At 70.4% G+C, this 194,268-nt stretch carries 169 protein-coding genes, 1 tRNA gene and 1 pseudogene; 55 read left to right on the top strand and 116 right to left on the bottom strand.

Annotated features, from left to right (window positions below):
• Positions 1-783, top strand: a 783-nt coding sequence (locus E4P42_RS04505; RefSeq protein ID WP_135123415.1) for an ATP-binding cassette domain-containing protein, incomplete at its 5' end; no start/stop codon positions are given.
• An 11-nt stretch (positions 784-794) separates the two neighbouring features.
• On the top strand, positions 795-1,367 hold the full coding sequence (locus tag E4P42_RS04500; RefSeq protein ID WP_135123413.1) for a DUF4190 domain-containing protein: 573 nt from the start codon (positions 795-797) through the stop codon (positions 1,365-1,367).
• Positions 1,368-1,371: 4 nt separating this feature from the next.
• On the opposite strand, the gene E4P42_RS04495 is transcribed toward E4P42_RS04500, so the two are convergent.
• The 13 genes from E4P42_RS04495 to E4P42_RS04435 all read right to left on the bottom strand — a co-directional run bounded on the left by E4P42_RS04495 (position 1,372) and on the right by E4P42_RS04435 (position 20,092).
• Positions 1,372-2,235: an acyl-CoA thioesterase II gene (locus tag E4P42_RS04495; protein WP_135123411.1), complete on the bottom strand. Its 864-nt coding sequence runs from the start codon at positions 2,233-2,235 to the stop codon at positions 1,372-1,374.
• Positions 2,236-2,255: 20 nt separating this feature from the next.
• Positions 2,256-3,674 (bottom strand): pyruvate kinase, encoded by a 1,419-nt coding sequence (gene pyk / locus E4P42_RS04490; RefSeq protein WP_135123409.1) that lies wholly within the window; start codon positions 3,672-3,674, stop codon positions 2,256-2,258.
• A 41-nt stretch (positions 3,675-3,715) separates the two neighbouring features.
• Positions 3,716-5,224, bottom strand: coding sequence for a glutamate synthase subunit beta (locus E4P42_RS04485; RefSeq protein ID WP_135123407.1), 1,509 nt, complete (start codon positions 5,222-5,224; stop codon positions 3,716-3,718).
• A complete protein-coding gene (gene gltB, locus E4P42_RS04480) occupies positions 5,217-9,773 on the bottom strand; it encodes a glutamate synthase large subunit (protein ID WP_135123405.1) in 4,557 nt (1,518 codons plus the stop codon). Before gltB ends, E4P42_RS04485 begins: the two co-directional genes overlap by 8 nt.
• 83 nt (positions 9,774-9,856) lie before the next feature.
• Positions 9,857-10,270, bottom strand: a complete 414-nt coding sequence (locus E4P42_RS04475; protein ID WP_135123403.1) for a DUF2752 domain-containing protein — start codon at positions 10,268-10,270, stop codon at positions 9,857-9,859.
• On the bottom strand, positions 10,260-10,730 hold the full coding sequence (locus E4P42_RS04470) for an NINE protein (protein ID WP_135123401.1): 471 nt from the start codon (positions 10,728-10,730) through the stop codon (positions 10,260-10,262). The genes E4P42_RS04475 and E4P42_RS04470 overlap by 11 nt, the downstream gene beginning before the upstream one ends.
• Before the next feature lie 71 nt (positions 10,731-10,801).
• Positions 10,802-12,328, bottom strand: a complete 1,527-nt coding sequence (locus tag E4P42_RS04465; RefSeq protein ID WP_135123399.1) for an HNH endonuclease signature motif containing protein — start codon at positions 12,326-12,328, stop codon at positions 10,802-10,804.
• Positions 12,329-12,394: 66 nt separating this feature from the next.
• Positions 12,395-15,034, bottom strand: coding sequence for a prolipoprotein diacylglyceryl transferase (gene lgt / locus E4P42_RS04460; RefSeq protein WP_135123397.1), 2,640 nt, complete (start codon positions 15,032-15,034; stop codon positions 12,395-12,397).
• Positions 15,031-15,819: a tryptophan synthase subunit alpha gene (gene trpA / locus E4P42_RS04455; protein WP_135123394.1), complete on the bottom strand. Its 789-nt coding sequence runs from the start codon at positions 15,817-15,819 to the stop codon at positions 15,031-15,033. The genes lgt and trpA overlap by 4 nt, the downstream gene beginning before the upstream one ends.
• Positions 15,816-17,078 carry a tryptophan synthase subunit beta gene (trpB, locus tag E4P42_RS04450; protein WP_135123392.1) on the bottom strand — a complete coding sequence of 421 codons (1,263 nt, stop codon included), beginning with the start codon at positions 17,076-17,078 and terminating at the stop codon, positions 15,816-15,818. The genes trpA and trpB overlap by 4 nt, the downstream gene beginning before the upstream one ends.
• Position 17,079: 1 nt before the next feature.
• A complete protein-coding gene (trpC, locus tag E4P42_RS04445) occupies positions 17,080-17,898 on the bottom strand; it encodes an indole-3-glycerol phosphate synthase TrpC (protein ID WP_135123390.1) in 819 nt (272 codons plus the stop codon).
• Between the two features lie 83 nt (positions 17,899-17,981).
• Positions 17,982-18,578, bottom strand: coding sequence for a TIGR02234 family membrane protein (locus E4P42_RS04440; RefSeq protein ID WP_135123388.1), 597 nt, complete (start codon positions 18,576-18,578; stop codon positions 17,982-17,984).
• Entirely contained in the window at positions 18,575-20,092 is a 1,518-nt protein-coding gene (locus E4P42_RS04435; RefSeq protein ID WP_135123465.1) for an anthranilate synthase component I, read from the bottom strand. The genes E4P42_RS04440 and E4P42_RS04435 overlap by 4 nt, the downstream gene beginning before the upstream one ends.
• A gap of 98 nt (positions 20,093-20,190) precedes the next feature.
• On the opposite strand from E4P42_RS04435, the gene E4P42_RS04430 reads away from it, so the two are divergent.
• On the top strand, positions 20,191-20,655 hold the full coding sequence (locus E4P42_RS04430) for a peroxiredoxin (RefSeq protein ID WP_167759358.1): 465 nt from the start codon (positions 20,191-20,193) through the stop codon (positions 20,653-20,655).
• On the opposite strand, the gene hisI is transcribed toward E4P42_RS04430, so the two are convergent.
• From hisI to hisD, 8 genes are read right to left on the bottom strand one after another with little or no spacing between them, the layout of a single operon-like run.
• Positions 20,652-20,999, bottom strand: a complete 348-nt coding sequence (gene hisI / locus E4P42_RS04425) for a phosphoribosyl-AMP cyclohydrolase (RefSeq protein WP_135123384.1) — start codon at positions 20,997-20,999, stop codon at positions 20,652-20,654. The two genes, E4P42_RS04430 and hisI, sit on opposite strands and share 4 nt — an antisense overlap.
• The gene (hisF, locus tag E4P42_RS04420) at positions 20,996-21,784 is read right to left on the bottom strand and encodes an imidazole glycerol phosphate synthase subunit HisF (RefSeq protein ID WP_135123382.1); all 789 of its coding nucleotides are present in this window, start codon (positions 21,782-21,784) and stop codon (positions 20,996-20,998) included. The genes hisI and hisF overlap by 4 nt, the downstream gene beginning before the upstream one ends.
• 1 nt (position 21,785) lies before the next feature.
• Positions 21,786-22,601 (bottom strand): inositol monophosphatase, encoded by an 816-nt coding sequence (locus E4P42_RS04415; protein WP_135123380.1) that lies wholly within the window; start codon positions 22,599-22,601, stop codon positions 21,786-21,788.
• 7 nt (positions 22,602-22,608) lie between these two features.
• Positions 22,609-23,367, bottom strand: coding sequence for a bifunctional 1-(5-phosphoribosyl)-5-((5-phosphoribosylamino)methylideneamino)imidazole-4-carboxamide isomerase/phosphoribosylanthranilate isomerase PriA (gene priA / locus E4P42_RS04410; protein WP_135123378.1), 759 nt, complete (start codon positions 23,365-23,367; stop codon positions 22,609-22,611).
• Positions 23,368-23,377: 10 nt separating this feature from the next.
• Positions 23,378-23,995: an imidazole glycerol phosphate synthase subunit HisH gene (hisH, locus tag E4P42_RS04405; RefSeq protein WP_135123376.1), complete on the bottom strand. Its 618-nt coding sequence runs from the start codon at positions 23,993-23,995 to the stop codon at positions 23,378-23,380.
• The gene (gene hisB / locus E4P42_RS04400; protein ID WP_135123374.1) at positions 23,992-24,618 is read right to left on the bottom strand and encodes an imidazoleglycerol-phosphate dehydratase HisB; all 627 of its coding nucleotides are present in this window, start codon (positions 24,616-24,618) and stop codon (positions 23,992-23,994) included. Before hisB ends, hisH begins: the two co-directional genes overlap by 4 nt.
• A complete protein-coding gene (locus E4P42_RS04395; protein ID WP_135123372.1) occupies positions 24,615-25,745 on the bottom strand; it encodes a histidinol-phosphate transaminase in 1,131 nt (376 codons plus the stop codon). Before E4P42_RS04395 ends, hisB begins: the two co-directional genes overlap by 4 nt.
• Entirely contained in the window at positions 25,742-27,064 is a 1,323-nt protein-coding gene (gene hisD / locus E4P42_RS04390; RefSeq protein ID WP_209305691.1) for a histidinol dehydrogenase, read from the bottom strand. The genes E4P42_RS04395 and hisD overlap by 4 nt, the downstream gene beginning before the upstream one ends.
• A 65-nt stretch (positions 27,065-27,129) precedes the next feature.
• Here hisD and E4P42_RS04385 point away from each other — a divergent pair, with 65 nt between their 5' ends.
• Positions 27,130-27,513, top strand: a complete 384-nt coding sequence (locus E4P42_RS04385; RefSeq protein ID WP_135123368.1) for a nitroreductase family deazaflavin-dependent oxidoreductase — start codon at positions 27,130-27,132, stop codon at positions 27,511-27,513.
• Positions 27,514-28,148: 635 nt separating this feature from the next.
• Entirely contained in the window at positions 28,149-29,462 is a 1,314-nt protein-coding gene (locus E4P42_RS27560; RefSeq protein ID WP_209305687.1) for a PE family protein, read from the top strand.
• Positions 29,463-29,523: 61 nt separating this feature from the next.
• Here the strand turns inward: E4P42_RS27560 and nadC are convergent, their stop codons facing one another.
• From nadC to nadA, 3 genes are read right to left on the bottom strand one after another with little or no spacing between them, the layout of a single operon-like run.
• Positions 29,524-30,381, bottom strand: a complete 858-nt coding sequence (gene nadC / locus E4P42_RS04375) for a carboxylating nicotinate-nucleotide diphosphorylase (RefSeq protein WP_135123463.1) — start codon at positions 30,379-30,381, stop codon at positions 29,524-29,526.
• Entirely contained in the window at positions 30,381-31,964 is a 1,584-nt protein-coding gene (locus tag E4P42_RS04370; protein WP_135123366.1) for an L-aspartate oxidase, read from the bottom strand. The genes nadC and E4P42_RS04370 overlap by 1 nt, the downstream gene beginning before the upstream one ends.
• The gene (nadA, locus tag E4P42_RS04365) at positions 31,961-32,974 is read right to left on the bottom strand and encodes a quinolinate synthase NadA (RefSeq protein ID WP_135123364.1); all 1,014 of its coding nucleotides are present in this window, start codon (positions 32,972-32,974) and stop codon (positions 31,961-31,963) included. Before nadA ends, E4P42_RS04370 begins: the two co-directional genes overlap by 4 nt.
• Before the next feature lie 47 nt (positions 32,975-33,021).
• Here nadA and E4P42_RS04360 point away from each other — a divergent pair, with 47 nt between their 5' ends.
• Entirely contained in the window at positions 33,022-33,714 is a 693-nt protein-coding gene (locus E4P42_RS04360; RefSeq protein ID WP_135123362.1) for an NUDIX domain-containing protein, read from the top strand.
• Between the two features lie 42 nt (positions 33,715-33,756).
• Positions 33,757-35,109 carry a lipase family protein gene (locus E4P42_RS04355; RefSeq protein ID WP_135123360.1) on the top strand — a complete coding sequence of 451 codons (1,353 nt, stop codon included), beginning with the start codon at positions 33,757-33,759 and terminating at the stop codon, positions 35,107-35,109.
• Here the strand turns inward: E4P42_RS04355 and E4P42_RS04350 are convergent.
• Genes E4P42_RS04350 through bioB form a run of 3 tightly spaced genes read right to left on the bottom strand, consistent with a single transcriptional unit; the run spans position 35,045 to position 36,916 of the window.
• Positions 35,045-35,686, bottom strand: a complete 642-nt coding sequence (locus E4P42_RS04350; protein ID WP_245233879.1) for a DUF2567 domain-containing protein — start codon at positions 35,684-35,686, stop codon at positions 35,045-35,047. The genes E4P42_RS04355 and E4P42_RS04350 overlap by 65 nt on opposite strands.
• A complete protein-coding gene (locus E4P42_RS04345; RefSeq protein ID WP_135123356.1) occupies positions 35,683-35,910 on the bottom strand; it encodes a hypothetical protein in 228 nt (75 codons plus the stop codon). Before E4P42_RS04345 ends, E4P42_RS04350 begins: the two co-directional genes overlap by 4 nt.
• 10 nt (positions 35,911-35,920) lie before the next feature.
• Complete coding sequence (bioB, locus tag E4P42_RS04340) at positions 35,921-36,916, bottom strand: biotin synthase BioB (protein WP_135123354.1); 996 nt, start codon at positions 36,914-36,916, stop codon at positions 35,921-35,923.
• A 50-nt stretch (positions 36,917-36,966) separates the two neighbouring features.
• Here bioB and E4P42_RS04335 point away from each other — a divergent pair, with 50 nt between their 5' ends.
• Complete coding sequence (locus E4P42_RS04335) at positions 36,967-37,557, top strand: TetR/AcrR family transcriptional regulator C-terminal domain-containing protein (RefSeq protein ID WP_135123352.1); 591 nt, start codon at positions 36,967-36,969, stop codon at positions 37,555-37,557.
• Between the two features lie 6 nt (positions 37,558-37,563).
• Here the strand turns inward: E4P42_RS04335 and E4P42_RS04330 are convergent, their stop codons facing one another.
• From E4P42_RS04330 to E4P42_RS04310, 5 genes are read right to left on the bottom strand one after another with little or no spacing between them, the layout of a single operon-like run.
• Entirely contained in the window at positions 37,564-38,337 is a 774-nt protein-coding gene (locus E4P42_RS04330) for a hypothetical protein (RefSeq protein WP_135123350.1), read from the bottom strand.
• A gap of 24 nt (positions 38,338-38,361) precedes the next feature.
• Positions 38,362-38,886 carry a 2'-5' RNA ligase family protein gene (locus tag E4P42_RS04325; RefSeq protein ID WP_135123348.1) on the bottom strand — a complete coding sequence of 175 codons (525 nt, stop codon included), beginning with the start codon at positions 38,884-38,886 and terminating at the stop codon, positions 38,362-38,364.
• Positions 38,887-39,576 carry a dethiobiotin synthase gene (gene bioD, locus E4P42_RS04320; protein ID WP_135123346.1) on the bottom strand — a complete coding sequence of 230 codons (690 nt, stop codon included), beginning with the start codon at positions 39,574-39,576 and terminating at the stop codon, positions 38,887-38,889.
• A complete protein-coding gene (locus E4P42_RS04315; protein ID WP_135123344.1) occupies positions 39,573-40,721 on the bottom strand; it encodes an 8-amino-7-oxononanoate synthase in 1,149 nt (382 codons plus the stop codon). Before E4P42_RS04315 ends, bioD begins: the two co-directional genes overlap by 4 nt.
• Positions 40,722-40,751: 30 nt before the next feature.
• Positions 40,752-42,050 carry an adenosylmethionine--8-amino-7-oxononanoate transaminase gene (locus E4P42_RS04310; RefSeq protein ID WP_135123342.1) on the bottom strand — a complete coding sequence of 433 codons (1,299 nt, stop codon included), beginning with the start codon at positions 42,048-42,050 and terminating at the stop codon, positions 40,752-40,754.
• A gap of 91 nt (positions 42,051-42,141) precedes the next feature.
• On the opposite strand from E4P42_RS04310, the gene E4P42_RS04305 reads away from it, so the two are divergent.
• Genes E4P42_RS04305 through treZ form a run of 4 tightly spaced genes read left to right on the top strand, consistent with a single transcriptional unit; the run spans position 42,142 to position 50,491 of the window.
• Positions 42,142-44,304, top strand: a complete 2,163-nt coding sequence (locus tag E4P42_RS04305; protein ID WP_167759351.1) for an acyltransferase family protein — start codon at positions 42,142-42,144, stop codon at positions 44,302-44,304.
• Positions 44,305-44,308: 4 nt separating this feature from the next.
• Entirely contained in the window at positions 44,309-46,471 is a 2,163-nt protein-coding gene (gene glgX, locus E4P42_RS04300; protein ID WP_135123337.1) for a glycogen debranching protein GlgX, read from the top strand.
• Positions 46,468-48,765, top strand: coding sequence for a malto-oligosyltrehalose synthase (treY, locus tag E4P42_RS04295; RefSeq protein WP_371286979.1), 2,298 nt, complete (start codon positions 46,468-46,470; stop codon positions 48,763-48,765). The genes glgX and treY overlap by 4 nt, the downstream gene beginning before the upstream one ends.
• Positions 48,758-50,491, top strand: coding sequence for a malto-oligosyltrehalose trehalohydrolase (gene treZ / locus E4P42_RS04290; RefSeq protein WP_135123333.1), 1,734 nt, complete (start codon positions 48,758-48,760; stop codon positions 50,489-50,491). The genes treY and treZ overlap by 8 nt, the downstream gene beginning before the upstream one ends.
• Here treZ and ilvA read toward each other — a convergent pair.
• On the bottom strand, positions 50,488-51,771 hold the full coding sequence (gene ilvA / locus E4P42_RS04285) for a threonine ammonia-lyase IlvA (protein ID WP_135123331.1): 1,284 nt from the start codon (positions 51,769-51,771) through the stop codon (positions 50,488-50,490). The genes treZ and ilvA overlap by 4 nt on opposite strands.
• Positions 51,772-51,815: 44 nt before the next feature.
• Entirely contained in the window at positions 51,816-52,253 is a 438-nt protein-coding gene (locus E4P42_RS04280; RefSeq protein ID WP_135123329.1) for a nitroreductase family deazaflavin-dependent oxidoreductase, read from the bottom strand.
• Between the two features lie 88 nt (positions 52,254-52,341).
• On the opposite strand from E4P42_RS04280, the gene E4P42_RS04275 reads away from it, so the two are divergent.
• On the top strand, positions 52,342-52,569 hold the full coding sequence (locus E4P42_RS04275) for a hypothetical protein (protein ID WP_135123327.1): 228 nt from the start codon (positions 52,342-52,344) through the stop codon (positions 52,567-52,569).
• Here the strand turns inward: E4P42_RS04275 and E4P42_RS04270 are convergent.
• On the bottom strand, positions 52,566-52,982 hold the full coding sequence (locus E4P42_RS04270; RefSeq protein ID WP_135123325.1) for an SRPBCC family protein: 417 nt from the start codon (positions 52,980-52,982) through the stop codon (positions 52,566-52,568). The genes E4P42_RS04275 and E4P42_RS04270 overlap by 4 nt on opposite strands.
• The gene (locus E4P42_RS04265; protein ID WP_245233878.1) at positions 52,979-53,389 is read right to left on the bottom strand and encodes a MerR family transcriptional regulator; all 411 of its coding nucleotides are present in this window, start codon (positions 53,387-53,389) and stop codon (positions 52,979-52,981) included. Before E4P42_RS04265 ends, E4P42_RS04270 begins: the two co-directional genes overlap by 4 nt.
• Positions 53,390-53,443: 54 nt before the next feature.
• Here E4P42_RS04265 and E4P42_RS04260 point away from each other — a divergent pair, with 54 nt between their 5' ends.
• Both E4P42_RS04260 and E4P42_RS04255 read left to right on the top strand, forming a co-directional pair.
• Complete coding sequence (locus E4P42_RS04260) at positions 53,444-53,881, top strand: PPOX class F420-dependent oxidoreductase (protein WP_135123321.1); 438 nt, start codon at positions 53,444-53,446, stop codon at positions 53,879-53,881.
• A 57-nt stretch (positions 53,882-53,938) separates the two neighbouring features.
• The gene (locus E4P42_RS04255; RefSeq protein ID WP_135123319.1) at positions 53,939-54,739 is read left to right on the top strand and encodes a DUF6498-containing protein; all 801 of its coding nucleotides are present in this window, start codon (positions 53,939-53,941) and stop codon (positions 54,737-54,739) included.
• Here the strand turns inward: E4P42_RS04255 and dnaE are convergent.
• The 5 genes from dnaE to lspA form a co-directional block, all read right to left on the bottom strand.
• Positions 54,702-58,262, bottom strand: coding sequence for a DNA polymerase III subunit alpha (dnaE, locus tag E4P42_RS04250; protein WP_135123317.1), 3,561 nt, complete (start codon positions 58,260-58,262; stop codon positions 54,702-54,704). The genes E4P42_RS04255 and dnaE overlap by 38 nt on opposite strands.
• Before the next feature lie 68 nt (positions 58,263-58,330).
• Positions 58,331-59,002, bottom strand: a complete 672-nt coding sequence (locus E4P42_RS04245) for a TetR/AcrR family transcriptional regulator (protein WP_135123315.1) — start codon at positions 59,000-59,002, stop codon at positions 58,331-58,333.
• Positions 59,003-59,125: 123 nt separating this feature from the next.
• Positions 59,126-60,061 (bottom strand): EamA family transporter RarD, encoded by a 936-nt coding sequence (gene rarD, locus E4P42_RS04240; RefSeq protein WP_135123313.1) that lies wholly within the window; start codon positions 60,059-60,061, stop codon positions 59,126-59,128.
• The gene (locus E4P42_RS04235; protein ID WP_371286978.1) at positions 60,058-60,972 is read right to left on the bottom strand and encodes an RluA family pseudouridine synthase; all 915 of its coding nucleotides are present in this window, start codon (positions 60,970-60,972) and stop codon (positions 60,058-60,060) included. Before E4P42_RS04235 ends, rarD begins: the two co-directional genes overlap by 4 nt.
• 14 nt (positions 60,973-60,986) lie before the next feature.
• Entirely contained in the window at positions 60,987-61,577 is a 591-nt protein-coding gene (lspA, locus tag E4P42_RS04230) for a signal peptidase II (protein WP_245233877.1), read from the bottom strand.
• Positions 61,578-61,620: 43 nt separating this feature from the next.
• On the opposite strand from lspA, the gene E4P42_RS04225 reads away from it, so the two are divergent.
• Positions 61,621-62,547 carry an asparaginase gene (locus E4P42_RS04225; protein WP_135123309.1) on the top strand — a complete coding sequence of 309 codons (927 nt, stop codon included), beginning with the start codon at positions 61,621-61,623 and terminating at the stop codon, positions 62,545-62,547.
• Here E4P42_RS04225 and E4P42_RS04220 read toward each other — a convergent pair.
• The gene (locus tag E4P42_RS04220) at positions 62,544-63,878 is read right to left on the bottom strand and encodes a DNA polymerase IV (protein ID WP_371286983.1); all 1,335 of its coding nucleotides are present in this window, start codon (positions 63,876-63,878) and stop codon (positions 62,544-62,546) included. The genes E4P42_RS04225 and E4P42_RS04220 overlap by 4 nt on opposite strands.
• Positions 63,879-63,941: 63 nt before the next feature.
• Here E4P42_RS04220 and E4P42_RS04215 point away from each other — a divergent pair, with 63 nt between their 5' ends.
• On the top strand, positions 63,942-64,160 hold the full coding sequence (locus E4P42_RS04215) for an RNA-binding S4 domain-containing protein (RefSeq protein ID WP_135123305.1): 219 nt from the start codon (positions 63,942-63,944) through the stop codon (positions 64,158-64,160).
• An 11-nt stretch (positions 64,161-64,171) separates the two neighbouring features.
• On the opposite strand, the gene ileS is transcribed toward E4P42_RS04215, so the two are convergent.
• Both ileS and E4P42_RS04205 read right to left on the bottom strand, forming a co-directional pair.
• Positions 64,172-67,324, bottom strand: coding sequence for an isoleucine--tRNA ligase (gene ileS, locus E4P42_RS04210; RefSeq protein WP_135123303.1), 3,153 nt, complete (start codon positions 67,322-67,324; stop codon positions 64,172-64,174).
• Between the two features lie 223 nt (positions 67,325-67,547).
• Positions 67,548-68,192: a hypothetical protein gene (locus E4P42_RS04205; protein WP_135123301.1), complete on the bottom strand. Its 645-nt coding sequence runs from the start codon at positions 68,190-68,192 to the stop codon at positions 67,548-67,550.
• A gap of 136 nt (positions 68,193-68,328) precedes the next feature.
• Between E4P42_RS04205 and E4P42_RS04200 the strand changes: the two genes are divergently transcribed.
• From E4P42_RS04200 to E4P42_RS04190, 3 genes are all read left to right on the top strand, one after another.
• Complete coding sequence (locus tag E4P42_RS04200) at positions 68,329-68,688, top strand: XRE family transcriptional regulator (RefSeq protein WP_135123299.1); 360 nt, start codon at positions 68,329-68,331, stop codon at positions 68,686-68,688.
• A 45-nt stretch (positions 68,689-68,733) separates the two neighbouring features.
• A complete protein-coding gene (locus E4P42_RS04195) occupies positions 68,734-69,468 on the top strand; it encodes a hypothetical protein (RefSeq protein WP_135123297.1) in 735 nt (244 codons plus the stop codon).
• 180 nt (positions 69,469-69,648) lie between these two features.
• Positions 69,649-71,388: an AMP-binding protein gene (locus E4P42_RS04190; RefSeq protein ID WP_167759350.1), complete on the top strand. Its 1,740-nt coding sequence runs from the start codon at positions 69,649-69,651 to the stop codon at positions 71,386-71,388.
• Positions 71,389-71,403: 15 nt separating this feature from the next.
• Here E4P42_RS04190 and E4P42_RS04185 read toward each other — a convergent pair whose 3' ends face one another.
• Positions 71,404-72,153 carry a glycosyltransferase gene (locus E4P42_RS04185; RefSeq protein ID WP_245233876.1) on the bottom strand — a complete coding sequence of 250 codons (750 nt, stop codon included), beginning with the start codon at positions 72,151-72,153 and terminating at the stop codon, positions 71,404-71,406.
• A gap of 381 nt (positions 72,154-72,534) precedes the next feature.
• On the opposite strand from E4P42_RS04185, the gene E4P42_RS04180 reads away from it, so the two are divergent.
• Genes E4P42_RS04180 through E4P42_RS26895 form a run of 3 tightly spaced genes read left to right on the top strand, consistent with a single transcriptional unit; the run spans position 72,535 to position 74,995 of the window.
• Positions 72,535-73,467: an ATP-binding cassette domain-containing protein gene (locus E4P42_RS04180; protein ID WP_135123293.1), complete on the top strand. Its 933-nt coding sequence runs from the start codon at positions 72,535-72,537 to the stop codon at positions 73,465-73,467.
• The gene (locus E4P42_RS26900) at positions 73,464-74,204 is read left to right on the top strand and encodes an ABC transporter permease (RefSeq protein ID WP_167759349.1); all 741 of its coding nucleotides are present in this window, start codon (positions 73,464-73,466) and stop codon (positions 74,202-74,204) included. The genes E4P42_RS04180 and E4P42_RS26900 overlap by 4 nt, the downstream gene beginning before the upstream one ends.
• Complete coding sequence (locus E4P42_RS26895) at positions 74,201-74,995, top strand: ABC transporter permease (RefSeq protein ID WP_167759348.1); 795 nt, start codon at positions 74,201-74,203, stop codon at positions 74,993-74,995. Before E4P42_RS26900 ends, E4P42_RS26895 begins: the two co-directional genes overlap by 4 nt.
• On the opposite strand, the gene E4P42_RS04170 is transcribed toward E4P42_RS26895, so the two are convergent.
• The 3 genes from E4P42_RS04170 to E4P42_RS04160 form a co-directional block, all read right to left on the bottom strand.
• Positions 74,968-76,326: a hypothetical protein gene (locus E4P42_RS04170; protein WP_135123291.1), complete on the bottom strand. Its 1,359-nt coding sequence runs from the start codon at positions 76,324-76,326 to the stop codon at positions 74,968-74,970. The genes E4P42_RS26895 and E4P42_RS04170 overlap by 28 nt on opposite strands.
• Before the next feature lie 105 nt (positions 76,327-76,431).
• Positions 76,432-77,355 (bottom strand): glycosyltransferase family 2 protein, encoded by a 924-nt coding sequence (locus E4P42_RS04165; protein ID WP_135123289.1) that lies wholly within the window; start codon positions 77,353-77,355, stop codon positions 76,432-76,434.
• 31 nt (positions 77,356-77,386) lie between these two features.
• Entirely contained in the window at positions 77,387-78,709 is a 1,323-nt protein-coding gene (locus E4P42_RS04160; protein WP_135123287.1) for a UDP-glucose/GDP-mannose dehydrogenase family protein, read from the bottom strand.
• Between the two features lie 219 nt (positions 78,710-78,928).
• Between E4P42_RS04160 and E4P42_RS04155 the strand changes: the two genes are divergently transcribed.
• Positions 78,929-79,891 carry a polysaccharide pyruvyl transferase family protein gene (locus E4P42_RS04155; RefSeq protein ID WP_135123285.1) on the top strand — a complete coding sequence of 321 codons (963 nt, stop codon included), beginning with the start codon at positions 78,929-78,931 and terminating at the stop codon, positions 79,889-79,891.
• Here E4P42_RS04155 and E4P42_RS04150 read toward each other — a convergent pair.
• Entirely contained in the window at positions 79,824-80,777 is a 954-nt protein-coding gene (locus E4P42_RS04150) for a glycosyltransferase family 2 protein (RefSeq protein WP_135123459.1), read from the bottom strand. The genes E4P42_RS04155 and E4P42_RS04150 overlap by 68 nt on opposite strands.
• Positions 80,778-81,087: 310 nt before the next feature.
• Entirely contained in the window at positions 81,088-84,234 is a 3,147-nt protein-coding gene (locus E4P42_RS04145; RefSeq protein ID WP_135123283.1) for an RND family transporter, read from the bottom strand.
• A 206-nt stretch (positions 84,235-84,440) separates the two neighbouring features.
• Between E4P42_RS04145 and E4P42_RS04140 the strand changes: the two genes are divergently transcribed.
• On the top strand, positions 84,441-85,691 hold the full coding sequence (locus E4P42_RS04140) for a glycosyltransferase (RefSeq protein WP_135123281.1): 1,251 nt from the start codon (positions 84,441-84,443) through the stop codon (positions 85,689-85,691).
• On the opposite strand, the gene E4P42_RS04135 is transcribed toward E4P42_RS04140, so the two are convergent.
• The 8 genes from E4P42_RS04135 to mutA form a co-directional block, all read right to left on the bottom strand.
• Positions 85,688-87,076, bottom strand: coding sequence for a hypothetical protein (locus tag E4P42_RS04135; RefSeq protein ID WP_135123279.1), 1,389 nt, complete (start codon positions 87,074-87,076; stop codon positions 85,688-85,690). The genes E4P42_RS04140 and E4P42_RS04135 overlap by 4 nt on opposite strands.
• Positions 87,076-88,431, bottom strand: coding sequence for a hypothetical protein (locus tag E4P42_RS04130; RefSeq protein ID WP_209305686.1), 1,356 nt, complete (start codon positions 88,429-88,431; stop codon positions 87,076-87,078). The genes E4P42_RS04135 and E4P42_RS04130 overlap by 1 nt, the downstream gene beginning before the upstream one ends.
• Positions 88,432-88,481: 50 nt before the next feature.
• On the bottom strand, positions 88,482-89,951 hold the full coding sequence (locus E4P42_RS04125; protein WP_135123277.1) for a condensation domain-containing protein: 1,470 nt from the start codon (positions 89,949-89,951) through the stop codon (positions 88,482-88,484).
• Between the two features lie 58 nt (positions 89,952-90,009).
• Positions 90,010-96,240 carry a type I polyketide synthase gene (gene pks2, locus E4P42_RS04120; RefSeq protein WP_245233885.1) on the bottom strand — a complete coding sequence of 2,077 codons (6,231 nt, stop codon included), beginning with the start codon at positions 96,238-96,240 and terminating at the stop codon, positions 90,010-90,012.
• An 828-nt stretch (positions 96,241-97,068) separates the two neighbouring features.
• Entirely contained in the window at positions 97,069-98,334 is a 1,266-nt protein-coding gene (locus tag E4P42_RS04115; protein ID WP_135123273.1) for a serine hydrolase domain-containing protein, read from the bottom strand.
• Between the two features lie 75 nt (positions 98,335-98,409).
• On the bottom strand, positions 98,410-99,396 hold the full coding sequence (meaB, locus tag E4P42_RS04110; protein ID WP_135123271.1) for a methylmalonyl Co-A mutase-associated GTPase MeaB: 987 nt from the start codon (positions 99,394-99,396) through the stop codon (positions 98,410-98,412).
• Positions 99,397-101,658, bottom strand: coding sequence for a methylmalonyl-CoA mutase (gene scpA / locus E4P42_RS04105; RefSeq protein WP_135123269.1), 2,262 nt, complete (start codon positions 101,656-101,658; stop codon positions 99,397-99,399). It lies immediately after the preceding gene.
• Position 101,659: 1 nt separating this feature from the next.
• Positions 101,660-103,516 (bottom strand): methylmalonyl-CoA mutase small subunit, encoded by a 1,857-nt coding sequence (gene mutA, locus E4P42_RS04100; protein WP_167759347.1) that lies wholly within the window; start codon positions 103,514-103,516, stop codon positions 101,660-101,662.
• Positions 103,517-103,657: 141 nt separating this feature from the next.
• Here mutA and E4P42_RS04095 point away from each other — a divergent pair, with 141 nt between their 5' ends.
• A complete protein-coding gene (locus E4P42_RS04095) occupies positions 103,658-104,395 on the top strand; it encodes a TVP38/TMEM64 family protein (protein WP_245233875.1) in 738 nt (245 codons plus the stop codon).
• Here the strand turns inward: E4P42_RS04095 and E4P42_RS04090 are convergent.
• From E4P42_RS04090 to E4P42_RS04080, 3 genes are read right to left on the bottom strand one after another with little or no spacing between them, the layout of a single operon-like run.
• Complete coding sequence (locus tag E4P42_RS04090) at positions 104,382-104,744, bottom strand: DoxX family protein (protein ID WP_135123263.1); 363 nt, start codon at positions 104,742-104,744, stop codon at positions 104,382-104,384. The genes E4P42_RS04095 and E4P42_RS04090 overlap by 14 nt on opposite strands.
• Positions 104,741-105,925, bottom strand: a complete 1,185-nt coding sequence (locus E4P42_RS04085) for an SPFH domain-containing protein (RefSeq protein WP_135123261.1) — start codon at positions 105,923-105,925, stop codon at positions 104,741-104,743. The genes E4P42_RS04090 and E4P42_RS04085 overlap by 4 nt, the downstream gene beginning before the upstream one ends.
• An 18-nt stretch (positions 105,926-105,943) precedes the next feature.
• Complete coding sequence (locus E4P42_RS04080; RefSeq protein ID WP_135123259.1) at positions 105,944-106,378, bottom strand: NfeD family protein; 435 nt, start codon at positions 106,376-106,378, stop codon at positions 105,944-105,946.
• A 60-nt stretch (positions 106,379-106,438) separates the two neighbouring features.
• On the opposite strand from E4P42_RS04080, the gene E4P42_RS04075 reads away from it, so the two are divergent.
• Complete coding sequence (locus E4P42_RS04075; RefSeq protein WP_135123257.1) at positions 106,439-107,296, top strand: hypothetical protein; 858 nt, start codon at positions 106,439-106,441, stop codon at positions 107,294-107,296.
• On the opposite strand, the gene prcA is transcribed toward E4P42_RS04075, so the two are convergent.
• The 4 genes from prcA to dop form a co-directional block, all read right to left on the bottom strand.
• Positions 107,293-108,039 carry a proteasome subunit alpha gene (gene prcA, locus E4P42_RS04070; RefSeq protein WP_135123255.1) on the bottom strand — a complete coding sequence of 249 codons (747 nt, stop codon included), beginning with the start codon at positions 108,037-108,039 and terminating at the stop codon, positions 107,293-107,295. The two genes, E4P42_RS04075 and prcA, sit on opposite strands and share 4 nt — an antisense overlap.
• Positions 108,036-108,953 (bottom strand): proteasome subunit beta, encoded by a 918-nt coding sequence (gene prcB, locus E4P42_RS04065; RefSeq protein WP_135123253.1) that lies wholly within the window; start codon positions 108,951-108,953, stop codon positions 108,036-108,038. The genes prcA and prcB overlap by 4 nt, the downstream gene beginning before the upstream one ends.
• Positions 108,950-109,144 (bottom strand): ubiquitin-like protein Pup, encoded by a 195-nt coding sequence (locus tag E4P42_RS04060; RefSeq protein ID WP_135123455.1) that lies wholly within the window; start codon positions 109,142-109,144, stop codon positions 108,950-108,952. Before E4P42_RS04060 ends, prcB begins: the two co-directional genes overlap by 4 nt.
• 107 nt (positions 109,145-109,251) lie before the next feature.
• Positions 109,252-110,763, bottom strand: coding sequence for a pup deamidase/depupylase (gene dop, locus E4P42_RS04055; RefSeq protein WP_135123251.1), 1,512 nt, complete (start codon positions 110,761-110,763; stop codon positions 109,252-109,254).
• Positions 110,764-110,844: 81 nt separating this feature from the next.
• Here dop and E4P42_RS04050 point away from each other — a divergent pair, with 81 nt between their 5' ends.
• Positions 110,845-112,080, top strand: a complete 1,236-nt coding sequence (locus E4P42_RS04050; RefSeq protein ID WP_135123249.1) for a threonine/serine exporter ThrE family protein — start codon at positions 110,845-110,847, stop codon at positions 112,078-112,080.
• A complete protein-coding gene (locus E4P42_RS04045) occupies positions 112,077-113,207 on the top strand; it encodes a hypothetical protein (protein WP_135123247.1) in 1,131 nt (376 codons plus the stop codon). The genes E4P42_RS04050 and E4P42_RS04045 overlap by 4 nt, the downstream gene beginning before the upstream one ends.
• Before the next feature lie 27 nt (positions 113,208-113,234).
• On the opposite strand, the gene arc is transcribed toward E4P42_RS04045, so the two are convergent.
• Positions 113,235-115,082, bottom strand: a complete 1,848-nt coding sequence (gene arc, locus E4P42_RS04040; protein ID WP_135123245.1) for a proteasome ATPase — start codon at positions 115,080-115,082, stop codon at positions 113,235-113,237.
• 146 nt (positions 115,083-115,228) lie between these two features.
• Here arc and E4P42_RS04035 point away from each other — a divergent pair, with 146 nt between their 5' ends.
• Genes E4P42_RS04035 through E4P42_RS04025 form a run of 3 tightly spaced genes read left to right on the top strand, consistent with a single transcriptional unit; the run spans position 115,229 to position 116,590 of the window.
• Entirely contained in the window at positions 115,229-115,717 is a 489-nt protein-coding gene (locus tag E4P42_RS04035) for a hypothetical protein (protein ID WP_135123243.1), read from the top strand.
• An 11-nt stretch (positions 115,718-115,728) separates the two neighbouring features.
• Positions 115,729-116,286: a hypothetical protein gene (locus tag E4P42_RS04030; RefSeq protein ID WP_245233874.1), complete on the top strand. Its 558-nt coding sequence runs from the start codon at positions 115,729-115,731 to the stop codon at positions 116,284-116,286.
• Positions 116,287-116,293: 7 nt separating this feature from the next.
• A complete protein-coding gene (locus E4P42_RS04025; protein WP_135123241.1) occupies positions 116,294-116,590 on the top strand; it encodes a DUF503 domain-containing protein in 297 nt (98 codons plus the stop codon).
• 21 nt (positions 116,591-116,611) lie between these two features.
• Here the strand turns inward: E4P42_RS04025 and E4P42_RS04020 are convergent, their stop codons facing one another.
• Positions 116,612-117,442 (bottom strand): tRNA (adenine-N1)-methyltransferase, encoded by an 831-nt coding sequence (locus E4P42_RS04020; RefSeq protein ID WP_167759345.1) that lies wholly within the window; start codon positions 117,440-117,442, stop codon positions 116,612-116,614.
• An 85-nt stretch (positions 117,443-117,527) separates the two neighbouring features.
• On the opposite strand from E4P42_RS04020, the gene E4P42_RS04015 reads away from it, so the two are divergent.
• From E4P42_RS04015 to E4P42_RS03990, 6 genes are read left to right on the top strand one after another with little or no spacing between them, the layout of a single operon-like run.
• Positions 117,528-118,400 carry a RecB family exonuclease gene (locus E4P42_RS04015; RefSeq protein ID WP_135123239.1) on the top strand — a complete coding sequence of 291 codons (873 nt, stop codon included), beginning with the start codon at positions 117,528-117,530 and terminating at the stop codon, positions 118,398-118,400.
• A complete protein-coding gene (locus E4P42_RS04010) occupies positions 118,397-119,197 on the top strand; it encodes a thioesterase family protein (protein ID WP_135123237.1) in 801 nt (266 codons plus the stop codon). The genes E4P42_RS04015 and E4P42_RS04010 overlap by 4 nt, the downstream gene beginning before the upstream one ends.
• Complete coding sequence (locus E4P42_RS04005) at positions 119,194-119,703, top strand: DinB family protein (protein ID WP_135123235.1); 510 nt, start codon at positions 119,194-119,196, stop codon at positions 119,701-119,703. Before E4P42_RS04010 ends, E4P42_RS04005 begins: the two co-directional genes overlap by 4 nt.
• 37 nt (positions 119,704-119,740) lie before the next feature.
• Entirely contained in the window at positions 119,741-120,058 is a 318-nt protein-coding gene (locus E4P42_RS04000; protein ID WP_135123233.1) for a helix-turn-helix transcriptional regulator, read from the top strand.
• Positions 120,055-120,546 (top strand): SRPBCC family protein, encoded by a 492-nt coding sequence (locus E4P42_RS03995; protein ID WP_135123231.1) that lies wholly within the window; start codon positions 120,055-120,057, stop codon positions 120,544-120,546. Before E4P42_RS04000 ends, E4P42_RS03995 begins: the two co-directional genes overlap by 4 nt.
• Positions 120,533-121,177: a flavodoxin family protein gene (locus E4P42_RS03990; RefSeq protein ID WP_135123229.1), complete on the top strand. Its 645-nt coding sequence runs from the start codon at positions 120,533-120,535 to the stop codon at positions 121,175-121,177. The genes E4P42_RS03995 and E4P42_RS03990 overlap by 14 nt, the downstream gene beginning before the upstream one ends.
• Here the strand turns inward: E4P42_RS03990 and E4P42_RS03985 are convergent.
• The 6 genes from E4P42_RS03985 to E4P42_RS03960 form a co-directional block, all read right to left on the bottom strand.
• Positions 121,128-122,507, bottom strand: a complete 1,380-nt coding sequence (locus E4P42_RS03985) for an FAD-containing oxidoreductase (RefSeq protein ID WP_135123227.1) — start codon at positions 122,505-122,507, stop codon at positions 121,128-121,130. The genes E4P42_RS03990 and E4P42_RS03985 overlap by 50 nt on opposite strands.
• 1 nt (position 122,508) lies before the next feature.
• Positions 122,509-122,991, bottom strand: coding sequence for a DUF4126 family protein (locus E4P42_RS03980; protein ID WP_135123225.1), 483 nt, complete (start codon positions 122,989-122,991; stop codon positions 122,509-122,511).
• Positions 122,992-123,060: 69 nt separating this feature from the next.
• Positions 123,061-123,912: an ATP phosphoribosyltransferase gene (gene hisG / locus E4P42_RS03975; RefSeq protein WP_135123223.1), complete on the bottom strand. Its 852-nt coding sequence runs from the start codon at positions 123,910-123,912 to the stop codon at positions 123,061-123,063.
• A gap of 5 nt (positions 123,913-123,917) precedes the next feature.
• A complete protein-coding gene (locus E4P42_RS03970) occupies positions 123,918-124,199 on the bottom strand; it encodes a phosphoribosyl-ATP diphosphatase (RefSeq protein WP_135123221.1) in 282 nt (93 codons plus the stop codon).
• Positions 124,200-124,233: 34 nt separating this feature from the next.
• Entirely contained in the window at positions 124,234-125,712 is a 1,479-nt protein-coding gene (locus E4P42_RS03965; RefSeq protein WP_135123219.1) for a sugar porter family MFS transporter, read from the bottom strand.
• 105 nt (positions 125,713-125,817) lie between these two features.
• Entirely contained in the window at positions 125,818-126,492 is a 675-nt protein-coding gene (locus tag E4P42_RS03960) for an HAD family phosphatase (RefSeq protein WP_135123217.1), read from the bottom strand.
• 85 nt (positions 126,493-126,577) lie between these two features.
• On the opposite strand from E4P42_RS03960, the gene E4P42_RS03955 reads away from it, so the two are divergent.
• Positions 126,578-127,381, top strand: coding sequence for an SDR family oxidoreductase (locus tag E4P42_RS03955; protein WP_135123216.1), 804 nt, complete (start codon positions 126,578-126,580; stop codon positions 127,379-127,381).
• A 3-nt stretch (positions 127,382-127,384) separates the two neighbouring features.
• On the opposite strand, the gene metH is transcribed toward E4P42_RS03955, so the two are convergent.
• Positions 127,385-131,044: a methionine synthase gene (metH, locus tag E4P42_RS03950; RefSeq protein WP_245233884.1), complete on the bottom strand. Its 3,660-nt coding sequence runs from the start codon at positions 131,042-131,044 to the stop codon at positions 127,385-127,387.
• 378 nt (positions 131,045-131,422) lie between these two features.
• On the opposite strand from metH, the gene E4P42_RS03945 reads away from it, so the two are divergent.
• Positions 131,423-132,313 carry a PAC2 family protein gene (locus E4P42_RS03945; RefSeq protein WP_135123214.1) on the top strand — a complete coding sequence of 297 codons (891 nt, stop codon included), beginning with the start codon at positions 131,423-131,425 and terminating at the stop codon, positions 132,311-132,313.
• A 3-nt stretch (positions 132,314-132,316) separates the two neighbouring features.
• Here E4P42_RS03945 and E4P42_RS03940 read toward each other — a convergent pair whose 3' ends face one another.
• The 8 genes from E4P42_RS03940 to E4P42_RS03905 are packed head-to-tail and all read right to left on the bottom strand — an operon-like array spanning position 132,317 to position 138,611.
• Positions 132,317-133,195, bottom strand: a complete 879-nt coding sequence (locus tag E4P42_RS03940; RefSeq protein ID WP_135123212.1) for an SDR family oxidoreductase — start codon at positions 133,193-133,195, stop codon at positions 132,317-132,319.
• A gap of 40 nt (positions 133,196-133,235) precedes the next feature.
• Positions 133,236-134,474, bottom strand: coding sequence for a cysteine--1-D-myo-inosityl 2-amino-2-deoxy-alpha-D-glucopyranoside ligase (gene mshC, locus E4P42_RS03935; protein ID WP_135123210.1), 1,239 nt, complete (start codon positions 134,472-134,474; stop codon positions 133,236-133,238).
• A gap of 38 nt (positions 134,475-134,512) precedes the next feature.
• The gene (locus E4P42_RS03930) at positions 134,513-135,277 is read right to left on the bottom strand and encodes a 3'(2'),5'-bisphosphate nucleotidase CysQ (RefSeq protein ID WP_135123208.1); all 765 of its coding nucleotides are present in this window, start codon (positions 135,275-135,277) and stop codon (positions 134,513-134,515) included.
• Entirely contained in the window at positions 135,277-136,119 is an 843-nt protein-coding gene (locus E4P42_RS03925) for an SCO1664 family protein (protein ID WP_245233873.1), read from the bottom strand. Before E4P42_RS03925 ends, E4P42_RS03930 begins: the two co-directional genes overlap by 1 nt.
• Positions 136,103-136,690: a DUF3090 domain-containing protein gene (locus tag E4P42_RS03920; protein ID WP_135123206.1), complete on the bottom strand. Its 588-nt coding sequence runs from the start codon at positions 136,688-136,690 to the stop codon at positions 136,103-136,105. The genes E4P42_RS03925 and E4P42_RS03920 overlap by 17 nt, the downstream gene beginning before the upstream one ends.
• Positions 136,691-136,718: 28 nt before the next feature.
• Complete coding sequence (locus E4P42_RS03915; RefSeq protein ID WP_135123204.1) at positions 136,719-137,432, bottom strand: histidine phosphatase family protein; 714 nt, start codon at positions 137,430-137,432, stop codon at positions 136,719-136,721.
• Positions 137,429-138,259, bottom strand: a complete 831-nt coding sequence (locus E4P42_RS03910) for an undecaprenyl-diphosphate phosphatase (RefSeq protein ID WP_135123445.1) — start codon at positions 138,257-138,259, stop codon at positions 137,429-137,431. Before E4P42_RS03910 ends, E4P42_RS03915 begins: the two co-directional genes overlap by 4 nt.
• A 46-nt stretch (positions 138,260-138,305) precedes the next feature.
• Entirely contained in the window at positions 138,306-138,611 is a 306-nt protein-coding gene (locus tag E4P42_RS03905) for a hypothetical protein (protein ID WP_135123202.1), read from the bottom strand.
• Between the two features lie 134 nt (positions 138,612-138,745).
• On the opposite strand from E4P42_RS03905, the gene E4P42_RS03900 reads away from it, so the two are divergent.
• The 3 genes from E4P42_RS03900 to E4P42_RS03890 are packed head-to-tail and all read left to right on the top strand — an operon-like array spanning position 138,746 to position 141,095.
• Positions 138,746-139,780: a YncE family protein gene (locus E4P42_RS03900; protein ID WP_135123200.1), complete on the top strand. Its 1,035-nt coding sequence runs from the start codon at positions 138,746-138,748 to the stop codon at positions 139,778-139,780.
• Positions 139,777-140,028 carry a DUF5703 family protein gene (locus E4P42_RS03895; RefSeq protein ID WP_135123198.1) on the top strand — a complete coding sequence of 84 codons (252 nt, stop codon included), beginning with the start codon at positions 139,777-139,779 and terminating at the stop codon, positions 140,026-140,028. The genes E4P42_RS03900 and E4P42_RS03895 overlap by 4 nt, the downstream gene beginning before the upstream one ends.
• Positions 140,025-141,095, top strand: a complete 1,071-nt coding sequence (locus tag E4P42_RS03890) for a quinone-dependent dihydroorotate dehydrogenase (protein ID WP_135123196.1) — start codon at positions 140,025-140,027, stop codon at positions 141,093-141,095. Before E4P42_RS03895 ends, E4P42_RS03890 begins: the two co-directional genes overlap by 4 nt.
• Here the strand turns inward: E4P42_RS03890 and E4P42_RS03885 are convergent.
• Both E4P42_RS03885 and E4P42_RS03880 read right to left on the bottom strand, forming a co-directional pair.
• Positions 141,092-141,628, bottom strand: coding sequence for a YbhB/YbcL family Raf kinase inhibitor-like protein (locus tag E4P42_RS03885; RefSeq protein ID WP_135123194.1), 537 nt, complete (start codon positions 141,626-141,628; stop codon positions 141,092-141,094). The genes E4P42_RS03890 and E4P42_RS03885 overlap by 4 nt on opposite strands.
• Positions 141,629-141,658: 30 nt before the next feature.
• The gene (locus tag E4P42_RS03880) at positions 141,659-143,002 is read right to left on the bottom strand and encodes a M20/M25/M40 family metallo-hydrolase (protein WP_135123192.1); all 1,344 of its coding nucleotides are present in this window, start codon (positions 143,000-143,002) and stop codon (positions 141,659-141,661) included.
• A 76-nt stretch (positions 143,003-143,078) separates the two neighbouring features.
• Between E4P42_RS03880 and E4P42_RS03875 the strand changes: the two genes are divergently transcribed.
• A tRNA-Leu gene (locus E4P42_RS03875) sits at positions 143,079-143,164 on the top strand.
• Between the two features lie 141 nt (positions 143,165-143,305).
• On the opposite strand, the gene E4P42_RS26890 is transcribed toward E4P42_RS03875, so the two are convergent.
• Positions 143,306-144,670 carry a hypothetical protein gene (locus E4P42_RS26890; protein WP_167759344.1) on the bottom strand — a complete coding sequence of 455 codons (1,365 nt, stop codon included), beginning with the start codon at positions 144,668-144,670 and terminating at the stop codon, positions 143,306-143,308.
• Between the two features lie 104 nt (positions 144,671-144,774).
• Positions 144,775-148,800 carry a bifunctional nitrate reductase/sulfite reductase flavoprotein subunit alpha gene (locus E4P42_RS03865; RefSeq protein WP_167759343.1) on the bottom strand — a complete coding sequence of 1,342 codons (4,026 nt, stop codon included), beginning with the start codon at positions 148,798-148,800 and terminating at the stop codon, positions 144,775-144,777.
• Positions 148,801-148,963: 163 nt separating this feature from the next.
• Between E4P42_RS03865 and E4P42_RS03860 the strand changes: the two genes are divergently transcribed.
• From E4P42_RS03860 to E4P42_RS03850, 3 genes are read left to right on the top strand one after another with little or no spacing between them, the layout of a single operon-like run.
• A complete protein-coding gene (locus E4P42_RS03860; RefSeq protein ID WP_135123190.1) occupies positions 148,964-149,317 on the top strand; it encodes a molybdopterin oxidoreductase in 354 nt (117 codons plus the stop codon).
• Positions 149,317-151,785 carry a nitrite reductase large subunit NirB gene (gene nirB, locus E4P42_RS03855; RefSeq protein WP_135123188.1) on the top strand — a complete coding sequence of 823 codons (2,469 nt, stop codon included), beginning with the start codon at positions 149,317-149,319 and terminating at the stop codon, positions 151,783-151,785. Before E4P42_RS03860 ends, nirB begins: the two co-directional genes overlap by 1 nt.
• A complete protein-coding gene (locus E4P42_RS03850; protein WP_135123186.1) occupies positions 151,782-152,084 on the top strand; it encodes a Rieske 2Fe-2S domain-containing protein in 303 nt (100 codons plus the stop codon). The genes nirB and E4P42_RS03850 overlap by 4 nt, the downstream gene beginning before the upstream one ends.
• A gap of 19 nt (positions 152,085-152,103) precedes the next feature.
• Here E4P42_RS03850 and E4P42_RS03845 read toward each other — a convergent pair whose 3' ends face one another.
• The 5 genes from E4P42_RS03845 to glnT are packed head-to-tail and all read right to left on the bottom strand — an operon-like array spanning position 152,104 to position 157,582.
• Positions 152,104-153,291 carry an FAD-binding oxidoreductase gene (locus E4P42_RS03845; RefSeq protein ID WP_135123184.1) on the bottom strand — a complete coding sequence of 396 codons (1,188 nt, stop codon included), beginning with the start codon at positions 153,289-153,291 and terminating at the stop codon, positions 152,104-152,106.
• Complete coding sequence (locus tag E4P42_RS03840; protein WP_135123182.1) at positions 153,288-154,643, bottom strand: FMN-binding glutamate synthase family protein; 1,356 nt, start codon at positions 154,641-154,643, stop codon at positions 153,288-153,290. Before E4P42_RS03840 ends, E4P42_RS03845 begins: the two co-directional genes overlap by 4 nt.
• 1 nt (position 154,644) lies before the next feature.
• Positions 154,645-155,334, bottom strand: coding sequence for a protein glxC (locus E4P42_RS03835; RefSeq protein ID WP_135123180.1), 690 nt, complete (start codon positions 155,332-155,334; stop codon positions 154,645-154,647).
• A complete protein-coding gene (locus E4P42_RS03830; protein WP_135123178.1) occupies positions 155,322-156,218 on the bottom strand; it encodes a glutamine amidotransferase in 897 nt (298 codons plus the stop codon). Before E4P42_RS03830 ends, E4P42_RS03835 begins: the two co-directional genes overlap by 13 nt.
• A gap of 35 nt (positions 156,219-156,253) precedes the next feature.
• Positions 156,254-157,582 carry a type III glutamate--ammonia ligase gene (gene glnT, locus E4P42_RS03825; protein ID WP_135123176.1) on the bottom strand — a complete coding sequence of 443 codons (1,329 nt, stop codon included), beginning with the start codon at positions 157,580-157,582 and terminating at the stop codon, positions 156,254-156,256.
• A gap of 205 nt (positions 157,583-157,787) precedes the next feature.
• On the opposite strand from glnT, the gene E4P42_RS03820 reads away from it, so the two are divergent.
• Positions 157,788-158,462 carry a sensor domain-containing protein gene (locus E4P42_RS03820; RefSeq protein WP_135123174.1) on the top strand — a complete coding sequence of 225 codons (675 nt, stop codon included), beginning with the start codon at positions 157,788-157,790 and terminating at the stop codon, positions 158,460-158,462.
• Between the two features lie 12 nt (positions 158,463-158,474).
• On the opposite strand, the gene E4P42_RS03815 is transcribed toward E4P42_RS03820, so the two are convergent.
• The 4 genes from E4P42_RS03815 to E4P42_RS03800 are packed head-to-tail and all read right to left on the bottom strand — an operon-like array spanning position 158,475 to position 161,878.
• Positions 158,475-158,864 (bottom strand): universal stress protein, encoded by a 390-nt coding sequence (locus E4P42_RS03815; protein WP_135123172.1) that lies wholly within the window; start codon positions 158,862-158,864, stop codon positions 158,475-158,477.
• A complete protein-coding gene (locus E4P42_RS03810) occupies positions 158,861-160,402 on the bottom strand; it encodes a tripartite tricarboxylate transporter permease (RefSeq protein ID WP_135123170.1) in 1,542 nt (513 codons plus the stop codon). Before E4P42_RS03810 ends, E4P42_RS03815 begins: the two co-directional genes overlap by 4 nt.
• A 1-nt stretch (position 160,403) precedes the next feature.
• On the bottom strand, positions 160,404-160,934 hold the full coding sequence (locus E4P42_RS03805) for a tripartite tricarboxylate transporter TctB family protein (protein ID WP_135123168.1): 531 nt from the start codon (positions 160,932-160,934) through the stop codon (positions 160,404-160,406).
• Positions 160,931-161,878 (bottom strand): tripartite tricarboxylate transporter substrate binding protein, encoded by a 948-nt coding sequence (locus E4P42_RS03800; protein ID WP_135123441.1) that lies wholly within the window; start codon positions 161,876-161,878, stop codon positions 160,931-160,933. The genes E4P42_RS03805 and E4P42_RS03800 overlap by 4 nt, the downstream gene beginning before the upstream one ends.
• Before the next feature lie 211 nt (positions 161,879-162,089).
• Between E4P42_RS03800 and E4P42_RS03795 the strand changes: the two genes are divergently transcribed.
• Together E4P42_RS03795 and E4P42_RS03790 are read left to right on the top strand one after the other, a co-directional pair.
• Positions 162,090-163,634 carry an ATP-binding protein gene (locus E4P42_RS03795; protein ID WP_135123439.1) on the top strand — a complete coding sequence of 515 codons (1,545 nt, stop codon included), beginning with the start codon at positions 162,090-162,092 and terminating at the stop codon, positions 163,632-163,634.
• Positions 163,627-164,292: a response regulator gene (locus E4P42_RS03790; protein WP_135123167.1), complete on the top strand. Its 666-nt coding sequence runs from the start codon at positions 163,627-163,629 to the stop codon at positions 164,290-164,292. The genes E4P42_RS03795 and E4P42_RS03790 overlap by 8 nt, the downstream gene beginning before the upstream one ends.
• Here E4P42_RS03790 and E4P42_RS03785 read toward each other — a convergent pair.
• Complete coding sequence (locus E4P42_RS03785; protein WP_135123165.1) at positions 164,282-165,859, bottom strand: HNH endonuclease signature motif containing protein; 1,578 nt, start codon at positions 165,857-165,859, stop codon at positions 164,282-164,284. The two genes, E4P42_RS03790 and E4P42_RS03785, sit on opposite strands and share 11 nt — an antisense overlap.
• 159 nt (positions 165,860-166,018) lie before the next feature.
• Here E4P42_RS03785 and E4P42_RS03780 point away from each other — a divergent pair, with 159 nt between their 5' ends.
• Positions 166,019-167,227, top strand: a complete 1,209-nt coding sequence (locus E4P42_RS03780; RefSeq protein WP_135123163.1) for a cytochrome P450 — start codon at positions 166,019-166,021, stop codon at positions 167,225-167,227.
• Here the strand turns inward: E4P42_RS03780 and E4P42_RS03775 are convergent, their stop codons facing one another.
• Positions 167,228-168,820 carry a phospholipase D-like domain-containing protein gene (locus E4P42_RS03775; RefSeq protein WP_135123161.1) on the bottom strand — a complete coding sequence of 531 codons (1,593 nt, stop codon included), beginning with the start codon at positions 168,818-168,820 and terminating at the stop codon, positions 167,228-167,230.
• 138 nt (positions 168,821-168,958) lie between these two features.
• On the opposite strand from E4P42_RS03775, the gene E4P42_RS03770 reads away from it, so the two are divergent.
• Positions 168,959-170,167, top strand: coding sequence for a serine hydrolase (locus E4P42_RS03770; RefSeq protein ID WP_135123159.1), 1,209 nt, complete (start codon positions 168,959-168,961; stop codon positions 170,165-170,167).
• Between the two features lie 7 nt (positions 170,168-170,174).
• Entirely contained in the window at positions 170,175-170,897 is a 723-nt protein-coding gene (locus E4P42_RS03765; protein WP_135123157.1) for a type 1 glutamine amidotransferase, read from the top strand.
• On the opposite strand, the gene E4P42_RS03760 is transcribed toward E4P42_RS03765, so the two are convergent.
• On the bottom strand, positions 170,867-172,231 hold the full coding sequence (locus E4P42_RS03760) for a TIGR01777 family oxidoreductase (RefSeq protein ID WP_135123155.1): 1,365 nt from the start codon (positions 172,229-172,231) through the stop codon (positions 170,867-170,869). The genes E4P42_RS03765 and E4P42_RS03760 overlap by 31 nt on opposite strands.
• A gap of 106 nt (positions 172,232-172,337) precedes the next feature.
• Here E4P42_RS03760 and E4P42_RS03755 point away from each other — a divergent pair.
• Positions 172,338-173,624: pseudogene (locus E4P42_RS03755) on the top strand (erythromycin esterase family protein); the annotation flags it as partial.
• Complete coding sequence (locus E4P42_RS03750; RefSeq protein WP_135123437.1) at positions 173,624-174,280, top strand: phosphoribosyltransferase; 657 nt, start codon at positions 173,624-173,626, stop codon at positions 174,278-174,280. The pseudogene E4P42_RS03755 and the gene E4P42_RS03750, both read left to right, overlap by 1 nt.
• Here the strand turns inward: E4P42_RS03750 and E4P42_RS03745 are convergent.
• From E4P42_RS03745 to rsmH, 18 genes are all read right to left on the bottom strand, one after another.
• Positions 174,277-174,645, bottom strand: coding sequence for a DUF308 domain-containing protein (locus tag E4P42_RS03745; protein WP_245233871.1), 369 nt, complete (start codon positions 174,643-174,645; stop codon positions 174,277-174,279). The two genes, E4P42_RS03750 and E4P42_RS03745, sit on opposite strands and share 4 nt — an antisense overlap.
• Before the next feature lie 17 nt (positions 174,646-174,662).
• Positions 174,663-175,481: a DivIVA domain-containing protein gene (locus E4P42_RS03740; RefSeq protein ID WP_135123151.1), complete on the bottom strand. Its 819-nt coding sequence runs from the start codon at positions 175,479-175,481 to the stop codon at positions 174,663-174,665.
• Positions 175,482-175,686: 205 nt separating this feature from the next.
• On the bottom strand, positions 175,687-175,977 hold the full coding sequence (locus E4P42_RS03735) for a YggT family protein (protein ID WP_135123149.1): 291 nt from the start codon (positions 175,975-175,977) through the stop codon (positions 175,687-175,689).
• Between the two features lie 132 nt (positions 175,978-176,109).
• Entirely contained in the window at positions 176,110-176,769 is a 660-nt protein-coding gene (locus tag E4P42_RS03730; RefSeq protein WP_135123147.1) for a cell division protein SepF, read from the bottom strand.
• A gap of 62 nt (positions 176,770-176,831) precedes the next feature.
• The gene (locus E4P42_RS03725; protein ID WP_135123145.1) at positions 176,832-177,584 is read right to left on the bottom strand and encodes a YggS family pyridoxal phosphate-dependent enzyme; all 753 of its coding nucleotides are present in this window, start codon (positions 177,582-177,584) and stop codon (positions 176,832-176,834) included.
• Between the two features lie 8 nt (positions 177,585-177,592).
• Complete coding sequence (pgeF, locus tag E4P42_RS03720; protein ID WP_135123143.1) at positions 177,593-178,297, bottom strand: peptidoglycan editing factor PgeF; 705 nt, start codon at positions 178,295-178,297, stop codon at positions 177,593-177,595.
• Positions 178,298-178,317: 20 nt separating this feature from the next.
• Positions 178,318-179,484, bottom strand: coding sequence for a cell division protein FtsZ (ftsZ, locus tag E4P42_RS03715; RefSeq protein ID WP_135123141.1), 1,167 nt, complete (start codon positions 179,482-179,484; stop codon positions 178,318-178,320).
• A 179-nt stretch (positions 179,485-179,663) separates the two neighbouring features.
• Positions 179,664-180,602 carry a cell division protein FtsQ/DivIB gene (locus E4P42_RS03710; protein WP_135123139.1) on the bottom strand — a complete coding sequence of 313 codons (939 nt, stop codon included), beginning with the start codon at positions 180,600-180,602 and terminating at the stop codon, positions 179,664-179,666.
• A complete protein-coding gene (gene murC / locus E4P42_RS03705; protein WP_135123137.1) occupies positions 180,599-182,050 on the bottom strand; it encodes a UDP-N-acetylmuramate--L-alanine ligase in 1,452 nt (483 codons plus the stop codon). Before murC ends, E4P42_RS03710 begins: the two co-directional genes overlap by 4 nt.
• Complete coding sequence (gene murG, locus E4P42_RS03700; protein WP_135123135.1) at positions 182,047-183,156, bottom strand: undecaprenyldiphospho-muramoylpentapeptide beta-N-acetylglucosaminyltransferase; 1,110 nt, start codon at positions 183,154-183,156, stop codon at positions 182,047-182,049. Before murG ends, murC begins: the two co-directional genes overlap by 4 nt.
• A complete protein-coding gene (gene ftsW, locus E4P42_RS03695) occupies positions 183,153-184,655 on the bottom strand; it encodes a putative lipid II flippase FtsW (protein WP_245233883.1) in 1,503 nt (500 codons plus the stop codon). Before ftsW ends, murG begins: the two co-directional genes overlap by 4 nt.
• Before the next feature lie 99 nt (positions 184,656-184,754).
• Complete coding sequence (gene murD / locus E4P42_RS03690) at positions 184,755-186,218, bottom strand: UDP-N-acetylmuramoyl-L-alanine--D-glutamate ligase (protein WP_135123132.1); 1,464 nt, start codon at positions 186,216-186,218, stop codon at positions 184,755-184,757.
• Between the two features lies 1 nt (position 186,219).
• Positions 186,220-187,299 carry a phospho-N-acetylmuramoyl-pentapeptide-transferase gene (mraY, locus tag E4P42_RS03685; RefSeq protein ID WP_135123129.1) on the bottom strand — a complete coding sequence of 360 codons (1,080 nt, stop codon included), beginning with the start codon at positions 187,297-187,299 and terminating at the stop codon, positions 186,220-186,222.
• Positions 187,296-188,798, bottom strand: a complete 1,503-nt coding sequence (gene murF / locus E4P42_RS03680; RefSeq protein ID WP_135123127.1) for a UDP-N-acetylmuramoyl-tripeptide--D-alanyl-D-alanine ligase — start codon at positions 188,796-188,798, stop codon at positions 187,296-187,298. The genes mraY and murF overlap by 4 nt, the downstream gene beginning before the upstream one ends.
• Positions 188,795-190,318 (bottom strand): UDP-N-acetylmuramoyl-L-alanyl-D-glutamate--2,6-diaminopimelate ligase, encoded by a 1,524-nt coding sequence (locus E4P42_RS03675; protein WP_209305685.1) that lies wholly within the window; start codon positions 190,316-190,318, stop codon positions 188,795-188,797. The genes murF and E4P42_RS03675 overlap by 4 nt, the downstream gene beginning before the upstream one ends.
• A 58-nt stretch (positions 190,319-190,376) precedes the next feature.
• Positions 190,377-192,299 (bottom strand): penicillin-binding protein 2, encoded by a 1,923-nt coding sequence (locus E4P42_RS03670; protein WP_135123123.1) that lies wholly within the window; start codon positions 192,297-192,299, stop codon positions 190,377-190,379.
• Complete coding sequence (locus E4P42_RS03665) at positions 192,296-193,246, bottom strand: hypothetical protein (RefSeq protein ID WP_135123121.1); 951 nt, start codon at positions 193,244-193,246, stop codon at positions 192,296-192,298. The genes E4P42_RS03670 and E4P42_RS03665 overlap by 4 nt, the downstream gene beginning before the upstream one ends.
• Entirely contained in the window at positions 193,243-194,220 is a 978-nt protein-coding gene (gene rsmH, locus E4P42_RS03660) for a 16S rRNA (cytosine(1402)-N(4))-methyltransferase RsmH (RefSeq protein WP_135123119.1), read from the bottom strand. The genes E4P42_RS03665 and rsmH overlap by 4 nt, the downstream gene beginning before the upstream one ends.
• Positions 194,221-194,268: the final 48 nt, after the last annotated feature.

Genomic DNA, 194,268 nt, shown 5'->3' with positions numbered 1-194,268 from the left:
GCCGCCGCCGCGCCCACCGCCGCGATGGGGGTCAGCGTACTCGGCGCGGCGGTGGCCGGAATCGCACTGGCCGGGTCGGTGGCGCCCACCACCGTCGCGATCCTCATGCTGCTGCCGCTGTCGGCGTTCGAGGCCACCACCGCGCTGCCCGCGGCGGCGGTCGCGCTGAGCCGGGCGCGCATCGCCGCGCGCCGCCTTGCCGACCTGGTCAGCCCGGAACCCCTCACCCGGCAGCGCCCCGCGGCCAAACCCGTTGCGCTGCATCCGGGAGACCGGCTCGCCGTCACCGGACCCAGCGGGTCCGGCAAAACCACGCTGCTGATGGCGATGGCGCGCAGCGACGACCAGACCTGCGGTGCGCGAGCGTTTTTCGCCGAGGACGCCCATCTTTTCTCGACCACCGTGCGGGACAACCTGCTCGTGGCGCGCGGCGATGCCACCGACGACGAGCTTCGGGCCGCGTTGCACCGCGTGGGGCTGGGCGACTGGCTGGACGGCCTGCCCGAGGGGCTGTCCACCGTGCTGACCGGTGGCGCCGCGGCGGTCTCCGCCGGGCAGCGCCGCCGTCTGCTGCTCGCCCGGGCGCTGGTCTCGACGTTCCCGGTGGTGCTGCTCGACGAGCCGACCGAACACCTCGACGCCGGCGACGCCGGCCGGCTGTTGAGCGAACTACTCACTCCCGGCGGCCTTTTCCCGGCCGACCGGACCGTCGTGGTGGCCACGCACCACCTTCCCGACGACGCCGCCGCCTGTCTGCGCCTCAATCTGGCCGCCAGCAGGTAACCTCGGCAACCATGACCGAGTCGGATAAACCCGAACAGTCCCCGTCGTCGCCGCCGCCACCGCCCCCGCCACCGAACCCGGCGCAGCCGGCGTACCCGCAGCAACAGCAGCCGTACCCGCAGCAGCAGCAGCCGTACCCGTACGGGGCCTACCCCGGGAGCTATCCGCCGCCGCCGCAGGGACCCTACCGTGGCGGCTATCCGGTGCAGCAGCAGCCGAAGAACGGGTTGGGCATCGCCTCGCTGATCGTCGCGATCGTCGGCCTGCTCTCGGTGTTCGGCGGCATCCTGTTCGGCGTCATCGCGGTGATCCTCGGTGTGATCGGCCGGGGCCGCGCCAAACGCGGCGAGGCGACCAACGGCGGCGTCGCGATGGCCGGCATCGTGCTCGGCGTGCTCGGCATCATCGTGTCGATCGTCGCGATCGTGCTGACCATCCAGTTCGCCCAGGATGTCGGCGCGGGCGACCTGTTCGACTGCCTGCAGCAGGCCGGCAACGACGTCGAGGCGCAGCAGGAGTGCCAGCAGCGGTTCGAGCAGAACCTCGAGGAGCAGTTCAGCGTCTCGCTGACGCCGTCACCGTAGGCGACTACCGGCCCGGGAAGTACTTCACGATCGCCTCCGACACGACGGTCGCCAGCAGCGTGCCGGAGCGGTCGAAGTAGTTCCCGGAGCCCAGCCCGCGGGACTCGGCGGCGGCCGGCGAGCGGGTGGCGTAGAGCACCCACTCGTCGAACCGCACCGGGCGGTGGAACCACACCGAGTGGTTCATCGTGACCGCGAAGATCCGGTCGTGCCCCCATGACAGTCCGTGGGTGGTGATGATCGAATCGAGCACGGTGGTGTCGGAGGAGTAGACCAGGGCCGCGGCGTGCAGCACCGGATCGTCGGGCATCGGCCCCTCGGTCTTGAGCCACACCCGGTTGTGCTCGAGACGTTCACCCTTGTCGCGCATCACCCAGGCCGGGTCGTTGGTGTAGCGCCACTCGATCGGCCGCAGTGCCTCGACGAAATGCGGGACGGTGTCCTCGTAGCCGCGCAGCAACTCGCCGATCTTCGGCAACCCCTCCGGGTCCGGCACGTCGGGCGCCGCGACCCCGTGTTCGAGGCCGCGGCCGCCGTTCATGAACGACACCAGGATCGTGGTCAGCAGCTCCTCGTCCTGGCACACGTCGACGCGCCGGTTGGCGAAGCGGCGTTCGTCGCGCAGGCGCGACACCCGGAACTCGAGGTCCCGCGCCGGATCACCGCCGGCGATGAAATGCGCGGACAGCGCGCTCGGCGCGATCCGCGCATCCACGGTGCGGGCCGCCGCGACGAACGCCTGCGCCATCATCTGGCCGCCGAACGTGCGCACCGGGTTCTTACTGGGATGCGCCCCGACGAAGGTGTCGTCGCCGGTGCGACGGAGGTCGAGGACCGCCAGCAGCTCGGCGAAGTCCGCTGCCGACAAAGGACCCTCCCTGACCGTTTCTAGACGTCGTCCTCCCCGATCCGGTGCACATGGATCAGATTGGTGGAGCCTACTGTGCCGGGCGGCGCCCCCGCGACGATGACCACCAGATCACCGCGCTTGTAGCGGCCCAGTTCGAGCAGCGACTTGTCGACCTGGCGGATCATGCCGTCGGTGGTGTCGATGTGCGGCACGATGAACGTCTCGGTGCCCCACGTCAGCGCCAGCTGGCTGCGCACCTCGGGCAGCGCGGTGAACGCCAGCACCGGCAGCGGCGTGTGCAGCCGCGCCAGCCGGCGAACGGTGTCCCCCGACTGGGTGAACGCGACCAGCGCCTTGGCGTCCAGCCGCTCGCCGATGTCACGGGCGGCATACGAGATGACGCCACGCTTGGTGCGCGGCACGTGCGTCAACGGCGGCACGACGACCGAGTTCTCCTCGACCGCGCAGATGATCCGCGCCATCGTCTTGACCGCCTCCAGCGGGAACTTGCCCACCGAGGTCTCCCCCGACAGCATCACCGCGTCGGCGCCGTCGAGCACGGCGTTGGCGACGTCGGAGGCCTCGGCGCGGGTGGGCCGCGAGTTCTCGATCATCGACTCCAGCATCTGGGTGGCGACGATGACGGGTTTGGCGTTCTCGCGAGCCATCTGGATGGCGCGCTTCTGCACCAGCGGGACCTCTTCGAGCGGCAGCTCGACACCGAGGTCACCGCGAGCCACCATGATCGCGTCGAACGCCAGCACGATGGCCTCGAGGTTGTCGATGGCCTCGGGCTTCTCCAGCTTCGCGATCACCGGCACCCGGCGACCGACGCGGTCCATCACCTCGTGGACCAGTTCGATGTCGGCGGGCGAGCGCACGAACGACAACGCGATCAGGTCGACCCCGAGGCGCACGGCGAATTCGAGGTCCTCGATGTCCTTCTCCGACAGCGCGGGTGCGGACACGTTCATGCCGGGCAACGACATGCCCTTGTTGTTGCTGACCGGACCGCCCTCGGTGACCTCGCAGATGACGTCGGTGCCCTCGATCTCGGTGACCACCAGCGCCACGTTGCCGTCGTCGACCAGGACGCGGTCACCGGTGCGGGCGTCCTCGGCGAGACGCTTGTAGGTGGTCGAGACCCGGTCGTGGGTGCCGTCACAGTCCTCGACCGTGATGCGGATGGTCTCACCGGTCGCCCAGTAGGTGGGGCCCGCGGCGAACCGGCCCAGCCGGATCTTCGGTCCCTGCAGGTCGGCGAGGATGCCGACGGCGTGTCCGGTGGAGTCGGACGCGGCGCGCACGCGCTTGTAGTTGGCTTCATGGTCCGAGTGGTCACCGTGGCTGAAGTTCAGCCGGGCGACATCCATCCCTGACTCGACCAGGGCTCTGACCGCCTCGTCGGTGGCTGTGGCCGGACCGAGGGTACAGACGATTTTTCCGCGTCTACTCACGTTGCCTCATTCTAGTCGTTAATCGATTCAGACAACGCCTTCTAAACGACGGCCAGCGGCAGCGCGCCCGGCCGCACGGGGGCGGGCAGATCGGACTCCCCCATCAGGTAGGCGTCGACCGCGTGCGCGGCGCTGCGGCCCTCGGCAATCGCCCACACGATCAGCGACGCACCGCGGTGAGCGTCCCCGCACACGAACACCCCCGGCGCGTCGGTTTGCCAGTCGCTGCCGCACGGCAGTGCGCCGCGCCGGTTGAGCGTCAAGCCGAGGCCGTCGAGCAGCGGCATGTGTTCCACCCCGTCGAAGCCGATGGCCAGCAGGGCCAGATCGCAGGGGATCTCCAGCGGCTGGCCGACCGGGGTGATGCGGCGCCGGCCCTCGGCATCCCGCTCGACGTTGACCTCGGCGATCTCCATGCCCCGGAGGTTGCCGTGCTCGTCGCCGAGGAAGCGCTGCACGGCCACCTCGTAGCGGCGGTGCCCGCCCTCGGCGTGCGCCGGGGACAGCCGGGTCCGCAGCACCAGCGGCCACGTCGGCCACGGGCTGCGGGTGTCGTCGCGGACCTCGGGCGGTTCCGGGTTGTAGTCCAGTTGGGTGACCGAAGCCGCCCCCTGCCGATGGGCGGTGCCCAGGCAGTCCGCGCCGGTGTCGCCGCCGCCGATGATCACCACGTGCTTACCGCGCGCCGACAGCGACGACGGCCCGTCGCCTTCGCACTCCCGGTTCGCCGGCACGAGGTGCTCCATCGCCAGGTGCACGCCGCGCAGGTCGCGGCCCGGGACGTCGTTGTCTCGACCGCGCAGCGCGCCGACCGCCAGCACCACCGCGTCGTGGCGGGCCCGCAGCTGCTCCACGGTCAGGTCGACCCCGACCTCGCATTCGGTGACGAAGCGGGTGCCTTCGGCCCGCATCTGCGCCAGGCGCTGATCGAGGGTCTTCTTCTCGAGCTTGTATTCGGGGATGCCGTACCGCATGAGGCCGCCGACGCGGTCGTCGCGCTCGTAGACGGTGACGTCGTGCCCGGCGCGGGTCAGCTGCTGGGCCGCCGCGAGCCCCGCGGGCCCGGAGCCGACCACCGCGACGTGCTTGCCGGTGCGGATCGACGCGGGCTGCGGTTCCACGAGGCCCAGCGCCCACGCCTGGTCGGCGATCGTGTTCTCGATCCGCTTGATCGTCACGCTGCCGCCGGTGTGGTCCTCGCTGATCGACAGCACGCAGGCCGCCTCGCACGGCGCCGGGCACAGCCGCCCGGTGAACTCCGGGAAGTTGTTGGTGGCGTGCAGGCGTTCGCTGGCGGCGTCCCAGCGGCCGCGGCGCACCAGGTCGTTCCACTCGGGGATCAGGTTGCCCAGCGGGCAGCCGGCGGATCCGGAGTGGCAGAACGGTATTCCGCAGTCCATGCAGCGGCGCGCCTGCTGGGAGACCTCCGCGGCCCGCTCGGACAGGTTCTGCTGTTCGTAGACCTCGCGCCAGTCGCCGACGCGTTCGTCGACGGGCCGTTTGGTCGCCTCGACCTTCGGCACATGCAAGAATCCGGTCGGATCAGCCACGGCTGGCCTCCATGATCGCGGTGTCGACGTCGCGACCCTCGGCCTTGGCCATTCGGGTGGCCTGCAGGACGCGCTGGTAGTCGGTGGGCATGACCTTGGTGAACTGTGCGCTGCGCCGCGGCCAGTCCGACAGCACCGAGGTGGCCACCGTGCTGCCGGTGAGGCGGGCGTGCCGGGCCACCACCTCGTGCAGCCACGCCAGGTCCTCGGGTTCGAGGCGCTGCAATTCGACCATCGCGGGGTTGACCTTGGCCGGGTTGAGTCCGAGCACGTAGGCGATGCCGCCGCTCATCCCGGCGGCCATGTTGCGGCCGGTCTTGCCGAGCACCACGACGCGGCCGCCGGTCATGTACTCACAGGCGTGGTCGCCGACGCCCTCCACGACGGCCAGCGCCCCGGAGTTGCGGGCGCAGAACCGCTCCCCGGCCAGGCCGCGCAGGAACACCTCACCCGACGTGGCGCCGTAGAGCAGCGTGTTGCCGGCGATGACGTTGTCCTCGGGCAGAAACAGCACGTCGTCGTCGGGCCGGACGATGATGCGTCCCCCCGAGAGACCCTTGCCGACATAGTCGTTGGCGTCGCCGACGAGATCGATGGTGATGCCCGGCGGCAGGAATGCGCCGATCGACTGGCCGGCGGAGCCGGTGAGTTGGATGCGGATGGTGTCGTCGGGCAGACCGGCGGCGCCGTAGCGGCGGGTGACCTCGGCGCCCAGCAGCGTGCCGACGGTGCGGTTGACGTTGCGGATCGGCAGTTGCAGCGTGACCGGGTGGGCGTCCTCGAGCGCGCCCTCGGCGAGTTGGATCAGCGTCTGGTCGAGCGCCTGGTCCAGCGCGTGGTACTGGTCTTTGAGTTTGCGCCGCTGCGGTTCGCCGCCGTGCGCGTCGGTGGGCACGGTGAAGATCGGGGACAGATCGAGCCCCCGGCTCTTCCAGTGGTCGATGCCTGCGGCGGTGTCGAGCAGTTCGGCGTGCCCGACGGCCTCGTCGATGCCGCGAAAACCCAGTGCGGCGAGGTGGCGACGGATGTCCTCGGCGACGAACCGGAAGTAGTTCTCCACGAACTCCGGCTTGCCGTTGAACCGCGCCCGCAGTTCCGGGTTCTGGGTGGCGACGCCCACCGGGCAGGTGTCGAGGTGACAGACCCGCATCATGATGCAGCCCGCGACCACCAGCGGAGCGGTGGCGAACCCGAATTCCTCGGCGCCGAGCAGCATCGCGACCACCACGTCGCGCGCGGTGCGCATCCCGCCGTCGCACTGCACGGTGATGCGGTCCCGAAGACCGTTGAGCACCAGCGTCTGCTGGGCATCGGCCAGGCCGATCTCCCACGGTGCGCCGGCGTGTTTGAGGCTGGTCAGCGGTGCGGCGCCGGTCCCGCCGTCGTTCCCGGAGATCAGCACCACGTCGGCGTGCGCCTTGGACACCCCGGCCGCCACGGTGCCGACACCGACACTGGAGACCAGTTTGACGTGGATGCGCGCCCGGTCATTGGCGTTCTTCAGGTCGTGGATCAGCTGCGCGAGATCCTCGATCGAGTAGATGTCGTGGTGCGGCGGCGGTGAGATCAGCCCGACGCCCGGCGTGGAGTGCCGCGTCTTGGCGATGTTCGGGTACACCTTGTAGCCCGGAAGCTGCCCGCCCTCACCGGGTTTCGCGCCCTGGGCCATCTTGATCTGGATGTCGCTGGCGTTGACCAGGTAGTCGCTGGTCACGCCGAACCGACCGCTGGCGACCTGTTTGACCGCGCTGCGCCGCTGGGGATCGTAGAGCCGGTCGACGTCCTCGCCGCCTTCGCCGCTGTTGGACCGGCCGCCGAGGTTGTTCATCGCGATGGCCATGGTCTCGTGGGCCTCGGCGCTGATCGACCCGTAGCTCATCGCGCCGGTGTTGAAGCGGGTGAGGATCGCCTCGACCGGTTCCACCTCGTCGAGCGGCACCGGTTCGCGCACGCCCGTCTTCAGCTCGAACAGTCCGCGCAGGGTGCCGCCGTCGCGGGAGAGCCGGTCGACTTCGTCGGAGTACTGCCGGAACACGTCGTAGCGGCCCGTGCGAGTCGAATGCTGCAGCAGGAACACCACTTCGGGGGTGAACAGGTGCAGTTCACCCTCGCGGCGGAACGCGTACTCCCCGCCCACCTCGAGGCGCCGGTGCACCCGCTCGGTCGGGTTCTCCGGGTAGGCCCTGCGGTGGCGCAGTTTGACCTCCTCCGCGATGACGTCGAGGCCGATGCCGCCGATCTGCGTCGGGGTGCCGGTGAAGTACTCGTCGATCACCGATCTGTCGATGCCGACGGCTTCGAAGGCCTGCGCGGCGGTGTAGGAGGCGACGGTGGAGATGCCCATCTTACTCATCACCTTCGTCACCCCCTTACCGAGCGCCTTGAGGTAGTTACGCACGGCCGCAGCAGATTCGATGCCGGTGAGTTCGCCTTCGCGGATCAGGTCCTCGATCGACTCGAACGCCAGGTACGGGTTCACCGCGGCGGCGCCGAATCCGATCAGCATCGCGATGTGGTGGACCTCGCGGGCGTCGCCGGATTCCACGACCAGGCCGACCGTGGTGCGCTCTTTGGTGCGCACCAGATGGTGGTGGACCGCCGACACCGCGAGCAGGGACGGGATCGGCGCACGGGTGTGGTCGGAATCGCGGTCGGAGATGACCAGCGTGCGCGCCCCCCGCTCGATGGCCTCGCAGGCACGGGTGCGCAGGTCCTCGAGCGCCTCGGCCAGGCCCTCGCCGCCGCGTTCGACGTCGTAGAGCGCCTTGAGCACGGTGGTGCGCAGGCCCGGGTGTTCGCCGTCGTCGTTGATGTGGACGATCTTGTTGAGCTCGTCGTTGTCCAGAACCGGCCACTTGAGCAGGATCTGGCGGCACGACGCCGCGGTCGGCTCGAGCAGGTTCTGCTCGGGACCCATGACGCGGGACATGCTGGTGACGACCTCTTCGCGGATGGCGTCCAGCGGCGGATTGGTCACCTGGGCGAACAGTTCGACGAAGTAGTCGTACAGCGAGCGGGACCGCTCGGACAGGACGGCCGTCGGGGTGTCGGTGCCCATGGAGCCGAGCGGTTCGGCGCCGGAGGCCGCCATCGGGGTGAGCAGGATCCGCAGTTCCTCTTCGGTGTAGCCGAACGAGATCTGCCGCCGCACCACCGACTCGTGGTTGGGCTGCACCCGCACCCGGTCGGGCAGCGTGGCCAGTTCGAGCAGTCCGGAGTGCAGCCACTCGCCGTAGGCCTCGGCCCGGGACAGCTCGAGCTTGATGTCGTCGTCGCTGACGACGCGGCCGGCCGCGGTGTCGATCAGCAGCATCTTGCCCGGCTGCAGCCGACCCTTGGCGACGATCTCCGAGGACGGCACGTCGAGCACCCCGGCCTCGCTGGCGAGGATCAGTCGGTCGTCGATGGTGCGCCACCAGCGCCCGGGCCGTAATCCGTTGCGGTCCAGCACCGCTCCGACGAGCGTGCCGTCGGTGAACGTGACACAGGCGGGACCGTCCCACGGTTCCATCAGGGAGGCGTGAAACTGCCAGAACGCGCGCTCGTCGGCGTCCATCGAGGTGTTGTTCTCCCACGCCTCGGGGATCATCATCAGCACCGCGTGCGGCAGGCTGCGGCCGCCGAGGTGCAGTAGTTCGAGGACCTCGTCGAAGCTGGCGGAGTCCGACGCCTCGGGCGTGCAGATCGGTGAGAGGCGGCTGAGGTCGCCGGGGATGTTGGCGCTCGCCAGCATGGCTTCACGGGCGTGCATGCGGTTGCGGTTGCCGCGCACGGTGTTGATCTCGCCGTTGTGGGCGATCATCCGGAACGGGTGCGCCAGCGGCCACGACGGGAACGTGTTGGTAGAGAACCGGCTGTGCACGATGGCGATCGCACTGCGGCACCGTTCGTCGCGCAGATCGGCGAAGAACAGCGGGATCTGGACGGTGGTCAGCATGCCCTTGTAGGCGATGGTGCGGCTCGACAGCGACGGGAAGTAGACGTCGGCCGTGGCTTCGGCACGTTTGCGCAGCGGGTAGACGCGGCGGTCGAGGTCGATGCCCGCGGGGCGAGTGTTGTCGTGTTCCGGTGCGGCGACGAACAATTGGGCCATGTAGGGCATGCAACTGAGTGCCGTGTGGCCGACGTCGGCGCCGTCGGGATCGACCGGGAGGGCGCGCCAGCCGAGCACCTCGAGGTTCTCCTCGGCGGCGATGGCCTCGACGCGGCGGACCGCCTCCTTGCGGTCCTGCGGATCCTGCGGCAGGAAGCAGATGCCGGCGGCGTAGGTGTTGCATCCGTCGGCGGTCGGCTGCGGCAGATCAAAGTCGACGACCGCCTCGAAGAGTTCGACGGGCAGTTGCAGGAGGATGCCTGCGCCGTCACCGCTGTTGGTCTCGGCGCCGGCCGCGCCGCGGTGGTCGAGGTGTTCGAGCGCGACGAGGCCGTCGGCGACGATGGAGTGTGACCGCCGGCCCTGGATGTCGGTGATCATGGCGACGCCGCACGGGTCTTTCTCGTGCTCGGGATCGTAGAGTCCCTGCGCCTGGGGTAAAGCCGAGAAGAGCATCGAAGTGCACCTCCGCAGTCCGGATTTCGCATGAGCGGGACTGCGGCGGCCCGAAGGTCCAGTGTATCAGCGTGGGGCGGTCGTCACCCGTCGAGAAGCGTCGGGACCAGCGGGAATCCGGGCAGATTGCGCACCACCGTCCAGCTGATCATGGCGACGGCGAGGACGATGATGGCCGTCGGCGGCATCACGGATTTGCGCTGCCGGCGGCGCGCGACGATCCAGGCCGCCAGCAGCGGCAGCCCGACGAGGAGGAAGACGTTGTCGGTGACGGCGGCCGCGATGTCGCCGTGGAGGAGGTCATGGGTCATCCGCAGGCCCCCGCAACCCGGGCAGTCCCAACCGGTCACCATTTTGAAAGGACAGGGTGGGAACAGGAAGCCCGGGCGGTGGGGGTCGGCGAAGCCGATGTAGGCCAGGGCGCCGGCGATCACGGCGCCGGTGCCGAACGCGACGTAGCGGTTCGGGTAGGTGCGTGGCGTGGTGTCAGGTCCCATCGCGCAGCGGCAGACCGTTTTGGTCGCGCACCTTGTCGGTGAAGATCAGCACCGCGTCGACGATGCCCCAGATCACCGCGCCGATACCGCAGGTGACGAGTCCGACCACCAGCTGGGCGACGCCCAAGCCGACCTGCCCGAGGTACATGCGGCCGACGCCGACCAAGCCGATCAGGCCGAGGAGCTGAAGGAGGCCTGCGACGAGCTTCGACTTGTCCGAGTACGGCTCCCCCGTCATCGGATGCCTGCCGTAGGGCGCCGAGGGGTCGTAGAACTGCTGCGGGTAGCCGCCCTGTTGACCGAAGGCGCCCTGCTGGCCGTAGCCACCTTGCTGCGTGTAGGGCGGCGGGTAGCCACCCTGCTGCGGGTAGGCACCTTGCTGTGAATAGTCCGCGCCGGGCGGCGGCGGAGGCGGCGGGGTGCCGTCGGGCGTATTACCGAACTGCGAGGGGTCGGTCATGGCAAACAGCATGCCAGAACCCCACTGCGGCAGTAAGGGTGGAAAACCCGAAAGATCGGGGTTGTGCGCCGTCAGAAGGGTGGTGGGTCGTCGCCCGGATCGGCTGGTGGGGTGGGTTGGAAGTAGGGGTGGATGCGTTGCCGGCGCTGGATGCGGGCTTGGTGGTTGTGGGCGCGTTCGGCGGCGATGGCTGCGGCGCGGTGTTCGGCGCGGGTGCGGCGGCGTTGCGGGGCTTTGGCCATGCGGTCAGCACCGGGGTCACGCTTGTCCGCTGAGGCACGGCGGGTCGCGGGCGCGGTGGGCGCGCACAGGGTGGGGAAAATCAGGGCGGAGCCGGGGGTGGTGAGGTAGGTGTCCCCGGCCGGCGACGTCCAGATGACGGTGCCGTCGGGCAGTTGTTGGTCGGCCCAGCCGCCGAACGTCTTGAGCAGGTGATGGCCCCGGCACAGGCATTTCAGGTTGGCGGCCTGGGTGGGCCCACCGGCGGCGTGCGGGATGGTGTGGTCGATATCGGTGGTGGTGGCGGGCCGATCGCAGCCCGGGAACCGGCACGTCAAATCCCGGCAGCGAACGAACTCGGCCAGCGCGGTGCTGGGTGTGTATCCGGCTTCGGGCGGGGCGTCGCCAGGGAACACGACGGGGCGGATGGTGGCGTGGGCGGCGAGGTCGGCCACCATCTCCGGTGGCAGCAACCCGTCCGCCCCCACCAGCACCCCCATCCCCGCCGCCGGATCGGCAGGCGGGGCAGCGCGCCCACCGCCGCTACCGGTGACGGCGGAATCGGTGATGAGGTGCAGCACCACCGGCGGTGCGGCGCCCGCGTCGCGGGCGGGGCAGTCGGGGCGTTGGCAGTGGCAGGCCATCCGATCGGCGCCGAGGGTCATCGCCGCCATCGCATCGGCGCGGCGCTGCTCGAGGGTGCGTGGATCGCGGTCGCACACCGTGCCCGCCAGGGCGGTGAGCCGATCCAACCAGGCGTGCGCGGTGGGTGAGGCCACCATGCCGCCGAACAGGCTCATCCCGCCGAGCTGATCGCTGACCCAGACTTCGCGTTTGTCGGCGTAACTCTTGCGGCGCCGCACCCCATCGGGGTCCAGGCGGCCCACGACCCGATCGACGTAGGTGAGTAGCGCCCGATACGACATCCCGGTCAACCGGGCCGCCGCGGCGGCCAGTTGGGCGTCGATGCGGGCCAACACCCCCAGATCGACCACCAACCCGGTGCGATGCACCAGCGTCTCGACCACGCGCTCGGTGATGTCGCCCGCGGCGAACACCGCCGCCACCAGCGGCAGGCGGTCGCGCAGGTCTTTGGCCAAACCGACCTGCGCCGACGCCGCGAGGTGGGTGATGTTCAACGCGGCGGCGACTTCGGCGGCCACCGCGCTCACCGTGTCCACCACATGACCTTCGGCGTCAGGGCCGGCGGTGGCGGAGCGGAGGGCGAACAGGTCGGCGATCGCGGTCAACCGGGCCGCGGCCTCACGATTCTCGCGCCGCGCGGCGGCCGCGATCTGCTCGACCAGCGCCGCCGATTCCGGCGTCACCGCCGGGCAGCGTCGCTCGAACCCCAAGTCGAGAGGACCCTGACCGAACATACTTTCGATACTAAACCCACCCACCGACACGCCAATAAACCCAGGTCAGGGGCCGAAAGGAGGCGGTCAGCGGCGGCGTTGGCGCCAGCGGCTACGGAGTTGGTTGATGGCCGACGGGATGCGCGGACGGGGGGTGGTCGGTGTCGGTGCTGGCGTCGCAGAAGCTCCTGTGGCTTCCGCACCAGGTGCGGACTCCGCCGCTTCGCCCAGCGTGGCGTCGTCAGTGACCACTTCGGGCTCGCCGTCATCGGTCGTCGGCGTCTCACCATCCGTAGTGGTCTCGAGCGCCTGCATTTCGGCGGCCGGGACCTCGCCGGTGAGGTTCTCGGTGTCTGTGGTCGCGTCGGCATCGACTGTGGAATCCTCGGCAGTCGCCGCACCGGCGACCGCTTCAGCCTCCGCGTCCTGCTCTACGAGGGCCTCATGGGCCTCGGCGGCAGACTCTTCCGCCGCCACCGCCTCATCACCCTCGACCGCACCCGCAGTCGTCAAGGGCTGGGCTTCGTCACCCTCGGCATCAACCTCAGCCTCGTCCTCGCTCACCTCAGCGGCGACCGCCTCATCACCCTCGACCGCACCCGCAGTCGTCAGCGGTGCGCCATCATCGACCGAGTCGCGCTCGACGTCGTCAGCGACCCCACCGTCGTCGGCAGAAGCCAGCGCCTTTTCCTCAGCGGCCGCAACATCGCCGGCCAACTCCTCGGCATCCGCCGACTCTTCGGCGCTCGACACGGGCTCGTCGGTCACTGCAGCGGCGACCGCTTCAGCCTCTGCGGCCTGCTCCACGAGGGCCTCATGCGCCTCGACAGCAAACTCCCCCGCCGCCACCGCCTCATCACCCTCGACCGCACCCGCAGTCGTCAGCGGTGCGCCATCATCGACCGAGTCGCGCTCGACGTCGTCAGCGACCCCACCGTCGTCGGCAGGAGCCAGCGCCTCTTCCTCAGCGGCCGCAACATCGCCGGCCAACTCCTCGGCATCCGCCGACTCTTCGGCGCTCGACACGGGCTCGTCGGTCGCTGCAGCGGCGACCGCCTCAGCCTCCGCGGCCTGCTCCACCACGGCCTCATGCGCCTCGACAGCAGACTCCCCCGCCGCCACCGCCTCATCACCCTCGACCGCACCCGCAGTCGTCAACGGCTCAGCGTCATCGACCGAGTCTTGCTCGACGTCGTCAGCGACCCCACCGTCGTCGGCAGGAGCCAGCGCCTCTTCCTCAGCGGCCGCGACATCGCCGGCCAACTCCTCGGCATCCGCCGACTCTTCGGCGCTCGACACGGGCTCGTCGGTCGCTGCAGCGGCGACCGCCTCAGCCTCCGCCGCCTGCTCAACCACGGCCTCATGCGCCTCGACAGCAGACTCCTCCGCCACCACCGCATCGTCACCCTCGACCGCACCAGCAGTCGTCAACGGCTCAGCATCGGCCTCATCACCAGCAGCCGCGAACTCCTCAGCCTCCGCAATGTCCTCCGACGACGCCGACTCCACCTCATCGGCCAACGCCTCCGCCTCAGCGACAGCCTCCGGCTCAGCCGGGGCCTCAGCATCAGCCTCGGCTTCGGCTTCGGCTTCGGCTTCAGCCGCGTCACCGGCAGCCGCAAACTCCTCAGCCTCGGCGATCTCCTCCGACGACGCCGACTCCACCTCATCGGCCAACGCCTCCGCCTCAGCAACGGCCTCAGGCTCAGCTTCAGGCTCAGAAGACCTGTCGCCGACGGCTTTCGCGTCCTCGTCCTCGGCCTCGCCGGCGACCTTCGCCGCCGCGACGACCCCGGTGGTGGCCGCGGCGCCGGCCGCCAAGTTCTTGACCAGGTCCTCGGCCTCTGACGGCTCATCGGAAGCGGGGGCATTACCGCGCAGCGTCGACGGCTCCTCCCGCCCCCGCGGCGCAGCCATGATGTAGACGACGGCGCCGATGAAGACGAACATCGATGTGAACGAGTTGATCCGGATCCCGGCGAGGTGCGTGGCCATATCGCTGCGCATCAACTCGATCCAGAACCGACCCAGGCAGTACCCCGCCACGTACAGCGCGAACAGCCGGCCGTGCCCCAGCTTGAAGCGTCGGTCGGCCCAGATGAGCACCGCGAAAACCAGCAGGTTCCACAGCAACTCGTACAGGAACGTGGGGTGGACGACCTCGACGACACGACCGGTGGACACGCCGGTCAGATCGTTGGGCCTGCCGCTGGCATCGACCCGCTCGTAGATCTCCAGACCCCACGGCAGCGTGGTCGGGCGGCCGTACAGCTCCTGGTTGAAGTAGTTTCCGAGCCGGCCGATGGCCTGGGCCAGGATGATTCCCGGCGCGATGGCATCGCCGAACGCCGGCAGCGGGATGTCCCGGCGCCGGCAGGCGATCCAGGCGCCGACACCACCGAACGCCACCGCGCCCCAGATGCCGAGGCCGCCCTCCCAGATCCGGAAGGCGGCGATCAGGCCGGCGCCGTCCGCGCCGAAGTAGGTCTGCCAATCCGTGAGGACGTGATAAATGCGGCCACCGATCAGACCGAACGGCACCGCCCACAGCGCGATGTCGTAGATGACCCCGCGCTCACCGCCGTGCGCCTCCCAGCGCCGGTCACCGAGAACCAGAGCGACGACGATGCCGGCGATGATGAACAGTGCGTACGCGCGCAACGGGAAGGGCCCGAGTTCCCACACACCTTGCGGCGGGCTGGGAATGTAGGCCAGCGTCGTCGTCACGCAGTCACCCTCTGCCGCACCCCGTCGGCCAGTTCCTCGGTCAGCGCCCGCACCGCGGGCAGTCCGTCGGTGAGCGCCGACACCAGCGCCGACCCGACGATGACGCCGTCGGCGTACGCACCGATCTCCGCAGCCTGCGCGCGCGACCGCACACCGAGGCCGACGCCGACCGGGATGTCGGACACCTCTTTGACCCGGGCGACCAGTTCGGGCGCCGCCGTGGACACCGCGTCACGGGCACCGGTGACACCCATCGTGGATGCGGCGTAGACGAAGCCGCGCGACGCCTCGACCGTCTTGGCCAGGCGCTCCGGCGTCGACGACGGCGCGACCAGGAAGATGCGGTCGAGGTCGTGCTCCTCGGAGGCCGCCATCCACTCGTCGGCCTCCTCGGGAATCAGATCCGGGGTGATCAGCCCGAGACCGCCCGCGGCGGCCAGATCCCGCGCGAACGCGTCGATTCCCCGGCGCATCACCGGGTTCCAGTAGGTCATCACCACCGCGCGACCGCCGGTGTTGCTGATCGCCTCGACCGCCGCGAAGGTGTCGCGCACGCGCACCCCGCCCGCCAGCGCTGCCTCGGTGGCCGCCGCGATGGTCGGTCCGTCCATCCCGGGATCGGAGTAGGGAACGCCGACTTCGATGAGATCGCAACCGGATTCGACCAACGCCGTCATCGCCGAGATGGACGTCGCGACGTCGGGGTATCCGGTCGGCAGATATCCGATCAGCGCCGCACGCTGTTCCGCGCGGCATGTCTCGAACAGGCCACCCAACCGACTCATGAACCGCCTTTGTCCAGTAGGCCGAACCACTTCGCCGCGGTCTCGACGTCCTTGTCGCCGCGTCCGGACAGATTGACCAGGATGATCGCTCCGGCACCGAGTTCGACGCCCAGCTTCAGCGCACCCGCCACCGCGTGCGCGGACTCGATGGCCGGGATGATGCCCTCGGTGCGGCAGAGCAACGAGAAGGCGTCCATGGCCTCGGTGTCGGTGATCGGGCGGTATTCGGCCCGGCCGATATCCTTGAGCAGAGCATGCTCCGGCCCGACGCCCGGGTAGTCCAGACCGGCCGAGATCGAATGGCTCTCGACGGTCTGGCCGTCCTCGTCCTGCAGCAGGTAGGAGAACGACCCCTGGAACGCACCGGGCGAACCGCCCGTGAATGTAGCGGCGTGCCTGCCGGTTTCGACGCCGTCACCGGCGGCCTCGTAGCCGACCAACCGCACACCGGGGTCGTCGATGAACGCGTGGAAGATGCCGATCGCGTTGGAACCGCCGCCGACACACGCGGTGACGGCGTCCGGCAGCCGGCCGGCCTGGGCCTGCACCTGGGCCCGCGCCTCCAGCCCGATGATCCGCTGGAAATCGCGCACCATCAACGGGAACGGATGCGGCCCGGCGGCCGTGCCGAAGCAGTAGTAGGTCTCGTCGGCGTTGGTGACCCAGTCGCGGAACGCCTCGTTGATGGCGTCCTTGAGCGTCTTGGATCCCGCCTCCACCGAGACCACCTCGGCGCCGAGCAGGCGCATGCGGGCCACGTTGAGCGCCTGGCGCGCGGTGTCGACGGCGCCCATGTAGATCACGCAGTCCAGGCCCAGCAGCGCGCAGGCGGTGGCGGTGGCGACACCGTGCTGTCCCGCACCGGTTTCGGCGATGACGCGGGTCTTGCCCATCTGACGGGCCAACAGCGCCTGTCCGAGCACGTTGTTGATCTTGTGCGAGCCGGTGTGGTTGAGGTCTTCACGCTTGAGGAAGACCCGGGCACCGCCGGCGTGCTCGCTGAGCCGGGTGGCCTCGTACACCGGCGAGGGCCGGCCGCTGTAATGCCGCTGCAGCCGGTCGAGCTCGTCGAGGAAGGTCTGATCGCCGCGGGCCTTCTCGTACGCCGAGGTGACCTCTTCGATGACGGCCATCAGCGCTTCGGGCACCAGGCGGCCGCCGTAGACGCCGAAATGGCCGCGGGCATCGGGGTCGTGGCTGGTGGGTTCCGCGACGGCCGCACTGGAGCGCGGCAGGTCCGGCCCGGCGAGGTCGGCCACGCTACCGGGAGGGTTTCGGGCAGGAGGGGTGGGTGCCTGCGGTGACCAGATCGGCCACGGCGCTGCGCGGGTCGCGGCTGGTGACCAGCCCTTCTCCGACGAGCACGGCGTCGGCGCCCGCACCGGCGTAGGCCAGCAGGTCAGCGGTGCCGCGCACGCCGGACTCCGCCACCCGGATCACGTTGGAGGGCAACCCCGGCGCGATCCGCGCGAAGCAGTCCCGGTCGACCTCGAGCGTCTTGAGGTTGCGGGCGTTCACACCGATCACAGCCGCACCGGCCTGCAGGGCCCGGTCGGCCTCCTCTTCGGTGTGCACCTCGACCAACGCCGTCATCCCCAGCGACTCCGTGCGCTCGAGCAACGATTCCAGCGCGGGCTGTTCGAGGGCGGCCACGATCAGCAGCAGCAGGTCGGCGCCGTGCGCACGAGCCTCGTGGATCTGGTACGGGCGGACGATGAAGTCCTTGCGCAGGACCGGGATCGACACTGCGGCACGCACCGCGTCGAGGTCGTCGAGCGATCCGTTGAATCGGCGCTGCTCGGTGAGCACGCTGATCACCCGGGCGCCACCGTCCTGGTAGGCCTTCGCCAGCTCAGCCGGATCGCCGATCGAGGCGAGCTCCCCGCGCGACGGGCTGGCCCGCTTCACCTCGGCGATCACGCCGATGCCCGGTTCCCGCAGCGCGGCCATCACGTCCAGCGGCGGTTTGGCCTTCTTGGCCAGCTCCTTGATCTCGGCGAGGCTCACCACGGCCTCACGGGCGGCAACGTCGGCGCGGACTCCTTCGATGATGGAGTCGAGGACGGTCGCCGAACTCATAACCCGTCGATTCCCCTCTGTCCGTCGCCGGCGCCTGCCGGATGGTTCTCCTGGAAGGGTAGTCGCAGCCGCACCATCGACTGTCACCGCCCCTGTGTGTCGGGATTGGTCGGATCGCGCCCCTCGTCGAGGGCGTCCCACAGCATCCGTTCGGACATCGGCTCCCCCTCGCTGTCCTGCTGCGCCGCCGCCTCGCGGCGCGCGGCGGGTGTCGCGTACCGGCCCGCCGGCACGGCACCCCGCCGGACCGAGCGCATCAGCAGCACCGCACCGGCCAGGGCGCAGGCGGCGGCCACCAGCGTGACGACGGCGCCGGCGTAGTGACGCTGGGTGCCGGTCAGGTCGGCGACGGCCACCTCGGCCAGGTCGGCCGCGCGCGGGGCGACGTCGGCCACCGCCCACAGCGTGATCGCGAGGTAGGCCATGCCGGCGCTGGCCAGCGCGACGAGGACCGCCAGGATCCGCAGCGGCCAGCCACGCACGGCCAGGACCGCCACCGCCGCGGCCAGCACCAGCAGCGCAAGCGGGATCAGCGCCGTCGACCACTGCGCGCCGGTCAGCGTGGACGTCTTCGGCTGCCCCAGCCCGTCGAACGAGGCGACGTCGATCCACGTCAGCCGGGAGGCCACCCAGAGGGCCAGCGCGGCGAGGACCAGCAGCAGCTGCGCGATGCGGGTCACGGTTCGGTCAGCGTTTCCGCGGCCGCGATCGCGTTGAGAACCGCGCGCGCCTTGTTCGCCGCCTCGGTGTACTCGTAAGGCCCGTTCGAGTCGGCGACCACGCCGCCGCCGGCCTGCACGTAGGCGGTGCCGTCGCGCATCAGCGCGGTGCGGATGGCGATCGCGAAGTCGGCGTTGCCGGCGAAGTCCAGATAACCCAGCACGCCGCCGTAGAGGCCGCGTCGGGTCAGCTCCACCTCCTCGATCAGCTCCATCGCCCGCACCTTCGGCGCGCCCGACAGGGTGCCCGCGGGGAAGCAGGCGGTCACCGCGTCCAGCGCGGTGCGGCCTGCAGCCAGCCGTCCCGAGACCGTGGAGACCAGGTGCATGACGTGGCTGTAGCGCTCGATGTGGCTGTAGTCCTCGACCCGGACGGTGCCCGGTTCACACACCCGGCCGAGATCGTTGCGGCCGAGGTCGACCAGCATCAGGTGCTCGGCGCGCTCCTTCTCGTCGGCCAGCAGCTCCTTTTCGAGCAGCAGATCGTCCTCCTCGGTGGCGCCGCGCCAGCGGGTGCCCGCGATCGGGTGGGTCTGCGCACGGCCGTCCTTGACCGTCACCAGCGCCTCGGGGCTCGACCCGACGATCGAGAAGTCCAGCTCACCGTTCTGATCGGGCACGTTGAGCAGGTACATGTACGGGCTGGGGTTGGTCACCCTCAGCATCCGGTAGACGTCGAGTGGATCGGCGCCGGTCGTCATCTCGAAGCGCTGACTCGGCACCACCTGGAACGCCTCGCCGGCCTCGATGTCGCCGACGAGCTTGTCCACGATCGCCGTGTACTCCTCGACCGTGCGCTGAGCGCGGTGGGTGGGCTCGGGACGGGCGAACGTGGCCACCGCCGACGGCAGCGGCTGACCGAGCGCCTCGGTCATCACCTCGAGGCGCGCGACGGCGTCGTCATAGGCCTCGTCGACCCGCTCGTCGGTGCCGTTCCAGTTCACCGCATTGGCGATCAGCGTGATCGTGCCCTCGTGGTGGTCGACGGCGGCGACGTCGGTGGCCAGCAGCAGCAGCATGTCCGGCAGCCCGAGGTCGTCGACGGCGAGCGACGGGAGCCGCTCGAGCCGGCGGACCAGGTCGTAGGCGAAGAACCCCACCAGGCCGCTGGACAGCGGCGGCAGACCGGGCAGCGCGGCGGTCTCCAGCAGGTCGAGGGTGGCGCGCAGCGCCTGCAGCGGATCCCCGCCGTTCGGCGCGTCCTGCGGGGTGACGCCCAGCCACACCGCTTCGCCGTCCCGCACCGTCAGCGCCGACGGGGCGCCGGCGCCGATGAACGACCAGCGCGACCACGACCGGCCGTTCTCGGCGGATTCCAGCAGGAAGGTCCCGGGCCGGTTGGCGGCCAGCTTGCGGTACGCCGACAGCGGCGTCTCGCTGTCGGCGAGCACCTTGCGGGTCACCGGCACCACGCGGTGTTCGGCGGCCAGCGCCCGGAAGTCCTCGCGCGACGTGGTGGTCGCGAGCGTGGGCAGCAGGCCGGAGTCGGCGGTCGTGTGCACGGGCCGATTCTCCCAGACCGGTGCCCTCCGATGGGCACGCAGGAGGCGTAGCGTCAACGCCCATGACACCTATCAAGCAGGGTGACCGGGTCGACGATTTCGAGCTGCCCGACCAGACGGGCACGCCGCGCAGCCTGACCGCACTGCTGGCCGACGGCCCGGTGGTGCTGTTCTTCTACCCGGCGGCGATGACACCCGGGTGCACCAAGGAGGCCTGCCACTTCCGTGACCTCGCCGCCGAATTCGCCACCTTGGGGGCGTCGCCGGTCGGGATCAGCACCGACGCCGTCGACAAGCAGGCCCGCTTCGCCGACACCCAGCGGTTCGACTACCCGCTGCTGTCGGACACCGACGGCGCGGTCGCGGCCCGGTTCGGGGTGAAACGGGGCCTGCTCGGCAAGCTGATGCCGGTCAAGCGCACCACGTTCGTGATCGACACCGACCGCACGGTGCTCGAGGTGATCGCCAGCGAGCTCAACATGGAAGCGCACGCCGACAAGGCGCTGGCGGTGCTGCGGCAGCGGCAGTCGGCCTAGGTCTCCGGGGCCAGCAGCAGGTCGGCATCGAAGCAGGTGTGCGTGCCGGTGTGACAGGCCGCGCCGGTCTGATCCACCTCCAGCAGCACAGTGTCACCGTCGCAGTCCAGGCGGACCGAGTGCACGTACTGGGTGTGTCCGGACGTGTCGCCCTTCACCCAGTGCTCGCCGCGCGACCGCGACCAGTAGGTGGCGCGGCGCGTGCGCAGTGTGCGCTCGAGCGCGATGTCGTCCATCCACGCCACCATCAGCACCTGGCCGGTGCCGCGCTCCTGCGCGACGGCGGCGAACAGCCCGTCGGCGTCGCGTTTGAGCCGCGAGGCGATCGCGGGATCGAGGCTCATGAGCGCACCGTTATCCCGTCCGCGGCCATCGCAGCCTTCACCTCGCCGATCGTCAGCTGCTTGAAGTGGAACACGCTGGCCGCCAGCACCGCATCGGCGCCGGCCTCCACCGCGGGCGCGAAATGCTCCACCGCGCCGGCGCCGCCACTGGCGATCACCGGCACGGTCACCGCCCCGCGCACCGCCCGCAGCATCGGCAGGTCGAAACCCGCCTTGGTGCCGTCGAAGTCCATCGAGTTGAGCAGGATCTCCCCCACACCCAGTTCGGCGCCCCGGGCGGCCCACTCGACGGCATCGATGCCGGTGCCGCGGCGTCCGCCGTGGGTGGTGACCTCCCATCCCGACGGAGTGGGAGGCTCGCCCTCGGGCACGGTGCGGGCGTCGACGGACAGCACGATGCACTGCGAACCGAAGCGGTGGGCCAATTCGGCGAGCAATTCCGGGCGGGCGATCGCGGCGGTGTTCACCGACACCTTGTCGGCGCCGGCGCGCAGCAGCGCGTCGACGTCGGCGATCGAGCGCACACCCCCGCCGACGGTGAGCGGGATGAAGACCTGCTCGGCGGTGCGGCGCACCACGTCGAGCATGGTGGCGCGGCCCGACGACGACGCGGTGACGTCGAGGAACGTCAGCTCGTCGGCACCCTCGGCGTCGTAGACAGCCGCCAGCTCGACCGGATCGCCTGCGTCTCTGAGGTTTTCGAAGTTGACGCCCTTGACCACCCGGCCGGCATCGACGTCGAGGCACGGGATGATGCGGACGGCGAGTTCGTGGTGTGAACCCATGTCAGTACTCCTCCGGGGCGCCGACCGACCGGACGATGTCCAGGAGTTCGGCGTGTACGCGCGGCGCGCCGGCGAGCACCGATTTCGACTGCGGTGTCCACGGTGTGCCGGCCAGATCTGTGACGACACCTCCGGCGGCGCGGATCAGCGCGACTCCGGCGGCGTGGTCCCAGATGTGGTGGCCGAAGCTGATGGCGCCGCCGAGGATTCCGGCCGCGGTGTAGGCGAGGTCCACCCCGGTCGCGCCGTGCATCCGCATCCGGCTGCAGTGCCGGCTCAGGTTGGCCAGCAGCGCCGCCCGCCAGCGGCCGGGGAAGCGTCCGCGCGAGTCGATGTTGAAGGTGCCGGTCCCGACGACGCAATCCGACAGCGCCCCCGGGTCGAGGTCCGGCTGCGCAACACCGTTGGTGTACAGGCCATTTCCGACCACGGCGGTGTACCGCTGGTCCGTGAACGGTAGCCAGGTCAGCCCGGCGACCGGTTCTCCGTCGCGCAGCAGGCCCAGCAGGATCGCCGCGGTGGGCAACCCGGCGGCGTAGTTGAAGGTGCCGTCGATCGGGTCGAGCACCCACACCAGCGGTGAGTCGATGTCGGCACCGCCGTACTCCTCGCCGTGCACGCCGATTCCGGTCTTCGACTCGAGCGCCTCGGTGACCTGACGTTCGATCGTCAGGTCGACCTCGGTGGCGAAGTCGTTGCCCTTCTTCTGCACCGCCGAATCGGCGCCGTGACCGTTGACGAAATCACCGGCCGCCGCGTCGAGGATTGCGGCCGCCTCGACCACCAACCCGTCGAGGTCGGTCACGTCGAATGCCATGGAGCGACTACCCGGCCACCGCAGCCAGGGCGTCTGGCAGCGTGAATCGTCCTGCGTAAAGCGCCTTTCCGACGATCGCACCCTCCACTCCACGGCCGGTGAGGCTGCCGATCGCGCGCAGGTCGTCGAGACTCGACACACCGCCGGAGGCGATCACCGGCGCGTCGGTGCGGTCGGCGACGCTGCCGAGCAGGTCGAGGTTGGGTCCGGTGAGCGTGCCGTCCTTGGTGACGTCGGTGACGACGTACCGCGAACAACCCTCGCGGTCGAGTCGGTCGAGCACCTCCCACAGGTCGCCGCCGTCGGTCTCCCACCCGCGGCCGCGCAGGCGGTACCCGCCCGCGCGATCATCGGGGTCGATCTTCACGTCCAGGCCGACGGCCACCTTGTCCCCGTGTTCGGCCACCACCTTCGCGCACCACTGCGGATTCTCCAGCGCGGCAGTGCCGATGTTGACCCGGGCGCAGCCGGTGGCCAGCGCGGCGTCCAGCGATTCGTCGTCACGGATGCCGCCGGACAGTTCGACCGCGACGTCGAGCCTGCGCACCACGTCGGCGAGCAGGTCGCGGTTGGAGCCACGGCCGAACGCGGCATCGAGGTCGACGAGGTGGATCCACTCCGCCCCGTCGCGTTGCCAGCCCAGCGCGGCGTCGAGCGCCGATCCGTACTCGGTCTCGCTGCCGGCCTTGCCCTGGACCAGGCGCACGGCCCGGCCCTCGACGACATCGACGGCGGGCAGGAGGACGAGCGGCCGCTTCTCAGACACGTCGCTCAACCTAGAGCCCCTCAACCCAGTTGGCCAAAAGCGTGGCGCCCGCATCACCGCTCTTCTCGGGGTGGAACTGCGTCGCCGACAACGGACCGTGCTCGACGGCGGCCAGGAACGGCACGTGGTGGGTCGCCCAGGTGAGCAGCGCGTCGGGCGCGCCCTCCCACTGCTGGGCGGCATACGAATGCACGAAGTAGAACCGGGTGTCGGCGTCGAGGCCGCGGAACAGCGTGGTCCCCGCGGGCGCGTCGACGACGTTCCAGCCCATGTGCGGGATCACCGGGGCGTCCAGGCGGACCACCGCGCCGGGCCACTGACCGCATCCCGCAGTCTCGACGCCGAATTCGACACCGCGAGTGAACAAGATCTGCATGCCCACGCACACGCCGAGCACCGGCCGCTTTGCGGCGACCCGCTCGGAGATGATCTTGTCACCGCCGATCTCGCGCAGCCCGGCCATGCAGGCTTCGTACGCACCGACGCCGGGCACCACGAGGCCGTCGGCGTTGAGCGCGGCGTCGGCGTCGGCGGTCACCGTGACCTCGGCGCCGACCCGTTCCACGGCGCGCTGCGCCGAGCGGAGGTTGCCCGAGCCGTAGTCGAGGATGACGACGTTGCGGCTCACAGCGTCCCCTTCGTCGACGGCACACCGGTGACCCGCGGATCGAGCTCGACGGCCTGACGCAGGGCACGGGCGACGGCCTTGTACTGCGCCTCGGTGATGTGGTGCGGGTCGCGGCCGTACAGCGTGCGCACGTGCAGGGCGATGCGGGCGTTGAAGGCCAGCGATTCGAACACGTGCCGGTTGATCACGGTGTGGTACGGCGCGCTCGAGCCGGCGATCGTGAATTCGACCATGAACTCCGGTTCCCCGGTGTGCACGAAGTAGGGACGCCCCGAGACGTCCACGGCAGCGTGCGCCAGCGTCTCGTCCATCGGGATGAACGCATCCCCGAAGCGGCGGATGCCCTTCTTGTCGCCCAGCGCCTCGCCGAGGGCCTGGCCGAGCACGATCGCGGTGTCCTCGACGGTGTGGTGCCCCTCGATCTCGACGTCGCCGGTGGCGTGGACGGTGAGGTCGAAGCTGGCGTGGCTGCCCAGCGAGGTGAGCATGTGGTCGAAGAACGGCACACCCGTGGCGATGTCGACGACACCGGTGCCGTCGAGGTCGAGCTCGACCACGATGTCGGATTCCTTGGTCTTGCGTTCGACGCGGGCGCGCCGCGTCCCGGTCAGCATGTCGGTCATGACGCTCCTAGGGTCTGGAGTTCGGTTTCGGCGAGCCGGGCGGAGGCGGCCAGCAGCGCATCGTTCTCATCGGCGAGGCCGGTGGTGGCCCGCAGGTACCCCGGGATGCCGACGTCGCGGATGAGCACGCCCTGGTCGAGATAACGCTGCCAGCTGGCGGGCGCATCGGCGAACTCGCCGAACAGGACGAAGTTGGCGTCGCTCGGGATGACGCGGAATCCGAGGTGGCTCAGCGTGTTCGACACGCGTTCGCGTTCGGCGACCAGGGTCGCCACGCTGGCCAGTGTGTCGTCGGCGTGGCGCAGCGCCGCGCGCGCTGCGGCCTGGGTGACCGAGGACAGGTGATAGGGCAACCGAACCAGCAGCATCGCGTCGATCACCGCGGGTGCGGCCACCAGGTAGCCCAGCCGGCCACCGGCGAACGCGAACGCCTTGCTCATGGTGCGGCTGACCACCAGCCGGGTCGGATACTCGTCGATCAGCGCGACCCCGCTGGGTTGCGAGGAGAACTCGCCGTAGGCCTCGTCGAGGATCAGGATGCCCGAGCCCATCGCATCCAACAGCCGTCTCAGGTCGTCGAGCGGAACGCTCTGGCCCGACGGGTTGTTCGGGCTGGTGACGAACACGATGTCGGGCCGGCGGTCGGTGATGGCGGCCACCGCCGCGTCGACGTCGAGACCGAAGTCAACCGCGCGGGTGGCCTGCAGCCAGTCGGTGCGGGTGCCGTCGGCGATGATCGGGTGCATCGAATACGACGGCACGAACCCGATCGCGCTGCGCCCCGGACCGCCGAAGGCCTGCAGCAACTGCTGCAGCACTTCGTTGGACCCGTTTGCCGCCCACACGTTTCCGACACCCACCTCGACGCCGGTCTGCAGGTTGAGGTAGTCGGCGAGGTCGCTGCGCAACGCCACCGCGTCCCGGTCGGGGTAGCGGTGCAGTTCGGCGGCGATCTCCCCCACCGACCGGGTCACGTCCTCGACGAGCGCGGCGCTCGGCGGGTGCGGGTTCTCATTGGTGTTCAACCGCACCGGCACCTGCAGTTGCGGCGCACCGTAGGGCGACTTGCCGCGCAGATCCTCGCGCAGCGGCAGGTCGGCCAGCGTGATCTGGTCCCCCACGCTCACGATTCGAACCTCCGGCGCACCGCTTCACCGTGCGCGGGCAGATTCTCCGCCTGCGCCAGGGTGATGACGTGGCCGGACACGTCTTTGAGTGCGGCCTCGGTGTAATCGACGACGTGGATGCCGCGCAGGAACGTCTGCACCGACAGACCGCTCGAGTGCCGTGCGCAGCCGGCGGTCGGCAGGACGTGGTTGGAACCCGCGCAGTAGTCGCCCAGGCTGACCGGCGAGTACGGACCGACGAAAATCGCGCCGGCCGAACGGATCCGGCCCGCCACGACGGCGGCGTCGGCGGTCTGGATCTCCAGGTGTTCGGCCGCGTAGGCGTTGACGACGCGAATGCCGGCGTCGACGTCGTCGACCAGGACGATCGCCGACTGCTGCCCGGTCAGTGCGGCGGTGACGCGCTCGCGGTGCACGGTGGTCTCGAGTTGGGTCAGCAGTTCGCGATCGGTGGCGTCGGCCAGGTCGGCGCTGGTGGTGACCAGGACACTCGCGGCCATCTCGTCGTGCTCGGCCTGGCTGATCAGATCCGCGGCGACGTGCGCCGGATCGGCGGTGTGGTCGGCCAGCACGGCGATCTCGGTGGGACCGGCCTCGGCGTCGATCCCGACCTGCGACCGGCAGATCCGCTTGGCTGCGGTCACGTAGATGTTGCCGGGCCCGGTGATCATGTCGACGGGTGCGAGTTCGGCGCCGGCTGCGTCTCCGACGTCAGTACCGCCGAAGGCGAGCAGCGCGACGGCCTGCGCACCGCCCACGGCCCACACCTCTTCGACGCCGAGCAGTTGGGCGGCGGCGAGGATGGTGGGGTGCGGCAGGCCACCGTGCTGCGCCTGTGGCGGGCTGGCGATCACCAGCGAGTCGACGCCGGCGGTCTGCGCCGGCACCACGTTCATCACCACGCTCGACGGGTAGACCGCGTTGCCGCCCGGGACGTAGAGCCCGACCCGCTCGACCGGCACCCAGCGCTCGGTCACGGTCGCGCCCGGCGCGAGCGTCGTGGTGGTGTCGGTGCGGCGCTGATCGGCGTGGACGGCCCGGGCTCGCTCGATGGCCACCTCGAGGGCGGCGCGCACGTCCGCATCGAGGTCGGCCAGCGCGGAGCGCAGCCGCTCGGCCGGGACGCGAACGGCGGCGGGCCGGACACCGTCGAAGGACTCGCCGTACTCGAGCGCGGCCTCGGCGCCCCGCTCGGCGACCGCGTCGACGATGGGGCGGACCCTGGGCACCACCGCGTCCACGTCGACCCCGCCGCGGGGCAGCGCCGAGCGCAGGCGAGCCGTGGACAGCGTCTTGCCCCGCAAGTCGATGCGAGCCATCGTCACCGGCGATACATTCACGCTGTCCATTGTCCCAGAGCAGGCCAAATCGGATTGGAGCCGTCATGTCGGAGTTGCCGACGATGTTCCCGAAGTGGCTCGACCGGATCCAGATCAAGTATTTCAACCCCGTGATCCGGCCGCTGGCCGGCAAGATGCCCGGCGTCGCGCTGTTCAAACACACTGGTAGACGCTCCGGCCGGCGCTTCGAGACCCCGGTGACGGCGTACCGCCGAGACGGCGAGCTGGCGATCGTGATGGGCCATGGGATGACCGACTGGGCCAGGAACGCATTGGCCGCCGGCGAGGCCGACGTGGTGATGTCCGGTGACGAAGTGCACATCGTGCGCCCGCGCATCGTTCCCAACGGTCGCGGGGTCGCCGCGCTGCCCGCCTACGCGAAGCGCCAGGCGCGCAACATCGCGGTCTTCGTCGCCGACATCGCCTAGCACCCGCCTCCGCGGACTCAGCGGAACGCAATTCCGGCGTTTCCGACGTCAATATTGCCGTCTGCACATAAGCCGGAATATGGGAATGTCAGCAAACTCTACGGTGCGGCTCGACCAACGCCATGAGCAACCGGCCCCCGCCGCATGGACCGCCATCACACCGACTTTGCGGGCGCGTCGGCATTCGCACCGGCATTGCGACCGTCGGATCGAATTACTTCCCCAGGCGAAGCAAGGATGTGCCGACTCGCGGAAGACGCAGTCCGCCCGAACAGGTCCGGACCGAATGCCTCGAGGCAAATCAACCAGCCCGTTCCACGGTCGGCCATAAGCCGAAATTCTCAACGTCTTTGCCTGCAATCGTATGAGGAATCTTGGGTTCCTGTTATGTTCTTCTCAGGTCGCGCGAACGGCTGCGGCAAACTGATAGGGCGATTTCAAGATCAGGGGGTTGAGTCGACCACCGCGACCGGGAATTCGCGGTGTCAGGGGGCAGTCGGCCGACTATTCACCGGTGACGCGTGTGCCCACAACAGGTCAGGTTCATCGGCGCAACGTTGCGACGCAACGACGCGCATGCGACATCAGGAGATCAATCAATGAGTTCTGCAACCACCCGAGGTAGGCACCGCGCCGTGACCCCAGCGAAGGGCACTGCGCTGCGGCGTGCCGCCGGCGGCGCGATGGTCGGCGCCGCGATGACGGTCGGCTTCACCGGCCTGGCGTCCGCGACTGCCTCGGCCGCGCCGGCCCCCTGCCTGCCTCCCGACGCGGAATGCCTGTCCGCTGCACTGCTCCTGCCGGACGGCGACAATGCCTTTGAGATCGGCGGCGCGGCCGTGTTCGCGTTCGACCCGACGATCCTGCTCGACAACCCGTTCTTCGCCAATCCGCTGACCTACGCGTTCACCGGCGGCCTGGTCGGCAGCGGCTACCTGCCGGGGATGGACGGCGGCCTGCTGATCGGCAACGGCGCGGCCGGCCTGGCCGGTCAGGACGGCGGTAACGGCGGCCTGCTGTTCGGCAGCGGCGGCAACGGCGGCCCGGGTCTCGACGACCCGCTCGGTCTCCTCGACCTGGAGGCCGGTGACGGCGGCAACGCCGGGCTGATCGGAAGCGGCGGTGATGGCGGTCTGGGTGTCGTCGGCAACGGCGGCAACGGCGGCAACGGCGGCGCGTTCTACGGCAGCGGCGGTAACGGGGGCGACGCCCTTCTCCTCGGCGACAACGGGGGCGCCGGCGGCAGTGCCGGCGGCTGGGGCAACGGCGGTGCGGGCGGCGACGCCGTGGACGGCAATGGCGGTGCCGGCGGTAACGGCGGCCTGCTGGGCGGCTACGGCGGCGACGGCGGCGACTCCTTGACCGGCAACGGCGGCGACGGCGGCGACGCCGGCCTCGGCTTCGGCAACGGCGGCGACGGCGGCGATTCGGTGACCGGTGGCGACGGCGGCGCCGGCGGCAACGGTGCCGGCTTCGTTGGGGACGGTGGCGACGGTGGCGACGGCGGTGCCGGCGGTGAAGGCCTGATCGGCGACGGTGGTACCGGTGGCGACGCCGGCAACGCCGGCTTCTTCGGCAGCGGCGGCCAGGGTGGCGACGGCGGCGCCTCCGGCACGCTCGGTGGCGATGGTGGTGACGCCGGCGACGGCGGCGACGCGACAGTCGGCAATGCCGGCGACGGCGGCGAGGGCGGCGACGGCGGGGGTCTGCTCGGCCTGCTCGAAGGCGACGGCGGCGACGGCGGCGACGGCGGTGACACCGGTTTGGCCGGCAACGGCGGCGACGGCGGTGACGGCGGTGACGACGGCCTGCTCGGCGGCGAGGAAGGCGAGGGCGGCTTCGGCGGTTCCGGCGGCATCATCGGCAGCGACGGCCAGGACGGAAGCCCGGCTCCCACGCCGGACACCGACAGCGATACCAGCGACTCGGGTACCGACACCGACGTCTGATCGGCACGAATGAGACGGGCGCCGGCGCATTCTGCGCCGGCGCCCGTTCTCGTGTGGATGTCTAGGTGTCGAGGCCGATGTCGAGGACTCGCACCGAGTGGGTGAGCGCACCGATCGCCAGGAAGTCGACGCCCGTGCCGGCGTAGTCGGCCGCCGAGTCCAGCGACAGGCCGCCGGAGGACTCCAGTTTCGTTGTCGGCGAGACGGAGTCGCGACGCTGCACGGCGATCTGGGTCTGCCACACCGGGAAGTTGTCCAGCAGGATCAGCTCCACCCCCTCGGCCAGCACCTCGTCGAGTTGCTCGAGCGAGTCCACCTCGACCTCGCAGGGCAGATCGGGCGCCGCGGCGCGCACCGCGCGCAGCGCGGCGACCACCGAACCGGCGGCGGCGACGTGGTTGTCCTTGATCAGCGCGGCGTCGCCGAGTCCCATGCGGTGGTTCTGGCCGCCACCCACGCGGACCGCGTACTTCTGCAGCACCCGAAGCCCGGGCAGCGTCTTGCGGGTGTCGCGGATGCGCGCATTCGTCCCGGCCACCGCGTCCACCCACGCCGCGGTGGTGGTCGCGATACCCGACAGGTGCGACACCAGGTTGAGCATGGTGCGCTCGGCGGTGAGCAGACCGCGCGTCGGCGCCTCGACGGTCAGCAGCGCACCGCCCGGGTGCAACCGGGCGCCGTCCTCGACCCGGTGCACCACGCGGTAGTTCCCGGCGCCCAGCACCTCGTCGAGCACCAGCAGCGCGAGGTCGATCCCGGCCGCCACCCCCGGTTCCCGGGTGCACATCGAGGCGGTGGTCCTCGCGTCGGCGGACACTGTGGCCGCCGACGTGACGTCCGGGCCGTAACGCAGGTCCTCGTCGAGCGCGCGCGCGACCACCGCACGCGCCTCGGCCATCTCCACCTGGGACAGTTGCATCAGCAGCATGCCTCGGCCCTCACCTTCACTGTCATGTGTCCGTTGCCGTCCAGGGTGACGGCGGTGCCGGCGGCCTGCGCCGGGTCGGTCTCCGGATGGTCGCCGCGGTGATGACATCCTCGCGACTCGGTGCGCTGCCTCGCGGCCGCGGCCACCGCGCGGGCAGTCAACGTCAGCGCGGCGTCCTCGATGTCGGCGCGCCGGCGCAGCGGCCGCACGGTCGCGGCGTCGAGCGCGTCGGTGAGCCGGCGCAGTCCGGCGCCGTCGCGCACGACCGACGCATCGCGGCTCATCGCCGCCTGGAGCAGCCCCCGCTCGAGCATGTCGGTCCCGACCCGCATCGGCGCCTCGGCCCGGGTGGCGCCACGCACCGCGCCGTGCTCGGCCGCTGCGCGGCCGGCCCGTTCGCCGACGACGAGTCCCTCGAGCAGGCTGTTGGAGGCCAGCCGGTTGGCCCCGTGCATCCCGGTGCGCGCCACCTCTCCCGCGGCGAAGAGCCCGGGCACTTCGGTCCGGCCGGTGACGTCGGTGAGGACGCCGCCGCAGCTGTAGTGCGCGCCCGGTACCACCGGGATCAGCTGCCGGGCGGGGTCGATCCCGGCCCGCGCGCAGGCCGCGGTGACGGTCGGGAACCGCTCGGCGAAGCCGGCGAGATGGCGGGCATCGAGGTAGACGCATGGGTCGCCGGTGGTGCGCAGGCGGTCGTCGATGGCCGCGGCGACCACATCGCGCGGCGCCAGGTCACCCATCGGATGGACGCCCTCGGTCACCGAGTCGCCCCGGGCGTCGACCAGCCGCGCCCCCTCCCCGCGCACCGCCTCGGAGATCAGCGGACGGCGGCCGCCGCCCCGCCCGTCGAACAGCATCGTCGGATGGAACTGCACGAACTCCAGGTCCCCGACAAGCACACCGGCCTGCAGTGCCAGCGCAATGCCGTCGCCGGTGGCGCCTTCCGGATTGGTCGTGGCGGCGAACAGGTGGCCGAGGCCGCCGGTCGCGAGGATGACCGACGGGGCGTGGATGACGCCGAACCCGTCGTCGGCGTGCACGAGCACACCGGTGACCGCCGCAGCGTCGCGCAGCACCCGCACCACGGTGTGGTTCTGCCGAATGTCGAGGCGCTGCGCGGCCCGGTCCAGCGCGCGCTGCACCTCGGCGCCGGTGGCGTCGCCGCCGGCGTGCACGACGCGGCGGCGGCGGTGGCCGCCTTCACGGGTCACCGCCCATCGCCCGGGCGTGGCCTCGTCGAACCGGGCGCCGCGGGCCGCCAGATCGCAGATCGCGCGATGACCGTCGGCGACGATCGAGCGCACCGCGTCGGCGTCGCAGAGCCCGCCGCCGGCGGCCAGCGTGTCGGCGACATGCGCGTCGATCGAGTCCTCGGTGCCGGGCAGCACCACCGCGATCCCGCCCTGCGCGTACGACGTCGCGGTGCCCGGGCCCTTGTCGAGCACCATGACCCGGCGGCCGGTGCGGGCCGCCGCCAGGGCGGCGGCCAGGCCCGCGACGCCGGTGCCGACCACGACGACGTCGGCGCGCTGCTGCCATTCGCGGGTGGCGCCGCACCCGCGCGTGCGGATCATTCCCCGCCGCCGGGTTGCCCGATCGCGATCATCCGCTCCACGCTGCGCCGCGCCGCCCGTGCGGTCTCCGGGGCGACGTCGACCTCGTCGGTCCCGTCGGTCAGACTGCGTAGCAGCGCCCCCGGGGTGATCATCTTCATGTACCGGCACGACGCCCGGTCGTTGACCGCCCGGAAGTCGATGTCCGGTGCGGCGCGGCGTAATTGGTGCAGCATGCCGACCTCGGTGGCGACCAGCACCTGCCGCGCGCGGCTCTCTCGGGCCGCGTCGAGCATGCCGCCGGTCGACAGGATCTTCACCCGGTCCTCGGGGAAGGCGCCCTCGCCGGCGAGGTAGAGCGCCGAGGTGGCGCAACCGCATTCGGGGTGGACGAACAGTTCGGCGTCGGGGTGCGCGCGAGCCTGGTCGGCGAGTTCATCGCCGTTGATCCCGGCGTGGACGTGGCACTCCCCGGCCCAGATGTGCAGGTTCCGCCGTCCGGTCACCCGGCGGACGTGGGCGCCGAGGAACTGGTCCGGGCAGAACAGCACCTCACGGTCGGCGGGGATCGACGCCACCACCTCGACCGCGTTGGACGACGTGCAGCAGATGTCGGTCAGCGCCTTCACCGCGGCCGTGGTGTTGACATAGGACACCACCACCGCATCGGGATGTTCGGACTTCCACTCCCGCAGGTCGTCGGCGGTGATCGAATCCGCCAGCGAGCAGCCGGCCCGCTGATCGGGGATCAGCACGGTCTTGTCCGGCGACAGAATCTTGGCGGTCTCGGCCATGAAGTGCACACCGCAGAACACGATGGTGTCCTCCGGCGCCTCGGCGGCGATGCGGGACAGGGCCAGCGAGTCGCCGACGTGGTCGGCGACGTCCTGGATCGCCGGGAGCTGGTAGTTGTGTGCCAGCACCGTGGCGCCACGCTGGCGGGCCAGGCGGCGGATCTCGGCTGCCCACTCGGGCGTCGGGGCGACATCGTCGGTGGATTCCGCCTGGAACGTCTCGTTCAACAGCGTCACGGCCGGCTCCTCGATCGGATCAGGGTTTTCGACTTACAATCGAAAACATGGCTCATCCTAACACCGCCCACGAGGTGCTCGCCGTCGTGTTCCAGGTACGCGGCGTCGACACCCGCCGACCCGCGCTTCACGTGCTGTTATGGCAGCGGGCCCGGCAGCCGGAACGTGACAGATGGTCGCTGCCCGGCGGGCGCATCGGGCCCGACGAGGATCTGACGACCTCGGTGCGCCGTCAGCTCGCCGAGAAGGTCGACGTCCAGCAACTGGCCCACCTCGAGCAATTGGCGGTGTTCTCCGACCCGGCCCGGGTGCCCGGTCCGCGCACCATCGCCTCGACGTTCCTGGGCCTGGTGCCCTCCCCCGCCACCCCGGCGCTGCCGGCGGACACCCGCTGGCACCCGGTGGCCGAACTGCCCGAGATGGCGTTCGACCACCGTCCGATGGTCGAACACGCCTGCACCCGGCTGGTGGCGAAACTCTCCTACACCAACATCGGATTCGCCTTGGCTCCTGAGGAGTTCGCCCTGTCGACACTGCGGGACATCTACGGCGCGGCGCTCGGATACCAGGTCGATGCGACCAATCTGCAGCGTGTCCTCGAACGCCGGAAGGTGATCACCCGGACCGGCTCGACCGCCCGATCGGGCCGCAGCGGCGGCCGTCCGCCCGCGCTGTACCGGTTCACCGAATCGCGCTACCGCGTCACCGACGAGTTCGCCGCGCTGCGCCCGCCCGGGTGAGTCGATTGGATTCTTAAAGACGTCTTAAGTAACAATGGCCGGATGGACTCTGGCAACGTGGCGCGGCAAAGCGGCGCCGAGTGGATCGGCCAGCCCCGTCACGAAGACGTTGCCCGCGGCACCCGCCCCCTGGTGCCCGCCAAGGATCCCTTCTACGAACCGCCACCGGGTTTCCAGCACGCCCACCCCGGGACGGTGCTGCGCTCGCGCGACGTCGAACTGGCGTTCCTGGGCCTGGTCCCCCAGCAGTTCACCGCGACCCAGCTGCTCTACCGCACCACCGACTTCGCCGGGAACCCGGCGGCCACGGTCACCACCGTGGTGGCGCCCACCGAACGCGACCCCAAGCGACCCTGCCCCATCGTGTCGTACCAGTGTGCGATCGACGCGGTCGCCGGCCGCTGTTTCCCGTCGTACGCCCTGCGGCGCGGCGCGAAGGCCGTCGGCGCGCTGGCGCAGCTGGAATTCCTGCTGATCTCGGCCGCGCTGGCCGAGGGCTGGGCGGTGTCCGTGCCCGACCACGAGGGTCCCCGCGGCATCTGGGGCGCCCCCTACGAGCCCGGTTACCACGTGCTCGACGGCGTCCGCGCGGCGCTGAACAGCGACCGGCTCGGCCTGTCGGATGCGGCGCCGGTGGGTCTGTGGGGTTACTCCGGCGGCGGGCTCGCCACCGCGTGGGCCGCCGAGATGTGCGGCGAGTACGCCCCGGAACTCAACCTGGTGGGCGCCGTGCTCGGCTCACCCGTCGCCGACCTCGGCAACGCGTTCCGCCGGCTCAACGGCAGCTTCTACTCCGGACTGCCCGCCATGGTGGTGGCCGCACTGTCACACACCTATCCGGATCTCGACCGGGTGATCCAGCAGCACGCCACCGACACCGGCAAGGCGATGCTGCTGCGGATCGAGAAGATGACCACCGCCCACGCCGTGCTGCGCTGGATCGGCATGGACATGGGCAAGCTCATCGACCGGCCGCTGGAGGAGCTGCTGCAGACGCCCGAGGTGCAGCACGTCTTCGACAGCATCAAGCTGGGCACCGCGGCGCCGCGCCCACCTGTGCTGATCGTGCAGGCGGTGCACGACCGCATCGTGTCGGTCGATGACATCGACGCGCTGACCGAGACGTACTCCGAGGGCGGGGCCCACGTCACCTACCACCGCGACGCGTTCAGCGAACACATGCTGCTGCATCCGATGTCGGCGCCGATGACGCTGCGCTGGCTGCGGGACCGGTTCGCCGGGCGGCCGCTGGCCGAACACCTGACCCGCACCAAGTGGCCGACGCTGCTCAACCCGTCGACCTACCGGGGCATGCTGCGCCTGGCCGTGATCAGTGCGAAGGTGATGACGGGCCAACGGGTAGAGCGTCGTCCGCTGTCGCAGTTCGACCAGTGAACTCCTGCGGCGGCCACGCGCCCAGATCGTCGCGGGCGCTGGACACCGCGCACAGCGCGTAGACCAGCGCAGCGATCCCGGCCGGGAACACGATCGACGCCGCGATCTGCAGCGGCGTGTGCCCGAAGAACACCGCGGGCGCCTCGGTGACGTAGTGCACGCGGCGCTCCTGGGTCACCGGCGCCGCGGCCACGTCGATGACGCCGTACCGCAGACGCGCCAGTGCCGCGCCGGCGCCGGCCGCCACCGCGACGGCCACCGCGCTGCCTGCGGCCAGCGCCGTGACCAGCAACGGGCCACGGTGCGCCCGCCATTGCCACACCCAGACCGCCGCCACGACCGCGATCACCGCGACCATGCCGATCAGCAGGAACGCCCCGGTGAAGAAGTGGTCGGCCTCACCGCCGAGGTAGGCGCGGACCCGATCACCCGTCCGCGTCAGCGCCACGACGCCGTGCACCGGCGGGGCCAGCACGGACCACAGCGCACCGACCAGCGCACCGGCGACGGCCAGCGCGACCACGGTGATGGTCGCCGCCCGCCGGCGGGACCGCCGCGGCCCGGGGTCGCCGTTCACCGGCGGGAGTCCAGGTCCGTGGAGTCCACCACGCCGTGGCGCGAGCACTTCGCCCACCAGCCGTCGGGACGCACCTGCACGATCATCCGCCGCCCGCATTCGGCGCAGAAGCGCGGCGGTTCGAGGCCCAACTGGGCCGCCGTCGGCACCGCGGACCCGGCCGGCGCGCCGGTGTAGACGTTGTAGACGCCGGCACCGACCGGCGCGGGCAGTTCGGTGGTCATCACGGAGGATCTACAGGCTGGCGTTGAGCGCCTTGATCGGCATCTGCAGATCGTCGAGCAGTTCCAGGTCCGCCTCGGCCGGCCGGCCCAGGGTGGTCAGGTAATTGCCGACGATGACGGCGTTGATGCCGCCGAGGATGCCCTTCTTGGCGCCGAGGTCGCCGAGCGTGATCTCGCGACCGCCGGCGAACCGCAGCATCGTGCGCGGCAGCGCCAGGCGGAACGCCGCCACGGCCTTGAGCGCCTCGGCTGCCGGCAGCACCTCGAGGTCACCGAACGGGGTGCCCGGGCGTGGGTTGAGGAAGTTCAGCGGCACCTCGTGCGGATCGAGCTCGGCGAGGTTGGCGGCGAACTCGGCGCGCTGCTCGAGGCTCTCCCCCATGCCGAGGATGCCGCCGCAGCACACCTCCATGCCGGCCTCGCGGACCATCCGCAGCGTCTCCCAGCGCTCCTCCCACGTGTGGGTGGTGACGACGTTGGTGAAGAACGACCGCGCGGTCTCCAGGTTGTGGTTGTAGCGGTGCACGCCCATGTCGGACAGTCGCTCGACCTGATCCTGGCTCAGCATGCCCAGTGAGCAGGCGATCTGGATGTCGACCTCGTTGCGGATGGCCTCGATGCCCGCGGCGACCTGCGACAGCAGCCGCTCATCGGGGCCGCGCACCGCGGCGACGATGCAGAACTCGGTGGCGCCGGTCTTGGCGGTCTGCTTGGCCGCCTCCACCAGGCTGGGGATGTCGAGCCAGGCGCTGCGCACCGGGGAGGCGAACAGCCCGGACTGCGAACAGAAGTGGCAGTCCTCGGGGCAGCCACCGGTCTTGAGGCTGATGATGCCCTCGACCTCCACATCGGGTCCGCACCAGGCCATACGCACCTCGTGGGCGAGCGCCAGCAGGTCGTCGAGGCGGTCGTCGGACAGCTGCAGGACCTGCAGCGTCTGCTCCTGGTCGAGACCTTCACCGCGCTCGAGCACCTGCTCACGCGCTACGGCCAGAATGTCGGTCACCCGTTAGCCCTCCTCCGGTACTTGAACACCGTTCAGGTTAGGGTAGCGGTGTGCAGCTGCACAAACGTGACGTGGTCGACGCCGCCACCGCCCTCCTGGACAACTACGGCCTCGCGGATCTGACGATGCGCCGGCTCGCCCGCGAGCTCACCGTCTCCCCGGGCGCGCTGTACTGGCATTTCGCCAACAAACAGGAACTGCTCGGCGCGATCGCCGACCGGATCCTGGAACCGGTCAGCGACCCGCCGGGCGACTGGCGGCACCGCGTGCGGGGTCTGTGCGGCCAGTTGCGGGACGCGCTGCTGTCGCACACCGACGGCGCCGAACTCGTATCGGCCAGCGTGGCCGCCGGCCGCTCCGAGGCGATGATCCGGATCCTCGACCGGCTGGCCGGCGCGGCGGCCGAGGCCGGCGTCGCGCCCGCGCATGCCGGGCTGGCGGCCCGCACGGTCGTCTACTACGTGCTCGGCTTCACCGTCGACGAGCAGTCCCGCCTGCAGTGGGACGCTGCGGGGGCCGAGCTGCCCGAGGCGCAGTCGGTACTCACCGACGAGCCCGCTGTGCGCTTCGCCTTCGGCCTCGACCTGTTCGTCGACGGGATGGACGCCGGGATTCGTTCGGCCGCAACGTCTCCCGGCTAGCCTCGGTCAGAACCCCCGGTAGCCGGCGACGTCGGGCATCCACTGCGGGTCGCCCGCATCCACCGACGCGATCAGGGCCCACATCTGTACGCCGGGTTCGTGCGCTGACACCATCGCGAAGCCGAGCTGGCGGCGGGTCTGGCTCGGGCCGGGACGGATGGTGACCTCGACGATCTTGTTCGGCCGCCCTTCCGCGGTGACGCCTGCGAACTCGCCCTGCAGGTAGACCGGGCTCTCCGACGTCACGAGGTTGTCCGCCTTGGGCGCGTCGTTACCGCTGCCGACGAGTGCGGCGATGTCCGGATAGGTGTGCGCCGGGCCGGTTTTCAGCGCCGGCGCGTACACACATGACAGCAGGTTCTCACCCTCGTCGGTGGGCGCGAGCTTCTCGGCGTAGTCGACCACCGCCAGATGGACGTTGACGATCGCCTGACCGGTGGCATTCACATCACCCAGCGCGGCGAACGGCACCGGCGGCTTCTGCAGCGCGGTCCCGGACTCGGTGAGTGCGCTGCGCCACCGGTCGCGCCACGCGTCGAGGTGTTGCGAGATGTAGGGCACGCAGCGGTCGATCCGATCGGCGTAGCTGAGTTTCATGAATTCCGAGTGACCCGAATCGATCGTCGCCGGCGGCGGGCCCGGGTGGTAGAAGAAGTTCATGATCAGCGAGGTGCCCCCGACCACGGCGCCGACCACGGCGATCGCCGTCGTCGTCCACCAGTGCATCCGGCCTGGGCTCCAGTAGGAGGCGCCGGATTCCTCCTCGGATCGTTGGGCCACCGATCCGTAAGGTACTCCCGGAGATCAGCCGATCGGGTGCTCTTCACGCTTGTTGCCGTCCCAGTGCCGCAGCCCGGTGATGCGGCCGTGGATGGTCCGGGCGAACTTCGGCAGCGCGATCGCCGTCGCGATCTGGTCGGGCGGCACTCGCCGGGCCAGCGTCACATGCGGGGTCCACTGACCCGGATCCGAATGCGGCAGCGGCCCCGCCGGCATGTGCGGCCGCGTCACCCGGTGCACCTCGGCGTGCAGATCCAGTAGCTCCGCGGACGGCACCAGCAGCCGCACCAGCGTGACCGCGCGGCCGCCGCCGAACAGCATCGGGGCGCCGATGGCGCAGGGCAGCGGCAGCCGGGCGAGCAGTGGACGCAACGCGTCGTCGACCGCGTCGGCCATGTCCTCGGCGACCGTCAGCGTCGCGTGCGGCCGATTCGTGGGCGACCGGTGGCCGGCCTGACTGCGAATTCCCGCCTGCGCCAGCTCGTTCCACAGGCCGCGGACCGCAGCGTCGGTGTCCGGATCGAACAGCAACTCCACGGAATGGACCATCTAGTGCAGGCCTGCGATCCAGCCGGGGTCGAAGGCCGTCGCGCTGATCCGTTCGAAGTCCGCCGGGCCGACCGAACCCACGCCCGCGGGCAGTGCGGCACGCACCGGCGCCATCCGGGCCAGTTCGCCGCGGTTGTCCACCTCGATCGGGCCGGGCTGTGCCGGCCATGCACCGATCACCAGCCCGGCGCACGGGACGTCGCGCGCGGCGAGGGCTTCCAGCGTCAGCGCCGTGTGGTTGAGCGTGCCCAGACCGGCGGCGGTGACCACGAGCACCGGGGCGGCGAGATCTGCCGCGACATCGCGCAGCGTGACGCCGCCCTCGCCGAGTTCGACCAGCAGGCCGCCCGCACCCTCGACCAGGGTCAGCCGCCCCGGCGCATCGGCGCGGCGCACCCACTCCACGAGCTCGCCGCGGTCGGGCAGCGCCAGGCCGGCCAGGCGGGCGGCGGCCGGTGGCGCCATCGGTTCGGGATAGCGCCAGCCCGCGTGCAGCGCGCCCACACCGGCCAGTCGGCCCACATCGGCGAGATCGTCGTCACCGGGCCCGTCGATGGGGTTCGTGCCGGTCTGCACGGGTTTGCACACCGCCACGTCGACACCGCCCAGCCGGGCCGCGCAGGCCAGCGCCGCGGTGGCGACGGTCTTGCCCACCCCGGTTCCGGTACCGGTGACGACGAGAATGCTCATCGTCGCGCCGTCTCCAGGACGTCACCGAGCACCTGCCGCGCGACGTCGAGTTCCGCTTCGGTCAGCGAAGCGCGCGCGGTCAGCCGCAGCCGGGACGTGCCGGCCGGCACGGTCGGCGGTCGGAAGCACCCGACTCGCAGGCCGCGCTCCAGGCACGCGGCGGCCGCGGCCAGCGCGACCTCCGGTTCGCCGAGAATGACCGAGACGACGGCCGACTCCGGTTGTTCTCGCACTCCGCAAGCGTGAGCCAGGGCGGCCGCGTTGTCGAGCACCGCCTGTGCGCGCCACGGCTCGGCGGTCAGCACCTCGAGTGCGGCCCACGCGGCGCCGACCGCGGCAGGCGCCAGCCCGGTGTCGAAGATGAACGGGCGGGCGGCGTCGATGAGGTGGGCGCGCACCGCGGCCGCACCGAGCACCACGCCGCCCTGGCTGCCGAGCGCCTTGGACAGCGTCGTGGTCATCACCACGTCGGGTGCACCGGCCAGGCCCAGCTCGTGCAGCAGTCCGCGACCGCCGTCGCCGCGCACCCCGAGCCCGTGCGCCTCGTCGACGAGCAGGACCGCGCCGTGGCGGCGGCAGACGTCGTGCAGCGCGCGCAACGGGGCCATCACCCCGTCGGCGGAGAACACCGAGTCGGTGAGCACCACGGCGCGCTCCTCGTCGCGGGCGGCGAGCGCGGCCTCCACCGCGGCGACGTCGCGGTGCGGGGTCACCTCGACGCGGGCCCGCGACAGCCGGCACGCGTCGACCAGCGAGGCGTGGGTGAACGCATCGGAGACCAGCAGCGATCCGGGCCCGGACAGCGCCACCACCGCACCCAGGTTGGCGGTGTAGCCCGACGAGAACACCAGCGCGGAGTCGGCGCCGGTGAAGTCGGCGAGCGCCCGCTCGAAGCCCTCGTGCAGTTCGGTGTTGCCGGTGACCAGCCGCGAACCCGTCGACCCGGCGCCCCACGTGCGCAGGGCGTCCACGCCGCCTTCGATGACCCGCGGATGCGCCGACAGCCCGAGGTAGTCGTTGGAGGCGAGGTCGAGTTCGGCGCCGACCGGGGGACGCGCCCGCAGTCTGCGGCGCAGGCCGGCGGCGCGGCGCTGCTCGGCGACGTCGTCGAGCCACGCCAGCGGGGACAGGTCAACGCGCGTCACGGTGCTCCTCGGGGACGACTTGAACACCGTTCAGGTTAATGCACGAACAACACCCACCACCGCGGAGGTGATCTGGGCGAGCTCCTCGCCGCTGCAGATGTAGGGCGGCATGACGTAGACCAGGTTGCGGAACGGCCGCAGCCATACGCGGTGGCGCAGCGCGGCCGCGGTGGCGACCCGCATGTCCACCGGGCGGCGCATCTCGACCACGCCGATCGCGCCCAGCACCCGCACATCGGCCACGCCGGGCAGCGTGCGCGCCGGCTCCAGCCCGTCGCGCAGTCCCGCCTCGATCGCCGCGACGGTGGCCCGCCAGTCGCCGGCGAGCAGCAACTCCATCGACGCCACCCCGACCGCACAGGCCAGCGCGTTGGCCATGAACGTCGGCCCGTGCATCAGCGCCCCGGCCGATCCGGTGCTGATGGTGTGCGCGATCTCGCGCGTGCACAGCGTGGCCGCCAGCGTGAGGTACCCGCCGGTGAGGCCCTTGCCCACGCACATGATGTCGGGACGGACCCCGGCGTGGTCGGCCGCGAACATCTCCCCGGTGCGCCCGAAGCCGGTGGCGATCTCGTCGAAGATCAGCAGCACGCCGTGGCGGTCGCACAGCGTGCGCAGATCGCTCAGATAGCGCGGATCGTGGAAGCGCATCCCGCCCGCGCCCTGCACCACCGGCTCGACGATGACGGCGGCCAGCTCGTCGGCGTGGTCGACCAGTTGCCGTTCGAACGCCTCGACGTAGGCGGGATCGTGCTCGCGCGGCACCGGCGGGGCGAACACCTGGCGGTTCAGCACGTCGGTCCACAGGCTGTGCATCCCGCCGTCCGGATCGCACACGCTCATCGGGGCGAAGGTGTCGCCGTGGTAGCCGCCGCGCCAGGTCATCAGGCGGCTCTTCCCGGTGCGGCCCCGCGCCCGCCAGTACTGCAGCGCCATCTTCACGGCCACCTCGACCGACACCGATCCGGAGTCGGAGAAGAACACGGTGTCCAGCCCGGCGGGGGTCATCTCGACGAGCAACTGCGCGAGGCGCACCGCGGGCTCGTGGGTGAGCCCGCCGAACATGACATGGTTCATGGTCGCCAGCTGATCGGTGATCGCCGCGTCGAGCACCGGGTGGCCGTGACCGTGGATGGCCGTCCACCACGAACTCATGGCGTCGATGACCTCGACGGGAGCACCGTCGGCGGGGTCGGAGACGGTGATCCAGACCCCACGGGCGGCGAGCGCCACGACCGGCGGCACCGCTTCGGCGCCGATGGTGCTGTAGGGGTGCCAGACATGCGCGGCGTCCAGCGCGCTGATCTGGGCGGGTGTCAACGCAGGCACGGCCCGACCCTAGACCCTTTGCTCACCGCGGTACCCCGGCGATGCGGCGGCAGGAGCCACCCTGCGATGTTCGGTAGATTAACCGGCGACCATGATGACCCTCGCCCCCGCCCGGCCGGCACCGCAGCGCGGTCCGGGCGCCACCGACCGTGCCGCGATGGGCACCCGTGACTCGGGTTTCTACCGGCACGACCTCGACGGACTGCGCGGTATCGCGATCGCGCTCGTCGCGGTTTTCCATGTGTGGTTCGGCCGGGTTTCCGGTGGTGTGGACGTGTTCCTGGCGTTGTCGGGGTTCTTCTTCGGCGGCCGGCTGCTGCGGGCGGCGCTGACCCCGGGGGTGCCGCTGCGCCCGGTCTCGGAGGTGACCAGGCTGATCCGGCGGTTGTTGCCGGCACTGGTGGTCGTGCTGGCGGCGGCCGCCGTGCTGACCATCCTCGTGCAGCCCGAAACACGGTGGGAGACGTTTGCTGACCAGAGCCTGGCGAGCCTGGGGTACTACCAGAACTGGGAGCTGGCCAACACCGCCGCGGATTATCTGCGGGCCGGTGAGACCGTCAGCCCGTTGCAGCACATCTGGTCGATGTCCGTGCAGGGACAGTTCTATCTCGCGTTCCTGCTGCTGATCTTCGGCGCCGCGGTCATCCTGCGGCGGGTGGTGCGCCGCCATCTGCGCGCGGTGCTGATCGTGTTGCTCGCCGCGCTCACCATCGCCTCGTTCGTCTACGCGATCATCGCCCACAACGAGGATCAGGCCACCGCCTACTACAACAGCTTCGCCAGGGCCTGGGAGCTGCTGCTGGGCGCGTTGGCCGGCGCGCTGGTCGGCTACGTCCGCTGGCCGATGTGGCTGCGCACCACGGTCGCCACCGTCGCGCTCGCGGCGATCCTGTCGTGCGGCTGGTTCATCGACGGCGTCAAGGAGTTCCCCGGCCCGTGGACGTTGGTTCCGGTGGGCGCCACGGTGCTGTTCGTGCTGTCGGCGGCCAACCGCCAGCACGATCCGCGCACCTCCGGCCGGCTGCCCGCGCCCAACCGGCTGCTGGCCACCCGGCCGTTCGTCTGGCTCGGCACGGTGGCCTACTCGCTGTACCTGTGGCACTGGCCGCTGCTCATCTTCTGGCTGGCCCACACCGGCGAGACCGCCGTCGACTTCTGGCAGGGCGCCGCGGTGCTGGGCGTCTCGCTGGTGCTGGCCTGGCTGACCACCCGGTTCATCGAGCAACCGCTGCGCTACCGGGCGCCGTCGGCCGCGGCTGCGGCGGTGCCGCTGCGCCGGCGCCTGCGCCGCCCGACGATCGCGCTGGGGTCGGTGGTGGCGCTGCTCGGGGTGGCGCTGACCGCGACGTCGTTCACCTGGATCGAGCACGTGACGCTCGAGCGGGCCAACGGCCAGGAGCTGGCCACGCTGTCCCCGCGCGACTATCCCGGCGCTCGGGCGCTGCTCGACAACGCGCGGGTGCCCACCCTCCCGATGCGGCCCACGGTGCTCGAGGCCAAGAAGGACCTGCCGGCGAGCACCATCGACGGCTGTATCAGCGATTTCGACAACGTCGGGGTGATCAACTGCACCTACGGCGACAAGACCGCCACCCGCACCATCGCCCTGGCCGGCGGATCGCACGCCGAACACTGGATCACCGCGCTCGACCTGCTGGGCCGCAGGCACCACTTCAAGGTCGTGACCTACCTCAAGATGGGCTGCCCGCTGACCACCGAGGAGATGCCGCTGGTGATGGGCGACAACCGGCCGTATCCCAAGTGCCATCAGTGGAACGAACGGGTGATGCCCAAACTGCTCGCCGACCGACCGGATTACGTGTTCACCACCTCGACACGCCCGTGGAACATCAAGGACGGCGACGTGATGCCGTCGACCTACCTCGGGATCTGGGAGACGTTGTCGCGCAACAAGATCCCCATTCTCGCGATGCGCGACACCCCGTGGCTGGTGCGCGACGGCGAGCCGTACCAGCCGGCGGACTGCCTGGCCGACGGCGGGGACGCGATCTCCTGCGGCGTCGAGCGCGCCAAGGTACTCTCCGACCACAACCCGACACTGGATTACGTGGCCCGGTTCCCGCTGCTCAAGCCGCTGGACATGAGCGACGCGGTGTGTCGCGAAGACTACTGCCGCGTCGTGGAGGGAAATGTGCTGCTGTATCACGATGCCCACCACCTGTCGACGACGTACATGCGCACCATGACCGACGAACTGGGACGTCAGATCGCCGCCGCCACCGGCTGGTGGTGACCGGGTGACCACCCCCTCCCCCAGACCGGACGCGCCGGCCCTGCACACCGTCTGGCCCGGTGAGGCCTACCCGCTGGGCGCCACCTACGACGGCGCGGGCACCAATTTCTCGGTGTTCTCCGAAGCCGCCGAGCGTGTCGAGCTGTGCCTGATCGCCAAGGACGGCAGCGAGGAACGGATCAACCTCGACGAGGTCGACGGCTACGTGTGGCACGCGTATCTGCCCACCGTCACCCCCGGCCAGCGGTACGGCTTCCGGGTGTACGGGCCGTGGAACCCGGCCGCCGGACACCGCTGCGACCCCAGCAAGCTGCTGCTCGACCCGTACGGCAAGTCCTTCCACGGCGACTTCGACTTCACCCAGGCGCTGTATTCCTACGATCTCGAGGCCGACGATCTGGCCTCCGGCGGCACTCCCCCGCGGATCGACTCGCTGGGCCACACCATGACCAGCGTCGTCATCAACCCGTTCTTCCAGTGGGGGTCCGACCGCGCGCCGCGCACGCCCTACCACGACACCGTGATCTACGAAGCGCACGTCAAGGGCATGACCCAGACCCATCCCGGGATCCCCGCCGAACTGCGCGGCACCTACGCGGGCCTGTCCCACCCGGTGATCATCGACCACCTCAAGTCGCTCAACATCACCGCCATCGAGCTGATGCCGGTGCACCAATTCATGCACGATCACCGGCTGCTGCAGCTCGGGCTGCGAAACTACTGGGGCTACAACACTTTCGGCTTCTTCGCCCCGCACCACCAGTACGCCGCCACCCGGTACGCCGGCGGCGCGGTGGCCGAGTTCAAGACGATGGTGCGGTCCTTCCACGAGGCCGGCATCGAGGTGATCCTCGACGTGGTCTACAACCACACCGCCGAGGGCAACCACCTCGGGCCCACCATCAACTTCCGCGGCATCGACAACGCGGCCTACTACCGGCTCCTCGACGAGGACCGCCGCTACTACAAGGACTTCACCGGCACCGGCAACAGCCTCAACGCGCGCCACCCCCACACCCTGCAGCTGATCATGGACTCGCTGCGCTACTGGGTGCTGGAGATGCACGTCGACGGCTTCCGCTTCGACCTGGCCTCCACGCTGGCCCGCGAGTTCTACGACGTCGACCGGTTGAGCGCCTTCTTCGACCTGGTGCAACAGGACCCGGTGATCAGCCAGGTCAAATTGATCGCCGAACCGTGGGACGTCGGCGAAGGCGGTTATCAGGTCGGCAATTTCCCAGGTTTGTGGACCGAGTGGAACGGGAAGTATCGCGACACTGTGCGCGACTACTGGCGGGGCGAGCCCGCGACCCTGGGCGAATTCGCCTCCCGGCTGACGGGATCATCAGACCTCTACGAGGCCACCGGACGGCGCCCCAGCGCCAGCATCAACTTCGTCACCTGCCACGACGGGTTCACGCTCAACGACCTGGTGTCCTACAACGAGAAACACAACCAGGCCAACGGCGAGGACAACCGCGACGGCGAGAGCCACAACCGGTCGTGGAACTGCGGTGTGGAGGGTCCCACCGACGATCCGCCTATCCTGGCGCTGCGCGGGAAGCAGATGCGCAACATGATGGCGACGCTGATGCTCAGCCAGGGCACCCCGATGCTCGCCCACGGCGACGAGATCGGGCGCACCCAGCAGGGCAACAACAACGTCTACTGCCAGGACTCCGAACTGTCCTGGATGGACTGGTCGCTGTGCGAGACCAACGCCGACCTGCTGGCGTTCACCCGCAAGGTGGTCGCGTTCCGCAAGAGCCACCCGGTGTTCCGGCGCAGGCGGTTCTTCGAGGGCAAGCCGATCCGCAGCGGCGACCAGGTGCGCGACATCGCCTGGCTGACCTCGGCGGGCACCGAGATGACGTCGCAGGACTGGGGCACCGGGCTGGGAAAGTGCGTCGCGGTGTTCCTCAACGGCGACGCCATCCCCGCCCCCAACGCCCGCGGCGAGCGCGTCGTCGACGATTCGTTCCTGCTGTGCTTCAACGCCCACAACCGGGTACAGGAGTTCGTGACACCCGAGGCGGACTACGCCGAGCAGTGGACCGCCGACCTCGACACCGCCGACCCCACGGGCAGCACCGAGTTGGTGGTCGCGGCCGGGGAGACGATCGCACTGCAGCCCCGTTCTCTGCTCGTTCTGCGAAAGACGGCATGACCATGGCCAATTCCCCTGTGCTGTCCACCTACCGCCTGCAGATGCGCGGTGACGCGTTCACCCTCGCCGACGCCGAGGCGCTGCTGGACTACCTCGACGACCTGGGTGTGTCCCACCTGTACCTGTCGCCGATCCTCACCGCGGTCGAAGGCTCCACCCACGGGTACGACGTCACCGACCCCACATCGGTGTCGGCGGCGCTCGGCGGCCCCGAGGCGCTGGCGTCGCTGTCGGCGGCCGCGCGAGCCCGCGGCCTCGGCCTGGTCGTGGACATCGTGCCCAACCACGTCGGCGTCGACCAGCCGACCCAGAACCGGTGGTGGTGGGATCTGCTCGCCCACGGCCGGGACTCGGCCTACGCCGACTACTTCGACATCGACTGGACCGCCGACCCCGACGGCCGGATCCTGTTGCCGGTGTTGGGATCCGACGACGACGTCGCCGACCTCACGGTGGACGGGGACGTGCTGCGACTGGGCGACCTGAGCTATCCCATCGCCCCCGGCACCGGCGACGGGACGGGCGCCGAGGTGCACGACCGCCAGCACTACCGGCTGATCGGATGGCGCCGCGGCATCTGCGGATACCGCCGCTTCTTCTCGATCACCTCCCTGGCCGGGCTACGCCAGGAGGACCCCGCGGTGTTCGAGGCCACGCACGCCGAGGTGAAACGCTGGTTCACCGAGGACCTGGTCGACGGCATCCGCATCGACCACCCCGACGGCCTGTCCGACCCGACGGGCTACCTGACGTGGCTGCGCGAACTCGTCGGCCCATCGGCATGGATCGTGATCGAGAAGATCCTGGCCGTCGACGAACCGCTGGACCCCGCGTTGCCCGTCGCAGGCACGACCGGCTACGACGCGCTGCGCGAAGTGGGCGGCGTGCTGATCGACCCGGCGGGCGCCGACGCGCTGACCGCGCTCTACGAATCCACCGGCGCCGACTACGCCGCGATGCCCCGCACGGCCCGCGCGCTGAAGGTGCAGGCCGTCACCGCGACGCTCAGCAGTGAACTGGCCCGGCTGTGTCGCACCATTGTCGCCGCCACCGGTCAGGACCATTCGCTGCTGCCCGAAGCCACCGCCGCGTTGATCAGCCATCTCGGTGTGTACCGCTCGGATTACCAGGCGCTGTCCTCGGTACTGCCGATGGCGACCGCCGAGACGCTCACCGAACACCCGCAGTTCGCGCGGCCGCTGGAGATCGTGTCCGCGGCGCTGGCGACGAGCCGCGAGACCGCGGTGCGCTTCCAGCAGCTGTGCGGGGCGGCGACCGCGAAGGCGATGGAGGACTGCCTGTTCTACCGCGACGCCCGGCTGGTGTCGCTCAACGAGGTGGGTGGGGAACCCGAGTGGTTCGGGGTCAGCGCCGCGGAGTTCCACCAGCGCGCCGCCGTGCGGGCCGAGCTGTGGCCGGCGGCGATGACCGCGCTGTCCACCCACGACACCAAACGCGGTGAGGACGTGCGCGCACGCATCGGGGTGCTGTCCCAGGTCCCGTCGCTGTGGGCCCGGTACGTCGAGGCGTGGGCGCAGCGCACCCCGCCGCCGGACTCCGGTACCGGACTCTTCCTGCTGCAGAACATCTTCGGCGTCTGGCCGGTCGACGGCCGCGTGACCGACGAGCTGCGCGAGCGGTTGCACGCCTACGCCGAGAAGGCGATCCGCGAGGCGGCCACCCACACCACGTGGAACGATCCGGACACCGAGTTCGAATCGGCGGTGCACACGTGGCTGGACGGCGTGATCGACGGCCCCGTCGCGGTCGAACTGACTGGGCTGGTCGAACAACTCGACCCGCACGCACGCAACGACAGCCTCGCCCAGAAGCTGCTGGCACTCACCGGACCCGGCGTCCCGGACGTCTACCAGGGCACCGAGTTGTGGGAGGACAGCCTGGTCGACCCGGACAACCGCCGACCGGTCGACTACGCGGCCCGGCGCACCGAACTGGCGGCGCGCAACCACCCGAAGATGCGGGTGGTGTACGCGGCACTGCACGCGCGCCGGGACCGGCCCGCCACCTTCCTCGACGGCGGCTACACCCCGGTGCTGGCCCAGGGCAGCGGCGCCGGCCACGTGGTGGCCTACCTGCGGGGCGACGACGTCCTGACCGCGGTCAGCCGCCACACCGTACTACTGACCGAAACAGGCTGGGGGGACACCACTGTGACGCTTCCCGACGGGACGTGGACCGACCGGATCACCGGTGGCCGGTTCAAGGGCACCGTCGCCGCGGCCGACCTGTTCGGCGACCTGCCGGTGGCGCTGCTGGAGCGCGGCAATGCCTGAGTTCGCGGTGTGGGCGCCGCGGCCCGAACGCGTCCGCCTCGACGTCGAGGGGACCCTGCATCCGATGACCCGATCCGAGGACGGGTGGTGGCGGGCCGAGGTGGACGCCGCCGCCGACGCGCGGTACGGGTTCGTCCTCGACGACGACCCCAAGGTGCTGCCCGACCCACGTTCGGCACGTCAGCCCGAGGGCGTCCACGAACGCTCGCAGCTGTGGCACCCGGCGCCCGACGCCTGGACCGATGACACCTGGGCGGGCCGCAGGATCGAGGGGTCCGAAACGGGTCAGGTGATCTACGAGCTCCACGTCGGCACGTTCACCTCGGACGGCACCTTCGACGCGGCGATCGACAAGCTCGACTATCTGGTGGACCTCGGCGTCGACTTCGTCGAACTGATGCCGGTCAACGCGTTCGGCGGGACGCACGGCTGGGGCTATGACGGGGTGCTCTGGTACGCGGTGCACGAACCGTACGGCGGTCCCGACGCGCTGATCCGGCTGATCGACGCCTGCCACGGCCGCGGGCTCGGCGTGCTGATCGACGCGGTGTTCAACCATCTCGGGCCGTCCGGGAATTACCTGCCCAAGTTCGGGCCGTACCTGTCGACCGGCAGCAACCCATGGGGCGAATCGATCAACATCGCCGACGGGAACGCCGACGAGGTGCGGTGCTACATCATCGACTGCGCGCTGCGCTGGATGCGCGACTTCCACGCCGACGGGCTGCGGCTGGACGCCGTGCACGCCCTGGTCGACACCACCGCGATCCACATCCTCGAGGAGCTTTCGGCCGCGACCGACGCCCTGGCCGCCGAGGTCGGCCGGCCGCTGTCGCTGATCGCCGAGAGCGACCTCAACGACCCGCGCCTGATCACCCCGCGTGAGCAGGGCGGCCTCGGGATGACCGCGCAGTGGGACGACGACATCCACCACGCCATCCACTCCGCGGTCTCCGGTGAACGCCAGGGCTATTACGGCGATTTCGGCTCGATGGAAGCGCTGGCGCAGACGCTGAAGGGCGGCTACTTCCACGCCGGCACGTACTCGTCGTTCCGCCAGCGCCGCCACGGCCGCCCACTGGACACCGCCGCGATCCCGGCGACCCGGCTGCTGGCCTACACGTTGACCCACGATCAGGTGGGCAACCGGGCGGTCGGTGACCGGCCGTCGCAGAACCTCGACACCGGGCAGCTCGCGGTCAAGGCAGCGCTGGCGCTCGGCTCCCCCTACACCGCCATGCTGTTCATGGGCGAGGAGTGGGGTTCGTCGTCGCCGTTCCAGTTCTTCAGCTCCCACCCCGAGCCGGAGCTGGCCCGGGCGACGGCCGAGGGCCGTAAGAAGGAGTTCGCCGAACACGGTTGGGACGCCGACGAGATCCCCGATCCGCAGGACCCGGAGACGTTCCTGCGGTCCAAGCTGAAGTGGGACGAGATCGGTGACGGCGACCACGGCCGGCTGCTGACCCTCTACAAGGATCTGATCGCGTTGCGGCACAGCGAACCCGACCTCGCCGATCCGTGGCTGGACCACATGACCGTCGACTTCGACGAGGACCGCCGCTGGATCGTGCTGCACCGGGGATCGCTGGCGATCGCCTGCAACCTCGGCGCCGAGGCCGCCGACGTGCCGGTCACCGGCGAGGTGGTGCTCGCCTGGGGCGAACCCGCCGCGGGCGCGGGTGCCACGCGGCTGGACGGGCACTCGTTCGCGGTGCTGCGCTCCTAGAGCAGGTAGCGGTAGGCCGGTGAATCCGGGGCCAGCGTCTCGACGTGCATATCCGAGGCGTGCATCCGGGCCAGCAGCCCGTCGAGGTCGGCCGCCGAACCCAGCTCGATGCCGACCAGCGCCTCGCCGGTCTCCCGGTTGTTGCGCTTGACGTACTCGAACAGCGTGATGTCGTCGTTCGGGCCGAGCACCTCGTCGAGGAAACGCCGCAGCGCCCCGGGTTCCTGCGGGAAGTCCACCAGGAAGTAGTGCTTGAGCCCGAGGTGGACCAGCGACCGCTCGAGGATCTCGCCGTAGCGGGAGACGTCGTTGTTGCCGCCGGAGATCAGGCACACCACCGTCGACCCGGGTTCGACCGTGGTCTCGAGCAGGCCGGCCACCGACAGCGCCCCGGCCGGCTCGGCGATCAGCCCCTCGTTCTGGTAGAGGTCGAGCATTGCGGTGCACACCGCGCCCTCGTCGACCGTGGTGAGCGACACCATGTCGCCGGCCGCACGCAGCGCGGCGAACGGCAGCCGTCCCGCCCGGGCCACCGCGGCGCCGTCGACGAACTGGTCGACGTGATCCAGCGTGACCGGCTCCCCCGCGGCGAGCGCGGCGATCATCGCCGCCGCGCCGGCGGGCTCGACACCCAGCACCGCGGTGTTCGAGGTCCGTTCGGCAAGGTAGGTGGTGATGCCGGAGATGCAGCCACCACCGCCGACGGGCACGATGACCAGATCGGGTTCGGCGTCGAGGTCGTCGAGGATCTCGGCGGCGATGGTGCCCTGACCGGCCATGGTCCGGACGTCGTCATACGGCGGCACCAGGGTGGCGCCGGTGCGGGCGACATCGTCGAGCGCCGCGGCGGCGGCCAGATCGTAGGTCGCGCCGACGGCGATCAGCTCGATGTTGTCGCGGCCGTGGTAGCGGATACGGTCGCGCTTCTGCTTGGGCGTCTTGGCCGGCACGTACACCCGCCCCTTGATGCCCATGATGCGACAGGCCAGCGCGAAACCCTGCGCATGGTTGCCGGCCGAGGAGCAGACCACGCCCGCCGCGATCTCGTCCGCGCTGAGCTGCGACAGCAGATTGAACGCGCCGCGCAGCTTGTAGGACCGCACGGCCTGCAGGTCCTCGCGCTTGAGATACACCTCCGCGCCGGTGGCCTCCGAGAGCCGCTCGCAGTACTGCAGCGGCGTGCGGACCACCACGCCCATGATGCGCTGAGCCGCCTCGTCGATGTCGGCCGCGGACAGCGGCGACGAGGTTCGCGGATTCTGGCTCAGCTCAGCAGTCACCGGTCAATGGTGCCACCGGTGCCCGTGCCGGGTGAAACCGGTTTCTACTCGACCGGGGTGAGCACGAACACCGGGATCTCGCGGTCGGTCTTCGTCTGGTACTCGGCGTAGTCGGGCCACGCCTCGACCGCGCGGTCCCACCACTCGGCCTTCTCCCCGCCGAAGACCTCGCGCGCGTCGTACTCCCTGGTGACGGTGCCGTCCTGCAGTTCGACGCGCGGATTCTTCTTGATGTTGTGGTACCACACCGGGTGCTTGGGGGCGCCGCCGAGCGACGCGACGACCGCGTATTCGCCCTGGTACTCGACCTTCATCAGCGGCGTCTTGCGGATCTTGCCGGTCTTGGCGCCGACGGTGGTCAACAGGATGACCGGCCTGCCGTTGAGTTCGGTGGCCTCGGTGCCGCCCGACTCCATGTACTTCTCGGCCTGCTCGCGGGCCCAGTCCGACGTGCTCGGTTCGTATTCTCCGGTGAGCGGCATGGAACGAGTTTAGGCGGGTACAGGACGGGCGTCCCCGATTCGGAGTTTCGGTTGGCCGAAACCTTGTCTGAGAGGTATCGTGATCTCTATGACGACCGCCGGAAACTTCCACTTCGCCGCCCCTCGGGTGGACGCGGAGATCCCGGTCGCCGGTGTGCCGTGGCCGGCCTACAAGCTGCTGGCGCTGGCGGTGGGATTCCTGGTGTTGGTCGTCGTGGGTGCGGCCACCATGAGCGCCGCCCCGGCCGTACTGTCCGGCGCCGCCGCGGCCACCGTGGTGTGGCTGGTGCTCGGCCTGGCCACCGCCAAGCGCTAGTCCTCGACCAGCCTGCGCAGGGCCTCCAGGTCGGCGGCCACCGCGGTCGCATCCGCCTCGAACTCCGCATCGGTCATGCCGGCCCGCCGCCGCAGGCTGAACACCACCTCGCAGCGGCGCTCTCCCGGCCCCGCGGGCACCACCCGCAGCGGGTTGTACACCGCCTCCCCGGACGGCAGTCGCACCAGATGGTCCAGCACCCCGAAGGCGTTGGCCGGGGCGAACTCGACCGTGACCGGGCCCATCGGCGAGTCGGCGACCCAGCCCTCGGCACTCTGCCGCAACCCGCCGGCGGCCAGTCCCGCCGCCCACCGCGGCCAGGTCGCGGGGTCGGCGGCGAAGTCGTAGACGACGTCGGGCGCGGCGTCGATCCACACGCTCAGGTGCCGGGACTCGGGGGCGCGGGCGTTCATCGGGCCATCCTGTCCTGTTCGGCCGGCGCCGACACGTGCACCCCGCACGCGCAGTCGTCGATCGACGGGCAGGTGCAGCGCATCCCCCACTCGATGATCTCGCGGGCACGCTGCAGCGCGTCGATCTGGGTATCGATCCGCGCCAGCTTGTCTTCCGCCAGCGCCCGGCTGACCGGCCTGCCGGGTGCGTCGTCGGCGAACAGCAGCCCGATCTCGTCGAGCGCGAATCCGGCGGCCTTGCACAGCCGGATCACCTCGAGCCGGCTCAGCACCGACTCGTGGTAGCGGCGCTGCCCGCCGGCCCGCCGGGCGAACGGCAGCAGTCCGATCTGTTCGTAGTAGCGCAGGGTGGTCGCGGCGACACCGGTGCGACGCGCCACCTCGCCGATCGACAGCTCCGGTTCCACCGTGCCTCCTGCGCCCCTTGACTTCGAGTCAACTCTAAGTCGTTGACTGGTCGCATGGACACCCTCACAGAGTTGGACCGGTCGCGTTACGCCCAGTTGCGGTCGTACCGCCGCGACGGCACCCCGGTCGACACCCCGATCTGGTTCCATCTCGACGGCACCACGCTGGTGTTCCGCACCAAACGCGGCCCGAAGACCGCGCGCGTCACCCGCGATCCACGCGTGGAGGTCCGGGTGTGCGATCACCGCGGCCGGGTCCGTGACGACGCGCCGACGCTCACGGGCCGCGCGGTCGTTCTCGCCGGCCGCGACGCCGAGGACGCCAACCGGGCGCTGCACCGACGCTACGGCTGGCAGTACAACATCCTGCCGTTGCTGCGGATCCCCGGCGTGCGCAACGTGCACAGCGGGCTGTCGTGGCGCGAGAAGTGGCGCAAGGCCCACGACTGCGGGGTCTGGGACGACAGCGCCATCGTGCGGGTGGACCTCTAGCCGCTCCGGTGGCCGTGTCGGCCGCCATTCCGCCGCGGTGGCGGACACACTCGACGAGTGCGGAAGATCCACGGCCTGATCCAGGTCGCCGTCATCGCGGTGCCCGGGGTTGGGTGGTTCCTCGCCGACTGGTCGGCGGGCACCACGCTGGTGGTCTACTGGTTCGAGACGTTCGCCGGCTGCCTGCTGATCGGGCTCCGCATCGCTGTTCATCAGCGGGTGAGCCCACGGCGAGGACACTTCCGCTACCGGGCGCCGGCGTCCGGACGCGGTAACCGGCGCAACTCCTTCCTGCGGGGCTTCCTCACCGCCAGCCTGGTGTTCACGGCGGCACACGGAGTCTTCCTCGCGGTGCTGCTCGTACTGCTCGACCACAACGGTGAGGGTCGCCTCGCCGCGGTCGACGGCCGCAGTGTCGCCTCGGGTTGCGCACTGGTGCTGCTGTTCCTGCTCGTCGATGCCTGCGTCGATCTGCCCCGGCTGCGCAACTGGTCCTTCCACGCGCTGGAACAGACCACGCAGCGCGGGTTGACCCGCATCGGCGTCGTGCATTTCACGCTCGTGTTCGGGCTGCTCGGCGTCGCGGTCACCGGGGCGCCGTCGACGTTCTTCGGCGTGTTCGTGGCGCTGCGGACGCTCTACTCGCTGAGCATCGTAGTACCGCAGTGGGATCCGGCCACCCCGCCGGCGTGGTTCAGCCGCATCATGAACCGCATCCCCAACGCCCATCCCGGCGAGAGGTTCGAAGAGTACTGGGCCAGGGACCGCGACGCGGAAGCCGCCCGTCGCCGGCACAACGAAGAGCCGTGGCGGACCGGGCCTACCCGCCCAGGCAGCCGGGACCGAGCAGCGCCTTGAGATCACCCATGAGGGCCGAGGACGGCGTCACCCGCAGCGACTGATCGAGTTCCAGCGTGGTGATCCGCTCCCCGCTGATCAGCCGCAGATGCACCTGTGAAGTGCCGGGATGGTTGGCCAGCACCTGCTTGAGCGCGCTGACCTTGTCGACCGTGCACTGACGGGTGGGCAGGCTGACCGCCAGCGGCCGGTCGGCCTGCGCGCTGGAGAAGTCGGGGACCACCAGTTCATGGGCGATCAACGCGATGCGGTCGTCGCGGGCCGCGACCTTGGCCTTGACCAGCACCACGACGTCGTCGGCGATCTCGCCGCCGAACAGCGAGTACGTCTGCGGGAAGAACAGGACCTCGATGCCGCCGGTCAGGTCCTCGAGTTGCGCTGAGGCCCAGGGCAACCCGTTCTTGTTCACCCGCCGGTTCACCGAGGCCAGGATGCCACCGACGAGGACCTGCGCATCGTTGGCGACATCGCCGTCGAGGATCGCCGGGATCTGGGTGTCGACCTGGTTGGCCAGCAGGTGCGCCACCCCGTTGAGCGGATGCCCGGACACGTACAGCCCGAGCATCTCGCGTTCGAGGGCGAGCTTGTGCTTGTCCTCCCACTCCTCGTCGGGCACCTTGATCGTGAACACCGCATCGGTTGCGGTATCCGCGCCGCCGAACAGGTCGAACTGCCCCATCGCCTCGGCCTTCTTGGTGCCCAGCACCGAATCCACCGCGTCGGTGTGCACCAGGAACAGCCCCTTACGGGGATGCCCCAGCGAGTCGAAGGCGCCGGCCTTGATCAGCGACTCCGTCACCTTCTTGTTGCAGGCGGCGATGTCGATCTTGTTGAGGTAGTCCGAGAAGTCGGTGTACTTGCCCTTCTCGGTGCGCGTGTTGACCAGCGAGGCAACCACATTCGAGCCCACGTTGCGGACGGCACCCAGACCGAAGCGGATGTCGTTGCCGACCGAGGCGAAATTCTGCACCGACTCGTTGACGTCGGGCGGCAGGACGGTGATGCCGAGACGGCGGCAGTCCGCCAGGTACACCGCGGCCTTGTCCTTGTCGTCACCGACCGAGGTGAGCAGGCCCGCCATGTACTCGGCCGGATAGTTCGCCTTGAGGTAGGCCGTCCAGTACGACACGAGCCCGTAGCCGGCGGCGTGCGACTTGTTGAACGCGTACCCGGCGAACGGGAGGATGGTGTCCCACAGCGCCTTGACGGCCTTCTCCGAGAACCCGTTGGCGGTCATGCCCTCGTGGAAGCCCTTGTACTCCGCCTCGAGCACCTCGAGCTTCTTCTTGCCCATGGCTTTTCGCAGCGCGTCGGCCTTGCCCATCGTGTAGGAGGCGACCTTCTGCGCGATGAACATGATCTGCTCTTGGTAGACGATCAGGCCGTAGGTCTCGGCGAGGATGTCCTTGAGCGGCTCCTCGAGCTCGGGGTGGATGGGCTTGATCGCCTGGCGGCCGTTCTTGCGGTCGGCGTAGTCGTTGTGAGCGTTCATGCCCATCGGCCCCGGCCGGTACAACGCCAGCACCGCGACGATGTCGTTGAACTCGGTGGGCTGCATGCGGCGCAGCAGGTCGCGCATCGGCCCGCCGTCGAGCTGGAACACCCCGAGCGTGTCGCCACGGCCGAGCAGCTCGTAGGCCTTCGGGTCGTCCAGCGGCAGCGATTCGAGGTCCAGGTCGATACCGCGGTTGGCCTTGATGTTCTCGATGCAGTCGCCGATGATCGTGAGGTTCCGCAGGCCGAGGAAGTCCATCTTCAGCAGGCCGATGGCCTCACACGACGGGTAGTCCCAGCCGGTGATCACCGCACCGTCCTGCGGGCGCCGCCACAGCGGGATCGCGTCGATCAGTGGCTCGGAGCTCATGATCACCGCGCACGCGTGCACACCGGCGTTGCGGACCAGACCCTCCAACCCCCGGGCGGTCTCGTAGATCGTGCGCACATCGGGGTCGGTGTCGATCAGCGCGCGGACCTCGGCGGCTTCCTTGTACCGCTCGTGGTTCGGGTCGGTGATGCCCGACACCGGGATGTCCTTCGCCATGATCGGCGGCGGCAGCGCCTTGGTGATACGGTCGGCGATCGCGAACCCGGGCTGCCCGTAGTGCACCCGCGCCGAATCCTTCAGCGCCGCCTTGGTTTTGATGGTGCCGAACGTGATGACCTGGGCGACCCGGTCGCTGCCCCACTTGTTGGCGGCGTAGCGCAGCATCTCTCCGCGGCGGCGGTCGTCGAAGTCGATGTCGATGTCGGGCGCCGACGGACGCTCCGGGTTGAGGAACCGCTCGAACAGCAGCCCGTGCGGGATCGGGTCGATGTTCGTGATGCCCAGCGCGTAGGCCACCAGCGAACCGGCGGCCGACCCGCGTCCGGGCCCGACCCGGATGTCGACCGACTTCGCGTAGTTGATCAGGTCGGCCACGATCAGGAAGTAGGACGGAAAGCCCTTGTCGCAGATGACCTTGATCTCGTACTCGGCGCGCTCGATGTAATCCGACCCGACAGCGCCCGGGAACCGTCGCTCCAGACCGGCCATCACCTCGTGGTGCAGCCACGACGCCTGATCGTGGCCGTCGGGCACCGGGAAGATCGGCATCCGGTCGCGCGGCTCCCACACGTCGGCGTAGGACGACACCCGCTCGGCGATGAGCAGCGTCGAATCACAGGCGCCGGGCACCTGTCCATCCCACAGCGCGCGCATCTCGGCCGCCGACTTCAGGTAGTAGCCGTCGCCGTCGAATTTGAAGCGGGTGGGGTCCGAGAGTGTCTTACCGGTCTGGATGCACAGCAGCGCCTCGTGGTTCTGCGAGGCGTCGCGCGTGACGTAGTGGCAGTCGTTGGTGGCCAGCGGCGGGATACCCAGCTTGCGGCCGACCTCGAGCAGCCCTTCGCGGACGCGGCGCTCGATGTCGAGCCCGTGGTCCATCAGCTCGAGGAAGAAGTTGTCCGGCCCGAAGATCTCCCGCCACTTGGCGGCGGCCTCCAACGCCTCCCGCTGGTGCCCCAGCCGCAGCCGCGTCTGTACCTCGCCGGACGGGCAGCCGGTGGTGGCGATGATGCCCTCGGCGTGCTCGGCGATGATCTCGGCGTCCATCCGCGCCCACTTGCCGAGCTGCCCCTCGAAGGAGGCCAGCGACGACAGTTTGAACAGGTTGCGCAGCCCGGTCGCGTTCTCGGCGACCATCGTCATGTGCGTGTAGGACCCGCTGCCCGACACGTCGTCGCTCTTCTGGCTGGGATCGCCCCACAGCACGCGTTTGGTCTCGAACCGCGACGCCGGCGCGATGTACGCCTCGATCCCGATGATGGGCTTGATCCCGGCGTCGGTGGCCGCGTTGTAGAACTCGCTGGCACCGAACATGTTGCCGTGGTCGGTCATCCCGATCGCGGACATCTCGAGCCGCTGCGCCTCGGCGAGCAGCGGTTTCACCTTCGCGGCCCCATCGAGCATCGAGTACTCGGTGTGGTTGTGCAGATGCACGAATGATCCCGATGACCCCGTAGACCGCGACTCCGAACCGCTCATAGGGTGGCCAGTCTATGGCCGCCCACCGACACGGTTCGGCGTGTCGCGTCCCGTGTCTGCCGGATCCGTCACCGCGGCTGCGCCGACCCGGTGCGGCGCCCGTCGGGATTCTCGGTCACCAGCCCGTGCGCAAACAGTTCGATGAGTTGCTTGGCAATCGTGGTGAGCTCGCTGCCGCCGCCGGTGTAGCCGGCGTAGAACGCCATCCCGTAGAGGATGACGTGCAGCATGTCGACGACGGCGTCGCAATCGGTGTCCGGCGCCAACTCGTCGCGACGGACCGCATCCGACACCAGCCGCATCAGGAAGTGCTGAACCGGCGAGGCGGTCACCGACTGCAGCTCGGGGTTGCGGCCCCATTCGAGGCGGGCGCTGATGAGGAACGGCATGATCGACGGATCCCGCGCGTCCACCTCCCCGACCGCGGCGACGAATGCCGAGAGCCGTTCGAGCAAGGTGTCCGATCGCAATGATCGGCCGGCGCAGTGCTCGATGAGGTCGCGCGCCTCGTCGAGCAGCGCCTCGAACACCTCGTCGCGGGTGGCGAAGTAGTAGTGCAGCGTCGGCCTGCTCAACTCGGTGCGTTTGGCGATGGCCTGAAACGTCATACCCGAGTACCCGCGCTCGTTGACCACCTCGCGGGCGGCGCGCACGATCAGCTTGCGGGTGCGGGCCGAATCGGCGCCGACCGGGCGGCCGCGAGCGCGCGATACCGAGGAAGTACGGCCTCTGCGCTGCACGTAGCAAACGTTAGGACATAGCTGCACGTCTGGCAACCGGCTATCCGGCAAACGCAAGGACCGGTGTGGCGTTGCCGGTGCCGACGGTCCGACCCAGGACCGCTGGTGAAACCAGTAGCACTACTAACCACAATCTTTGCCACACGGGCGCTCGGCGGCCGCGGCGGACCGCTGCGCGGCGGCCCGGGCGGACCCGCGCCCGCGGACCGCGTCCACGGCCAGCAGCGCCAGCGCCACCCAGATGAGCGCGAAGCCGATCCACCGGCCGACCGGCATCGGCTCTTGTCCGACCACCACTCCCCAGGCCATCTGCAATGCGGGGTTGATGTAGAACAGCAGGCCCAGCGTCACCAGCGGGAGCCGCTGCGCGGCGGCCGCGAACAGCAGCAGGGGAATCGCGGTGACCGGACCGGCCAGCATGAGCAGCGCAGCGTGGCCCGTCCCGGCCGACAGGAAGTGCCCCTGGCCGGTCACCGCCAGCACGACCAGGTAGCCGCCCGCGATCGGCAGCGCGATCAGCGTCTCGACCGCGACGCTGACCCGGGGGTCGGCCGTCACCACCTTCTTCACCAGGCCGTAGAACCCCCACGACAGGGCCAGCGCGAACGCGATGTAGGGCGGTGTGCCGACCTCCACGGTGAGCACGGCCACCGCCGCGATCGCGAGCAGCAGCGCCCCCTGCTGCCACCGGTTGATCCGCTCGCGGAACACCAGCACACCCAGCGCGACGCTGATCAGCGGGTTGATGAAGTAGCCCAGCGCCGCGTCGACCACGTGCTCGTGGGTGACCGCGTAGATGTACACGCCCCAGTTCGCCGACACCAGCGCCGAGGCCGCCAGCAGCTGCAGCCACGTCCGGCCGCTGAGCCGGCGCAGGTCACCGAGGCGCCGCGCGACCGCGAGGATCAGCATCAGGAACAGGAAGCTCCAGACGATGCGGTGGGCGAGGATCTCCAGCGAACCGGCGGGCAACAGCAGCAGGAAGAATCCGGGGCACAGCCCCCACCAGACGTAGGCGCCGGTGCCGAACAGCAGACCGCTGCGGCGGCGGTCGGTCACCGGGCGTGGTGCCGCAGCACGTCCAGGGCGTGCTGCAGGTCAGCCGGGTACGGACTGGTGATCTCCATGCGCCTGCCGTCGGCCGGGTGCGCGAACGCCAGCGACCGGGCGTGCAGCCACTGCCGTTCCAGGTCGAGTTTCCTGGCCAGCGTCGGGTCGGCGCCGTAGGTGAGGTCACCGCAGCACGGATGGTGCAACGCCGCGAAGTGGACGCGGATCTGGTGGGTGCGGCCGGTCTCCAGTTCGATGTCGAGCAGGCTGGCCGCCTGGAACGCCTCGATGGTGTCGTAGTGGGTGATGCTGTGCCTGCCGTTCTCGGTGACGGCGAACTTCCAGTCGTGCCCGCGGTGGCGTCCGATCGGGGCGTCGATGGTGCCGCTGCTCGGATCCGGATGGCCCTGCACCAGTGCGTGGTAGCGCTTGTCGACGGTGCGCTGTTTGAACGCCCGCTTGAGCACGGTGTAGGCCCGCTCCGAGAGCGCCACCACCATCACCCCCGAGGTGCCGACGTCCAGCCGGTGCACGATGCCCTGCCGTTCGTGGATGCCCGACGTGCTGATCCGGAACCCCGCGGCGGCCAGCCCACCGAGCACCGTCGGGCCGTGCCAGCCGACCGTGGCGTGTGCCGCCACCCCCGGCGGCTTGTCCACGGCGACGATGTCGTCGTCGGAGTACAGGATCGCCATGCCCTCGATGTCGACCGGGGTGTTCTCCACCGGCGGCGGCGCCTCGGGCAGCCGGACCTCCAGCCAGGCGCCCGCCGTCAGCCGGTCCGACTTGCCTGCGCGCACGCCGTCGACGTCGACCCCGCCCTCCTCGGCCAGCGCGGCCGCCGCCGTCCGCGACAGCCCGAGCAGCCGCGACAGCCCGGCGTCCACACGCATCCCGCCCAGTCCCTCCGGGACCGGCATCGATCGGATGGTCACTATGACGCGGACTCGTCGTCCGGCCGGCGGCGGCCGACGGTGTCGAAGTCGAAGCCGAACAACGACAGCACCACCAGCAGGATCGCCCCGCCGACCACGGACGGGTCCGCGACGTTGAACACCGGCCACCAACCGATCGACAGGAAGTCCACGACGTGGCCGCGCAACGGGCCGGGTGAGCGGAAGAAACGGTCGATGAGGTTGCCCGTCGCCCCGCCCAGGATCATGCCCAGCCCGAGCGCCCACCACGGGGACACCAGCCGTCGGCCCATCCAGACGATTCCCACCACCACGGCCGTCGCCACCAGCGTCAGCACCCAGGTGTAGCCGGTCGCCATCGAGAACGCCGCCCCGGAGTTGCGGACCAGCGTCCAGGTCACCGTGTCGCCGATGATCGACACCGGCTGGCCCGGGGTCAGCAGCCGGACGGCCAGCACCTTGGTGACGATGTCGGCCACCAGCACCACGGCCGCGACCGACAGCAGCAGGCGGAGCCGTCGCCGCGGGGCGGGCGCCGCGTCGACGTCCGCCGCCGCGGTGTCTGCGGCGTCGGACGTGGATTCGGCTTTGGGCGAGGGTTCGTCGGTCACGCCCACCATCATCCCAAACCGCATGTAGGGAACAATTCCGCACGTGAGCGTCGTCGTGATCACCACCGGCGGCACGATCGCCACCAGCACCGACAGCGACGGTGTCCGCCGGCCCGACCGCGCCGGCGCCGACCTGACCGCCGGCCTCGACGTGGACGTGGACGTGGTCGATCTGCTGCGCAAGGACAGTTCCGCCCTTGGCCCGGCCGACTGGGACCGCATCCGCGCCGCGGTCGAGGCCGTGGACACCGCTGACGGGATCGTGGTCACCCACGGCACCGACACCATGGAGGAGACGGCGCTGTGGCTCGAGGTCACCTACGCGGGCACCGTGCCGGTCGTGCTGACCGGCGCAGGGCGCAGCGCCGACGCGCCCGACGCCGACGGCCCCGCGAATCTGCGTGACGCGCTGACCGTCGCGGCCACCCCCGCGGCCCACGGCCGCGGCGTGCTGCTCGCCTTCGCCGGCGTGGTGCGCCAGCCGCTGGGACTGCACAAGACCGCCGCGCGCGGCCTCGACGTGTTCGACGGACCCGTCTTCGGCGAGGTCACCGACGGGCGGTTCACGGTCACCGCAGGCAAGCAGCGGCCGTATCTGGGGGACGTGTCGGCGCGGCACGCACCGCGCGTCGACATCGTCAGCACCTACGCCGGCGGGGACGCCGCCGCCCTGCACGCCTGCGCGGCCGCCGGGGCCCGCGCGATCGTGCTGGAGGCGCTCGGCGCGGGCAACGCCGGACCGGCGGTGGTCGACGGCGTCCGGGCCCTGTGCGCCGACGGCGTCACGGTGGCGGTGTCCACCCGGGTGCCCGGCGGCCGGGTCAGCCCCGCCTACGGGCCGGGCCGCGACCTGGTCGACGCGGGGGCGGTGATGGTCCCCCGGCTGCGGCCGCCGCAGGCACGCGTTCTGCTGATGGCGGCGCTGGCGGCCGGTGCGCCGGTCGAGGAGACCCTGCGGCGCTGGGCCTAAGTCGGCTCCTCGGCGGTCAGGTCCGCCAGGTAGTCCGGCCAGTCCAGGCTGTCCACCGGGTTGGCACGGGTGATCTCGGGCAGACCGTCCGGAAAGGTCCGGGCGGGCCCCGGTCCGGTGCCGCGCGTCTCGAACCGCACCGTCATCACGCCGTGTCCGGCGCCTTGAATCCAGCCGTGGCCGAGGTCGGGGTGGGCGACGTCGTCGCCGACCCGCCAGGCCGGGGGACGCTGCGCCACCTCGCTGACCGACGGCGGCGCCGCCGCGGCCGCCGACTGCTCGTCGGCCACCAGTTCCAGGTCGGGGAACAGCGATTCCTGACGCACCTCGGACAAACCCGAGAAGCCCACCCCGACCAGGCGGATCGGGCCGATCTCCATCGGGTCGAGCAGCAACCGGCGCGCCGTGGCGCCCAGCGTCGCCGCATCCGTGGTCGCCGACGGCAGGGTCGCCGACCGGGTCAGCGTGCTCATATCCGACTTCTTCAGCTTGACCGTCACGGTCCGCGCACCCCGGCCGTCCTTCGCCAACCGGCGGTGGGCGTGCTCGGCGATGGGCCCGATCGCGTCGCGCAACTGGTCGAGCGTGATGAGGTCGGTCGGAAACGTCGACTCGGCGCTGATCTGTTTGGCCTCGGCACGCTCGGCGACGGGCCGGTCGTCCACGCCGCGCGCCAACCGGTGCAGCGCGGGCCCGACGGTGCCGCCCAGAACGTCGGCGGCCTCCGCCTCCGACAGGGCGGCGAGCTGGCCGATGGTCTCGATGCCCAGGCGGTGCAGGCGGTCCTCGGCCACCGGGCCGATCCCCCACAGCTTGCGCACCGGCAGCCCGTCGAGCAGCGCGCGTTCCTCGTCGCGGCGCACCACCCGGATCCCGTCCGGTTTGGCCAGCCCGGAGGCGATCTTGGCGAGCTGTTTACCCGACCCCGCCCCCACCGACGCCACCAGGCCGGTTGCCTCCAGCACCGCCGCCCGCAACCGCTCGCAGAACGCCTCCACCTCCGCGGCGGTAACGCCGGCCAGTTCGGCGGGCTCCCCGAACGCCTCGTCGAACGACAGCTGTTCGAGCACGGGCACCAGCGTGCGCACGGTGTCGAACACCCGGCGGCTCGCGACGCCGTAGACCACCCCGCGCGGCGGCAGCACCACCGCGGGCGCCCCGACCAGCCGCCGGGCCTGGTGCATCGGCATCGCCGAGCGCGCACCGTGCACGCGGGCCTCGTAACTGGCACCGGCCACCACACCGCGCCCGCCGAGCCCGCCGACCAGCACCGGGCGCCCGCGCAGCGTGGGCCGCGTCAACTGCTCGACCGACGCGAAGAAGGCGTCCATGTCCAGGTGCAGGACCCAGCGCGCGTCCACGACTGCCGATGCTAGGGCGTTAGCCTGACGGTCATGGCGGTGCACGAGGTGTCGATCGGCGACGAGTCCATCCGGCTCGGGCAGTTCCTCAAGCTGGCGTCGCTGATCGACAGCGGCTCGGACGCCAAGGCCGCGATCGCCGACGGGCTGGTCACCGTCAACGGCGAGGTCGAGACGCGCCGCGGCCGTCAACTGCGGCCGGGCGACACGGTCACCTTCGGAAGCGCCAGCGCGCGCGTGGTCGGAGCCTGATCCGGCCGTACTCACGCCTTGGTGATCGCCACCTTCACGCCGTCACCGATCTCCGCCCCGTCCGCCGGATCCCCGAACTCGAACGCGGTCGCCAGGATCTCGCGGGCGATGAGGTCGCGATGCGTCTGCGCCCACGCCTGCTGCGTCTGCGGCACCGACATCACCACCGAGATCCGGTCGGACACGTCCAGCCCGCTGCTCTTTCGCAACTCCTGCAGTTCGCGGATGCGGTCCTTGGCCCACCCCTCGGCTTCCAGGTCCGGCGTGACGGTGCCGTCGAGCACCACCAGGCCCGCCCCGTCCGCCAGCGCGGCGGTGAACTCGGGGTCGGCGGCCACCAGCCGCGAGGTGTACTCGCCGGGCTGCAGCACCACCGGGCCCGCGGTCAGCGTGCCGTCCGGGTTGACGACGCCCTCCCCGGCCTTGACCGCCTTGATCGCGGTCTGGACGTCCTTACCCAGGCGCGGCCCGGCGACGCGGGCGTTGACCGTGAGCTCGAATCGCCCGTAGGCGTCGATGTCATCGGTCAGCTCGACGGCCTTGACGTTGAGCTCGTCGGCGATCAAGTCCGCGAACGGCTTCAGCGAGGACGGATCCACAGACTTGTCCAGGGCGACAGTCAGTTTGGGCAGCGGCAGCCGCACGCGCAGCTTCTTGGCCTTGCGCAGCGACGACGCCGTCGAACACACCGAGCGGACCTGGTCCATGGCCGCCACCAGCGCCGGGTCCTGCGGCAACTCGTCGGCCGACGGCCAGTCGGTCAGGTGCACCGAGCGTTCGCCGGTGACACCGCGCCAGATCACCTCGGTGGCCAGCGGCAGCAGCGGCGCGGCCAGCCGGGTCGTCACCTCCAGGACGGTGTGCAACGTGTCGATGGCGTCGGCGTCCTCGTCCCAGAAGCGCGAACGCGACCGGCGCACGTACCAGTTCGTCAGCGCCTCGGTGAACTGCCGCAGTTCGTCGCAGGCGCCCGAGATGTCGCACACGTCCAGCGATGCCGTCAGATCGTCACGCAGCCGGGCCAGCTTGGCCAGGATGTAACGGTCGAGCACGTGCGTGGAATCGGTGCGCCAGGTGCCCTTCCGCGGCGCGTACAGCGTCAGGAACGTGTAGGCGTTCCACAGCGGCAACAGCACCTGCCGGACGCCCTCGCGGATTCCCTGCTCGGTGACGACGAGGTTGCCGCCCCGCAGGATCGGCGAGGCCATCAGGAACCACCGCATGGCGTCGGAGCCGTCGCGATCGAACACCTCGGTGACGTCGGGGTAGTTGCGCAGTGACTTGCTCATCTTCTGCCCGTCGTTGCCCAGCACGATGCCGTGCGACACACAGGTTTTGAACGCCGGCCGGTCGAACAGCGCGGTGGCCAGCACGTGCAGGGTGTAGAACCAGCCGCGGGTCTGGCCGATGTACTCGACGATGAAATCGCCGGGGAAATGGGCGTCCTCGCCGTTTCCACCGTCGAACCACGCCCGGTTCTCGAACGGGTAGTGCACCTGCGCATACGGCATCGACCCGGAGTCGAACCACACGTCGAGCACGTCCTCGATGCGCCGCATGGTGGACCGGCCGGTCGGGTCGTCCGGGTTGGGCCGGGTCAGTTCGTCGATGTAGGGCCGGTGCAGGTTGTCCGGCCGCACCCCGAAGTCGCGTTCCAGTTCGTCGAGGCTGCCGTAGACGTCGATCCTGGGATGCTCGGGATCATCTGACATCCACACCGGAATCGGCGTGCCCCAGTACCGATTACGCGAGATCGACCAGTCCCGGGCACCCTGCAGCCACTTGCCGAACTGGCCGTCCTTGACGTGTTCGGGATACCAGGTGATCTGCTGATTGAGCTCGACCATGCGGTCGCGGAACTCGGACACCTTGATGAACCAGGACGACACCGCGCGGTAGATCAGCGGATTGCGGCACCGCCAGCAGTGCGGGTAGGAGTGCTCGTAGGTCTCGTGCCGCACCAGCACCGCACCGTTCGCACCCGCGGAGCCCGTGCCGTTCTTGAGATCGCGGATGATCTGCGGGTTGGCGTCGAAGACATGCTGACCCTGATAGTCGGGCACGCTGGCGTCGAAGCGGCCCTTGGCGTCGACCGGAGTGACCGGCGTGATGCCGACCGTGTCGGTGGTCGCCTTGTCGTCCTCGCCGTAGGCCGGCGCCATGTGCACGATGCCGGTGCCGTCCTCGGTGGTGACGAAGTCACCGCGCAGCACCTGAAACGCGTTGTGCGCCTCCGGGCGGTCGGCGAAGTACGGGAACGGCGGCAGATAGCGGGTGCCGAGCAGCTCCGCGCCGGTGACGGTGGCCAGCACCTCGGGTTCCTCGCCGAGCTCGCGGGCGTAGGCGCCCAGCCGCGCCTCGGCGAGGACGTAGCGGCGGCCCTCCACCCCGACCTGCACATAGGTCACCTCGGGATTGACCGCCACCGCCTGGTTCGACGGCAGGGTCCACGGCGTGGTCGTCCACACGAGCAGATGTGAGCCGGCCAGTGGGCCGGCTTCGTCTTCTCGGATCCGCAGCCCCACGGTGATCGCCGGGTCCTGGCGGCTCTGGTAGACGTCGTCGTCCATGCGCAGCTCGTGGCTCGACAGCGGCGTCTCGTCGTTCCAGCAGTAGGGCAGCACGCGTACGCCCTCATACGCCAGGCCCTTGTCCCACAGCTGCTTGAACGCCCAGATCACCGACTCCATGAACCCGAGGTCGAGGGTCTTGTAGTCGTTGTCGAAGTCCACCCAGCGGGCCTGGCGGGTGACGTAGCTGCGCCACTCGTCGGTGTACTTGAGCACCGAGGCGCGGCAGGCGTCGTTGAACTTCTCGATGCCCATCTGTTCGATCTGGGCCTTGTCGGTGATGCCGAGCTGGCGTTGCACCTCGAGTTCGGCGGGCAGGCCGTGGGTGTCCCAGCCGAACCGCCGCTCGACCTTGTATCCGCGCATGGTGCGGTAGCGCGGCACGATGTCCTTGACGTAGCCGGTCAGCAGGTGGCCGTAGTGCGGCAGCCCGTTGGCGAAGGGCGGACCGTCGTAGAAGACGTACTCCGGCGCGCCGTCGCGGCGGGCGATGCTGGCGCGGAAGGTGTCGTCGGCGTCCCAGTAGTCGAGGACTTCGGCCTCCAGCGCCGGGAAGTTCGGCGCTCCGCCGGCCGGTTTGGGGTACGCGCTCACTGCGTTGTCTCCTGTGCCCGAGTGTGATTCCGGCACGGGGACGACGACGCGCCGGTGCGCGAGCGCCGCGGTACCACCCCGCTTGCGCACGATCGTCGTGCGCCGCTCCATTCGAGGCTGTGACGGGCCCACCCGTCCGGTTCTACTGAGCCCGTGCGGGCCGTTCTTCCGAAGGCTCCCCGGTGATGGCCGGATCAACGCCGCTGGTGGGCGATCTTACCGGCTAGGCGACCGGAACCGCCTCCGAGGTCAGTTCGATCAGCGCGAACGGGAACTGCTCGGCGAACTCCTGCACGGTGGCACGGTCGAAGCGCCGGCTGTCGAACCACCAGTCGAGGTGCATCTGTCCACCGTCGCGGTACGCCCGCACCTCCAGCGCGTGTCCGCGCAGCGGGGCCGACGCCGACCGGGCCGGCGTGGTGCCCGCGTAGTGGAAGAACACCTCGGGCGTCTCGGCGCCCAGCGCACCGGCCAGGTGCCCGTCGAGCATGTCGAACAGCGCGTGATGCACCAGGCGCACCATCTCCGTCGCCTCCAGCCGGCGCTCCCCCACGCAGGCCAGTTCGACGGTCGCAGGCGCCGAACGCGCGTCGCGGACCACGTCGACGGCAACCGAACCCTCGCCGATGGTGCGCGCCACGGTGCGGCCCAGCGCGGCGAGCAGCAGTTCGTCGACCGCCAGGCCCAGCGAGAACGCGGCCCCGTCCAGTTCCAGGGTCAGCACGTCGTCGAGCGGGGCCGACAATTTGACCGCGTTCCCGGGCCGCGCCCCCCGGACCGCATCACGGTCGGTCAACCGCAACCGCAGGGTGGGAACGGTGATGTCCCCGGCGACGGGACGGGTTTGCGCCATGTGGGGAGCGACCATGGCCCATACGCTACGCGGTGTGTCCCAGAATTGGGAGACCACTGCCAAAACTGTGACGGCCATGTCAATAAAGGCAGAAGGTCCCTAATTCCGGTTGCCAGTGCCCATTTCCGGGACCAGGGTTTATGGTGTATGGATGCCACGCACCGACGAGAACGGCAGACAGCTCAAAGCATTGCTCGACTACCTGCTCGACGGGGACGTGGAGGCCAAGGCCATCTACGACGCGCTGGGGATCTCCAGCAGCACCTACTACCGGCGGATCAAGGAAGCCGACTACCCCGACGCCGAGGAGCTGCGCCACGTCGCGGACCGGTTCGACCTGAGCTATCCCGATCTGCAGATCCGGTTCGGATTGATGAGCAGGCAGGAAGTGTGGCACTACGTCGAGTCGTCGTCGATGAGCGTGGCCACGGTTGCCGACGCTGCGCCGACGACGCGCAGGCGGCCCAAACTGTCGGAATTGGCGCCGCGTCCTGACGCACCGCCCTTGTAGGTCGTACAATTTGCTGACGTTGTTTCAGCACGAAGGCGACCCTCGATGACCCTCGCAGTTCTCATAGCCATCACCGTCGGGTGTATGGCGTGGAGCCTGTGGATCCGTCGCGTGACCTGGAACTGCCGGTGGGAGGTCGCCGCCACCCTCAACATCGCGCTGCAGCTGGCGGCCGTGGTGCTGATGTCGCCGCTGGCGTCCAAGACGCTGGGACACCTGCTGCACGACCTCACCGGGAAGTGGAATCTCGAGGACTACATCGCCCACGATCTGTACATCGTGGCGGCCTCGGCAGTGGTCTACAACACGCTGGGCCGGCTCCAGGACGACCACTCGATGCAGACGTCGTTCAAACAGTTCGTGGAACTGCCGGCCACCCTGTGCATTCCCCTGCTGCTGGCCGCCTTCTCGTTCGGCAACGGCGCGCGCATTTACCGCGACGACTTCTTCCAGACCCCCACCGACGTCTGGCTCAGCACGTACTGGCTGATGCTGTGCGGGCTGCTGATCTACCTGCTCGCCTACGGTGGCCGCGCGCTGCTCGTGCTGCGCAAGGACCCGCGGTCGCGGCGCATCGCCAACATCTACCTCGCGGCGTCGGCGAGCGGGATCGTCGCCTGCGGGATCCGCATCGCCACCGCCTACATCCCGTGGCTGCAGGCCATCGAAGGCGGAACACTGGTGTGGGTGTTCGCCTGCTGCTGCGGAGCCGGCTTTGCTCTCGCATCCGCACACTCGTGGCGCATCAAGACCAAGTGGTTCACCGGCGCACGTCGCTGAAGCCGTGCAATTTCAGCAATCACATCGGCGTTTCGAATGGTAGGCCCCCTGAGCCGGGGTGGCTGAATCATTGCAGGTGCACGGGTTTTCGGGGCCGGGCGTAGATGCGTGGTTTCGGCATTGGTTGCCTTATGCTCGGAAGCATTGTTCGCTACGGCAACGACGAGGGGCTACACCACTATGACTGCGTCTTCACTTCCCATCGTGCTACGGGAACGCGCCAGTCTGCAGCCCAACGACACGGCCTTCACCTTCATCGACTACGAGAAGGACCCCGACGGTGTCGAGGAGACGCTGACGTGGGCACAGCTCTACCGCCGCATGGTCAACCTCGCCCATGAGCTGAGCGAGTACGCCCAGCCCGGTGACCGGTCGGTGATCGTGGCCCCGCAGGGGCTCGACTACCTGGTCGCGTTCCTGGGCTCCCTGCAGGCGGGGCTCATCGCGGTCCCGCTGTCGACCCCGATGCCGGGGGTGCACGACGAGCGGATCAGCGCGGTGCTGCGCGACGCCGCCCCGACGGTGGTGCTGACGACATCGGCCATCGGCGCCACGGTCGCCGAGTACGTGACGCCGCAGGACGGCACCACCGCGGCCCGGCTCGTCGAGGTCGACACGCTGGATCTGGACACGCGGCGCAAGACGGCCGGTCGGCGGGTCGAGCGGCCGGAGACCGCGTACCTGCAGTACACCTCCGGGTCGACCCGCACACCTGCCGGCGTCATGGTCTCCTACCAGAACATGTCGGCCAACTTCGAGCAGATCATGGCCTCGTTCCTGGCCCACTACGGCGGGATCGCCCCGCCCGGGACCACCGCGGTGACGTGGCTGCCCTTCTACCACGACATGGGGCTGCTGCTCGGCGTGTTCGCCCCCATCCTCGGCGGCTGGACCACGCTGTTCACCACCCCACTGTCCTTCCTGGCCCGTCCGGCGCGGTGGATGCAGATGGTGGCGCGCAGCCCGCATGCGATCACCGCCGGCCCGAACTTCGCATTCGAACTCGCCGCCGGGAAGACCTCGGACGAGGACATGGCCGGTCTGGACCTGGGGAACGCCGCGGTGGTGATCAGCGGCAGCGAACGCGTGCACGACGCCACGCTGCGCCGCTTCACCCAGCGTTTCCGCAAGTTCAACCTCTCCGAGGAGGTGCTGCGCCCGGCGTACGGGCTGGCCGAGGCCACGCTGTACGTCGCGACCGACCGGCCGGGCAAGCCGCCGACGGTGGTGCACTTCGAGCCGGAGAAGCTGTCCGCCGGACACGCCAAGCGGTGCGCCACCGCCACCGGCACCGCGCTGATCGGTTACGGCACGCCCGACTCCCCGGCCGTGCGGATCGTCGACCCGCAGACCCGGACCGAGGTGTCCGCGGGCGACGTCGGCGAGATCTGGGTGCGCGGGGAGAACGTCTGCTTGGGCTACTGGCGCAAGCCCGAGCAGACCGAGGAGGTCTTCAACGCCTTCATCAACTCACCGTCGGCGGGCACCGATGCCGGGCCGTGGTTGCGCACCGGCGACCTGGGCTTCATCTCCGAGGGTGACCTGTTCATCATGGGCCGGCTCAAGGACCTGCTCATCGTCCGCGGCCGCAACCACTACCCCGACGACATCGAGGGCACCATCCAGGAGATCTCAGGCGGCCGGGTGGCGGCGATCTCGGTGGAGCAGGACCGCACCGAACAGCTGGTGGCGATCGTCGAGGTCAAGAAGCGCGGTGACACCGAGGACGACGTGTCGGCGTACTTCGCGGACCTGAAAAACCGGGTGACCAGCGCGATCTCGTCGGCGCACGGGATCAGCGCCGCCGATCTGGTGCTCGTGCCGCGCGGGTCGATCCCGATCACCACCAGCGGCAAGGTGCGCCGGGCCTCATGCGCCGAGCAGTACCGCCAGGGCGCGTTCACCCGCCTGGACGCCTGAGGCGTCAGTGGCGGGTCAGCGAATCACCTTGTAGTCGAACGCTTTCCAGAATCGCACCGGCAGCAGGGAGAAGTACCAGTACCGGAAGAAGATGCGCCAGTATCCGGCGGTGTCGAAGCGCCGGGTCGAGGTGTGCACGGTACGGGTGGACAGATAGAAGAACCTGCCCTGCTTGCGCGCCTTGCGAATCAGCAGCGCGTCCTCGCCCATCCGCAGGTCCTCGTCGAACCGCAACGCCGGGAACAGCGACCGCTTCGCGATCTGGATGGCGTACGAGCCGCCGAAGCGGTGGGAGAAGTCGTAGTAGGCGAACCAGGCACGCGCCTTGAGGTCTCCGTCGAGCGGGGTCACCGTGGTGGTGCCGATGGCCAGCGGCCGGCGCGCCGAATCCACCTTGGCCTGCAGGTCGTTGAGGAAACCCGGCTTCAGCAGCGTGTCCGCGTCGAGGAAGATCACCCATTGGCTGTGCGGCGAGAGCTGGTCGATACCGTGGTTTTTCGCCGCGGACACCCCCGTCTTCTGACTGACGACCACGCGCACGTTGCCGCCCTCGAACCGTCGCGCCACCTCCAGGGTGCGGTCGGTCGAACCGTTCTCGACCACGATCACCTCGTATCCGTCGCGCGGATAGTTCAGCGTGGCAACGTGTTCGAGGGTTGCGGGGAGGTAGCTCTCCTCGTTGTGGGCGGGTATGACAATGGAGAAGCGCGGCGTGGCCTCGCCGCGCTCGCCGGCTTCGGGTCCGGGGACGGTCTCGCCTAGCACCCCGCGATCGTAGCCGCGGCAACCGAGCCGGTCACCTGCGCGCCGAACGCCGATGCGCGGAAACGCCACCGGTTCTTCGCTGTACGTCGATCGGCCGGGGAGCTGGCACCTCATCCGGCCACGTCCCGCACGGTCGGGCGGGACGTCGCGGAATGTACCGGAACTTTGCGAATTCCGTTGGTGCCGGGCACCCGGCCGGCGACGGTGCCGACCGGCACTTCGCCGCGTTTGAATGACCTTGATCAGTCGTTATAGTCGTTCGGTGGTTCACGCGTTTTCTCACCGCAGTACCGGGAAATCGCCCGCAACGTTCCCGCTGTCGTGGGGGTGCCGTGCCACGAGCACCCGGCGACCGCCCCGACTGACGGTATGGTTTGACCGATGATCGAGCTGAATGGCGTCGCCAAGACGTTCGACGGAGGCGTCACCGCGCTCCATGACGTGAGTTTCACCGTACCGTCCGGAAGCATCTGCGGACTGCTGGGACACAACGGTGCCGGCAAGACCACCACGATCAGCATCCTGTCCACGCTTCTGCTGCCCACGTCGGGTCAGGCTCTGGTCGCCGGACACGACGTCGTGCGCGAAGCCGGCAAGGTGCGGGCCAGCATCGGCGTCACCGGACAGCAGGCGGCACTCGATCTGCAGCTGACGGGGCGCGAGAACCTGGTGCTGTTCGGCCGATTGCGCGGGCTGCGGCGTAAGCAGGCGCGGGTGCGCGCCGACGAGCTGATCGAGCAGTTCGACATGGCGCATGCGGCCGAACGACAGGTGCGCACCTACTCCGGGGGGATGAAGCGCCGCATCGACATTGCTGCGGCGCTGGTGGTTCCGCCGCAGGTGCTGTTCCTCGACGAACCCACCACGGGCCTGGACCCGCGCAGTCGCCGCGACGTGTGGACGCTGGTGTCATCACTGTCCGCCGAGGGGGTCACGGTGCTGCTCACCACCCAGTACCTCGAAGAGGCCGATCTGCTCAGCGATTCCATCGTCGTGATCGACTCGGGACGGGTGATCGCCAGCGGCACCGCCGACGAGCTCAAACAGCGGGTCGGGCGCGGCTACTGCACGGTGACCCCGGTCGATCCCGCCGATCTGCCCCGCCTGATGGCGGCCGTCGACGACATGGCCGGCGCCGAGCTCGACGAGGACGACAACTCGGTGTCGGTGCCCGCACCCAACGGGGCCGCCACCCTCAGTGAGGTGTTGCGCCGCGTCGACCGGATCGGTGTGGAGCTGCACGACATCTCGATCCGCAAACCGACGCTCGACGAGGCGTTCCTGCATCTGACCACCCCCACCGCCGCCGGATGACCGCACTGTCGGCACTGACCGAGCGCATGCTGCTCGGCACCCTGCGCGATCTCGATCTACCGATGGCGATCATCGTGCCCGTGGTCACCTTCGTCGGGTTCAACGCCGTGCTGCGGCACATGATCGACACCGGCGGCATGAGTTACCCCCAGTACGTGCTGCCAGTGGTGGTCGTCCAGGCCATGCTGCTCGGCGCGCTGACGACCGCCGACCGGGCCGCGCGCGACCAGTGGGCGTTCGGGGTACGGCTGCGCACGATGCCGATCTCCGCGTTCACGCCGCTGGCGGCCCGCATGTCGTACTGCCTGCTGCGCGGCGTGCTGGCGATCGCCGCATCGCTGGCGGTGGCGTATCCGTTCGGGTTCCGGATGAGCGGCGGGCCGGGTTACGCCGTGGCCTTCGTGGTCATGGCGCTGGCCCTCACGCTGGCGCTGTCGATGGGCGCCGATGCGACCGGCACCCGGATCAAACGCGGTGAGGCGTCCAGCCAGTTGCTCCTGGTGCCCCAACTCCTGCTGGTGGTGCTGTCCACGGGGTTGGCGCCGGCCGACTCGTTCCCCGACTGGCTGCACGGTTTCGTGACCTATCAGCCCGTCTCCCAGATCACCGAGACTCTGCGTGGTTTCGCGCTCGGCGAGGTGGACGCGGCCAACCTCACCGCCAGCGTGGCGTGGTGTCTGGGACTGCTCGTGCTGTTCGGCGCAATCGCGCTGCGGATGCAGAGGCGTCCGGAATGACCGCCACCCGACCGACTCCCGCGCCCAGTTCGCTGCTCGTGGAGAGCGTGGTGTTCGCCGGCCGGCTGTTCACCCGCTGGCGGCGCGAACCCGTGGTGCCGATCCAGGCGTTGTTGTTCCCGACGTTCCTGTTGATCACCTACGACCTGCTGGTCGGCGAGTCCGTCGTCCGGCTGACCGGCACCGACAGCCTCTACGGTCTGGTGCCGATGTGCGCGCTGGCCGGCGGCATGTTCGGCGCGCTGGGCGCCGGCTTCTCGGTGTCGTTCGAACGTGAACAGGGTCTGGTCACCAAGTTCTGGACGCTGCCGGTGCACCGTGCCAGCGCGCTGACGGGCCGGCTGCTGGCCGAGACGGCCCGCACCCTGCTCAGCACCATCTTCATCACGCTCGTCGGCCTGGCGCTCGGCATGCGGTTCCAGGGCAGCTGGTGGACGATCATCCCGTTCCTGCTGGTGCCCGTGCTCGTGGTGATGGTGTTCGCGATGGCGGTCATCGGGATCTCCGCGCGCGCGTCGAACCGCACGGCGCTGACCTGGCTCGGCACGTCGTCGATCGGGTTCGTGTTCGCCAGTTCCGGTGTGCCGCCGATCGAGCTGCTGCCCACCGTGATCCAGCCGATCGTGCGCTACCAGCCCATCGCCCCCGCGATCGAGTCGATGCGCGCCTTCGCACTCGGCGAGGCGGCGTGGACGCCGTTCCTGGTGACCCTGGCGTGGGTGCTGGTGCTCAGCGCGATCGTCGCGCCGTGGGCCGTGCGCGGCTACCGCGCCGCCGCGGAAGCCAGCTGACGGGAACCGGCGGGCGAGCGCACGAACAGTTCGACGACCGCGCCGCCGAATTCGCGGGTGGACTCAAGAGTCAGCGCCGGATCGCAGTGGGCCGGCGACACCGATTGTGCGCGCGCCTCGTCGATCCGCAGGAACCACACCCTGGCGAACGCTTGCAACGGATACGGCGACGCACATGTCGTCCCTCCGGTCAGCAGCACCTCCGCGCTGGCTTCCCCGGCGGGATCCAGCGGGTCGGCCAGTGAGCGACGCCCGTAGTACGCGTAGGCCGAACGGGTGAACCAGCTGTCGTGTTTGATCCCGTCGCCCGGTCGCGCGCCGTCCTCGAGGTAGGCGACCGCGGAGCGGAAATCGTCGAGATGACCGGCCGGCGTACGGTAGGCCACCTGTTCGGGTAGTGACACCGCCACGGCGACAGCCGCATAGAGGGCGACCAGCCGGGTCCAACCGAGCACCGCACCCATGGCGAGGAATGGCAGCACGAACAGGAAGTAGCGGCCCAGCGCGACGTTCATCATCTGGGAGACGACCCAACCGGCCGCGGGCAGGGCCGCGAAGGCCGCCAACCACACCGTCTCCCGGTTGCGCCGTCTCGCCAGCATCACCCAGCCCACCACCAGCACCAGGAGATACGGTCCCGAGCGGCACACCTCGACGTAGAGTTCGCCCAGCCGCCACAGCGTCGGCGACTCCAGCCAGCCCAGCATCTCGTCGCGCTGACCGGCGGCCTGCAGGTACAACGCCCAGGCACCGCCGGACACGACCGGCAGCAGCGCCGCGCGGACCCAGACCCGGATGACCTCGGCCCGCCAGGCGAGCACCGCGTGCGGCAGCACCGCGAGGACGGCGATGACGTTGAACAGCGCGGCCAGCGACATCGCGACGCTGTAGGCGGGCCACCGGCGCACCGAGCGCGTGTGCAGCAACAGTGTCGCGGCCGTCACGAGCGCGACAACCAGTGCCGGAGAGCGCGCTTCCTGTCCGTACCGGGTGACCGACGGAGCAGCGAGGAAGACGACGGCGACCCCGGCTGCGACCGCAGGCGTCGTGTACTGCCGCGCGATCGCGCAGAGCATCGCGCCCGCGCCCGCCATCGCGAGCACCGACGGCAGCCGGAGCGCCACCTCGGTATGCCCGGCCACCGACGTCCAGCCCCATTGGAGCAGGTAATACGGGGCATGCGCGAGATCGGTCACGGCGATCACGCGCCGGATCTCCTCCCAGCCGCCGCGAGCGATCTGCGCGGTCACCACCTCGTCGCGCCACAGCGATGGCGTCGCGATCCCCCACAGCAACAGCGCGATACCGCCCGCGAACACGCCGACGTCCACCGGCCATGACCGCTGACGCGGCCGAGTCTCGATCCCTCCGAGCACGTCTCCCCCACACGCGCGTCCACCCCCGAATCCGGCCGGGCACCGGCCGGCCGGATCACCTCACCGCTGAGGCCCGCCGATCTCCGCGTCCGCGCTCAAGTCATACCGCACCGGCATCGTGAACTGGGACTGTTTGAATCGCTCGGAGATGTAGCCGACCTGCAACCAGTAGTTGATGACGGCCCGGGCGAGATGCTGGCGCACCGGGCGACGCAGTTCGTTGAGCACCATGGTCTTGAACCAGGCCGGTGTCGGGCGGTGTGCCACCGCCCGGCCACCGCCCTGGCGCCGGCTCTGCCGATAGGCCCACTGCAGATACGCGGTGCCGCGTCCGTACCGTTTGAATTGGCTGGCCAGTTCCGGCATGGTCTGCCGCGGCTCCCACTCCATCAGCACGCGGTCGTCGATGCCCATGCGGCCCAGACCGTTCTCCTGCACCCGCCAGCAGATGTCGGCGTCGCCGCCGCTGCGCATGGCCCGGAAGCCGCCCACCGCGTGGAAAGCTTGGCGATCGACACCGAGGTTGGCGGTCGGATAGTACGGCGGCTTACCGGGCACCCCGACCTTGGCCGGCAGGCTGAACGTCTGCGCCATCGCCGCCATCCTGGCCGCCGTGGTCGGGCCCGACAGGGTATTCACGTTCGTGCACGACAGCGCCACACCGGGATCCGCGTGCAGCGCACGGTGCGCCTCGAGCAGCCCCGGCAGCGGGCGGGATCGGGCATCGATGAACAGCAGGATGTCCGCGGTCGACCTCACGGCGGCGATCTGGCGCGCGTAGTACGGACCCCGGCTCTCGGCCAGATTCAGCACCGTGACCCCGAACGAACGGGCGACCGACTCGGTGTCGTCGGTGGACGCGTCGTTGATCACGGTGACACGGTCCCCGACAGCCAGCTGGGCCATCAACGGACGCAACACCTTCGGCATGTGCTCGGCCATGTTCCTGACCGGGATGATGACCTCGATCGTCCGTCCGGCCATGACGTCGTTCCCTTCGTGATCGACAGCGCACTCACACATCGAGCCGGCCCCGGCCCAGCGCATAAACCTGCCACCCGGCGCTCGACCAGTACTCCACGTCGAGGGCGTTACGGGTGTCGAGCAGGCGCGGTGACCGCACCACCGACCGCAGGGCCACCGGGTCGAGGTTGCGGTAGTCGTCCCACTCGGTGGCCAGTACGAGCAGATCGACGTTGCGCACCGCTTCGGCGAGGTCCGCGTAGTAGGTCAGCGTCGGGAAGCGCGCCCTGGCGTTGTCGATGGCCTTGGGATCGTGGACGCGCACGTGCGCGCCCTTCAGATGCATCGCCGCAGCGACATTGAGCGCAGGCGAATCCCGGACGTCGTCGCTGTTGGGCTTGAACGCGGCACCGAGGACGGCGATGTTGCGGCCCAGGAAGTCGCCGCCCACGAGCGCGCCGGCGACCGAGACCGCCTTCTCGCGCCGGCGGATGTTGATCTTGTCCACCTCGTGGAGGAAGGTGAGCGCGGTCGACGCACCGAGTTCACCCGCCCGGGCACTGAAGGCCCGGATGTCCTTGGGTAGACAGCCGCCGCCGAATCCGAGGCCTGCGTTGAGGAATCGCCGTCCGATGCGGTTGTCATGGCCGAGGGCCTCGCTCAACGTCACGACGTCGGCGTCGACCGCTTCGCACACTTCCGCCATCGCGTTGATGAACGAGATCTTGGTGGCCAGGAAGGAGTTCGCCGCCACCTTGACCATCTCGGCGGTTTCGAATCCCGTGGTGATATAGGGGGTTCCCGCGCTGATCACTTGGTCGTAGACCTCGATCAGCGTCTTCTCAGCGTATTCGGAGGACACCCCGAAGACCAGCCGGTCCGGCTGCAACGTGTCCTCGATCGCCTTACCCTCCCGGAGGAATTCGGGATTCCACGCGACTTCGAGGCGGTGCGCCGACGGGAGGGCCGCGACCTCGTCGGCCAGTCGCCGTGCCGTGCCCACCGGAACCGTCGACTTCCCGACTATCACACTGTCGCAGTCGGCGTGCTCGGCCACCGCCTGCACCGCGCTGTTGACGTACCGCACATCGGCGGCATCGGAATCCGGCAGCTGCGGCGTGCCGACGCAGATGAAATGCACCGCCGCTCCGGACACGGCCCGTTCCACGGAATCGGCGAAGGTCAGGCGTCCGGAAGCCATGGCTTCGCCGAGGAGCTCGTCCAGATCCGGCTCGTAGAACGGTGACCGGCCGGCGGCCAGCGCGCGGACCTTCGACGAATCGGTGTCGTAGGCGACCACGTCGTGGCCCAGTCGTGCCATGCAGGCGGCGTGGACGGCACCCAGGTAGCCCGTACCGATAACGCTGAGTCTCATAGGGCTTGCCTTCACACTTCCTCGGTGCTGTCCGGATATGAACCATTGCGACCACGCCGAGCGGTCCGGCCTCCCCGTCCGCGGCGGGCCGACGTTCCGGTGGGGACATCGTAGCCAACCGGACACCGCCGAACGACGTCGCCCTGCGCCATCCGACCTGCCGGTTTTATTTGAGAATGCAAAGATGTTCGGGGTGGATCGCACAACGGAGGATGGATCGTGGCCGAGTTTCTCGAATGGGTTCGAACGCAACTGATCACCCAGGTCTCACCCTTCCTGCCGCACGGCGGCGACTGCGACATGGTGGATTTTCCCCACCACCTGAACTGTGGGGACTCGGCGATCTGGCTGGGCGTGCAGCGGCTCGCCGCGCAGCGATCGGTCACGGTGCGCTCCACCACCACGGCGAGCAGCTACCGGCCCGACCGGCTGCGGGCGTCCGGGCCCATCGTCATCAACGGCGGCGGCAATCTCGGTGGACTGTATCCGGTCCACGACGACCTGAGACGTCAAGTGATCCACGACTTTCCCGATCGCCCCATCGTGCAGATGCCGCAGTCCGTGCAGATCGCAGACCGGACCCGGCTCGAGGACCTCAAACGCGCGATCGGTGCGCACCGCGACGTCACGTTGCTGGTCCGCGACAGGCGGTCACTCGCCATCGCTGAACGCGAATTCGACTGTCGCACGCTGCTGGCGCCGGACGCGGCGTTCGCGCTCGGCGCGCTCGTGCGGCGCCCGCCACGCACCGAATTGGTGGTTCAAGCGCGGCGCGACGGCGAGGCAGCATCCGGACAACTCGCCGACATACCCACCGTCGACTGGACGCAGGCCCCGATGGTCAGCACCCGCAATCTCGGATGGAGCCTGGCGAACGTGGCCGGGAAGTCGGGGCGTCCGCGGCCGAGCCGGGCCGCGATGACCTGGTTTGCCCGACGCAATCTCGACCACGCGGTCGACATCCTGTCGCAGGGCCGGAGATTGGTCACCGACCGCCTGCACGGTCATGTCATCGCCGTCCTCTGCGGCATCCCGCACACCGTCATCAACGACCGCCACGGCAAGATCGAGGAGCTGTGGCACGCCTGGACCCGCCGCGCACCGAACGTCACCTTCATGCCGACCTGGAGTGCCTGGCGAGCGTCGCAGTCGGCGCCGACGGTGCGCCGGTCCACCGGCTGACAGGCGCCGGGCGCCGGGTCGGCAGGCACCCGCGCAACATCCCCAGGTGGAACGCGAGATTGACGACGCAACGCCGCCGCCACCGCGAATCCGTCCGGCTCGTGGCCGTGAGCAGCGCCCACCCGATGACATGGAAAGGCAACGCCAGCAACGGGATCAGGCCCCAGGCGCCCTTGAACTTGCGGATCAGCCGCACCTCGCCGCGGCCATAGCTGTAGTGCTGACGGAACACCCGCCGCAGCGCGGTGTGCTGGGTCTTGCTGATGACCGCCCCGTCGGCGAGTACGAGCGGGTACCCGGCCGCAGCCAGGCGCCAGAAGAAGTCGATCTCGTCGGCGCCCCCGGCGAACGACTCGTCGAAGCCACCGACACACGCAAACGCCTCGGCGGAGAATCCGCAGTTGGCGCCGTTGGCGTAGGGCACCGTGCTGCGGCCGGTGCGGTAGAGCATGCGTTCCGCGGCGAGCAGGCTGCCGTCCTCGAGTACGCGGTCGATGCCGCCGCCGACGCAGTGCGCCCCGTCGCGCAGGCGCCGCCAATTCGCCTCCAGCCAACCCGGATGCACGAGATCGTCCGCGTCGCAGAGCAGGATGAACCGGCCGTGTGCCGACCGGGCACCGGCATTACGGGCCACGTTGACCCCGGGCGCGACGGAGGCGTCGACGAGCCGGACGCGAGGATCCCGTGTCCGGTACGCGCGGACGAGGTCGGCGGTTCCGTCGGTCGAACCATTGTCGGCCACGATGACCTCGAATGCGGCGGCGGTGTCCTGCGACAGTAAGGTGTCGAGTTGCCGTTCGAGTGTCGATGCGCCGTTACGGCACGGAATCACGACACTGATATCGAGTTCGCGACCGCCAATTGCGCGGCTGTCGGCAACCTGCATCACCACGCGAACATATTAACTGGAACCTGTGAATTTCGTGAGTCCAAAGCAGACTTGGTTGACATTGCGCAGGTGATTCCGGGTGCAGCTCCGCTATCCCGCCGCGGAACTCAGGACAAACCACCATTTGATGGTTTGCTAGCAGTTATTCTCCGGCGCATACAATCATATTTCAGCAAATGAAAGGTACCGATCTTGAATCACCGGGGTGACCGCCGAATTCGCAGATCGCCGCCGATTGCCCCGGACGGCGAGCGACGAAATTGCCCGGAAGTAGTTCTTCTGGCAAAAACCGCGCGCTGACGGCCCGTCAGACGGTATCGCGAGGGCCCGTGCCGGCCCGGTAGGACGCGCTCGCCTCGAGGAGCCGCTGCCGGACCCGTGCCCGGCCCGTCAGCGGCTGGGTCTCCTCGCCGGCGTCCTCGACCCGGTCCGACTCCCGCGGTTCGTACTTCGGCTTCGACGGCCACCAGTTCGCGTTGCCGACGAGCACGGCCGCCGCGGGCACCGTGATGGTGCGCACGATGAACGTGTCGAGCAGCAGACCCACGCCGATGACGAAGCCGAGCTGGATCACCGTGCTGATGCTGCTGACCGTCAGCGAGAGCATCGACGCCGCGAAGATGAGCCCGGCGGAGGTGATCACGCCACCCGTCGCGCCGACGGTGCGGATGATGCCGGTGCGGATCCCGTCGCGGGACTCCTCACGTATTCGGGCGATCAGCAGCAGGTTGTAGTCGGCGCCGACGGCGACCAGCACCAAAAACGCCATGCCTGGCACCGTCCAGGCGAGTTCCTGGCCGAGCACGAACTGGAAGAACAGCACACCGATGCCCACGGCGGACACGTACGACAGCACCACCGACGCGACCAGGTAGATCGGCGCCACGATGGCGCGCAACAGCAGCACCAGGATCAGGAACACCACCAGCAGCGTCACGATGATGATGAACCGGATGTCGTCGTTGTAATAGTCGCGAAGGTCGGCCTGCACGGGCGAGAAGCCGACCATGGTGACTTTCGCGTCCTCCAGGACGGTATTGGGCCGCGCACTCTCGGCCGCATCGATGATGTCGTCGACCTGGTCCATCGCGGCGGTGTCGAACGGGTCCAGCGCGGTCTGCACCAGGTAGCGCGCGGTGTGCCCGTCGCGTGAGACGAACAGGTTCGCCGCCTTCTTGAACTCCTCCTGGGTGAGGATCTGCGGCGGGATGTAGAACCCGGACATCGTCGGGTCGGCCGCATCCCGCTTCATCGCGTTCAGGAAGTCCGACGCCTGGTCCAGACCGCCGCCCATGGTGCGCGTCTGATCCACCAGCAGCTGCACGCCCTCGGCCAGCTGACGGCTGGAATCGGCCAGCGTGTCGGCGGACTGCGTGACCTCGCGGATCTTGTTCTGCACACCGTTGGGTTCGTCGATGCCCAGCTCGCGCGCCGCCGTGGTCGCGGTCCTCAGACTCTGGGACAACCCCTGCACGGTCTCGTCCAGCGTCTGGTAGCCCTCGGTGTTCTGCAGCTGGCTGCCGAGCTCGGAGATGCTGTTGAGGTACGGGCTGTCCCGCGCGGCCACGATGCGCCGGAGATCCTCTCGCGAGGCCACGCACTCGGGGTCCGCGGCACAGGTGGGGCTCTCGTCCAGCGACAGCAACACCGGGTTCGCCCACGCGTAGATGTCGGTCATCCGGTTGACGTCCACGCCGATCGCATCGCCCAGGGACCGCATATTCGTCACCAGCGACGCGGTCTTGTCAATCTGGTCGAGGGTGGTGGCGCCGCCGTACTTGCGCGACATGTCGTCGAGCGCACCCGCGAGTCCGCGCACACTGCCCGCCGCGCCGATCACCCCGTCGCGCACCTGGTCCAGCACGTCCGCGAGCTGGTCGGCGCCGCCGCTCAGCCGCGACAGGTTCGCATCGTTGTCCTCGATCAGCGTGGAGGCCTGATCCAGCCGGGAACCGACCTCGCCGGCCTGATAGGTGGCTTTGGCCTGTTCGAGCATCTCGCCGGTCGGCCGGGTGATGCCCCGGACCATGTCGATGTCGGGGACCGCAGCGATCCGCTGCGCCATGGCCTCCATGGCCGCCAGCGCGCGCGGCGAGCGCAGATCCTGGTCGGATTTGATCACCACGAACTGCTGCATCGTGGTGCTGACCGGGAAGTGCGCGGACATCGCCTCGTAACCCATGTTGCTGGGGGCGTCGGCGGGCAGGGCCTTGCGGTCGTCGTAGTTGAACTTGATGAACCCGGCGCAGACCGCGAGCGCGATGAGCACCACCAGGCTGGCCGTGAGGTGGAGGACCGGCCGGCGCACGATGTGGACGCCGGACCGGCGCCAGAACCGTCCGGTGAGGTCCTTGCGGGGCTTCACCCAGCCGCGCCGCCCGGCCAGGACGATGAAGGCAGGCAGCAGCGTGATCGAGGCCAGGAAGCCGATGGCAATCGTCACCGACAACGCGGGACCCACGGTGGCGAAAACGCCGAGTTTGGTGAACGCCAGGCCCAAAAAGGCGATCGCGGTGGTCGCCGCCGACCCGGCGACCACCTTGCCGATCGAGGTCAGTGCGCCGACCAGGGCGTCGTCGGAGGCCATGCCGGTGCGCACCAGCTCGTGGTAGCGACTGAAGAAGAAGATCGAGAAGTCGGTCCCCGCCCCCATCAGCATGCCGGTCATCAGCACGATGGTCTGGGGACCCAGGCCCAGACCGAGTTCGCCGAGCCCCGCAACCGCCTGGTTGGAGACCCCGAGCGCCAGACCGATGGTCAGCAGCGGGATCAGCATGCCGACGATGCTGCGGTAGACGATGAGCAGGATGGTCAGGATCGTTCCGACGGTGGCGATCTCGATGACCAGCTGATCGCGGGCACCGATGGCGTTGATGTCCTCGAACGTGGCCGCGGCGCCCACCATGTTCGCCTCGAGGGAGGAGCCCTCGGTGACCTCGTCGATGATGTCGACGGCATCGCGGTACGCGGCCTGGCCGCTCGGGGTGCCCATGCTGCCGGTGAGGCTGACCGGGAGGTTCCAGGCCTTGCCGTCCTCACTGGTCATCACCTGGCGCAACTCGGGCGTGGCGATGAAGTTCTGCGTCGAGATGACGTTCTCGGGATCGGCCGCCAGGCGGTCGACGAGTTCCTTGTACGTCTCCTCGTCGGCGGGTGTGAGCCCGTTCTCGTTGCTGAGGATGACCACGGCCAGGTTGCTGGTGTTGGTCTCCTCGGCCCCCTTGAACGCGTCGCTCATCTCCCGGTTGGCGACCATGACCGGGGCGTCGTTGGGCAGGAAGTCCGGCGGGTTGCGCTGCGAGACCTCCGCCAGCGGAGGCAGCAGCAAGAACAGCGTCGCCGCGGTCACCAGCCAGGCGACGATGACCGAAACGGGATGGCGGACGATGAAACGGCCCAGGAGCGGAAGTCCCCCGTCCGCGAACGCACCACGGAGTTTGGTGCGGGCGAACATACTTTTCACGCTACACGGCTCACAAGTTCGACAGCTGACCACGAATTCACCCGGGAGGCGCCCACTCGCCCGCTGACGCGGCTGCCCCGGCCATCCCGATCCATGTTGTAATCGGGTGTGTCCATGGTGCTGTTACACGAGACGCCGCGATGCACGGCGGTTCGCGTGAATCCGCGTGCCCTCCGGCGGAATCGGCGGCGCCACGCGTGAGGTTCGTGGTCGCCGTCCACGGCACCCGCGGCGATGTCGAGCCCTGCGCCGCCGTCGCGCTCGAACTCGCCCGGCGCGGGCACGAGGTGGCAGTTGCGGTGCCGCCCAACCTGGTCGGCTTCGCCGAGGACTCCGGGCTGGGTCCGGCCGTGTCCTACGGGGTCGATTCCCAGCAGCAACTCGACGCCGACGTGTTCCGCGAGTGGTACCGGGTGCGCAACCCCGCGACGGTGCTGCGCGAAGCGCGCGAATACGTCGTGCAGGGCTGGCCGGAGATGAGCCGCTCGCTCGACGCCATGGCCGACGGCGCAGACCTGATCCTGACCGGCACCACCTACCAGGAACTGGCCGGCAATGTTGCCGAGGCACACGCCATTCCACTGGCCGCGCTGCACTACTTCCCGGTGCGGGCGAGCACCCGGTTGCTGCCGGTGCCGGTGCCGGGCGCGGTGGTCGGGCCGGTGTGGGCCATCGGCGAGTGGGCGCACTGGCAGGTGCTCAAACGCGCCGAGGACGAGCAGCGGCGCGAACTCGGCCTGCCGCGCGCCACCACGCGCGCCGTGCGCCGGATGGCCGACCGCGGCACGCTGGAGATCCAGGCCTACGACGAGATGTTCTTCCCCGGCCTCGCCGACGAGTGGGGCCCGCAGCGTCCCCTGGTGGGCGCCATCACGCTGGAGAAGCACACCGAGGCCGACGACGACGTGGTGTCCTGGATCGCCGCAGGGAGGCCGCCGGTGTACTTCGGCTTCGGCAGCATGCCGGTCAAGGCGCCGGCCGAGGCGGTCGCCATGATCGAGGCCGCCTGCGCCGACCTCGGTGAGCGCGCGCTGATCTGCTCGGGCGTCTGGGACGTCGACGAGTCCTCGCACGCCCCGCACGTGAAGGTGGTGCGCACGGTCAACCACGCCGCCGTGTTCCCGCTGTGCCGGGCGGTGGTCCACCACGGCGGCGCGGGCACCACCGCGGCGGGTGTCCGGGCCGGCGTGCCCACGCTGGTGCTGTGGGTCGGCGCCGAACAACCGATCTGGGGGTCCAAGGTCAAGCAGCTGGGTGTCGGCGACTACCGGCGGTTCTCCGCCACGACGCGCACGTCGCTGCGCGACGCGCTGCGCAAGGTGCTCGCCCCGGGGTACCGGGACCGGGCCCGCGAGGTCGCCGCGGCGATGACCAAACCGTCGGTGAGTGTGGCGAAAGCGGCCGACCTGCTCGAGGATGCGGCGCGACGAGGGCGCCGTCATCGCTAAATGATCTCGCCGTAGAGATCGAACTCGGCCAGCGTCAAGGCCGTCAGATCGCGCAGATGCCGCTTGGTGTTCGTGCCGCCGGGCCGGTAGGAGACGATCCCGATCGAGATGAATGTCCCGAGCCGGACCGCGGTCAGCACGAGCTGACCACCGGCCTTCGCGAGCGCGCCGGGGGTGAGACCCTGATCGACGCCGCGCAGCGTGAAGAACTCGCATTCGGTGCCGTCGATGCGGCCGACGACGGGGTCGATGTCGCCCATGTTGGAACACGACACCGGCAGGTCGCCGAACATCACGTCGGATGCCTTGCGCACCGCGCGCTTCGGCACGAACGGCGTCAGCGGCAGCAGTGCGAACGTCTCGTCGGGCACCGCGCGCAACGTGGTCAACGCCTGCCGGATCGCCGCGCGGGCGTCGGACAGATCCTTGGTGACCCGCGCGGGGTGCACGTCGACGGTGGCCAGCGACACCGCGTTGCCTCTGGTGTCGTCGGGCGTGCGTTCGCTGAGCGCGATGAGCAGCGACACCGCGCCGCCGTCGGGTCGGTGGCGGCCGACGCGTTCGGCGAGCCGGGCGGCGAACCCGGCGAGCAGTGAGTAGGTGGTGCCGCCGAGGTCCTCGGCGCGGGCATCCCAGTCGGCGGTGTCGATGAATGCGGTGATCGCCGGGACGACAACCGTTTCGGCGTCGTCGCCCACCTCGGTGAGCACGGGCCGCGACGCCCCGGTCGTGGCGAGGTCACCGCGCCGGCGGAGACCCAGTTTGGCCGCGGCCACCAGCGTCCGGCCCACCTCGGGCAGATCGCGGGCGGTGTGGCGGACATCGTCGCGCAGCGCCTGCAGCCGGGTCCGCGACCCCGCCTGCCGGTACTCGAGTTTGCGCGGCGTCCCGCTCACGGCGTTGGCGATGGCCAGCAGCAGCCCGATGCCGTCGGTGATGCAGTGCGACGCCACCAGGCTGACCGCGGTCGATCCGTCCGAGAACGGCTGCACCGCCAGATGCCAGCCGGGGCCGTGCTCGGGGTCGATCGGGGTCGCCGAGCGCTCGTCGATCCAGTCGCTGAGGTCCGACAGCGGCCGCGGACGGTCGGCGACGTGCATCGGCACCGGCTCGGCCGCCACCCAGCGGTGCCTGCCGAACGGCAGCGCCGAGCGCTCGATCCGCCTGCCGAGCAGACCCTGTCCGAGGCCGGCGTGAAAGCGCCGCAACATGTCCATGTCGACGGGGTTGTCGTACACCCACACCGTCTGCACCAGCTTGACCGGCCCGGTGGAACGCAGCTGCAGGAACGCGGCCTGGTCGATGTGGGCGAGCCGATCGTCGGCGGTGTGCGTGTCGGGACCCGCAGTGGCCGAACGCTGTCCGGTGCGCGCCGGGCCGGCCATCAGACGATCGCCCCGGTGAGGCCGAAGTCGGCCAGCGCGGCGGTGGTCAGCTCGCGCAGCCGGGCCTTGGTGTTGATCTGCCCCGGCTGGTAGCCGATGACCGCGATCGACATCTTCTCGCCGATGCGCGCGCCGATCACGGTCAGCAGGCCGCGACGCTGCTCGAGCACCGAACGCGGGATGAACCGGTCGACACCGCGCAGGATCACGTATTCGGCGTCGGTTCCGTCGATCTGGCCGATCTGTGGCGGCAGGTCACCGAGGTTCGAACACGACACCGGCAGGTCGGAGAACCCGAACGCGACGTCGGCGGTGGACTTGACCGCCCGCTTCGGGATGAACGGGGTGAGCGGCAACAGCGCCAGCGCCTCGTCCGGCACCTCGCGCATGGTCTTGAGCGCCGTCTTGATCGCCGCCCTGGCGGCGGTGAGATCGGAGGTGACGTTGCGCGGATCGATGCGCGCGTTGGCGAGCATCACCGCATTGGCCCGGGTGTCCTCGAGCGTGCGGTCGTTGATCGGGATGATGAACGGCACCGAGTCGTCGTCCGCGCCGTGGCGGCCGATGTGCTGGGACAGTTTGGCGCCGAAACCGGCCAGCAGCGAATAGCTGTTGCCGCCCAGCGCCTCGGCGCGCGCATCCCACTCGTCGCGATCGACGAACAGCGTCACGGCGGGCACCACGACGTGGTCCCGGGCAGCGGCGGTGTCGGTCGTGGGATTCTTGCCGGCGCGGGTGAAGTCCTTGCGGCGCTTGATCCCCAGCTTGGCCGCGGCGACCAGGGTGCGGCCGATCTCGGGCGCGTCGCGCAGCGTCTGGCGGGCGTCGGCGGCCAGCGCGCGCATCTTGGTGCGGGTGCCGGGCTTCGGGTAACCCAGGTCCGGGGTGTTACCGGTGACGGCGTTGAACACGGTGAGCAACGCTCCCCCGCCGTCGCCGATGCAGTGCGATCCGACCAGGCTGATCACCGTGCCGCCGTCGGTCAGCGGCAGCACACCCATGTGCCACGCCGGCCCCCATTCCGGGTCGACCGGCAGTTGCGCACGTTCGTCGATCCAGTCGCTGATCTCCTCGCGCGGGCGCGGTTCGGTCACGAAGTCGATCGGTGCCGCGGGCCCCAGCGAGGACACCCACCGGTGCCGTCCGAAGGGCAACGGGGACGGCTCGATCCGGCGCCCGGCCAGCCCGTAGCCGAAATTACGGTGGAACCGGCGCAACCCCTCGACGTCGACGGGATGGTCGTAGATCCACACGCACTGCATCACCGCCGCCTGCCCGGTGGCCCGCAGGCCGAGGAACAGGGCCTGATCGAGATACGACAGCAGATGGTCCGGCTGCGTTCCGACGGGCGTCATGAGACCGCGAAAAGGCCTGCGAAGCGGCCTCATCTGGGTCGCCACAGATCTCAACCTCCGACTACGGGTACCAACTCGTCACGGTGGCGCACCGGGGCGCCATGGGCCGCGGTCCGCGGGGCGGGCACCGCGCCACCGTCGGCGACCCGGACGAACCACGACTTCATCACCTGCATGTACCGGTCGATCGACTCGCGGGCGATCGGGTTGTCGGGGAACGCGACGGTGACCGTGGTCTCCCGCTCGGTCCGGTTGACCCACATACCGACCTGGAAGGCCGCACGGGCGTCGCTGTAGACCTTGCCGTTCATCGCCTCCCACTGGGCGATGACGCTCGGGGACAGCGGCGGCAGCCCGGCGTCGAGGTAGGACAGCATCGGAACCCCCGGCCCCGGCTTCGTGACGCCGGCCGGTTCGCCGAGCTCGAGCACCCGCTCGAACGGCACGTGGGCCAGGTCGAGGCCGGAGTCGAACGACTTCTGCGCCGACCGCGCCGTGTCGCCGAAGCTGCGGGCGTCCACCGAGACGGTGATCGGCACCAGCCCGGTGAACCACCCGGTGGTCATGAACTCGGCGGGCGTGCGGCGCGTTGTCGTCGGCGTGATGACGTAATAGTCGCTGCGCCCGGTGAACTCGTGCTCGGTCAGTGCGCCGCAGGCGAAGACGCCGCCGATGAAACGGGCATCGGCCGCGATGCACGCCGACTCGAACCGCTCCGACTGCGCCTTGTCGAGCAGGCGGATCGTGATCAGGTCGCCCGAGCACGGCACCGACGGGTCACCCAGCGGCAGCGGGAAGGTCGGCAGGGTGCCACCGTTGTTCTGCGCGAAGCGGACCCAGTCCTGCACCTCGGGCGACTCCAGCGTGAGCGCGGAGGTGTACTCCCGCTGCCGGACGCAGTAGTCGTCGTAGCTGCCGGCCTCAGGCAACTTCAGCGGAGCACCGCCGCCGACCAGCGTGGCGTACATCATGTGGATCTCGACGAGCACCAGTCCCATGAACATCGCATCGGTGTGCACGTGGTCGACGCTGATGTAGAACGTGAAGTGGTCGGCCCGCTGGATGATGCCGAAGTGGAAGCAGTCCCACTGCAACGGATCCGGCGTCGCGAGCACGTGCTCACGCCACTGGCTGGCGGTCAGCTCACCGTGATCGGTGGGCACGAACTTGATGTCGCGCGGGTTGCGCACGGTCCGGCGGATCACCTCGTCGGCCTCGGTGATCTCGAACCGGCTGTGGTAGGTGTCGTGGCGCCGGATGTAGGCGTTGATGACGTGCGTCATCGCGCGGATGTCGCACTGGCCGGGCATGTCCCACGCGGGGATGTTCAGCCGGGCCATGTCCGTACCCTGCGACAGGTGCTTGCGGAAGCCGCGGATGTGCTGTTCCTGCTGGTAGCTCACCGGCACCTGGCTGATCGGCGCATCCGCCATCTTGGCCCGCGAGGCCGCCGACGGATTCCAGGAGACGAGCGTACCCGGGGTGCCGTTCCAGTCATGGATCGCTTTGATGGCAACCATCAGACCCTCCGTGCTTCGTGAATGACACTGGGCGACTTCGTCGACGCCGTATGACCCGTCATGACGACGGACTCGTGCTGGCCGCATCACCGGCGAGCGTGTCGGCCAGGCGTTGCGCCAGGGCCCGCACCGTGGTGATGTCGGTCGAACCGATCCGGATGCCCGTCTCGTTCTCGATGCGGGTCCGCACCTCCAACGTCCCGAGCGAGTCGAGACCGTACTCGGCCAGCGGCCGGTCGGCGTCGACCGAGCGGCGCAGGATCAGGCCGATCTGGTCGGCGACCAGTTTGCGCAGCCGCGCCGGCCACTCCTCCTGCGGCAACTCATAGAGCTCGGTGAGGAAAGCGCTTGTCCCCGTGGTGTTCTGGCCGATGGAGGCGAACGCCTCGGCGAACTTGCTGGTCTGGGCGAACGCTGTGAGCCACGGGGCGCCCGCGACCGGCGCGTAGCCGCTGTAGCCGCGGTTGTGGCGCAGCAGCGTGTCGAACGCATCCGCACCGTCGTCGGGCAGGATCGCCATCGCCTCGTCCTCGGCCATCGCCTGGCCCTTGCCGATCTGCGCCCACGCGCCCCAGGCGATCGCGCCGGCCGGCAGGCCCTGGGCGCGACGCCAGTGCGTGAACGCGTCGAGCCAGCTGTTGGCGGCCGCATACGCGCCCTGCCCCGGGGAACCGACCATCGCCGCCGCCGAGGAGAACGAGCAGAACCAGTCCAGCGGCTGGTCGAGGGTGGCCTCGTGCAGGTGCCACGCGCCGTGCACCTTGGGCGCCCAGTCCCGGTCGATCAGCTCGTCGGTGATGTTGGCCAACGTCGCGTCCTCGACCACCGCGGCCGCGTGCAGCACGCCGCGCACCGGCAATCCCGTGGCGGTCGCGGCCGCCACCAGGCGTGCGGCGGTCGCGGGATCGGCGATGTCGCCGAGCGTGATCTCGACCTCGGTGCCGGCCGCGATGAGGCGGCCGATGATCGCCTTGGCCTCCGCGGAGGGGGCCGAGCGACCGTTGAGGATGATCCGGCCGCAGCCGGCCGCGGCCATCTTCTCGGCGAGGAACAGACCCAGTCCACCCATTCCGCCGGTGACCACGTAGGCACCGTCGGCGCGGAACACGTCGGCGTTCTCCGGCGGCACCACCGCGGTGCTGGACCCGGTGTGCGGGACGTCGAGCACCAGCTTGCCGGTATGGCCGGCCGCACCCATCACGCGGATCGCGGTCGCGCCTTCGGCCAGCGGGTAGTGCGTGGTCTCCGGCAGCGGGAGCACCCCGTCGGCGATCTGCTGGTAGACGGTCTCCAACAGGCGCCGCAGGATCCCGGGATTGGTCAGCGTCAACAGCGCGAGGTCCACGGCGTAGAACGCCAGGTTGCGCCGGAACGGGAACAGGCCCATCTTGCTGTCGCCGTAGATGTCGCGCTTGCCTATTTCGACGAAGCGGCCACCGAACGACAGCAGTTCCAGGCCGGCACGCTGGGCGGCACCGGGCAGCGAGTTGAGCACGATGTCCACGCCGTACCCGTCGGTGTCGTGGCGGATCTCGTCGGCGAACGCGGTGCTACGCGAATCGTAGACGTGCTCGATACCCATGTCGCGCAGCAGTTTCCGGCGCTCCGGACTACCCGCGGTGGCGTAGATCTCGGCGCCCGCGGCCTTGGCGATCGCGATCGCGGCCTGACCCACACCGCCGGTCGCGGAGTGGATCAGCACCTTGTCGCGCGCCGTGATCCGGGCCAGGTCGTGCAGGCCGTACCACGCCGTCGCGTGGGCACTGGGCACCGCGGCGGCCTGCGCCTCCGGCAGGCCCTCGGGCAGCGTCACCGCCAGGTTGGCGTCGCAGGTCACGAACGTGGCCCACGCCCCGTTGGCGGAGATGCCGGCCACGCGGTCGCCGACCTCGTGGTCGGTCACACCGGGGCCGACCGCGGTGACCACACCGGCGAAGTCGGCGCCCAGCTTGGGCAGCCGGCCTTCGAAACTCGGGTAGCGGCCGTAGGCGACCAGCACATCGGCGAAGTTGAGGTTCGACGCCGTCACCGAGACCTCGATCTCACCGGGACCCGGCGGTACGCGGTCGAACGCCGCGAGCTCCAACGATTCCAGGTCGCCGGGGGTGCGGATCTGCAGTCGCATACCGCCTTCGGCGGGGTCGACCACCGTGGTGCGGCGCTCCTCGGCGCGCAGCGGCGACAGGGCCAACCGCGCGACGTGGAAGTCCCCTGCCCGCCAGGCGGTTTCGTCCTCCTCGGAACCGGAGAGCAGCTGAGCGGCGACGAACTCGGGTGCCGTTGCGTCGTCCAGATCGATCTGGGTCGGCCGCAGCGCCGGATGCTCCATGCCCAGCACCCGCATCAGGCCACGCAGACCGGCCTGCTCGAGGTTGGCGACATCGCCGTCGAGCACGGTCGCAGCGCCGCGGGTCATGACGAACAGCCGCGGCGGCTCGCCGGGGATCTCAGGCAGTTCGCGCGCGATCCGGACCAGGTGGCGGACGTACTCGGCGCCGAACTCCGCGGCGTTCTCCGACGCGGCGGCGCCGGTCACCACGACGACACCCTGATGGTGCTGGGCGGTCAGCCGCTCGCGGACCTCGGCGGCCGTCGCGTCATGGTCGGCCCGCATCGGCCACACCGTGGTCGCCACCTCCACCTCGGCGCCGCGCAGCGCGTCGGCCAGTGCGGCCGCCGACTGCTCGGCGTCAGCCGATGCGGCGACGAGCAGCCACCGTCCGGCGTCGGCGTGGTCGGCCTCGGGCCGGTCGTGGCGGCGCCAGTCGATGGTCAGCAGCCGCTCGTTGAGCAATCGTTCGCGTTCGCCACCCGCGGTGGCGCCGCTGCCGAGCCGCAGCCCGGCCACGGTCAGCAGCACCGCGCCGTCCTCGTCGAGCACCTCGATGTCGGCCTCGACCGCTGCGGCGCTGACACTGGTGACGGTGACGTAGCAGTAGTGCGCGTTGCGGGTCGACGCGTGGGCGCGCAGCCGGCGCACCCCGAGCGGCAGCATGAGTGTGCCGGCCGCGTCCGCCTGCAGGGCGGGGTGCGCACCGACGGCCTGGAAGCAGACGTCGAGCAGGGCGGGGTGGATGCCGTAGGCGCCCTGCTGCGAGCGGATCGACCCCGGCAGCGCCACCTCGGCGAGCACGGTGTCGGCGCCGTCGTCGGCGGCGTGCGCAGCCACCAGGCCCGTGAAGGCCTGGCCGTACTGGATCCCGCGCTCTTCGAACCAGGTCCGCAGCTCCGCGCCGTCGCGGCGATCGGAGTGCGAGGTCAGCAGCGCCGAGATGTCGTAGCCCGTAGGCGCTTCGGCGTCCCCGTCGGCATGCAGCACCGCGGCCGAGCGCCGCACCTCGCTGCCCTCGGCGTAGGTCTCGACGACGAAGTCGGCCACACCGGGCCGCTTCACGGTCGCGACCGCCGACACCGGGGTCTGCTCCTCGAGTAGCAGCATCGCCTCGAACGCGATGTCGCGGACCTCGGCGTCGTCGCCGAACACGGCGCGCGACGCGGCCAGCGCCATCTCGCAGTAGGCCGCACCCGGCAGCGCGGCGACGTTGTGCACCTGGTGGTCGGCCAGCCACGGCTGGGTGGCCGTGCCCAGATCGACCTGCCACACGTGCCGCTCGGGCTCCTCGGGCAGGCGAACGTGTGCTCCCAGCAGCGGGTGCACCGCCACGGTGGAGCCGCCCTGGGCCTGCTCCTGGCCGTCGCGGGTCAGCATCAGGTGCGTGTGCGTCCACGTCGGCAGCGGCGCGTCGAGCAGCCGGCCCTCGGGGTAGAGCACCGAGAAATCAACTGCGGCACCGGCATTGTGCACATCGGCGACGAAGCCCAGCAGTCCGGCGGGCAGCTCCTGCTCACGGCGCATGGCGGCCAGCGCCGACAGGGTCATGTCGAGGCTGCGGCCGGTCTGGTCGACGGCGTGGGTCAGCAACGGGTGCGGAGCGAGTTCCCCGAACACCCGGAAGCCGTCCTCGAGCGCGGCCTGCACGGCGGCGGAGAACCGGACCGCGTGGCGCAGGTTGTCCGCCCAGTAGTAGGCATCGAACTCGGCCGGGTCACGCGGGTCGTACAGCGTGGCCGAGTAGTACGGCAGCTGCGGCTCCATCGGCTCGATGTCGTCGAGGACGTCGGTGAGCTCGTCGAGAATCGGGTCGACCTGCGGCGAGTGTGACGCCACATCGACGGCGACCTCGCGGGCCATCACGCCGCGGCTGTCCCATTCGGCGACCAGCTCGCGGATCGACTCCTTGGCGCCACCGACCACGGTGGACTGCGGCGAGGCGACCACCGACAGCACCACGTCGCTGATGCCCCGGGCGGCGAGTTCGGAAAGCACCTGCTGCGCAGGGAGTTCCACCGACGCCATGGCACCGGATCCGGCGATGCGCGCCATCAGCTTCGAGCGGCGGCAGATCACCTTCGCCCCGTCGGCCAGCGACAGGCCGCCGGCGACGACCGCCGCGGCGGACTCACCCATCGAGTGGCCGATCACGGCGCCGGGCACCACACCGTAGGACTTCATCGCGGCCGCCAGCGCCACCTGCACGGCGAACACCGTGGGCTGCACGCGGTCGATGCCGGTGACCTTCTCGGGCGACGACATCGCCTCGGTCACCGAGAATCCGGACTCGGCGGCGATCAGCGGCTCGAGTTCTGCGACGGTCGCGGCGAACACCGGTTCGGCCGCCAGCAGCGCCCGGCCCATCCCCGCCCACTGCGAACCCTGTCCGGAGAACACCCACACCGGGCCCCGGTCGTCCTTGGCGACGGCGGGCTCGTAGGGCGCGTCGCCGCCGGCGATCTCGCGCAGCGCCTTCATCAGTTCCTCGCCGGTGGCGGCGATGACGCTGGTGCGCACGGGACGGTGCGCGCGCCGGCGGGACAGCGTGTAGGCCAGATCCCGCAGGTCGCTGTCGGGCCGTCCGTCGGCCCAGTCGGCCAGCCGCGCGGCGGTGCGGCGCAGTTCGTCGGCCGAGGTGGCCGACAGCGCGAACAGCATCCCCGTGCCGGCCGGCGCGGCCGAATCGGTGGCCGGGACGGACTCCTCGGGGGCCTGTTCCAGGACGGCGTGCACGTTGGTGCCCGACAGGCCGTAGGACGACACCGCGGCGCGCCGCGGTCCGTCGACGGCGAGCGGCCAGGAGGTGATCTCCTGCGGGACGAACAGATTCGTCTCGATCCGCGCCATCTCGTCGGGCATCCGGGTGAAGTGCAGGTTCTGCGGCACGGTGGCGTGCTGCAGCGACAGGATCGCCTTCATCAGACCGACCGCACCCGAGGCGGACTGCCCGTGGCCGAAGTTGGTCTTGGCCGAGCCGAGCGCGCACGGGCCATCGGTGCCGTAGACCGCGGCGAGGCTCGCGTATTCGATCGGGTCGCCGACCGGCGTGCCGGTGCCGTGGGCCTCGACCATGCCGACGGTCTTCGGGTCCATCTGCGCCGCGGCCAGCGCGGCGCGGTACACCGCGACCTGGGCGTCGCGCGAGGGCGTCGCGATGTTCACGGTGTGGCCGTCCTGGTTGGCCGCCGTGCCCTTGACCACCGCGAGCACCCGGTCACCGTCGCGCCGGGCGTCGGAGAGGCGCTTGAGCATGAGGACGACCGACGCCTCACCGGAGACGAAGCCGTCGGCGTCGATGTCGAAGGCGTGGCACCGGCCGGTCGGCGACAGCATGCCCTGGGCCGATCCGGAGGACATCTTGCGCGGTTCGAGCATGATCGACACGCCGCCGGCCAGCGCCATGTCGCTTTCGCCGTCGTGCAGGCTGCGGCACGCCATGTGCACGGCCAGCAGGCTCGACGAGCAGGCGGAGTCGACGGTGTAGGCGGGTCCGTGCAGCCCCATCGCGAAGGCGATGCGCCCGGAGGCGAGGCTGTAGTTGTTACCGGTGAACCCGTAGGGACCTTCGATGGCGTGGGCGTCGGCGGCCAGCAGCTGGTAGTCCCCGTGGGTCATGCCGACGAAGACACCGGTCAGCGACTCCGCCATCGCCTTGGGGTCGATGCCGGCGTGCTCGACGGCCTCCCAGGCGGTCTCGAGCAGCAGCCGGTGCTGCGGGTCGATCGCGGTCGCCTCACGCTCGCTGATGCCGAAGAACTCCGCGTCGAACCCGGCGACGTCGTCGAGGAAGGCGCCCCACTTCGACACCGAACGCCCGGGCACCCCGGGTTCCGGGTCGTAATACTCCTCGGCGTCCCAGCGCTCGAGCGGAACCTCGGTGACGAAATCGTCGCCGCGCAGCAGCGCGTCCCACAGCCGCTCCGGGGAGTCGATGCCTCCGGGCAGCCGGCAGGCCATCCCGATGACCGCGATGGGAGTGACCGGTGCTTCGACCACGTGTGTAAACCTCTTCTGGACGCGATACGGGGCAGGACTGAGCGGATCGAAAGATCGTTGGATTCGGATATTCAGCACGCGAACGCGTGCTCCGCCCGCCTTCCTCCCGTACCTCTTCGGCCTTCGTCAGCGCTGAGTCGGAGGGTATCCGCTCAGGATGACTGCGGTGCAAGTTACCGAGCAAATCACTCTCGACTGTTGCTGATCAATCTCCGCGGCCGAAACGTTACACGAGCAAGGACAAGATCGCAGATTCATCTACCTTTAGGCGTCTGACCTGCGGTTATTTCGTTTTTTGACTCTAATGTCAATCTTGGCACTTTCTTGGCTTCCTCTCAGGTCTTTCGCTGTGCAAGTTCTCAGCAAACCCAAGTACGGACATATTTACGTTGCTGCAAGAAATACTTTTCGGTCGCCGTCCGTCGCCCGGACGTGTGCTCCTGGCGGCCGGCGATCTTGTTTTACCAGCGCAATGGGGGTTTCTGGGGGCTACCCCAGCCCGCCTGCGCCAGCCGTGGCCAACGCCACAGAGGGCATTCTGCTGTGCACCGATCCCCCACCTGCGATCACGGCAACAGCAGTACCAATAACGACGAAGTGCACCCCCGAGGTGCCAGCAAAGCCGTTCCGGGCCTTTTCCGGCGCTCCATATGCGGCCGGCAAATCGCGTCGGCAAAGTCCAAAGTGACTGCGGCGCAACCATTCCCAGGGACAACGGAAGTTGTCATAAAAAGTCGTGAATTGGGCGCGTCCAGCCCCTGAGAGGGGGTCCGAGCGGGGTCGGGAACGCTATCCGGCAACCGGTTCGGGCGTCGCGAAGCGGGCGCCGAGGTCGGGCACCACCTGGTAACCGCGCCGCCGGGCGCGCTCCGCATCCCGCCGGATCAGCACGTTGAGACCGGCGAAGGAACCCATATCCAGCAGCAGCGGGGTGAGCAGCCGGTTGTGCACGAAGCCGATCGACAGACCGGTGGCCGGATCGGCCCAGCCGACCGACCCACCGAGGCCGACGTGGCCGAACCCGGGCATCACGCCGAACGGCAGCGTGTGGTACCCGAGATGGAAGGCGAGCGGAATTCCCAGGTTGCGGTCCGGCCGCAGATCGGGCTTACCGGTCAGGCCCGCCGCGGTCCGCGCGGAGAGGAACTCCACACCGTCGATGCGGCCGCCGTTGGCCAGCGGCGCGTACATCCGCGCCAGGCCCCGCGCGGTGGCGACACCGTTGGCCGCGGGGATCTCCGCATCCAGGAATGGCGTATCGCCCTGTACGACGGCCTTCATCCCGGGGAAGTACATCGACCCGAACATGCCCGAGAAGTGCAGCGCCGCCACCTTGGGGGCGATGAAGTTGAACACCGGATTGGCCAGCGTGCCCTGTGGGGCCAGGATCTGCGCGGCGCGGGTGGGCGCTGCCGCAGGCGGCCGGCCCAGGTGCAACCCGTCGGTGTCGAGCGGGCCGGCCAGCTCGGTGCGGATCAGATCACCCATGCCCAGCCCGGTCACGGCGCGGGCCAAGCCGGACATCAACCAGCCGTACGTCAGTGCGTGGTACGCCGAATGCCCGTGCAGTAGCCGGTTCACCGGCGCGGCGGCCAGGCGTTCCTCCATCCGGATGTGGTCGAGGAGCTCGTCCTTGCGCACGCCGCCCAGCTGGGAGAGCCCGGCCCGGTGGCACATGACGTCGCGCACCGTGATGGCGGCCTTGCCCCGTGCGCCGAACTCCGGCCAGTACTGGGCGACCGGCGTGTCGTAGTCCAGGAGCCCACGGTCGGCGAGGCGGTGGATGACCGTGGCCGCCATTCCCTTGGTCGCCGAGAAGACCATCGCCCCGGTGTCGGCGGTCCAGAAGTGCTCACCACGCCGGTCGGAGTAGCCGGTCCATACATCGACGACGGGCTGCCCGTGCAGGTAGATCGACAGTGCGCCCCCGCCGAACCGGCGGCCGGGGAACAACTGCGAGAACGCCTGCAGAGTGCAGGAGAAGTTGCCGTCCGCCGCGCCTTGCACGCCGTGCGGGAGCGCAGCGCTGCGATCCCGCTCTGAGAGCTCCGTCACAGTTAACAAATTTACCGTCAAGACTCTCTAATAAACCATCGTTACTGACTCGTAACTTCGCAGGTCAATGCCTTATCACGAAGCCGCATCGAGGATGCGCTGCGCGGCGAGCGCGGCGGTGAGCTCACCGTCGCGAACCTGCCGTTCCACCTCGGCCCGGATGCGGCGCACCTCGGGGTGGGCCAGCACCCGGTCGAGCACGGCATCGCGCACCATCGACCACGTCCACTCGACCTGCTGATCGCGCCGCCGGCGCTCGAACATCCCCGCCTCGCGCAGCACGTCACGGTGTCGGCAGACGGTGTCCCACAGCTCGCGCAGCCCGGTGCCCTCCAGCGCGCTCATGGTCAGCACCGGCGGCCGCCACAGCGTGTCGCGCGGATAGATCAGCCGCAATGCGGCAGTGAGTTCCTTGGCCGCCGACTTCGCCTCCACCGCGTGCTTGCCGTCGGCCTTGTTGACCACCACCACGTCGGCGAGCTCGAGCACACCCTTCTTGATGCCCTGCAGTTGGTCGCCGGTGCGGGCCAGCGTCAGGAACACGAAGGTGTCGACCATGTTGGACACCGTCACCTCGGATTGCCCGACCCCGACCGTCTCGACCAGGATGACGTCGTACCCCGCGGCCTCCAGCAGCACGATGGTCTCGCGGGTGGCCTTCGCGACGCCGCCGAGCGTGCCGGCGGTCGGCGACGGACGGATGTAGGCGTCGGGATGCACGGCGAGCCGGGCCATTCTGGTCTTGTCACCGAGGATCGACCCGCCGGTGCGGGTGGACGACGGGTCGACCGCCAGCACCGCGACCCGGTGGCCGAGCTCGATCAGGTACATGCCGAGCGCCTCGATGGTGGTCGACTTACCCACGCCCGGCACCCCGGTGATCCCGACGTGCATCGCGCTGCCCGCGTGCGGCATCACCTCGAGCAGCAGCTGCTGCGCCCGGTCACGATGGTCCGCGCGGGTGGACTCCACCATGGTGATCGCCCGCGCGAGTGCGGATCGCTCGCCGCGGCGGATGGCTCCGGCGAGTTCGGTGACCGACGGACCGCTCGGACTGGCCATCTAGCTCAGGTCGTAACCGAGCCGATCGGCGAGCTTGCGCAGCAGGCCGGTCGCGGCGTCGGCGATCACGGTGCCGGGCGGGAAGATCGCCGCCGCACCCGCCGCGTACAGCTCGTCGAAGTCGCCGGGCGGGATCACCCCGCCCACCACCACCATGATGTCGGGCCGCCCCACCTCGGCGAGCGCATCGCGCAGCGCCGGCACGAGCGTGAGGTGCCCGGCCGCCAGCGACGACACGCCGACCACGTGAACGTCGTTGTCGGCGGCCTGGCGGGCGACCTCGTCGGGCGTGGAGAACAGCGAGCCCACGTCGACGTCGAAGCCGATGTCGGCGAACGCGGTCGCGATCACCTTCTGGCCCCGGTCGTGGCCGTCCTGGCCCATCTTCGCGACCAGGATGCGGGGCCGGCGGCCGTCGGCCTCGGCGAACTTCTCGACGAGTTCGGTGACGCTGGAGATGTTCGTGGCCCTTCCGGCTTCGTCGCGGTACACCCCGGAGATGGTGCGGATCTCGGCGACGTGGCGGCCGTACACCTTCTCCAGCGCATCGGAGATCTCGCCGACGGTGGCCTTGGCGCGCGCCGCGTCGATGGCCAGGGCCAGCAGATTGTTGCCCAGCCCGTCGGGGCCCGAGACGCCGGTCTCGCCGGCGGCACGGGTCAGCTCGGCCAGGGCCGCCCGGGTCGCGTCCTCGTCCCGCTCGGCCCGCAACCGTTCGAGCTTGGCCAGCTGCTCGGCACGCACCCGGCTGTTCTCGACCTTCAGCACCTCGATCTCATGGTCCTCGGCGACCTGGTACTTGTTGACGCCGATCACGGTCTGCGCGCCGGAGTCGATGCGGGCCTGGGTGCGGGCGGCGGCCTCCTCGATGCGCAGCTTCGGGATGCCCTCGCTGATCGCCTGCGCCATACCGCCGTGTGCGACGACCTCGCCGATGTGCATGCGCGCCGCGGTCGCCAGCTGATGGGTCAGCCATTCCACGTAGTACGAGCCGCCCCACGGATCGATGGGCCGGGTGGTGCCGGACTCCTGTTGCAGCACCAGCTGGGTGTTGCGGGCGATCCGCGCCGAGAAGTCCGTCGGCAGGGCCAGCGCCTCGTCGAGCGCGTTGGTGTGCAGCGACTGGGTGTGGCCCTGGGTGGCCGCCATCGCCTCGATGCAGGTGCGGGCGACGTTGTTGAAGACGTCCTGGGCGGTCAGCGACCAGCCCGAGGTCTGCGAGTGGGTGCGCAGCGACAGCGACTTCTCGTTCTGCGGCGCGAACTCGGCCACCAGCTCGCTCCACAACAGGCGGCCCGCGCGCAGCTTGGCCACCTCCATGAAGAAGTTCATGCCGATGCCCCAGAAGAAGGACAGCCGCGGGGCGAACGTGTCGATCGACAACCCGGCGTCCAGGCCGGCCTTGATGTACTCGACGCCGTCGGCCAGCGTGTAGGCCAGCTCCAGATCGGCGGTCGCCCCGGCCTCCTGGATGTGATACCCCGAGATCGAGATCGAGTTGAACTTCGGCATCTTCGCGCTGGTGTAGGCGAAGATGTCCGAGATCACCCGCATCGACGGCTTCGGCGGATAGATGTAGGTGTTGCGGACCATGAACTCTTTGAGGATGTCGTTCTGAATGGTCCCGGCCAGCTTCTCCGGCGCCACCCCCTGCTCCTCGGCGGCCACCACGTACAGCGCGAGGATCGGTAGCACCGCGCCGTTCATGGTCATCGACACCGAGACCGTCGACAGGTCGATGCCGTCGAACAGCTGGCGCATGTCGAGGATGGAGTCGATCGCCACCCCCGCCATGCCCACGTCGCCCTGCACCCGCGGGTGGTCGGAGTCATACCCGCGGTGGGTGGCCAGATCGAAGGCCACCGACAGACCTTTCTGGCCGGCGGCCAGGTTGCGCCGGTAGAACGCGTTGGACTCCGCGGCGGTGGAGAAGCCGGCGTACTGGCGGATGGTCCACGGCTGGTTGACGTACATCGTCGGGTACGGACCGCGCAGGAACGGCGGGGCGCCCGGGAACGTGTCGAGCGGGTAGCCGTCGGCGACGGCGGCGTCCCGGTCGGCGGCGGTGTAGACCGGCCGCACCGCGATGCCCTCCGGGGTCACCCAGTCGAGCTGTTCGGGGGTGTACCCGTGTGCGGCGGCGGCCGCGGCGATGTGGGCGGTCACCGCATCGGCGGTGGCGGCAGGCCCGCCCGCGGCGCCGCTGAGCGGGACGTCGGCGAAACTGCCGATCGTGGTGGTGGCGACGTCGTCCACGGTCATCTCATGCCCCCAATCGGCTGAGCAGGTCGGACAGGGCGTCGACCGCGTTGATCTTCGCGGTCAGGTACGTGTCGGGTTTCGGGTCGGCGTCCGCGACGGCCTTCTCCGGGCCGGCCAGGCACACCTGCCCGACGCCGGCGTCACGGGCGGCCGCGACCACCGCGGACCCCTCCGAGGAGTACCGGACGTCGGTGCCGCAGATCACCGCGATGGCGGGGGTGCCCGCCTCGGTCACCGCGGCAGCCACCCCACCGGCTTCCAGCGGCCCGGGGTTGACGGCCTCGATGCCGCCCGCGGCCAGCAGGTTGGCGGCGAAGGTGGCGCGGATGTTGTGTTCGGCCAGCGGGCCCAGCGGCAGCAGCAGCACCCGTGGGCGCGCCCCGGTGCGCGCGAGGAAGGCGTCCGACCGGTCGCGCAGCGCTTCGAAGCCGGTGGCGTAGCGCGCCACCGCGGCGAACGCCTCACCGGCGGGCAGCGGCTCCTCCCCCAGGTTCGGATACTCGTTGACTCCGGTCAGCGCGGTCCGTCGGTGGGCGATGTCGTCGGCGCGGCGGGCCGCGACCTCGGCCACCTGCGCCGCGACGTATTCGCGGGAGTCCGCGAAGCCGCCGCGACTCTCGATCTCCCGGAAGTGCTGCCACGCCTGCTCGGCCAGCTGGGCGGTCAGGTCCTCGACGAACCACGATCCGCCCGCCGGATCGAGCACCCGGCCGATATGGGATTCCTCGAGCAGCAGCAGCTGGGTGTTTCGGGCGATGCGGTGGGCGAACGCGCGCGACGTGCCCGGGTAGCCGCCGGGGATCGCCGCGTCGAAGGGGTGCACCAACACGGTGTCCGCACCACCCACACCGGCGGAGAACGCCGCCAGCGTGGTGCGCAGCATGTTCACCCACGGGTCGCGCTGGGTCATCATCGGCAGGGAGGACACCACATGCACGGTGGCCGCACCCGCGTCCGGGGCTCCGACCACCTCGGCGACCCGGGCCCACAGCCGGCGCGCGGCGCGCAGCTTCGCGATCGTGGTGAACTGGTCGTCGTCCGCGGCGAACCGGAAGCTGATCTGGGCCAGCGCGTCGGCGGCGGAGAAGCCGGCCTCGACGAGCAGCCGCAGGTAGGACACGCCGGCGGCGATCGCGCCGCCGAGTTCCCAGGTGACGTTCGCGCCGCGGTTGTGCAGCGCCGGACCGTCGACGGTGATCGCCCGCACGTGGCCGCCGAATCCGGCGGCCCGCCGGGCCAGCGTCACGACGTCGGCCGCCTCGGGGGCGGCCCGCTCGCTCAGCGGGGCGGTCAGCGGGTCGGCGCCCAGGTCGATCGACAGCCGGGTCCGCTGGTCGTCGTCGAGGCCGGTCAGCAGGTCGAGCAGCGCGCCGCCCGCGGCAAGCAGGTCCGCGCCCGCATCAAGCTGCACCGGCACCAGGTCGAGGAAGACGCCCTCGAGCACCCGGTCCAGACCCGTGGCGGGCAGACCGCCTTCCCCGCCGACGCGCAGCATCAGCGCGCTGACTCCCTCGGTGAGGGCGAGCAGCACCGCACCGTTGGCGTCGGCCGCCGCGCCGCCCGGGCCGGGGAACGCCTCGGCGACCTTCCACCCCGACTTCACGTCCCGCAGCGCATCGCCCCCGCGCACGAACGGCCAGCTGCCGGGCAACGGTGGCTCCGCAACCTCGTCGAGGCTGGTGTAGAGCGGACGGATCGGGAAGCCCTCGTACGTCGGCGAGTCCAGCAGCCGTTCCGGCTCCGCCGGCAGATCGGCCGGATCCTGGCGGGTGCTCTTCGCCAGCACCCCGGCCACCGCGGAACGCCATTGCTCCCGGCCCGACTCGACAGCACTGGCCCCCTGCACAGACACCGGCATTCTCCTGTTGTCGCAGCGTGTGACTGACGTACTGAACCCTCAGGCTAGATGATGGCGATCACGCCGCCGCGGGCCGGTCAACCGCTTGTTCGGCCCGCGCCGTCCACCACATGTCGGTGCGGACCCGTAGGCTTGGCAGACGTGAAAGCCGTCGTCAGCACCCTGCGCGCCGCCCGCGCCGCGGTGTCGGCCGCGGCCATACAGGTACCGCGCAGGCGTCTGGTCGGCATTGCGGTCGGTTTTGTGATTCTCGTCGCAATCGCCGCACTCGTCCCGGTGCCGAATGCCGTCGAACTGCGGGACTGGGCCACCTCGGTCGGCGCCTGGTTTCCGTTGGTGTTCCTGGCCGCGCACATCGTGGTCACCACGTTCCCGTTCCCCCGCACCGCGTTCTCGCTGGCCGCCGGGCTGCTGTTCGGCCCCCTCCTCGGCGTCACCCTGGCGGTGGTCGCCAGCACGGTCAGTGCCGTGCTCGCCGTCCTGTTGATCCGCGCGCTCGGCCTGCAGCTCAACCGGCTGGTGCGCCACCCCGCCGTGGACCGGCTCGACGTGCGGTTGCGGCGGCGCGGCTGGCCGTCGGTGCTCTCGCTGCGCCTGATCCCCGCCGTCCCGTTCGGGGTGCTGAACTACGCCGCGGGCGCGTCGGCGGTGCGCATCGGGCCCTACACGCTGGCCACGTTCGTCGGGCTGCTGCCCGGCACCACCGCGGTGGTGATCCTCGGCGACGCGCTCACCGGCAGTGTCGACCCGCTGCTGGTGCTGATCTCCGCGGGCACCGCCGCGCTCGGCGTCGCCGGGCTGGTCTACGAGAACCGCGCGCACCGCCGCCGCTACCGCGCCGAGGACCCCGCCCCGGCCGAGCCGATCACCGCGGGCTGAGCGACGGACCCTTCGCGGTCATCGTGGCGTACAGCGCGAGGAATGACGACGCCGCGACCAGTCCGGGGCTGTAATCCCTCGCCCGCAGGTGGAACGTCACCGCCAGGACGAAGTACACGGTCAGCATGAAGGTGGTGAGCCGGGCCAGCTTCGGGTAGCGGAACACCGACAGCAGACCCAGCGCCGAGGCGACCTTGACGACCGGGATCAGCGGTCGCAACTCGGGCGCCAGTCTGACGTCGTCGAACGCCTTCTCGATCACCCCGAGCGGGATCGCGCACGCCACGGCGTCCCCGACCTGCACCGCCGCCAGCAGGCCGTAGGCGCGGGCCGAGGTCACCGTGCTCACTGGTCCGGCATCCCGTGCCGGTTCGCCACCGGCGTGCCGATCTCGGGCTGCGGCGGCGGCGACGAGAGCAGACCCGGCTCGTCGACCGGCTTGCGCGCGTCCGCCTCGGCCTTGGCGACGGCCTGCGCGATCGCCGGATCGGTCTGGGTGGTGAACCAGTCGGCCACCTCGTCGTCATCGGTGCTGGGCGCGGTGCCCTCCACCGGCGACGGCGTGTACCGGAAGACCCCGTCCTCCCCCGGCGCACCGAGCAGTTTGGTGAAGCCCTGCAGTGCCGAGCCGAAGTCGCTGGGCACCAGCCACACCTTGTTCGCCTCGCCCTTGGCCATCTCCGGCAGCGTCTGCAGGTACTGGTAGGCGAGCATCTCCGGGGTCGGCCGTCCGGCCTTGATCGCCGCGAAGGTCTTCTCGATCGCCTTGGCCTGCCCCTGCGCCTGCAGATACGCCGCGGCCCGCTCACCCTGGGCGCGCAGCATCCGCGACTGCCGGTCGGCCTCGGCCGCCAGGATCGCCGCCTGTTTGGCGCCCTCCGCCGCCAGGATCTGTGCCTGCTTCTGGCCCTCCGCCTGTTTGATGGCGGCTTCCCGGGTGCCCTCGGCGGTGAGGATCATCGCGCGCTTCTCCCGGTCGGCGCGCATCTGCTTCTCCATCGAATCCTGGATCGACGGCGGCGGGTCGATGGCCCGCAGCTCGACGCGCGCCACCCGCAGTCCCCACCGGTTGGTGGCCTCGTCGAGCACGCCGCGCAGCGCGGTGTTGATCGAATCGCGTGAGGTCAGCGTCTGCTCGAGGGTCATCCCGCCGACCAGGTTGCGCAGCGTGGTCGTGGTCAGCTGCTCGACACCGACGATGTAGTTGCTGATCTGGTAGACCGCGGCCTGCGGGTTGGTGACCTGGAAGTAGACGACGGTGTCGATCGCCACCGTGAGGTTGTCCTCGGTGATCACCGGCTGCGGCGGGAAGGACACCACCCGCTCGCGCAGGTCGACCCGGGCCCGGATCTTGTCGATGAACGGGATGAGCAGCGTCAGCTGGCCGCTGACCGTGCGGCTGTACCGGCCGAGCCGCTCGATGACCGCGGCCTCGGCCTGCGGGATCAGCGCCACCGACTTGGCCACCACGATGATCGCGAACACGACCAGCACCGCGAGCAAGACGAGGCCGGCGACGGCACCTTCCATGGCGGGCTCTCCTTCGGGTCAGGGGTTCTTCCAGACCACCGCGGTGGCCCCGTCGATGCGCATGACGGTCACCTGGTCGCCCGGCTCGTACACATCGTTGTCGTCCAGCGGCCGCGCCGTCCAGACCTCGCCTTCCAGCTTCACCTGGCCCTCGTGGCGACCGACGCGGTCGAGCACCAGCGCGCTCTTGCCCTCCAGCGCCTTGGCGGGTTCGGGCAGCCCGGTCCCGGAGTGGAAGCGCCGCCGCAGCACCGGCCGCACCACCGCCAGCAGCAACACCGACACGGCCAGGAACACCACCCCGTCAGCCCAGATCGGCCAGTCGAACAGCCAGCTCGACCCGGTGGCCGCCAGCGCGCCCCCGGACAGCATCAGCAGGAACATGTCGCCGGTCAGCGCCTCGGCCCCGGCCAACACGATCGCCAGGATCAGCCAGATCAGCCAAACGGGCATGCTGCCACCCTATCGCGAGAAACGGCTCCCTCAGCGGTGAACAACTACACTGCGAGCATCATGTGGTGTCCCAGTGCAACGCTGGCGGTGTGGGCCAATTCCTGGCTTGCGGGAGCCGCCGCCCCCGATGACGTCCTCGACTCGCTGTCTGCCTGGGCGCCAAGGCATTTGGTGACCGCATATGACTCGGCCGCGGCCGGCCGCACCGGACTGCCGTGGCCGGAACTGAGCGACTCGGCGGCGGTGTCGCTGCTGCAGACGGTGCGCACCGCGGCAGGGCCGGGACTGTCGGGGCCGCCGGTGTCGGTCGCGGTGCCGATCCCGGGCGACGTCCGCGGCCTGCCCGCGGGCACCCAGTTCCAGCGCGACGCGATCGCGGTCGGCGAGGCGCTCATCATCGCCGACCCGAGTGACCCGTCGACCACTGTCGGCGTGGTTCCGGACTTCGAGTTCGACGAGGCGGACGAGGATTCCGAGTTCGACCCGGAGGTGTCGGCGCTGTCGTGGACGGTCTACTCGGTCCCCGCTGCGCCGCCGCCGGCGTTCGTCGATCTCGGTGAGGCCGAGTACGGGTTGCGCTCGGCGGTCCGGTCGGCCGCCGACGCACTCGGTGCGCTGCGCGCCGGGGCGGCCGGCGCAGACGTCGACGATCCGCGCGGTCTGGTGGAACAGGTGCTGGAATCGGCGAGCGGCCACCGCCTGCCCGACCACTCGCCGTCGCGGGCGGTGCGGGTGCTGCAGAACGCCGCGCACGTGGACGCGATCATCACGGTGAGCTCGGGGCTGATGCCGATCGGGCTGCAGAGCAGCTCGGAGGTGCAGATCGCCAGCGACGCGTTGCGTCCGCTGGTCGCGCTGGTGCGCGACGCGCGGATCGCCGCGGTCGGTGCGATCCTGCACTCGGCCTGGCAGCGCTAGCCCGCCGGCGTCTCCGACGACTCGCCGTCGGGTGTCGACTCCCGCTGCGGCAGTAACGGTTCCAGGGCCGCACCGGTGATGCGTCGGAAGGCCCGGCGCGGGCGGTTCGCGTCCAGGATCGCCACCTCGAGCGTCGAGGAGCCGAGCGTGCGGGGCTCGGCGCCGTTGCCGCCGGACTCCAGCGCCTCGACCGCGATCCGCACGGCGTCGGCCAGCGGCGCGTTCTCGGTGTAGGACTCGTTGAGCTTGGTGGTGATCGGTTCGGTGGTCCCGCCCATCACCACGAAATGCGGTTCGTCGGCGATCGACCCGTCATAGGTGATCCGGTACAGCTCCGGCGGTTTCGACTCGCCGTAGTGCGCAACCTCGGCCACGCACAGCTCGACCTCGTAGGGTTTGGCCTGTTCGGTGAAGATCGTGCCCAGCGTCTGGGCGTACACGTTTGCCAGCTGCCTACCGGTCACGTCCCGCCGCGAGTACGCGTACCCCTGGGTGTCGGCGAACCTGATGCCGCCGCTGCGCAGGTTGTTGAATTCGTTGAACCGGCCGACCGCGGCGAACCCGACCCGGTCGTAGAGCTCGCTGACCTTCTGCAGCGACCGCGACGGGTTCTCGGCGACGAACAGCACACCGTCGGCGTAGGCCAGCGCGACCACGCTGCGACCGCGGGAGATGCCCTTGCGCGCGAGCTCGGAACGCTCACGCATCGCCTGTTCGGGCGAGATGAAATACGGAAAGCTCACGAATCTGTACCTCGCGGCGCATGCGCGTCAGGGCCGAACGTGTCGGCGCGGGAACGGCTCTGGACTATCTCGCGGGCCAACCCGGCGATGCGGTCCTGGGTGACCTCTTCGGCGCCGTCGACGGTGATGATCACGGCAGTCGGGAAGATGCCGCGCACCAGATCCGGTCCGCCGGTGGCGGAGTCGTCGTCGGCGGCGTCGTAGAGCGCCTCGATCGCCACGCGCAGCGCCGAATCCGCATCGGCCACCTGGTGATAGAGCTTCTTCATCGACGATTTGGCGAAGATCGAACCGGAGCCGACGGACTGATAACCCTCTTCCTCGAGGTTGTGCCCGCCCGCCGCGTCGAACGACACGATGCGGCCGGCGGCCTGCGGGTCCGGGTCGTCGAGGTCGAATCCGGCCAGCAGCGGCAGCGCCACGAATCCCTGCAGCGCCGCGCCGAGGTTTCCGCGCACCATGGTGGCCAGCCGGTTCACCTTGCCCGAGAAGGTCAGCGCGACACCCTCGAGCTTCTCGTAGTGCTCGAGTTCGACCGCGTAGAGCCGGGCGAACTCCACCGCGATGGCCGCGGTCCCCGCGATGCCGGTGGCGGTGTAATCGTCGGTGATGTAGACCTTCTGGACGTCGCGGCTGGCAATCATGTTGCCCTGCGTCGCCCGCCGGTCACCGGCCATCACCACGCCGCCGGGAAACTTCAGCGCGACGATCGTGGTGCCGTGCGGGACGACGTCGGTGGGGGCCGGACGGGCGTCCCCGCCACCGAACGGCAGCAGGTGGGGCGCCTGGCGGCGCAGCATGTCGGAGAAGGACGACAAGTCCATGGATACCGGAGGAACCCCTCGGGTCGGTGTGCGGGTCGGGTCTACGCGGTGGAGGTCAGGGAAGGCCAGCTGCTCGAACGGCCAGGTCACTGTCCGCCCTTTTGGACGTACGCGCGCACGAAGTCCTCGGCGTTCTCCTCGAGGACGTCGTCGATCTCGTCGAGCAGATCGTCGGTCTCCTCGGTGAGCTTCTCGCGACGCTCCTGACCGGCGGCCGTGCTGCCGGTGACGTCGTCGTCGTCGCCGCCACCACCGCCACGCTGGGTCTGCTCTTGCGCCATCGCCGCCTCCTGCATCGTCATCGGCGGGCACTGTCGCCGCCCGCCGGTCACTCCACACTACCGGTCGGGCCCGGCTTTGCCTGGGATAGCCGGGCCCGGGAGTGCGGCTAGGGGGTGGTGAGCTGTTCGACGAGCGCGACGGCGCTGTCGACCGAGTCGAGCAATGCCCCCACGTGGGCCTTGCTGCCGCGCAGCGGCTCGAGGGTCGGGATGCGTACGAGCGAGTCACCGCCCAGGTCGAAGATGACCGAGTCCCAGCTCGCCGCGGCGATGTCGGCGCCGAACCGGCGCAGGCACTCACCGCGGAAGTAGGCGCGGGTGTCGGTCGGCGGGTTGTCCACCGCGTCGAGCACCTGCTGCTCGGTGACCAGGCGCTTCATCGACCCCCGCGCGACCAGCCGGTTGTAGAGTCCCTTGTCGAGCCGGACGTCGGAGTACTGCAGGTCGACCAGGTGCAGACGCGGCGCCGACCACGACAGGTTCTCGCGGTTGCGGAATCCCTCGAGCAGCCGCAGCTTGGCCGGCCAGTCCAGGATCTCGGCGCACTCCATCGGATCACGCTCGAGCAGGTCCAGCACCTCGGCCCACGTCTCGACCACGTGCGACGCCCGCGGATCCGGATCCCGCGAGTCGACCAGCTTGGCCACCCGGTCGAGGTAGATGCGCTGCAACGCAAGCGCGGTCAGCTCACGGCCGTCGGCCAGCGCCACCGTGGCACGCAGCGACGGGTCTCGGCTGATCACGTGCACTGCGTGCACCGGGCGGGCCAGCGCCAGATCGGACAGGTCGATCCCGGCCTGCGGGCCCTCCTCGATGAGGTCGAGCACCAGCGACGTGGCGCCCAGCTTGAGGTACGTCGACGTCTCGGCCAGGTTGGCGTCGCCGATGATGACGTGCAGCCTGCGGTACTTGTCGGCGTCGGCGTGCGGTTCGTCGCGGGTGTTGATGATGCCGCGCTTGAGGGTGGTCTCGAGCCCGACCTCGACCTCGATGTAATCGGCGCGCTGCGAGAGCTGGAAGCCCGGCTCGTCACCGGAGGGCCCGATACCGACCCGGCCCGACCCGGTCATGACCTGCCGCGACACCAGGAACGGGGTGAGCCCCGCGATCACCGCCGAGAAGGGTGTCTGCCGGCTCATCAGGTAGTTCTCGTGCGAACCGTAGGACGCGCCCTTGTTGTCGATGTTGTTCTTGTAGAGCTGCAGTTTGGCGGCGCCGGGCACGCTCGCGACGTGGCGCGCCGCGGCCTCCATCACCCGCTCCCCCGCCTTGTCCCAGATCACCGCGTCGAGCGGATCGGTGCACTCGGGCGCGGAGTACTCGGGGTGCGCGTGGTCGACGTAGAGGCGGGCGCCGTTGGTGAGGATCATGTTGGCCGCACCGACCTCGTCGGCGTCGATCACCGGCGGCGGACCGGCCGAGCGGCTCAGGTCGAATCCGCGGGCGTCGCGCAGCGGCGACTCCACCTCGTAGTCCCAGCGGGTGCGCTTGGCGCGCTGGATACCGGCCGCCGCGGCGTAGGCGAGCACCGCCTGCGTCGAGGTGAGGATCGGGTTGGCGGTCGGATCGGACGGTGAGGAGATACCGTATTCGACCTCGGTTCCGATGATCCGCTGCATACCCTGCAGCCTAGGTGACGCGAGCACACGGCCGGTGACCGGCGGTTGCGGTGCAGGCGCACTGTTGGTGGACTGATCGCGATGACCGCCGACCGCGATGCCGCCGCGCTGCGCTTCGTCGCGGGACTCGGTGCGGCCATGGCGTCGGCCAACTATCCGGTCACGATGGTGCGCGACACCATGGTCACCGCATCGCATGCCTACGGTCTGGACAACCAGTACCTGGCGCTGCCCAACTACGTCCAGGTCGGCAACTCCGAGAGCGGCCGGCTGCACATCGCCCACCCGGACCGGGATCTGCGCTTCGACCAGTCCTTCGCGCTGGCCGCGCTGATCGCCAGGGCGCAGACCGCCGAGATCACCCCCGACGACGGCAGCGCCGAGCTGGAACGGATCTGGCGGACGCCGATGCGTTACCCCGTATGGGTCGGCGTGGTGGGGTACGCGCTGCAGTCCGCCGGACTGGCGCTGATTCTGCAACCCGCCCCGCTGACCCTGCTGCTGGCGGCGATCTTCGGGGTGCTGGTCGGCGTGCTGTGCGAAATCGCCCGCAACAACGACGCGTTCGCCCAGTTGCTGCCGACGGTGTGCGCATTCGTCGTCGCACTGGCCGCGTTCACCGCGGTCGACCACCTGCACCTCGGCGATGCCAGCCTGCGGGCGCTCGCCCCGCCCCTGGCCACCTTCCTGCCCGGCGCCGCGATCACGCTGGCGGTCATCGAACTGTCCACCCGCCAGATGGTTTCGGGGGCCAGCCGGCTGGTGGCCGGCTTCATGCGGATCGCCCAGCTGGCGTTCGGCATCCTGATCGCCGCCCAGGTCGCCGGCATCTCCGACGACCATCTGATCACCACGTCGGTCAACCGGCTGGGGCCGTGGGCGCCGTGGTTCGGCCTGGTGGTGTACACGCTCGGCGCGATGCTGTACTTCGGGCCGCCCCGGCGGTTCGTGCCGTGGATGATGCTGATGACGCTCACCGCCTACGCCGGTCAGCTCGCCGGTAACGCGGTGCTGGGCAGCTACGGCGCCGGCTTCGTCGGTGGGCTCGCGCTGACCGTGACGGCGTTCGCGATCTCGCACCGCCCGGGCACCCCGGCCACCGTGACGCTGATCCTGCCCGGCTTTTGGATGCTGGTGCCCGGATCGCTCGGCCTGATGGGCGTCACCGAGATGATGGGCACCGACAGCACGGCCGTCTTCACTGCCACACTGATCTCGATGATCTCGATCGCGCTGGGCGTGCAGTCCGGCCTGCTGGTGTGGCGGCTGGTACGCCAGCTCGGCGCCGCCGACGACCCGCGAGTGTTCCGCGCGTGACCGGCCTGCCCGCGGCCGAACGGTGGTTCCTGCGCCGCGGCCTGCCCGCGGTGCTCACCCCCGGCGCCCGGTGGCGCGGTGTGGTGGCCCGGTCGGCGCCCGGCCTCGCCGCGTGGGCGGTGCTGATGGTGTGTTCGCTGCTGGTGCTGATCGGCTCGGAGAACCGGGAGATCGACATCGACGACGACCCCGGGCCCGGCCAGTGGTTCGCGCTGGCCGTGCTGGTGTTGATGCTGCCGCTGATGGCGGCGGCCGCGTGGGCGACCGCGCGCTGCCGCGCCGACCGGACCCGCCGCACCGTCGCGGCCGTCTCGATCGCCGCCGGGCTGGCCTCGGACCTGTACCAGGACGGGCCGCGGCATGCGCTGTCGGACACGCTGCTCGACCTCGCGGTGATCGCCGCGATCCTGGTGATCACCGGGACCGGCCTCGGCGCGGTGCTGGCGTGGGCGCTGCGGGTGACCGCCACCCATCTGGCCTCGGTCGGGCACCTGGTGGCGCGCGCCCTGCCGGTGGTGCTGCTGACCGTGCTGGTGTTCTTCAACGGCTACGTGTGGTCGATGGCCGCGACGATCAGCGCGGCCCGGTTGTGGGTGGTGGTCGCGTTCATGGCGGCGGTGGCGATCTCGTTCCTGGTGACCAGTCTGCTCGACCGGGTGCGGCCGATGCTGGCCGGCGCCGCCGCCGACGAGCAGGACCACGACCGGCTCGACGGGTCCCCGTTCGCCGGGCTGCCCGATCCGGATGACGTCGCCCCGCTGCGGCGGATCGAGCGTGCCAATGTCCTGTTCGTCGCCGTCACCACGCAGGTGGTGCAGATCGTGATGGTGTCGCTGGCCACCTCGGCGGTGTTCCTGGCGCTCGGGCTGCTGATGCTCAGCCCACCGCTGCTGACCAAGTGGACCTCGGGCGCCACCGCACCCAGCGTGTGGCTGGGCTTCACCGTGCCGGTGCCCGCCGCGCTGCTGCACGTGGCGATCTTCCTGGGCGCGCTCACCTTCATGTACATCAGCGCGCGCACCATCGCCGATGCCGAGTACCGGCGCGAGTTCCTCGACCCCCTGGTCGACGATCTGCGGCTGACCCTGGTGGCCCGGCACCGCTACCGGGCCCGGGTCACCGGGTAGCCGCAGCCGCGGCCACCCGGTACCCCGCTACAGGTACTGCCCCAGGTTGGACTCGGTGTCGATGGCCCGGCTGGCCGATGAGCTCTTGCCGGTGACCAGCGTCCGGATGTAGACGATCCGCTCACCCTTCTTGCCCGAGATCCGCGCCCAGTCGTCGGGATTCGTGGTGTTGGGCAGGTCCTCGTTCTCGGCGAACTCGTCGACGATCGAGTCGAGCAGGTGCTGGATCCGCAGACCCGGCTGGCCTGTCTCGAGCACCGACTTGATCGCGTACTTCTTGGCCCGGTCGACGACGTTCTGGATCATCGCGCCCGAGTTGAAGTCCTTGAAGTACATGACCTCTTTGTCGCCGTTGGCGTAGGTCACCTCGAGGAACCGGTTGTCGTCGATCTCGGCGTACATCCGGTCGACGACCTTCTCGATCATCGTCTTGATGGTCAGGGACCGGTCGCCGCCGAACTCCCCGAGGTCGTCGGCGTGCACCGGCAGGTCCTCGGTCAGGTACTTGCTGAAGATGTCCTGCGCCGCCTCGGCGTCCGGCCGCTCGATCTTGATCTTGACGTCCAGCCGGCCGGGCCGCAGGATCGCCGGGTCGATCATGTCCTCGCGGTTGGAGGCGCCGATCACGATGACGTTCTCCAGGCCCTCGACACCGTCGATCTCCGACAGCAGCTGGGGCACGACCGTCGTCTCCACGTCCGAGCTCACGCCGGTGCCGCGGGTCCGGAAGATCGAGTCCATCTCGTCGAAGAACACGATCACCGGGGTGCCCTCGGACGCCTTCTCCCGCGCCCGCTGGAAGATCAGCCGGATGTGGCGCTCGGTCTCGCCGACGAACTTGTTCAGCAGCTCGGGGCCCTTGATGTTGAGGAAGTAGCTCTTCGCCTCGCGGGCGTCGTCACCACGGACCTCGGCCATCTTCTTGGCCAGCGAGTTGGCCACGGCCTTGGCGATCAGCGTCTTACCGCAGCCGGGCGGGCCGTAGAGCAGCACCCCCTTGGGCGGGCGCAGCGAGTACTCGCGGTAGAGCTCCTTGTGCAGGAACGGCAGCTCGACCGCGTCGCGGATCTGCTCGATCTGGCGGCCCAGGCCACCGATGTCGTTGTAGCTGACGTCGGGCACCTCTTCGAGGACCAGATCCTCGACCTCGGCCTTGGGGATGCGCTCGAAGGCGTAGCCGGCTTTGGTGTCGACCAGCAGCGAGTCGCCCGGGCGCAGCCGGCGGGGCCGGTCGTCGTCCAGTTCGGGCCCGGCCACCTCGGCGTCGGGCAGGTGCTCCACCGACACCAGTGGTTCGGCCAGCCAGACGATGCGCTCTTCGTCGGCGTGGCCCACGACCAGGGCCCGGTGCCCGTCGGCGAGGATTTCGCGCAGGGTGCTGATCTCGCCGACCGCCTCGAACGTGCCGGCCTCGACCACGGTGAGCGCCTCGTTGAGGCGGACGGTCTGGCCCTGCTTGAGGGCGGACACGTCGATGTTGGGCGAGCACGTCAGCCGCATCTTGCGCCCGGAGGTGAACACGTCGACGGTGTCGTCCTCGTGAGATGCCAGCAGCACGCCGTAGCCGCTCGGCGGCTGGCCGAGGCGGTCGACCTCCTCGCGCAGCGCGAGGAGCTGCTGGCGGGCCTCCTTGAGCGTGTCCATCAGCTTGGCGTTGCGCGCGGAGAGCGAGTCGATGCGCGCCTCGAGCTGGTGGACATCACGGGCGCTGCGCAACCCGCTCTGCGGGCCCACCGCGCTCTCGAGCTGTTCGCGCAGGACCGCCGCCTCGCGGCGCAGTTCCTCCAACTCGGCGGCGTCCTCACTGGACAGGCCGGACTCGTGGGGTGTCGTGAAACCGTCTTCTCTGGCCTCGTGACGCTGTGACTCACTCATGTTGCGCCCCTTTCCCGCACCGAATATTGGCGCAGTAACAACTTCAACGCTACCGGCGATTCAGACTTTGTGTGCGGTGTAGCAATTCGACACACCCGCATCACTGTTAACCTCGGATCCGAGTTAGGCAGATCGAAAGGACAGCCGTGACCCTGAAAACCCTCGTAACCGGCGCTGCAGCGGCCGCTGTCGTCGCAGGTGCCGCGGCGGGTGTGACGTCCATTGCATCGAGCACGGTAGCGGCGCCCGCTGTTTCCCCTGTGGTGTTCGGTGCGCCGATGCCCCAGGTTCCCGCGCCTGACCTGGCCGGCCCGCTGACCCAGACGCTGCAGGCGCTCGCCGGGCCGGGGTCGTTCCGCGGCAAGGCGCCCTTCATCCAGGGCGGCATCGGACGTGTCGAGGCGCTGACCGCCGACCGCGCGTACAACAACGCCGCTGCGCAGGGCAAGTTCCCGCTGGCCTTCAACGTCACCAACGTCGACCAGAACGGCGGCTCGGCCACCGCGACCGTCACCGCGACGTCGGCCACCGGCGGCACCGCCACGCAGAACATCCTGTTCGTCGCGGGCCCGAGCCCCAGCGGCTGGCAGATCTCGAAGGGTTCGGCGCTGTCGCTGCTCTCGGCGGTCGGTTGATCCGTCCGCCGGTGCGCCACCGCACCCTGTACCGCATCGTCTCGAGCGCCGTCACCGTCCCGGTGGCGGCGTTCGGGCTTAGCGGGTGCGGTGGCAACGCGCCGCCACCGGCGCCGGCGCCGACGCCGGTCGAACAGGCCGGCCCACCCGCCGCGCCGTCGGTGCCACCGCCGCCGGCCGCGCTGCCGCCGCCGAGCGCGCTGACCGACGTGATGTACCGCTTGACCGATCCCGCGGTGCCGGGCACGGAGAAGACCGCGCTGATCGCCGAACCCGGACCGGCAGACGCCGCCGCACTCGACCGGTTCGGTAAGGCCCTGACCGACAACGGGTATCACCCCATGACCTTCGACGCGACTGATCTGGCGTGGGCACCGGAGCGCCCCGGCGACGTGCTGGCCACGGTGATCGGCCGGACGCCGCCGGACCGGACCGGAGGCGACTTCACGTTCCCGATGCAATTCGCGAGGACCCCCGACGGCGGCTGGCAGCTGACCCGCGACTCCGCCGAGATGCTGCTCGACCTCGACGGCGACACCGGCACCGGCCCCGGCCGGCCGCCGCGCTGAGGCCACCGTGTGGATCGGCTGGCTGGAATTCGACCTGCTGCTCGGCGACGTGCACTCGCTGAAGCAGAAACGCTCGGCGATCCGCCCGGTGATCGCCGAACTGCAGCGCCGGTTCGCGGTGTCCGCGGCCGAGACGGGCGCCCAGGACCTGCACCGGCGCGCCGCGATCGGCGTGGCGGTGGTCGCCGCCGACCGCGCCCACGTGGTCGAAGTGCTCGACGCCGCCGAACGTCTGGTCGCCGCGCGTCCGGAGATGGATTTGCTCTCCGCGCACCGGCAACTCCGGCGCAGCACCGACGAGTAGGCGGTGATCCGACTCCGGACCTCAGACCTGTTGTCTGCGGCGTTTGAGCGGGGTCGGCGTGACGGCGCCGGGCGCCAGCCGGCGCGCCGAGACCAGGAACGCGGTGTGACCGCGCATGTTGTGCTGGGGCCGCACCGCGAGCCCGACGACATTCCAGCCGCGCTGCATCGTCTCCCAGGACCGCGGTTCGGTCCAGCACTGCTGGTCGCGCAGTGCCTCGACGGTCTTGGAGAGCTGGGTGACGGTGGCGACGTAGACCATCAGCACCCCGCCGGGGACCAGCGCGTCGGCCACCGCGGGCAACACCTCCCACGGGGAGAGCATGTCGAGCACCACCCGGTCGACCTGCGGTCCGGTGTACCCGGCCAGATCGGCGATCACCAGGTCCCAGTTGTCCGGCCGCTCACCGAAGAACGTCTCGACGTTGCGGATGGCGTGGACGGCGTGGTCGTCGCGCACCTCGTAGGACGTGACCCGGCCGGTCGGGCCGACCGCGCGCAGCAGCGAGCAGGTCAGCGCACCGGAGCCGGCGCCGGCCTCCAGGACGTGGGCGCCGGGGAAGATGTCACCCTCGTGCACGATCTGCGCGGCGTCCTTGGGATAGATCACCTGCGCGCCGCGCGGCATGGACAGCACGTAGTCGATGAGCAGCGGCCGCAGCACCAGGAACTGGTCGCCGTTGGTCGATTTGACCACGCTGCCCTCGGGCAGCCCGATCACCGTGTCGTACGGGATCATCCCGCGGTGGGTGTGGAACTCCCCGCCGGGGGTGAGCACCATCGTGTAGTGGCGCCCCTTGGCGTCGGTGAGCTGCACGCGGTCTCCGACGGCGAACGGACCGGTGGTGGGCATAGGTGATGAGCCTGCCAGCTGACGCGCCGCCACGGGTGCGCGGGGTTGCGCAGATATGTCACCGGCCGGTTCTAGGCTGCTGGACATGAGTTCACAGCCCGCGCCGGTCCGGCGTCCGGCGCTGTCTCCCTCGCGGGCCGGGGACTTCAAGCAGTGCCCGCTGCTGTACCGGTTCCGCGCGATCGACCGGCTGCCCGAGCCGCGATCGGTGGCCCAGCTGCGGGGTTCGGTGGTGCACGCCGCGCTCGAGCAGCTGTACGCGCTGCCCGCCCCCGACCGCGTGCCCGACACCGCGCTGCGGCTGATCGGCCCGGCGTGGGATCAGGTGGTGGCCGAGCAGCCGGAGCTCGCCGAGGATGTCGAGCCGGCGGTGCGCGACGCGCTGTTGGGCGAGGCGCGGGCCCTGCTGTCGGGGTACTACCGGCTGGAGGATCCGACGCGGTTCGACCCGCAGTGCTGCGAACAGCACGTCGAGGTGGAGCTGGCCGACGGCACGCTGCTGCGCGGCTTCGTCGACCGCATCGACGTCGCCCCCACCGGCGAGCTGAGGGTGGTCGACTACAAGACCGGTAAGGCGCCGCCGGAGGCGCGGGAGCTGGCTGAGGCCAAGGCGCTGTTCCAGATGAAGTTCTACGCCGTCGCCCTGTTGCGCTCGCGCGGCGTGCTGCCCGCCCGGCTGCGGCTGCTCTACCTCGCCGACGGTCAGGTGCTCGACTACTCCCCCGATCTCGACGAGCTGACGCGGTTCGAACGGACGCTGACCGCGATCTGGCGGGCCATCCAGGCGGCCGGGGCCACCGGTGACTTCCGGCCGAAACCGTCACGGCTGTGCGACTGGTGCGCCCACCGCGCGCTCTGTCCGGAGTTCGGCGGCACGCCGCCGCCGTATCCGGGCTGGCCGGAGGTGATCGACGACGGTGACCCCGACGCCGTGCTGAAGACGGAACCGGCAGCGTGATCGGTCACCTGTATCACCGGCGGCCCGAGGACGACGACGGTGAGCTGTCGGCCTTCGAGTCGACGGCCGACACCCGCAGCAACTGGGACCCGGCGATCCAGCACGGCTCGCCGCCGCTGGCGCTGCTGACCCGGGCGGTCGAGGAGCTCGCGGCGGGCACCGGTCTGCGGGTCGGCCGGGTGGCGCTCGACATCCTCGGCGCGATCCCGGTGGCGCCGGTGTGGGTGCGCTCGTCGGTGGTCCGACCGGGCGCCCGCATCTCATTGATGGCGGCCGAGATGCTGGCCGCCCGCCCCGATGGCAGCCGGCGCGCGGTCGCGCGCCTCACCGCCTGGCTGCTGGCCACCAGCGACACCCACGACGCGGTCACCGACCGGCACCCGCCGCTGGTCGAAGGCGATGCGGCGGCGGTGTCGCATGCCTGGGAGGGTGCGCCCGGCTACCTCGAGACGGTGCGGTGGCGCAGGCAGCCCGACGACGGCAACTCCGCGGTGGCCTGGCTGACGCCGCTGGTGCCGCTCGTCGACGACGAGCCGACGACGGCGCTGCAGCGCCTGGCGATGGTGGTCGACTCGGCCAACGGCATCGGCGCGGCACTGGACCCCCAGCGGTTCGTGTTCATGAACACCGACACCGTGGTTCACCTGCACCGGCTGCCCGAGGGGTCGGACTTCGCGGTCCGGGCGCGCGGGTCGATCGGGCCGGACGGGGTGGGCGTCACGACGGCCGACGTCTTCGACCACCGCGGGTTCATCGGCACCTGCGCGCAGACTCTGCTGGTGCAGCGGCAACCGTGACCGGTCACGTCGGCCAGTTCGACCTGGCGTGGGCGCTGGCCGATCTGCACCTCTCGGCTCTCGTCGAGGACGACTTCCTGTGGGAGCCCGCGGCGCTGGTGTGGACGGTGCGTCCGGACGCCGCCGGGGTGTGGCGTCCCGACTGGGCGGACACCGAACCCGACCCCATCCCCGTCCCCACCATCGGCTGGGTGACATGGCACATCACCTGGTGGTGGTCGGTCACGGTCGCCTACCTCGAGAACCGCCCGCCGCCGGAGCGCACCGACGTGACGTGGCCGGGCGGGGCGGCGGTGGTGGCGCGGATCCGCGCGCTGGCGCGCGAATGGCGTGCGCTGATCGCCGGGTTGACCGCCGCGGACCTGGCGCTGCCGTCGGCGTTTCCGTGGGGTGCGGAGACCGGGCGCACGGTGGCCGACACCGTGCTGTGGCTGACCGTGGAGTTGACCAAGAACGCCGCCGAGCTCGGCCAATTGCGGATGCTGCGGGCGGCCCGCTCTATATAGCGTTGCGTCTATATAGATCAGATGCAATACTTGGGGCATGGACGTCTTCGAAGCGGTCGCCGAGCCGAGCCGCCGCACCCTGCTGGACACCCTCGCCGACGGTGAGCGCACCGCCGGTGAACTGGTCGCCGCGCTGCCCGGACTCACGCAGCCGACGGTGTCGCGCCACCTGCGGGTGCTGCGCGAGGTCGGTCTGGTCGAGGTCCGCCCCGATGCGCAACGCCGGATCTACGCGCTGCGCGCCGACGGCCTGGTCGAGATCAGCACCTGGATCGAGCGGTACCGCCGGTTCTGGAGCGGGCACCTCGACGACCTCGAGCGCCACCTCCATCGGCGGGCCGAGGAGTCCCGGTGAGCGCCCGCGACGGAGAACTCACCGTCGACGGCGACCGTGCCGTGCTGACCTTCGAGCGGCGTCTGCCGTTCCCGGTGGAGGCGGTGTGGTCGGCGATCACCGACCCGGCCGAGCGCGGACAGTGGTTCGGGTCCACCCAGATCGACGGCCGCGAGGGCGGCCACATCGACATGGTGGCCACCGGTCCCCCGCTGCCCGACGACATCAAGCGGATGACCGGCCGCATCCTGGTGTGGGACCCGCCGCACGTGTTCGAACACGAATGGCGCCAGCCGATCGTCGAAGACGGTGTGGTGCGCTACGAACTCCGTGCCGACGGCGACGGGACCGTGTTGCGCTTCACCCATCGCGGCCTCGGGATCCGTAACGCCACCGGTTTCTTCGCCGGCACCCACGCCTTCCTCGATCGCCTCGAGGCATATCTGGGCGGCCATGATCTGCCGGATTGGCTGACCCGCAAGCAGGAGGTCGACGATGCCCGGCGCTGATCACTCACCGGCACCCCGGGTCGCGGTGGCCTACCACTCCGGGTTCGGCCACACCGCGGTGCTGGCCCGCGCGGTCACCGACGGTGCGCGATCGGCAGGCGCGGCGGTGGAGGTGCTCGCCGTCGATGCGCTCACCGAGGACGGGTGGGGCGTCCTCGACAGCGCCGACGCGATCATCTTCGGTACGCCGACCTACATGGGCAACGTGTCGGCGGGTTTCCAGTCCTTCACCGAACGCACGGGCCGCCGCTGCCAGGAGGGCACCTGGCGCGACAAGCTCGCCGCGGGCTTCACCAACTCGGGGGCCAAGAGCGGCGACAAGGTCGCGACGTTGATGTCGCTGGCCGTCTTCGCCGCCCAGCACCACATGCACTGGGTCAACCTGGGGCTGGTGGCCGGCTGGAACAGTTCGGCGGGCAGCCCCGAGGATCTCAATCGGCTCGGGTTCTTCCTCGGCGCCGGTGCGCAGACCGATGTCGACGCGCCACCGGAGGCGGTGCCCGATGCCGACCTGCGCACCTGTCGTCATCTCGGCCGGCGGGTCGCCGGGGTCGCCGCCCAGCTGACCGCAGGCCGGCGAATCAGGTCAGCGGCTTCAGATCCTGGAGCAGCGTGGGCACCAGCTCGCTGACGGTGGGGTGGATGTGCATGGTCCGCGAGATCGCGGTGTAGGGCTTTTTGGCGGTCATGATGTCGAGGATCGCGTGCACCACCTCGTCGCCGCCCACGCCGAGGATCGCGGCGCCGAGGATCTCCTCGGTCTCGGCGTCGACGACCACCTTCATGAACCCTTGCGTCTCACCCTTTTCCACGGCGCGGCCCACCCGCGTCATCGGCCGCTTGCCGACCAGCGCCTTGCGCCCGGACCTGCGTACCTGGTCGGCGGTCAGGCCGGCCCGCCCGAGCGGCGGGTCGATGTAGAGCGCGTAGGTGGTGACGCGGTCGCTGACCCGGCGCGGATCGTCGTCGAGCAGGTTGGCCGCGACGATCTCGAAGTCGTTGTAGGACGTGTGGGTGAACGCGCCCTTGCCGTTGCAGTCCCCCATCGCCCAAATGTGCTCGGCGGTGGTGCGCAGCTGGTCGTCGACGACGATGTAGCCGCGCTCGTCGGTCTGCACGCCTGCGGCGTCGAGGCCGAGGTCGTCGGTGTTGGGTTGCCGGCCCACGGCGAGCAGCAGGTGACTGCCCTCGACCGGCTCCGCGCCGTCCTTCGGCACTACCTGGAAACCGTTGTCGGTCTTGGTGAACCGGATCCCGGTGGCGTCGACCACGATGTCGATGCCCTCGGCTTCCAGGATGCTTGCGATCGCGGCCGAGACGTCTTCGTCCTCGCGGGAGGTCAGGCGGGAGCCGTGTTCGATCACCGTCACCCGCGCTCCGAACCGCCGGTACATCTGCGCGAATTCCAGCGCGATGTAGCTGCCGCCGACGATCACCAGATGCTCGGGCACGGTGTCGAGGTCGAGGATGTCGACGTTGGTCATGTAGTCGATGCCGTCGAGGCCCGGCAGGTCGGGGACGACGGCCCGGCCGCCGACGTTGAGGTAGATCTTCTCTGCGGTGAGGACCTGCTCGCCGACGGCGACAGTGTGCGGTCCGGTGAACCGGGCGTGTCCGCGGATCAGCGTGCAGCCGTCCATCCCCTCGAGCCAGGACTCCACGCCGGTGCGGTCGTCGAGCATGATCCGGTCCTTGCGGGCCTTGACCTTCGCCATGTCGACGGTCACCTCGCCGGTGCCGACCCCGTACTCGGCCCCGCGCCGGGCCAGATGCGCCGCGTGGGCGCTGGCGACCAGCGTCTTGGTCGGGATGCACCCGTAGTTGACGCAGGTGCCGCCGACGAGTTGGCGTTCGATCACCGCGACACGCTGTCCGGCCTGCGTCAGCCGACCGGCCAGCGGCGGCCCGGCCTGGCCGGCGCCGATGATGATGGCGTCGAAAGCCGTTGCATCTGCGGACATGTCAGACCACCGACGTGAGCCAGGCGACCACGAGGCCACCGCCCAGGGCGACGCCGTCCTCGAGCAGCGCGATGGGCAGATCGCGGCCGCCGTTGCGGGCGACCAGGCGTTTGCGGGCCTCGTACCCGCCGAGGGTGCCGAGCACCGCGCCGACCACCCCGGCGCCCAGGCCGCCGAACGTGTAGCCGAACGCCGTACCGATCACCGCGCCGGCGAAACCGCCGGAGAGCAACCGGGCGATGAACTGCATCGGTGTCTTGCGGCTCGGCGTCTTGGGCAGCTGGTCGGTGACGAGCTCCCCGACGGCCAGGATGGTCAGCACCGTGACCGTGATCGGATGCGCGAGCCACGACGCCCAGGTCCCGTCGAGCGCGATCCAGTCCAGCATGGCCGCCCAGGCCACCGCCGCGGGCGCCATGAACGCACGCAAGCCAGCAACCACACCGATCAGCAGCGCGAGCACCAGGACAAGGACATGCGTCATGCGGACCTCCGACCGGCTATGGAATTCCCCCGGACGCTAACACGCGGAACCGCCTGTCACACGGCGAAGTCAGAAGCGGCAGAACCGGATGTCCGACGCCAGGATCGCCTTGGCGCCGATCGCGGCGAGCTCGTCCATGATCGCGTTCACCTGCCGGCGCGGCACCAGCGCCCGCACCGCCACCCAGTCCGGGTCGGCCAGCGGCGCGATGGTGGGCGATTCGAGGCCGGGGGTGACCGCGGTGGCGCGCTCGAGAACCTCGCGCGGGCAGTCGTAGTCGAGCATCAGGTACTGCTGGCCGAAGACCACGCCCTGCACCCGCGCGGCCAGCTGGTCGCGGGCCGCGCCGTTGTCCGCCCCCGCACCGTCCTGCTCGATGAGCACGGCCTCGGAGTCGCACAGCGATTCGCCGAACGCCACCAGATTGTGCTGGCGCAGGGTGCGGCCCGACCCCACGACGTCGGCGATGGCGTCGGCGACGCCGAGCGCCACCGAGATCTCCACCGCGCCGTCGAGCCGGATGACGGTGGCCACGATTCCCTTGTCGGCGAGATCTTTCCGGACCAGGTTCGGGTAGGCGGTGGCGATCCGCTTACCCGCGAGATCGGCGGGCGCCCACTCGCGCCCGGCGGGTGCGGCGTAGCGGAACGTCGAGGACCCGAAGCCCAGCGCGAGCCGTTCCCGCACGGGCGCCCCGGATTCCGTGGCGAGGTCGCGTCCGGTGATGCCGAGGTCCAGCTGCCCCGAGCCGACGTAGATCGCGATGTCCTTGGGGCGCAGGAAGAAGAACTCGACATTGTTGACCGGGTCGACGACGGTGAGGTCCTTGGCGTCGGTGCGGCGCCGGTAGCCGGCCTCGGAGAGAATCTCCGCCGCCGACTCGCTCAGCGCCCCCTTGTTGGGTACCGCGACCCGCAGCATGCCGCTCACAGCTTCCGGTAGACGTCGTCGAGCGTGAGGCCGCGGGAGATCATCAGCACCTGCGTCCAGTACAGGAGCTGGCTGACCTCCTCGGCGAGTGCGTCGTCGCTCTCGTGTTCGGCGGCCAGCCACACCTCCCCGGCCTCCTCGAGGATCTTCTTGCCCAGCCCGTGCACACCGGCGTCGAGGGCCGCCACGGTCCCGCTGCCCTCCGGCCGGGTGCGCGCCCGCTCGGTCAACTCGTCGAACAGCGCGTCGAAGGTCTTCACGGGCTGCGATTCTCCCACGCCGCGCCTGCCCGGCCCGCCGCGGGCGGCGGGCTCAGCCCTCCTTGGCGGCGGCGGGCTGGTCGGCGTGCAGGATGTCGGCGTGCATGTCCTCCAGGGACACGCCCTTGGTCTCCATCACCCAGCGCCACACGAACAGTCCCGACAGGATCGCGCACAGGCCGTAGAACCCGTAGGCGAGGCCCAGGTGGTCGCGCAGGCCGGGGAACGTGACGGTGATCAGCCAGTTCGCCGCCCACTGCCCGGCCGCAGCCAGGCCCAGTGCGGCGGCCCGGATGCGGTTGGGGAACATCTCGCCGAGCAGCACCCACACCACAGGACCCCAGGACATGCCGAACGCGACGACGAACAGGTTGGCCGCGATCAGCGCGATCACCCCGGAGGCGCCGGGGAGGCTCGGGGTGCCGTCGGGCCCCACTGTCGCGTTGGCGAAGATGATCGCCATCGTGATGAGCGTGACGGCCATTCCGGACGAACCGATGAGCAGCAGCGGTTTGCGGCCGATCTTGTCGATCAGCGCGATCGCGATCAGCGTGGTGAGCACGTTGATCACCGAGGTGATCACGGTGTAGATCGCCGACTCGTCGGCACTGAATCCCACTGCCTGCCAGAGCACGTTGGAGTAGTAGAAGATCACGTTGATGCCGACGAACTGCTGGAAGATCGACAGTCCCAGGCCGACCCAGACGATCCCGTAGAGCCCGCCGGTCGGTTTGCGCAGGTCCCGCCAGGACGGCTTGTCCTCGCGTTCGAGGGTGTCGCGGATCCGGGTGATCGTGATCTCGAGGTTCTTCCCGCCGAGCAGCATGCTGAGCACGCGGCGGGCTTCCGGGATCCGGTGGCTGGCGACCAGGTACCGCGGTGACTCGGGGATGGTGAACGCCAGCACGCCGTAGAGCACCGCGGGCAGCGCCATCGCCAGGAACATCCAGCGCCACGCATCCAGCCCGAGCCACAGCGGCTCGTTGGCGCCCCCGGCGGCCCACTGCAGCAGCCAGTTGACCGCGAACGAGGCGAAGATGCCGGAGACGATCGCCAGCTGTTGCAGCGAGCCGAGCCGGCCGCGGATGCCGGGCGGCGAGGTCTCGGCGATGTAGGCGGGGGCGATCACCGAGGCCACACCCACGCCGATGCCGCCGACGATCCGGAACAGCACCACCGCCCACACCTCGTGGGCGAAGCCGGTGCCGAAGGCGCTGATCAAGAACAGCACCGCGGCGATCTTCATGACCGCGATGCGGCCGATCCGGTCGGCGATGCGCCCGGCGGTCATCGCGCCTGCGGCGGCGCCCAGCAGTGCCGAGGCCACCGCGAAGCCCAGTTCGGCATTGCCGATTCCGAAGTCCTCCTGGATGGAGTCCACCGCACCGTTGATGACCGCGCTGTCGTAACCGAACAGCAGGCCGCCGAGCGCGGCCACGGAGGCGATCCGGACCGCAGTCTTGCCGGACGAGAAATCCTCGTCGCCGACGGGGAGGTCGTCGCCTACGGGGGCGCCGCCGTGACCAGCCATGGGAGGTCCTTTCCGCACCGTTGCGTGATCAGGATCACATTCAAGCACTCGGGGAGTGCGAGAGGGCGGGTTCCCGGATCTCTATCCGGCAAAACCGGCGGGACCTCAGGCGTCGGTGGCGGTGATCTCGGCGTGGATGTCGCGCAGATCGCCGACGCCGATGCCGGCCAGGGTGGCCACGTGCCTGCGGCGCGGGGTGGCGGGAACGGCGACGTCGTTGGGCACCACCAGCACCGGGCAGCCGGCGGCCTCGGCCGCCATGGACCCGGTGACGGAGTCCTCGACGGCCAGGCACCACCGCGGCTCGACGCCGAGCAGGTGCGCGGCGCGCTGGTAGGGGTCCGGCGCGGGTTTGCCGCGCGGCACCTCATCACCGCAGACGGTCACCGAGAAGTATTCGCGGCCAATGCTTTCCAGCGCCTGCTCGGTGATGTCTCGCTGGGTGTTGGTTACCAGGGCCATCGCAACGCCCTCTGCGGCAAGGGCTTCAAGCATTTCGCGGGCACCCGGGAGCCACGGCAGGCCGCGGGTGGCGAACAACTCACCGGTGTAGGAGTGCAGCCAGCGGTTGGACTCGGCCATCGCCACCGGGTCGGGCTCGAGGCCGAGATCGGCGTAGATGGTCCTGATGGTGTTCTCGGCCGAGCTGCCCACCAGCGCCGTGCGCAGCTCCTGGGTGATCTGTCCGCCCATCCGGTCGTACAGCGCGGCAAGTGAGACGTCCCACAGCTTTTCGGAGTCGACGAGCGTGCCGTCCATGTCCCACAGCACCGCTTTCACACCCGCGATTGTGTCACGGCTGACCCGTGACGGTCACATCGCTGGACTGACTGACGTGTCACCGCCGCCCGCTACCCTGCCCGGCATGACGATTCTGGTGACCGGCGCCACAGGCAACATCGGACGTCGAGTGGTCGACGCGCTGCTCGATCTCGGCGTGAAAGACATCCGCGCATTGACGAAGAATCCCGAGCGGGCGCAACTGCCGCCGGCGGTCCAGCCGGTCACCGGCTACCTCGGTGACCGGGATTCGCTGCCCGCGGCGTTGGAGGGCGTCGAGCGGATTTACCTGGCGCCGTTACCGGCCACGCTCGAGGCCACGCTCGACCTCGCGTCGCGGGCCGGGGTGTCCTATGTGGTGGCGCTGTCGGGCGGCGCGCACTGGCAGCCGCAGGCCGACGGCGTCGCCGCCTCGGGGCTGCCCCACACCCAGTTGGGCCCCGGGGAGTTCCTGGAGAACTTCTCGATGTGGGCCCCGCAGATCCGCGCGACCGGCACCGTGCGCGAACCGTATCCGTCTGCGGTGGAGGCGCCGATCTCGATGGACGACATCGCGCGCGTGGCGGCCGCGCTGCTCGCCGACCCGGATCCGGACCATCTGGGGCGGATGTACGAGCTGACCGGTCCGGTGGCGCTGACCCGGGCGCAGATCGCCGAGCAGATCGGCGTCGGCATCGGAGCTGACGTGCGGTTCGAGCAGTGCAGCCGCGCCGAGGCCGAGGCGGCGCTGGGCCCGCAGATGGGTGACGAGGTCGGCTGGTACCTCGACCTGATGGCGTCGGCGGTCGACGAACCGCAGCACGCCAATCAGCTCGTCGAGGACCTGACCGGGACGCCGGCGATGACGGTCGCCCAGTGGGCGCAGCGCAACGCCGACGTCTTCCGCTAGGGCTCAGTCCTCGGGGTTGTATCCGAGGTTGGGGGCGAGCCAGCGCTCGGCTTCGGCCAGGGTCCAGCCCTTGCGCTTGGCGTAGTCGGCCACCTGGTCCTGGGCCAGCCGGCCCACCACGAAGTACTGCGACTGCGGATGCGAGAAGTACCAGCCGCTGACCGCGGCGCCCGGCCACATCGCCATCGACTCGGTCAGCTCGATGCCGGTGCGCTTCGTCACGTCCAGCAGGTCGAACAGCGTCGTCTTCTCGGTGTGCTCCGGGCAGGCCGGGTAGCCCGGCGCCGGCCGGATGCCCACGTACTTCTCACCGATCAGCGCCTCGTTGTCCAGATGCTCGTCGGGCTGGTATCCCCAGAACTCCGTGCGGACCCGCTGGTGCATCCGTTCGGCGAACGCCTCGGCCAGCCGGTCGGCGAGCGACTCCAGCAGGATCGCGCTGTAGTCGTCGTTGGCGGCCTTGAACTCGGCGATCTTGGCAGCGCTGCCCAGACCCGCGGTGACCGCAAACGCGCCGACGTAGTCGGCCAGACCCGTGTCTTTCGGGGCGACGAAGTCGCCGAGGCTGCGGTTCGGGATGCCGTCGCGGTGCTCGCCCTGCTGGCGCAGGTTGTGCAGCGTGGTCAGCACCTCCGCGCGGCTGTCGTCGGTATAGACCTCGATGTCGTCACCGACCGCGTTGGCACAGAAGAACCCGATCACCCCGTTGGCCGTCAGCCACTGCTCCTTGATCAGGGTGTCGAGCATCTCCTGGGCGTCTTCGTACAACTTGCGGGCGGTCTCGCCCGAGGCCGGGTTGTTGAGGATGTCGGGGAAGCGGCCCTTCATCTCCCAGGCGTTGAAGAACGGCTGCCAGTCGATGTACTCGCGCAGCTCCGAGAGGTCATAGTCCTGGAAGTCCCGTACTCGCGTCCCTATAACGGGCACCGGTGGGGTGTAGCCGTCCCAGTCGACCGGAGTCCGGTTGGCGCGAGCCTTCTCGAGCGGCACCATCGGCCGCTCGTTCTTCTGCGCGTGCCGTTCCCGCAGTGACGCGTAGTCCTTCTCGGTGGCCTCCAGCAGGGCCGGCCGCTGCTTGTCGTCGAGCAGCGCCGCGGCGACCGGCACCGACCGGGACGCGTCCTTGACCCACACCACCGGACCGCTGCGGCGCGGGGCCACCTTTACCGCCGTGTGCGCGCGCGAGGTGGTCGCGCCGCCGATCAGCAGCGGGATCTCGAGTCCTTCGCGCTCCATTTCGGCCGCGAAGTTGACCATCTCGTCCAGCGACGGGGTGATCAGACCGGACAGTCCGATGATGTCGGCGTCGTGTTCCTTGGCCGCGTCGAGGATCTTGGCGGCGGGCACCATCACCCCGAGGTCGATCACCTCGTAGTTGTTGCACTGCAGGACGACCCCGACGATGTTCTTGCCGATGTCGTGGACATCGCCCTTCACGGTCGCCATCACGATGGTGCCGTTGGTGTCCTTGCTCTTGGTCTGCGACGCTTCGTTTTCCGCCTCGATGAACGGCAGCAGGTACGCCACGGCCTTCTTCATCACCCGCGCCGACTTCACGACCTGGGGCAGGAACATCTTGCCGGAGCCGAACAGGTCGCCGACGACGTTCATGCCGTCCATCAGCGGGCCCTCGATCACCTCGATCGGGCGGCCACCGGCGGCGGCGATCTCGGCCCGCAGTTCCTCGGTGTCGTCGTCGACGTGGGCGTCGATGCCCTTGACCAGGGCGTGGGTGATCCGCTCGCGCACCGGCAAGGATCGCCACTCCGCCGCGCCCGGGTCTTCGCTCTTGTCGGACTTGTTGAACCGTTCCGCGATCTCCAGCAGCCGTTCGGCCGCGTCCGCGCGACGGTTGAGCACGACGTCCTCGATGCGATCCCGCAGTTCTGGGTCGATCGAGTCGTAGGGCACCAGCGCGCCGGCGTTGACGATGCCCATGTCGAGGCCGGCCTTGATGGCGTGGAACAGGAACACCGAGTGGATGGCCTCGCGGACGGGGTTGTTGCCGCGGAACGAGAACGACACATTCGAGATGCCACCGGAGATGTGCACCCCGGGCAGGTTCTCCTTGATCCACGCGCAGGCCTCGATGAAGTCGATGCCGTAGGTCGCGTGCTCCTCGATGCCCGTGGCCAGCGCGAAGCAGTTCGGGTCGAAGATGATGTCCTCGGCCGGGAAGCCGACCTGTTCGGTCAGGATCCGGTAGGCGCGCCCGCAGATCTCCTTGCGGCGCTCGAGGTTGTCGGCCTGCCCCTGCTCGTCGAAGGCCATCACGACCACGGCGGCGCCGTACTTGCGGCACAGCCGGGCCTCGCGGACGAACTTGTCCTCGCCCTCCTTCAGGGAGATCGAGTTGACGATCGGCTTGCCCTGCACGTTCTTCAGGCCCGCCTCGATGACGTCCCACTTCGATGAGTCGATCATCACCGGCACGCGGCTGATGTCCGGTTCGGCCGCGATCAGCTTGGTGAACCGGTCCATCGCGGCGACACCGTCGATCATGCCCTCGTCCATGTTGATGTCGATGACCTGTGCACCGACCTCGACCTGCTGAAGGGCGACCGACAGCGCGGTGTCGTAGTCCTCGGCCTTGATGAGGTTGCGGAACCGCGCGGAGCCGGTGATGTTGGTGCGCTCACCGATGTTGACGAACAGGGAATCGGAGGTGATGTTGAGCGGCTCCAGGCCCGACAGGCGGGTGGCCACCGGGATCTCCGGCAGCTGACGCGGCGGCTTGCCGTCGACCACCTTGGCGATCTCGGCGATGTGCGGCGGCGCCGTCCCGCAGCACCCGCCGACCAGGTTGACCAGCCCGGCCTCGGCGAAGTCGGCGATGTAGGAGGCCTGACGCTCCGGGGACTCGTCGTACTCGCCGAAGGCGTTGGGCAGCCCGGCGTTCGGATAGCAGGACACGAAGGTGTCGGCGATCCGCGCCATCTCGGCGATGTAGGGCCGCATCTCCGGGGCGCCCAGCGCGCAGTTCAGGCCGACCGCCAGCGGCTTCGCATGCCGGATGGCGTTCCAGAACGCCTCGGTGACCTGACCGGACAGCGTCCGCCCTGAGGCATCGGTGATGGTGCCCGAGAGGATCACCGGCCAGCGGCGGCCGCGCTCCTCGAACAAGGTCTCGACGGCGAAGACCGCCGCCTTCGCGTTCAGCGAGTCGAAGATCGTCTCGATGATGATGAGGTCGGCGCCACCGTCGACCAGTCCGTTCGCGGCCTCGAGGTAGGCGGCGACCAGCTGGTCGTAGGAGACGTTGCGGGCGCCGGGATCGTTGACGTCCGGCGAGATCGACGCGGTCCGCGTCGTCGGCCCGATGGCGCCGGCGACATAGCGGGGTTTGTCGGGGGTGCTGTACTCGTCGGCGGCCTTGCGGGCCAGGGCGGCGCCGGCATAGTTCAACTCGTAGGCCAGGTCGGCCATGTCGTAGTCGGACAGCGAGATCGCGTTCGCGTTGAACGTGTTGGTCTCGAGGATGTCGGCGCCCGCCTCGAGGTATTCGCGGTGGATCGCCTCGATGATCTGCGGCTGCGTCAGGTTGAGCAGGTCGTTGTTGCCCTGCAGGGCCGTCGGCCACTCGGTGAACCGGTCGCCGCGGTAGCCCGCCTCGTCGGGCCGGTCGCGCTGGATCGCCGTGCCCATCGCGCCGTCGATCACCATGATCCGCGCACGCAGCGCGGCGGTCAGCTCGTCGGTGCAGTCGGGACGGATGTTGGGCTCGAAGCTCGTCTCGGTGTTCGATCCGATGGCGGTCACCAACACTCCTTCCGTAACGGAAGGCGTCCTTGACTTCGCCGAGCGTGGCGGATGTCCAGGGGAAGCCAGGCTCCCCGAGACAGCCGTTGCAACGCCTCTCGACGGTGAGAGTCTACGTCGTCATCGGATCGACGTCTGGACGCCCATATCCTCACCGCACTGGACCCGGCCCGCCGGGCGCGAAGATCAGCAGCGGTCACAGATCAGGGTAGTGGGTGGCCGCACACTGCCCCGGCGGGTCGATGCGGCTCACGTATCCGTGGCAGGCCTTACGCTGGCGTAGTGACCCCATCGGATCTTCGTGCACCGAAGGGACCCGACCTGCCCGACTTGCACAACGCCATCGTCGTCGCGGCCTTCGAGGGCTGGAACGACGCCGGTGACGCGGCCAGTGACGCCCTGGAACACCTCGACGCCATCTGGGAGGCCGAGACGATCGTCGAGATCGACGACGAGTCGTACTACGACTACCAGGTCAATCGGCCGGTGATCCGAATGGTCGACGGCGTCACCCGGGAACTGGTGTGGCCGTCGATGCGGATCTCGCACTGCCGCCCGCCCGGTGTCGACCGGGACGTCGTGTTGATGCACGGCGTGGAGCCCAACATGCGCTGGCGCACGTTCTGCGCCGAACTGCTGACCATCGCCGAGAAGCTGAACGTGCAGACCGTCGTCATCCTCGGCGCGCTGCTGGCCGACACCCCGCACACCCGGCCGGTACCGGTGTCCGGGGCCGCCTACTCCTCCGAGGCCGCGAAGTTCTTCGGCCTCGAGGAGACGCGCTACGAGGGGCCGACCGGAATCGCCGGGGTGTTCCAGGACGCCTGCGTGCAGGCCGGGATCCCCGCGGTGACGTTCTGGGCGGCGGTGCCGCACTACGTGTCGCAGCCGCCCAACCCGAAGGCCACCGTCGCGTTGCTGCGCCGCGTCGAGGACGTCCTCGACATCGAGGTGCCGCTGGCCGACCTGCCCGCGCAGGCCGAGGAGTGGGAAGAGGCGGTCACCGAGATGACCTCCGAGGACGACGAGATCGCGGAGTACGTCGCGTCGCTCGAGCAGCGCGGCGACGCCGAGGTCGACATGACCGAGGTGCTCGGCAAGATCGACGGCGACGCGCTGGCCGCGGAGTTCGAACGGTATCTGCGGCGCCGCGGGCCCGGCTTCAGGGGCTGAGCGTCACTGTTTCTTCAGTCCGCCCGTGCGGGTGCCCAGTGAGCGTTTGAGCGCGACCACCTCGGCGTCCATCTGCGGAAGGATCTTCGGCGCCACCTTGAGCACCGATGCGCTGCCGACGCGGGTGGCCAGCAGCGGTTTGAACCAGCGGATCAGCCCCACCCAGCGCGGACAGTAGATCCGGTCGCGCCGGGCCTCGATTCCCCTGACGAACGCCGCGCCGCACTCCTGCACCGACGTGGTGCGGCTCAGCGGCCCGGGCAGCGCGTCGAGCATCGCGTGGAAACTGGGCAGATCGGCCTTGGTGTCCTGAACCAAGAGGGTGTCGATCCACGACATGTGCGCGACGCCGACGGCGACGCCGTGGTGGGCGACTTCGAGGCGCAGCGCGTTGGCGAAGTGCTCGACGCCGGCCTTCGACGCGTCGTAGGGCGCCATACCGGGCGCGGCGGCGAACGCCGCGAGCGACGACACCACCAGCACGTAGCCCTTGCGGTCGATCAGCGACGGCAGGGTGGCCCGCACGGTGTTGAAGGCGCCCACCACGTTGACGTCGAGCACCCGGCGGAACGCGTCCGGGTCGACCACCAGCACCGAGCCGTAGCTGGCGATGCCCGCGTTGGCGACCACGATGTCGACGCCGCCGAACCGCGTCACCGCCTCGTCGGCGACGGCCTGCATCCCGGCGAGGTCGCACACATCGGCCACCGCGGTCAGCACGCGTTGCTCGCCCAGTTCGGCGGCGAGGTCGGCCAACGGCTGCTCGTCGAGGTCGGTGAGCACCAGGCGCGCACCCCTGCCGTGCAGCCGGCGGGCCAGTTCCGCGCCGATCCCCCGGGCACCGCCGGTGATGAACACGACCTTGCCGTTCACAGACCCCATGGATTGGCAACGTAGCGCACGCCGGCCTCGACGGGGAGTGTTACAGCGCGACACCGAGCAGCGCGTCGACCGCGGCCGCCACGGTGTGCGGCGCATCCGGGTCACCGCCGCCGTACTCGAGCGCCTCGGCGCACCAGGCGTCCAGCGCTGCAAGCGCTTTCGGCGTGTCCAGATCGTCGGCGAGGTAGGTGCGCACGCGGGCCACGACGTCGGCCGCATCGGGTCCGGCAGGCAACGCGGTGGCCTGGCGCCAGGTGTCGAGCCGGGTGACGGCCTCGGCCAGCACCGCATCGCTCCACGCCCGGTCGGCGCGGTAGTGACCCGCCAGCAGCCCCAGCCGGATCGCCGCGGGATCCACCCCGTCGGCGCGCAGGCGGGAGACCAGCACCAGGTTGCCCCGGCTCTTGCTCATCTTGTGACCGTCCCAGCCGATCATCCCGGCGTGCACGTAGTGGCGCGCGAAACGGCGCTCCCCGGTGGCGGATTCGGCGTGGGCGGCGGAGAACTCGTGGTGGGGGAAGATCAGGTCGCTGCCGCCGCCCTGGATGTCCAGGCCGGTGCCGATGCGGCTGAGCGCGATCGCGGCGCATTCGACGTGCCAGCCCGGGCGGCCCGGACCGAACGGGGACGGCCAGCTCGGCTCCCCGGGCCGGTGCGCGCGCCACAGCAGCGCATCGAGGCGGTCGGCCTTGCCGGCGCGGTCGGGGTCACCGCCGCGTTCGGCGAACAGCCGCAGCATCGTGTCGTGGTCGTAGTTCGACTCGTAGCCGAACTGCACGGTCGCATCGGCGCGGTAGTACACGTCCGGGTATTCGGCGTCATCGACGACGTAGGCGGCACCGGAGGCGAGCATCTTTTCGACCAATTCGATGACCTCGCCGATGGCGTCGGTCGCGGCCACGTAGTCGCGCGGCGGCAGCACCCGCAACGCGGCCATGTCCGCACGGAACAGGTCGGTCTCGCGGGTGCCGAGTTCACGCCAGTCGACGCCGTCACGGTCGGCCCGCTCGAACAGCGGGTCGTCGACGTCGGTGATGTTCTGCACGTAGTGGACGTCGTGACCGGCGTCCAGCCACACCCGGTGCACCAGGTCGAACGCCAGGTAGGTGGCGGCGTGCCCGAGGTGGGTGGCGTCGTAGGGAGTGATGCCGCAGACGTACATGGTGGCCGTCTGACCCGCCGACACGGGCCGCACCTGGCGGTCGGCGCTGTCGTAGAGGCGCAATTGCGGCCCCCGACCCGGCAGCGCCGGAATGTTCGGCGCGGACCACGACTGCATACCGTCGACTCTAGGGGGTGGAGCTGGCACGACGTCGCTCAGGAGGCCGAGTGGATCGCCGCGAGCAGCACGTCCACCACTTCGGGACGGCACATCAGCAAGTCGGGCAGGTAGGGGTCGGGGCGGTTGTAGATCAGCGGGGAACCGCCGAGCCGCGACGCGTGCAGGCCGGCGGCCCGGACCACCGCGGCGGGGGCCGCCGAATCCCACTCCCACTGGCCGCCGGCGTGCAGATAGGCGTCGACGTCACCGCGCACCACGGCCATCGCCTTGGCGCCGGCGGAGCCGATGCGCACCAGCTCGACGTCGAGGTGGTCGCGGATCCACCAGAGCACCGCCGGCGGGCGGGTGGCGCTGGCGGTGATGCGGATGGGACCGCCGGCGCGCGGCGGCGGCGGCGTCACGGTATCGGTGCGGTAGACCTCACCGCGGGCGGGCAGCGCCACGGCGGCGTCGGTCAGTCCGCCCACCCCGTCCGGGCCGCCGCTGCGCTGCCACAGCGCGATGTGCACGGCCCAATCCGGCCGCGGCGGCAGCGAATACTCGCGGGTGCCGTCGACGGGGTCGACGATCCACACCCGGTCGGCGTCGACACGCGCCGGGTCGTCGACGGCCTCCTCGCTGAGCACCGCGTCGTCGGGCCGGTGTTCGCGTAGCCGGTCGAGGATCAGGACGTTGGCGCGTTTGTCGCCGGCGTCGCCGAGGTCGTACGGGTGGAGGTGGTCGAGCTCCTCGCGGATCGCGAGCAGCAGCTCACCGGCCTCCGCGGCCACCTCGGCGGCCAGTTGGGCGTCGGAGGGCATCAGAACGCCGGCCACGGGATCGGCCGGTGGCGGTCCGGGGTCGGCATCACCGGATTCTTCAGCAGCGCAACGATTCTCGCGCGCAGCGCGGCGATCTCACGGTTGGTGATGTGCGGCCGCAACCGGTCCCCCAGGTCGCCGCGCACCGCATCACCGAGGCGGGCGACCTCCTCGAGGGTGTCGTCGTCGACCGGTTTGCCCGCCCAGCCCCACAGCACGGTGCGCAGCTTGTCCTCGGCGTGCAGGCTCACCCCGTGGTCGACGCCGTAGACCCGGCCGTCCGTCCCGGCCAGGATGTGACCGCCTTTGCGGTCGGCGTTGTTGATCAGGACGTCGAACACCGCCATCCGGCGCAACCGCACGTCGTCGGCGTGCACCAGCGTGACCTCGTCGCCGGCGTAGTCGTAGGCCTGCAGGATCGGCAGGTACCCGGGCGGGATACGGCCCGCGGGCAGCAGGTCCACCAGATCGGGGCCGGCGCCGGGATCGTCGTCGTCGAGTTCGTCGCCGGGTTGGTCGATCCACCGCTGCACCATCCCCGACCCCGCCGGGCCGTCGCGAATGACGGTCTCGGGCACGATGTCCCAACCCAGCGCCGCCGACACCAGGTAGGCGCCGACCTCACGGCCGGCCAGCGTGCCGTCGGGGAAATCCCACAGCGGGGCCTCCCCGGCCACCGGCTTGTACACGCAGTGGACCATCGCCTCGCCGAGGTGGGCCTCGCACAGGAACGTCGCATTGCTCGCGGAGCGGATCCGGCCGATGACGGTCAGTTCCCCGCACCGCATCACCGTGCCCTGCTCCGCGCCGTCGTGTGCCCCGCCCTCAGAGGTCGGCGTCATCGTCGGTCCCGGCGAGCGCCCCGCGCCGATAGCCGTTGGTGCGCACGCAGATGTGGCCCCCCGGGTCCAGCGGTTCGTCGCACAGCGGGCAGGGCGGGCGGCCCGCCGAGATCACCCGGTTGGACCTCGCCGCGAATTGTTGCGCCGATTCGGGTGTCAGGAACACCCGCACCGCGTCCGGCCCGTCCTCGGCGTCGTCGAGCACCACCGACGCGTCGAATTCGGTGTCCGACACCGCAAGCAGCTCCACCACGATCGTCTGCGCCTCGGAGTCCCAACCCAGGCCCATGGTGCCGACCCGGAATTCCGCGTCGACCGGCGTCACCAGGGGGCTGAGGTCGTCCACCTCGCCGGTGTCGGGCGGGATCGGGGTGCCGAACCGGCGGTTGATCTCGGTCAGCAACGCCGCGATGCGTTCGGCGAGCACGGCCACCTGCTGCTTCTCCAGCACCACCGAGATCACGCGCTTGTCGTGGACGGCCTGCAGGTAGAACGTGCGGTTGCCGGGTTGCCCGACGGTCCCGGCCACGAAGCGGTCGGGCGTGCGGAAGACGTGAATGGCGCGGGGCATGGCACCTTCCAAAATACCGGGTGGTGGGTCAGCCGGTTGACCCGCCGACCACCGCGTCCTGTGCGGGCACCTCGCCGTTGTCGTCGCGCGCGCCGTCGGCCGGTGGTGGTGGCGGGACCAGCCCGGTGGTCAGTGCGGCGCCGGTGTGGTTGATGTGCAGCACGAACGGCCGCATCGGCGTGTACCTGATCACGCTCATCGAGGCCGGGTCGGCGGTGATGCGCTGGAAGCTGTCGAGGTGCGTGCCCAGCGCGTCGGCCAGCACCGCCTTGATCACGTCACCGTGCGTGCATGCGATCCACAGCGCGTCACCGCCGTATTTGGTGCCCAGCCGCCGGTCGTGGTCGCGGACCGCAGCCACCGCACGCGCCTGCACGGCGGCCAGCCCCTCCCCGTCGGGGAACACCGCCGCGCTGGGCTGCTGCTGCACAACCGCCCACAGTGGCTCTTTGACCAGTTCGCCGAGTTTGCGCCCGGTCCAGCTGCCGTAGTCGACCTCCACGAGCCGCTCGTCGGCGACGGGTTCGAGGTTCAGCGCGGCGGCCAACGGCGCGATCGTGCGGCGGCAGCGCAGCAGCGGCGAGTGGACGATCGCGCGCACCGGCAGGTCTCCGATGCGGCCGACGATGCCGTCGGCCTGTTCGGCGCCGCGCTCGTCGAGGTCGACGCCCTCGCTGCGGCCGGCGAGGGTGTGCGCGGTGTTCGACGTCGAGCGGCCATGGCGCAGCAGGATCACGGTCACTGGGCGGCCACCACCCCGGCGGACAGCAGAATCAACACCACCACACCCAACACCACGCGGTAGCCGACGAACCAGTACATGCTGTGGCGGACCAGGAAGCGCAGGAACCACGCCACCGCCGCGTACCCCACCACGAAGGCGATCACGGTCGCCAGCAGCAGTTGCGGCCCGGTGGCGCTCATGCCCTCCCCGACCGGGGCGAACGCGTCGGGCAGGGAGAACAGACCGGAGGCGAACACCGCGGGGATCGCGAGCAGAAACCCGAACCGGGCGGCGAGCTCGCGGTCCAGGCCGAGGAACAGCCCGGCGCTGATGGTCGCGCCCGATCGCGACACCCCGGGCAGCAGCGCCAGGCACTGGGCGAATCCGACGATGACGCTGTCGCGCCACGTGAGCTGCTCGACGTGGCGGGTCTGCCTGCCGAGGTATTCGGCGGCGGCGATCACCGCGGAGAACACGATCAGCGCGATCGCGATCGCCCACAGGTTGCGCGCGGCGGTGCGGATCTCGTCTTTGAGCAACAGGCCGACGACGCTGATCGGGATGGTGCCGATGATCACGTACCAGCCGAGGCGGTAGTCGGCGTCGCGGCGCTGCGGGTCGCGCAGGCCGCCGAACCAGGCCCGCACGATGCGGCCGATGTCGCGGGCGAAGTACAGCAGCACGGCGGCTTCGGTGCCCAGCTGGGTGACCGCGGTGAAGGAGGCGCCGGCGTCATCGTCGAAGAAGACCCGCGACACGATGGCCAGGTGGCCGGACGAGGAGACGGGCAGGAATTCGGTGAGGCCCTGCACGATGGCCAGGACGATGACCTGCAACCACGACATGGCCGGCGCGTCGATCACGCCGACGACCGTACCGTGAGGGTGGAAGTCAGCGTCCGGGGCGCGGCACCGGTTGCGCGGCGGCGACCGCATCGCGCACGGCGGCGGCGAGGCTGCGCTCGTCGCTGAGGTCGATGTCGGTGAGCTTGCGGGTGGTCGCGGCCACCACGTCGTCGGCGTCGGGCACCGGGCGGGTCAGCCGCGGCCGGTAGATCTCGACGACCAGCTGCTGGCGCTCGATGTGGAACGAGAAGCTGCGTCCGTCGCCCACCTGGCCGAAGCCGCTGGCGTGGACGCCGGTGGAGATGTCCTCGATGACGAATTCGGTGCTGTCCCGGTCTGTGGCCAGCGTCATAGTCGCACCATAGCTTCTCTTATGGACACCTGTCCGGCGGACGGGCGGAATTGGTCGGTCCAATTCCTGCCTAGACTGACCCTTCGACCCGCGACCGGTGTCGACAAACGAACGCACGAAGCGAGAGCTACCCGTTGCAGTTGCATGCAAACCCCTGGCGTAGGCGCCTTGTGACCACCGTCGCAGCGCTGGCGATCGCCGCCGTGGCCGGCTGCTCGCAGAATCCGGTCGACCCGCCCCCGGCCACCATCGAACCCGCGCAGGCGGCGGCGTCCCCGCCGGTGACCGGCGCGCCGCCCGGCACGGTCCGACCATTGGCCGCCGGCGCCCAGACGGCGCTGGTCGACCCGGCCGGCGGCGCACTCGTGGTGCTCGGCCCGGGCCCGCAGGGCCAATCGGCGGTGACGGTGTTCGCGCCGGCCGAGCGGCCGCGCACCCTGCTGACCCCGGCACCGGCCACCGGGATGGCCACCGACGGTGACGGCACGCTGTACCTGTCGACGCGCGGCGGCTACTTCCGCGCCGGCGTGACCGCCGAGCGGGTCGAATTCGTCGAGGTCGAGGGACAGCGCGACACCGACTTCTCCGCGATCACCCGGCACGACGACGGCCGGCTGGTGCTCGGCACCGCCGACGGCGCCGTGCTGACCCTGGACTCCGAGACCGGGGTGGGCGCGCGGCTACCCCTTTTCGCCCGGGTCGACGCCCTGGTCTCGCGCGGTGACACCACGGTCGTGCTGGACCGCGGGCAGACCTCGGTGACGACCGTCGACGCCGACGGGTCCGGCGCGGGCCAGGCGCTGCGGGCGGGTGAGGGCGCCACCACGATGACGGTCGACCCGGCCGGGCGCGTGCTCGTCGCCGACACCCGCGGCGACGAACTGCTGGTGTTCGGCGTCGACCCGTTGATCATGCGGCAGCGCTATCCGGTGCCCGACGCGCCGTACGGGCTGGCCGGCTCCGAGCGGCTGGCCTGGGTTTCGCAGACGGCGTCGAACACCGTGATTGGCTACGATCTCGCCACCGGTATCCCCGTCGAGAAGGTGCGCCACCGAACCGTGCAGCAACCGAATGTCCTGGCCTACGACGATGCGTCTGGCACGCTGTATGTGGTGTCAGGTTCAGGAGCGGGTGTGCAGGCGATCCCGGACGCGGCGGTGCGGCGATGACGGCGATGCGCGGGCGCATGCCCGCGGCCTGGGACAAGGTGGTGTCGGAGGACTCCGACGAATGGGAGTGGGTGCCGTTGCGGCTGCCGCCCGACGTCACCCGCATCAGCGCCTCCATCCGGCTGTCCATCGAGGCGGAGTACCGCGGCTGGGAGCTGACGCGGGTGCGCGCCTACACCGACGGCAGCCGGCGGGTGCTGTTGCGCCGCCGCAAGACCACAAGGGCGATGGAGCAACCCGGCCAGTGAGCGGGTACCGCGCGCTGCGGCGGGTGCTGTTCCTGGTCGACCCCGAGCGCATCCACACGTGGGTGTTCGCCGCGCTGCGGGCGGCCGCCGCGCCGCCACCGCTGCGCCACGCCCTGGCCCGCCGGCTGGGGCCCCAGGACCCCGTGCTCGCCAGCACCGTGTTCGGGGTGCGCTTCCCGGGTCCGCTGGGGCTGGCCGCCGGTTTCGACAAGGACGGCCGCGGGCTGGACGTGTGGCCGGCGCTGGGCTTCGGCTACGCCGAGATCGGCACCGTGACCGCCCAGCCGCAGCCGGGCAATCCGCAGCCGCGGCTGTTCCGGCTGCCCGCCGACCGGGCGCTGCTCAACCGCATGGGTTTCAACAACCACGGCGCCGCCGCGCTGGCGCAGCGGCTGACCCGGCACGCGGCCGGCGACGCGCCGATCGGCGTGAACATCGGCAAGACCAAGACCACCCCGGCCGAGCGGGCCGTCGACGACTACGCCGCCAGTGCCCGGTTGCTCGGGCCGCTGGCCGCGTTCGTGGTGGTCAACGTCAGCTCGCCGAACACCCCGGGCCTGCGGGATCTGCAGGCTGTCGAGTCACTGCGGCCCATCCTGTCCGCGGTGCGGGCGCAGACGTCGACGCCGGTGCTGGTCAAGATCGCGCCGGACCTGTCCGACCCCGACATCGACGCGGTCGCCGATCTCGCGGTCGAGCTGGGCCTGGCCGGGATCGTGGCGACCAACACGACGATCTCCCGCGACGGGTTGGCCACCCCGGGGGTGGCCGACCTGGGCCCCGGCGGCATCTCCGGTGCGCCGGTGGCGGCGCGGTCCCTGGGGGTGCTGCGCCGGCTGTACCGCCGGGTCGGCGACCGCCTGGTGTTGATCAGCGTCGGCGGGATCGAGACCGCCGACGACGCCTGGCAGCGCATCACCGCGGGCGCCTCACTGCTGCAGGGGTACACCGGCTTCGTCTACGGCGGCGGCCTGTGGGCCAGCGAGATCCACGACGGCCTGGCCCGCCGCCTGCACGACGGCGGGTTCGACTCCCTCACCGAGGCGGTCGGGTCGGCCGTCCGCTAGCTCTGCTCGTGCGTGCCGTGGATGATGGCGCGCGCGATCGCGTGGCTGAACAGGTTGAAGCCGAGGTACGCCGGGGTGGCGTCCTCGGGGATCTCCAGCTTCTCCACGTCGACGGCGTGCACGGCGATGATGTAGCGGTGCGGGCCGTGCCCGGGCGGGGGTGCGGCGCCGACGAAGCGCGCCATGCCCGCGTCGTTGCGCAGCGTCACCGCGTCACCCGGGAACCCCTTGCTGCTGCCGTCTCCGACGCCGGCGGGCAGGTCGGTGACCGTGGCCGGGAGGTTGAACACCGCCCAGTGCCAGAAGCCCGAGCCGGTGGGGGCGTCCGGGTCGTAGACGGTGACCGCGAAGCTGCGGGTCTCTTCGGGGAAGCCCGACCACGACAACTGCGGTGAGACATCGGAGCCACCGGCGCCCATGAGGCCGCTGACCATGTCGTCGGGAATCGGCTGCCCGTCGGTGACCGTCTCGGAGGTCAGGTCGAACGTCGGCAGCTGGGGCAGGAACTCATAGGGGTTGTACGGAAAAGCCATGGTGTCCTTTCGCGTCGGTGAATCGGTGGGTCAGCAGTTCTCGAGGAAGTGTTGCAGGACCTGCGCGCCGAACTCGAGGGCGTCGACGGGCACGCGCTCGTCGATACCGTGGAACAGAGCGGCGAAGTCCAGGTCGGGCGGCAGCCGCAGCGGGATGAACCCGAAGCAGCGAATCCCCAACCGCTGGAAGGACTTCGCGTCGGTGCCGCCGGAGAGCATGTAGGGCACCGTGCGCGCGTCCGGGTCGACCGCCAGCAGCGAGGCGTTCATCTGGTCGACGAGGTCGCCGTCGAAGGTGGTCTCATACGACGGCAGGTCGCGTTCCCAACTGCGGATCACGTCGGGACCGATCAGCGCGTCGACCTCGCGTTCGAATGCCGCCTTGCGGCCGGGCAGCACCCGGCAGTCCACCATCGCCTCGGCGGTCTGCGGGATCACGTTGGCCTTGTAGCCGGCCTTGAGCATCGTCGGGTTGGCGGTGTCGCGCAGCGTGGCGCCGACGATGCGGGCGATACCGCCCAACTTGGCGATCGTGCCCTCGATGTCCGGCGAGTTCACGTCGAACGTGTACCCGGTTTCCTCGGCGACCGCGGTGAGGAACTGTTCGACGGTGTCGGACAGCACCAGCGGGAACCGATGGCGGCCCAGTTTGGCGACGGCTTCGGCGACGGCGGTGACCGCGTTGTCGTCGTGCACCATCGACCCGTGGCCGGCGCGGCCGCGGGCGGTGAGCCGCATCCAGGACAGGCCCTTCTCCGCGGTCTCGATCAGGTACAGCCGGCGTTCCCCGCCGTCGCGGCGCGGCACCGTCAGCGAGAACCCGCCGACCTCGCCGATCGCCTCGGTGACGCCCTCGAACAGGTCGGGCCGGTTGTCCACCAGCCAGTTGGCGCCGTAGGTGCCGCCGTGCTCCTCGTCGGAGACGAACGCGAACAGCAGGTCGCGCGGCGGGACGATGCCGGCCCGTTTGAAGTGCCGGGCGACGGCGATCATCATCCCGCACATGTCCTTCATGTCGACCGCACCGCGGCCCCACACGTAGCCGTCGTGCACGGCCCCGGAGAACGGGTGCACGCTCCAGTCGGCAGGTTCGGCCGGGACCACGTCGAGGTGGCCGTGGATCATCAGCGTGCCGCGGTTCGGGTCGGCCCCGGCCAGCCGGGCGAACACGTTGCCCCGGTTGGGCGCGCCGGCCTCGACGTATTCGCAGGTGTAGCCGACCTCTTCGAGCTGAGCGGCGACCCAGCGGGCGCACTCCCCCTCCCCCTTGGTGGTGGCGGGGTCCCCGGTGTTGGAGGTGTCGAACCGGATGAGGGTGCTGACGAGATCGACCACCTCGTCCACGGGATTGGCGGGTGCGCTCACAGTGTCCATTCGTACCAGGGGCACTGGGTTTGGGTTCGGGCTACCTGATCCGATAGCCTTAGCTGCCCACGGCGACGTGGGTCAGGTCCGAGTGGCGGAATGGCAGACGCGCTAGCTTGAGGTGCTAGTGCCCTATTAACGGGCGTGGGGGTTCAAGTCCCCCCTCGGACACAAGGTGAATGAGGATCGACCCGCGAGTGTGGAGCTTTGGCGGGATCACGCGCCGTTTTCCGCCCACGATTCACATCCTCGGACCGCACCCACGACGAACGGCCCCCTCGCCGAGGGGGCCGTCGTCATCGCAGCTTCGGGTTACTCGGTGGCTCCGGAGTCGCCCTTGTCGGACGCGCTGTCGTCCGCGCCGCCGGTCTGATCGGTGTCGGTGTCGGTGCCCTCTTCGGACGGCTCGGTTTCGGTCGCCTCGGCGGTCTCGGTCGACTCGTCCGTCTCGGTCGACTCGTCGGTCTCGTCCGTCTCGTCGGTCTCTTCGGTCACGGCGCCGGTCGCCGGCTCCTTCTCGGGATCGGTGGTGGCAGGGTCACCGGCCGGCTCGGCCCCGTCGGCACGCGCCGCGTCACGGTCCACCGAAATGTGTTCGGCCGCAATGGTGTCCGCCTCGGTCACCGGGTCCTCCAGGTTGACGGTCACCAGCTCGCCGGCCGGCGTGACGTCGGTGGACGCCACCCGCGCCAGGGTGACGTCAACCGACTCCTCGACCTCGGGAGCCGGCGCGAGGATCGCCGCGATGCGCTCGGGGATGTCGACGAAGAACCGGTCGATCGGGCCGCCCTCGGTGAGCACGCCCGCCACGAAGTCGTCGGGGAACTCCCGCGGGACGATGCCGTTGAAGAAGGCGTCGGTCACCTTCGCCGGGATGTTGAGGATGTCGGTGGCCGCCGTGGCGTAGTCGCCGTCGGCCAGCGAGGCCCGGACGGAGTCGAGGATCTCGGTGAACTGGAAGATCGCGGCGACCTGCGGGGAGATCAGCGAGTTGACGTAGCCACCGGCGGCCCGGCCGGTCAGCAGATTGTCGAACACGGCACCGATGGCCTCGGCGCCCAGCACGTCGCGGGCGAACTCCCCCGGGATCGCGAACGGGGCCAGCAGCGGGCGGACCGCCGCGAGACCGTAGATCGACCAGAGGTTGAATTCGTAGTAGGCCTGGAAGAACTCACCCGCGGCGAGGTTCTCGACCACGGTCGCCAGCACCTCGGGGAACCCACCGAGGTACTCCGGGATCGCCGTGGCGGAATCCCCGATCCCGCCCACCACGGCTTCACCCCAGCCGGGCAGTCGGTCGAACAACGCCGTCAGCACGGGCGCCGGGTCGGTGAGCAGCGCGCCGAACGCGTCGGTGAGCTCGGCCTGCAGCACCGGGCTCGACAGCCCCTCCAGCAGGGCGGGGAAGCCCTCGGTCGCGATGGCACCGCCGCGTGCGCCGAGGTTCTCGAACGTAACCGCGAGGGTCTGCTGCCACACGGTGAGCGGGTTCTCCAGCGCCCGCAGGTGGACGGCCTGCTGCGACACCTCCTGAAGCGTCGGCGTCGCGGGATGCAGGGTCAGAGCGAACGCGCCGGCGACGGCGACACCGGCCGCGACGAGCCGCTTGTCGCGCGAGGCGGGGAGGGAAGGCGCAGACCAAAAGCGGTTCGAGTCGGCGCGAAGAGCTGCTTGCACGGGTTCTCCTGAAGTGACGAGCGAATATGGCCGAGAGCGGCCCCGCGCAGATTAGCTGAGGCTTACCTAACGCTCAATGCCTACGTCTCGCTCCCGACCGCCCGTCAGTAGACGTCGCGCACGTACCGCTTGTCCGCCACCAGGGCGCGCTTGTAGTCGCGCGCCGCGTCGTCGGACATCCCGCCGTGGGTGCTGATGACCGTGGTCAGCGCGTCGTCGACGTCGCGGGCCATCCGCGCGGCGTCCCCGCACACGTAGATGTGGGCGCCGTCGTCGAGCCACCGCCACACCTCGGCGCCGTAGTCGACCAGCTTGTGCTGCACGTAGACGCGTTGGCGCTGATCGCGCGAGAAGGCCAGATCCAGCCGGGTGAGAAACCCGTCATCGACCATGTCCTCGAGGTCCTCCCGGTAGTAGAAGTGCTCGCTGCGGTGGCGGTCGCCGAAGAACAGCCAGTTGCGGCCGGTGTGCCCGAGCGCGCGGCGTTCCTGCAGGAAACCGCGGAACGGCGCGATCCCGGTGCCGGGGCCGACCATGATCATCGGGGTGTCCGGCTGCTGGGGCGGGCGGAAGTGCGGTGAGCGCTGCAGGAACACCGGTACCGGCGCGTTGGCGGCCCGGTCGGCGAGGAAGGTCGAGCACACTCCCCCGCGGCTGCCGCCGTCGGCGCCGCGGTAGCGCACCACCGCGGTGGTGAGCTGCACCTCGTGCGGGCTGACCAGCGGGCTCGACGAGATCGAGTAGCTGCGCGGGGTCAGCCGTACCAGCACCTCCTGCCACTGCAGCGGATCGGCGTGGACGGCGAATTCGCGCACGATGTCGAGACCATCGCGGAGGCTCAGCCACTTCTCCAATTTGTCGGTGCGGGTCCGCAGGTGCCGCGCGTCCCGACTGTGTTCGGCGACGAAGTCGAGCAGGTTGGGGGTGATGCGCCGAATGTCGTAGCTGGTCGACAGCGCATCGCGCAGGGAGCGCTGCTCGCCGTCGACCTCGACGGCGTGCTCACCGCGCAGCCCGGTGGCGTCCAGCCAGGCGTCCACCACCCGCGGATCGTTACGGGCGAACACGCCCAGCGCATCGCCGACGGCGTACGTGACGTCGTGTCCGGAGATGTCGAAGCCGAATTGGCGCACCTCCTTCTCCGAGGTCGGCGCCGACAGCACCGTGTTGCGCACCAGCGGCGCCGGGACCGGTCGCGCGCGGGTGAAGGGTTCGGCCACCGTCCCCGGCCGCGCAAGGGTGGTGACGCCGCCGTGCACCGGCGCGGACTCCCCGGCGCCGTCGAGCAGCGCGACGACGTCGTCGGCCCAGCGGTCCTGCGGATCCGCCTCGTGGGCCTCGCATTCGATGCGTTCACGCAGCCGCGTCGCGCCGAGCGCGGCCAGCCGGTCGTCGAGTGAGCGGGCGTGGCCGCAGAACCGGTCGTAGGACCGGTCGCCGAGGCCGAGCACCGCGTAGCGCACGCCGTCGAGGGCGGGAGCATCGGCGTCCTCGAGCCGTCGCCAGAAGTCGGTGCCGTTGTCGGGAGGTCCGCCGTCGCCGAAGGTGCTGGTGACCACCAGTACGTCGCGCGCGGCCGAGAGGTCGGGCAGCGCGGTGTCGTCCATGTTGGCCAGCGTTGCGCCACCGAGCTTCTCGGCGACCCGCCCGGCCACTTCCTCGGCGTTGCCGGTCTGCGACGCCCACAGGACCAGGGGTCCGGTCGCAGTCGCACGCGACCCGGCCGGGGCGGCCTCGGCCCGCGAATACCGCCCCGCCAGCGCACCGTCGATCCACAGCCGCACCGCGGGCCGCACGGGGGCGTGCGGCGGCAGCATCGGCACTCCAGCCGGCCTCTCACCCACAGAATTGAGAAATGCTGCCAGATAGAGCTTCTCATCGTCGGTGAGCGTCGGGGTCCGGGTCCCTTCGAGGCCGAGTGCCGAGGACAACGGGTGGGTCGCCGGCGCGCCGAGCGGCTTGATCGGCCGCAGCCGCACCGCGCACACCTTGAACTCCGGCTGCAGCGAATCCCGGTCCACCGCATCGTTGGTCAACGCGTTGACGGTCAGGTACTCGCCGTGTTCGTCGTTCCAATGGAACGGCACGAAGCAGTTTCCCGGGCGCACCCGGTCGGTCACCACGGCCGGCAGCGCCGCGCGGCCGCGCCGGGACGCGAGTTCGACGGTGTCCCCGTCTGTGACACCCAACGCGACGGCGTCGACCGGGTGGATCTCCACCAGGGGGCCCGGGTTCAGCTTGGTGAGTTTGTCGACGCGGCCGGTCTTGGTCATGGTGTGCCACTGGTGTTGCAGGCGGCCGGTGTTGAGGATGATCGGGTAGTCGTCGTCGGGCAGTTCGGCGGCGTCCATGTGCGGCCGCGGGTGAAAGACCGCACGACGGGACGGTGTCGGGAACGCCAGGCGGGGCCGATGGCCGGCGGCGTCGACGAAGTCGTGCTGGCTGACGCCGTCGTTGAGATAGCGGATCGGGTGGCGTTCGGTGCCGCCGCCGGGCTGGCCGGACGGCGGCACCGGCCACTGCAGCGGGGTCTGTCGCAGCCGCTCGTAGCTGGCACCGCGCAGGTCGAAGCCGGTGTTCGGGTTACTGAACGTGCGGATCTCGTCGAAGATCTCGGCACTGTCGCGGTACGTGAAATGCTCGCCGTAGCCGAGCTGCTCGGCGATCTGGCAGATCAGCTGCCAGTCCGGCCTGGCCTGGCCGGCCGGCGGTACGGATTGCTGCAGCAGCGTGAGGGTGCGGTCGGAGTTCACCATCACCGCGTCGGCTTCGGCCCACAGCGTGGCGGGCAGCACCACGTCGGCGTAGCGGGTGGTGGCGGTGTCGCGGTAGGTGTCCTGGCACAGCACCAGGTCAGCGGCTTCCAGCCCGGCGATCGTGGTCTTGCGGTTGGGCATGGTCGCGACCGGGTTGGTGCAGATGATCCAGCAGGCCTTGATCTCCCCGGCGGCCATCCGCTCGAACATGTCGACCGCACCCGGGCCGACGTCGGTGCGAATGGTGCCGGGCGCCAGACCCCACGCCTGTTCGACGAAGTCCCGGTCGGCCGCCGAGAACACCGAGCGCTGCCCCGGCAGGCCCGGTCCCATGTAGCCCATCTCGCGCCCGCCCATCGCATTGGGCTGACCGGTCAGCGACAGCGGCCCGGCGCCGGGCCGGCAGATCGCGCCGGTGGCCAGGTGCAGGTTGCAGATGGCGTTGGTGTTCCAGGTGCCGTGGGTGCTCTGGTTCATCCCGACCGCCCACAGCGTCATCCAGTCGCCGGCGTCGGCGATCATCCCGGCCGCCCGCCGCAGGTCGGCCTCGGCGATACCGGTGAGCTCGGCCACCCGGGCCGGCGGATAGCCGGTGAGGAATTCCGGCATGGCGGCCCAGCCCTCGGTGTGTGCGGCGATGAAGTCCTCGTCGATGTCGCCGCTGTCGACCAGCAGGTGCAACAGGCCGTTGAGCAGCGCGACGTCGGTGCCCGGCCGGATCTGCAGGAACAGGTCGGCGCGGTCGGCGGTGGCGGTGCGCCGCGGGTCGACGACGATGAGTTCGCCTCCCGCCTTGAGCCGATCGGCCATGCGCAGGAACAGGATCGGATGGCAGTCGGCCATGTTGGAGCCGATCACCAGGAACAGGTTCGCGGCGTCGATGTCGGTGTAGGAGCCGGGCGGTCCGTCGGCGCCGAGGGACTGTTTGTAGCCGGTGGCCGCGCTGGCCATGCACAGTCGCGAGTTGGATTCCATCCACTTGGTGCGCAGGAAGCCCTTGGCGAGTTTGGTGGCCAGGTACTGACTTTCGAGCGACATCTGACCGGAGACGTACAGCGCGACGGCGTCGGGGCCGTGTTCGTCGACGGTCGCGCGTAGCCGGCGGCCGGCCTCGGCGATCGCATCGTCGACCGGGAGGAGAACCGGCTCCTCGCCTCGCGCCGGGCGCAGCAGCGCCGACGTCAGCCTGCCCTCGTCGGCCGCCATCAGCTCGGCGTGCGTGGCGCCCTTGGTGCACAGCCGCCCGGCATTGGTGGGGTGCAACCGGTCGCCGGCCACCCGCGCGATCACCGGTCGCCCACCGTCCTCGCGGGTGTGCACCTCGATACCGCAGCCCACCCCGCAGTAGGAGCACGCCGTCCTGGTCACCGCCATGCGCCCATGGTGTGCGGGTGGTGTTCCGGGGTGTTTCCGTGAGCGTTATCGGCACGAAAACGGTTGCTCACCGCACCCGGAGCCGCGCCGTGAGCCGCCGCGACCCCGAGACGAAGCGCGGCGGAAACGGCCCGGCAACATCGGCTGCCTACCGTCGCCAAGGGTGAGCGATGGAAGCGTTCCCCGATTCCTGCAGGGTCCCTTCGAGTTCGAGGGCAACGGCCTGGACAAACCGATGTCGGTCGACGCGTCACTGCGGTACGTGGTCCCCGCCGGTTCGGTGACCCAGCCCGTGTACTTCCGCGGCGGCAACTCCAGTGACGAGATGATCACCGTGGTGCTGTACCGCGACGGTACGCCGATGCGGTACTTCCCGATCGCCGCCAAGGGGGCCACCCATGTGGCACTGCGGGTGGTCGAGGACCTCCTCGGCGACACGGTGCTCGAGTTGTTCGTCGCCGCCCCCGTCGGCTGTGCGGGCACCGTGGTGGTCGATCTCGGTCTGGTGGAGATCTGATGGCCCGACGGCTGGTGGTGGTCGGCAACGGCATGGCCGGCGTCCGCGCCATCGAGGAGGTCCTGTCCCGCGGTGGTGGCGCTCTGTTCGAGATCACGGTGTTCGGCGACGAACCGTACGGCAACTACAACCGCATCCTGCTGTCGAATGTGCTGGCAGGCAGCGACGATACCTCCGAGATCTACCTGAACCCCGTCGACTGGTACGCCGACCACGGCATCGATCTGCGGGCCGGGGTGCGGGTGGTCAAGATCGACCGGTTCGCCCATCTCGTGCACGCCGACGACGGCACGGTGCTTCGTTACGACGACCTCATCCTGGCCACCGGTAGCCGGTCCTTCTTCCCGCCGATGACGGGGCTGTGGGCCGATGACAAGACGCTCACCGACGGGGTGTTCGGATTCCGGACGCTGGACGACTGCCTGGGCATGATTTACGAGGCCGAACACCGCACCAAGGCGGTGGTGATCGGCGGCGGACTGCTCGGCCTGGAAGCCGCGCGTGGACTGCAGAACCGCGGCCTGGCCGTCGACGTGGTGCACGCCGGGCCGGTGCTGATGAACGCCCAGCTCGACGACGCCGCGGGGGCGATTCTGCGGCGCTCGGTGGAGCGTCTCGGCATCACCGTGCACATGGCCAGACGCACCACCGAGGTCCGCACCGACGAGGCGGGCGCGCTGTGCGGCATCGTCTTCGCCGACGGCAGCGAGATCGCCTGCGACATGCTGGTGATCGCGGCGGGGATCCGGCCGAATGTCGGCCTCGCCCAACGTGCCGGGCTGACCGTCGAACGCGCGATCGTCGTCGACGACCACATGCGCTCGGTGGACGACGACCACATCTACGTCGTCGGCGAATGCGCCCAGCATCGCGGTCAGGTCTACGGGCTGGTGGCACCGCTGTGGGAACAGGCCGGCGTGCTGGCCGCCCATCTGACGGGCGCCGATCCCGCGGCCGCCTACCACGGGTCGCGCACCGCGACGAAGCTGAAGGTGGCCGGGGTCGACGTCGCCTCGATGGGCATCAAGACGCCCGAGCTGCCCGACGACGAGTTCGTGCAGTACTCCGAGCCACGGCACGGCGTGTACAAGACGATCGTGATCCGCGACAACAAGCTGGTCGGCGCGACGCTGCTCGGCGACGTCAGCAAGGTGTCGTTCCTGACCCAGGCGTTCGACAGCGGCCTACCGCTGCCCGACGAGCGGGTGTCGCTGATGTTCGACATCGGCACCCCCGACGTCGAGGTCGGCGTCGCCGAACTCGCCGACGACGCGCAGGTGTGCAACTGTAACGGTGTCAGCAAGGGTGCGCTCGTGGGGTGCGTACGCGACGGTGACACTTCGGTGGCGGGCGTGATGGCCAAGACCAGGGCGGGCAAGGGCTGCGGCTCGTGCAAGGAGCTGGTGGGCCAGATCGTCGAGTGGGCGGCCGGCGATGCGGTGACGGTGGATCCGTCCGCGTCGTGGTACGTGCCGGGCGTGCCGTACGACAAACCGACGTTGATGAGGCACATCCGGGAGCTCGAATTGCACTCGGTGTCCTCGGTGTTCGCCGCGCTGGCTCCGCACGGCAGGGTGGACGCCGGCTCCAAGATGGCGTTGGCGTCACTGCTGGAGACCATGTGGGCCGACGAGTTCGTCGACGAACGCGACGCCCGGTTCATCAACGACCGGGTGCACGCGAACATCCAGCGCGACGGGACGTTCTCGGTGGTGCCACAGATGAAGGGCGGTGTGACCAGTTCCTGGCAGCTGCGCCGGATCGCCGACGTCGCCGACAGATACGCGATCCCGATGATCAAGCTGACCGGCGGCCAGCGCATCGACCTGCTCGGGGTGCGCAAGGAGGATCTGCCTGCGGTATGGGCTGATCTGGACATGCCGTCGGGATACGCCTACGGCAAGAGCTTCCGCACGGTGAAGACGTGCGTCGGCACCGACTTCTGCCGCTACGGAGTCGGTGATTCGACGGCGCTGGGCATCGCGATCGAGGAGCGTTACCAGGGATTGTCCAGCCCGGCCAAGATGAAGCTCGCGGTGACCGGGTGCCCGCGCAACTGCGCCGAAGCGCTGTGCAAGGACCTCGGCGTGGTCGCGATCGAGGGTGGCCGCTGGGAGATCTACGTCGGCGGTGCGGCGGGAGCCCACGTCCGCAAGGGCGACCTGCTGGCCACCGTCGACTCGCCGGCGGAGGTGATGACGCTGACCGGGCGGTTCCTGCAGTACTACCGCGAAACCGCGAACTGGCTGGAACGCACGTACGCGTTCGTACCGCGCCTCGGGATCGACCGGATCCGCGAGATCGTGGTCGAGGACCACGACGGGATCGCCGCAGACCTCGACGCGCGGATGCAGCGCTCCGTCGACGCCTACCGCGACCCCTGGCGCGACGGCCGGGATCCGGTGACGGAAGGACAGTTCCGCTCGGCGCTGCCGCTGCTGCCGCTCCCCCAGGTGCCGGTGCGGTGAGCGTCGAGGTGGGCCGCACCGACGAGATCCCCGTCGGCGAGGGCCGCACGTACGCCGTGGACGATCAGCAGGTGGCGGTGTACCGGATGCGCGACGGGTCGCTGCGGGCACTGGCCGCGGTGTGCCCGCACCGCGGCGGCCCCCTGGCCGACGGACTGACCGACGACCGCGTGGTGGTGTGCCCTCTGCACAACTACGCCTACGACCTGTGCACCGGCGCCGAGGTGTCGGGCAGCGGTCTGTCGGTGCGCTCATACCGCGTGGCCGACGTCGACGGCACCATCCGGATCAGCACCTAGCCCGTTGCGTTCGACCCGCTCACCGCATCTCGCCCGCGCCCACGTACGGAAACCGGGTCGTGAGCAGGTCGCCCTCGGCGAAGCGGGTGAGCCGGAAGTCGGATTCGGGGATCTGCGGGTCGTTGCTGTATCCGTCGACCACCAGGTCGGCGACCAGGCGGCCGACCGCGGGCGCGATCTTGAAGCCGTGGCCGCTGAAGCCCGCCGCGACCACGAGCCCGTCGACACCGGTGCGCGAGATCACCGGGTTCCAGTCCGGGGTGACGTCGTAGCAGCCGGCGTAACTCGAGGTGATCGACGCGTCGGTGAACCCCGGGAAGCGGGTGCTGATCTTGTCGACGGTCAGGTCGATGAACGCCTCGTCGGCCCGGTTGAGGTAGCGGTCCGGGTCGGCGATCTCCAGATCGGCCAGGTCGGAGTTGCCGAACAGGATCTCCGAGTTCACGTCGGGCCGCACGTACTGCAGCGACACCAGATCGGAGAACACCGGCACGTCGCCCAGCTCGATCCCCGGGGACACCATCACGATCTGTTCGCGGTGCACCTGGATCGGGACGTCGATGCCGTACGGCTGCAGGAACGGTCGCGTCCATGCACCGGTGGCCACCACCACGGTGTCGGCGTGCATCTCACTGCCGTCGGCCAGCGTCACGCCGCGCACCCGGTCGCCGTCGATGAGCAGGCCGCGAACCTCGGAGCCCTGCCGCAGCCGGACACCGGCCGCCCGCGCCGACACGATGAAGGCCTGTGCGGTCTGGTAGGCGTCGCCGTAACCGCCGCGCGCCTCCCAGCCGAACGCGCCGAACGGTTCCAGATCGGCCCACGGCCACATCTTCGCGACCTCGGAGCGGTCGATCTCCTCGGTCTCGACCCCGACCGCGCGTTGGGCGACCAGCGATTTGCGCATGTTCTCGGCGTTCGCGTCGCTGACGCCGACGACGTAGCCGGTCTGGCGGAAGCCGATGTCGGTGCCGAAGATGTCGTCGGCCTTCTCGAACACCTCCAGACCGACGGTCGCCATGGCGGCCAGTGAGCTGACGCCGTAGTGGCACCGGACGATCCCGCTGGATTTGCCGGTCATGCCCGAGCCGACGGTGTTGGCCTCCAGCACCGTGACGTCGGTGTGACCGCGCTCGGCGAGCGCCCACGCCGCCGCGGCGCCCTCCAGTCCGCCCCCGACGATCACGACGCCGGCGGTCTCGCTCACAGCCCGGCTCCGGTCAGCCCGGGAATCCAGGTGGTGCCGGCCAGCGGGATCCGCGCCATGGCGGCCGATTCGATGGTGAGCGCGACGAGGTCCTCCGGTTCAAGGTGCAGCACATGGGCTTTGCCGCACGCGCGGGCGATGGTCTGGGCCTCCATGGTGAGCACGCGCAGGTAGTTGGCCAGGCGACGGCCCGCCGCGATCGGGTCCAGCCGCGCGGCCAGTTCCGGGTCCTGGGTGCTGATGCCCGCCGGGTCGCGGCCGTCCTGGAAGTCGTCGTAGAACCCGGCGGCGCTGCCCAGCTTCTCGTACTCCGCGGCATACTTCGGGTCGTTGTCGCCCAGCGCGATCAGCGCCGCGGTGCCGATCGCGACCGCGTCGGCGCCCAGCGCCAGCGCCTTGGCCACGTCGGCCCCGGTGCGGATGCCGCCGGAGACGATCAGCTGCACCCCGGTGCGGTGCATCCCGAGCTCGGACAGCGCCTGCACCGCCTGCGGGATGGCCGCCAGCGTCGGGACACCGACGTGCTCGATGAAGACGTCCTGGGTGGCGGCCGTGCCGCCCTGCATGCCGTCCACGACGACGACGTCCGCGCCGGCGTGCACCGCGAGTTTGACGTCGTAGTAGGTGCGGGTGGCGCCGACCTTGACGTAGATCGGCTTCTCCCAGTCGGTCAGCTCCCGCAGCTCGCTGATCTTGATGGCCAGGTCGTCGGGTCCAGTCCAGTCGGGGTGCCGGCACGCGCTGCGCTGGTCGATGCCCTGCGGCAGGGTGCGCATCCCGGCGACGCGTTCAGAGATCTTCTGGCCGAGCAGCATTCCGCCACCGCCCGGTTTGGCGCCCTGCCCGAGCACCACCTCGATCGCATCGGCCTTGCGCAGGTCGTCGGGGTTCATACCATACCGCGACGGCAGGTACTGGTAGACCAGGCTCTTGCTCTGCCCGCGCTCCTCGGGGGTCATCCCGCCGTCGCCGGTGGTGGTCGACGTGCCCACCTCACTGGCGCCGCGGCCCAGCGCCTCCTTGGCCTGCCCGGACAGCGCGCCGAAGCTCATCCCGGCGATCGTCACCGAGATATCCAGGTGTAGCGGATGTTTGGCGTGCCGGCCGCCGAGCACGACGTCGGTGCCGCATCGTTCGCGGTAGCCCTCCAACGGATACCGGGACATGGAGGCGCCCAGGAACAGCAGGTCGTCGAAGTGCGGCAGCTTGCGCTTGGCGCCCCACCCGCGGATGTCGTAGATGCCGGTCTCGGCGGCCCGCTGGATCCCGGCGATGGTCGCGCGGTCGAAGGTGGCCGATTCGCGCAGCCCGCGCCGCGCGCGGGTGTCGCTGTCGAAAGTGGGTTCGGTCATGTCAGTAGGCACTCGCATTGTCGACGTGGAAGTGGTACAGGGAACGGGCCGACCCGTAGCGGGTGTACGCGGCGGTGTCGTCGTCGTCGAAGCCGGCGGCCTTGAGCAGCTGGGCCAGCTCGGTGTGGTGTTCGTCGCGCATCTCCTTGGCCACGCAGTCCGCACCCAGCGAGTCGACCTCGCCGCGGACGTAGATCCGGGCCTCGTAGATCGAATCGCCCAGCGCCTCACCGGCGTTGCCGCGGATAACCAGGCGGCCGGCCTGGGCCATGAACGCGCTCATATGGCCGACGTTGCCGCCGACGACGATGTCGACGCCCTTCATCGAGATGCCGCACCGGGCGGCGGCGTTGCCCTCGATGACCAGCAGGCCGCCGTGCGCGGTGGCGCCCGCGGACTGCGAGGCGTTCCCGGTCACCCACACGCTGCCGCTCATCATGTTCTCGGCGACTCCGGTGCCGGCGTTGCCGGCGATCGTCACCTCGGCCTGCTTGTTCATCCCGGCCGCGTAGTAGCCGACGTGGCCGTCGACGGTCACCTTCACCGGGGCGTCGAGGCCGACGGCGACGTTGTGCGCGCCGGCCGGGTTCGCGATCGTGAACTCCCCGGCCAGTCCCGGCTGGTGCAGCGCCGAATTGATCTCGCGCAGCGGGGTTTCGGCGAGGTCGAAACGTCGGATCACCTGGTCCATGCGTACACCACCTCGGGTTCGGGTTCCCAGATCTGGGCCTGCGCGACGCCGGGCAGGCCGGCCAGCGCGCGGTATTCACTCGCCATCGCCACCCAGTCGGGGGTTTCGGCGATGACGGCCGGTTTGCACGCGATCGCGTCGCGGACCACCGCGAACGAGTCGCGGTTGGAGACCAGCAGCGTGTAGAAGCCGTCGAAGGTCGCGCACAGCTCCTTCAGCGCGGTCTCGACGTCGCGTCCGGACGCCAGCTGGTGAGCCACGAAGCGCGCCCCCACCTCGGTGTCGTTCTCGCTGTCGAACTGGGCACCGGCGGCGATGAGGTCCCGCCGGATGGTGGCGTGGTTGGCGAAGGACCCGTTGTGCACCAGGCACTGGCCCGGTCCGACCGCGTACGGGTGGGCACCCGACGGGGTGACCGCCGATTCGGTGGCCATCCGGGTGTGCCCGACACCCTGCCACCCGCCCGCCGACGCCAGCCCCCACTGCCGCGTCAGCTCTCGCGGGTGACCGACGCCCTTGAGCACGGTCAGGTCCTGCCCGAAGCCGGCGACCAGCGCGTCGGGGCAGACCTCGCGCGCGGCGGCCAGCAGCAGGTCGGTGTCGACGGCGGCGGACAGCTGGTAGGTGGCGCCGATCGGGGTGACGGTGACCGGGCTGTGCACGCGGGCCTCGGTGGCCGCGGCGATGTCCTCGGCGCTGTCGTGCACGCCGAGCAGCGACACACAGCCCTGGCCGGGCGGCGACCAGGTGGGGTCACCGTAGACCGCCACCCCCGCCGAATCTGCTCCGCGATCGGACATTTCGCCGAGCATCTCGGTGAGCAGCTGCCCCAGCCGCGGTCTGAGGTCGGGGTTACGCAGATGCAGCCCCACTATCCCGCACATACGTTGTCTCTCCTTCGTTCGGCGCGTCGGGCCGGTCAGAATGCCGTCAGGTACTGGTCGATCTCCCACGGCGACACCGCGCCGTGGTAGGCGAAGAACTCGTCGCGCTTGAGGCCGGCGAAGTACTCCGAGACGGTCGGGCCGTCGGCCAGGGTGTCCAGCACGCCGGCGACCACGGCGTCGGCGGCCAGGTCGTCGACGGCGTGCAGCAGCGTCGGCGGCAGCGTCGCGCGGCCGTCGGCGATGGCGCCGATCTCCCCCGGGTCGGCGCTGCGCTTGATGCCGTCGATGCCGGCGCCCAGCGCGGCGGCGATGGCCAGGTAGGGGTTGGCCGAGCCGTCGCCGCCCCGCAGCTCGATGCGCTGATCGTCGGGGACCCGGATGTAGTGCGTGCGGTCGTTGCCGCCGTAGGTCGCGGTTCGCGGCGCCCAGGATGCCCCGGAGGTGGTCGAGGTGGCGCCGGTGCGTTTGTAGGAATTGACCGTCGGCGCGATCAGCGCCTGCAGGGCGCACGCGTGGTCGAGCAGGCCGGCGATGAACCCGTACGCCGTCGCCGACAACCCGAGGCCGCGGGCGTCCTCGTCGACCGCGGGGAACACCGGATTGCCGCCGCTGGTCAGCGACAGGTGCAGGTGCAGGCCGCTGCCGGTGCGGTCGGCGAACGGTTTGGGCATGAACGTCGCGACCATGCCGCGTTCGGCGGCGATCATCGACAGCAGGTAGCGCAGCGTGATGACGCGGTCGGCGGTGGTCAGTGCGTCGGCGAACTGGAAGTTCTGCTCGAACTGGCCGTTGCCGTCCTCGTGGTCGTTGGCGTAGTTCGACCAGCCGAGCGTGTTCATCGCGGTCGAGATGGCTGTCAGGTGGTCGTACATCCGGGTCACCCCGCGCGCGTCGTAACAGGGTCGGGCGGCGGTGTCCGAGGCGTCGGCGGTGGTCAGGGAGCCGTCGGCGTTGCGGGTCAGCAGGAAGTACTCGACCTCGGCGCCGACCCAGGGCTCGAAGCCGGCGTCGGCCGCCTGCTGGATCAGGTTCTTGAGGATGTTGCGCGGCGCGAACGGCCACGGTTCGCCGTTGACGTGCGGGTCGCAGTGCACCAGAGCCAGGCCCGGTTTGACGAACGGGATCGGGGTGAACGAGGCGGGGTCGGGGATCGCGACGAGGTCGGGATCCTTCGGCGTCTGTCCCATCGCGCCCACCGCGTAGCCGGCGAAACCGGCTCCTGCGGTGGCGAGTTCGTGCATCGCCGACGCCGGCACCAGCTTTGCGCAGGGCTTGCCGACCAGGTCGACGAACAGCGCGAGCACGAACGTGGTGTCCGTGTCGCGGCAGAGGTCTTCGAGGGACGGGATGGTTGCCTCCATCGGCGCTCCATTTCACAGCAGGGAACAACGTTCACCAATATGAAACAGGGCCGATGTTACACAGAGATCACCCCGGGATGTCCCCGTGTGACGTTTTCACCCCACCCGCCGGCGGCCGATCCGTTATCAGAAAACCGGCGCATCGTGACCTCGACACGCCGCCGGATCGGTGTCCTCGATCGCCTCCGCGCCGCACCATTCAGGCATGCGCCATTCACTTGTCCTCGCGGGCATCTGTCTGCTGATCGCCGGGTGCGGCACCACGAGCAATGCCCAGACCACGACGCCCACCCGCACGCTGATCCCCCGTCCGCTGGTGGAACGGGAACTGTCCGGTCTGCTGCTGCTCCCCGAGGAGGCGGCCGCCGCGATGGGCGTGCCCGCGATGGTCGTCACCGAATCGCGCACCGAGATGGCCGACAACAGCGCGATCATGGAGCCGCGGGAATGCCTGGCCGTCGATGGCGCCGGCGAGGCGCTGGTCTACGCCGACAGCGGGTTCCGGGCCGAACGCGACGTCAGCCTCAACAACGGTGACGACTTCACCCACTACCTCAAGCAGGCGGTGGTGCTGTTCCCGTACGCCGAGAAGGCGCAGGCGTTCTTCGACGCCTCCGCCCAGCAATGGCCGGCGTGCCGCGAGTATTCGCACACCCAGAGTGGGTCGCAGTGGACGCCCGGGCCGGTCTCCAACGCCGACAACACGTTGAGCGTCACCGCCACCATGCGCGACGCCAGTGCGCCCGGCTGGGCGTGCGGCCGGGCGCTGGCGCTGCGCAACAACGTGATCGTCGACGTCAACACCTGCAGTGCCGATCCCGCCGATTCAGCCGTTCGGATCGCCGACCAGATCGGTGCGAAAATCCTTGCCGCCTGGTGACACCGGGGGCGGTCAGTCCGTCGGCTTGACCGCCAGGACCGGTTTCTGGCATTCGAGCAGCAGCCGCTGCGACACGCTGCCCAGGAGCAGCTTGCCGACCGGGTTGCGGTAGCGGATCCCGAGCACCAGCAGTTCGGCGTCGGGCCGGTCCATCACCCGCAGCAATTCCTCGGCGGCATCCACCCCGACCGGCTGGGTGAGCTCGTAGGGGACCCCGCATTCGGCGAGGCGCGCCTCGACGTCGTGCACCTCGTCCTCCCGGGCGAAGCGGGGATCCACGTAGGACTCCCCCGAGGTGGCGTTGACCACCAGCAGGCTGGTGTCGCGGCGTTTGGCCTCGGTGATGCCGTGTTCGAGGGCGGCCCGGCCGAACCGGTCTGCGCTGTAGCCGATGACGATCACTGGTGCACCGCCTTCTCACGCTGGTCACGGTCGTCTTCGACGATCAGGAGCGTCTCCTCGCTGCGGTGCATCAGCCGCAACACCAGCGGCATCAGCAGCAGGATCGCCATCAGGATGTAGGTGATGATCGCGACCGGCTCGGTGAACAGACTCGACCAGTCGCCGCCGCCGAGCTGCAGGCTCTGGCGCAGTTGGCGTTCGATGCGCGGTCCGAGGATCACGCCGATGATCAGCGGGAGCACCGGAAGGCCGAAGCGGCGCATCATGAGCCCGAGCAGACCGAAGATCAACAGCAGCGCGAGGTCGAGCGGCTGGATGTTGACGGCCAGCGCCCCGAGGGTGGCGAAGAACAGGATGCCGGCGTACAGGTACGGCCGCGGGGTGCGCAGCAACCGGGCCCACAGCGGCGCCAGGGGCAGGTTGAGCAGCAGCAGCAACAGGTTGCCGATGAACAGGCTCGCGATCAGCGTCCAGATCAGCAGCGGCTCCTTCTCGAACAGCGTGGGGCCGGGCTGGATCCCGTAGGACACGAACGCGGTCAGCATCACCGCGGCGGTCGCGTTGGTGGGCAGGCCCAGCGACAGCATCGGCACCAGCGTGCCTGCGGCCGAGGCATTGTTGGCGGCCTCGGGACCGGCGACACCTTCGATGGCGCCCTTACCGAACTCCTCCTTGTGCTTGGAGAGCCGCTTCTCGGTGATGTAGCTCAGGAACGTCGGCAGTTCCGCGCCGCCGGCCGGCAGTGCCCCGAACGGGAAACCGTACGCGGTGCCGCGCAGCCACGGCTTCCAGGACCGCCCGAAGTCGCTGCGGCTCATCCACGGTCGCCCGACGGGGATCACGTCGGCCGGCCGCCGCCGCAGATGCGCCGCCACCCAGAGCGCTTCGCCGACGGCGAAGATCGCCACCGCGATCACCACGATGTCGATGCCGTCCGACAGCTGCGGCAGGCCGAACGTCGCGCGGGGCTGTCCGGTGAGGAAGTCGATGCCGACCACCCCGATCGCCAGGCCGAGGAACAGCGAGATCGCACCGCGCAGTTTCGAGGCGCCCAGCACCGCGGTGACGGCGACGAGCGCGAACACCATGATCGCCAGATACGACGGGGCACCGAGCGTCACCGCGAAGCGGCTGATCGGCGGGGCGAACGCGGCCAACAGCGCGGTGCCGATCGCACCCGCGACGAACGAGCCGATCGCCGCGGTGGCCAGTGCCTGGGCGGCGCGGCCGGCCTTGGCCATCTTGTTGCCCTCGATGGCGGTGATCACCGACGACGATTCGCCCGGGGTGTTGAGCAGGATCGACGTCGTCGACCCGCCGTACATGCCGCCGTAGAAGATGCCCGCGAACATGATGAACGCCGCGCTGGGGCTGACGTTGTAGGTCACCGGGAGAAGCAGCGCGACCGTCATCGCCGGCCCGATGCCCGGCAGGACACCGACCGCGGTGCCGAGCAGCACGCCGATGACGGCGTACAGCAGGTTCATCGGAGTCGCGGCCTCCGCGAAACCCGCAAGGAGCCAGTCCAGATTGTTCATGTCAGAGGATCCCGTCGAGAATGCCTGCGGGCAGCGGGATTCCGAGCCCGGAGTAGAACGCGTAGAAGCTGACGAGCGCGAGCACCAGCCCGATCGCGATGTTGCGGACCCAGTGCCGGTTGCCCAGGATGGCCGCCGCTCCGGAGAACAGCAGCGCACCGGAGATCACCCAGCCCAGCGGGATCACGGTCAGGATCACCACCACGAACAAGCCGACCAGCAGCCCCACCGTGCGCCAGTCACTCGGGGCGTCGGGGTCGACGTCCTCGCCGGCGTCGGCCTCACCGACCGAGCCGCGCGGGATCGCCACGGCCAGTACGACCGCCAGCGCGATCAGCACCACGCCGATGACGATCGGGAACAGCTTGGGACCGACCGGGTCCACCTTGGCGAATCCCTCGGTCAGGCTGGCCGCATCGACGATGAGGAACGCGCCGACGGCGACCAGCACCGCGCAGACCAGATACTGCGCCTTATCGATTCGCTTCTCGCCCGGCGAAGTCTCGCCGGTCACCGAGATGTCGTCGCTCATACCAGCCCCAATTCGGTCAGGGTCGACGAGACCCGGTTGTCCTGTTCGACGAGGAACTGCTCGAAGGCCTCACCGGTGACGAACGCATCGGTCCAGCCGTTCTCCACCAGCGCCTCCTTCCACTGCTCGCTGGCGTGCAGTTCCTCCAGCGCGCGCAGCATCTTCTGTTTGGCGTCCTCGGAGATGCCGGGCGGGGCCAGCACCCCGCGCCAGTTGGCGAAGGTCAGATCGACGCCGGACTCCTTGAGGGTCGGTGCGTCGATGCCCTCCACGCGCTCCTCGCTGGACACCGCGAGCACCCGCAGCTGCCCGGCCTCGATCTGGTCGATGAACTCGCCCGGGCTCGACGTGCCGACCGTGATCTTCTTGCCCAGCAGCGCGGTGAGCAGGTCACCGCCGCCGTCGTAGGTGATGAAGTTGACCTGACGCGGATCCACCCCGACGGCTTCGGCGGTCTCCATCGGGAACAGGTGGTCGGGTCCGCCGGGCGACGAGCCCCCGCCGATCGTCACCTGCGACGGGTCGGCCTTCCAGGCGGTGATGAAGTCCTGCACGGTCTGGAACGGCGAGTCGGCGGGGACGAAGATCGCGCCCGGATCCTCGATCAGCTTGGCCAGCGCGGTGGCGTCGGAGGCCTTGATGTTGGAGCCGTTGGTGTAGGTGGCGCCGACCACGCCGAGCCCCATCGTCATCATCAGGTCGTTGTTGCCACGCTCGTTCATCAGCCGGGCCATGGCGACGGTGCCGCCGGCGCCGATCACGTTGAACACCTCGATGCGCCCGGTGATGTCGGTGTCCTCCATGATCTTCACCGCGGTGCGCGCCGTCAGGTCGTATCCGCCGCCCGGGCTGTTGGGCACCATCATGCGCAGCCGGTGCAGACCCTGGTTCTCGTCCTCGCCACGGGTGACGCCGCACGCGGTCAGCAGCAGCGCGGCGATCATGGCGACGGCCAGTGCCTTCGGCAGTCCGGCCAGTCTTCGTTTCACTGTCGTCCCCAATCAGCGAGAGTGTGTGTGGAGCAATACTGGACCCGCGACGTGACGTGAGTCACTGATTCGGACGCAAAGGAAGTTGTGGTCGTTGAGTTCACCGACGCCGTCGCTGCGGCTGTTCAGCCGGCGCAGCCTGGCCGGTCAGTTCCTGCTGTTCCAGATGCTGGTGGTTGCGGTGGTGCTGCTCGCCGTCGGCGCGGTGTCGGTGGCGCAGTCGACCCGCGAGTTCCGTGACGTCCGCGGGCAGCGGATGATCGCGGTCGCCGAGAACGTGGCGTCGACCCCGGTGGTGCGGGACCGGTTGGCCGATCCGTTCGCCGCGCGGGTGCTCGCGCCGGAGGTCGACCGGGCGGTGGCGCTGTCGGGGGCCGGGCTCGCCGAGATCCTCGACCCGTACGGGCGCGTGGTCGCCTCGTCGGATCCGTCGCGGGTGGGCGCCCGCGCCGACCTGTCGGTGACGCGCGCCGACGAGGGCCGGGCGTGGTTTGGTGACGACGACATCGACGGTGTGCACAGCCTGACCGGGCAGGTGCCGGTGCTGTCCACGCGCGGCGAGGTGCTGGCGATCGCCTCGGTCAGCGAACCGTATCCGTCGGTGTGGGAGCTGCTCAGCCGCGCCGGTGAGCGGCTGCTGGTGTATCTGGGCCTGGGCGCGGCGCTGGGCATGCTGGCCTCGTGGCTGCTGTCGCGCCGCATCAAGCGGCACACCCGCGGGTTGGAGGTGGCCGAGATCGCGGTGCTGGCCGATCACCGGGAGGCGTTGCTGCACAGCATCCGTGAAGGGGTGGTCGCGGTGAACACCGACGGGATGGTCACGCTGCTCAACGACAGTGCCCAGGACCTGCTCGGGCTGCCGGCGGCCGCGGTGGGCTCGCGCGTCGAGTCGCTCGGCCTCGACGACGCGGTCGCCGACTTCCTGCTCTCCGGTGAGGACGAACGCGACGTGGTGCTCGCCACGCGGACCCGCGTGCTGGCGATGAACCGGCGCGCGGCCTCCAGCGGCGGCCGGCGCATCGGTACGGTGACGACGATGCGCGACAGCACCGAGTTGGCGGCACTGCAGGCCCAGTTGTCGTCGCACAAGAGCGTCACCGACACCCTGCGGGCCCAGACCCACGAGTTCGCCAACCAGCTGCACACGATCTCCGGGCTGGTGGAACTCGGCGAGTACGACGCGGTGCGCGCGCTGATCGGCGAGCTGACCCGGCGCCGCGCGGAGATCAGCGACGCGGTGACGCGCCGGATCGCCGATCCTGCGGTGGCGGCGCTGCTGATCGCCAAGACCACGCTGGCCGCCGAGAGCGGTGTGCGGTTGACGATCGACCCGGAGTCGCACCTGTCGGCGCTCGAGCCGGCGCTGGCGACCGATGTGATCACGTTGCTGGGCAACCTGATCGACAATGCGGTCGACGTGTCGGTGGGTTCGGGGCAGGCCCGCGTCACCGTCCGCATCGACGACTCCGCCGGCTTGTCGATCACGGTGTCCGACACCGGACCCGGTGTGCCCGAGCATCTTCGGGAGACGATCTTCGCACGGGGGGTGACGTCGAAACCGGATGAGCCGGGTGGTCGCGGCATCGGGTTGGCGCTGGTGCGGCTGGTGACCGCACAGCACGGCGGCGAGGTGGCGGTGTCCGACCGGCCCGACGGCGGCGCGGTGTTCGCGGTGCGGCTGCCGTTGACGCGGGTGGCCGCGCATGCGTGACGTGCTGATTGTCGACGACGATTTCATGGTGGCCGACATCCACCGCCGGTTCGTCGACCGGGTCGATGGGTATCGCGCCGTGGGCGTGGCGCATACCGGCGGTGACGCGCTGCGCGCCGCGGCCGATCTGCGTCCGCACCTGATCCTGCTCGACGTGTATCTGCCGGATATGACGGGCCTCGACGTGCTGCAGCGCCTGCGCTCGGACGGTGACCGCGTCGGCGTCATCATGATCACCGCCGCCCGCGAACTCGACACGGTCAGCGGCGCCCTCGACGGCGGGGCGGCCGACTATCTGATCAAGCCGTTCGAGTTCCCGCAGCTGCGCGCGAAGCTGGAGGCGTTCGCGGCGCGCGCCTCTGCGCTGGAGTCGGCGCGCGGGGCCGACCAGTCGCTGATCGACTCGCTGTTCGGCCGCGCGGGCGGGGGCGCCGACGAGCCGCTGCCCAAGGGACTCGGCGTGGAGACCGGGCGGCTGGTTCTGGACGCGGTACGGGCGGCCGGTGAGGTGTCAGCGACGGAATGCGCTGAGCAGGTGGGCATCTCGCGGGTCAGCGCGCGGCGCTACCTCGAGCACTACCTGAGCACCGGTGTGCTCGAACTGCGGCTGCAGTACGGGGCCGGCCGGCCGGAACGACGGTATCGCGTCAGCCCGTAGGCGGCGGCCGCTCACGTTGGGTGAGGTAGGCGTGGTTGCGGGCGCGTTCGGCCCGGATGCGGTTTGTGCGTGCCGCGGCGCGGGTGCGCCGGCGGGTGGGCATCTTCAGGGCGCGCTGTGGACCGGGTGTGCGGACGTGTTCCGGGGGCGGCCCTAGCGCCGCGGTGGTGGTGTCGCACTCAGGGAAGTGCAGAGCGCTTCCGGGTTTGGTGGTGATCTTGCGGCCGGTCGGCGTGGTCCATGAGACGGTGCCGTCGGGTGCTTGCGCGACGCTCCAGCCGTTCTCACCGGTCCAGAAGGTCTTGAGCAGGTGGTGTTCGCGGCACTTCGCGTCGAGGTTCGACGGATGCGTCGGCCCGTCGGGGTAGGCGATCGTGTGGTCGAGATCGGCGTACTGCGCCGGGCGGTCACATCCGGGGAAGCGGCAGGTCATATCCCGCATCCGCACAAATCGCGCCAGCTTGGCCGACGGCCGATACTGGGGTTCGGGCTCCTCGCCGGGACGCGTGATCTCCACGACCTTGGCGCCGCGCGCCAGCAGCGCGGCCAGCAGCGGCGTGGGCACCACCCCACCACCGATCATCATCGCCACCCCATCCGGACACATGGCCCCGGCAACGGAGTACGGACCATCCCCCGACAACGCGGCACCCGCACTGATCGCTGACCCCGGCGCCGGAGGCGACGAATTCGACTGCGGCGCTGTGGCAGACCGTTCCTTCGCCTGGGCAGCCTTCGCCTTGGCGGCGTCGGCCTGCGCAGCGGCCAGGGCGGCATGGTTGGCCAGGATGTGCACCACCACGTTCTGCGCCGCAGCATCATCACGCTTCGCAGCCGGACAATCCGTCAGCCCACACTGACACGCCAACACCCACGAGCCTGCCGCCAACGCCCCCAACGCATCCGCCCGACGCTGCTTGGCCGTACGCGGATCGCTGTCACAGACCCCGCCCGCCATCACCGCCAACCGCCGCCGCAACAACTCCGCATCGGAGGCCAACAACCGCCCCCACACCGAGGTCGTCACCGCCGCATCCCCCGACGCCCCGACCACCACATCCCGATCCCGCGCCGCGATCTGCGCTCGAACCACCGCCACCGGATCGAATCGCTCAATCACCGCATCGACAGCGCGCTCCAACCGCGACGCGGACAACCGCCCCCACCCCGCCACCTTCTCCGCCACCGCGGCATCGATCCCCGCCCACACCGCCGCGTCATCCACCAACCGGGTCCGCCAGGTGACCATCGACACCACCCGCGACGACACCTCTCCCGCCGCATACAACCTCGCCACCGCCGGCAGATGCTCACGCAACGCCAAACCGATCCGCATCTCCCGCGACGCCGCCCGCGGACCGATCCCCAGCACCGCTCCCACCTCCGCAGCCGTCGCCGCCCACGGATCCACCACCCACTTCCGGCGGGCCTCCTCGTCATCGTTGACCCCGCGCCGAGCCGCCAACTCCGCGATCGCCGCCAACCGCGCCGCCCCCGCCACCGCCTCCGCCCGCGCCTGAGCCTCGATCACCGCGACCACCGCCGCATCATCGAGGTCCTCGAACATGTCCCCACTCTGTTCAGCCGGTCCGACACGAACCTCACTTCCCCGCACCCACACCGGATGGCCTGTGGATGAACTCGCCGCTGGGGATAACTCCATGCACATCCGAACCTCATCCGTTCGGACGATGCGACGGACCGGCGGCCCACGCTGAACTTGATCATGACCGTGCTCGAGGCCCCGGTGCCCACGCTCGACTACGAGAACTCACCCGACCCGGAGGACGCGCACCGCCTGCTGGCCGAGGCGCGCCGGCGCGGGCCCGTCGCGCACGGGCCGCACGGACCGGAGATCCTGACCTATGAGCTGGCCCGCACGGTGCTGCGCGACGACCGGTTCGCCACTCCTCGCGGCCTCGTCCTCGCAGCGCAGGGGGTCACCTCGGGGCCGGTGTGGGACCGGGTGGTGGCCAACCTGCTGAGCCTCGACGGCGCCGACCACCACCGGCTGCGGCGCCTGGTGTGCAAGGCGTTCACCCCGAAAGCCTCTGCCCGCCTGCGGGATACCTGCGTGGAGGTCATCAACGACCTGGTCGATCCGCACAGCGCATCGGGTACGGTCGACATCGTCGCCGACGTCGCCCGCCCCTACCCCATCCCGGTGATCTGCGCGTTGCTCGGCGCACCGGCGCGCGACTGGCCGCGGTTCTCGTCATGGGCCGACGACATCTTCAAGGTGTTCGACTGGAACATCGCCGAGGACGCCGACGCCATCGACCGCGCCTGGATGGAGCTCGACGCCTACAACGACGCCCTGGTGCGAGCCCGGCGCGATGCGCTGACCGACGACCTGTTCTCCGACCTCATCCGCGCCGAGGTGGACGGTGACCACCTGACCCACGACGAACTGCTGATGCTGGCGGGCGGCCTGCTGATGGCCGGTACCGACACCACCCGCAATCAGCTCGCCGCGGCCATCGACGTGCTGTGCGATCACCCGGACCAGTGGGAGACCTTGGCGGCCAACCCCGCGCTGATCCCGCATGCGGTCGAGGAACTCATGCGGTTCAGCCCGGTCATCTTCACCACCATGCGCACCGCCCGCGCCGACGTCGACCTACCCGGCCTGCACCTCTGCGCGGGCGAGACGATCATCGTCAACATCGCCGCCGCCAACCGCGATCCGGCGGTGTTCGACCAGCCCGACCGGCTCGACGTCACCCGCGACGGCGCGGCGGCGATGCTCACCTTCGGCGGCGGGATCCACTACTGCCTCGGGTCACATCTGGCGCGCACCGAACTGGTCGAGGCGCTGACCGTGCTGCTCACCCGCATGCCGCATCCCCGCCGGGCGGGCAGCTCACCGTGGAAACCGCTGACCGGCATCAGCGGACCGCGGACGCTGCCCCTGTGGTTCGACGCCGGGCACTGATCAGAACCGGCCCTTCAGCCGCGCCCGATACGACCGCCCGTCCGGGTCGTACATCGTGCGGTACACCGGCACCGCCCACATCCGCGTGAGGCGCCCGAGCTCCTCGGTGCGGTGCGGGCGCAGCCGCCCCGGCGGGCGTGGACCGCGGCAGCCGCCGGCATACCATTCGTCCAGATCCTCTGCGGCAGAAGTCATCTCGCGCACCACGTCGTCAGGGTCGACCAACCCGCCGTCCTCGCTGCCGTCGGCCGCGCGGTCGAGGTGCTCCCGCATCAGTTGCAGCCGCAGATCCCGCGCGAACACTCGCGCGCCGTCGCCGGTTCCGGCGGGGTCACGCGGCGACCGGTCGTCGCGGGTGGCATCGAGCACCGCACACGACAGCTCACTGTCATGCGTCCACGACCGCCGGTTGAAGTTGTCGCTGCCCACGCACGCCCACACGTCGTCCACCACACACACTTTGGCGTGGACGTACACCGGGGTGCCGGCGTGGTTCTCAATGTCGAACACGTGCACCCGGTCGGGATCCACCTTCTGGCACACCTCGATCGCCTGTTTGCGGCCCACCTGATTCGGCGGCAGCGCCAGCCGGCCGTCGACGTCGGGATACCGCGGGATCACCGCCACCAGATGCAGATCCGGGTTGTCGGCCAACGCCTCTGCGAACAGGTTCGCCACCTGCCGCGACCACAGGTACTGGTCCTCGAGGTAGATGAGCCGGCGCGCGCGCTTGACCGCCTTGGTGTAGCCGCGGGCCACGCTGAACTCCCCATGCGGGGCGAAGTCGTACTCGAAGCGCCCGTCGGGATAGGTGCGCAGCACCTGCACCGCGTGCGGACCACACGCCGACGGATCGGGCGGCTGCTCGGGGAGCGGGTCGGCGTTCATATCGGCGCCGCGCAGCCGGTCGCGCAGCCACGCCAACGGGTTGAGCATGTCCAGCGACGCGGGGTCGTTCCAGCGCTCGCGGAAGGTGGCGTCGAGCGCGCCCACGACGGGACCCTGCAACCGCAACTGCGCGTCGTGCCACGGCGGATGCTCGCCGTAGCGCTTCGACATCTGCACCGCCTGCCGATCGCCGCGGTGTGAGGCGTCATCGCGCCGCGAGTGGCACAGGTCGATCCCACCCGCGAACGCCACATCGCGCTCCGGTGCGCCGGGGTGGCGGATCACCACCAGTTTCTGGTGATGGGAGCCGCCCACCCGGACCCGCTGGTCGAGTAGCACCTCACCGCCGGCGCGTTCGATCGCCTCGCCGAGGTGCTGGTTCTCCTCCTCGCTGTAGGCGAATTTGTCCAGGTGCGAACGCCACACCAGCCCCTTGACGACCACACCGCGTTCGGCCGCCGAGCAGAAGAGTTCGCGGATCGTCGGGCCGTCATCGCGCATCTTCTCGTCCGGGTCCCCGCGCCAGTCGGTGAAGAACAGGTGATCGCCGGGACCCAGCGCCTCCACCTCGGTGGCCAGCGCGTCGAAGTACGCGGCGCCGTGGATCAGCGGTTCGGCTCTGTTGCCGTCGCAGTACGCGGGCAGCCGGGAAGACGGGTTACCGCGCTCCTCGGCGGTCAGGAACCAGTCGGATGTCTCCGTCATGCCACCTCCTGATCACCACCGTCTGGACGACGACGGCCGTGACCGCCAGAAGCACGAGGACGAGCGGCTGTTGCGTAGGTGCCCCGATGGTAGTCGAAACGGCGTCGGCGGCCCGATGACTCTGCCACGATCGTGGGTGTGCCCCTGGTTCGCCGCGTCGCCGCGCTTCTGACTGTGGCCGGGGTGCTCGCGGGGTGCACGACGGCAGGCTCATCACCCGGCGACGCCCGCGCTGCGGCCGTGCTGCGCATCGTCGAGGAGACGATGGCCGACGCGCACCTGAAGGCCGCGATCGTGCGGGTCACCGAGGACGGCGAGGAACTCCTCACCCGCGCGGTAGGCGAGTCGATGACCGGGGTGCCGGCCACCACCGACATGCATTTCCGCAACGGCGCCGTCGCGATCTCCTATGTCGCGACGCTGCTGTTGATGCTCGCCGAGGAGGGGACGGTCGGCCTCGACGACACGCTGGCGCGCTGGGTGCCCGACATCCCGCACGCCGACCGCGTCACATTGCGCCAGCTGGCGCAGATGACCTCGGGCTACCACGATTTCGTCCTGGGCAACGACGCCTTCGACGCCGCGTTCTACGCCGACCCCTTCCGGGCGTGGACCACCCGCGAGCTCCTCGACTTCGCCGTGCACCGGCCGCTGTTCTACGAACCGGGCACGAACTGGAACTACGCCCACACCAACTATCTGCTGCGCGGCCTCGCGCTCGAGCAGGCGACCGGCCGCCCGATGGCCGAGCTGCTCGCACAGCGGGTGCTCGGACCGCTCGGTCTCGACGCCACCCGGCCGTCGCTGACCGCGCAGATCCCGGCGCCGGTACTGCACGCCTACAGCTCCGAACGCCGGCAGGCACTCGGAATCCCGCCCGGCACAGAGTTTTACGAGGACTCGACCTTCTGGAACCCGTCGTGGACCATCACCCACGGCGCGGTGCAAACCTCCACGATCGCCGATCTGGAGGCGACGGCGGTGGCCATCGGCCGCGGAACGCTGCTGTCCCCGGAGTCCCACCGGCTGATGGTGTCGACGGAGCTGCGCGGCCGCACCCGCGCCCAGCCCGGCTGCCCGACCTGTGCGCCGATGGACGACCGCTACACCTACGGGTTGGGCGTCGTGATCTCCGGTGACTGGCTGCTGCAGAACCCCATGCTCGCCGGGTACGCCGCGGTCGAGGCGTATCTGCCGGCGCGCCGGCTGGCCGTCGCCGTGGTGGTCACCTTCGCACCCGAGGCGTTCGACGACGAGGGCGGATACACCAACGCCGCGCAGACGGTGTTCGCCCGCATCGCCACCGAACTGGCTCCCGACCACGCGCCGCCCGCACCGCACCGATAATGGTCGGGTGGCCCCGACCGTCCTGTTCCTGCACAACGATCCGACCGCACCGGAAGCGCTCCTCGGCGACGCGTTCACCGACCTCGGTTTCGACGTGGACACCTTCTGCGTGGTGCCGGCCGAGCACGCGGAGGCTCCGGCGATCGAGGTGACGTTCCCGGACCCGCGCGCCTACGACGTCATCGTGCCGCTGGGCGCGCGGTGGCCGGTGTACGACGACGCCCTGCGCGCCGCCTGGGTGGGCGCCGAGACGGCGATGCTGCGCGACGCGGCGGCCGCCGGGGTGGCGCTGCTGGGGGTGTGTTTCGGCGGACAGCTCATCGCGCAGGCGTTCGGCGGCAGCGTCTGCCGCTCCCCCGAGCCCGAGATCGGGTGGTGCGAGGTGCGTTCGGAGCGGCCCGACCTCATTCCGCCCGGACCATGGTTCGAATGGCACTTCGACCGGTGGACGGTGCCGCCCGGCGCGGTGGAGATCGCCGGCACGGCCCATGCGTCGCAGGCGTTCGTGCTCGACCGCGCGTTGGCGTTACAGTTCCACCCCGAGGTGGACCGCGCCCTGGTGGCGGACTGGCTGGCCGACGACCGCGACGGCGACGCTTTGCGCATGGGCCTCGACCACGACGAATTGCTCGCCGTGACAGACGAATTGCAGCCCGACGCCGCCGAGCGCCTGCACCGGCTGGTGGGCGGGTTCCTGTCCTATGTGTCCTCGGTGCCGTGCCCGAGTTGATGTGCCAGCGCCTGCTCGATGCGCGGGTGCCGGAACCGGTGCCCGCGGGCGGTGAGCTTCGCCGGCAGCACCCGCTGATCGGCCTCGGCCAGTTCGCGGGCCCCCTGCGCGCCGAGGATCAGCCGCGGTCCCAGTGACGGCACCGGCAGCAGCGCCGGCCGGTGCAGCACACCGGCGAGCGCCGTCGCGTACTCGGCGTTGCGCACCGGTTCGGGTGCAACGGCATTGACCGGTCCGCGCAGATCCTCGTCCCACAGCGCCCGGTAGTACACGTCGAGCAGGTCGTCGAGCCCTATCCACGACAGCCACTGCCGCCCGCTGCCGAGCCGGCCGCCCAGCCCGGCACCGAACAGCGGCCGGAACAGCCGCAGTGTGCCGCCCGCCGCGGCCTGCACGATGCCGGTCCGCACGGTCACCACCCGCAGGCCCGCCTCGGCGGCCGGCGCGGTGGCGGCCTCCCAGTCGTCGACGACGTCGGCCAGGAAGCCGTCGCCGCGCACGCTGTCCTCGCTGAGCACCGCGTCCCCGCGGTCATGGCCGTAGAACCCGATCGCCGAGGCGCTGACGAAGGTGCGCGGCCCGTCGCCGGCGGTGGCGGCCGCCTCGGCCAGCCAGCGGGTCGGGTCGATACGGCTGTCGCGGATCGCCGCCTTGTGCCCTGCGGTGAAGCGCCCGGCGATCGAGGCCCCGGCCAGGTGTACGACGGCGTCCACCCCGGCGAGCAGATCGCGGGCCGGGCGGCACACATCCCACTGCCGCTCGTCCGGGCCGCCGGCCGGCCGCCGCACCAACCGGATGACGCGGTGGCCGCCGCTGGTCAGCATCGCGGTCAGCGCGCTGCCGACCAGCCCGGACGCGCCGGTGACCGCGACGGTCAGCGGTGCGCAGCCGGCCTGTGCGGCGTCGCGGTGCGCGGCGAGGTCGTCGGCGAGCTGCCGGTGCCGGTAGACGAATGTCGAGCGCAGCGCGGCGCCGGGCACGGTGGTGTCGACCCGGTCGTGCACGAGGGTGCGGCCCGGCCCGGCCTCGGCGAAGTCGTGCGTATGGCGCCACCAGCCGATCACCCGCGGGGGCAGCGACCGCGGCCCGGCCGAGGACAGGACGTCGACGAAACGGTGCGGCGGGTCGTAGGACTCACCGACGTGCTGGGCGATCCACCGCAGCCCCCCGGGCAGCCCCAGGACGGCCTGCCCGTCGGCCAGCGACGCCGTCTCGGCCACCACGGTCATCGGCTGCCACGGCGGGACGAGTCGCCGCATGGCGCCGGGCCGGGTGTGCCAGGCGAACACCTCGTCGAGCGGGTGTTCGACGACGCTGCGGTACTCGATGCCCATGGTTCTCCCTCCGTCGGCGTGCTCGGGATATTCGACGCCGCCGACCGGGTGGATTGCATCCGGGCACGACGGGTACGCCACCATCATGTGCGCTCGGTTCGACGGACCGGCGGTCGCCACCGGTGACGTCGACACCGTCCGCCGGGCGGCCGTTCCCGCGCCCGGCGGGGTGCCCCCGTGGCCGGCCCTCGACGACCTGATCGGCGACGCACGCATCGTGTTGCTCGGCGAGAGCTCACACGGCAGCGCCGAGTTCTACGCCGCGCGGGCGGCGATCACCCGCTGGCTCATCGCCGAGCGCGGATTCTGCGGAGTGGCCGCCGAGGCCGACTGGCCGGACGCCTACCGCGTCAACCGCTACGTGCGCGGGTTCGGCAGCGATCGCGACGCCGCGGAGGCGCTGCGCGGGTTCCAGCGCTTCCCGGGCTGGATGTGGCGCAACACCGAGGTGCTCGAATTCGTGGCGTGGCTGCGAGAGTACAACGCCGACAGCGGCTTCGGCGGTGCCGCCGGATTCTACGGCCTCGATCTGTACAGCCTGCACCGGTCCATGCAGGAGGTGATCGACTACCTCGACCGGGTCGACGCCGAGGCGGCAGCGCGCGCCCGGGTGCGGTACGGCTGCTTCGACCACGCCCGCGACGACGCCGCCTACGGGCGGGCCGCCGCATTCGGCGCCGGAAATCACTGCGAGACAGAAGCCGTCGAGCAGTTGCTCGACATGCAGCGCCGCTGGATCTCCGACAGTCCCGGCGGCGACGTCGAACAGGACGAGGCGTTCTACGCCGAGCAGAACGCCCAGACGGTGCGCAACGCCGAGCAGTACTACCGCGCGATGTTCGGCGGCCGGATCGACACGTGGAACCTGCGGGACCGGCACATGGCCCAGACCCTCGATGCGCTGGCCGCCCACCTCGACCGGCACGAGAGCACCCACCGCGCCCGGATCGTGGTGTGGGCGCACAACTCTCACGTCGGCGACGCCCGCGCCACCGAGATGTCCGACGACGGTCAGCTGACCCTGGGACAGCTGGTCCGCCAGACCCATCCGGACGAGTGCGTGCTGATCGGGTTCAGCACGTTCTCCGGCACCGTCACCGCGGCCGGCACATGGGGCGGTGCGGCGCACCGCAAGACGGTGCGCCCCGGGCTGTCCGGCAGCGTCGAGGCGCTGCTGCACGACTGCGGCACGGAGTTCTTCGTGCGCACGCACTCCGAACCCGTTGTGGCCGAGGTGTTCACCGCAGAGCGGCTCACCCGGGCGATCGGCGTGATCTACCTGCCCGACACCGAACGGCGCAGCCACTACTTCCACGCCCGGGCCGCGCAGCAGTACGACGCAATCATCCACATCGACAAGACCACCGCGGTCTCACCGCTGGACGGCCAGTGATGATCACCCGGCGGCCCCGCACCTTCCGCGATCGGCGCGAAGCCGGTCAGGTGCTGGCCGGTGAGCTGACGGACTACCGCGACCGCGCCGACGTCGTCGTGCTCGGGTTGGCCCGCGGCGGGGTGCCCGTCGGCTGGGAGGTCGCCCATGCCCTGCGGGCGCCACTCGATGTCTTCCTGGTCCGCAAACTCGGGGTGCCGCAGTGGCCGGAGCTGGCGATGGGGGCGATCGCATCCGGCGGCGCCGTCGTGGTCAACGACCGGCTGGTGGCGAACCTGAAGATCAGCGAGGACGACCTGAAGCAGGTCGTGGACCGGGAGACGGTCGAGTTGACGCGGCGCGAAACCGCCTACCGTCGAGGGCGTTCCGCGCTGCCGGTCACCGGGGCCACGGTGGTGCTGACCGACGACGGCATCGCGACCGGGGCCAGCATGCTGGTGGCGGTGCGGGCGGTGCGGGAGTTGGCGCCGGCGCGGGTGGTGGTGGCGGTGCCGGTCGGCCCGCAGTCGGCGTGCCGGACGCTGGCCGAGGAGGCCGACGCGGTGGTGTGCGCGACCATGCCGCCGCGGTTCGAGGCAGTCGGGCAGGTGTTCGCCGACTTCCACCAGGTCAGTGACGACGAGGTGCGCGACCTGCTGGCGACGCCGACGCGTTAACGCGGGGTGTGGCGTTCCTCGTCGGCGACACGGTCCTCGTCGGCGACACGCTCCTCGTCGGCGACACGGTCCTCGTGACGTTCGTCGAACGGCACCGCGCTGGTGTCGGCGTCGAGGTCGGCGTCGGCCGACTCCTCCGGGTAGTCCGCGTCGAACTCCTCGGCCGCGAGCGGCTGCTGGGATTCGGTGGCCGGCTCATCGGTGCCCGACCGGGATCGTTCGCGGACCGCGTCGACGATCAACAGGATGACGCCCAGCACGCTGGCCGCGATACAGACCCAGGCGATCAGCTCGTTGCTGGTGACCACGGCGGTCACCAGCGCAGCCAGCCCGATGCCGGCCAGGACGAGCGCGATGATCAGCATCGATCAGCGCAGCCTGATCAGTTGTTTCCCCGGTTGAACTGATTGAAGCCGCCGCCGTCGTTGTTGGCGCTGGAATCGACCGGTGCGGCGGACCCGCGCTGGCCGAGCTCTTCGAGCTGGGATTCCAGGTAGGTCTTGAGGCGGGTCCGGTATTCGCGCTCGAAGGTGCGCAGCTGCTCGAGGCGACCCTCCAGCACGGTGCGCTGCTGGTTGATGGTGCCCATGATCTCGGAGTGCTTGCGCTCGGCGTCGGCCTGCAGCGCGTCGGCCTTCTCCTGCGCCTGCCGCAGCTGGGTCTCGGACCGCGTCTGGGCGTCGGCGAGCATGGCGTCGGCGCGCTGGCGCGCTTCGGTGACGGTGGTCTCGGCCGTCTTGCGGGCCTCGCTGACCATCGCGTCAGCCTGCGCGCGGGCGTCGGCGAGCAGCTTGTCCGATTCGGCCTTCGCGGTACCGGTCAGGCGGTCGGCGGTCTCCTGGGCCAGGCTGAGCACCTTGGCCGCACGCATCGCGGAGTCGTCGCTCTGCGGAGCGGGCTGCGCCTGCGGCGCCTCGTACACCGGCTGCGGCGCAGGGGGCGGCGTCGGCTCGGGCTCCGGCTCGTACATCGGGATGGCCTGCGTGGACTGCGCCGCGCCACCGCCGGAGCGGGCGCCGGCCAGCTCCTGGTCCAGCTCCGCGACCCGCTGACGCAGGTCGGCGTTCTCCTCGATGAGCCGGCTCAGCTCGTTCTCAACCAGATCGAGGAAGGCGTCGACTTCATCCTCGTTGTAACCCCGCTTGCCAATGGGTGGCTTGCTGAACGCGACGTTGTGGACGTCGGCGGGCGTGAGCGGCATTGTCTGCCCCCTTGGAGTCTGGACCGTCAACCGATCTCAAAGTGTAAAGCCTGATTGGAACGCAACTGGCGTCCATCCTGTCACACCAGACCCGGCGGTTGCAGAAGAGGGCGAATTTTAAGACTCATTTTCAATCTTGCGAGGTCACGCCGGTCCGGTGGGCGAAGCCCCGCAGGGCCGGGCGCGCCCCCCGGCACGCGGCGGATCAGGCCGCGGCGCCGAAGGCGAGCTGCATCCCGATGAACGCCACCAGCAGCAGCACCATGATCGACAGGTCGAATCGGACCGCACCTATCGTGAGCTGGGGAATGATGCGGCGCAACAGCTTCACCGGAGGGTCGGTGACCGTCATGATCACCTCGAGGATCACGACCGTGAAGCCACGCGGCCGCCAGTCCCGGCTGAACGAGCGGATGAATTCGACGACCACTCGGGCGATGAGCAGCAGCCAGAACACGAACAGCGCAAAACCAAGGATCTCGAAGAACAGGGCCAACGGAAGCTCGACCTCACTACAGGCAGAAGTGTGACATTCGATACAGGAGGGAAGACACCTGTCGCCTGCCGGTCAAACCACCTGCGCCGGCGACAGCGTCAGCCTACCTGTCGGCGCGGCGTGCAGCCGGGGTCACTGATAGGCGTAGAAGCCCGCCTCCGCGATCCGCCGGCGCTCCTCGGCCGTGACGTCGACATCCGCCGGCGACAGCAGGAACACCTTGGTGGCCACCTTGTCGAACGAACCGCGCAGGGCGAAGGCCAGGCCGGCGGCGAAATCGACGAGCCGCTTGGCATCGGCATTGTCCATCGACACCAGGTCCATGATCACCGGGGTGCCGTCGCGGAAGCGCTCGCCGATGGTGCGCGCCTCGCTGTAGTCCTTCGGGCGCAGGGTGGTGATCTTCGACAGCGGACTGCCCTCCTCGAACAGCATGGCCATCCGGCGCGGGTCCATCGCCAGGGCACCTCGGGTGGAACCGCGCAGCGCGCCCAGCCGGGGCGGCGGGGTGGCGCGGTCGAACTCGCGCGGGCCGCGCATGCGCGGCTCGAAGCGCGGCTCGTCGTAGCCGCCGCGGTAGATCGGCGGTTCGTCGTACTCACGCGGCGGCACGCGGTCGTCGTAGCCGCGACCGCCGCGGTCGAGGTATCCGTCCTCCTCGAAGTGGTCGTCGCGAGTCCGGCGCGCGTAACCGCGGGCGGGGCCGCGGTCCTCGTCGTCGTAGTACTCGTCCTCGTAGTCATCCATGGGCGCCATACCGAAGTAGGCCTTGACCTTGTGCAATGTGCTCATCGCGCGACCCTTCTGAAAGACCCTGAAAGCTGTGGTGTCTGTGATGATTGTGACTGGAGTGACTACTCAGGCGACTGTAAAGGACGCGAACCCATAACGGCGGTGCCGACACGCACACATGTCGAGCCATGTTTCACCGCCGCTTCGAGGTCGCCCGACATTCCGGCCGACAACCCGAGCCGCTGCGGATGGTTCGGCTGGACCCGGTCGCGTTCGGCACGCAACCGCGCGAAGGCCTCGTCGGGATCGGCGCCCAGCGGAGGGATCGCCATGAACCCGACGAAGTCCAGGCCCGCGGCGGCGTCGGCGGCCGCGCACAACTCGTCGACCAGGTCGGGGCTGCCGATGTCCACGCCGCCCCGCGAGACGTCGCCGTCGAGGCTGAGCTGCAGGTAGACCTGCAGCGGCGCGGTCCGCACCCCGTCGGTGAGCGCCTCGGTGGCCGCCCGGTCGAGCGCGGTGACGAGCTTGGCGCTGTCCACCGAATGCGCGACGTGCGCCCACCGGGCGATCGCCCTGGCCTTGTTGCGCTGGATCCGCCCGACCATGTGCCAGCGCACGGGGTGCCCGGGCAGTGCGGCGGCGACGTCGCCCGCCTTGCGCGACGCCTCCTGCTCGCGCGACTCGCCGAAGTCGCGGCAGCCCAGGCCGTGCAGGATCACCACATCGGAGGCCGGGAAGAACTTGGTCACCGGCAGCAGCGCGATCTCCCCCGGGTCGCGCCCGGCCGCCTCGGCCGCCGCCGTCAGCCGCGCCCGCACGGCGGCCAGCGCGTCGGCCAGCTCGGCATCCCGGTTCGGGGCCACGCTGTTCATCGGCCGGCTCACTCCATCCAGATCAGCGACGCCAGGCGGCCCGTCGGGGCGCCGCGGCGGTGGCTGAACAGGGTCCGGTCGTCGACCGTGCAGCGCGGGTCGATGTCGACGGCGGTGATCCCCAGCCCGGTGAGCTGGCGGGCGATACCGGCCCTCAGGTCGAGCCCGGCGGTGCCGCGGGCCGTGGTCGTGCGACTGCCCGGCAGCGCGGCCTCGACCTCGGCGGCCATCGCCTCGGGCACCTCGTAGTTGCGGCCACTGACCGCGGGACCGAGCAGCACGGAGATGTCCTCGGGTCGCGCGCCGGCCTCGCGCATCGCCTCGACCGCACGCACCACCACCCCGTTGGCGGCACCGACCCGCCCGGCGTGCACGGCGCCGATGACCCCGGCCCGGGCGTCGGCCAGCAGGACGGGGACGCAGTCGGCGGTCACCACGGCCAGGCCGAGCCGCCGCGTGGTGGTCACCAGACCGTCGGCGTCGGGCACGGGGCTGTCGCCGGGGCCCGAGACGCGAACCACCCGGTCGCTGTGCACCTGCTGCATCCACACCAGGCCGTCCCCGAGGCCCGTCTTCTCGGCGAGGCGCCTGCGGTTGGCGGCCACCGCGGCCGGGTCGTCGCCGACGTGGTCGCCGAGGTTGAAGGTGTCGTAGGGCGGCGCCGAGACGCCACCGGAGCGCGTGGTGGTCACGCGCCGGATCCGCACGCTCACGGTCGGAAGGTCGGAACGGGTCAGTGCCGCATGAACGGCGGCACGTCGACGTCGTCGTCGGAGATGCCCCCGTCGTCGCCGCCGATGCTGACCGTCGCACCGTTGGTGTGCAGCGGCACGCTGGCCGGATCGTGCGGCTCGAACAGCGACGACGACACCTTGCCCGCGCGGGCCGGCGCGATCGGCTGGGTCGGGGCGGCACTGGGCGCGGCCTGCCCGACCACGGGCTTGCGGCTCGGCCCGGCCGAGTCGAAGCCCGCGGCGATGACCGTCACCCGCACCTCGTCACCGAGCGAGTCGTCGATGACGGTGCCGAAGATGATGTTGGCCTCCGGATGGGCGGAGTCCTGGACCAGCGATGCGGCCTCGTTGATCTCGAACAGCCCCAGGTCGCTGCCACCGGCGACCGACAGCAGCACGCCCTGGGCGCCCTCCATCGACGCCTCGAGCAGCGGCGAGTTGATCGCGATCTCGGCCGCCTTGAGCGCCCGGCCGTCCCCGCGCGCCGAGCCGATGCCCATCAGCGCGGTGCCGGCGCCGCTCATCACGCCCTTGACGTCGGCGAAGTCGACGTTGATCAGACCGGGAGTGGTGATCAGGTCGGTGATGCCCTGGACACCGTTGAGCAGCACCTCGTCGGCGCTGCGGAACGCGTCCATCAGTGAGACCGCGGCGTCGCCCATCTGCAGCAGGCGGTCGTTGGGGATCACGATCAGCGTGTCGCAACTCTCGCGCAGCGCCTGGATGCCGGCCTCGGCCTGGTTCGACCGCCGCTTGCCCTCGAAGGAGAACGGGCGGGTCACCACGCCGACGGTCAGCGCCCCGAGTTTGCGGGCGATCGACGCCACCACCGGCGCGCCGCCGGTGCCGGTGCCGCCACCCTCACCGGCGGTGACGAACACCATGTCGGCGCCGCGCAGCAGCTCCTCGATGTCGTCCTTGGCGTCCTCGGCGGCCTTGCGGCCGACCTCGGGGTCCGCGCCGGCGCCGAGGCCGCGCGTGGAGTCCCGGCCGACGTCGAGCTTGACGTCGGCATCGCTCATCAACAGCGCCTGGGCGTCGGTGTTGATCGCGATGAACTCGACGCCCTTGAGGCCCTGTTCGATCATCCGGTTGACGGCGTTGACGCCGCCACCGCCGATGCCGACCACCTTGATCACAGCGAGGTAGTTATGCGGGGGGGTCATCGTCTCGTCTTCCTCCCTGGTTGCCTGTCCTGACGCGAATCCTTCCCGCTAACCCTCAACCTCAACCATAGGCTTAGAGTTATGTCAAGTAGTTCCGCGCAACCAGAACGGTAGGGCGACCACGCCGACGAACCCCGCAGGCGCGCCGACGCGCCGGCCTTTTTCTGCGAGGGTGCGCGCTATTTGACGGTGGGCAGGTCGGGGCTCGACACGTCGTAGACGCGCCCCGGCTGGGTCAGCAGGGCCGCGAGCTTCATCGCCTTCTCATCGGTGCGGTCGGTGGTCCCCCACACGACCGTGCGCCCGTCGAGCAGCGTCAGCGTGATCGACGCGACCGACGGGGCGGCGATGCGGCCCACCTGTCCGGCCACCTCCGGCGGCAGCGCCAGCATCACCTGCAGCGCGGCCTTGGTCGCCGGATCGTTCGGCCCCGGCGTCGCGGCCTCCAGGTACGGCAGGTTCGGCGGCGGCGGCGCGGTCGCGAAGTCGACGCCGTCCCGGTCGAACAGGTGGGGACCATCCGGATAGTCCTTGACCACCACCGGGATTCGTTCCTCCACCGTGATGCGCAGCGATGACGGATACTCGCGCTGCACCCGGGCGCTGGCCACCCGCCGGATGCTCGCCACCCGCTCGGCGACGGTATCGGTGTCGATCTGCAGCAGCGGTGTGCCAGGCACCACGGCGGCCGCGGCGAGCACCTCCTCGCGTGGGATCGCGGCCAGCCCGGTCACCACGACGTCACGCGCCGACATGATCGGTGTGAAATAGAGCAGCAGGCCGAGCCCGACGGCGAGCACCGCGATGACCGCCGACCACACCAGTACCTTGAGCCCGCGAACCACGGCGCGCGCCGGCGCCTTCGGGGTGTCGACGGGGGCGGCGATCGCCCGGCGCTTGGCTTCCCGGCGGGCGTGCTCGAGCGCCATCGCGCGATCCCGGACCGCCCGCCGCTGTTCGCGCTCCCGGCGCGCGCGCCGGCGCGGGCCCTCGAAGTCCTCCTCCGCGTCGGCCTCCGGTGCCGGGGCGGCGGTCTCCGGCCCGTCCGGGGCCCCGGCGGCCGGTTCGGCCGCCGCCTCGGGGCCCTCCGGGGAGGGGCCGGCGGGCGGCGACGTCATCGGGATCCGGCTCCCGCGTTGCCGCGGTTGGCCCGGTCGTGCATCGCCGACAGGATCTCCGGGCCCAGCATGGTGACGTCGCCGGCGCCCATCGTCACCACGACGTCGCCGGGTGCGGCGACCTCGGCCACCCGCCCGGCGACCGCGGAGAAGTCCGGGACATAGGTCACCGGCACAGTGACGTGCTCGGCGATGCTCGCGCCGCTGACCCCGGCGATCGGCTGCTCACGCGCGCCGTAGACGTCGAGCACGAACACCACGTCGGCGGCGCTGAGCGCCGCGCCGAACTCGCGGGCGAACGTCTGGGTGCGCGAATACAGATGGGGCTGGAACACCACGATGGCGCGGCCGTTCGATTCCCTGGCCAGCGCGTGAACCGTCGTCAGCGCCGCCGACACCTTCGTCGGGTGGTGGGCGTAGTCGTCGAACACGCGGACCTCGGCGGCGGTCCCGATCAGTTCGAACCGGCGGCGCACGCCTTCGAACCCGGCCAGGCCGTCGAGCACGGTCTCGACATCGGCGCCTGCGGCGGTCGCGGCCAGCAGCGCGCCCAGCGCGTTGAGCGCCATGTGCCGCCCGGGCACCGACAGCCGCATCGTCCGCGGATTGGGCTCCCCCGCCAGGTGCACCGTGGCCACCGCACTGGTGCCCCGCTGCTCCCACTCCAGCAGGGTCGCCGCGAGGTCCGCATGGGGGTCGCTGCCGTAGCGCAGCACCCTGATGCCCAGCGCGGCGGTGCGTTCGGCGAACGCCGCGGCGCCCGGATCGTCGACACACACCACCGCCGAGCCGCCGGGCCGCAGCCGCTCCATGAACGCGTCGAACACGTCGATGTAGGCCTGCTCGGTGCCGAAGAAGTCGAGATGGTCCGCCTCGATGTTGGTGACCACCGCGATGTCCGGGCGGTACTGGACCAGCGATCCGTCGCTCTCGTCGGCCTCGGCGACGAAATACGGGCCGCTGCCGTGGTGCGCGTTGGTGCCGGCGGCACCGAGGTCGCCGCCGACCGCGAAGGACGGGTCGAATCCGCAGTGCTGCAGCGCCACGATGAGCATCGAGGTGGTCGTGGTCTTCCCGGCCGTCCCGGTGACCATCAGCGTGGTGTCACCGACCATCAGTTCGGCCAGCACCACCGGGCGCAGCAGGACCGGGATGCCCCGCCGGCGCGCCGCCACCAGCTCCGGGTTGGTCTTGGGAATCGCCGCGTGCGTGGTGACCACCGCGGTCGGTCCGCCCGGCAGCAGGTCCAGCGCCGACTCGTCGTGCCCGATACGGATGACCGCGCCGCGGGCGCGCAGCGCGACCACCGCGCGCGACTCCTTGGCGTCCGACCCCGACACCTGCCCGCCGCGGTCGAGCAGGATGCGGGCGATCCCGGACATGCCGGCTCCCCCGATACCCACCATGTGGACCCGGCGCAGCTGCTCGGGCAGCGGTGCGGTGGTCACCGCGTCGCCCCTTGCGCGCGGGCGATGTCCAGCGCGACCTGCGCGACTCGGGTCGCGGCGTCCCGGTGCCCGGACAGCGCCGCCGCGGCGGTCATGGTCTGCAGCCGGCCGGTGTCGGTGAGCAGCGGCACCAGCGTGTCCGCGACGAACGCCGGGGACAGGTCGGCGTCGGAGACCAGCAGGCCGCCGCCCGCCCGCACCACCGGCAGCGCGTTGAGCCGCTGTTCGCCGTTGCCGATCGGCAGTGGCACGTAGACCGCCGGCAGCCCGACCGCGGTCACCTCGGCGACGGTCATCGCCCCCGAGCGGCAGATCGCCAGGTCCGCCGCGGCGTACGCCAGATCCATCCGGCTCAGGTAGGGCACCGCGACGTAGGGGGCGGCGCCGGGGACCGCCGCGGGCAGCTCGAGGGTGTTCTTCGCGCCGTGCGCGTGCAGGACCGAGATCCCGGCGTCGGCGAGCGCGGCGGCCGCCCCGGACACCGCCACGTTGAGTGAGCGGGCGCCCTGCGAACCGCCGAACACCAGCAGCACCCGCGCGTCGTCCGCGAAGCCGAAGTGGGCCCGCGCCTCGGCACGCAACGCCGCCCGATCGAGCCCGGTGATGCTCGAACGCACCGGGGTGCCGACCACCTCGACAGCGCCCAGACCGGGATCGTCGACCGCGGCGAGCACCCGGCGCGCGAACCGGGCGCCGACCTTGTTGGCCAAGCCGGCGCTGGCATTGGCCTCGTGCACGACGATCGGCACACGGTTGCGGCGGGCGGCCAGATACGCGGGCAGGGCCACATAGCCGCCGAAGCCGATGACGACGTCGGCGGCCACCGAATCGAGGACGGTGCGGGTCTGGCGGACCGCGCGGCGCACCCGCATCGGCAGGCGCAGCAGGTCACCCGACGGTTTGCGCGGCAGCGGCACCGGGGTGATGAGCTCCAGGTCGTACCCGCGTTCGGGGACCAGCCGGGTCTCCAGACCGCGCGCGGTGCCCAGCGCGGTGATCCGCGCCCCGGGGTCGAGCGCGCGTAACGCGTCGGCCACCGCCATCGCCGGTTCGATGTGTCCGGCGGTGCCGCCGCCGGCGAGAAGAACCGAGATGGTGCCGTTCACCCGTGACGTTGACCTTCCATGGGGCGAGCGCGCCGGCCCTGCTGGCGCTGACCGGCGCGGTTCGCAGCGGATCGCTGACCGCTCCCATGATGCCTTGCGGCCCGCACCCGACGATCAGCCGCCGGGGGTTGGCGGCGCCGGTCGGCGCCGCGTTCGCCGCCACGCTGCCGCGGCGCCGGGCGGGCCACTTTGGCCGGGCCCCGCCCCGGCCGCGACCGCAGCCGGTCGCGCACCGCTTCCAGGCGGGTCGGCACGTAGGGCTCGGGCAGCGGCAGCCGCAGCAGCCGGTTGAACCGGTCGTCGCGGCCGGCCCGCAGGGCGGCCACCGCCTCCGGTTCGTGCCGCGCCGCGTTGGTGATGATCCCCAGCATCAGCAGCGTGGTCGCCGTCGAGGTGCCGCCGGCGGAGATCAGCGGCAGCTGCAGACCGGTCACCGGCAGCAGGCCGACGACATAGCCGACGTTGATGAACACCTGGCTGAGCACCCAGGTGGTGGCGGTGGCGGTGAGCAGCCGCAGGAACGGGTCGGCCGAGCGGCGGGCGATACGCATCCCGGTGTAGGCGAACAACCCGAACAGCCCCAGCAGCCCGGCGGCGCCGACGAAGCCGAGTTCCTCCCCGATGATCGCGAAGATGAAGTCGTTGTGCGCGTTGGGCAGGTAGTTCCACTTGGCCGTGCCCTGGCCCAGCCCGTCGCCGAACACGCCGCCGTTGGCGAGCGCGAACCGCGCCTGCCGGGCCTGGTACCCGGCGCCCTGGGCGTCGGCGGCCGGGTCGAGCCAGGACTGGACCCGCGCCGAGCGGTAACCCTCGGCCATGGCCAGCACGGCGGCCGCCACCACCACGGTGAACAGCGATGACAGGAACACCCGCAGCGGCAGGCCGGCGTACCACAGCAGCGCCAGCAGGATGATGCCGAGCGACACGGTCTGCCCCAGGTCGGGCTGCGCGACGATCAGGGCGAGCGCGATGACCGCGGCGGGCACGAGCGGGACCAGCATCTCCCGCAACGACGCACGTTCCAGGCGGCGGGCCGCCAGCAGGTGCGCACCCCAGATCGCGAAGGCGATCTTGGCCAGTTCGGAGGGCTGCATGGAGAAGCCCCCGAACACGAACCAGCCGCGCGAACCGTTGGCCACCTTGCCGATCCCCGGGATCAGCACCAGGATCAGCAGCACGATCGTCAGCGCGAACCCGGGGAAGGCGAGGCGGCGCATCGTCTTCACCGGGACCCGCAGGCCGATGTAGAAGGCGACCAGCCCGATCGCCGTCCACAGCACCTGTCTGCCGAACACCGACCACGGGGAGCCGTCGGAGTCGTAGGAGTACACGCCGGACGCGGACAGCACCATCGTCAGACCGAGCAGGATCAGCAGGGCGGTGACGGCGATGATCAGGTGGAACGACGTCATCGGCCGGCCGAGCCAGGCGCTGATGCGGGTGCGCGCGAGCACGCCGGTCTTCGGCGGCGGTGCGCTGCTCGCCGGTACGACGGCCAACGGCTCGGAAGCCTCGGAAGTCTCGGACGGTTCGGTGTCGGTGCTCTCGGTGCGGCCGGCCCTGCCGCGCCACCGGGCCAGGATCGTCGCCACGGCCGCTTACCGGGTGCCGGCGCGCACCGCGGCGGCGAACGCGCTGCCACGCTCGCCGTAGCCGCTGAATTGGTCGAATGACGCCCCGGCGGGAGCCAGCAGCACGGCGTCGCCCGGCCGGGCCAGCCCGCGGGCGGCGTCGACCACCGTGCTCATCACCGCCTCGGGCAGCGGACGACCCGCCGCTTCAATCACACGAGTCACACGATTAACAGCTGACCCACTTGTCCCACGCACCCCAGAATCCTCCCCCGTCACACACTCGACGACGGGGACATCCGGCGCGTGTCGCGATAACGCGTTGGCAACCACCTCGCGGTCCCGGCCGATCAGCACCACCCCGGCCAGCCGGTCGGCGACCGCGGCGACCAGGTCGTCGACCGACGCACCCTTGAGCAGGCCCCCGGCGATCCACACCACCCGCGGATAGGCCGCGATCGACGCCCGTGCGGCGTGCGGGTTGGTGGCCTTCGAGTCATCGACCCAGGTGACACCGTCGGCGACCGCGACCACCTCCGCGCGGTGCCGGCCCACCTGGAACGACCTCAGCGCCGACGCCACCGCCTCGGCGGGCACGTCGACCGCGCGGGCCAGGGCCGCCGCCCCCAGCGCATCGAGCACCCCCACCGGTCCGGCGACCGGGATGTCGGCGGCGGCCACCAGCGCCAGGTCGGCGGCGAACGCGTTGTCGACGAGCATCCCGTCGCGTACGCCGAGCTCTCCGGCACCCGGCGGGCCCAGACGGAACCCCGTGCGCACCGGTGCCGCGGCGCCGTCGAGCAGGCCCGCGGCCACCGGATCGTCGAGGCCGACGACGGCCACCCGGCCGTCGAGCACCCGGGACTTGTCCGCGGCATAGGCCGCCATCGATCCGTGCCAGTCCAGGTGGTCCTCGGCGACGTTGAGCACCACACCCGCATCGGGACGCAGCGACGGCGCCCAGTGCAGCTGGAAACTGGACAGCTCGACGGCCAGGACCTCGGCGGGTTCGGCGAGCATGTCGAGCACCGGGTTGCCGATGTTGCCGCACAGCACCGCACGCCGCCCCGCCGCGACCAGCATCGCGTGCAGCATCGACGTCGTCGTGGTCTTGCCGTTGGTCCCGGTCACCACCAGCCAGCGTTTCGGCGGCCCGAACCAGCCCGCGCGGTCGGCGCGCCAGGCCAGTTCGACGTCACCCCACACGGGCACTCCCGCGGCGGCGGCCGCGGCCAGCACCGGCGCCGTCGGCGCGAAGCCGGGGCTGGTGACCACCAGCGCGTAGTCGCCGATGCCGGCCACGGCCTCGGCGGTGGTCACCACCTTCGCCGGCGTCACCAGCCGCTGCAGCGCCAGCGGGTCGTCGTCGCAGATGGTCAGCCGCACCCCGGTGGGTTCCAGCGCGGCGCTGACCGAACGCCCGGTCAGGCCCGCGCCGGTGATCAGCACACGGGCGCCGGGGGTCAGGGGCCCGATCGCGGGGCGGGTCACGTCAGGCTCCGACGGCGGTGAGCCACTCGCTGTAGAACAGCGCCACACCCAATCCGCACGCGATCGCGGTCAGCAGCCAGAACCGGATGATCACCGTGGTCTCGGCCCAGCCGACCAGCTCGAAGTGGTGGTGGAACGGCGCCATCCGGAACACCCGGCGGCCGGTGGTGCGGAACGCCAGGATCTGCACCACGACCGAGGTGACCTCGGCGACGAACAGCGCACCCAGCACGACCGCGAGGATCTCGGTGCGGCTGGTCACCGATAGTCCGGCGATGATGCCGCCCAGCGCCAGGGATCCGGTGTCGCCCATGAAGATCTTGGCCGGGGCGGCGTTCCACCAGAGGAAGCCGATGCAGGCGCCGGCGGCGGCCGCGGCGACCAGCGCCAGGTCCAGTGGATCGCGCACGTTGTAGCAACCCAGTCCGGGGCTCGTGGCGCAGGCGTTGCGGTACTGCCAGAACGTGATCAGCACGTAGGCCGCGCACACCATCGCCATTGCGCCGGCCGCCAGGCCGTCGAGCCCGTCGGTGAAGTTCACCGCATTCGACCAGGCGCTGACGATGACGACGCAGAATAGCACGAAGATCGCGGGCGCCAGCGTGACCGTGGCGATCTCGCGGACGTAGGACAGCTCGGCGCTGCCGGGCGTGAGGCCGTCGGCGTTGCGGAACTGCAGTGCGAGCACTCCGAACAGCAGCGCGGCGACCAGGATGCCGACCGTCTTGGCCGTCTTGTTCAGGCCGAGGTTGCGGGCCCGCCGGATCTTGATCAGGTCGTCGAGGAAGCCGACCACACCCAGCGCGGTGGCCAGGCCGAGCACCAGCAGACCCGACGCCGACGGCCCCTCCCCGCCCAGCGCGACGCCGACCAGATGGGTGCCCAGATAGCTCGCCCAGATACCGGCCAGGATCGCCACGCCGCCCATCGAGGGCGTGCCGCGCTTCTTGTGGTGGCTCGGCGGCCCGTCCTCGCGGATCTCGTGGCCGAAACCCTGGCGGGTGAACAGCCGGATCAGCACCGGCGTCAACAGGATCGACACCGCCAGCGCGATGCCGACGGCGATGAGGATCTGCCTCATCGGGTACTGGTCCGGTCCGTGGGATCCGGCGTCACCAGCGCGTCGGCCAGCGGGCCGAGGCCGGCCGAGTTCGAGGCCTTGACCAGGACCACGTCACCGGGCGCGAGCTCGGCGCGCAACAGGGCCAGCGCGGCGTCGGCGTCGGCGACCTGGGTGGACTCCGACCCCCAGGATCCCTCCATGACGGCACCGTGATGCATCGCGCTCGCTGACCTCCCGGTTCCGACGACGACCAGTCGAGTCACATCTAAGCGCACGGCCAGCCGGCCGATGTGGTCGTGCTCGGATATCGAGTCCTCCCCGAGCTCGGCCATCTCCCCCAGCACCGCCCAGCTGCGGCGCGGCGAGTCGCCGGACCGTGCCATCCAGGCCAGCGCCTTGAGCCCGGCCCGCATCGAGTCCGGGTTGGCGTTGTAGGCGTCGTTGACCACGGTGACGCCGTCGGGCCGCGTCGAGACCTGCATGCGGTGTCGCGACACCGGTCCGGCGCCGGCCAGAGCGGTGGCGACCTGCTCGAGGGTGGCGCCGCACTCCAGCGCGACGGCCGCCGCGCACAGCGCGTTGGAGACCTGGTGGTCGCCGTGCACGGCGAGCGCGATCTCGGCCGCATCGTCGCCGGCGTGCAGGGTGAACCGCGGCCGGGCCAGCTCGTCGAGGCTGACGCCATCGGCCCACAGGTCCGCACCCGGTGACCGCGACACCCGCACCACCCGGGCGGCGGTGACGTCGGCCATCGCGGCGACGGCCGGGTCGTCGGCGTTGAGAATCACCACACCCGAGGACGGAACGGCCTGCGGGAGTTCGGATTTCGTGGCCGCGATGGCTTCGCGCGACCCGAACTCGCCCAGGTGCGCGGTGCCCACGTTGAGGACCACCGCCACCGACGGCCGGGCGATCTCGGCCAGCGCGGCGATGTTGCCGGGATGGCGCGCCGACATCTCGAGTACCAGGAAGTTCGTGCCGCGGTCGGCGCGCAGCACCGTCCAGGGGTGGCCGAGTTCGTTGTTGAACGACCCGGGCGGGGCCACCACCTCACCGAGCGGGGCGAGCACCGCGGCGACCAGATCCTTGGTCGAGGTCTTGCCCGACGAGCCGGTGATCCCGACGATCCGCAGGCCGCCCTCGGCCAGCTCGGCGGCGACCGCGGCGGCCAACCGGGCCAGCGCGGCCAGCACCGCCGCGCCCGCACCGTCGGTGTCGTGTTCGAGGACACCGGCCCCGGCGTCGGCGCCGGTGGCCGGCGGGGCGATGACGGCGGGGACGCCGACCGGCCGGGCGGCCAGCACCGCGACCGCACCCGCGGCGACGGCGGCGGCCGCGAAGTCGTGACCGTCGCTGCGGGCGCCGGGCAGCGCGAGGAAGAGCCCGCCCGTGGTGACGGCGCGCGAGTCGAATTCGACGGTGCCGGTGACGCGCGTCGCGGCGGCCTGCTCGGCGGAGATGTCGGCCAGCGTGCCGCCGACGATCTCGGCGATGCGGGCCAGGCTCAGTTCGATCATCGGCGCTTCTCCAGCGCGTCGGCCAGTTCGACGCGGTCGTCGAACGGCCGGGTCTGCACGCCGGCGGTCTGGCCGGTCTCATGGCCTTTGCCGGCGACGAGCACGACGTCGCCGGGGCGCGCCCAGCCGACCGCGTGGGCGATGGCCTCGCGCCGGTCGCCGATGTCGACGATCTCGGCGCCGCCACCGGCCGCGCGGGCGCCGGCCAGCACCGCCGCCCGGATCGCCGCGGGGTCCTCGTCGCGCGGATTGTCGTCGGTGACCACCACCAGGTCGGCCAGTTCGGCGGCCACCCGGCCCATCGGTTCCCGCTTCCCCGCATCGCGGTTGCCGCCCGCGCCGAACACCACGGCGATGCGCCCGCCGGAGGCCTGCGCCCGCAGCGTCTCCAAAACCGCCTGCAGGGCACCGGGTTTGTGGGCGTAGTCCACCAGCGCCAGGAAGTCCTGGCCTCGGTCCACCGCTTCGAGCCGGCCGGGCACCGTGGCGGTGCGCAACCCCGGCGCGGCCTGTTCGGGCGAGACGTCGACGGCGTCGAGCAAGGCGGCCGCCAGCAGACAGTTGGCGATGTTGTAGCGACCGGGCAGCCCGATCCGCAGGCCGTGGTGCACGCCGGCCGGGTCCACCGCGGTGAACTCCTGGACGCCGGCCTCGACCGTGCGGATGTCCTCGGCCTGCCAGTCCGCCGGGCGCCCGGTGGCGCTGACCGTCACGGGCCGGTGCGCCCGGGCGGCCATCGCGCGACCCGCCTCGTCGTCTACACACACCACCGACACTGCGCCGTGCGCGGGTGACTGCGGGTCGAACAGCCGCGCCTTGGCCTCGAAGTAATCGGCCATGGTCGGGTGGAAGTCGAGGTGGTCGCGCGAGAGGTTGGTGAAACCGCCCGCGGCGAAGGCCACTCCGTCCACGCGGCCCAGGGTCAGCGCATGGCTGGACACCTCCATCACCACGGTGTCGACGCCCTGCTCGACCATCACCGCCAGCAGCGCCTGCAGGTCGGGCGCCTCGGGGGTGGTCAGCGCGCTGGGCTGGTCGCGGCCGTCGATGCGGATGCCGACGGTGCCGATCAGCCCGGCCACCCGGCCGGCCGCCCGCAGCCCCGCCTCGACCAGGTAGGTCGTGGTGGTCTTGCCGGAGGTGCCGGTGACCCCGACGACGCGCAGATGCTGTGACGGGTGGCCGTACACGGTGGCGGCCAGCTCGCCGAGGATGGCGCGGGGGTCGGGGTGGATCAGCACGGGTACGCCCACACCTTGATCCAGCAGCGCCGCGCCCGCGGTGTCGGTGAGGACCGCGACGGCGCCGGCCGCAACGGCCTGACCGGCGAACCGGGCGCCGTGCGCCGACGCGCCCGCAAGGGCGGCGAACAGGTCACCGGGCAGCGCGTCCTGACCGCGCAGGGTGACACCGGTGACCCGGACGTCGGGCCGGTGTGTTCCGGGAACGGGGACGGCCCGCACCTGCTCGGCGAGCGCTCCGAGCACGTGCCCGGCGGGATGGCTGGGGCGCAGCTTCATGGCCATGACACAGTACCGATCCGCTGCCGGTCCCTGTGCGACCGACCGCGGTCGGCGGTCAGGTCGCCTGCAGGGTGAGCGGGCGGCCGGGATCGCGCGACAGCGGCACGTTCTCGCGCTGCAGCAGCCACGACGCGATGTTGTGGAACAGCGGCGCGGCCGACGATCCGGGCGATCCGTCGGCGGCACGGTGCGGGGCGTCCATCATGATCCCGATCACGTAGCGCGGGTCGTCGACGGTGGCCATCCCGGCGAACGTGATCCAGTAGACGTCGCTGAAGTAGCACCCGCAGGCGGGATTGATCTGCTGGGCGGTACCGGTCTTCCCGGCGATCTGGTAGCCCTCGACGGCGGCGGCGGGTCCGGTGCCCTGCTGTTCGCCCATCGGGTCGCGCTGCACCACCGCGCGGAACATGTCGCGTACGGTGCGCGCGGTCTGCGGGGACACCACGCGCACCCCCTCGGGTTGCTCCTCCTCGGTGCGCGTGCCGTCGGGGGCGATGGTGGCCTTGAGGATGCGCGGCGGGATGCGCACCCCGTCGTTGGCCATCGCCTGGTACATCCCGGCCATCTGCAGCAGGGTCATCGAAAGACCCTGTCCGATCGGCAGATTGGCGAACGAGCTGCCCGACCACTGGTCGATCGGCGGGACCAGGCCCTCGCTCTCACCGGGCAGGCCGACGTTGGTGCGCTGTCCGAGGCCGAATTTGCGCAGCATCTCCGCGAAACGCTTCTCGCCGACCCGCTGCGCGAGCATCAGGGTCCCGACGTTCGACGACTTCCCGAACACGCCGGTGGTGGTGTACGGCATGGTGCCGTGTTCCCACGCATCGCCGACCGTGACGCCGCCCATGTTGATCGAGCCCGGGACCTGCAGCACCTCTTCGGGGTTGGTGAGCCCGTATTCGATGGCCGCGGCGGCGGTGACGATCTTGTTGACCGAGCCCGGTTCGAACGGTGAGGAGACCGCGAGGTTGCCCATCTGGCGGTGCTCCTGACGCCCGATGTCCTGGCTGGGGTCGAAGGTGTTGTCGTTCGACATCGCCAGCACCTCGGCGGTTTTGGCGTCCAGGACGACGGCGGAGACGTTCTTGGCACCGGAGGCGTCCTTGGCCAGCTGCACCTGCTGCTGGACGTAGAACTGGATGTCGTCGTCGATGGTCAGCTGCACGGTCGAACCGTCGACGGCGTCGTGGCGGTTGCGGTAGCTGCCGGGGATCACCACACCGTCGGACCCGCGGTCGTAGGTGACCGAACCGTCGGTGCCGGCCAGCACCGCGTCGAGGGAGTCCTCGAGCCCGAGCAGGCCGTGGCCGTCCCAGTCGATGCCGCCGATCACGTTGGCGGCCAGCGATCCGCCGGGGTACTGGCGGATGTCCTGACGTTCGGAACCCACCTCGGGAAACTCGGAGGTGATCGCGTCGGAGATGCTCGGGTCGACGGCGCGGGCCAGGTAGACGAACGTCTCGTTGCTGTTCAATTTGCGCAGCACGGTTTTCGCGTCGGGCTTGTTGTTCAGCCGGGCGGCCACCGCGTCGGCGATCTCGGCCAGCCTGCGCTTGGGTTCGGGCGCCTCGTCGGACTTCGCACGCGCCTCCTCCAGCTGCTGGCGCACCCGGACCGGCTGGAACGTCAGGGCCCGCGCCTCGATGGTGAAGGCGAGCTTGTCGGCGTTGCGGTCGACGATGCTGCCGCGCACCGCCTGCTGGACGTCGGTGACCTTGAGCTGACCGGCGGCCTCGGCCCGCAGCCCCTCGGCCCGCGGCACCTGCAGCGTGAACAGCTGCGCGCCCGCCACCACCAGCAGCAGCGCCATCACGGCGTTGCCCGCGCGGTGGCGGAACACGAATGACGAAGTCCGCGAGAAACTCTCGCCCGTGGCGGCCTTACGGACCCGGCGGGCCTTGGCGGGGCGGCCCTGGGCCGGGACCTTCGAACCGCGGGTGCGTTTCGCTGCCCCGCGCGGCTCGCGCCGGCTCATGCGGGCGCCCCGGCGACCGGCGTGAACTGTTCGGGGACTCCGACCGGTGCCGGCGCGGGTGCCGGCGCAGGAAGCGGTGCGGCCACCGGGCCGGGCACGGGTGCGGCGGGCGCCGCCATCGGCACCGGTCCCGGCGCGGGCGGTTGATCACCCGGGGCCAGGTGCGGGACCGGACCAATCGGGGCGCCCGGCAGCGCACCACCGGCGGGGGCATGGGGGCTGACCCGTACCGGCACCTCACGGGGATCGACGACCCGGGGCGCGGCGGCCGGGCGCGGTGCCGGAGTCTCCTCGGGCAGCGGGGTGTTCAGCGGCGGCGGGGGCACACCTTCGGCCGGTTTGGGGGTGCCGACAACGACCCAGTTGCCCGCGGGGTCCTGCACCAGGCGGGCCGTGTCGCGCGACGGGATCATGCCGAGTTGACGCGCCGCCTCGGCCAGCGCGGGGGCCGCCTGCGCCTCGAGGACGTCACGCTCGAGGGCTTCCTTCTGTTGCAGCAGTGCCTCGTTGGTCTCGCGGGCCGCACCGAGTTGGTAGGACCGCTGCGCGGCACCGGTGGACAGCCACAGCGTGATGCCCAGCCCGAGGCCGAGCGAGCCGATGACGAGCACGACGAACGGAACGCGGGTGAGCAGCGCGCGCGGGTTGAGCTCGACCGAGGCCAGCCGCGCCAGCAGGCGTTCCCGTAGCGGCGGCCGGACCACCTTCGGCGCCTTGGCCTTCCGCGCCTTGGCGCGGGCCTTGGCCTGGCTGGCGTTCTTGGGCCGCGCCGGCAGCTCCTTGGGCCGCGGGATCGGGCTGGTCTGCGGGGCCGACCGCCCGTCGCGGGTCGGACGACCGCGCCGCGGCGCCGCCTCGACCCCCCGGCGCCCCGCGGCGCGGACCGGTTGCCGGGTCTTGCGGCGCCGTTCCTCACCGCGCACCGGTGCAGATCGCTTGGGCTTCATGGCGCGTCCCTCCTGGCCGTGTCCTGCCTGCCGGCAACCTTCTCCAGTGCGCGCAGGCGGACCGGCGCGCTTCGCGGATTGCGTTCGATCTCCTCCGGGGTGGCCCGCTCCGCACCGCGGGTCAGAGCGACGAATTCCGGTCCGTGCCCGGGCAGTTCGACCGGCAGGCCGGGCGGCGTGCGGGATGCGGTGGCCGCGGCGAACTCGGTCTTGACGATGCGGTCCTCGAGTGACTGGTAGGCCATCACGACGATGCGGCCCCCGGCGTCGAGGGCGCCCAGAGCGTCGGGCACCGCGGCGCGCAGCGCGTCCAGTTCGGCGTTGACCGCGATGCGCAGAGCCTGGAAGGTCCGCTTGCCCGGGTGCCCGCCGGTGCGGCGGGCCGGTGCCGGAATGGCGTCGTAGAGCAGTTCGACGAGTTCACCGGTGGTGGTCAGCGGCCGGCGGCGGACGATCTGCCTGGCGATGCGCGCGGCGAAGCGCTCCTCGCCGTACTCGCGCAGGATGCGGGTGAGCTCCTTCTCGCCGAAGGTGTTGACCACCTCGGCCGCGGTCAGCGAGGCGCTCTGGTCCATCCGCATGTCCAGCGGCGCGTCGGCGCTGTAGGAGAAGCCACGCTCGATGCGGTCGAGCTGCATCGAGGACACCCCGAGGTCGAACAGGAAGCCGCAGACGTCGTCCGCCCAGTCGGTGTGGCGCAGCGCCTCGGCGATGCCGTCGTAGCGGCTGTGCACCAGCGACACGCGGTCGGCGAACGGGGCGAGCCGGTCACTGGCGATGCCCAGCGCGTCCTGGTCACGGTCGACGCCGATGAGGCGCAGCCCGGGCAGATCCTGCAGGAACCGGTGGGCGTGCCCCCCGGCGCCCAGGGTGGCATCGACCAGGACGGCGCCGCGGCCGTCGGAATGCCTGCGGGTCAGCGCCGGGGTGAGCAGTTCGACGCAGCGGTCCAGCAGAACCGGAATGTGCTCCATCGCCACTCCCCCGATGTATGCCCCTGCAGCGAGGTCCCTGTCCGAGGT

Origin of the sequence: Mycobacterium sp. PS03-16 (assembly GCF_004570325.1) — a bacterium.
Classification (GTDB): Bacteria; Actinomycetota; Actinomycetes; order Mycobacteriales; family Mycobacteriaceae; genus Mycobacterium.
The sequence above is the reverse complement of the archived record's forward strand: the minus strand, read 5'-3'. Positions and strand labels throughout refer to the sequence as shown.

Coding starts and splice junctions, on each gene's coding strand:
- arc (WP_135123245.1), bottom strand. CDS start 115,082: ATGAGTGAGTCACAGCGTCACGAGGCCAGAGAAGACGGTTTCACGACA.
- dnaE (WP_135123317.1), bottom strand. CDS start 58,262: ATGAGCGGTTCGGAGTCGCGGTCTACGGGGTCATCGGGATCATTCGTG.
- meaB (WP_135123271.1), bottom strand. CDS start 99,396: ATGGCCAGTCCGAGCGGTCCGTCGGTCACCGAACTCGCCGGAGCCATC.
- hisG (WP_135123223.1), bottom strand. CDS start 123,912: ATGCTGCGGGTCGCGGTACCCAACAAGGGGGCGCTGAGCGAGTCGGCG.
- E4P42_RS04020 (WP_167759345.1), bottom strand. CDS start 117,442: ATGCCCACCACCGGTCCGTTCGCCGTCGGAGACCGCGTGCAGCTCACC.
- E4P42_RS03920 (WP_135123206.1), bottom strand. CDS start 136,690: ATGCCCCGCGCCATTCACGTCTTCCGCACGCCCGACCGCTTCGTGGCC.
- E4P42_RS04145 (WP_135123283.1), bottom strand. CDS start 84,234: ATGTTCGCCCGCACCAAACTCCGTGGTGCGTTCGCGGACGGGGGACTT.
- E4P42_RS04080 (WP_135123259.1), bottom strand. CDS start 106,378: ATGCCCGTTTGGCTGATCTGGCTGATCCTGGCGATCGTGTTGGCCGGG.
- E4P42_RS04215 (WP_135123305.1), top strand. CDS start 63,942: ATGGCGGTGCACGAGGTGTCGATCGGCGACGAGTCCATCCGGCTCGGG.
- E4P42_RS03760 (WP_135123155.1), bottom strand. CDS start 172,231: ATGGGCATCGAGTACCGCAGCGTCGTCGAACACCCGCTCGACGAGGTG.
- E4P42_RS04345 (WP_135123356.1), bottom strand. CDS start 35,910: ATGACCACCGAACTGCCCGCGCCGGTCGGTGCCGGCGTCTACAACGTC.
- E4P42_RS03795 (WP_135123439.1), top strand. CDS start 162,090: ATGCTGGTGGTTGCGGTGGTGCTGCTCGCCGTCGGCGCGGTGTCGGTG.
- E4P42_RS03880 (WP_135123192.1), bottom strand. CDS start 143,002: ATGGACACTGTGAGCGCACCCGCCAATCCCGTGGACGAGGTGGTCGAT.
- trpA (WP_135123394.1), bottom strand. CDS start 15,819: ATGAGTCGGTTGGGTGGCCTGTTCGAGACATGCCGCGCGGAACAGCGT.
- E4P42_RS03910 (WP_135123445.1), bottom strand. CDS start 138,259: ATGTCGTGGTTGCAGGTCATCGTCCTGGCCATCGTGCAGGGCCTCACC.
- E4P42_RS04125 (WP_135123277.1), bottom strand. CDS start 89,951: ATGGTTGCCATCAAAGCGATCCATGACTGGAACGGCACCCCGGGTACG.
- E4P42_RS03940 (WP_135123212.1), bottom strand. CDS start 133,195: ATGGGGTCTGTGAACGGCAAGGTCGTGTTCATCACCGGCGGTGCCCGG.
- E4P42_RS04470 (WP_135123401.1), bottom strand. CDS start 10,730: ATGACCGACCCCTCGCAGTTCGGTAATACGCCCGACGGCACCCCGCCG.
- E4P42_RS03725 (WP_135123145.1), bottom strand. CDS start 177,584: ATGAACAGCGTGGCCCCGAACCGGGATGCCGAGCTGGCCGACGCGCTG.
- E4P42_RS04130 (WP_209305686.1), bottom strand. CDS start 88,431: ATGACGCCCGTCGGAACGCAGCCGGACCATCTGCTGTCGTATCTCGAT.
- hisD (WP_209305691.1), bottom strand. CDS start 27,064: ATGGCTCGCATCGACTTGCGGGGCAAGACGCTGTCCACGGCTCGCCTG.
- E4P42_RS03730 (WP_135123147.1), bottom strand. CDS start 176,769: ATGAGCACATTGCACAAGGTCAAGGCCTACTTCGGTATGGCGCCCATG.
- E4P42_RS03820 (WP_135123174.1), top strand. CDS start 157,788: ATGCGCCATTCACTTGTCCTCGCGGGCATCTGTCTGCTGATCGCCGGG.
- E4P42_RS04000 (WP_135123233.1), top strand. CDS start 119,741: ATGGACGTCTTCGAAGCGGTCGCCGAGCCGAGCCGCCGCACCCTGCTG.
- E4P42_RS03965 (WP_135123219.1), bottom strand. CDS start 125,712: ATGGCTGGTCACGGCGGCGCCCCCGTAGGCGACGACCTCCCCGTCGGC.
- E4P42_RS03930 (WP_135123208.1), bottom strand. CDS start 135,277: ATGCCCTCCGACGCCCAACTGGCCGCCGAGGTGGCCGCGGAGGCCGGT.
- murF (WP_135123127.1), bottom strand. CDS start 188,798: ATGATCGAACTGAGCCTGGCCCGCATCGCCGAGATCGTCGGCGGCACG.
- E4P42_RS04360 (WP_135123362.1), top strand. CDS start 33,022: ATGGCTCATCCTAACACCGCCCACGAGGTGCTCGCCGTCGTGTTCCAG.
- E4P42_RS04190 (WP_167759350.1), top strand. CDS start 69,649: ATGACTGCGTCTTCACTTCCCATCGTGCTACGGGAACGCGCCAGTCTG.
- E4P42_RS03980 (WP_135123225.1), bottom strand. CDS start 122,991: ATGACGCATGTCCTTGTCCTGGTGCTCGCGCTGCTGATCGGTGTGGTT.
- E4P42_RS04135 (WP_135123279.1), bottom strand. CDS start 87,076: ATGGCCGGCCCGGCGCGCACCGGACAGCGTTCGGCCACTGCGGGTCCC.
- nirB (WP_135123188.1), top strand. CDS start 149,317: ATGGCCCGACGGCTGGTGGTGGTCGGCAACGGCATGGCCGGCGTCCGC.
- E4P42_RS03955 (WP_135123216.1), top strand. CDS start 126,578: ATGACGATTCTGGTGACCGGCGCCACAGGCAACATCGGACGTCGAGTG.
- E4P42_RS04500 (WP_135123413.1), top strand. CDS start 795: ATGACCGAGTCGGATAAACCCGAACAGTCCCCGTCGTCGCCGCCGCCA.
- E4P42_RS03925 (WP_245233873.1), bottom strand. CDS start 136,119: ATGACGCCGACCTCTGAGGGCGGGGCACACGACGGCGCGGAGCAGGGC.
- E4P42_RS04235 (WP_371286978.1), bottom strand. CDS start 60,972: ATGCCGGTCCCGGAGGGACTGGGCGGGATGCGTGTGGACGCCGGGCTG.
- E4P42_RS04280 (WP_135123329.1), bottom strand. CDS start 52,253: ATGCCGCTCACCGGAGAATACGAACCGAGCACGTCGGACTGGGCCCGC.
- E4P42_RS03865 (WP_167759343.1), bottom strand. CDS start 148,800: ATGGCGGTGACCAGGACGGCGTGCTCCTACTGCGGGGTGGGCTGCGGT.
- E4P42_RS04205 (WP_135123301.1), bottom strand. CDS start 68,192: ATGGTCGCTCCCCACATGGCGCAAACCCGTCCCGTCGCCGGGGACATC.
- E4P42_RS04015 (WP_135123239.1), top strand. CDS start 117,528: ATGAGTTCACAGCCCGCGCCGGTCCGGCGTCCGGCGCTGTCTCCCTCG.
- E4P42_RS04260 (WP_135123321.1), top strand. CDS start 53,444: ATGGACACCCTCACAGAGTTGGACCGGTCGCGTTACGCCCAGTTGCGG.
- E4P42_RS04270 (WP_135123325.1), bottom strand. CDS start 52,982: ATGAACGCCCGCGCCCCCGAGTCCCGGCACCTGAGCGTGTGGATCGAC.
- E4P42_RS04325 (WP_135123348.1), bottom strand. CDS start 38,886: ATGGTCCATTCCGTGGAGTTGCTGTTCGATCCGGACACCGACGCTGCG.
- E4P42_RS03745 (WP_245233871.1), bottom strand. CDS start 174,645: ATGCTGATCATCGCGCTCGTCCTGGCCGGCATCGGGCTGGCTGCGCTG.
- E4P42_RS03780 (WP_135123163.1), top strand. CDS start 166,019: ATGACCGTGCTCGAGGCCCCGGTGCCCACGCTCGACTACGAGAACTCA.
- E4P42_RS03905 (WP_135123202.1), bottom strand. CDS start 138,611: ATGACGCTGGCCACAGACCGGGACAGCACCGAATTCGTCATCGAGGAC.
- E4P42_RS03665 (WP_135123121.1), bottom strand. CDS start 193,246: ATGAAGCCCAAGCGATCTGCACCGGTGCGCGGTGAGGAACGGCGCCGC.
- E4P42_RS03800 (WP_135123441.1), bottom strand. CDS start 161,878: ATGATCGCCGCGCTGCTGCTGACCGCGTGCGGCGTCACCCGTGGCGAG.
- hisI (WP_135123384.1), bottom strand. CDS start 20,999: ATGAGCCTCGATCCCGCGATCGCCTCGCGGCTCAAACGCGACGCCGAC.
- E4P42_RS03710 (WP_135123139.1), bottom strand. CDS start 180,602: ATGACGTCGCCGCCCGCCGGCCCCTCCCCGGAGGGCCCCGAGGCGGCG.
- E4P42_RS04150 (WP_135123459.1), bottom strand. CDS start 80,777: ATGCAGGTTGCCGACAGCCGCGCAATTGGCGGTCGCGAACTCGATATC.
- E4P42_RS04195 (WP_135123297.1), top strand. CDS start 68,734: ATGACCCTCGCAGTTCTCATAGCCATCACCGTCGGGTGTATGGCGTGG.
- treY (WP_371286979.1), top strand. CDS start 46,468: ATGACCATGGCCAATTCCCCTGTGCTGTCCACCTACCGCCTGCAGATG.
- E4P42_RS04165 (WP_135123289.1), bottom strand. CDS start 77,355: ATGGCCGGACGGACGATCGAGGTCATCATCCCGGTCAGGAACATGGCC.
- E4P42_RS04275 (WP_135123327.1), top strand. CDS start 52,342: ATGACGACCGCCGGAAACTTCCACTTCGCCGCCCCTCGGGTGGACGCG.
- E4P42_RS03830 (WP_135123178.1), bottom strand. CDS start 156,218: ATGTGCGGGATAGTGGGGCTGCATCTGCGTAACCCCGACCTCAGACCG.
- E4P42_RS03895 (WP_135123198.1), top strand. CDS start 139,777: ATGACGGCGATGCGCGGGCGCATGCCCGCGGCCTGGGACAAGGTGGTG.
- E4P42_RS03835 (WP_135123180.1), bottom strand. CDS start 155,334: ATGGACCAGGTGATCCGACGTTTCGACCTCGCCGAAACCCCGCTGCGC.
- E4P42_RS03750 (WP_135123437.1), top strand. CDS start 173,624: ATGATCACCCGGCGGCCCCGCACCTTCCGCGATCGGCGCGAAGCCGGT.
- mshC (WP_135123210.1), bottom strand. CDS start 134,474: ATGCAGTCGTGGTCCGCGCCGAACATTCCGGCGCTGCCGGGTCGGGGG.
- treZ (WP_135123333.1), top strand. CDS start 48,758: ATGCCTGAGTTCGCGGTGTGGGCGCCGCGGCCCGAACGCGTCCGCCTC.
- mutA (WP_167759347.1), bottom strand. CDS start 103,516: ATGCCGGTGTCTGTGCAGGGGGCCAGTGCTGTCGAGTCGGGCCGGGAG.
- E4P42_RS04465 (WP_135123399.1), bottom strand. CDS start 12,328: ATGTTCGGTCAGGGTCCTCTCGACTTGGGGTTCGAGCGACGCTGCCCG.
- E4P42_RS26900 (WP_167759349.1), top strand. CDS start 73,464: ATGACCGCACTGTCGGCACTGACCGAGCGCATGCTGCTCGGCACCCTG.
- E4P42_RS04060 (WP_135123455.1), bottom strand. CDS start 109,144: ATGGCGCAAGAGCAGACCCAGCGTGGCGGTGGTGGCGGCGACGACGAC.
- E4P42_RS04305 (WP_167759351.1), top strand. CDS start 42,142: ATGATGACCCTCGCCCCCGCCCGGCCGGCACCGCAGCGCGGTCCGGGC.
- nadC (WP_135123463.1), bottom strand. CDS start 30,381: ATGCAACTGTCCCAGGTGGAGATGGCCGAGGCGCGTGCGGTGGTCGCG.
- E4P42_RS03775 (WP_135123161.1), bottom strand. CDS start 168,820: ATGACGGAGACATCCGACTGGTTCCTGACCGCCGAGGAGCGCGGTAAC.
- E4P42_RS04475 (WP_135123403.1), bottom strand. CDS start 10,270: ATGGGACCTGACACCACGCCACGCACCTACCCGAACCGCTACGTCGCG.
- E4P42_RS04050 (WP_135123249.1), top strand. CDS start 110,845: ATGACCGCCGACCGCGATGCCGCCGCGCTGCGCTTCGTCGCGGGACTC.
- E4P42_RS04355 (WP_135123360.1), top strand. CDS start 33,757: ATGGACTCTGGCAACGTGGCGCGGCAAAGCGGCGCCGAGTGGATCGGC.
- mraY (WP_135123129.1), bottom strand. CDS start 187,299: ATGAGGCAGATCCTCATCGCCGTCGGCATCGCGCTGGCGGTGTCGATC.
- E4P42_RS04200 (WP_135123299.1), top strand. CDS start 68,329: ATGCCACGCACCGACGAGAACGGCAGACAGCTCAAAGCATTGCTCGAC.
- trpC (WP_135123390.1), bottom strand. CDS start 17,898: ATGAGTTCGGCGACCGTCCTCGACTCCATCATCGAAGGAGTCCGCGCC.
- E4P42_RS04160 (WP_135123287.1), bottom strand. CDS start 78,709: ATGAGACTCAGCGTTATCGGTACGGGCTACCTGGGTGCCGTCCACGCC.
- E4P42_RS26895 (WP_167759348.1), top strand. CDS start 74,201: ATGACCGCCACCCGACCGACTCCCGCGCCCAGTTCGCTGCTCGTGGAG.
- E4P42_RS03785 (WP_135123165.1), bottom strand. CDS start 165,859: ATGTTCGAGGACCTCGATGATGCGGCGGTGGTCGCGGTGATCGAGGCT.
- gltB (WP_135123405.1), bottom strand. CDS start 9,773: ATGCTCTTCTCGGCTTTACCCCAGGCGCAGGGACTCTACGATCCCGAG.
- hisB (WP_135123374.1), bottom strand. CDS start 24,618: ATGACCGACATGCTGACCGGGACGCGGCGCGCCCGCGTCGAACGCAAG.
- E4P42_RS04075 (WP_135123257.1), top strand. CDS start 106,439: ATGTGGTGTCCCAGTGCAACGCTGGCGGTGTGGGCCAATTCCTGGCTT.
- E4P42_RS03670 (WP_135123123.1), bottom strand. CDS start 192,299: ATGAGCCGGCGCGAGCCGCGCGGGGCAGCGAAACGCACCCGCGGTTCG.
- glnT (WP_135123176.1), bottom strand. CDS start 157,582: ATGGAGGCAACCATCCCGTCCCTCGAAGACCTCTGCCGCGACACGGAC.
- hisF (WP_135123382.1), bottom strand. CDS start 21,784: ATGGGTTCACACCACGAACTCGCCGTCCGCATCATCCCGTGCCTCGAC.
- ftsZ (WP_135123141.1), bottom strand. CDS start 179,484: ATGACCCCCCCGCATAACTACCTCGCTGTGATCAAGGTGGTCGGCATC.
- E4P42_RS03885 (WP_135123194.1), bottom strand. CDS start 141,628: ATGGCTTTTCCGTACAACCCCTATGAGTTCCTGCCCCAGCTGCCGACG.
- E4P42_RS04180 (WP_135123293.1), top strand. CDS start 72,535: ATGATCGAGCTGAATGGCGTCGCCAAGACGTTCGACGGAGGCGTCACC.
- E4P42_RS03675 (WP_209305685.1), bottom strand. CDS start 190,318: ATGAAGCTGCGCCCCAGCCATCCCGCCGGGCACGTGCTCGGAGCGCTC.
- E4P42_RS03840 (WP_135123182.1), bottom strand. CDS start 154,643: ATGACCGAACCCACTTTCGACAGCGACACCCGCGCGCGGCGCGGGCTG.
- E4P42_RS03790 (WP_135123167.1), top strand. CDS start 163,627: ATGCGTGACGTGCTGATTGTCGACGACGATTTCATGGTGGCCGACATC.
- E4P42_RS04085 (WP_135123261.1), bottom strand. CDS start 105,925: ATGGAAGGTGCCGTCGCCGGCCTCGTCTTGCTCGCGGTGCTGGTCGTG.
- E4P42_RS03985 (WP_135123227.1), bottom strand. CDS start 122,507: ATGTCCGCAGATGCAACGGCTTTCGACGCCATCATCATCGGCGCCGGC.
- bioD (WP_135123346.1), bottom strand. CDS start 39,576: ATGAGCATTCTCGTCGTCACCGGTACCGGAACCGGGGTGGGCAAGACC.
- E4P42_RS04370 (WP_135123366.1), bottom strand. CDS start 31,964: ATGATCCGCACGCGCGGGTGCGGCGCCACCCGCGAATGGCAGCAGCGC.
- rsmH (WP_135123119.1), bottom strand. CDS start 194,220: ATGGAGCACATTCCGGTTCTGCTGGACCGCTGCGTCGAACTGCTCACC.
- scpA (WP_135123269.1), bottom strand. CDS start 101,658: ATGACCGTGGACGACGTCGCCACCACCACGATCGGCAGTTTCGCCGAC.
- E4P42_RS03810 (WP_135123170.1), bottom strand. CDS start 160,402: ATGAACAATCTGGACTGGCTCCTTGCGGGTTTCGCGGAGGCCGCGACT.
- metH (WP_245233884.1), bottom strand. CDS start 131,044: ATGGTGATCGACGGCGCGATGGGCACGGCGATCCAGCGCGACCGGCCC.
- E4P42_RS03740 (WP_135123151.1), bottom strand. CDS start 175,481: ATGCCGCTCACGCCCGCCGACGTCCACAACGTCGCGTTCAGCAAGCCA.
- E4P42_RS04220 (WP_371286983.1), bottom strand. CDS start 63,878: ATGGACGCCTTCTTCGCGTCGGTCGAGCAGTTGACGCGGCCCACGCTG.
- E4P42_RS03990 (WP_135123229.1), top strand. CDS start 120,533: ATGCCCGGCGCTGATCACTCACCGGCACCCCGGGTCGCGGTGGCCTAC.
- E4P42_RS04385 (WP_135123368.1), top strand. CDS start 27,130: ATGTCGGAGTTGCCGACGATGTTCCCGAAGTGGCTCGACCGGATCCAG.
- dop (WP_135123251.1), bottom strand. CDS start 110,763: ATGCAGCGGATCATCGGAACCGAGGTCGAATACGGTATCTCCTCACCG.
- pks2 (WP_245233885.1), bottom strand. CDS start 96,240: ATGGCCTGCCGGCTGCCCGGAGGCATCGACTCCCCGGAGCGGCTGTGG.
- E4P42_RS03805 (WP_135123168.1), bottom strand. CDS start 160,934: ATGAGCGACGACATCTCGGTGACCGGCGAGACTTCGCCGGGCGAGAAG.
- E4P42_RS04415 (WP_135123380.1), bottom strand. CDS start 22,601: ATGGCATTCGACGTGACCGACCTCGACGGGTTGGTGGTCGAGGCGGCC.